We start from the raw sequence: 230,686 nt of genomic DNA, 5'->3' as shown, positions 1-230,686 counted from the left end.
TGAAAACCACAAACCATTCCCAGACACGTTTCTTATGGCTGCAGAACAACTTGGTTTGAGCGCACAAGATTGTGTGGTGTTTGAAGATACCGAGTTAGGCAAGAAAGCTGCGCACGCCGCCGGTATGGATTGTGTGATGGTAGAAGAGAATAAGTTAGTGTTTTATCCGAAAGCGTAATACTTCGGGCCAGAAAATCATACCCAATAAAAAAACGCCGCAACTGATGCGGCGTTTTTCTTTATTTTTGCTGAGGATTATTGGATGTCCAATAGCTCAACGTCAAATATCAGTACGCTTGCTGGTGGGATAGGGCCAGTACCATTTTTACCGTAGCCAAGTGTGCTTGGTACGAATAGGCGAATCTTCTCACCGACAACCATGTACTGCAGGCCTTCTTGCCAGCCTTTGATTACTTGGTTTAGACCGAACGTGATTGGCTCGCCGCGCTCTACAGAGCTATCGAAAACCGTACCGTCGATCAGTGTGCCGTGGTAGTGCACTTTCACTTTGCTGTTTGCAGCTGGGTGAACGTCACCAGTACCTTTTTCAAGTACAAGGTATTGCAGGCCGCTCTCAGTGGTAATCACGCCTTCTTTCTTGCTATTTTCTAGCAGAAATTCTTGACCCTTCGAAAAGTTTTCGTCTGCCACTTTGTGGTTCGTCCAAGTACGGTAGATAAAGAATGCCGCTAGGACAAAAATAATAAGAGGAAACAGAAATTTAGACACAATAGCTCCTTGTCTTATTTTGGTTGTTTTAGCAGATAGTTGATGGTGTCTGCCATTGCTTCAACGGTTTCATGACCACCTGTGATCACTTGGTACTTACCGTTTACGATGAAGGCAGGCACTGAGTTGATTTGACCACGAGTCGTGATCTGCTCTGTTTTAGTGATGTATTCAAACAGTTTTGCTTGTTGAGCATCGTCTAGTTGATAAGGGCTCACTAGATTACGAGACTCGAATGCTTTCTCTACCGCTGCTTGACGCTCATCAGCAGTCGCTTCTGCTCCCATTTGAACCGCCGCGAATAGTTCTTCCATAAACGCTTTGTCAGGCGTACCGTTCACCTGCATTGCTGCTGTGTAGAAAATGATTGCGCTGATTTGTGCACTCTCATTGAAGGTTACGTGCATTTTCTCGACTTTTTGTTCTGTCAAAGATTCGATTTTTGGCACAAATTGTTCCATGGTACGGCAGTGACCACAGTTCAGAGAAAACACCTCAGTAACAGGAGCCAGGTTGTACTCTGCAAGAGAGACTGGCAACACTTCGTATTGTTTGCCTTGTTGTGGCTGACTATTGCCGTTATCACAAGCCGTTAGGGCAAATACTGCGGCAAAAAGTGCTGCACCTTTAGAAATAGTTTTAAACATGGGTAAAGCTCTAAATAGTAGAATTATTGCTAGTTTATCGGTTAACGGTATCGACGAAAACCATTAATACGGCTTGTTACACTAAAGTGAGATAATCGAAGAAAGTTTAGACAAAACAGAGCAATGACGCAGAAAATAAAGGTGCTGATGCTTGAAAAAGACGAATCTCGTCCACTTCAAAGGAGAGCAGTCATTCACCGAAAGCCGCAGAATTAGAAAAATGAAGGTGCATATGGGATCTTTGGCACGATAGGTGCTTGCTAAATGAAGATAAATAGCAATGGGCACTAAAGTTTGGGCAATTTAAGCCGACACAGTGAACAAGAATTCATTCTACGTTGGTAACGGTATGAAGCATTGGTTTTTAGTTGCATGTGGTTTCTTAGCCGGATGCACCAGCATTAATTCAGATATGGTTCCGGGCGGCAACATGTTAGACACCGCTCCTCGAACTAATTCAGAGCTTAGACATCCAGAGTGGGGTTATGCAAAGTCATACTCTTCTGCGCCTCGTTATGTTGCTCAGGTACCGAGCTCAATGGAAAAAAAGTCACAGGGCGTGATGTCATTGGAGATGCTCTTAAATAGACATCAGATCGCCCATGAAACCATCAGTGGCGAACATCTTATGATACGTTTGAAGGAGCAAGTTCATTTTCAAACTGGCTCTGCAAGGTTATCGGCGCAATCTCAAGACTGGATACAGAGCCTTGGGCATTATCTTGCCGGACGCACTGACGTCGATGTGGTGATTGATGGCCATGCGGACAGCACGGGGGCGGCGAGCTTCAATGATTCGTTGTCTGAGAAACGTGCGCGTGAAGTTGAAAAGCAGCTACTTGCGACTAGCTTGCCACGCCAAAGAGTGTTCTCTCGAGGCTTTGGTGAATACGTACCGCAGTGTAGTAACGCAACGGCGAGTGGTAAAGCATGTAATCGTCGAGTGGAGCTGATGCTGATTGTCGATCAGTAACCACCATTTTAAGCCATTGAGATAAAAGAAAAGAGGCACCGTTTGGTGCCTCTTTTACATCCGCCAATGTTCTTAGGGGGAACTAGGCAAATTCTTTTTCAATGTAAGCGACAATGTCTGAAGATTCGTAAAGCCATTGCGTTTCGCCATCTTTTTCAATGCGAAGGCAAGGAACTTTCACGCGACCGCCACCTTGCTCTAGTGCTTCACGGTGTACTGGGTCATTTTTCGCATCACGCAACTCAATGTTTACAGATTGACGCTTCATAGCACGACGAACTTTTACGCAGAAAGGACAAGCTTCAAATTGGTAAAGTGCGTAATTTTGAGCTTTATCATCAACGCTTTTCTGGGCTTCTGCTGAGCGTTTAACGCCGCGAGGTGAGAATACTGCGTTGAGAAGTAGAATGATTTTTCCCAAAATCCAGCGGATAAACTTCATAATGATCCCTTGATGTTCAGTGGATGAATGTCCTTGGTTTTCATGCAACAACCGACGTGAGGAAATCGTTTAACGAGAAGAGTTGTTGCATAAGAGGGCGTAGTCTATCAGGTGTTTGGTTTTGACAAAACCATGTTTTTTATGAGGAAAAAAGACGTTTCACCCAACCAAAGAGTCCATTTGCTTTTGCAGGGTTCGCTTCTTTACCGAGATAAAAGCTTTGCATCAAGTCTGTACGGAATGCATCTAAGTCCATACGTTTGATCACCAGCTCATGCTGCAGGGTATTTTGTGTTTGCTCTGCGTGATCATGAGCAAGGCTGAAATCCATATTCAGGTAGCCTTGAGTGTATAGCCATAAGTGCGTGACCAATACTAAGTCTTCGGCAGACTGGTTAGTGAACTTCTCAGCATTCTCTTCGCCCAACGTATCACTGAATACTTGCTGCATTTTGTGAGTGGATGTGGCGTGCTGCTCATACAGCGCACTGGCTTCGATATGAGACTTAGTCAAAAGCCCGAGTAAATGCAGCGCAGGGGCTGTGTCAGGCTTGTTTTCACATACTCTAATGAACAATGGGGCTTGTTCTTTTACCCAGCGTCGCCTTGCTGCTTTATGCTCGTCAACGAAGGGAATGTTTTTGAACCCCATTTCTTGGATCAGTTCATTAAGAGGCGTCATTACTTTGCAATTCCTTCACCGTAACTTCGACGTGTTGTTCGTTAATATCAACGAAAATAGAGGTGCCGGTAATCATAACAGATAGGCTAGTGCCACGGTCAAGGTGCTGTGAAATCAAATCGATAGCATCGTAATCTAGGCTTGCCACGTCGACAGGAAGCATGCCAAATTTGCTAGCCATCTTGTCCCACCAAACTGACGCTTTGGTGTTGTAGGTGTAGACTTTCACATTCTTAGCCAAGCGGGTCGCTTTCTTGATGCGATCTGGCTCTGGCTCACCAATCTCAATCCAATGTGTGATGGATTGATCGTCCTCAACACGCCACAAGTCTGGCTCTTCTGTTGTAGAGAGACCTTTAGTGAACTCGAGATCATCCTGTGCATTCAAGCAGAACGCGAAAATACGAGCCAGCATACGCTGTGGCTTTTCAGAGGGATGAAGGGCGATAGTCAGGTTTTTTGAATCGTAGTAATCGTTGTTCATATCGGAGATAGCGATACGAAACTTGTATATTGTTGGTTTTAGAGCCATGGGAAGTATCAACAAATGAAGGGCAAAAAAATAGCCAGCTAAAAGCTGGCTATCATATCAAAATCTTAAAAGGATTAAACTAGAGTGATTTTCTCAGCTTGTGGACCTTTTTGACCTTGAGTGATTTCGAATTCTACTTTCTGACCTTCAACAAGCGTACGGAAGCCGTCACCTTGGATTGCAGAGAAGTGAGCGAAAACGTCAGGACCGTTTTCTTGTTGGATGAAACCGAAGCCTTTAGTTTCGTTGAACCACTTAACTGTACCAGTAGCTTTGTTAGACATGTCTATTTCCTAAATATCTAATTTTGTGTAAATCTCGCCTAATCGGCGCTTATAGCGTGGAAAAATAAATTGCTATTGCGTACCACAGGACGGGGGAGTTACGAGTAATCCAACGAAATGTGAAAACAAAGAACTTTCTTTCTAGCCGTGTTCGAGTCTAGGTTAATTACGGGTATAGTCAACATATATCGACCTCTCAAGGGCAAATATTTGTATCTAGTCACTTTTTATACGCTGTATTTTTGATGTTTTTTCAAATAAATGACGTTGTTGTGAAGTTTTTGGGGGCAAAATGAAATTTATTATACAAATTTGACTATTTTCCCTAATTATTGTCCAATCTGGTTCGACCATTAAGGAGGATCTATGGCGAAGAACAAATCTAATCCTCAGCCGAATGAATTGGTTCAAGATACTGAATTTGGCAGAGGCGAAATTAAAGACAATGCATTGAAAGCCGTTGTCACCAGTCAACTGTTTAGAACTCGAGTTGTAAAAGCGAAAAAAGGCAAAGGCAGCTTCAACCGGAAAGCGAAGCATAGAGGCAAAGAGCCCTATTCAAAGTTCTCACTAATGTGGATTTTGAATAGGGCTTTTTTCTTATCTGAAGGTTATGGAGATACGGTGTCTAGCGTTCGATTTTTGGTGAGTAAATAGAATAGGCTGTGATTTGCCCTGCAACGATCGCCGAGAACATAAACAGCGCAGACAAACCAATGCTTGGGATCGGCAAAATCGATTGCTCAAACACGGATTGGCTCGCACTGACCAATACACGGCTACCCGGAACCAATATGATAATGCCTTGAACAATGTAGATAGAGCCCGTCAGTTCCATCTTTTTCGCAATCCAAGTCCCGTATAGGGTAATCAGTACAGTGGTAACCCAAGTGCCCACAACCCAGCCACTTTCTAAACCAAGATAAAATGGCCCCCACATTCCCAACATTGCCACAGGTAAGCCGAGTAGAATGTCGATAGGGCGGGCATTAAAGATCACCCCAAGGCTGATTGAAATGATGAACAATCCACTAATGTGCATCCAAATAGGAACTGCATTGGTGTAGGCGATGGATTGCGCTTGACCCCAAATGGCTTCACCGATATTAAGCCCCATGGTAATGCCGACAAACAGTTTGATCAGCGTGAGCGCACATTGCCCTAATAAACTGGTTCCTGAAACCAAATCGTTGAACGCGAGACACTCCAGCGAGTTAGCGATAGAAAGTCCGGGCACAAACAGAACAATCGTAGCGATACAGAGCGCCCACACTGGAATAGGCAATCCAGTGCTGGATAGGTAAGCGACAATAATGCCAGTGAACAAAGCCGCGATAAACTCAACCGCAATTGCACGTCTCGCTCGGCAAACTTGCTGACATCCCCAGACCATAAAACCGAGAATAAAAGCAAAGCCGATCGCTTCCAAGGTACTGCCAACCAACATTAAGTAAGCGGGTGGAATACCCATGTTTGCCAATGCGATGATCCATGAAGGATATCCCGCAGGTTCAGGGACAGGTTCGCTACTTGGTTGATTGATACGAATGATGGTGTTGGCCAGCAAACTCAAGTTAATGGAAGCTGGTTTCAGGCGTTTGAGTACCACTGCGTTGTTGTCATCAGGAAACTGATAATTGATCGCGGTTGGTGTGGCTTGAATCATCACATCCACGCCATGTTTTTGCGCATAGTGCTGAGTGTATTTCTCTACTTTGTAAGGTGCACAACCACTGCGATGCAAGGTATCGCCAATTTCGACGATTTTGTTAATTCTATATTGAGAAGGCATGGCGAAAGCGAAAATTTTGGGTCACAAAAAAATTGCGCGTAAGTTAACAAAGCGATTCTTATCGAGCGAATAATCATTACTTTTTTGATGTGATTTTGTGGGCTGTGTCAGGTGTTGTTTCGTTTATCGCGGATTTGCATCGAGAACGGTTGGTACTATCGCACTTTCATTCATATAAATTTCATAATAATTCGCGATAAATTAATAAATACTTCTAGCAATAAAGTACCGTTTTTCAGATGAAGTGTATTAATTTGGATTCATATCAATAAGAGTCTCTTCCCATATCTAAAAGCTCTGCTGTATCTTTAGTTCGATTTAAGTCTTAGATAACTCTTTCGGACAGGGTGGCGAGAAGTAGGAATGACTCTCATACGTTATAGTACTTATGTTTGGAAAAACACCACGTTTAGCATTGCTCTATTAATAGTGGGCGTGCTGCATAGTGCTGTGACGTATGGTCAAGAGACCCAGAAGGAGACTCTCGTTATCGCTAATTCAAAAGCGTGGAAGCCTTTCTCTTATCTCACACCAGATGGTGAGCCTAAAGGCATCTTAATTGATTTTTGGCGTGAGTATGCCGTTAGAAATGATGTTCATGTTCAGTTTCTTCTGCTTGATTGGGAAGACTCTTTGCTCGCAGTGAAAGAAGATAGAGCAGACATTCATGCTGGGCTCATATTTTCAGAAGAGCGCAACCAGTACCTGAACTTTGGCACAGTGATCATGCCTATTGATACCCAACTGTACGTGAACAGCGACCTTTTGGGCATCGATGTTGATTCGGTGTTGGCTGGGGAGTCTGCGATGGAGGTGGGGTTAGTTAAAGGGGGATATGAAGAGACTTTCGTTCGTAAGCGTTATCCCAATGCCGCAATAAAACGGTTTGCGAATAGTGATGCATTATTAAAAGCCGTTACCGACAAAAAGATATTCCTGTTTGTGGTCGATACTCAAGTGTCTAATTTCTATATGGCGACGACATCAGATGCAGTGACGTTCTTGCCTGCATTACACCTTTATAGCAAAAGCTTGAGAATCGCGACGGGAGAGGCGAGCTCAGAGTCGATCGAAGCCATCTCCAAGAAATTTGAAACGGTGTTGGAAGCCGACAAAGATCGAATTTTAAGTCGTTGGATCCACGTTAAAACGGTTTATCCCGCCTATTTGGCGCCCCTTGCTGTGTTTGCTCTTATTATCGCGGCTATGTTCCATATCTTTTCACTCAAACGCACGGTGGCTCTGCGCACGCGGCAACTCACTATGGCGAATCAACAGCTTTTTGAGCTCACCCTGACTGACCCTCTCACTAAGCTTTATAATCGACGTCACTTGATTGAGCGTTTAGCGACGTTAAGTAACGTAAGGCGAAACTTGACCGTGATGGTGTTTGATATTGATGACTTCAAATCCATCAATGACCAATTCGGGCATGTGGTTGGCGATCAAGCCATTATCGCCGTTGCGAATACGGCGAGAACCGTGATCGATGAAAGAATGACGTTGGCACGCATTGGTGGTGAAGAGTTCGCTTTGGTGACAGCTTCGCTTTCTGCTGAAGAAGCTGAAGTACTCGCTCGTACAATTTGCACCCAAGTGCATTGCTCACCGGTGACTTTGGATGGACAAACGATTAGCGTGAGTATCAGTTTAGGGTGCGCGTATTATCCAAAATTTGATGAACAACCAAGCCTGCAAGATGCAGATCAACTTATGTACCGTGGCAAGGCAAATGGGAAAAATCGTGCAGTGTTCCAAATCATTAACAGAAACAAAGTTGAGCCATTACTTCTTAAAGCTCAGTGAAACTTTGAGCGAGCTCTCGCTGACCTCTATTCTCTTCTTGCTATACTGATCTGAACTCTCTGTTTTTATTGTTATTTCTGATGCTAATCGTGTCGGGATTCAGTGCCGAGGACAGTTATGCGTACTGCTTTGTTATCTCTCATGTGTTTGTTCACTTCATTTAATGCTGTGGCTGAAAGTGCTTCTGATATCGTGCAAAAATCAGATCAGGCAATGCGCGGCGATTCCAGTTATACCGAATCCACTATGGAGATCATTCGCCCCGATTGGACTCGGTCGATGACCATGAAAAGCTGGACCAAAGGGACGGATTTGTCTTTGGTGTTGGTTACGGCGCCAGCCAAAGATAAAGGCAGCGCTTCTCTAAAACGACAAAGAGAAATGTGGAATTGGGTACCGAGCATTGAACGTGTCATCAAAATTGCGCCATCTATGTTGAGCCAATCGTGGATGGGCTCAGATTTTACCAACGATGACTTGATCAACCAGTCTTCTATCGTGGTCGATTATCAGCATCAACTAAAAAGCGAGGATGTGTTTGATGGCGACAAGGTTTGGGTGATAGACGCCGTCGCAAAGCCAGATGCTCCGGTAGTGTGGAGTAAAGTAACGCTATGGATTTCTAAGTCGACGTATCTACAACGTAAAGTGGAATTCTACGACGAGTTTGAAGAGCGAGTGAACGTGATGACGTCTTACGACGTGAAAGAGCTCGGCGGGAGAAAATTAGCGACCAGAATGGAAATGCAGCCGCTTGATAAGCCAGACAATAAAACCGTACTTATCACCCACCAAGCACAGTTTGATTTCGATATCGATGACAGCTTTTTCTCTCAGCAACAGATGAAATCGCTGCGCGACTGAGTTTGGGTAAATGAACGGCTAAAAGAAGAAACGGATAATTAAAAATCAACGGAAGGAAACGAATCAATGCTTGTGAAACTGGCTTGGCGAAACCTCTGGCGACAAAAGCGCAGGACCTTGCTGACGGCGTCTGCGTTGGCATTGGTGTTGTTTCTTTCGCTTATTACACGAGCGTTTCAAGAAGGGAGTTACACGTCCAATATTAAAAATGCCGCCAAGTTTTATACGGGTCTGATTCAACTGCAAAACCCCGACTTTGGTGATTCTTCTAGCATTGATGATATTTTGCCGCAAACCAACACCTTCGTTTCGGCGGCGAAAAACAATCCCAATATTGATGTGGTATTACCTCGGGTGGAATCTTTTGCTCTAGCCGCAAAAGACGAACGCTCAAAGGGCGTGATGGTGTTAGGCGTGGAACCTGAAGCTGAAGATAAGTACTCCAATATCAGCGACAAATTGATTGAGGGAAGCTACATCCAATCAGGGCAAAAATCAGTGTTGGTTGGTGGTGGTTTAGCCAATTATTTGCAACTCAAGGTTGGCGATGAACTGGTGCTGTACGGTGCCGGTTATCGAGGGCAGACCGCGGCAGGTTTGTATCAAATCTCGGGCATTCTTCATTTTCCTTTGCAGCAACTTGATTCTCAGTTGGTGTACATGCCGCTCGATACTGCGCAAAGCCTGTATTCATTGGATGACCAAGTCACCGCATGGGTTTTAAATACTGAGAGTTTAAGAGACTTACCTGATACCGTTGAACAGCTTAAAGCCGAGTATGGCAAAAATGTCGCCGTGAAAGATTGGAAAGAACTTTCGCCAGAAATGGCACAGCAAATCGCCTTAGATAAAGCGGGCGGCATTTTCTTGATTTACATTCTCTACGGCATTGTTGGTTTTGGCTTGTTTGCGACAATCTTAATGACGACATTGGAACGCCAACGTGAGTTCGCTGTCATGCTGGCAACCGGAATGCTGCGTTCCAAGCTTGTCCTTCTGCTCACGGTAGAGTCTGTGTTTATGTCCGTCATTGGCGTCCTTATTGGGCTTATTGTGAGTGCTCCCGTGTTGGGGTATTTCTACTTTAATCCAATCGAAATTACCGGCGATGCTGCCAAGCTCATGCGCGAAAGTGGTTTTGAACCTATTGTGCCCGTTTCGCTTGACCCACACTTACTGCTCAATCAAATCGCCGTCGTGCTGTTTATTCTCTTGTTGTGTTTACTTTACCCAATGATTCTTATGCTTCGAATGCCTATTGCGGCAGGGTTAAAAGGAGGTGCTCATGCTGGTTAAGTTGGCTTGGCGTAACTTGTGGCGTAACAAGTTGAGAACCTCAATCATGCTCGGTGCGATGGTATTTGGCTTGATGGGCGTGGTTGCCATGATGGGGTTTATGAATGGCTTGGTCGATAGCATGATCAAGAACGCTATCTCATGGCAAACCAGTCACTTTCAGATCCAGCAAAAGTCCTACTTGGTCAATCCTGAGCTAAAAGATGTGATTCCCGATGCGAATAAGATAAGCAAAGTGTTATCGGCTAATCGAGAAGTGAAAGCGATCTCTGAGCGATTTCTAGCAGATGGCATGATAGCGTCGGCGCGCAGCACACGTGGTATTCGCATCAACGGCGTTAATATCGAGCAAGAGCAAAACATCACGCCACTCTCGAAACATATTGTCGACGGAGAATGGCTGAGCGAAGAAGGCAGAAACCCGATTTTGGTATCGAGCAAAATAGCCGAACGATTGAAGCTACGAGTCGGCTCCAAAGTCGTACTTACTTTGTCTGATGTGAATGGGGAAGTCGCAGGCGCGGCATTTCGTGTTCGAGGTATATTCAAAACACCATCGACAGGGTTTGATGACGGTAATGTCTACTCCCGCAAAGCAGATCTTGAAAAGGTCGCTGGGCTGAGTGGCACACACGAAATTGCGATACTCCTTACTTCTAATAACGATGCTGAGCTCAGGCAGTTACTGGCGTTCACTCACTCTATTTTGCCGCCGGAAAGTAAAGACTTGCTTAGTGTGAGACCTTGGCAAGAGATCCAACCTTTGCTCTCGACCATGATGAGCACAATGGATGTTTCCAACCAAGTGATGCTGGTGGTGTTTGTGCTGGCGATGACCCTTGGTATCATCAATATCATGCTGATGTCGGTGTTTGAACGCACGCGAGAGTTCGGTGTGTTAATGGCTGTCGGGATGCAAAAACACAAGATACGCTTGTTGATCGTTTTTGAAACCTTGTTCCTCGGATTAGGCGGTTGTGCGCTTGGGTTGCTCGGGAGTGCAATTATGTTCAAGGTGCTGAGTATTACTGGATTGTCGCTGGCTGGTATGGCTGAAGGGTTAGGGGCTTATGGCGTGGATACCTTGCTTTATCCACGGGTATCAATAACGGAATATCAAATGATCATTGTCGCGATTTTTGTTGCCAGCCTTATCGCAGCCCTGTATCCCGCACGACAAATTTTGAAGCATCAACCTGTGGATGCCATGGCGGAGAAAAGCTAATGACCATCAAACTAGAAAACCTAACTAAGATTTACAACGCCGATGGTGATTTCCCTGTGCACGCAGTGCAGTCGGTAGACTTGGAGATTAAGCAGGGTGAGTTCGTTGCGATCATGGGGCCATCTGGTTCGGGTAAAACGACGTTGCTGAACATGATTGGCGGTATTGATGCCCCAAGCTCTGGCAAAGTGGAAATCGACGGTTGTATGATTTCATCGATGTCAGAAAAAGAACTGATTGCCTATCGTCGCGATAATATAGGCTTCATCTTCCAAGACTACAGTTTGTTACCTGTGTTAACCGCGCTTGAGAATGTGGAATTCGTCATGCAGCTGCAAGGTAAAACAGAGCGAGAATGCCGTGAACGTGCGACGTCCTTGCTTGAACAAGTGGGGTTAGCGGAACAAATGAATAAGGTGCCAGGTAAAATGTCCGGCGGCCAGCAGCAGCGTGTTGCGGTTGCTCGTGCTTTAGCGCCAAAGCCTCGTTTTGTCATGGCGGACGAACCCACTGCCAATCTAGACGCCAAAAGCACCGCGGAGCTGCTCGACATTATGGAGCAACTGAGCGAACAAGAGGGAACGACGTTTATCTTCTCGACCCATGACCCGAGAGTGATAAAACGTGCACACCGAATTATCGTGTTTGAAGACGGTCGTTTGGCGCGTGATTTCAGCAATATTGATAATCGCGCAGAGAGGTCGCATGCATAGAGCTGTTTCCCATTTGTCTGCGATTTGTACCAACGCTCTCCGATTACATACTTACTTGCCAAGAACGAACATAAGTGCAGTGTTTATCAAGGCGTTAAGTATTTCCCTTCTTAGCCTTCAGGCTGGTGGCGCCTTTTCTGCGGTTCCCGGATTAGAGCCACAAAAGTCATGGGATTTGGACGGTTACATCAAATACATGGCAACCTATAGTATTCCTGATGGCGCTGACAATACGTTTGATAACCTAATACACAATCGACTTAACTTTGAATACCGTTTTTCTTCTAGTTGGCGAGTGAATGTTGGGCTTAGAAATCGAGCTCTTTGGGGCGATTCTCCCGACTTTCCTGGCTATGCCGATTTGGTCGCGTTGGATTCTGGTTACATGGATTTAAGCAAAAACTGGCAAGAAGATGATGTGGTCATTAACAGTCAGCTTGATCGCTTGTATCTCACTTGGCAGCAAGATGACTGGGGAGCGCAACTAGGGCGCTTTCGTATCAATTGGTCGATGAATACGATTTGGAATCCAAACGATATCTACAATGCGTATTCGATTTACGATTTTGACTATGAAGAGCGGGCAGGCACGGATGCAGTCATGTTGAGCAGGAAGCTAGGTTTTGCCGATGGGGTAGATTTGGTGTTTTCGCCTGCTCGTGAATCAGGGCAAAACAGTGCCTCACTGCGTTATTTCGCCAATCAATCGGGATGGGATTATCAGTTTATTGCAGGACGAGCTCGGATGGATTACGTACTCGGCGCTGGTTTTGCGACGGATGTGTTTGATGCGGGTTTTCGAGGAGAACTCACGTGGTTTGATCCCATTGATCCAGAATTTGAAGGCGAACCGACCAAAAAGACCGCGGTTGCCAGTTTTGAATCGGATTACAGCTTTGGCGGAGAACGCAGTTGGATGGGGCGCGCAGCGTGGTTATTTATCTCCGAACCGCAAGATGCATCGAGCGCATTGGCGTATTTGAACCTTCCTCTCGATGCAAAAACATTGAGCTTTACACGAAATACATGGTATGCCGATATGAGCTTTGATTTAACGCCTTTAAATCGTGTCACGCTCTCGGCCAGCTACTACGATGACCATTCCTATTTCCTTGGTATGTCGAGTAACTACTCCCTCGCTAATGACTGGCAATTACTTACAGTGATCCAAAGCTTTAACGGCAGCAGTGGCAGCTTGTTTGGCGAAGCGCCTTCGACTTTGTTGTTTGCGAACGTAAAGTACAGCTTTTGATGCTGACTGTTCCCTTATCAGTAAAATAAATCGCCAATAGGTTCCCTAATTTTTACGATAAGCACCCGGATACATTCTTTTTTGTTTAACTTGTGATACATACATTTAACATTCTTATTAATCTCGTTATATTTAAGGCTCATCGTTGTCAGGAGTTTATGGATGAACCTTACGATATCAGGGAAGTTGCAGCTCAGTTTTGTGCTGCTAGCCGTACTTTTTATGGCATCAGCGGTATTCACTTATCGCAACGTCACCACCGTAGAGCAATACGCCTCTTCGCTACTTAAATCCGATTTACCGACCGTAGACACCAGTCGCGGTATCCAACAGTCCGTTCAAGCGTCGCTGTCTTCTATTCGAGCCTACATGTTGCTAGGTGGCGATGAAGAGGCTAGCGCACGTCTAAGTGAGGACGTACGCAATATCATGGCATCTACAGACGAGTCGCTTCCAACGTTGCAGGCTTTGATCTCTGAACAGGATTTTCAAGCGATCCAAAGCCAGTGGGATGCGGTAAAAGTTTCTCTGAACAAGCTGATTGAGCTCAGCCACAGTGATGAGAACTTACCCGCGCACAACCTCTTTATTAACGAAGCAGCCCCCATTGCAGAAGTGGCACTTGATCAGCTTCAAAGCTTAATCAACGAAGAGTCTGGAAACCCATTTGGTGGAGACAGAAAGCGTCTGTTTAAAGTCTACGCCGACAGCTATACCTCGCTCGCCAATGCATTGTCTGCTCTGCGAGATTTCCTGTTGTACGGGCAGCAAGACCATCTAGACAAATACCACGATTTGATTAAGTACCACAATCAGTCTGTCGCGGAAATCGACAGCAAACTCGACAGACTTACCGACAACGACCAATCATTGTGGTCACTGTTTAAAGAAATGCAGCAACTGTACTTTCCTTTAGCAGAGCATGTAATTGCATTACGTCAGTCACCAGAATGGAACGAATCAAACTTGTTGATGGCGAACGAACTGTTGCCTGCAGCAGATGCACTAGACCAAAGCTTAGAGACGATCGTATTGGCTCAACAAAGTCGTGCTGATCAAAGCGGACAGGGCATTAATCAGTCGATCAAGAATGTACTCACCACCATGCTGATTGCAGCGGCATTGGTTTTGTTTGCCGCGATAGCGATTTCAAAATACATGGGCAATACCATTGGTCGCCGAGTGAAAAACTTATCGGAGCGAGCCAAGACGATCGCTTCAGGGGACGTTTCTCAGCCTCCGCTCACTGTTGTTGGGAAAGATGAATTGGCAGACCTTACCGATTCGATTAACCGCATGAACCAATCGTTAGCGAGCATCGTGGCAGGGGTGAGTGAAAAAGCGCACCAAGTGGATACCAGTATGGGGGCTTTGTTGGAATCGGCGCAAGTCACCTCATCGAATGTGGAACAGCAACAGACCAGCATTGTTGAAATGGGAAGCCAATTGGATGAAATCGCTTTAGCCGCGCGTAACACTCTAGATCAAGCCAATCAATCAGTGCAGAAGCTTTCTGATTCAAAAGGCGAGATTGAACAAGGTCGCGATGCTTTAGAGCAAAACAAAGTCACCATGGAAAGCTTGCATGGCAGCATTGAAACCGCGAGCACGCAAGTAACACAGTTAAGCAAAGAGAGCGAAGCCATTGGCCGAGTTACGGAAGTGATTGAAGGCTTGGCAGAGCAAACCAACTTACTGGCATTGAATGCGGCGATAGAAGCGGCGCGTGCAGGTGATCAAGGTAGAGGCTTTGCGGTTGTGGCGGACGAAGTGCGTATGCTGGCGACTCGCACTACTCAATCGACGACAGAAATCAACGGCATCATCAATGCGATTCAACGTTCGACTAATTCAGTGGTTGAGGAAATTGAACACAGCCAATCACTTGCGGAGCAGGGTGCAGAGCACATTGAAAAAGCGGTCACTCGTTTGCTCGCTACTACTGAGCAAATCGGCTCTTTGAATGAGCAAATGGCAGAACTTGCAGCAGCGGCAGAGCAGCAATCGCATGCGACCAATTCGATCACGGGATTGATGTCTGATATTACACAATCAGTGGACGAAGTTTCGAATAACAGCCAACGTGCATCAGAGACGTCATTGCAAGTAAAAGAACAAGTTACTGAGCTGAATCAACAGATGGCAACTTTCAAGACCGCATAAACTTTCTCTAGAAAAGCAAAAGCCCAGTACCTTGCAATAAGATACTGGGCTTTTTGTTGGATGATACGCCGATATTCTTCTACCTGCTCATTGGATTTGGCTATTTAAATCATAGCTAAAACCAAATTCTCTTCACCGAGCCGGAGTCGTAATATGACTCCATCGGCAGCAAATGCTGCAAAAGAATTTTTAAACTTTATACCAATCCCAGTAAGAGAATCGTTTGTTACTACGATTGGTATCATCCTTCTAGGAGCAAGATTATGAACAAACAAGTAAACCTAATTGGTCTAGACAGCGAACAATCAGCACAACTAGCTCAACAACTCAATCAGCTACTAGCGCATTACCAAGTGTTGTACATGAACTCACGTGGTTACCACTGGAACATCAAAGGTCAGCAATTCTTCGAACTGCACGTAAAATTTGAAGAGATCTACACGGATCTACAAACAAAAATCGACGAGCTTGCAGAGCGTATTCTAACCTTGGGTCATACTCCAGCACACGCATTCAGCAACTACTTGGAAGCAAGTGAAATTAAAGAACATCAAAACGCGACTTCTGGTGAGGAGTGTGTACAGGGTCTGGTTCAAGGCTTTAGCGTTCTACTTCTAAAACAGCGTGAGATTCTACAAAACGCGGGTGAAGCAGATGACGAAGGTACAGCGGCATTGATGGGTGACTACATCCGTGAGCAAGAAAAACTTATGTGGATGCTTAACGCTTACCTACAAGGCTAAGCGACGCATCACCCAAGCAATCTTTGGGAACGCATGAAACAATCGGGAATAAGTCATAAGGGGCACGTTGGTGCCCCTTTTTTTGTTTGCGTGTTTTACGTGCGTGTTTATGTTTGCGGTAAGGATTGGAAATGGCTCAACAAATCGCTGAGTTCGCTAAGCGCCAACGAGGCTGAGTCATTGAAGGTTTCTTGATTACCGTGATGAACAAGGCAAGAGGGCATCCGCGCGTTGTACGCAGCCTGTAAGTCATAAAGATAATCGCCAACATAAAGCACTTCATCTGGCATTAAGCGCCACTCCTTCGCCAATACCTGCAAAGATAGTGGGTCTGGCTTGGGCGGGAAACACTCGCGAGTGATGACTCGTTCCACTGAGATTTGGTTGTGTTCTAGTTTGCGCTGCGTGGCGATTTGACAGTTGCGCGTCACGATAGCGGTTTTGATTTCATTTTGATGCAAGTGAGCGAGCAATTCATGACAGCCAAGCATGGGGGCGGACTGCTCAGCATCAGAAATCTCGTAATCAAATATCACGTTATGAGCGTGCTCTCGATGATGAGGGTGCTCAAGTGCTTCGACAAAATCTAATAGATCTTCACTCTGCGGACAACCGAGCTGTCGACGCACTTCACCGAAGTTCATATCAGAACTCACCAAGGTGTTGTCTAAATCGAACACCACGGCTTTAATTTTATCGAGCTGTAAAGGGAATGGATTCATAATGACCTCGTACAACTTAACCGAACTATCGTTTTAAAAAACAGAAGGTTACTGTCAAGTTTAGATTATTCTGATTAGATTGTACGAAAATAAATCAACCATGTATCACAAAACAAGGACGAGCCATGATCATTCCTAAACCATTACAAAAAGGCGACACCATCGGCTTTTTCTCTCCGTCATCTCCAGCCACGGTATTTGCTCCAGAACGTTTTGAGCGCGCTAAAGCGTATGTGGAAGCACATGGTTACCAGGTAAAAGCAGGCTGCTTAACGGGTAAAACTGACCAATATCGCTCGGGTTCGATTCAAGAGCGAGTAGAAGAATTGAATGCGCTGATTCGTGTTCCCGAAGTGCGCTGTATTATGTCGACCATTGGCGGTTATAACAGTAACTCATTGCTACCTTACATTGATTACGAGGCGCTGAAGCAAGATCCCAAGATCATTGTTGGTTATTCGGATGTGACGGCTCTGCTCATGGGCATTTATGCACAAACCGGCATCGTTACTTTCTATGGTCCTGCTTTGGTGGCCTCTCTGGGTGAATTCCCGCCATTGGTGGACGAGACCTTCGCTTCGTTCGAATCGATAGTGAATACATTAGTTGGCTTGGAGCATCAATACACAATGCCACAAGGTTGGACGGATGAATGGATAGAGTGGGGCGAGCAAGACCGCGCAAAGCAAACCTTGCAAAACCATTGGCATTTCAAAGGCGAAGGCAAGATCACTGGGCGTTTGATTGGTGGCAACCTTAATACCATGACAGGCATCTGGGCAAGTGAGTTTATGCCGAGTATCGAACAAGGCGATATCTTGCTGGTGGAAGATTGTTTGCAGGGCATTGAAACGGTCGAACGCTCTTTTGCGTTGCTTAAGCTTTCTGGTGTGTTTGAAAAAGTCAGTGCAGTTGTTCTTGGCAAGCATGAAAAGTTTAACGATAAAGGCACAGGTCGTGCACCTATAGACGTGTTATTAGAATTACTTAACGGTCAACCACTGCCAATTTTGTATGACTTTGACAGCTGTCATACACACCCAATACTCACCGTTCCATTGGGCTCGACCATGACGCTCGATTTTGACAATGAAACGGTGGCAGTGAGTTTAAAGAGCTAGCTTTGTCTGACTAGCTCTTAAGAGAAAACTAGTTCTCCTCAAGACGAAATATTTTCCCGCTGTCGGTAGAAAAATAGATATAACCATCGGGGCTGGTGGTTATATCTCTTACTCGCTCACCAAGATTCTCCATCAATCTTTTTGATTCGGTGAGCCTGCCATTCTCAATAGAAACCACGTTGATGTGCGCCAGTTTCAATGCACCGGCGAGGATTTTTCCATCCAACTCAGGGTACTTATCGCCACGGTACAAAATCATATTGCTGGGTGCGATAGAAGGGATGTAAACCATCTTGGGATCTTCCATTCCTGGTAACGACTTAGCTTCCCCGACGTCCAATGGTCCCCAATATTCTTTGCCATGAGAGACTTTTGCCCAGCCGTAGTTTGCGCCTTTCTTGATTAGATTAATTTCATCGCCGCCGCGTGGTCCATGCTCAATCGACCACAGCTGTTTTGTTGCTTCGTCGTAGAACATACCTTGTGGGTTGCGGTGCCCGTAACTCCATATCTCAGGGCGAGCTTCGGAAGGTTTAAAAGGATTGTCTTGCGGAACCGAACCATCAAGGTTGAGGCGTAGAATACTGCCAGCATGGGTTTGAGTGTCTTGCCCATTATCACGTTCGCCACGGTCACCGATTGAGAAGTAAACTTTGTCGTCAATAAATGAAATTCGACTGCCGTAGTGACGCCCTGTGTCAGTGATGGCATCAGCAACAAAGAGATCTTTCCAGTCCACAAGCTGGTTGTTTTGCAATTGCGCCGTCGCTAACGCCACCGTATTGCCTTTTCTCATGTGTTTGCTGTAGGTAAAGAAGAGTTGCGGGTTTTGCTTATCGGCATTCGGTTCGAGCGCAACATCCAATAAGCCGGCTTGTCCACTGGTGTTCACATTGAGGACGTTAAACAGCTTTTGAGGTTTGCCTGTGGTGATATCCAGCAACGAAACCGTACCGTTCTTTTCATTAACGATAACGCGATGTTTATCTAAGAACTCGATCCCCCAAGGGATCTGAAATCCATTCGCCACTTCGTTAGCGCGGTATTCGGCAGCGTTGGCAGAAAAGGATAAACAAGCGAGTAGGGCAGCAGCAATCGTTCTCATGGTTCCTTCCAATATGAATCGTATTATTGCTTAAAAGCTAACACTAAAAGAGAACGTTTGTCAGAGCATGAGTAGTATCAGAATGTAAAAAATCCCCGATACGAGATCGGGGATTGAATTAAGGCAATAGAGATTTGTTTAATTAGCGAGATTACATCGCTTCTTCAAAGATCTTAGAGATTTCTTCGTGAGTTGCTTGTTTAGGGTTAGTGAAACCACAAGCGTCTTTCAGTGCGTTGTCTGCTAGTGTTGGGATGTCTTCTAGTCTCGCACCAAGCTCTTTAATACCTGCTGGGATACCCACATCTTTCGCTAGAGTAGCGATAGCGTCGATTGCTGCCGCTGCACCTGCTTCGGCAGACATGCCTTCTACGTTTACGCCCATTGCTTTCGCTACATCACGTAGACGTTCAGGACATACTTGCGCGTTGTAGCGCTGTACGTGAGGTAGAAGAATCGCGTTACAAACACCGTGTGGAAGGTCGTAGAAACCACCTAGCTGGTGTGCCATTGCGTGTACGTAACCTAGAGACGCGTTGTTGAAAGCCATCCCCGCCATGAACTGTGCGTATGCCATTTGTTCACGAGCTTCTAGATCTTCACCGTTTTTCACTGCTGTGCGTAGGTAAGCTTGGATAAGTTCAATCGCTTTGATTGCTACCGCATCAGTGATTGGTGTTGCCGCGATAGATACGTAAGCTTCAATCGCGTGAGTTAGGGCATCCATACCTGTTGCCGCAGTTAGCGAAGCAGGTTTAGCTAGCATTAGCTCTGGATCGTTTACTGAGGTAAGCGGTGTTGTGTGCTTATCAACGATAGCCATCTTGATGTGACGCTCTTCGTCAGTGATGATGCAGAAACGCGTCATTTCAGATGCCGTACCCGCAGTCGTGTTGATTGCGATAAGTGGCATCATTGGTTTTGCAGACTGGTCTACGCCTTCGTAATCTGCAATTTTGCCGCCGTTAGAAGCAACAAGCGCGATACCTTTCGCACAGTCGTGTGGTGAACCGCCGCCTAGAGAGATAACGAAGTCACATTCGTTATCAGTAAGAAGTGCTAAGCCGTCATTAACGTTGCTGATCGTAGGGTTTGGTTGAGTGCCATCGAATACAACGGTTTCCACGTCGCGTTCTGCCAGTAGATCTTGAACCTGCTTTACCACACCGATTTGGTTAAGAATCTTATCCGTAACAATCAAACCTTTTTTAAAGCCTTGAGATTGGATGCTGTCTGTTGCGTCTTTCAGACAACCAGCGCCCATTAGGTTTACGGTAGGGATAAAAAATGCACTTGTCATATTGGATTGCTCCGTCGTTATTTTTAATAATCTTTCTTAATCTGTCATTTACTCTTGCATACTCCATTCTTGGTTGAGATTGATCTAGAACAAGATTACCCCCTTAGAGGTACCTTTAAGGATGAAAATGTGATGCTAGTCTTGCTGCACAGTGAGTTAGTGCAACATTAAATCAACAGATGGAAAATGATTCATTTATTACGCAAACGATTGGCAGGAATGATAGGGCTAGTGTGTTTCTAGATTAAGTGAGAAGAAAGTATAAAAAATCCCCATTAATATGTTCTTTATCAACGGGGGTATGGTGTGTTTTAAGCAAACGTTCTCGAATTAGGCGATTTTGACTAACTTATCAACCAGTTTTTCAATGCCTGACGCAGCTTGAGAGATATTCTCCGCTAGCATATAAGCTGGAGTTGAAAGTACGTTGTGTTGCTCGTCGAAGTATATCTCATCTACCTGACAGCTTACGTGCTCTCCACCCATGTGACCAAATGCAGCAGCCGTTGCTTCATCGTTACCAATTGTGCCTTGTACGCCTTGGTCGTAAATCAGAGGGATAATGGTTGGCGCGATGCATAAATAGCCCGCAGGTTTGCCCGCTTGAGCGAATGCACGACACGCTTGGGCTACATGAGTATTAATCGAACATTCCGCTCCTGAGGCGGCGAAGTCGGTTAAGTTTTTCGCTGCACCAAATCCACCCGGAAGCAGTAAGGCATCGTATTCATCAATGTTGAGTTTGGCGACATCATCAATGTTACCGCGAGCGATACGAGCCGATTCGATCAAGACGTTGCGTTTTTCATCCATTTCGTCACCAGTTAGGTGGTTGATGACGTGGAGTTGGTCAATGTTAGGTGCAAAGCAGTGCCAAGTTGCCCCTGTTTTCTCGATGGCGTAGAGAGCCAATACGGCTTCGTGGATCTCAGAACCGTCGTAAACGCCTGAGCCACTTAAAATAACTGCGACTTTTTTCATGATTGGATTCCTTTACTCTGAACGTTCCTTAGGTCGTTCTTCACTATCTAGACCACGCGCTTCCGAATGTGTTTCAACGCTTTCACTCTCGTCGTCTTCATCATAGTAGCGCACAACAAACGGTGTCAGCATGACACTTGAAGGTATAAAATGTTTCATATCGACTCCAACCGCTTAATAGAGTGGTTTTTATACCGATTTTTGAAAAAGAGTACGTTGAAGCGGATCATTTTTGAGTTAAGCTGCAGTTTCCTTTGGCATTCATGAGCACTAGGTCACATAGATAATATGCAATCCTATCAATTTCGTTTCACCCTCTACGGTTGTATCGCCATTCTTTCTTGGAGCTGTTTACTCGGCATCGCAAGATTGGTGACCGAAAGCTTGGGGCCAGTAGGGGGCTCAGCCATGCTGTACTCGCTGAGCGCCATTTTTCTGTTGATTGTGGTTGGCATCCCAAAACTGTCGTATTTCTCACCCAAGTATTTAGTTCTGGGTGGAGCGATGTTTGTCTGCTACGAGATCTTCCTCGCGCTGGCATTGGGTTACTCCAATTCTCGTTCTCAAGCGATTGAAGTCTCGATCGTCAATTATCTTTGGCCAGCATTGACTGTATTGTTTGCTGTGTTGGGAAGTAATAAAAAGCCAAACTGGTTATTGTACCCTGCGGTAACGTTGGCGTTTATTGGTGTGGCTTGGACGGTCAGTGGTGATAGCGGTTTATCACCAACGCAGTTAGTGGCTAATATCAGTAGCAACCCGATTGTTTACTTCATGGCATTCGCAGGCGCAGTCATCTGGGCGGTGTATTGCAATCTGACTCAAAGACAGCAATCAAAGCACAATGCAATCACTTTGTTCTTTATCGCGACAGCCATTTCTTTGTGGATTAAATACGCCTTTACTGATGAGCCACCAATGGCATTCAGTTGGGAAGCGATGGGATACTTAGTGGCTTCTGCGGCTTTAATGGCTGGTGGCTATGGATTGTGGAATATCGCGATTGTTGGCGGCAATATGGTGTTTCTCGCCACCTTGTCTTACTTTACGCCGATTTTCTCTGCTCTGTTTTCTTCTATTATTCTAGGCGTCACTCTAAGCCACAGCTTCTGGCAAGGCGTCGTAATGGTAACGGTTGGTTCGCTGATGTGTTGGTTAGTCACCAAAGAGAAGCGCGAAGCGGCTGGGTAATTCAATATACCAACCCCTCCTAACCTCCCCATGTATTTGGCATCTAAGCTCTCAACCCTCTGAGCCAAAGGGGAGGGACTGGTCCTGTATTCGAGAATAATTCATTGCTCATTGTTAGCATTCGCCGGATCAGTAGAAGAATGGCGAGCTGAAGTTTGCAAAGAATAGCTTTCCCCCTTGAACTCCTTAATCAAATGCAAGGCAGTGTTAGTCGATAAAAGGGGAAGTTGGAGGGGGGCAGTGCATTAATTGAATAAATGAAAAAAGCTCCCGAGGATGGGAGCTTTTTTTTGAGCTCTGATGATTCTTGGTGGCGCTCTAATAAGCGACGTTCAATTGTAACTGAAGCTTGAATCTGTGCTTCGATAGTCGCTTAGTAAGCTGCTTACGAGTGTGCTCTAGCGTATCAAGCTCTAGTGTGTCGTCATCCACATGCACGTCCACATTTACTCGCAGTTCCTGACCAACTTTAGTAACGCCAGCCAGTTTCAATTGGTGCTCAGTCACTTTTTCAATCTCAAGAACATCTTTACCAACGCTCTGACACAGCTCTTTGCTTGGTGTCATCATTAGCAGTTCACGCAGAGCACCAACTAGCATATCGAATGGTACTTTAAGGAAATAAAAGCCCATCAATACCATCATCATTGGGTCTGCATACACTGCGTAGTGGGCGTATGGCGTTAATGATACTAACCATGCTGCGATGAAACCCGCTGTGACTGCCACACTTAATAGCGTATCCATTTGCCATTGCTTTTTCTCGGCTTCGATTAAACCTGATGAGAAACGACGACTTTTCTTCGCCATAAACCACCAAGCGTAACTACAGCCAATCACGTTAACCACACCGAAGATGGTTGCGATTGAAGCGTCTACCTCACGGCCGCCAGACATTAACGCGGTTACCGCTGAGAACAATGAGAAAGCAACAACAATGAGAATAACCGCTGCTTTGATAGCGATAACGATAGGTTCAAGTACAGCTTTGCCGAAAGGGAAAATAGATTTTGATGGCTTGCTGATGTAGTGAGATGCTGCCAGCGACAATAAAGTTAACAGCAGACTGACTAGAGAATAAACACCGTCAAATACAATGACGATCGACCCAACAAGCAAGCCAAGTACCATGCCTCCGACAGCAAACCCTGATGCTAAAAGGGCTGAGAAGGTTAAGATACTGTTTTCGTTTTTGCTTGTCCTGTCACACATAAAAGATGCCTTAAATTATTACACCCTTACATTCTTCTCCTTAGGGCAAATTTAAGCAAATGAAAACTGTGTGACAATTAAACGATAAAATGCTAATTCTGATTTATATTTTTATTTTTCAAAAGCTTACGTTTAAATCTTGCCGTCAATATAATTGACGCTCACTGTAATATGTTTAGAAGTCGAATAAATACTCGCTTAATTTGTCAGCCAGCCAACTCATTGCAGGGTGCTCTGTTTGTCCGTTTGGAACGAACATGCAGTAGTCTTCTTGCGTCAAACCATAGGTGTGTTTGATCACCGCAAGTTTCTGATGTCTCAAATAATGTCGGATCAATGGTTCTGGCAACACCCCCCATGCATCTTCTTCTAAAATGGTATTTAGCATGTAGTCAAAGCTGGAGAAACCAATGTATCGAGTAGAAAAGGGGTGTAGCTCCGGGTTGTCTTTTTCATTCAAGTACACCATCAACGCTTGCATCTGATTACGAAGGTCTTCATCGGTTACGCGGCGCATTTTACTGAGTTGGTGATCGAAGCCGCAGACTGACATCATGCGAATTTTACCAAGTGGGTTATAAACGATGTGCGGATCATCCACTCGTTCATAATCGACACCAAACGCAAAGTCGACCTGTTGGGTGCTGACTAAGTTAGCCAAGTCACCACTGGATGCGAGAATCAGGTTGAATGTAGTGGAAGGGAAGCGGTTATTCAGCGTATGCGAGAGTTCTTGCCACAATTCATCTGGCAGTGAATCATCACGCGCCACCCATACCTCAGCGTTGAAGCCATCAGAAACTTGCGCGCAGGTCTTTTTGATTCGCTGTGCGGTTACTAGCAAGTTTTCGCAGTCTTTAAAAATGGCTTTCCCCGCTTCCGAGAGCGTGAGTTGATTGCCCGTACGAGTAAATAGCTCGACGTCTAAGTCTTTTTCAAGCGCTTTTATCGCCATACTGAGCTTAGTACGGTTGCAGTTGAGTTGCCGAGCGGCCTCCGATACGGAGCCATATTCGGCAATGGTACAAAAGGCTTCAACTTGCGATAAGTTCATGATTAAAAAAGACCTAAACTAAAATGATGAGAATCGATAACGTAGACGAATGAACGTACTGACGCCTAGAAAGATTATCGAAAAAAACGCGGATTCGCCAGATAAGTCTATGGTGTTTTGGCGTTTTTGCGGTAATCTATGGGGGTTACAAGAAGTGAACATGGAGGCCACGATGGCACAAGATTGGGACGGCTTAGCAAAGAACTGGGAATCTAACCCAGCAACAGATCAATTTGCTCAGTCGGTGTTTGCACAGTTACAACAGCTTACTCAGCTTGATGGCATTAAAGTATTGGATTTTGGATGTGGGACAGGGCAGTTAAGCCAACTATTGTCGCCATCCGCAAAAGAGATTGTGGCGCTGGATGCATCTGAGGCCATGATTGAAGAGCTTGATAAGAAAGAGCTAGAGAATGTAGAACCGGTTGTTGACGCATTGACGCGTGGTCTAGTCGCTCAGCACCCAGCATTCCGTGGTCAATTTGACCTAGTCGTTGCTTCTTCAGTGTTGGCGTTCATCGAAGATTACGAAACGTCTCTAGAGATTGCTCATTCGTTACTTAACGCTGGTGGTCACTTCGTGCATTTTGACTGGATCGCAGATTCAGCAAAAGAAGGCTTCACGCTAGCGAAATCAGAAAACGCACTTATCAAAGCAGGCTTTACTGAGGTAGAAACGAAGAAAGTCTTCGAAGTTACATCAGACGGTCACACAATGTCAGTTTTAATGGGCGTAGGTCGCCGTTAATTCCCGATAAAGAACATAAGAAAAGCGAGCTATTTAGCTCGCTTTTTTGTTTCCAAACTTTCGTTATTTTTGGATGATGACGGTATGGGAAATGCCATTAACCGTTGCATCACCAACAATATTTAGCTTGCCATCTTTATCATAAAAGACAAACTTAGGAACCGTTGTATAGCTAGAACCATTAACGGTTGTATTTGGAAGGCTGAACGTCTCCATTTCAGTTAGGTACAAAGAGTTCAAAATAGCGACTCTATTCTGTGCTCCCGCCAGTGCGATTGCGACCTCTTTGCCGTTATGAGATTCATCGAGAGACTGAATTGTCTCAATATAAGGCCAAGTATAGTCATTATCTGGTAGCGTGATCTTACCTGCATAAGTCATGTCAAATGCTGCATCTCCTGACGCATTTAGCCTAACTCCACATTCTGTGTAAATGTATGTGCCTGCATGATTAAACCAGAAGTTACGGCAGAACTCATAGTCACCATGGTATGGTGAATCAATTGGATCACTCGGGCTTGCTGCGTCCGTAATGTCGGTTCTCGAAATATCTCCAGGGCTTACTGTTGTGGATAAACTATATAAAGCACTTCCTGATGGGTCCATTTTAAGCACTGATTGAGCATAGTAATTCCAGCCACCGGTTGACGTTACAGCCCCAGTTCCTAGATCAATGATCTGCAACCCCGCCCATTGGTCGTCTGTGGGCAATGTCCATACGAAGTTACCATTAGTAGAGAGGTCATAAATGTTTTGTGATGTGAATACATTTGACGCGACAGTACTCAGCGGCGAAGTTGCGTTGTAATCAAATGTTGTGATCATCGCATCATGTCCAACGACAAAACGATTTGTCCCATTTATGTTATCTACGTCTACTGAAGATGGGTACTTACCAAGTTCAAATTCGTATGACTTAGAGTCGTTGAGATCATAAAAATAAATCGCATTTTTAGGCGAATTTGAAACAACGGCGATGACATTTAAAGCGTCAGAGTATGTAGAGTCGACCACGTTATGGCGAGATGCGCCATCAAAGGTTACCTCGGTTCCTGCCGCAGGCGTATCAGGCAAACCTTCGTCAGGGCCTGGTGTCAAATAATCTGTGATCGTGTAACTAACCGGGACAGTTAGAGGGCTACCTTCAATAGGGTAGTAACAGCTATTATCAAAACACGCATTTACGGTTATTTCCGTATCAAATGTTCCCGTACCAAGGAAGATAGGATCTTCCATTTGCATGTAAAGGTTTACATTTGTATTCGAAACACTCGGTGAAACGTATGAAATTACCGAGCTGTTTTCGTCGGCATTTATATTTAGATTGTAGAGATTGGAGCCAGAAAGAGCGATGGCATCTGAAACATCTTTGGAGACAAAGCTTTCGCTGTAATCAGCTGCAACATCAATTTTCGGAACAATAAGCTCAACTTTCTGATCAAGAGTAACCTCATTCGTTAACGTCACATCTATTGGAGAGCCAGAATAGTGTTTGTCACAGTTTATGTCATGACATATAGCAAACTGCGCAGTTGTCGATTTTTCGCCGTTTCCGATCTCATAACCTCTTTTGAATGTGACCGATGCATAACCACTTCCGTCTTCATTGAAGTAGAAAAAAACATCAGAAAGTAAGTTGCCGGTATCGGTTAATACGCCGTAGTACAGGTCATCACCTTCCACGTAGTTGACGCGGAAAGGGACTTCGACATAAGCTGAGTAGTACGCGCTTGACTCCGTCTTGAAGCTGGTTTCAGCCATGGAGATGGAGCTTGATGCTTTTGAGCCACCGCTGTCACCGCCTCCTCCACACCCAGTTAGCGCTACAAGCGCCAAGCCTGACATCATGCAATAAATATCTCGCCTGATCATACAATTACATCCATTTTATATAGTTTGTTGAATAGACGAGCGAATGTAATCATATGGTTGCAAAGCCTTGCAATGCATACACTCTGTAAATTGGTTTCGTTTCACACTTCTTGTTGAGTGTATGGCTAAATATTCGGCATAACGCTAACTTTGGAATGAATATCTCTTTATTTCCACCAAAACTTCTGGGTTAGCAATCGCACCTAAGTTCTCAACTTCCTTACCATTTATGACTTGTTTGACCGCAAGTTCTACCAACTTTCCTGAGCGCGTTTTTGGAATGTCGCTGATAGCGAATATTTGGCTTGGTACATGCCTTGGTGAGCAGGACGTTTTAAGGCGCGACTTAATCTCTGATACTAATCCGTCATCTAAAGTGACACCCGAAGTGGTCTGCACAAACAGCCAGATTTGCTCATTACGATCGACTTCTTTACCTACAGCGATAGAATCGACAATGCCTTCAATAGCATTCACTTGTTGATAAATTTCCGCAGTACCGATGCGCACACCGCCAGGGTTCAATAATGCATCGCTGCGACCATAGAAAATGAGGCCACCGTTCGCGCTGCGTTCTACATCATCACCGTGGTGCCAGATATTATCGAACTTGTTCCAATAGGCACTGTGGTAGCGTTCACCTGTATCGTTCCAAAAGCCGACAGGGAAGTTAGGCATGGAGTTGGTGCAGACGAGCTCTCCGCGCTGCTCATTAACACTTTGACCTCGTGAGTCGAACACTTGAACATCAATGCCCAAGCCCGCGTACTGGCACTCACCACGATAAACAGGCGAGATAGGGTTGCCTAATACAAAGCAACCACAGATGTCTGTGCCGCCTGAGATGGAAGCCAAATGGAGGTCTTGCTTGATGTGTTGATAGACGTAATCAAACTGTTCTGGATAAAGCACAGAGCCAGTAGAGCACAGCGTTTTTAAAGCAGGGAGTGAGTAATCTTTGATTGGCGACAGTCCGGTTTTTTCTATCGCTTCTAGATACTTGGCGGCAGTTCCGAAGAGACTTACTTTTGCACGCTGCGCTAAATCCCACAACACATTAGATGTCGGATAAACAGGGCTACCATCGAAAATCACCAAGCAGGCGCCGCTTGCAAGGGCAGACACGTGCCAGTTCCACATCATCCAACCACATGTGGTGTAATAAAAAACACGATCTTTAGGCTGGATATCTGAATGGAGTTGATGCTCCTTTAGGTGATTAAGAATCGTGCCGCCAACAGAGTGCACGATGCACTTAGGCTTGCCCGTCGTGCCGGAGGAATAAAGCACAAACAGCGGGCTATTGAATTCCACACGAGTGAAATGCAATGGAGCAGGGGAATACTGATTAGTGATGTTTTGCCAATCGTGAGTACAAACGTCGAACTCAAACACATTCGGTTTGAGGTAACCGATCTGACACACTTGTCTTAGCCCATCAAGATGATCCGCGATGTGATGGTTCTTCTCCGACATATCGAAGGTCTTGCCACTGAAGGTATAACCATCGCAGGTGAACAGGACTTTCGGCTTCACTTGCCCGAAGCGCTCAATAACGCTTTCTACGCCAAAATCAGGGGAGGTAGACGTCCAAGTTGCACCTAAGCTGGTGGTGGCTAGCATTGCAATAACGGTTTGTGGCATATAGGGTAAATAGCCAGCAACCACATCACCTTGCTTGATGCCGCACTCTACCAACCATTGCTGAACGCTCGAGACCTCATTACACAGCTCTTTCCATGTGTAGGTCTGTTTATCTCCGCGTTCATTTTCGAACCAAATTGCCAGCTCATCGGCTTGTTTCTCTGCCAAGCTGAGTAGATTCTCTGCATAGTTAACTTGTGCTTGAGGGAACCACACGGTGTCGCGGTTTGACATAGACGATTGCCAGCGGTTCTCACCTTGCGTTTTGATTGTATTTCCTTGCGTTCCAATCAAGTCACAAAACTGCCAAACCTCTTTCCAAAAATGCTCGTTGTGCTCCAATGACCATTGGTGCAAATCAGAGTAGTTTTTGAGCTCGAAACCCTGTCGATTAATGTGTTCGATAAACTGCGTGATATTGGCTTGCTCGATTCGATCTTCCGTCGGCTGCCAGACTCTGTTGCTCTCGCGCATAGTTCCCCTCTATAACAAAGTTTTAACGTTTTCAGTCTGAAGTGAAGTTTCAACAAAGTCAAACCAATGAGTGAATGTGGCTTTCCAGTTATATCAAGGTGTTAAGTGTTTATGTAAAGAAAATGTTACACCTGAATTTTGATTGAAAAATCGTCAGGGGATTGGAAGGTGAAAAGAGTGTAGATAGGCTTAATGTAAAGGATTTGTTAACGGAGATGTGCAATGACTCAGTATCATTCAAAACCCGTCGATCAGGATGGAAGGGTAGAATGGAGCCATGAAGAGGATGCCATTTGGCGCGACTTGGTAACCAGACAAATGAGCGTGATTCAAGACCGAGCATGCGAGGCGTATCTGCATGGACTTAAGCTGCTTGATTTACCCCAGGACCGAGTGCCACAACTGCCCGAAATCAATCGTGTTTTGATGGAAACCACGGGCTGGCAAGTGGAGCCAGTGCCAGCATTGATCGACTTTGATCGTTTCTTCAATCTGCTTGGCAACAAACGCTTCCCAGTCGCGACGTTTTTGAGAACGCGAGAAGAGTTTGATTACCTACAAGAGCCGGATTTCTTCCATGAGATTTTTGGTCATTGCGCCATGCTCACCAACCCTGATTTTGCCGCCTTTACCGAGCACTACGGACAGCTTGGACAAGCTGCGACACCAAAGCAGCGAGGCTACCTTGCCCGTCTATATTGGTTTACAGTCGAGTTCGGCTTGGTCCGAGAAGGTAATCAAACCAAAATCTACGGTGGCGGTATCCTTTCATCTCCGGGAGAAACCATCTATTCATTGGAAAGCAACATCGCGATTAGAGGCGAATTCGATCTGCAAACTGTTTTAAGAACGCCTTATCGCATCGATATCATGCAGCCGAAATACTACGTGATTGAAGATTTGTCCCAGCTTTTCCAAATCAGCCAACTGAATTTATTGAAACAAGCCGATCTAGCGATTGAAGCCGGATTGCTTCCACCACTTTTTGAACCAAAGGAACCTGCTCATGTTGAATGAACAAAAATGCGAAGCTTGTAGTATCGATGCCATTGCACTTAGTAAAGAGGAACAACAGTCTCTGCTGCTGCAATTGTCTGATTGGCAGATCATTGAGAGAGATGAGATTCCTCAACTTGAAAAGGTCTACAAGTTTAAGAACTTCAAACAAGCGTGGGCGTTTAGCAACAAGATTGCTGAGCTTGCAGAAGATGAATTCCATCACCCATCTATCTTACTGGAGTGGGGCAAAGTGACCATCACTTGGTGGAGCCACTCTATAAAAGGTCTGCATAAGAACGACTTTATCTGTGCTTCGAAGTGCGATGCATTGGCGATTGAAGAATAGAGCTGAGTGATTAAAGAGAGATTCCGGACATCTCGTTCCTCGATTCCTTAATGACGTTGGTTGTGATGGTACTACTTGGAACTGGAAGAGAACTTTTCCACTTTTTAGGCTAGTATCGTTCTGAACTGCTAAGCTAGTTTCCGTCATTCTCGAGAGCGACGAAGGAGCGAGTCGGGAATCTCACTCTTACTATAAACAAAAACGCCCGGACTGAAGTTCGGGCGCTTTACTTTTAAGTTTGTTCTCTTGAAATGTGGGTATTAAAGCTCAATTCGAAACACAGACGTCGTGCCTGAAACTTCATTGCCTACTGCGATAAAGTGTTGTCCGTTACGACCAAAGTAGTTGATTGACTCCGGCGCCAAATCACCTGCTTTTGGATTGTAAGTATTGTTCGTACATTCGCTATCTTCCACTTCTGTACAAACTGGTTGGCTGTAATCACGACGGTTTACGTAATGCAGGAACTGCGCTTGCTTCGGGTCTGTGATGTCATAAATCATGATGCCACCTTGGCGTTCCAAACCGATGAACGCGTAATGACGACTATTGATTTGTGCCACTTCAATCGCCTCTGGCTCAATGCCTTTGTCGTCGCTGCGGTCATCGCCGCTGTCATTGCTATCGTTAGTGCTGTTGAAGTTCTTACCTTCATTCATCAATGCGATGGTCGCGAAATCGTCACCACTATCGAAAACCAACTCACCGTTTTCATCCCAGATAGAGAATGAACGGGCACCGTACGCTTGAACGTTGTTTTGCGCAGAAAGTGTTTGTTCAGGCTTAATCACTTTTAGACGCGCGAGTTGTTTGTTGTCTTTTAGTGCTTCTGCTAATGGGTGGTCTGCTGCGACTTTCAGCTTCTTACCTCGTACCTCATCAACATGGCTTAAACAGGTGCCTTGCTCAGAAGTATATTCATCTGTACCGAGGTAATCGTCTTCATCCCACTTAAAGCCCGCTTGGTCACATAGCGCTTGCGTTGTTTTGAAGCCATATTCACGACCGTCACCTTCGTTGGCAGAGAGTATGTAAGTTTTGCCATCTACCGAGTAACTGTCGAGGGTATCTGGCATGTACAGACCAACCAGTTGAGGGTAACTCTTAAAATTACCAATGATTTTGTCTTTGTTCGAGGCATCCAGTTTTGATTCAGACCAAGATTTCTCGCCTAGACCGACAATCTTCTCTACCGATTTGCTTTCAGGGTTTACGATTGCCATCGCATTGTTCTCTTGCAGTGCAACGTAGATTTTGCCGTTGTCTGCAAAAGTGAGGTATTCCGGCTCTAGATCCTGCGCCACCGTGGCATTTGGACCTGAGATTCGAACACCAGCAGGCAATTCAGACTTACGTGCACCATCGAACTCATTGAAACCAATCTGCGTGACCTCTGCTTGGTTTACGCCTTGGCTCAAGTCGATCAGCGTGATGCTGCCTTCTGGGTCGACACTGTAGTCACCATTTGGCTCACCTTCGTTTGCTGTTGCGATGTATCTGCCGTCTTTTGAGAAGCCAACCATATCTGGCAGTGCGCCGGTAGGGAAGGTGGTGATAAGCGACAAATCATCCGAGCGATACAAACCAATAATGCCATTTGCTTGTTTATCGCTGTTTTCAATCGCAACAGCGACTAAACCATTAAAGACTGCAACACTGTTTGCTGCACCAATTTCAACGCCCGCTGTTTTGCCCGCGATGTTGAGATCAATGAAGGCGGTTTGTGTTGGTGCGCCTTTGTCATCCATAGAAAGCACATCGACACGCTTTGCTTGAGCGTTGACTACGTAAAGCTTGTCAGTACACGCATCATATTGAACGATTTCTGCTGCTGATGTGTCGAATGGTGCGTCAGCGATAGACGTTCCCATAAAGGTCAATCCTTGGATGGATGCCTCTCCCGCAACAGGTGCTACCGATGCTTTACATTGGGCTGTAAACGAAGAGAGAGAATCGTCAGGTTGAGATGAACATGCGATGGCAAGTGAAGATAATGCCAATACGCCTATTGCCTTAAATGGGGTGGTCATGATATTTCCTTATTAAACGGATACAATGTCACTCAATGCACCTACAGTAGATATCTATTCATTCACCAAAACAGTGAGGAATAGCGCATTGATTGAAGTGTTATTAAACAAGGCTCTGAATATATGTATGATTTATGACCCTTGTATTGGCTTTTTATGAAACAAATGTGTCACTGTTTATCCAATGTTATTTGGGAAAGTAAAGACACTAGGAAGTAGGAATAATGGAACTAAAACAATTTTTGGATGCGCTAGCGGCATCACCAGAGACTGTTGAATTTGAAACGGCAATGGCAGCCATTGAGGCAAACTACGAGTTTACGCCAGCGGCCTTTGTGAATGGTGAAACGCAGAATAATGCAGGTGAGAACAACAGTTCATGCAAGATCTTCGCTTTTGGTCAACTGAATAACCTAAGCAAAGAAGCAACGTTGGCGTGTTTTGGTCGTTTCTACCGAGAAGATGTGTTGGCGCACCCAGCGAATAACGACCATCAAAACATTCGTAACTTTATGGTGACGGGTTGGGATGGCGTGAAGTTTGAATCCCAAGCGTTAGCGCAGAAATAGTTCGCTGAACTTACCTTCATTTCAATGATAGCCAGTCCGTTGTGTCCTGTATTCGATGGGCTAGGCGACTGGCTTTTTCTCCAAACACTTACGACATAAACAGAGCTGTCCTGCCTCTGCCTCTGGTAAATCTCTGGTCTCAATATTAAAGCACCAACACGTTTCTTTCCCAGCAGCAATATCACAGTGCGCGTTCGTGCCACATTCAGGGCAAGAGTGGGTCGAATCATTCCCAACTAATTGCTCAATGATGGCGTCTCGTTGAGCGTCAGACTTATTTTTCCACTGAATGATTTCTTCCACAGTTCGGTGGCAACCAGAACAGATCCCGCCATTGTTTTTACAGGCCGCGCGGCAAGGTGACTTCATTATTTTTCTCGTAATACTTTCCAGTAAGCCGCATACTTTAACATGAAATTGTCCTTCGGGAAGCTGATATGCCGCTGTTTGCTTCGAGTGACCACTAAGCAGGGAATAAGGATTTCTCTTCCATGATTGGTTCTTTAGACAACGCAGAAGATGCAATTAACTGGTGGGTCAATCGCTTGGATGTTACTCTTAGCCAAGATTTATCCCAACAGATTTCTAGTATATGTTAAAAAAAGACAACCTCATTAAACTCGCTAGAATGCAAATGCCGTTTGGCAAATACGCTGGGCGTGTACTTATTGATCTTCCGGAGGAATATCTACTCTGGTTCGATAAAAAAGGTTTTCCGGAAGGGGAATTGGGGGCGTTAATGCAGCTCTGTTTAGCTCTCAAGATTGAGGGCTTAGAATCTGTTGTAAAACCACTTAAGTATGATAAATAGCCCCAATATCTATAATGATTCACGTGTTAGCACCACCAAGTAGATCAAAGGTATGGAATTTAGGTTGATAGTCGCCACAAGGCGATTCAACGTTAGATACAGCGTCAAAAGCTTGATAGCAAAGTAAAAGAAGTCTCTGACGTTCGCAAAGAACGAGACTGCTCAGGACGTATTCAGAGAGAGTCGTTAGAGAGCGGTGATAACAATAATGTTAGACCACTGACGCCAGTATGAACGTCAGAGTTTCGTAGCGAAAACAGTACTCAAGTTTAATTGAACTAAGGGCAGTGAGCATAAAATGTCTATTGCTCGAGCTTGCTCGCTCAAGCTGTTAACGCAACGGCTCCGCATCAAAAATGGGTAGGATACCTCCCTATGTTGCCATAAGCGAACGCTGGCTTTGATTAGCTGTCATTATTGACCTTTATAAAAGATACAAAAAGCCATATCTAATGGTAAGCTTTTATTTCAATGATGTTTTTAATCGTATTTGGAAAAAATGCCCCGAGCTTGAATAATCAAGAAACGGAGCATTGATATTGAATGTGAGTATGGTTAGTTGCTAATGACTTGTCGTGTTGTTACTAAGCAAAAATTTGATAGCTGCTCTGTAAGAAACGCTTGTTTTCCACTAATCTTTTTGCTTTTAAGCACGTAGGTATGCTCGTTCAATTTCCCTTCGAAGTCCCATTTGCTAAAAGCTTCATGTCGAGCGTCAGCACATGAGGTTTGCAAAATGTAGCTTTCGGTGACAGAGGTATCACATCCACCCTCGATATTTTTGACACCATGAAAGGTCACATGACTTTGACGGTCACGATAAGTAGTGACAGCCAGTGCATTGAAAAGATGAATATCATCAGACTTACTAGCATAGGGTAGCATTCTATGAGGGTTTTCTTTTAACGCGGTTGTTGCCAAATCCTGAAGCTCAGAAGAGCAGGGGATAGCTTGACTCTCAAAAAAGCTGTCCATTGATGTTTTTGCTTGTGCGATATTAAATAAGGTTGATAAAGCGAGCAGCGAACCCAGCACACTAGCACACAACTTCATATATATACTCCGAATCAATACTTAGTCATAGGCATAACCGTCACTTGCACGTCAAAACTTCTGCCAGTGTCGTCAACTAAAGTCGTTTTGATGTCTTGTCCAGGCTTTAAAGTTTCTGTTACACCCATGAACATTAGGTGATAATCATTTGGTTTTAGCTCAACAGAACCTTTTGCAGGAATCTCTAGTGCATCAACTTTACGCATTGCCATCTTATTATCACGCATAAACATACGATGGATCTCAGTGTGTTTTGCTATAGATGATTTCGCCTCTACAAGGCGAATAGGCTTATCGGTATCGTTGGATATCGTCATATAACCTGCGCTGACCTTTACCCCTGGTATTGTTGCTTTAGCACGAGCATTTTCAATCGTAAGTACGTTATTAATAGTTTGTACTGCATGATATGTCTTAGTATCAGCCATTGCAGTGTCATGAGCACTGTGGTCGTGGTCATGAGCAGAAGCTTGGAATGTAGCCAGTGCCAATGTGGCTAATAGTACGGTCTTTTTCATAATTTTCCCTGTAGTTTTAGTTATTAGCAAGGGCTTTGCTACGAGCTCTATCAATACCTGCAGCTAGCTCAACAGGTGTTGTTGTGTGGCTCATTGCATCAACCAACTTCCCTTCTGGGTTAATAATGTAGAAAAGAGATGCGTGGTCTACGGTGTAGCTAAGTTCAGAAGACTCCATATCAACTAAATCAAAGTAAACACCATACTGTTGTGTCAAGGCATCTATTTCATTTTTAGTTCCTGTTAGCCCTTTAATGCGTTTATCAAAATACTTTGCAAATTTGTCGAGAGAATCAAGGTCATCACGACCAGGATCGACGCTGATAAAGATACCTTGTACGTTCGCATATTCTTCAGGTGGTAACAGAGAAAAAGCAGCCGACATCACGCCCATTGAAGAGGGACAGACTTCAGCACAGTTTAGGAATCCAAAATATAGAACGACAGTTTGCCCTTTAAATTGGTTTAGACTGACGGTGCCATCAAGGCTATTCAATTGAAACTCCCCGCCAAGATCTTTAAGCGCTTTTTGTTTTTCTCCGATCGGGACTGTGCTGTTGCTGATGTAAAGTGCGAATATACCAGCGATGGCAAGTGCCCCAAGAAGGAGCACAATTTTTACAGGGTTTTTCGTCATTAAATTTGCCCCAGAAGATTAAAAACTATGGTGTTATGAGCTTGAATATTTTCTGATAGTTCTCCCTCTGAAAAGTCGAGAGAAATAAGCAAACAAAACACCATGATGTTAGCGATTGAACACAGCAACATCTGCTTGCCCCATTGCGCATCTGGCACTTTCTGGTAGCCTACTTTGGCAATATATAACCAGTGAAGACTGACTAAACCAACACCTAACGCATACCAGCTTCCCGCATAACCGAGATAGTTAAGTGCTAAGGCTGCAACAGCAAACGCAATAATGTAAGCAATGATGTGTAAACGAGCACGTGCTATTCCTACCTCTACAGGTAGAACTGGAATGGATGCTGCTTTGTAATCATCAAATCGGTAAATGGCAATGGCATAGGAATGCGGAAGCTGCCAGATACAGAAGGTAATGAATAAGATTGCAGCGCCTGCATCAAAGTGGCCTGTTACTGCGCAATAACCGATAACCGGAGGACAGGCCCCTGAAAGTCCACCTATCAATGTGCCGTAAACGGATTTACGCTTGTAATAAAGGCTATATAAACCGACATAGACAACGAATCCGAGTACACCAAATTGCAATGCAACCGTAGTTGTGAATTGGCTTAATATATAAAAGCCGGACAAGCCTAATACTGTAGCCCAAATAAGCGCGTTAGACACAGGTATCACATTTTTAACGAGTTCTCTTTCACAGGTGCGTTTCATCAAGCGATCTATATCTTTATCGATCACATTGTTGAAAACACAGCCAGACGCAACGATTAGGCTAGTACCCATACAAACAGCAAGCAGTAATAGCCAATCGATATTGCCTTGAGAAGCGAGAAGTACACCCCCGATGGCGGCAACTAAGTTGCCGCCGATAATACCGGGTTTGGTAATTTTTAAATAAGGCCTATACATCCTGAAACCCTATTAATAACCCATCAGCATATTGTGATTTAAGTGTTCCATAATCCACAATGAACCGATGAGGATAATTGCAACAATCACCACAACAAAGACGGCGGAAGAGGTATTCCACATCTGCTTTGATGAAGTGTTCATATGTAAAAAGAACACAAGTTGAACAAAGATTTGTGCTACTGCGAAAACCATGATTACACCAATGATCAGCGGCTTTGAACCGATCCCGGCCATCACCATAGCAAAAGGTACGACAGTAAGAATTATGGATAGGATTAAACCATTCACATACTCTTTTACGCTACCGTGAGCCTGTCCGCCTTGACCGTGTTCAGATGAATTAGCCATTATAATACTCCCATCAAATAAACAACGCTGAATACACAGATCCAAATAACATCTAAGAAATGCCAAAATAAGCTCAGACAAGCTAGACGAGTTTTATTGTCTTCAGAAAAGCCATCGCGCTTAAAGTGCACGAATAGAACAATCATCCAAATTAGACCTGCAAATACATGAAGACCGTGCGTTGCCACAAGTGCATAGAAAGATGACCAGTATGCACTACTGTGGAAAGTGGCACCTTCATTACTGAAATGCCAGAACTCATAAAGCTCCATTACTAAGAAAGACAGGCCGAGCGCAAAGGTAACACCCAGCCATTTAAGCATGCCTTTCATGTCTTCTTTGTTCGCTTTTAGCATCGCCATGCCAAAAGTGAAACTACTAAGAAGAAGTAGGGCAGTTTCACCAGCAACAAAGGTTAAGTTGAACAGTTCCGTTGGCTCAATTTGCCCAGCAAAGCTGCTTGAGAAAACAGCAAACACTGCGAAAAGAGTGCCGAATAATAAACAGTCACTTAAGATGTAAATCCAAAAGCCAAAGATTGTATCGCCAGCATAATCATGGTGGTCATGGTCTTCGTGATCATGACCCCCATGTGACTGAACAAGGACGTTTGCTTCATATGTATGTTTAACTTCTGTAGTCATAATTACTGTCAGTCCCTATGCCGTAACAGGTTTTAGGTCAGAATAATCACCTTCATCCTGATCTTCATCTTTATTTTCTTCGCGATTCAATTCTTGTTCGCTATTAACACGTGCTAGATGTGCTCGTTCAATTGCTTCAACTTCAGCAACCTCGACGTAGTAGTCTTTGTTGCGCTCAAAGCTGTATGCAATCCATGACGCCAAAATACCAACACTGCTAGCGATTACCATCCACCAGATGTGCCATACAAAAGCAAACCCGAGTGTTAATGCAAATGCGCTGATGACGACACCTGCCCAAGTATTCTTCGGCATATGAATGCGTTTGTAACGTTCAGGCGCTATGTACGCTAAACCGTTCTCTTTTGCATAGTGGTGCTCATCACGATCGCGAATCTTAGGAAGCGTCGCGAAATTGTAGAACGCTGGTGGGGAAGAAGTTGCCCACTCAAGCGTACGCCCATCCCAAGGGTCACCAGTAAGATCAAGGTTCTTCTTACGGTCACGAATACTTACATAAACCTGGTAGAATTGAGTCGCAATACCAGATGCGATGATGAATACACCAAATGCAGAGATCCAAAGTAGTGGTGCCCACTCAGGGTTATCAGCAACGTTTAAGCGGCGTGTCATACCACTGAAGCCTAGAACGTAGATTGGCATGAAGGTTACGAAGAAACCAACAGTCCAAAGAACACAAGAAAGTTTGCCAAGTTTCTCGTCTAGCTTGAACCCCGTTGCTTTCGGGAACCAGTAAGTGAAACCTGCAAAGTAACCAAATAGCGCACCACCGATAATCACGTTATGGAAGTGAGCGATAACGAATAAGCTGTTGTGAAGTACAAAGTTTGCTGCTGGAACGGCAAGCATAACACCCGTCATACCACCAATTGTGAAGGTAATTAGGAATGCAATTGTCCACCACATGCTTGCTGTAAACTCAACGCGACCCTTGTACATGGTAAATAGCCAGTTGAATATCTTAACTCCGGTCGGAATTGAAATAATCATTGTAGCAATACCGAAGAAAGCGTTGACACTAGCCCCTGCACCCATGGTGAAGAAGTGATGCAGCCATACAACGAATGATAGGATCATGATAACGGCAGTTGCCCATACGAGTGAGGTATAGCCGAATAGACGCTTACGTGAAAATGTCGCTGTGATTTCTGAGAAGATACCAAAAGCAGGTAAAATCAGAATGTACACTTCAGGATGACCCCATGCCCAGATAAGGTTAACGTACATCATTACGTTACCGCCCATATCTGTTGTGAAGAAATGAGTGCCAATGTAACGGTCAAGTGTCAGAAGTGTTAACGTTACGGTGAGAATAGGGAAAGCTAAAACAATCAGTGCGTTCGCACATAGCGATGTCCATGTAAACACAGGCATTTGCATCAGTTTCATACCTGGTGCACGCATACGAATAATGGTCACAACGAAGTTAACACCAGTCAGTAGGGTACCGATACCAGAGATCTGTAGCGCCCAAAGCCAGTAGTCAACACCTACCCAAGGACTGTACTCCATACCCGATAATGGCGGGTAGGCAAGCCAACCTGTCGCAGCAAATTCACCGATAAACAGTGACATGTTGATCAGAATTGCACCAACAACAAACAGCCAGAAGCTCAAAGAGTTTAAGAATGGGAAAGCTACGTCACGCGCACCAATTTGAAGTGGAACAATGATGTTCATGAGGCCAACCACGAATGGCATGGCAACAAAGAAAATCATGATTACACCATGGGCACTAAAGATTTGGTCGTAGTGCTCAGGAGGTAGGTAACCAGTGCCATTGATGGTTGCTGCTGCTTGTTGAGTACGCATCATAAAGGCGTCAGCAAAACCACGGAAAAGCATCACTGCCGCAACAATGATGTACATGATACCGATTTTCTTATGGTCGACGGAAGTAAACCATTGCTCCCATAAATACTTCCACTTACCGTAGTAAGTGATTGCAGCTACAAGTGCCAGTCCACCAAGAATAGCGCCTAGCATAACGGGTAATATGACTGGGTCTGTAAATGGAATTACATCCCAATTTAGTTTGCCGAAGATAGGATCCGGATCGGCGTATACATCGCCTTTATAAGCCATTTTGGACTCCCGCGTGTTTTTCAATAATATCTTTGAATCGAAGAGGATCGACAGAAGCAAAATAAGTCACAGGGTGAGCTGTTTTAATTTGCTCTTTAGAGTTTGCTGTCAGCACGTCGTAGCTGCTGTCGTTTAATACTTTGTCCGATGCTTTTACTTTTTGAACCCATTGGTCAAAGTCGGCATTGTCTACTGCGTGTGCTTGAAACTTCATGTTGGTAAAACCAAAGCCACTATAGTTCGCAGAAATGCCACGGTAGACGCCTTTCTCTTCTGCCATAAGGTGAAGTCTATTTTCCATTCCAGCCATCGCATATACCTGGCTACCAAGTTGTGGAATGAAGAACGAATTCATCGTAGTGTCTGATGTAACTAAGAATCTAACTGGGCGGTTAACAGGTAATGCAATCTCATTAACTGTTGCGATTTGCTGCTCAGGGTAGATAAACAGCCACTTCCAATTCATTGCAACAACTTGGATAGTTAGCGGTTTTTCTTCTGATGCAATCTCTTTACGCGGGTCGAGAGAATATGAGGTTTGATAAGTGATCCAACCCAGCGCAAGAATGATTAAGCAAGGAACTGCCCACACAACCACTTCGATTTTTGTGGAGTGCTCCCAGTTTGGTTTGTATTCAGCATCTTTGTTGCTGTGGCGGTATTTGTAAGGGAAATACACGGACATCAGCAAAACAGGGACTATAATTATTGCCATCAAAAGTACTGATGTAATGATCAGCGAAGACTGGGCTTGACCAATCGAACCTTTTGAATCGAATAGAACCATGTTACTGCTGGTAAACAGAAACGTTAAGAGTGCTATTGATAGTATTGCAAGGATTGTTATCTCAACTTTCCTGCTACGTGTTGTCTTCATTTTTCCTCCCTAATCTTGTACTGCTACTAATTAATCCAGTAACAAAATCAGAAGACTGCTTTAAAAAAGTGTCAAATATTTATAGTTTGTAACTATTTAACGTTATAGAAATTGATTAGATTCCAAGGTGCATTTACGGGATGTTTAACGTTGCAACTCCTAGCGGCGTTGACCAGAGTCATTTTCACCCTGATGTCTAACGTAATGCGCTGTAACTTATAAATTCACGACTGCGCTACTGACGGCGACCAAATAATGCTCTCTTTACTGTCTACCTTATTTGTCCAGCTAAACGCTTGGGACGTGGCGCGCTGATTGGGTGGAGTGAACATCATTGTTTTAAGGTGGTTTGGAGCAAGGCCTCCAGTCTTGGTCTCAATGCCAAGTGAACTTAGTCGTTGATTTGGCATAACACTCCCATCTTTGTTGTATATACCCAGATTAGGACTTTTCCGATGGTACTTCGTCACCCACACTGAGTGGTATTTTGTGTCATACATGCTAAAGGCGACGTGTCATATTGTTTTCACCCACCGTAATGTCTCAAGAAGCGTTCACTCTCGGGTAACCCCAGGTTCTTCGTATCCACAGGATAGAACTATTGATTGTTATGATATTGACCTTACCTAACTTTCCTCCTTTTAATTCCAAACTCGTAGGGGCAATTTGCAGTTAAAATCGTGCAGTGTAAAGCGTCATATGTATTTTGTTACAAAATAAATATGCTCGTTACATATATTACTGTTTTGAGCCTCAAGTTAATTAATTTTGCCCTTTTATTACGCGTTCTTACTAGCTTGCATCCTCATTGGCAACTTTGCAGTGAGCACTAAAAGTGGCTACGGTGTTAGAGTTCTTCCAATACGGCCTTTCAGACTCGTTAGGTGTTAGGCCAACATTATATCGATTGGGTCTGAGTTGCCTGTAGTAGCCTTTGATGTATCGAGTTATCTGCTCTCTTGATGCGTCAAAATACTGATAGCCCGAAATTGGTATCGGCAGTGTTGTTAAGCTCTAAAAACGCATGTAACCTGCTATGGCAACTTCCTACTTTTAAATAGAAGAATGGTCATGAATTTTGATATCAATGCACTGAAACACCACCAACTCGTAGAAGATGGTCTGCTAGAAGGGTGTTATCTCCATCAGCCTGCGCGAGGTAGCCAGCAAAATGACAAAGCTGTTTTGGCAGAACGTCAAGCGTTGGAAAAAATGGGGTACAAGGTAATTCAGGTTCAAGCCAAAGGCGGCACAACAACGTTTGCTGAGGCGATGCAAACGTTTATGAAAAAGACCGGACACCAGCTTCAATAACAAACGGTTAGGGCCGACCAAAGCCCCTTCAATCTTTTGAGCAATACCAGCTACCTTTATACAAAATAGTCAGGCTGTCGGGCTGACTATTTTGCCCCTTGCCTTACCAGTGATTCTTAGCTTTTCAAACTGTAGCAATGTGCTTTGCCTCACTTTTCCTCATACCTACTCCTACCGCGAATTAGGAGGGGGCCATTAATATTTCCTGATTATCTGTGCATAATGGGCGATATCACTCCCAAATTATGGATGGACAATGAAAATAGAACTCACTACTTCTCCAGATAAAAGCGACCTTGAAACGATAAGTAAAGGAATCCAATCCTTTAATCAGAAACACATACCTGATGGTGTGGTATTTGAGCCAGATACAAGATTTGCGGCCTTTGCAAAAGACGATGATGGAAATGTTTTAGGTGGGGTTAGGGCTTGTGCTTTCTGGAACTATTGCATCTTAGAGTTGTTATGGTTGTCTGAGGACACACGAGGTCAGGGAATTGGAAACAAATTAATGGATGCTGCTGAAACCTTCGCAAAAGAAAAGGGCTTCAGTTATATGCGAACTGAAACACTCAGCTTTCAAGCAAAGCCTTTTTATGAGAAGCGTGGCTATAAAGTTTTTGGTGAGCTACCCGACTACCCTAAAGGCCATGTAACATACTGTCTTGTAAAAGAGTTATAACATGCGCCTTCAAGTGAAAAGTTAGTCTTAACAGGCTCGATTATTAGCCTTGCTTATCTTCAAGCCTGTGAGAGCTATACTGGCTCATCTTTGCCCCATTTTAAGCTAGATCTCTTACTTATTAATATCTTGTTAACCAGATTCTGACGTAGTCAAACTTATCCGATTGAATTGACAAATTAGCATCCCGCTCTTGGTCGATATTTGCGTGCTAGTATTCTTTAAGTTTCTTCACCTATTGATTACCAATTGAGGCAATATGCTAAAAAGTGCATTATGTAAGAGCCAAAGGTGACAATTTTTCGGCTTATAAGCGTTATGTGCTTTCAAGGTAAGTGCGAGTCATCTGAACAAATTCTATCCAACAAATTTTGTGACTACCGTTTAGTTTTAGCGGACAAGAAAGCGTAATGACTATAGATGATACATTTTGGCTAGCAGCTAAGAGAAAGGGTTTTGTTCGGTTTGTAATTGAAACAGGCTTACCATTTGGTTTAATCATGTTTATTGCAACTGGGGTTATTTACGATCAATTTAGTGGTGGTTTTCTAAATTTGAATATATTCAAGCATGTGGTTGTTTGGCTAGTCGGTGGCGTCTTCTTTGGTATTTACCAGTGGTATAACTTAAAAAGACGGGCGTCCGTAAAGGTCTGACATAGGAAAAGATGCACTTGGATGGTACGCACATAACAAAATCTTTAAGAGGAATTCGCAGCGCGTGGCATGTTCACTGTGCGTTGGTTTTCTTGATTAAGGTGGTATGCAGTAGCTTCGGTATGGCGTCGCTCACCCCTTAACATGGAGTTATGCGTCAACGCGGGAAGTCACCATTTAGAATTATTAATATCTAAGGAGGGATATTGTGGAGTGGTCAGTTTTAATCGTATTTTTTGTGTTGTTGATATTAATCGGTCACAGAGAGTTATCTGCGATGAAATACAAGCATAAATTATTGGAACGTAAAATAGACTTCTTACTTGAACGTTCTGGTTTGTCCGTAGATAAGCACTTCGGTGTGCCAGTACAGGTGTTAGATGCTGTCAAATCAGGTAACAAGCTAAAAGCGATGCGGCTTTATCGAGAGGAAACAGGGGCTTCTTTAGTTGATGCCCGAAAAGTCATCGAAGAACTCAGGGCAGACACATAACAAATTTCTCAAGAGGGATTCGCAACGCGTGGTATTTTCACCATACGTAGGTTTTTTTGTGGGGTGATGTTCGATATCTTCGGCGTTGCGTTGCTCAAACTTTAATAGGGCGTAAGCTCTCAACGCACGTTAAATGAAAATCTTGGACCACTATTACCATTTTTTGAAAAACTACTTTTCGAGCAAGGTCTTTATTTAGGTTCACTAGGTTATAGACCTCAGGCACTCAGTGGCTAAAAGAATTAATAAACGACTATGGCTTAAAGTTACTTTCTCTAACGTGTTTCTGCCCAGCAGCAATTTACACGGTAAGAAATAAAAAAGCCCCGTGTAACCCAAGGCTGTCAAGCGGGTTAAACGGGGCAAACAGAGCGAGTAGGAAAACTGCTCTGCGATGGTGTCCGGAAACGACAATTAGAAATCGCCTCCGAGATAAATTCTAGGAATTTCCCAGCTTGCTTTGTCAGCGAAATGTCACGACTGCTTATCATGCAGGCAAGCTTATTTTTTGTTTTTGAACAATAGCTTACAAAGCCAGCGGCATTGTAGGAATGAGCTGAAATGCTTGACGGAGAGTACAAAAAAGCTCGCGATATAAGCGAGCTTTTTTGTCAATTAAACGCAGGATTAGTGCTTACGCTGTGGGCCGTGACGAACGATGTCTTTACCGTGTTCGTAAACGTGTTGAGAAACCCAACGACCAAGAACTAGCTGATGCTTGTCATCTAGTACAGCAACAAATGGACGACCATCTGTGTTGGTTGTCGCTAATGCTACGCCAGCGACGCCCTCAAGACCTAGCGCGCCACTTTCAATTAGGTGTAGGAAAGCTTCTAGCTCTTCCAATGTTTCGATAACGTGATTATCAATGTTCATTGTCTTCAATCTCTTTGAATTGCAGATGTTCAATGGTCGCGTACTCTACCTAACTTACCATTAGAAACCAAGTGAGGATTTGCTCGGCACAACATGGCCTCGCAAGTTCAAGATAGGGCCGGACTCTAATTTTACGCCAAATGTGAGTCACAAGTTTGGGAAGACCACCGCCGCGATGCGATAATACTTGGCCTTATGATGCTAAGTTATTGTAAATTCGAGCCTCAACCATTGAGTTTTACTATCAAGAGAAAATAGCCCGATGAAGAAAGTGTTAATGACAGGTTTTGAACCATTTGGTGGTGAATCCATCAACCCTGCTTTAGAAGCAGTAAAAGGACTTGATGGCAAAAAACTCGATGGTGGTGAGGTGATGATTTGCCAAGTACCCGTAACACGTTATGAATCTATCGATACCGTGGTTAATGCGATTGAGCAATACCAGCCAGACATTGTGATTACAGTAGGGCAGGCCGCTGGGCGTGCAGCAATTACGCCGGAACGTGTGGCGATCAATGTGGATGATTTCCGCATTCCTGATAATGGTGGCCATCAACCCATTGACGAGCCGGTAATTCTAGATGGCCCAGACGCCTACTTTACCACGCTGCCCATTAAGGCGATTACGAGCGCTTTGCACAAAGCAAGTATTCCATGCCAAGTCTCGAACACGGCAGGGACATTTGTGTGTAATCACCTATTTTATGGCATTCAGCATTATTTGCGCGATAAATCGGTTCGACATGGTTTTGTGCATATTCCTCTTTTACCCGAGCAATACGTTTCCGGTAGTCAGCCAACCATGTCATTGGATGTGATTGTGGAAGGGTTAGCGTTGTTAGCTCAAGCCGTGATCGATAACGAATCTGACATAGTGGTCACTGCCGGACAGATTTGTTAACCAGCACAACAAGCTCAAGTCTTTACGCCAACACCGAGCGATGAACGAGCTCGGTGTTTTTGTATCTGTTAAGTCGCTCAAATTTTGTGGAGTATGAAAGGAGTAGCGTTGAGGCGTGAAGTGTAGAAGTAATACTGACTCACTTTGATCTCTCGTTCAAATAAGGCGAACTATCATGAAAAGCAATAGAAGTAAGATCATTGCGCTTTCCTCTGCGGTTGTTTTCGCTTTGGCTATTGCCGCTTTAAAATTTGAAAACACCCTCGGACTGCTTCCTATCCTTGTAGCGATTGTCGCGTTCTTTACTTGTGTGATTCACACCAGTATGCACCTTTCTGGTGTCACAAATGCCGATGCGTTAGGTTATTACCAACAAGCTCAACAGACAAAAGCGGAAGCGCTGCATAAAGGCTTAGACCCTCGCGATAAAAAGCGTTGAAGCATGTCACATTCTCCGTATACTTTGGACAAGCATTAAAGCACAAGTTTGTCGGAGAAGAGCATGTCACATCGAGTACCTACTAACATACTGACGGGATTTCTTGGCGTCGGTAAAACCACGACTATCCTGAACTTACTGAAAAACAAACCAGAAAATGAAAACTGGGCGGTGTTGGTGAACGAGTTTGGTGAGATAGGTATCGATGGTGCGATGATGACTGACCAAGGTGCGATGATCAAAGAGGTACCGGGTGGCTGCATGTGCTGCACGGCAGGCGTACCTATGTCTGTTGGTATTACGGCTTTGCTGCGCCAGAACCCAGATCGTCTTCTTATTGAACCAACGGGCTTGGGCCATCCAAAGCAAGTGGTTGCGACACTAACCTCTGAGCAGTACCAGCCGTACGTGGATCTTAAAGCAACAATTGCGTTGGTGGACCCGCGTAACCTAAGTAACGAGAAGTACCTTTCTAATAAAAACTTTGTCGACCAGCTTGATAGCGCAGACGTGGTCATTGGTAGCAAAGTTGACCTGTGCACAAGCCACGATATCGATGTGTTCAACGATTGGGTGACCGATCAAACGCCTTCGAAAGTGTTCAGCAAGCTGATTCACGATGGTGACTTACCAATTGAAGTATTGGACATTGAGCGTGTGCACGGCAGTGCCTCTTCTCATATTGAAGCGCATCATCATGATCACGCTCACCAAGAGCCTCAATTCCAACTGCCACCGGGTGAAGCGTTTATCCGTAAAGAGAATAAAGGACAGGGCTACTTCAGCTGCGGTTGGTTGTTTGGCGCGGAATACTCGTTCAACTTTGATCAACTGTTCTCTATGCTGTCTGAGCTAACGGCTGAACGTGTCAAAGCGGTGATGAACACTGACCAAGGTTGCTACGCGTTTAACGTTGCTAATGGTGTGGTTTCAGTCAATGAAATGAGCCTACAGGGCTTCGAATCACGCCTTGAGGTTATTGATTCTCAATTGATGCCTTGGGATCAGTTGGAAGCGATCCTACTTAAGCTTTGTGGTATCTCAGAATAGACGCCCACTAAGATTGAACAAGGCCTGAGCAAATGCTCAGGCCTTTTTGATTGCTGCGATAATTCATGACGTTGAAAGAATATTTGGCCATAAACTATATTTATGTGACATAGGTCACTATAATGTGCGACTTTTACTGTGCCGTATACGGGAGGACTCGTGAATACTGCCCTCACTCTTTCAAAACTGAGGTTTTTTTGTCTACGTTTTGTATTGATCTTCTTTATGTTGGTAGCCGTTTTTGGAGTAATCATACATTACGACGCGTCTTCATCGAGAGATGCTGAGAAGAGTAACATTCGTGTCGAACAAAAAGCATTGTTAGAAGGAAAGAAACAGTACATCGAGTGGGTAATGAGCTCGATCATGCGAGAAACTGCATTGTTGGCTGATATTGTATCAGCAAAGCGCGTTTATGAGATTACCGATCTTCCTCAGGATGAGCAGCGCAGTGAAAAGCTTTCTCGTTTACGGTCTATTTTAGAAGCAGTGAGCCAGCGAAAAGAAGTCTATGATCAATTGCGGTATATAGATATGAAGGGTAACGAAGTAGTTCGTATCAATTTTGAACAGCACCATTCTCATGTCGTTCCAGAAATAGAACTTCAAAACAAAAGCCATCGTTACTACTTTTCAGAAGCCCTAAAACTTGGTTGCAACAAAATTTATGTTTCACCAATGGATTTGAATGTAGAACACGGGGAGATTGAAGAGCCAGCTAAGCCGATGATCCGTTTAGCGACGCCTGTTTTAGGCCAAGATGGAAAGAAGCGGGGTATTGTGGTTGTGAACTACTTGGCTAACTATCTTATGGAGGGCATGGAGTTGTTCAACCTTGATCAGGGAGCAAACTATATGCTTCTCAATAAAAATGGCTTCTATCTGTTCAATAAAGAGCACCGGGAGACCGAGTTTGCTTTCATGTACAACGACCGGCAAGACGAAACTATTTATTCCGATTACCCGGGCCTAGCAGATCAAATTCGAAATACAACATCGGGTCAGATTGAAACTGATGAGGGCATTTTAACGATTGAGTCGGTCGGCACCGATGGCTATCACAACCCATATTGCTTTCAGGATTATTATGTTAGTGAAAGCAGCTCTACATCTTGGAAGTTAGTTTCTTATGTTGATTTCAATAAAAGAGAAAATATATCTGAATCTAAGTACGAACATGAATGGCTTATGCAAGTGGGTGTGGTGTTGAGCATCGTTTTGGCTTATCTCATTGCACGCTTTCAGCTTCGTGCGTTCTCGGACAACCAACGTATTTACTACTTAGCGCATCATGACAGTCTGACTGGTTTGGTTAACCGCGCTGCTTTTCAAAGCCAAGCATCTGAGACTTTGTCCCAATGTTTGAAAGCGGGTAGAGAGGTGTGCTTGATATATCTTGACCTTGATAGCTTCAAGTTTATCAATGATGAGTACGGCCATGCGGCGGGCGATAAGACCCTTCAACACGTCGCTTCCGTGATGCAGCGAGTGTTTGGCAGTAAAGCGCTTCTTGCTCGATTAGGGGGCGATGAGTTCGCTATTCTGTTGAGTAGTCAAGAGCATATGAAAGATCCAGAACATTTCGCGTCGTCTTTGATTCAATTGATTCAAGACCCGATCGAGGTTCGCCCTGATGTGTTCCATCAAGTCACGACCTCAATTGGTGGTTGCTATGCGAAAGAGACAAACTGCACCTTGGATGAGTTAATGCATCAAGCGGATATGGCGATGTATGAAGCGAAGAAGTCGGGAAAAAACCGATATTACTTCATCTAATGAGGGAAAAGCACGGATAAAATTAAAAGTGTGGAATCGAGTGGTGCGTAATTCCATGAGTTTTTACGCTAACGGATGAGAAAAGTGAGATAAATCACTGGAATTCGGGTATAGTGCACCGCTAAAATTTTTATAGCTATTTAGTGATTTGTTTAAGGAATACGCTCAATGTCATTTTCATCTCAAGGTTTTGCGCCAGAAGTGGTTAAAGCTCTGGCAGAATGCGGTTATGAGAAGTTAACGCCAATTCAACAGAAGGCGATTCCAATGGCCCGTAAAGGTCATGATATTTTTGCAACGGCACAAACGGGTACGGGTAAAACTGCCGCGTTCTCTCTGCCTATGATTCAACAGTTATTGGAATCCGGTCGCAGCGCATCTCGCAAAACGGCAAGTGCACTGATCATGGCGCCTACTCGTGAGCTAGCAGAGCAAATCGCAGACAATATCAAAGCATACACTAAGTACACAGACCTATCGGTTGCGGCGATCTTTGGTGGCCGCAAGATGTCTTCTCAAGTGACAGCGCTAGAAGGTGGTGTGGATATTCTTGTTGCGACGCCTGGCCGTCTAGAAGAGCACATCGAGCAAGGTAACGTATCAGTTGCGAACATCGAGTTCCTTGTGTTTGATGAAGCGGACCGTATTCTTGATATGGGCTTTATCCATGCTGTACGTAAAATCATGATGGATGTGGATACAGACCCACAAATCATGATGTTCTCAGCAACCACATCGAGCCAGTTGAACCTATTGGCAAAAGATATCCTTCGTAAGCCAAAGCGCATCGAAGTAGAACGTGCAAACACAACCGCACAAACTATTGCGCACGTACTTTACCCAGTGGATCAAGAGCGTAAGACAGAGCTTCTTTCTGAGCTAATCGGCCGCAAGAACTGGAAGCAAGTCTTGGTGTTCGTAAACTACAAAGAAACTGCGAACGATGTTGTGAAAGAGCTTAAGCTAGATGGTATTAAAGCCGTTGTGTGTCATGGTGACCGTGCACAAAGCGCTCGTCGTCGTGCGTTAGAAGAATTCAAAACAGGCAAAGCTCGTGTAATGGTTGCAACAGATGTCGCCGCTCGTGGTCTGGATATTGAAGATCTACCACACGTAGTGAACTACGATATGCCATTCCTTGCAGAAGACTACGTTCACCGTATCGGTCGTACAGGTCGTGCTGGTAAACAAGGTCACGCCGTATCGTTTGTTAACCGCGAAGAAGAGCTAACAGTGGTGCAGGTTGAAAACCTAATCCAGCAACGCATTCGTCGTATTGAGCTAGCAGGTTACGAGCCAAAACAGCGTGAATCTTACATTGAGAAACTAAACTCAAAGCCTGCATTCAAGAACCGCCAAGGCCGTCGTAACAACCCGAACCAATCGGCAACAGACCAAGGCTCTGCAGAGCGTCGCTTAGCGATGGTAAAACGCTTGAAAGCGCGTCGCTCTTCTAAATAATTGAACAAAATAAAAAACGCCCCTCACGTGAGGGGCGTTTTTTTATGCGGCTAAGGTTTTAATTCATCCCAATAAAATTTGGTTCTCCGCGGTAAATAATGCGGTCATTACCGCGATGGATACCAAAGGTTACTACTGTTGGTGGGTTGTCTTCGTCTGCGTCACTCTTATCCCAGTTGTACTTAAGCCAAGGTAAGTTATTACCCGCACTGCTTAAGTCCAAATGGAAGCGAACTTGCTCTCGTGCTGAATCGACTTGGCTGGCAACAATGCCATAGGTTCTGCCAGCGATTATCGAACCTTCGCCGGATAACAAAGTGTTGTTAGGGGCCGAGTTAGACCAAATTGGCGTACGAGTATGATGCTCACCATTTGTTTTGGTCGCGCTATCCTCAAAGTGGGTCACAAAGCGGCCGTTTTGCCAGACTTCGACATCCAGAGGAACTTTAATTGTCATGCCTTGGTTGCCACCAACGTCTTTGAAGTTGAGTCTACCAAAGCGGATATCCGGTTGCTGTTCTAAGATATGTCGGTCATCAAAGAAGTGTATTTCGTCGACGACATTTGTGTGAGTTAGGCCGATTTCACTCTGTGTTGAATTGGAGTCTTTGTTGAATGGGCCATCTGGATACTGACCATCCGTCTCATCCTTCTCCCAACACGGGCTATTGTCGCAAGTCGCATTACCACTGGCTTTTTTGATTGTGAACGTGCCGACACTTGCGTCGCCCACCAAGTTCCACTCAACCGAGTGCGCTGCTGGTGGAATGAAGCGATCGACGTAGTCACTCAATTCACCCAAATGGAAATGCTCTCGGAGGCTGGCATTGAAATAGACGTAATTCTCGATGTCTTGTTTTTCCGCATTGAGGGCAACCACGTCATAACGGACCTCCTCAAATGGTTGATTCATGTAAATGAAGTTTTGTTTTGTCGGGTACTTCCATTCCGCTTCCCTCACCTTAAAGTATTTGGCGTAGAAACGACCCACATTTCGAAAGCCAGTGTTAACCGTCATATCAAGATACTGGCCACTTAAACTGGCTTTGATCTTTAGGCTGCCAACTTCTTCCCAGTACAAGCCGGAGAAGGTGTATTGAGAGTTCTCACTCTCGGTATGGCTACGAGTGAGTGATAAGGTACTTTCCAGTAACTTATCAGATTGGTTTGCGGTTTCGGTCGGTGTCTTTTGTTTACTGCTGATGACGATGCTCGCCGCGGGCGCGTCTTCTAACATAAAGTTGTGAGTAACGTCTGCGTTGCAATAACTCTTTGTATTAACTTCGCCGGTAACAGAGCCACCGCTTTGCCAGATGATGGGTTTAACGGTCAGTGAGAAGTGCTCTCCAGCGGCAATAAACCCAGGGCCACTTTTCGAAGTACCTGAAGCCAGTGCGGTTGAACCGTCACAAATGGCTAGGGTCCATGGTCGAGACTTCACATCAAATGTGCCTTCAACGTATACGGAGCCTTCATCTGGACATTCTGCGAAGCCTGAGCACTCGAACCTATCGGACATTTTTACAGAGAACAATCCAGATTCATTCGTGATTAAGCCGTGACTCGAGAGACCGTCTTTAAAATCTGCAGAATAACTGAAGTTGCCCTCGCTGCCGCCTGCGGGTTTGATCAGAGGATGAGTGATTTGAGGTTTGCCATCATAATTGGTTGCAATGACTTGTTCACCGGTAGCTGCACACGCCAACAAGCGAGTGTCCACGGTTTGTGATTTACCAGATATGACGTGGATTTCTTTAAGGCTACTTAGATCCTCTGCGTAGGCTTCGAACATATATGGCGTAAACATAAACTGCACAGTCTGCATTTTGTTTGTGTTATCCACCATGGTAAAGGTGAGGGTATAGTTTGCATCGAGAGCGATAGCATCAATGTTGTTAGGAACGACTTTTACTATCAGCGTACCGTCATCTTTTGAGATAAAGTTATTATCATCAATCTTCTGCTTTCTTTCAACCATCTCAAGGGTGAATAGGTCAGGATCAGAGAGAGAAGCCAACACTTGAGCACTTGTCATTTCACCATTATTGGTTGTGGTTACAGTAAACTGAGGCAATTCATCACCACACATTAGTACCATATCTTCTGTCGGTGTAACGACAAGGTCGAAGTCACCATTCGTTGGGGGAACTAGCTCGCAAAATGGGACTTCTTTTTCTGGGCAGTTATTGGCTGCATAAGTACAATCTGGATCACTCTTTCCGCAAAACTGAGTAATATCGTTATTAACTCGGTGGGATTCGATTGTTCCGCATACTTGACCAATACCGTCTACAAAGCTTGCAGTATGAAAAGCTTTAATTGCTTTATGTTTTGCATAAACGGATGTTTTGTTCAGTGTGATATTTGCGCCTTTGGATTCAATTGCACCAAAAACATCAGTATTTGAAAGTGTTAGATCTTGGAGTGAAAAAAGACCACCAACAATAATGTTCTTATTCGCCCCGATTTCTACCAAACCACCAGATGACCAAACATCTCCGCACACCTGAGCGTTCTCAAGTTTTAGGTTTTGACTTGCGGTGACCTGACCATTGACCACGTTGTACAGGCCTTTTAGTTCAACAGTCATACCTTTTGAGTCTACATCACCATCGATAAGTACGTTTTCAAGTGAAACCGCATAATCGGTTTTTATATCGCCATAGATAAAGGTGTAATCAGTTTCATGATTTGTATTGCTTATGATTACCCCCTGGGAAAGTGATTTGATGTCTATTCGGCTTTCTGGGGAGCCAATAGTATTCCTACCTTTAAGGTTTAAACCTGTAAAGGCACGAAGCTGAACATAAGTATCTTTAGAGTTAATGATTTGCATATCTTGCTCTAAAGATATTTCGCCGTGGCAGTAATATGCCTTGTCATATCCTACCGATTGCTGGATCTCTATCGCAGTGGGACAAAAGCTAACTATATCGCCTGTTTTTATATCGGCGAGGTCATAAACTTTTGCCTCTGCCATTACCGGGAAGAGTAATGCTGTACTTAAAATGCTGAAAAAGCGCATCATCAAGTGTCCTAAATTTAGTGGAACTTAATGGCACCAAGCGAAAGTGAGTAATGGACTCACAGAATATGATTTAGCGAATGTTTTTTATCACGCTTACTTATTGAACTGTGGTTGTTTTTTATTTCGTATGTTGTACCAACTTCATATGTAAGAATTAGACCTTGAATGTGATCTTAGTTCAATACCCTGGGCTGAAGTGCGTCACACTTTTGGTGGAATAATTTGTTAGAACGTAAGTAAAAAGGGTGATTTGGAGTGTTGAAGGCAAAGCCACAACAAGGCTGTGGCTTTATCCGTTTAAAAACAAGTTAAGCCACGTGGTCAATCAAGGGGGCAATTTGGTACAACTCTTCAAGAATCGCTTTAGTTTGCTTCGAATACACAAGGCGATCTCGGTCTCCGACTAATTGAATCGCTTTTACTTTTCCTGATACTAAACACAAGCGAATCATACGCAGCACCATCTGAATATCTAGTGCTGGTGTGCCATCAAGGTGATTCTTAGTAAGCAGTGACGCCAAATCAATCGACATAATGATTTGGTCACAGTGATCAAGATAGTTGCCGACTTGCTGCCTCAAATGATTTCGGAAACGGAATGTAAACTCACGGTCTGTTACCCAGTCACAGCCTTGATCCTCTGCGTATTCCCATGCTTCTTGTTTTGTGTCTTGTTCGCTTGTGCCTGCAAAGAACAAACGGACATTTTGGTATCGCGAGAGGGCAAAATGGAATGCAGAACCGACGCGTGGTTCGAGTGTTGGTTCAAGATTCATCTTGTGACCGATATGGATGATCCCAACTTCGTCATTGTTGCTGACCACAACAGGCAGCATGGATAACATCGCCTCGGTGCAATTTGACAAAACGACGGGTACTGAGTGGCGTGAGAGAGACAAGCTCAATGTTTCTTGAAAGTCGCCGGTTTCAATTTGATGATGAGAAAAGTGGCCAAGGTTTGCAGCAGAGCCTTGGTCATGCTGTTGGTAAAGCCAGTCACTGGCATTCTCAAGACTCTGATCAGCTAATTCAAACGTTCCATGACTCATCGGGGCTAAATGCTCACATACCGTCATAAAAGAAAAAGGGTAGTGATGGATTGATTTATTCGCTCGATGAAGTTTGTAACGTTTGAAAAAGCTCAACATGGTGAATTACCTTTCTGGCGGCAACGCCCTCGCTGCCTGCAACACATGCAAAATGATACGCTGCTTATCCTTCTCGACTCGGTGAGCCGGAGCCATCACCGAGACCGCGCCAATCAATTTACTTCCTTTCATGACTGGGGCACTGATGCCAGATACACCAGGATCGATTTCTGATGTACTAACAGCGTATCCGTTCTTACGGATGGTGCTAAGCTCCTGTTCCCATTCGCTGAGGCGATGATCTTGCCCAAAATGACGCAAGATTTTTTCGCAACGGCTTTGAGGCATGAAAGCCAGCATCACCTTAGATGAGGCGCCACGAAGCAATGGTTGACTTTGACCCTGGACGTAGCTGCATCGAAGCGCCTGCATACTTTCTTTTTGTCTGACACAAAGCGCACGATAGCCAGAAGGCACCATGTAAGCCGCCATCTCACCCGTTTGTTGAACTAATCGAGCAAGAATGGTTTCCACCATATCCAAACCGTGTTGAGCGGTTTCATAGCTGTGCATTAACAGCAGGGCGGCAGGACCAACTACAAAAGTTTTGTCGTGTACGCTTTCTTCGATCAAGTTCCACTCTTTGAGTAGCTTCAAGTGCCGGTAAAGACTACTTAAAGGCACATTCAGTTGTTCACTGAGCGTTTTCGCAGAGACTGGGAATTGACTAACTGCGACTTGCATCAGCAATTGCAGCGCCTTTTCGTTGACTTGGTTAGCGTTGGCTTTGTTTGTCGTCATGAGCGTGTTGTAACGTGATAATGGATAGGCAACAACTATAATTCTTAATAGCTGAGAAAAGGAAAATAATTAGAAATGGATATTCCATAGGGTGAGAAAGTGGCCTATAAATATTTTGTTTGTCTCAGCCCAAAGGTTCGCGTTTGTCTTGGGATAGGAGGGCATTCGCGTTTACGCAATACGAAAAACGCTACAACCAGACGAGCAGTTGTGCTGAAAATAGAGAGTCTGTGGGAAAATTTTGTGTGAATTTCTCTTAACGGATCGCACTTGGGTAAGGAAAATTGATACACTCCTTTTTTGAAATGAGTCGCATATCAATAACTCATTGTTATGTTTGCTGCTTTGTATTTTGTTAACCATACTCAATCGATAGATTGGTATAGTCGTGCCTTTTAGTAATGAGCCTCAATAAGTAGTTGATAGAAAGGCACTACTTACTCTTTCGCTACCTAGTTTTATTCAGAAGAGACAATATTTAAATGATAAAGAAAGAGCTTTTGAAAAAAGCCATTATTTTTCTTCTGCCTATACCGTTGGTTGCGGCAGAAGTACTTTATTCATCTCACCAAAGTGTTCAGCGAAATCTTGTCCATATTCTTGATAACGATACTCCAGTTGTGGAGGAGATTTTTCACCAGATTAAGGCAGAGAATCGCACTGCCCTGTTACGCCCTGAGCATTGCGAGGCTCTACAGTATAACTTAATGTTCGAGCGTCACATCGACGAGATGCTCATTCTCAAGGATGATGAAATAATCTGCTCGTCAAAGCTCGGTGCGATATCCCGTCCTGCGGATGACTATATCCAAGTGTATCGCCCAGAGACACTCTCACTTGGTCGTGTAAATGGTTATCCAGATCAGGTTTTGTTCTTAAGTATTACTAGCGAAGAGCATCCTGAATACAGAGCAGTGACCATCATCGACCGAGACTACTTTGCTGCCACGGTTGGTTACCGAAATGACTTTAGACTTAAACGTACTGCTATTTTTGTTGGTGATGAGTCTGCACCAATGGATTTAACGAAAGATGGTGAGAACGAAACTGCGCTTTATTACTCTTCGAGTTTCGATTATGAGATCTTAATTGAAGCAAGTGACGATTTTATCGAGCAAAAGCGTTTCTCATCCTTCTATTCTTCCATTCCTGCTTTACTGACCTTTTACTTATTCATTTTTCTCGTCCGTCGCTTTATCGATCCACAGCGCAACATGGTCTCTGAGCTTAAAAAAGCAATCAGAAAGCGTGAATTGAAGCTCTACTATCAACCTCAAGTGGATGCTCAAACAGGCAAAGTCTTTGGTTATGAGGCATTGGTTCGATGGCCGCATAAACTGAGAGGTTTTATCTCTCCGGATGAATTTGTACCTGTGGCAGAAGAGAGTGGGTTGGTAGAAAGCCTAACTGACTTTGTGTTGGATAAAGCCTGCGAAGACTTCTCAAAAGTTAAATTGGAAGAGTCGATACATTTGGGCGTCAACGTACCGCCTGGTTATTTATCTGATTCCCATGTGATAAGAAAAATTGAGAACATTCATCGTACTTTAAAACAACACAACGTCGAATTAGGGATTGAAATTACCGAAAGGCAGTTGATAGACAGTAACGCCATTCAACATATCGCTGCTCTGCGAGTCCACGGTATTCAAGTGCTTATCGATGATTTTGGTACAGGGCAAACCGCCTTAGCCGTATTACAGCACATGAAGGTCGATTACTTGAAAATCGATAAGTGCTTTGTCGACACTATTGGGATTGAGAGTGTTAATTCGTCAGTATTACACGCCATAGTCAGGCTGGCTGGCGATTTAAGTGTTGAGTTGGTTGCAGAAGGCGTAGAGACAAAAGAGCAAGCGGACTACTTAAAAGCGCTAGGGGTGAACATTCATCAAGGTTACTTCTATGCCAAGCCACTCCCTTATGCCGAAGTGGTTGGCAATAGAGAGTAGACGTTTATTCGATGTGCCCCTTGTAACATTGAGACGCTTGATCGAACTTAAACTCAAGATAGTTTTGAATGCTGTCTAAGCCATCTTCTTGATAATGGGAAACGTAGAGAAGTTGGCTTAGATTTTCTTTCGCGATTAGCTCTAGTGTATTTTTCACAAGAACTCGCCCTAAGTAATCTAATCCTTGATAAGGCTCGTCCAAAATCAACAGAGTAGGCTGTTTCACTATCGCTCTAGCAATCAGCAATAAACGTTGTTGACCATACTCTAGTTGTTTAAAGGAGGTCTTCTCGTTTTGCGCAATATGGAGAATCGTCAGCCACTCTTTCGCGATGTTGATTTCTTTTTTGCTTGGTTGAGAATACAGTCCAATGGAGTCATAAAAGCCCGACAGAATGACTTCTAATGCACTGCAGTTCACGCGGTACTGGAGATGTAACGTTGAAGACACCATGCCAATGTGCTGCTTAATTTCCCAAATGGTCTCGCCACTGCCACGCTTTTTACCAAAGATGTGGATGTCGTTGCTGTAACATTGGGGATGATCACCAAAGATAAGGCCTAGTAATGTGCTTTTCCCGCAGCCATTTGGGCCTTTAACTTGCCAGTGTTGACCTTTATCGATACGCCAACTCAAATCGGTGAAAATGGTTTTCTCAGTGTATTCCACCTTACCGTTCTTTAACTCAAAGATAGGGTTGTCGAAATGCGTCGAGTGCTGATGCTGACGAATCAGCGCCATCATCTCCTCGCTTTGTTTTTCTGACTGCGCTTTTATCTGTGCAATGATAGGGTGCTGATCCCAGCTCTGTCGGTCCATGGTACTATCGAGCTTGCCACCATTGAACAGCGCAATACGTTCTATCCAGTCGGGCATGTCAGATTCACGGGAAAACGTAATCAGCATTTGTACCGATTGAGAGAGTGTCTGTAGATACGTTGCTAATGACGCACGGTGCGCGACATCTAAACCGGTAAATGGGTTGTCTAACAACACCAGATCGGGTTTTACTGCGAGTGCTCTCGCAAGCATGACTCGTCGTGTTTCACCCGTTGATAGCACTCTGAATCCGCTTTCTGCTAGATGCGATAAGTCGAGGTCTTCAATCAGAGCTTGCGTGAGTGCTTCATCTTTACACGCTTCATAAATCAAGCGAGAAACGGAACTCCTTGGTCAATACGGTCGAGAAAATCGGTGTCGTCTTTTTCTATCTCTAGTTCCAACAGCCGTTGTTGCTCAGAGAGAGATACCTGAGCAATCCGGTAACCATCGATGTTCAGTTCACCAGACTCAGGCTTTATCTCACCACACAACAAGTCACCAAGCATTGAACCTATATCGCCTTCAGAGCTGAATATGCCCCAAGATTCCCCGGTTTCAATCTGCCAATCGTTGATAGAGAGAGTAGAAGTGTTTTCCTTGGCAGTAAGCTGATGAAATTGAATCGGCATTGTGTCTGTCTTCCATGATTTATTTTTATGTTGTTTCTAGTTATAGCAAGTCTGACGCATGCTTAGAAAGGGGGAAGTACAGATATTTTCAACAATAACGAGAAGTACGAGTTTGGTCGGTAAATCTAGAAGAGATTAAAAGAGGACAGTCATTGCTGGAGCGCCGGGGTCGCACACGACTAGGGATTTAGAAATCCCTTAATGTTCCAAGCGCCATAACGACGAAAGCCCGTTGATTCCTCAACGAGCTTTCTAAATGTGCGGGGGGCTGGGCTTGCATTCAAGGAGGGATTTGGGATAATCCCTTTAAAGCACTGAAGTACGAAAAAGCCCGCTAATCTCTTAGCGGGCTTTTTACTAGAATGTGGCGGAATGCTGGGGTCGCACACGACTAGGGATTTAGAAATCCCGTAATTTTCCAAATGCTAAAACGACGAAATCCCGTTGATTTCTCAACGGGATTTCTAAATGTGGCGGAGAGATAGGGATTTGAACCCTAGATACGCTATTAACGTATGCCGGTTTTCAAGACCGGTGCTTTCAACCACTCAGCCATCTCTCCGTTGCGGGACGTATAATAGGGTGAGGCAGAAACGTTGTAAAGCATTGTTTTAATGAAAAAGAACGGATTGCTTATTTTGTGGTCACACCTAAAGATGGAAGCAGTGCGATGGTATACCCAAAAGGGTGATTGTTACAGTGTTCTGTAGAGTATTTACGTTATGTTGTGGTGACTTAATAAAATAGTGTTTTATTTATATCCTCATGAAAAATAAGAACTAAATGACTTTGAGTAAACATGTGTTCGCCCGAAAGTGTTTGCAACATAATGTGAACTAATTCAAAATTCACTGGTAGAGCCAGTTGTGCTGAATTTATCTAAGGGTTTTTATGAAAGTCACAAGTCTATTTAAAGACAAAGTTGGTGCGATTTCTGCTCACCAATCAGAGTTTATGAATTGGATGTCTCCAACGCTACGCGATTACTGGAGTGACTTCTTAGGTCGAGCACAAAGCAGCTTCTTATTTTCTAAAGTACGCGATCACCAGCAACCTGCTGTGAATGAAGAAGTGATCCCTCAACCTGAGCCGATCGTGCTTAAGCCAGAAGCGCAAGTTCTATTTGATGAGCTAAGCGACAAGGTGGGCGAAGTGATTCACGTGGGTGACTGGGTTTATGTATCTCAAGAGCGTATTAACCAATTCGGTTCTGTAACTGAAGATATGCAATGGATTCACACGGATCCTGAGCGTGCTGCTTCTGAGTCTCCATTCAAAACGACGATCGCACACGGTTTCCTAACACTAGCGCTGTTGCCTAAGCTGACAGACTCTGTTGATCCATCAAACCCAATGTTCCCAACGGCGAAGCTAGTGGTGAACCTAGGTCTGAACCAAGTGCGTTTCCCTTACCCAGTGAAAGCGGGTAATAATGTTCGTGCATCAAGTACGCTAACTAAAATTACTCCAATTAAGAAAGGTCTTGAGATCGAGCGTGAAATCAAAGTAGAAATCGAAGGTGTGCGTCGACCTGGTGCTGTGGTTGTTTCAGTGATTCAATTGCACTTCTAATCGAATTCAAAGATTCAAATAAAAAAAGAGAGCCGGATTTGGCTCTCTTTTTTTATGTTTGCGTTTTATTGGTTAAAGCTTTTCACGGGTGTGTAGCCGTAATCGGCAATCGCTTTTTGGCCTTGTTCCGATTTCAGGAACTTCACGAACTCTTTGCCTGCGTTATCCAAACCATCTACTTTGTACAGAACTAAGAAAGGGCGAGCCAGTTTGTACTTGTGGTTGGCGATGTTGCTTGCGGTTGGATCGGTACCTTCAAACTGAATCGCTTTTATTGAGCGATCCACTGAGCCGACGGAGATAAAGCCGATAGCGTGCGGGTTGTGGTTAACAATGGTTTTTACCATGCTGTTGCTGTTTACCACTAGGTTGTTTGGGTTGATGTCCGATACTAAACGGTCGTTGATGACCTTAGTAAGGCCTAGCAAGCTTTCAAAGCTATAGCGAGAGCCAGAAGACGCTTCACGTGTTACCACGGCAATGGGTTGGTCTGCGCCGCCGACTTGTTTCCAATTGTCGATTTTACCTTTGTAGATATCAAACAGTTGTTGCTCCGAAAGGTTGGTGACAGAGTTAGTGCGGTTAACAACAACAGCAAGACCATCGTAAGCGATAGGGAATACGTTGAGGTCTTCGCCTTTCTCTCTTTCTGTTAAGTAGCGCGAGCTCATTCCAATCTCAACCACGCCCTTGTTCACCATAGTGATACCAGCGCTTGAGCCAATGCCCTGTACGGCAATGTAATCGTCAGGATGCGTTTTATTATATTCTTCAGCCAGTACATCCATTACGCGTGCAACAGAGGTAGAACCGGAAATATTGACTTCTTTTGCCACAGCAGAAGGAAGGGACAGAGCCATGGCTAGTAAGGTCGCCACAGAAAGACGTAACATATTGAACTCCAAATACGGTATAAAGCAGCGCTCATCATATTTCGTTCAGGTTACACTTTTGTGAATGCGCATCGATATCCATAGCGAATGATCGATTGCTCTCGCTTTAAACGGATAGTTATCAATAATATGCGAAGGGCGGCTTTTACCGATTTGAAACATAAGAGGTGACGCAGTTAGCTTTTCGTCGTTAAATGGAGTGATATTCTAGCCTTGAGCGAGCGCATTCCTCGATGGTGATTTCTGCCTCTCTCAGGTACTTGGGTATATACTAAGAACAACATATCAGGAGTAGGCTCATGTCCGTGTCTCAAATGGCGACCAGTCGTCTGCACAAATTGGTTCAAACGCTCTGCGCTAGGCGCAATGTAAATTTGCCGGTAGAAGCGATAGGCAAGTGCTTGTACGAGCCCATAGAGAACGGTGTTGAGCTTTATCATGCGCACTTCTTGCTTGATTCACAGCACAGTGAATATACGTCTCCCATTGCTAAAATCCTGTTTGATGCCAAAACTCAGCTTTGGTGTTTCTACGTGCCAACGTATCGTGGAGAAGATCTGGTGTGGGTACCTTATGAAAGGCTACCGATGAGTGAAAGGCTTGAGGTGCTTCTCGCCGAATTAGAGAGCGATCCTCAAGCGTGTTTCTGGGACTAACAGCCGTTTCTATCTGTTAATCCTCTATCCGTTAACCCTGTCACCGTTTCGTGCCATGCCATGCGTTACTTCGCAATTTGGCTACGAAACTCTTTAGGCGTAATGCTGTAAATCGATTTAAACGCGGTACTAAAGTGTGCAGCACTCTTAAAGCCGGATTCAAATGCAATTTGAGTAATCGACTTCTGTGACACACGCAGTTGCGTTGCTGCGTGGTTGATGCGTTTCACCTTCAATATGTGCGAGAACGAGAGGTTTTCTGCTGCCAGTCTGCGTTTCAATGTCGCGATAGACATGCTCATGTGCGTTGCTAGCGCTTCTAATGTGATGTCTTTCTCGATGTTCTTCTCAATGTATTTAATCGCCTTCTGAGACGCGGTGAGGCTGCTTGCGTCATCAATGATAGATAGAATGTCTGGCTGTAATTCGACCATCAGTGATAGTAGTGAAAGCGCAATATGACCTTGAGCGTATTGCGGTGCTTTATTGTCCGCTAACTCAATTAACGTGTCTTTAAGCTTTGCAATCGAGGATTGGTTTTCAGAAGAAAAAGGGTAGAAGCGACGTTCTTCTGTTTCTGACTGTACGCCTGGATGGGCAGATTTAAACTCGCTGAACAAGCCAATATCAAACACTAGCGCTACGGCTTTGAACACGCCGGGCTTGGCTTCGGCACTGCGTAGGTCTGCGGAGTTATAAAGGGTGAAGTCTCCGGCGTTTAATTCAATTCGCTCACCACTTGGCTGGTTAATGATGAGTGAGCCTTCTTCAACAACATATAAGCCGTTGTGGGTGGCGGTGTAGCGTTCACTTTTGCGAGCAGTGAAGTGATTAAAGCGAATGATCTCAATGTTCGGCATATTCGTTCTTATCTTTCTTGCATGACGTATAAAAAAGGCGCTCACTTGAGCGCCTTTAAACTTCAATCGGTATTATTCACTTACAGTTTCTTCTGCTTGTGTTGCTGGTTTATCAGCAAATACCTGGGTTGGCTTTGCAACGATGCTGCGGTTCTCTTGGTTCACGTCCGCTAGAACGATTTCCAATGTATCACCTAACTTGTATACCACTTCTTTATCGATAGAAATGGTACCGTTGTCGCCGTTACACTCAATTCTTTCTTTATTATCAAGAATCAAGCTACCAGGAATAAAGGCCGCTGCGCCATTTTCGAGAAGTCGAACACGTGCACCAGCACGATTAATATCAAAAATCTCACCTGTGAAACACGTTTGTTTGCATGGCTCTTCTGCAAGAGTGCGCGCGTATAGCCAATCTGATACGTTTCGCTCGGCAATTTTGTGATGTTTACGGTGCAGAGCCAGCTCTTCGCCCACTTCATCGTCTGGTTTTTGAACAGGTTCTTTGTTCAAAATGACTGCTTTCAGCATGCGGTGGTTGATCATGTCACCGTATTTACGGATTGGTGAAGTCCAAGTCGCGTAGATATCAAGACCCATTGCGTAATGAGGAAGAGGTTGATTGCCCACTTCGCTGTACGTTTGGAACTTGCGAATGCGGTTATCTAAGTATGAGGTCTCTTGCTCACCTAACCAACGACGAAGCGCTGCGAAGCCTTCTAGTGTTGCGATAGATTCAGCAGTGAACTCTAGTGCGCCTTCTGGGTTTACCAGTTCAACCACTTCTTCAATTTTCTCAGCTTTGAAGCCAGCGTGTGTGTTGAATACGCCTGTTTCAAATTTCTCGCGTAGTGTACGACCCGCACAGATGTTTGCTGTGATCATTGACTCTTCAACTAGGCGGTTTGCGCTACGACGCATGTCAGCGTGGATCGCAACAACGTCGTTGTCTTCGCTTAGTTCGAAGCGGTAGTCAGGACGGTCTGGGAACACAACAGCGTTCTTTTCACGCCACTCAGCACGGGCGCGAGAGAAATCGTATAGGTCACGAAGGATAGTCGCGATCTCTTCTGACGGTTGCCATTTATCCGAGCTGCCGGTTTCTAGCCAATCAGATACGTTGTCGTATGCTAGACGAGCATGTGATTTGATGTTGGCTGCGAAGAAGTTAATGTCATCACCAATCACACCATCTTTGTTTACTGTTACTGTACAGCAGATAGCAGGGCGGATTTCACCTTCGATTAGAGAACACAAGTTGTCCGCTAGATCGCGAGGCAGCATTGGGATGTTACGACCTGGTAGGTAGATAGTGTAGCCACGTTCACGCGCGACTTTATCCATGTCATCTTCAGGTGTGATGTACGCTGTTGGGTCTGCGATTGCGATAGTGAGTTCGAAATCGCCAGATTCTGTTTTCTTCGCGTACAGTGCATCGTCCATATCTTTGGTTGATTCACCATCGATAGTCACGAAAGGAACGTGAGTCATGTCTACGCGTTCTAGATCCGCGTCGTCTTTTAGTTCCCAGTTCTCGATGCCTGCTGGTTCAGAGTTTGGTAGATCGTTTTGCGCTAGCGTTACCCACCAAGGCGCAATCTTGTCGTTTGCATCGGTAATCTTCTCAGAAATTTCTACGAAGAAGGAGTTATCGCCTTTAAGCGGGTGGCGAATAAGATGCGCAACAACCCAATCGCCTTCTACGAACTCGTCAGGTCTTAGGCCTTTCTTTAGTTTGGCTTTAAGGGAGAGCTTTTTCAGCTGTGGGTGATCGGGTGCAACGTTTAGCTTGCCTTTGAACATTTTTACTCGGCCAATAAAGCGAGTTACAGCTTGTTCTAGCAGCTCTTGTGGTTCAGCGACTTCACGTTCGTTTTCAGTGCGGATAATGGCAACGACTTTGTCGCCGTGCATGCACTTTTTCATGTACGCTGGTGGGATGAAGAAGCTGGTTTTGCTGTCCACTTCCAGGAAGCCAAAGCCTTTATCAGTTGCTTTGATTGAGCCTTCTTTTTTAGGCAGGTTTTCTTGGATTTGCTGCTTAAGCTGAGCTAATAGCGGGTTATCTTGAAACATCTTTTCTTAACTTACCAATGGAATTGGGCACACTATAATCATTACGCACTATTATTACTACCTAAAGCACACAAATTCGCTGTGAATTATTGATGAATTGAACGGCGTACTGGTGCTTTTCTCTCCGGAGAATGGGGGGAGAGGTGGAAATTTATGCGAAAAATACCATTAGTGAGAATAAATTGTGATGTAATTCAATTTTTTCTAGCTTTTTTTATGCATTTAAGGAATAATCCGCCTCCCTTAGTCGTCCCTAATGGCTTATCGCGGTTGTGTACTGTACTAGCTCCTGTCTGAACGGATTTAGTAAACGGATGGATCAGTATCGAATTGGAAGAGCATATGGGACTGTTTTTTTGTTTAATTAAGTAGGATCCCAATGCAAGATTCTGTTATTCAATTCAGCGATTTATCTCTGAATGATTCTATCCTTTCTGCTCTAGACGGAATGGGTTTCGTGTCACCAACTCCAATTCAGGCTGCGGCAATCCCACACCTGTTGGAAGGTGCTGACGCGCTGGGTAAAGCACAGACGGGTACAGGTAAAACGGCAGCATTCTCTCTGCCTCTTCTAAACAAGCTAGATCTTGGCCAACGCAAACCACAAGCAATCGTACTTGCTCCGACACGTGAGCTAGCGATTCAGGTTGCGGCTGAAATGAAAAACCTTGGTAAAAACATCAAGGGTCTTAAAGTTCTAGAGATCTACGGTGGTGCATCTATCGTGGATCAAATGCGTGCACTAAAAAGTGGTGCTCACGTTGTTGTTGGTACTCCTGGCCGTGTTCAAGACCTTATCAACCGTGAACGTCTACATCTAGACGAGGTAAATACTTTCGTACTTGATGAAGCGGACGAAATGCTAAACATGGGTTTCGTGGACGACGTGACTGCGATCATGGAGCACGCTCCTGAATCGGCTCAACGCGTTCTGTTCTCTGCAACTATGCCTCCAATGCTGAAAAACATTGTTGAGCGTTTCCTACGTGATCCTGTAACGGTAGACGTTGCTGGTAAAAACCACACTGTTGACAAAGTTCAACAACAGTTCTGGGTAGTGAAGGGTGTAGAGAAAGATGAAGCTATGTCTCGTCTTCTTGAAACTGAAGAAACTGACGCGTCAATCGTATTCGTACGTACTCGTCAAGACACTGAGCGTCTAGCTGATTGGCTATCTGCACGTGGCTTTAAAGCTGCTGCACTGCACGGTGATATTCCTCAGTCTCTACGTGAGCGAACTGTTGATCACATCAAACAAGGTGTTATCGACATCCTAGTTGCAACTGACGTTGTTGCTCGTGGTCTTGATGTTCCACGTATTACTCACGTATTTAACTACGACATCCCATTCGATGTTGAATCTTACATCCACCGTATCGGTCGTACTGGCCGTGCTGGACGTAAAGGTAAAGCGATCCTTCTAGTTCGCACTAACCAAATCCGTATGCTTCGCACTATCGAGCGCGTAACCAAGTCATCTATGGAAGAAATCCAACTTCCTCTACGTGACCAAGTTGCAGAAGCTCGTCTAAACAAGCTAGCGGCTGAACTGGAAGCAGAGAAAGAGCACAAAGCACTAGACAAGTTCGCTGAGCTTGTAGAGAAACTACAAACTTCTCTAGAAATCGATCCAGCGATGCTTGCTGCAATGCTTCTTAAGCGTCAGCAAGGTAAACGTCCTCTATTCTACATTGGCGAAGACCCAATGGTAGAAGCGATTGAACGTGACAAGCAACGTCGTAAAGAGCGCCGTGAAGGTGGTCGTAACTTCAACAACCAAGACTGGGATACTTACCAGCTTCAAGTTGGTCGCGAACAAGGTGTTCAAGTTAAAGATATCGTTGGCGCTCTAGCAAACGAATTAGGTCTAGGCAAAGGCTCTATCGGTGCGATCAAGCTAGCGCAAGGTCACACATTCGTACAGCTACCTAAAGCAATGACTTCAGACGCTGCGAACAAACTAAGCAAGCTACGTATCCGTCAACAAGATGTTGGTGCTGTAGTATGTGACTTCGATGACTTCCGTGAGTCTCGTGGTGGTCGCCGTGACGGTGGTCGTCGCGATGGCGGTCGTCGTGATGGCGGCGGTTACCGTGGTAACCGTGATGGCAACCGCGAAGGTGGTCGTCGTGAAGGCGGTCGTCGCGAAGGTGGCTTCCGTGGTAACCGTGACGGCAACCGCGATGGTAACCGTGAAGGTGGCGAACGTCGTTTCGACCGCAACCGTGGTGGTGATCACCGTGGTGCACACCGTGGTGAACGTGGTCACGGCCGTGGTCGTCGCTCACAAGAAGCATAATTGCTTAATCGCTAGATGAATTTAAAAACCGAGCCAAGTGCTCGGTTTTTTTATGCGCGTCGAATATGAGTTTGTTCTTCTTCGTGGTTGTTTACCCAGTTAATGACTTCATGCAGCGGCAGTGCAGGGCAAAATAGGTAGCCTTGAATGATGTCACAGCCTCTGCTGCGCAAGAAATGCAATGTATCCAAATCTTGTACACCTTCTGCGACTACCGAATAGCCTAAGCCATGGGCGAGGGCGATGGTGTTCTCGACAATGGAGCGGGTGCTTTCTGTCTTGCTTGCGGTGCTCAGGAAAGAACGGTCGATTTTGATCTGATCGACAGGTAAGTCTCGCAATAGGGAAAGGGAAGAATAGCCAGTCCCAAAATCATCCAAACTAATCTTGATACCCAGCCTCTTAATCTGGTTAATAAGTGGGTTGAGTTCCAAGACACGATCAATCGCCATCGTTTCAGTGATCTCAAGGCCAATTAGGTTTTCAAAGCTAGGGTTGTCGCTCAGCATTTTCTCAAGTCTTGAGAAAAGGAGATTTGAGGAGAGATCTTTGGCTGATAGGTTCACGTGTACAGGCAGCCGGATGCCTTGTTCGATTAAGCTCAGTAAGTCCTTCTCTGCTTGGTCTAGTACCCACATTGTAATGTTATGTACCTGATTACTCCGCTCAGCGATTGGAATAAAGTCGTTAGGAGAGATGTTTTTTCCATTACTATCTTGCCATCGGATCACCGCTTCAAACCCCACAGCAAGGCTGGTATGGGCATCGATCAGAGGTTGGTAATATAGTTGAAACTCTTCTTTCTCTAGGGCGCATTGAATTCGAGAGGAAATTTCAAGTTGATATTTGGCTCCGACGTTCATGTCTTCGTTATAAAACGCCATCAACTGTCCATTACGCTTTGCATGGTACATGGCGATGTCTGCGCACTTGATAAGAAGATCGTTTGACTCCGCATCGAAAGGAAAGGTGCTCAAACCAAAAACCACGCGAGAAGAGACCTGAAATTCACCGAGATTGAAGCGTTGGGACATCGCACTATCTAGCCGCTCAACTAAGTTTGAACCTGCACCATACTCAGCACACGATGTGAGAATAACGAATTCGTCGCCACCGACTCTGAAAATCTTGTCGTCTCCGCTCAACTCAGTTTGTAATCTTTGACCGATTTGGATGAGTAGCTGGTCTCCACTGAAATGCCCCATAGCATCGTTAATCTGTTTAAAGTGGACTACATCAAAAAGTATGACAGAGAAGGGGGCGCTTTCTTGGATTCGGTTGTCGATTTGTTCAAAGCAAAACTTTCGGTTGGGTAGGCCAGTAAGAGCGTCATGAACAGCGTTGTGTTTTTCTCGCTCCGCGACTGCATGTAGCTCGTGTATCGAATCATTACTCCATTTGATAACGAGCACGACGAAGATGCTGCCACCTAGCAGCAGTAGAGCAAGCCCCGTTTCTAACAAGGTAGCAACAGGCTTGTTGATGATCTCGTGAAGAAAAGCAGCATAGGCAAATATGAACCCAGTAATAAAAACCAACAGTACAATCCATCCCGGAACGTCGGTTTTCAAGCAAATATTTTTTGTCATCTGCCATCCCCAGCAGAGCAAAAGTAGACCTATGATAACTAGTATAAAGGCAAATGTGGGCACGCTATTATTCCGTATTATTAATATGTTTGTAACTTCTGAATCCCGTTTAAACAACTTAGCTCATACTTTTGGTTTTGTACAAAAATGAGTATTCATACATTTGTTGTAACAAAAGATATTTTTTAGCCTTCAAATAAAATCTAAACTTGTCATAGATCAACAAAAAATGTCCAACTAAATAACTAGCACTAAAAGATAGTTGAAAGATTAAAAAATTATTGAATAATAGAAGGCACAAACAAGAAGTACGCAGCGCGGAAGCGCAATTACAAAACCTCTGCTCCATAACAGGAAACTATTTCATGTCTAATTCGTTTGTACTGGTGATCAACTCAGGTAGCTCATCACTAAAATTTGCAGTAATCGACTCTCAATCAGGCGATGCTGTGCTAAGTGGTCTGGGCGAATGCTTTGGTCTATCAGACGCTCGTATGAGCTGGAAATTTAACGGTGAGAAAAAGGAAATCACAATCGAGGGCGATGATAGCCATCACAAGATCGCTATTGGCAAGCTGGTTGGTTTAACCGAAGAGTTAGGTCTAGCTCAAGACATCGTTGCTGTAGGTCACCGTATCGTTCACGGTGGTGAGAAATTCACTCAAACTGTGCGTATCACTGAAGAAGTTACTGCGGAAATCGAAAAACTTGCGGATCTTGCTCCACTACATAACCCTGCAGGTGCTATCGGTATTCGTGCTGCTGTTGAAGCGTTTCCAAGCCTTCCTCAGTTTGCTGTGTTTGATACTGCGTTCCACCAAACAATGCCTCAACGCGCATTCACAGGTGCAATCGCGAAAGAACTTTACACAGATTTCGGCATCCGTCGTTACGGTTTCCACGGCACTAGCCACTACTTTGTAAGCCGTGAAGCTGCGAAGATGATTAACAAGCCGGTTGAAGAATCGAGCTTCATCTCTGTTCACTTAGGTAACGGTGCTTCTGTTTGTGCAATCAACAATGGCGAATCTGTCGATACATCTATGGGTTTCACGCCACTGTCTGGTCTAATGATGGGCACACGTTGTGGTGACCTAGACCCAGGCATCATTGAGTACCTCCTAAAGAAAGGTTGGTCTCAAGATCAAGTGTTCAACTCATTGAATAAAGCTTCTGGCTTCTTAGGTGTGTCTGGCCTAACAAGCGATGCACGCGGTATTTTGGAAGCGATGGAAGAGGGCCACGAAGGCGCTGCTCTGGCATTCCAAGTGTTTACATACCGTGTGTCTAAATACATTGCGTCTTACCTTGCTGCTCTTGATTCATTCGACGGCATCATCTTCACAGGCGGTATCGGTGAAAACTCTATGCCAATTCGTCGCGAAATCCTAGGCAACCTAAAGCTGCTTGGTTTCGTTGAAGATGTGAAAGGCAACGAAGATGCACGATTTGGTAATTCAGGTGTTGTTGCTACATCTGAGTTACTTGGTGCGAAAGCGCTAGTTATTCCTACCAATGAAGAGTGGGTTATCGCTCAACAGTCGGTGGAACTGCTGTAAAACGGCAGAAATTTTGGGAACTAAGTCAAAGCCCTTTCCGGTTGGAAAGGGCTTTTTTTGTGGACAAAATTCAGCAATAGTTTGTTCAAACAACAATAGTTCGTATAAACAACAATTCGCCTCATCAACGATTTTCTTCGGCAACAACTCACCTCAACAGTAACTAGCGGATGTTGATGTTGTTATCGCGTCTATCGTACATATCAGGCGTTGTATGCAGCCCTCCTGCGTATCCAGCGGCTTCTAGCGTCTCACGTACTTCCTGTACGTCAGCGGCAGTAACTGCTTCTTGTTGGTCTCCGAGGTGTTTACGCACAAAGGTAATTAACTCTGCTAAACGCGCGTCGGAGAGGATGTCCTCAAAGCTCGCCATCGGCATGAAATTACGCTCTGGATCAATGTAGGTAGGTTGCAAGCCTCGCACAGTTACCGCAATGGTGTTGAATGGGTCGCTGTGCATGATGATGCCGTTATTTAGCAATGTTGGCGCTATTGGGTCTCGCCCTTTACCATCGTTGCCGTGACAAGCGCCACAAGTCTGTTTGTAGACGGTGTAGATTGGTTCTTGATAGGCGTCGTCATCGAACCCTTTAGGCTCTAGTGGTACAGCGTCGGCGGCAATAAAGTTGTTCACATCGCCACTGAGCAAGTAGTAGGACATGGATTCAATGTCTTCACGCGTCATTAAACTCAAGCTGTTCTTCACGACATCCGCCATCCCGGCAAACGCGGTGCCTTTGTCTGAATGACCAGTGTGTAAGAAGTCGGTCAACGTCTTTTCATCCCAACCACCAACGTACAGCTCCGTAGACGTAATGTCAGGTGCGTTCCAGCCGTCTATCAGGTTACCTTGGAAGATGCGCTCAGGAATCAATGCTTGCGCAATATTACACGGCGTGTGGCACTCTGAGCAGTGTCCTAAGCCTGCAACCCAGTATTTGCCTTTCTGCCACTTCTCTACGTCATCCACCGTACCTTCAAGCTCTGAAGGTAGGCTGTAGTCGATAGGGTCGGTGTCCATAAAGACAATGTTCCAGCCAAGGAGACCAAGACGAATGTTAGATGGGAACATCATATGGTTTTCATCGTTACGACGCGCCACGGCAGGAATAGATTGCATGTACTCCCACAAATCCATCATGTCTTGTTCCGTGAGGTATTGATAAGACGTGTAGGGCATTGCAGGATACAGGTAACCATGTTTGCCTTTCCCCTTTACAAGCGCATCCCGGAAGTCATCATAATCATACTCACCGATACCTGCACTGGCATGGGGCGTGATATTGGTGGAATAAATAGTGCCGAATGGGGTAACGAATGGCAGACCGCCTGCAAAAGGTTCGCCACCTTCAGCACTGTGACAAGCCACACAGTCCCCAGCATGGGCAAGGTACTCACCGCGTTTCAATGACTCAGCATTAAGCGCTGCGAGTTTCCGCTCTTGCTCTTCACCCGCTTTACGGATGTAAGCACCCAGTGCGAGGATTTCGTGCTCAGAAAGTTGGCTTTCAAACGCAGGCATTAAGTTATTCAAACCATAATTAATGGTGTGTTGAATCTCCTCGATGCTCCCGCCATGTAGCCAGACACTGTCTGATAGGTCAGGCACGCCCGTTTGTTGATTTGCTATAGAGCCGTCACCATGACATGACGAGCAATATTCGACGAACAAATTCTTACCTAACTCAACTTTCACTTCTGGTACGTCACTGTGACGTTGGTTAAGGGATGCAAGGTAATAGGCGACCTTATCGACTTCGTCTTTCCTCATGACCTCTACCCAGCCCGGCATGGCGCCGTTACGACCTTTGGCAATAGAATGAATCAGAGCTTCGTCATCGCCGCCATACATCCATTCTTTATCGATCAGGTTAGGGAAGTGCTTTTGGCCCTGAGCATTGTCTCGGTGACAAGCGGCACAATGGGTTTGAAAAAGGATGTGACCAGAACGAACGATATCGCCGTTTTGTGCCAATGCATCGAGCGACATGTCCGTAACTTGGCTAAATTGTTCATCAAGCGTCGTTGACGGTGCGCTGAGTTTATCGTCACTTTGATCGTAATTCGCCAAACCTTTCCATTCGCCCAAGCCCGGATATAAAACTAGGTATCCTGCTGACAACAGAAAGGCGACCGCGTAACTGGCAAACAGTAACTTGGGTGGCGGTGCGTCTTTTTCATCAATGCCATCGAAGGAGGCGATAGTATGGTCTTGGTCTGCTTTATGGTTGCTACGCCAATATTTGACGATGACTGACACCATCAATATGAAGAAGACAATCGTGGCGGCAATTGCCCACCAGTTCCAGAATGTGCTCATTTTGCCACCTCCTGTGCTGTGTCTTGACCAAGGCTTTGAAGATAACGAATCAGAGCTTCCGCTTTGGTTCTACCGCGTATTTGTAATCGCGCGTCTGATATCTCTTGGTCGGTGTAGGGCACGCCTAACGTACGGAGCGTTTCCATCTTGTTACCAATGGCGTTACCAGACAATGTCTGCTCAAACAACCAAGGATAAGCTGGCATGATGGATGTAGGAACGACTTGGCGTGGGTCGATAAGATGTAATACATGCCATTGGTCCGAATACTTGCGTCCAAGATTGGTTAGGTCTGGGCCAGTTCGTTTGGAACCCCATAAATTAGGGAACTCGTAAATATCATCGGACTCTTGGTTCGCGCGTCCGTTACGTTTGATCTCAGGCTCTAGCGGGCGAACCATCTGCGTGTGGCACACATGGCAACCTTCGCTGATGTAGATATCGCGACCAGCAAGCTCCAACGCGGTTAACGGCTTCGCTAAACTGCCTTTGGCAATGTCGTCAGTACGCAGGATGTTAGGCACTACCCACACTACAAGAGAGAAGGAAGCCACAACAGCGGTGGTGATGATCAAGATGATCACTGAATGCGTAAAGTCTTTGCTCATCTTATGCCTCCTTCGCGACTAGTACAGACGGAGAGCGTACGGTCTTGTACAAGTTGAATGCCATCAGGAACAAGCCGAGTACAAAGAGTGCACCACCAAAGAAGCGCAAGAACAACCATGGTGCTTTAAAGTTCATGGCTTCGATAAAGCTGTAAACCAGTTCACCATTCTCATTCTGAGTGAGCCACATGTAGCCTTCACCAATACCGGCCACCCAAAGTGCGATGGCATAAATGGCAACACCAGCATGGGCAAGCCAGAAGTGCCATTTGATCAGTCGCTTCGACCACAGCTCCGTTTTGTTCCACAGACGTGGGATGAAGTAGTAGAACACCGCAATGCCAGACATGCCTACCCAGCCTAATGCGCCAGAGTGAACGTGACCTATCACCCATTCGGTGTTGTGCGCTAACATATTGAACCAGCGAATGGCAAGCAGAGGCCCTTCGAAAGTGGCTAAGCAGTAGTAAAGGATTGCTGAGAAGAAGAACAAGCAAATATAGTCAGATTTGAGTTTCTCTTTGTTTTGCAGCAGCGTCATCGCGCTGTTGAAAGCGCCAGCCCAAGATGGCAGCCAAAGGATGAGTGACATAATGATGCCGATGTTTTGCACCCAAACCGGTACCGACGAGTAAATCAAGTGGTGCGTACCCGCCCAAGTGTAAAAGCCAACTAAGCCCCAAAAATGAATTACAGACAAACGATAGGAGTAGATAGGGCGATCAGCGGCTTTAGGAATGAAATAATAGTTCATCCCAATCACACCCGCAGTCAGCAAAAATCCTACCGCGTTATGACCCCACCACCATTGAACAATTGCGTCTTGTGCACCAGCAAAGACGGAATAGGATTTCATCAGTGAGACGGGCATTGCGAGATTGTTCACGACGAAGATCATCGCAATCACAATAATGAAGGCGGCAAAGAACCAGTTTGCTACAAAGATATGGTCTACTTTGCGCTTGGCAATCGTGCCAAAGAACAGCACGGCATAAAGCACCCATACCAAGACGATTAAGACGTCAATTGGCCACTCCAACTCCGCGTACTCTTTTGATGTCGTGTAGCCTGCGGGTAAGGTAACAAGCGCCAAGAGCAAAACGAGTTGCCACCCCCAGAACACCATCCACGACAAGCTCTGGTTAAACAGATTACAACGGCCAGTACGCTGGGCAATGTAGAGCGAAGTACCCATTAAAATGTTTACGACAAAGCCGTATATCACTCCAGATGTGTGTAGAGGTCTCAGACGACCGAATTGGAAATATTGCGAATCAAAGTTCAGAATGGGCCAGTACAACTGCGCTGCTAGGATGACACCGATGATCATCCCAGCAATCGCCCAAACCAACGATGCCAACACAAAATACTTCACAATTTGAGTGTTGTATTGAGTAGTTGTTTGTTCCATAAGAACGCTCCTCGTTTAAGGCTGGGGCTCGTTATCTGACGGTGAATGCTCGTTCCCTAACTGCGAGTAGTAGTGTGCGATGTCTTCAATATCTTGGTCAGACAGGGCGTCGGCTTGCTGCTGCATGAGTACCGCCAACCCACTAGTCCGCTCCCGCGCTTTGTAATCTTTCAAAGAAGAGATCAGGTAACTTTTCTTCTGACCGCGTAGGTTTGGATAGGCGTCGATCGTAGAGATGCCGTCAGCACCGTGACATGTCATGCATACTTTCGACTTCTCTCTACCAACCTCAAATTGCTTGTCGGCTTTAGCGTCAGTTGCGAAAGTGGAAGGAGAGAAGCACATCGTGGCGAGGAGAGCCGCCTTTATACCTGTTCCCATGAAATGCGTGTTCTTTAATCTCATCACTGTTTCCCTAGTAAATTGAATGCGTTTTTCACTAACTTAGGCTATTAAAGCCAGTACTTCTCTCTTATTTGTGAGGTGAATGAACCAGCGTATTTTTTATGTTTATAAGTTAAAGAATAAGCAGGTACTGGCAATATCGCTATATACAAGCCGATTTAGTTATGAATTTTATTAGTAATACGTGCCGGCCAAGCGGATTGGACAAAATCAGCGCCAATAAAACTAAAGTGAAAATAGGTGCTTAGCTTTTGGCGTTTGAAAAATGGTGGGTTTTGTATGATTTTTTCGTCTTTGAGGTGTTTTAAAAAGAACAGTAGAAATTGAAAACCGCTCATGGTTTAAGCAAGAGCGGTTGGAGAATAAGAGAGCTTGGAAAACAAACTATCGACCACGATAGATCATCATGTCATATACCCAAGTAACCTCGAGATGCTTGGTTCAGCGAGAATGACTTGGTCTGTAGACGCGGCGGCGATTTAAAGGTCTAGTACGTCTAAATCAAGAATCGACAACAAAGTATACAGGCCAAGACCCTTACTATTTATGAAGAGGACCCTTCGGGAGCGTGTTATTGACTCGATCTCTGCTTCAAACAACGTGGAAAGAGCTCGCTATTCCACTGCGTTGTTCTCCTTGACCTCGAATCAATGACAACGCTCTGAATCTAGCATTTTGAAGTCACTTGGGTATAGATGTGCGTGACAGAACTTGGGGCGGCCTCGAGGTAACTTAAGCGTAGGGTAGTAACAAGATTAAAGAGTGAGTCCAGTGCGATTGGCGCGATGATGAGTAGGGCTATCAGAATGAAAAAGAGTACGGTTGAATGCCTCATAAAGCACCTCCTGACGTCTGTTTCACTTCGTTGCTATTGTAGCATTTTGCTCTCAATTTAGACTGAGGTTATTCCTTACTTTGCTTGAGTTTTTGCCTGAGAGTTCGGCGGGTGTTTTGATGGCATCACGTCATGAAATAATGACAGAGTTTCACAGTAATTTCCTCGATGAGAGCTGAGTCACAATGTATACTGTGAGCGTTTCGCAAACGTTAGTAATCCCCAGTTTTAGCACACATTCAGTTCAGCATTTGCGATAAAAATACAACCATCGACCACGCATTAAAATCAATGATATATAAATCCTGAAGATTCCGTCGTCGGGTATTTTTTGTGAGTAATTATGCTTAACTCAGAACGCAAAGCTGCATTCGTGCTCGTCGCAACTATGATGATCGCGGCTCTAGGGTGGATTTTCTCTAAAGAAACCATTCAAGGTCTACCACCATTCGGATTCATCGGTCTGCGATTTACCATCGCTTCTCTATGCTTACTGCCTTTATGTATTAAGCCGCTTCGTGCCGCTAATAAGAAAGATATCTTTGCGGCTGCGGGGGTTGGCGTGCTTTTAGGTGGCGCATTAATGTGCTGGATCTATGCGATTTCTATCAGTGATACGCTGGGCGAGGGCGCATTCATCATGAGTCTTTCGATGCTGTTTGTGCCAATCGTTGCTTGGGTCATGTTCCGTCAAAGACCGCAACGAATTTTCTGGATCTCTCTGCCTATCGCAATTCTTGGCTTAGGGTGTTTGTCTTTGGCTGGTGGCTGGCAACAATCTACTAGCCAACTTTGGTTTTTGGGTGCAGCTTTGATGCTCGCTTTGCACTTCAACGTCAACAGTAAGTACTCGCAGAAATTGCCGGTATTGTTGCTGACGTGTATCCAGCTGTTTATCACGGGTTTGATAGGTTTACTAATTTCATCTTTAGTGGAAACGGTACCTGAAGAAGTGTCGACTTCTATCTGGATTTGGTTTGCTCTTAGTACGCTTTTGGCAACGAGCTTACGCTATGTGATGCAAACCATGGGACAGAAGTTTGTTCAAGCGGGCAACGCAGCGCTGATTATGATTCTCGAACCCGTGTGGACTGTGATACTTAGTGTGCTTTGGTACGGTGAGCTTTTGACTGCAAATAAGTTGGTTGGTTGTGCACTTATCTTGTTTTCATTGTTGTTCTACCGAACTGGCGGCAAACTCCGTTTTCCAAAACGTGCTTAGTTCAATTCACTTTATAGAGCCAACTAAATAACTATCGTTGGCTCTACCTTTCTAGTCTCTCTTGGTTAATTTATAGGTATGAATGCGAAGTTGTTCACAGAAGTAGAACGTGAATTCCGTGCTCAAACTTGCAACTTATCTATTTTGACATTCACATTGCTTAAAAAATATTCTCTTTTGCAATAGGTATCGTGTATCCGTCATTTCGACTCGTCAGATTCACCTTATATTTCGCCATTATGCATCAAGGTACGATTGCGTTAAGGTCGATTTGCCAAAAATGGCAGGTTGCACTTGGTGCGATTGCTAAATCTATGATGATTAAAAACGAATATTTAGGGAGTTCATGCGATGAGTTATGAATTTGACGACAGTGATCAAAGAACACGTTTCGACAAAAGTAAGCACGTTTCTGTGAGTCCGAGTAGCATGCGGAAATATCATGATTGGCGCAGATTGATCGTTGATCAAAACTACTCGCCGAAAGACGCGGCATCTGCTGTGGGGGATTCCCACTATGAGCAGTTGAAAGGGAAGAAGTTTGAAACTTATCCAATTTATTCGATACGCTTGAATCAAACGGATCGAGTAACCTTTATCTACCCGTCATCAAACAGCATTAAGATCATCAATATTGGTGGCCATTATTGATGCATCTCGCTTGGGCAGAAGTCTGCCTTTCGGGCTTGAATAAGAGTCCAATTAGAACTTCTGCCTGCGCTTGGATTAAGTCGGCATTATCGCCATAGAGAAGCGTACCTTCCGTGGTTGGCTAGCTGACTTAACTCTTACTGTACATCCGTCCGGTTTGCCGAGTTCCTCACAATGCAAACTTGCATCGATTCCTAAACCTTGTGGCAGGCAATGTTCACATCTTCGCTTTCGTTTGTGTTAAAAAAGTAGAGATGCTCATCTTGGACAAAGTAATTTAAATCAGACTCAAAACCGACCAAACTGGCCTTATCCCTGGTAAATAAGGGAGACTCGGGTGGTGTCAGGTTCCAATCGACACTGTCAAATTTTTGCTGGATTCGCTGTCCATTGACTTCATTTTTCGCTGTGAGCACAAGTTCGAAAGGTTCTTTCAATCCCGACTTATGATTGAGCATGCCTGACTGGTAGTAAATCACACTGGTATTGGAAGGAAAGTAGATGGTCGTATATTCTTCGATGCTTAGATATTGACGATACGCTGCTGAAGTAAATCCCGCTTTTGTTTCCGAACAACGCCATCGGGTGCCGCTAAAATCGTAACTTTCAAATTGCCAGCAATAAATGGCAAATGCAGTTGTAATCGCTGCAAACACCACCGCTAAAATGCGCATATCGCCTCCTTGCTAGAGTATGAGTCGGCAATATATTCGCCCAATTGTTCTCTCTGAACATTAAAGTGGCGATACATATGGTTTTTATTCCCATCCGTTTTTTGCAACCAAATAGTCAAAGCGACCATATTTGCCTCATAGATCGAAGGGAAAAGGCGTATGTACACGTCTGCATTACATTGCGCTTGGGGTAATTTATTCAGTAGCAGTTTTAAATTGTCGGCCGAAATAAACCCTGGAGTGGCGTCATGTAAATAGATGTTGGTTTGTCCGACGACAAGGTGTTTATAGTTGTCTTTTTTTATATAGCTTGGCTTCTCGAAAAGTGGTTTTAAGTTTAGAAGGGTGAGCAAAGCTACAACGGTGCCAACAACATAAACCGCAGCTAGAAGGATAGTACTGGTTTTCTGTCGCATTGGATGGGTGAGGCTTACTTCATCGCTCTGATTATCGCAGACAGTTTCTGAGCCCGTTTCTTCAATTTGAGGTACTGGTTGCGTGATGGCCTTAATGGATCCGGCCTGAATAAAATAACCGACTTTACTGATGGTTTTGATTTCAGCGTTTTGGGCTTTTAAAGAAAGCAGGTTACGACGTAGGCCAGAAACCACGTTGGTTAATGCTTGATCGGTCACGACCAACCCTTCCCAGCAGGTCTTGAAAAGTTCCTCTCGGGATACAGGTTCATTTTTTTGCAGGAGCAGTAAAAGAACCTCATAAGGAAGAGGCCTGAGAACGACTTTATTTCCGTTTTGATTACGTAACGTCCTTGTTGCACATTCTAAAGTTAAGTTCGAAAACTGGATCGATTTCATTGCTAAATTGGCTTTTTAGAAGGCAACTTCTATCTCGTTAGGTGAGATTAAAAAGTTATGGGAACCTAAATTTATTTTGAAAGCGGCACAGTCTACCGAGATTAATTTATAAATCAAGTTGGCAGTTTAAATGAAAATAAATCATTAAAAATCAGTGCATTGATATTTTTTATGGCCTTTTAAGCCTTTCTTTAAGTAAGGGTATAAATGTAAATGTGAAAACAATTTGATTTCTGTTTAGTTATTTGAGGGGTGAGATTTTAGAGTGTGTCGACTCAAACAACACGGCAAAGACAATTCAAAATGAAAAAGGTTTTTCTTCTTACTGCACTGGTTTCTAGTTTTGCATCTGCTAACGATATGAGTGGCTTTTATCTTGGTGCGGGCATCGGTCATACCGATTTTGATGACGCAGGCTACATGAATGATGTAAGTCACGCAATCGCTCGACACTCAGGGGCAAGCGTTCCTCTAACTTCAGATTCGGATGGCTCTGCATACAAGTTGATTGCTGGTTATCAAATCAACCGCATTGTTGCTATTGAAGCACAATACACTAAGTATGCGGATACTGATGTTAAGGTGCAAAATGTTTCGGCTTTAAAGCTAAGCCACGATACGTTTACCGTAGCCGCAAATGTAGGTTACACGTTCGACAATGGCTTACGCCCATTTGCAACGCTTGGTTTAGGTTCCATCAGCTACGAAGTAAAAGAAAACGTCACAGGCAACAACTTTAAGGACAGCGAGAGTGGCGGTACGGTTCGTTTAGGTGTTGGCTTGGAGTATGCGCCGGTAATGCTAGGTGGTCTTGCATTCCGTGCAGGTTATGAAGTTGACCATTACACGCTAGAAACTGCATTTAAAGATTACGACCAGTCGGTTGGTTCTTGGTACGTTGGTTCTACTTACAAGTTTTAACGCCTTTTTGTCTAAAACTCATCGTACTTGAAAATGACAAAGCTGCCTTGTTAAGCAAGGCAGCCTTTTGTTTTACAAAGAACTTTTTGTTTTATGATTAACGTTGCTTTAATGCCATCGATACCTTCGAGGTCGGCTGACGGTTTAGCTCTTCACTGATCATCCATCCGGCTTTGGCGAGCAACTCCAAATCTACTCCTGTCTCGATTCCTAAACCTTGGCAAAGGTAGAGCACATCTTCGGTAGCAACATTACCCGATGCGCCATGAGCGTAAGGGCAGCCGCCAAGTCCAGCCACACTACTATCGACGGTATGGACACCCATTGTTAAGGCTTGGTAGATATTTGCTAACGCTTGTCCCCACGTATCGTGAAAATGCACAGCGAGCTTATGGGTTGGGACTTTCACTAGTACGGCTTCTAACATTTTAGCGATGCGCATAGGCGTGCCTGTACCTATGGTGTCTCCAAGTGAAACCTCATAGCAGCCTAATTCCATCAGCAGGTTAGCGACTCTTGCCACTTGTTCTGGTTTGGTTGATCCATCGTAAGGGCAGTCTGCCACGCAAGATAAGTAGCCCCGAACGGGAATGTTATGGGTTACTGCCAATTCCATTACTGGCTCAAAGCGGGTGAGGCTTTCCGCAATCGAGCAATTGATGTTGTGTCGGCAAAAGCCCTCCGATGAGGAGGTGAAGATAGCAACGTGGGTAGCTCCAGCTTCTAGCGCTTTCTCAAAGCCTTGCACATTAGGCGTTAACGCTGAGTAGATGACGTTGTGGCGGCGGGTGATTCTCTTCATCACATCGAGTGAATCGGCCATTTGAGGTACCCATTTAGGCGACACAAAAGAGCCTGCCTCAATATGGGTGAGCCCTGTATCCGAGAGCAGGTCGATTAAGCGGATCTTGGCTTGCGTGGACACTGGCGATTCGTTTTGTAATCCGTCTCTCGCACCCACTTCGACAATATTTACCTTGTTTGGCAAATTCATTTCTTGCCCTTAGCTGGCTTGTTTATCCAACCCGGTTCTCGTTTCTCCAGAAAGGCTTGTAAGCCGTCTTGTCCTTGCGGTGATACGCGAATATCGGCGATCAGTTGGCTCGTGTATTGGATAAGCTGACCATCAATCGGATTTTGGTGGCATTGATGGCATAACGCTTTGGCTTTTCGCATTGCATCTGGGCTATTGAGCAGCAAAGAATCAATCAAACTTTCTACCACGGCTTCGATTTTATCCAGCTTATGAACCTCATGCACAAGGCCAAACTTTTCTGCTTTGGCGGCGTTAATCACTTCGGCACTTAGTATGTAACGACGAGCTTGACGGTTTCCCATAGCACGCATGACATAAGGAGAGATAGTTGCCGGAACCAGCCCTAGCTTGACTTCACTCAAGCAGAACTTCGCATTCTCCGCCGCGACGGCAATATCACAACAACAGATTAAGCCCAATGCGCCACCAAATGCGGAACCCTGCACAACCGCAATGGTAGGCTGAGGGAAAGCGTCCAGTGTATGCACCAGACGAGCGAGGTTCTGTGCGTCTTCAAGGTTTTGCTTTCTGGTGCTGTTTGCCATGGATTTCATCCAATTTAAATCCGCGCCAGAGGAGAAGTGCTTGCCGTTTCCTCGAAGCACTAAGCATCGAACATCGGTGCGTAAAGCGAGGTAATCCAGCCTATGGATCAGCAAGTCAATCATACAGGCATCAAACGCATTGTGCTTCTCTGTACGATTGAGCGTTAGCGTTGCGACGCCGAATTCATCGACGTTCCAAAGTACTTCATCTTGTCGCTTTGTATTGGGGATGATACTCGGTTGATGATCCTGCATGTGACGTCCTTTCTTCTCTAGAATTCTACATTGCTACATTCTGAATATGCCAAAGTTGCTGTCAGGAATTGGAGCATTGAGCGATGCTCTTAACGCTTGAGCTAACACCTGACGCGTTTCTTTCGGGTCGATGATGCCGTCATCCCACAAACGTGCGCTGGCGTAGTAGGGATGCCCCTGAGACTCATACAAGTCTACGATAGAATCTCGGAATGCACTTTCTTCTGGTTCTGGCCAGTCTTCACCTTGGCGCTTTTTCACTTCTCGCCGTACTTGAGTGAGCACGCCCGCGGCTTGTTCTCCGCCCATTACCGAGATTCGTGCGTTCGGCCACATCCACATCATGGTTGGGTCATAAGCGCGACCGCACATGCCGTAGTTGCCTGCGCCGTAAGAGCCGCCAATAATCACGGTGAACTTGGGTACGTCCGCACAGGCGACTGCCATCACCAGTTTTGCGCCGTGTTTGGCAATGCCTTCCGCTTCAAGCTTTTTGCCGACCATAAAACCAGTGATGTTTTGCAAAAAGAGTAGGGGAATTTTGCGTTTGGCACACAGCTCAATAAAGTGCGCGCCTTTCTGTGAGGACTCTGAAAACAAGATGCCGTTGTTTGCCACAATGCCAATCAAATTGCCGTGGATTCGAGCGAAACCACACACTAAAGTCTTGCCATAAAGCGCCTTGAACTCGTCAAAGTCTGAGTCGTCGACCACGCGAGCGATGATCTCTCGAACATCAAAAGACAAGCGAAGGTTCGCATTGACGATGCCGTACATCTCTTCGGCGTCGTAACGCGGTGGCAAGACGGTTTTGTCGCTTTGAACGGGGATTGATTGATTAGTATTTGAGATGGCTTCGCGCGCAAGCTTTAATGCGTGCTGGTCATTTTCTGCATAGTAATCGGCAACGCCAGACTTGCGACAGTGCACATCGGCACCGCCAAGTTCTTCATCGGTGACAATTTCACCCGTAGCGGCTTTTACTAGCGGTGGACCTGCCAAGAAGATGGTGCCTTGTTCTTTGACCATAATGGAAACGTCCGACATGGCTGGTACATAAGCGCCACCAGCGGTACAAAGCCCCATCACCACTGCAACTTGAGGAATACCCTGGGCCGACATTCTGGCTTGATTGAAGAAAATACGTCCGAAGTGCTCTTTGTCAGCAAACACTTCTGCTTGGTGAGGGAGGTTCGCCCCCCCAGAATCCACCAGATAGACGCAAGGCAGTTCGCAACGTTGGGCGATCTCTTGAGCGCGCAGATGTTTTTTCACCGTGAGTGGGTAATAGGTGCCGCCTTTCACTGAAGGGTCGTTGGCGATCACCATGCATCGAATGCCTTCAATGGTGCCAATGCCGGCAACCACACCAGCGCATGGAATTGACTCTTCGTAGACGTTCCAAGCGGCAAATTGTCCGACTTCAAGAAACTCGCTGCCTTCATCCAAAAGGAGCGTGACGCGCTCACGGACGGGCAGCTTTCCTTTCAGGCGTTGGCGGTCGATAGCTTTCTGTCCGCCACCCTGTTTGATGGCTTTGATATTGGCATTGAGGTTGTTCACCAACTCGGTCATGACCGCTTTGTTCGACAAGAACAGCTCGTCGGTTGGCTTGGTTTTACTTTTAATGATTGCCATTGTGACTTCCTTGTCGGTGGTTTAGCGAGACTCTTCGAACAGCTCTCGTCCAATTAACATGCGGCGAATTTCAGAGGTGCCAGCGCCAATCTCATACAGTTTGGCGTCGCGTAGAAAGCGCCCGGTTGCGTATTCGTTGATGTAGCCGTTACCGCCCAACAGCTGAATAGCATCGAGGGACATTTGCGTGGCGAGTTCGGCGCTGTAAAGGATCACGCCAGCGGCATCTTTACGTGTGCATTCACCTCGGTCGCATGCGGCAGCGACGGTATAAACGTAAGCTTTGGCGGCGTTCATGCGTGAATACATGTCAGCAAGCTTTCCTTGTACCAGTTGGAACTCACCAATGGATTTGCCGAACTGTTTGCGGTCATGCACATACGGAACCACTTCGTCCATGCAGGCTTGCATGATGCCAAGCGGGCCGGCGGCTAGTACCACGCGTTCGTAATCTAAGCCACTCATTAACACTTCAACACCACGGTTTAATTCACCCAACACATTTTCTTTGGGCACGACACAATCTTGGAACACTAATTCACAGGTGTTGGAGCCGCGCATACCAAGTTTGTCGAGCTTCTGTGCATGGCTAAAGCCTTCAAACTCTCGCTCAATAATGAAAGCGGTGATACCACGAGAGCTACCATTGGGATCGGTTTTCGCGTAGACCACTAAGGTGTCGGCATCGGGCCCGTTGGTGATCCACATTTTGTTGCCGTTCATCAGATAGTGATCGCCTTTGTCTTCAGCACGAAGCTGCATGCTAACCACATCAGAACCTGAGTTCGGCTCACTCATGGCTAGTGCGCCAACGTGAGAACCGTCGATGAGTTTAGGTAAGTATTTTTCTCGTTGAGCAGGGGAGCCATTGCGAAAGATTTGGTTAACACAAAGGTTGGAATGTGCGCCGTAACTGAGCGCGACAGATGCCGAAGCTCGGCTGACCTCTTCCATCGCAACAACATGAGCAAGGTAGCCCATACCTGCACCACCGAACTCTTCGTCGACGGTCACGCCGAGCAAACCCATTTCACCAAACTTGGACCACAAATGATTGGGGAATTGGTTGTCGCGGTCGATGTCTGCGGCGATGGGGGCGATATGCTCGGTGGCAAACGCGTTGACGTGGTCTCGGAGCATATCGATGGTTTCACCAAGGCCAAAGTTGAGTGGGGTGTAGCTGCTTTTCATAACATTTCCCTGTTGCGAGTACTGCGGTTGTTAGTACGGATAAGGTTCGAGTTACACTGCTTGGGCTTGGAAATTATGGTTGTTATTGTTTTTATTGCTCAATAACTTAGAGCTATTGGCTGTTAGTTTTATTGTTGCTCAGCGCTTGCTTACATCGCTCTTTGGCGGTTTCTAGTTCGTTCATCACGACGCTAATGTCGTCGAGTTGTTGCTGTAAGTGTGCTTGTTTTTCATCAATGATGGTCAACATTTTGAGCAGTTGCCCATCGCTTTGCTGGGTATCGTACAGCTCGAACAATTCTCGAATTTCTGCAAGTGAAAAGCCCAATCGCTTGCCACGTAAAATCAGCTTGAGACGGATCTTGTCTCTACGTTGGTATACGCGAATATTGCCTTTTCGTTCTGGCTCTATCAGCCCGACATCTTCGTAAAAACGAATGCTTCGGGTGGTAATGTCGAACTCCTTGGCGAGGTCACTGATCTTGTATTTATCCACTCGGCTTGTCCCTCTGAGTAAAAGTTTTGGCTTCTTAAAATCCCGTCATGCTTTTATCTGAAAGGCCTGGTATCGGTCTTCGTACAAAACAGGAGTAAAAATTATTTTGTTATTAACGTGTTTCTTTACGTTTACGTAAATGTTAGTGCTATGCTTACGTAAACGTCAAGGAATCACAGTGCGAAAATTCATTGCTTTATGAGAGGCTGGAGTGACAACACACTTCGTGTGAACGCTCCGTGGTAGCAGGTGTGAAGGATGAGTTGTTGAACTGTGAGTTATCGTCAAAAGGGACGAAATCATGGGAAACGACATCTGGATTGTCAGTGCAAAGCGAACGCCAATTGGGCGTTTTCAAGGTCAATTACAAGGATATTCAGCGCCTCAATTAGGGGCATTTGCCATCAAATCGGCAGTGGGTGCGAGCGGGATTAGCCAAGTCGATGAAGTCTATATGGGCTGCGTATTACCAGCAGGGTGCGGGCAAGCTCCAGCCAGACAAGCGGCGCTAGGTGCAGATCTTCCGCTAACCACAGGCTGTACCACCATCAACAAAGTATGTGGATCGGGAATGAAGAGCGTCATGCTGGCTCACGATCTCATCAAAGCGGGTAGTATTCGAAGTGCTATTGCTGGTGGGATGGAAAGCATGACCAACGCACCGTATCTGCTCAAAGAAGCTCGCAACGGCATGCGAATGGGTCATCAATCTACCTACGACCACATTTTCCTCGACGGTCTTCAAGATGCGTATGAAGGGCATTTGATGGGAGTCTATGCGCAGAAAACGGCTGACCGTTCTGAGTTTACCCGTGAGCAAATGGATGAATGGGCGATCCTATCCGCGACAAGAGCATTGGAAGCGCAAGAGCAGCGTCTGTTTGACGATGAAATCTCGCCGATAGAAATCACGACACGTCATAACACTTCAATTCTGGATTACGACGAGCATCCTCGCTCGATTAAGCTCGACAAAATTCCTCAACTCAAACCTGCTTTTGATAAGAACGGCTCGGTGACCGCAGCAAACTCTAGTGCGATTTCTGACGGGGCTGCAGCGTTAGTATTAATGGATTCTCAAGTCGCACAGCATCAAGGCTTAACGCCATTAGCAATCATCAAAGGGCACTCAACCCACGCCAGAAAGCCTGCTGAATTTACCCTCGCCCCTGTTTTTGCAATAGAGCAGTTGTTATCTCAACTCGACTGGTCAGTAGACGAGGTCGATCTTTGGGAGATCAACGAAGCGTTCGCCGTTGTCACACAAATCGCGGTACGCCAACTGGGCATCGATAAAGGCAAAGTAAACATCAAAGGCGGTGCGTGTGCGCTTGGGCATCCAATTGGTGCAAGTGGTGCTCGTATCTTGGTGACTCTCATTCATAGTCTACGCCAACTGCAAACGCTTGGTGTAGATGGTGACAACAACAATAAAAAGGTGATGCGAGGTGTTGCATCACTGTGTATCGGTGGTGGTGAAGCCACTGCTATTGGTATCGAGATACCGCTTTAATTCCAATTATCAAATAACGTAAAGAAGGACTAGATTATGACTCGCACGGTTCCCTTATTCATCGATGGTGAGTTTCGTGAATCTCAAGCAACGGATTGGGTAGAAGTCACAAACCCTGCTACCAATGAAGTGATTGCGCGCTTGCCGTGTGCTACGGATGAAGAGATGCACGCGGCAATTGAAAGTGCAAAAGCCACCTTTACCTGTTGGAAAGATGTCGCCGTTTCTGAGCGCGCTCGCTTGATGCTGCGCTATCAACATCTACTTAAAGAACATCATGATGAATTGGCGACGCTACTTTCTCACGAAACAGGCAAGATCTTTGCGGATGCCAAAGGGGACGTATGGCGTGGTATTGAAGTTGTCGAGCAAGCTGCCAATATTGCCAGCAATATGATGGGAGAAACCGTCGAGAACGTTGCGACCGATATCGACAGTTATTCGCTGATCCAACCGCTTGGGGTGTGCTGTGGTATTACGCCGTTTAACTTCCCCGCCATGATCCCTTTGTGGATGTTCCCAATTGCGATTGCGAGCGGTAATACCTTTGTTCTTAAACCTTCTGAGCAAGTGCCTCTCACGTCAATTCGCTTGGCTGAACTTTTCGAAGAAGCGGGTGCACCAAAAGGTGTGCTACAAATCGTGCACGGTCGTAAAGAGCAGGTCGATTTGCTGCTGAAACATCCCGATATCCAAGCCGTTTCTTTCGTTGGTTCTGTACCCGTAGCGCAATACATTTACACCACAGGCACACAGAACTTCAAACGTGTTCAGGCCTTTGCTGGCGCGAAAAACCATATGGTAGTGATGCCAGATGCGAACAAAAACCAAGTGGTGAACAACTTAGTTGGCTCTTCGGTTGGTGCGGCAGGGCAACGTTGTATGGCGATATCTGTCGCTGTGTTTGTAGGTAGTTCGAAAGAGTGGATTGCCGACCTAAAGCAAGAAATGGCGAAAGTGCATCCCGGCGCTTGGGATGACGAAAATGCCGCTTACGGTCCTTTGATTAGCGCACAAGCAAAACAGCGTGTGCTTGGTTTGATTGAAGAAGGCAAACAACAAGGGGCGGTGTGTGAACTTGATGGTAGCCAATGTGAAGTGGAAGGCTTCCCAGAAGGTAACTGGGTCGGTCCGACTTTATTCAGTGGCGTCGCTACCGAGATGTCGATTTACACCCAAGAAATCTTCGGGCCTGTTTTGGTGTGTATTGAGGTCGACACGTTACAAGAAGCGATAGAGCTCGTGAATCGCAACCCATACGGCAACGGCACTTCCATCTTCACTGCGAATGGTGCGGCGGCGAGAAAGTATCAACATGAGATTCAAGTCGGGCAGGTAGGTGTGAACGTGCCGATTCCCGTGCCTTTGCCATTCTTCTCGTTTACGGGTTGGCGCGGCAGCTTTTACGGTGATTTGCACGCCTACGGCAAACAAGCGGTGCGCTTCTACACAGAGACCAAAACCGTGACGGCTCGTTGGTTTGATGATGATATCCCAACCGGTCCAAACTTGACTATTAATTTGCGCTAACGAAGTAAGGAGATCATATGGATTTTGAACTCAACGAAGATCAACGTATGTTTGCCGACACCGCGCAGCAGTTTGCGGCAGAGCGTTTAGCGCCAATGGCAGCAGAGTGGGATGAGAAACAAATCTTCCCCAAAGACATTCTACGAGAGGCAGGAGAGCTTGGCTTCTTGAGCCTCTACACACCAGAAGAACAAGGCGGTTTGGGCTTAAGCCGTTTGGATGCGTCTGTCATCTTCGAGCAACTCTCGATGGGGTGTACGTCTACCACCGCATTTATGACCATTCACAACATGGTGACTTGGATGGTTGCGAGCTTTGCTAGCGAAGAGGTAAAAGACGCGTTCTGCCCTAAACTTATTACGGGTGACTTTCTCGGTTCTTACTGTTTAACCGAGCCAAACGCAGGTTCGGACGCGGCATCTCTAGCGACTTCTGCAACTAAACAAGGCGATAACTACATACTCAACGGCGGCAAAACCTTTATCTCTGGCGCAGGCGATACCGACGTTTTAGTCGTGATGGCGAGAACCGGCGATGCAGGTGCGAGAGGCGTATCCGCGTTTGTTGTCCCCGCCGATGCAGATGGCATTAGCTACGGACGTAAAGAGCCGAAAATGGGCTGGAACAGTCAGCCAACACGCGCGGTAACGTTCGACAATGTTTCTATTCCTGCGTCACATTTGCTCGGGGAAGAAGGGCAAGGGTTTGTGTTCGCCATGAAAGGTTTGGATGGCGGACGCATCAACATTGCGACCTGCTCTATCGGTACGGCTCAGCAAGCGTTGAATCAAGCGGCGCAGTACATGCAAGAACGTAAACAGTTCGGCAAATCATTAGCTCAATTCCAAGCATTGCAGTTCAAACTGGCAGACATGGCAACCGAGCTTGTCGCTGCTCGCCAACTGGTGCGGTACGCCGCTAGCAAGTTAGACCGAGGTGACCCAGACGCCACGACTTATTGTGCCATGGCAAAACGCTTTGCTACCGATGTCGGCTTTCAAGTCTGTGATCAAGCGCTGCAACTTTACGGTGGCTATGGTTACATCAAAGAATACCCAATGGAACGCTATTTCCGTGATGTTCGAGTGCACCAAATCTTGGAAGGCACCAATGAGATCATGCGTTTGATCATCGCACGTCGATTGCTCGCAGAGGAGTCGGCATTGTTATAGACGCAACGCCAAGCTCTGCTTTTATTCATAAAACTCAGGTCATTTTCATCAAGAAAGGATTCAGAGATATGTCATTACCAGAACAACAAGCGATTCAACACACCATCAGCAATCACGTTGCGGTGGTGACCATGAACAACTCGCCTGCCAATACTTGGACGTCAGAAAGTTTAACGGCATTAAAGGAATTGGTGCTTGCGTTAGACGACAACAAAGACGTTTACGCTCTAGTGCTCACAGGGAATGGTGAGAAGTTTTTCTCGGCTGGTGCAGACCTCAAGTTGTTTGCCGATGGCGATAAAGCGGTTGCGTTAGAGATGGCGCGGATCTTTGGTGAAGCCTTTGAAACGCTGTCTGCATTTCGAGGGGTTTCCATCGCGGCCATCAACGGTTATGCCATGGGAGGCGGATTGGAAGTCGCATTGGCGTGTGATATTCGCGTGGTGGAAGAGCAAGCCGTGCTGGCACTGCCAGAGGCGAAAGTGGGCTTACTGCCTTGTGCTGGTGGTACGCAAAACCTAACCGCATTGGTCGGTGAAGGTTGGGCGAAACGCATCATATTGTGCGGTGAACAAGTCGGTGCAGCACAAGCGCGAGAACTTGGGTTAGTAGAAGAAGTGGTGGAAAAAGGTGTAGCGCTGAATAAAGCCATTGAGCTTGCAGAATCGGTTGCCAATCAATCGCCGTCTTCGGTAACTGCATGTAAAGCGCTTATCCAAAACATGCGTTCAGCGCCACTCAAACATGGTCTGATTAAAGAGCGAGAACTGTTTCTAAACTTATTCGATACCGAAGATCAAACCGAGGGGGTTCGTGCCTTCTTGGAAAAACGTAAACCCAACTGGAAGAATCAATAGGAGGTCGCATGACAGGGAAAGTAACCATTAGCGAAATAGATTGCTTAGACGGCGTGCACCGAATTGGTATCGCGACGTTAGACAACACGGCTTCTTTGAATGCGTTGACTTACGACATGTTGGCGGAGCTCAACGACCAACTTATCGAATGGCAAGATGACCCTGATTTGGTTTGTGTCATCCTCAATGGGGCGGGCGAAAAAGCGTTTTGTGCAGGGGGCGATGTACGAACCATGTACCATGTCATGCACGAGAAAAGCAAAGAAGAAACTGCCGAATTCTGCTCTAACTACTTCTCGCTCGAATACGAGTGTGACTACCTGATTCATACCTACCAAAAGCCAATCATTGGCTGGGGTGAGGGCATTGTGATGGGCGGAGGTATGGGCTTGTTTATGGGCACTAGCCACAGGGTTGTTACCCTTAAATCTCGTCTTGCGATGCCAGAGATCAATATCGGGCTTTATCCAGACGTGGGTGGCACTTGGTTCTTAAGCCAAATCGACCCAGAAGTAGGTTTGTTCTTAGGACTGACTGGCGCAATAGTGAATTCAAGTGACGCTGTCACTGTTGGTTTGGCAGAATGGTTACTGTTGGAAGAGCAATATCCGGCATTGCTTGAAGAATTGAAGCAAGTAGCTTGGGGTTCTGCCGATGCCAAATCGCTAGTCAGCGCGTTACTTCAATTAATGGAAGAGGAAGTTATCGACAGTAAACCAACCACGCAAATCTGCCCGTATCTCGACCAAATTAAAGAAGCCTGCAAAGGTTCAGATTTAAATCAGATTGCCCAACGCATTCAAGCAATAGAAGGCGGCACTCAATGGCTTGAGATCGCGCAAAAGTCATTTGCCTCGGGCAGTCCGATCACCGCGCATATCTGCTTTAGACAAGTCAAAGAGTACCACCGTTTATCGTTGGCGGATTGTTTCCGTCTAGAGCTAACCTTGTCAGTTCGTAGCGCACTACTCGGTGAGTTTGAAGAGGGCGTGCGCTCTCGATTAGTTGATAAAGACGGCAATCCAAAATGGATGTTTAACAGCGTCAGTGAAGTCGATGAAAGCGTCATCGACACCTTGTTTACTTCTCTTTGGTCAGAAGAGGAACATCCACTTGCACAGCTAGGAAAATAAGGAGAAACAACATGAGTACCATCGCATTTATTGGCTTGGGCAACATGGGCAGTCCAATGGCACAAAACCTATTGGCGTCAGGGTTTCATGTGCAAGTGTTCGATGTGGATGTGAACGCCGCGAAGCAACTCGAACCGTTTGGCGCAGTGGTTGCTAGTACCTTAGAAGAAGCCGTGGATGGCGCTGGTACGGTGATCACCATGCTACCTGCAGGTGCACACGTGCGTGCGGTGTATTTGGGGGATTTACATGGTGGTGTTGGTTTGCTCAACATTGTGCAGGACAATGCATTGCTGATTGACTGTTCGACCATTGATCCAGATTCTGCTCGTTTGGTGGCGAACGAAGCACAGAACAAACGATTGTTGTTTGTTGATTCTCCTGTCTCAGGCGGCGTGGCAGGCGCAAAAGCGGCAACGCTGACCTTTATTGTTGGCGGTTCGGACGAAGCATTCTCCAAAGCCAATGCGATCTTGCGATACATGGGTAAAAACGTATTCCACGCAGGGAAAGCAGGCGATGGTCAGATGGCGAAGATCTGTAACAACCTGATGCTGGGCATTTTGATGTCGGGAACTTGCGAAGCGCTCAATCTTGGTATTGATCACGGACTTGATCCGAAAGTCTTATCCAACATCATGCTGCAAAGCTCAGGTCGAAACTGGGCGTTAGAACTTTATAACCCATGTCCCGGAGTGATGGACTCTGCACCGGCGAGTAATCAATACAACCCTGGTTTTATGAGTAAGCTGATGTTGAAAGATCTTGGCTTAGGTTTGGATGCGGCGCTGCAAACTAACTCTTCTGTTCCGATGGGCTCTTTGGCTCGTAATCTTTATGCATTCCACAATGCCAGCGGTCATGCGGAACTCGATTTCTCAAGCTTGTTTGAATTCTATAAGAACCAGAAGGGCTAAAAGAGAGATTCCCTATCACGCTCGTTCCTCGCTGTAGGGAATGACGGTTTTGGCGAGGCTACGACTGCCATTCACCTGATCTGGACGAGCTCGATAGTTTCTAAAAAGATAGTTTCTAAGTAAATAGGTTCTAGGCAAACAGTTTGTTACTAGACAAGCTTTTGAACATGGAAGTCATCCAGTAATGGAGTACAGATATGGACTTAAAAAACAGTGTCATTGCAATCACAGGGGCGGGACAAGGGTTAGGACAGATGATGGCGGTCAGCCTTGCTCAAGCGGGCGCAGATTTAGCCCTACTTGACGTGAACGAAACCGGGCTTCTGAATACTCAAGAGCAATGCCGAATGCTCAGTGCCAAGGCGCTGATTTACCGACTCGATGTTACCAATGAATCTGAAGTGGAAGAAACCTTTGACGAGATTATCCAAGACTTTGGGCAGCTAAACGGCTTAGTTAATAACGCAGGCATTTTGCGAGATGGATTGTTAGTCAAAGCCAAAGAAGGTGAGATCACCAAGATGTCGCTTGAGCAGTTCAACCTAGTGATGAACGTCAACGTCACAGGCACCTTCTTATGTGGTCGAGAAGCGGCAGTCAAAATGATCGAAAGTGGCTCGAAAGGGGCCATCATTAACATCTCGAGCGTCGCAAGAGCGGGCAATATTGGGCAAACCAATTATTCTGCATCGAAGGCTGCCGTTGCGACCATGGCAACAACATGGGCAAGAGAGCTTTCCAGATACGGTATCCGTGCTGCGGCCATTGCCCCCGGTGTTATCAAAACCGCTATGGCGGACCAAATGAAGCCAGAAGCCATAGACCGACTGCAAAAGATGATACCTGTCGGAAGGATGGGGGAGACAAGTGAGATTGCTCATGCCGTAAAATACATTCTCGAAAACGACTATTTCACTGGGCGGGTGCTCGAAGTGGATGGCGGGATAAGAATGTAAACAAAGAGCCGATTATGGCTCTTTTTTGATTCTGATGGTTCAGCTCTCAAGTTATCGACGTTTTTATCATTCAATGTGTCAATGTTTTACTGGTGGCCTTACTAATTTGTCAAATGCCATGTAAATAGTATGTGAATTCATAACTATGATGCTTGTCACGCTTTATTTAATTCGTACTTTCTAATGTAGTGCTCGGCGTATTTTCTAATGCGTGACTAAACATGTCACCTTTTCTTCTTCATTGATCCTTTCAGTACAAGGCTTCAGTCCTGAAGCACGTAAATATTGTGTGTCTTTTTTTGTCTTCATTGCCTAATGCTTTGTTTCGTAAATGGAATGTTAGTTTCCATTTGTGTCTGGTGAGGTTTCTCCTTTCTCTCCCCATAATGCGGTCGAATGTAACAATGTATTTCAAAGTGTAACAATAAACTCACGTTGTGAGTGTGGTTTTAACCATCAAGCAACTTGATGTTCCTACTAAGAAGTCCATTGCTGCACAAGCTCAACACAAAAATATTCTAATGACCAAGACAACCAATTACAGGGCTTGCTCTGTTATTGGCTAACCATCGAGAAAGTTAATGGAAGCTTCAAGATATACACGCATCTTATCGAGGATAAGTTTGGTGGCGACCATCCTTATGCTCGCAGGGTGTAACTCTGCTCTACTTGACCCGAAAGGTAGTATTGGCGTTCAGGAGAAAGAGCTGATCATCACAGCCCTTCTACTGATGCTGATTGTCGTGATCCCTGTGATTCTTATGACAATCTACTTTGCTTACCGCTACCGTGAGTCAAATACAGGCGAGGAGTACGCGCCGGATTGGTCGCATTCGACCAAGATCGAAGTGGTGGTATGGACTATTCCAATCATCATCATCGCGATTCTAGCCGCCATCACTTGGCGCTCTACTCATGATTTAGAGCCATCTAAGCCAATCGAAAGTGATGTTAAACCGATCACCATTGAAGTGGTGTCGCTCGACTGGAAATGGCTATTCATTTACCCAGAAGAGAACATTGCGACAGTTAACTACGTGGCATTCCCTAAAGATGTTCCTGTTCAGTTCAAACTGACGTCGGACAACATCATGAACGCGTTCTTCATCCCACGTTTGGGAACACAGATTTACGCAATGCCTGGCATGGTGACCAAGCTGAACCTGATTGCTAATCACACTGGTGATTACAAAGGTTTTGCTTCTAACTACAGCGGTGAAGGCTTCTCTCAAATGAAGTTCACAGCATCGGCAATGGAAGATCGCACGGCATTCCTAAAGTGGGTGCAACAAGTGAAAGCTAGCCCAGATCGTATTGAAGACTGGGAGCAATTCCGCTCGCTTGCATCACCAACGGTGGCTGAGCCTGTGAAGCTGTTCTCTAGCGTTCCACCATTTTTGTTCACCGACGTCGTGACCCAGCATCCGGGTTCAATGAACTGTTTGCCGGAAAATCTAGGATAATCGCAATGTTTGGAAGATTAACACTTGAATCAATCCCTTATCACGAGCCGATTATCGTCGTCACTCTAGCGGTGATCGCGATCGTTGGTTTGGCTGTCGTTGCGGCGATAACCAAAGCGGGTAAGTGGCAATACTTATGGAATGAATGGTTTACTTCAGTAGACCACAAAAAATTAGGCTTTATGTACATCGCTGTGGCAATGGTGATGTTGATTCGTGGCTTTGCTGATGCGGTCATGATGCGTAGCCAACAGCTGCTTTCTGCGGCAGGTGAGACCGGTTATCTACCACCACATCACTACGATCAAATCTTTACTGCCCACGGCGTAATCATGATTTTCTTCGTGGCGATGCCGTTGGTTATTGGTTTGATGAACATCATCGTACCGCTGCAAATTGGTGCGCGTGACGTGGCATTCCCTTACTTAAACAACCTGAGTTTCTGGTTGTTTGTTGTGGGTGTGATCCTAACCAACATGTCACTTGGCTTAGGTGAGTTTGGTCGTACTGGTTGGTTGGCGTATCCGCCACTGTCTGGTATCGAAGCAAGCCCAGGAGTCGGGGTAGACTATTGGATATGGGCACTGCAAATATCTGGTGTGGGTACCACGCTGACGGGCGTGAACTTCTTCGCAACCATCTTGCGCATGCGTACACCGTCTATGCCAATGATGAAGATGCCAGTGTTCACGTGGGCGTCCCTGTGTGCCAACATCCTAATCATTATTTCATTCCCAATCCTTACGGTAACCATCGCGCTACTGACATTGGATCGCTACATCGGTACACACTTCTTCACCAATGATCTTGGTGGCAACGTAATGATGTACGTGAACTTGATTTGGGCATGGGGTCACCCAGAAGTATACATCTTGATCTTGCCTATCTTTGGTGTGTTCTCTGAAGTAACCGCAACGTTCTCACGAAAGAAACTGTTTGGTTATACCTCTCTAGTATGGGCGACCATCGTTATTACGATTTTGGCGTTCGTCGTTTGGCTGCATCACTTCTTCACCATGGGCTCAGGTGCGAATGTGAATGCGTTCTTCGGCATCGCCACCATGATTATCTCTATCCCTACCGGGGTGAAGATCTTCAACTGGCTATTCACCATGTACAAAGGTCGAATCCGCTTTACCACTCCGATGATGTGGACGGTTGGCTTCCTAATTACCTTCTCTGTAGGTGGTATGACGGGCGTACTAATGGCAGTGCCAGGCGCGGACTTTGTTCTGCACAACTCAGTGTTCCTGATTGCGCACTTCCATAACGTAATCATCGGTGGTGTGGTATTCGGTTGTTTCGCTGCGATCACATACTGGTTCCCGAAAGCAACTGGCTTCACCATGAACGAAACATGGGGCAAACGTGCATTCATTTGCTGGATTGTCGGTTTCCTAATGGCGTTCCTACCACTGTACGCGCTGGGCTTTATGGGTATGACGCGTCGTCTAAGCCAAGATCTGAACCCAGAGTACTTCCCACTGTTGGCAGTTGCCGCAGCGGGTACGGCAGTGATTGCGCTTGGCGTGGCTTGTCAGTTCATTCAAATCTACGTGAGTGTTCGTGACCGTGAGCAAAACCGTGACCTAACGGGTGACCCGTGGGGCGGTCGTACTTTCGAGTGGGCGACTTCTTCACCACCGCCGTTCTACAACTTCGCGCACCTACCAAAAGGCGACGTTCTAGATGGGTTCTGGTACCAAAAACAGAGTGGCGAATTCGATCCAACCAAAGAAGTGGAATACGAGCGTATCCATATGCCGAAGAACACACCAACAGGTATCTACGTATCTGCATGGGCATTGGTGTTTGGCTTCGCGATGATTTGGTACATCTGGTGGCTAGCAGCAGCAAGCTTTGTTGGCATCATCGTGACTTGTATTCAACACAGCTACAACGACGATGTGGATTACTACGTTGAAGTTGAAGAAATCAAAGCGATTGAAGCGGAGCGTCGAGCTCAACTTGAAGAAGCGAAGAAAAACGAAGTGAAAGACAACGAGAAAAAAGACGATCTGGAGGTGACGTATGCAAGCTAATGTAGCCGCTCACGACCACGATCATCACCATGACTCGGCCGGCAACAAGTTGTTTGGTTTCTGGGTTTACCTAATGAGTGACTGTGTATTGTTTGCGACCTTGTTTGCAACCTACGCAGTACTTGAAAGTGGCTCTATCGCGGGCCCAACAGGTAAAGATATCTTTGAACTGCCGTTCGTATTTGTAGAAACCATGTTGCTACTGTTTAGTAGTATCACGTTTGGTTTCGGCATGATTGCGATGAAGCGCAAAGATGTCGCAGGCCTAAAACGTTGGTTAAAAGTAACCTTCTTGCTTGGTCTTGGCTTCATCTGTATGGAAGTGTATGAGTTCCATCACCTAATTGAAGAAGGTTACGGACCGCAAGAAAGTGCGTTCCTGTCTGCGTTCTTTACTTTGGTGGGCACACACGGTTTGCACGTGACCTTTGGTTTGATCTGGCTGGCGGTGGGTTACCACCAGCTATCAACTAAGGGCCTAAACGACAACATGTCGATGCGGTTCCAGTGTCTAAGCTTGTTCTGGCACTTCCTAGACATCGTTTGGATTTGCGTATTCACCATCGTTTACTTACTGGGGGTTATGTAATGGAAAACCATCTAGATACCGGTGCTTCTGATTACGTAAAAGGCTTTATCGCGTCGCTGATCCTGACGGTGATTCCTTTCTACTGTGTGTGGGCGCAAGTGCTGCCAGATACTACGACTTATGCCGTGTTATTTGGTTGTGCGCTTGTTCAGATCTTCGTGCACTTTAAGTACTTCCTGCATATGGAAGTGAAAACACCAGAAGGCCAATGGAACTTCGTTTCACTGATGTTTACCGCCATTGTTGTTTTGATTCTTATCGCAGGTTCGATTTGGATCATCTACAACATGAACGTCAACATGAAGTTGTAGGCTAGGGTATGCTGAAAAGATATTTGTCTATTACCAAACCGGGCATCATTTTCGGCAACCTGATTTCTGTTGCGGCGGGGTTCTTCCTCGCCGCAAAATCAGAACCAGCGAGCTTTCTGTTGTTATTGACAACGTTAGTTGGCGTGGGGCTTGTAATTGCATCAGGATGCGTGGTGAATAACATCTTTGACCGCGATATCGATCAAAAGATGAAGCGCACGCAAAACCGCGAATTGGTGATGGGTAACATCAATACCGACGCGGCTTTTGTTTATGCTTTAGTATTGTTGCTTAACGGAACGGCGCTGCTATTCCAAGTGGTGAATCCGCTTTCGGCCGTGGTTGTACTCTTGGGTTACGTGTTTTATGTCTTCTTTTACACTATGTGGTACAAGCGAAATTCAGTTTACGGCACCTTAGTTGGCAGTATTTCCGGCGCAGTTCCTCCTTTGGTTGGTTACCTAGCCGTGACCAACTACATTAGCTTGGAAGCTACATTGCTGTTCGTCATGTTTTGTCTGTGGCAAATGCCGCACTCTTACGCGATTGCTATGTTCCGCATGCAAGATTACCGTGATGCAGGCATTCCAGTGCTTCCTGTTAAAGAAGGGATTGCTAAAGCGCATCAGCATATGAAAGCGTACGTGGTTGCTTTTGGCGTGGTTGCTATCGGGCTGTTTATGCTAGGTGAAGCAGGTTACGAGTACTTAGCCGTTTCGGCGGCGGTGTGTTTTATGTGGACACGTGTGACGTTCCAAAAAGTGGATTACAACAATTACATCCAGTGGTCTAAATCGGTGTTTAAGATGTCGTTATTGGTTGTCATGGGCATCAGCGGCGTACTTGGTCTGGAGTTGATTCCACTGCCGTTTATCCATTAAAGGAAAGTAAGTCTGAGTTAACGATTGATGCCATCAGCAGTGGTGACAAGAACAAAACCAATTAAAGCGGAATCGGTGATCTATCTCACCAAAACTTAATCCAGATTAAAGTTTTGCCGCGGTTTCGGCGGTAAGGTTTGCGTCGCTCATTGCAATGAACAGAAATTCAGAGAAGGAACAGCCATGCTTTGTGTATCGCTGTTCCTTTTTCATTTCTGCTCGGTAGTGATGTATCTAAAAAGACAGATTTTAAGAGGATTGGACTTGAGCATTTTGTTTTCAGAAGCCCGCATTGGCAACATGACACTAAAGAACCGCTTTGTACGAAGTGCAACGTGGGAAAATATGGCAACGGAAGACGGTCACATGACCGAGAAACTGTACGACATTTATGAAGAACTCGCCAAGGGTGAAGTGGGGCTGATCGTTACTGGCTACGCGAACATCGTAGAAGAAGAAAAGCCGAACGCAGGCATGATGGGGATCTACAATGACTCTTTCATCGATGGATACAAAAAGCTGACTGACCTTGTCCATGAGCATGATGCTAAGATTGTCATGCAGATCGCTTACGGCGGCACAAAAACGACCTTCAACGTTGGCGAGCGTGTGATTTTTGCTCCAAGTGAAGTGCCAGAGCGTGGCACCAAAACGGAAGGCAAAGCGATGACTCAAGATGAGATTGACTACATTGTTAAAGCATTTGCGCTAGCGAGCAAGCGTGCACAAGCTTCTGGCTTTGATGGTGTAGAAATCCACGCGGCGCATACTTATTTGATCAACCAGTTCTTGAGCCCATATTACAACCGTCGCGAAGACCAATACGGCGGTAGCCTTGAGAACCGCATGCGTTTCCTTATGGAGATCTATGCCGAAACACGCAAGCTAGTTGGTGATGATTTCCCGATTCTGGTTAAGCTGACAGCAACAGAATTCTTCGATGGCGGTTTGACGTTCGATGAAACGCGCATTGTGTGTAAGAAGCTAGAAGAAGTGGGCGTGGATGCGATCATTGTATCGGGTAACATTCACGGCAACGCAAGCACCATGGTCGGTGAATCGTTCGATGGTTACACGCTACAAGAAGAAGGTTACTTCCACGAATACGGCCAAGTGATCAGCCAAGATGTGAACGTACCTGTGATTACCGTAGGTGGCTTAAACGACTTCTGTGCGATCGAAGACTTGGCTGAGAATACCAAGATTCAATTCTTCGCGCTTTCTCGTCCGTTATTGGCAGAGCCGCAATTGTTCAAGCGCTGGAAAGACGGTAACCGCGCCGAAGTGGACTGCGAACGTTGTTCTAAGTGTCGCACCAAGCGTGGTAACTTCTGCGTGGTTTACAAGCGCAGAAAGTAGTGCGTTCTGGCTCATGAAATTTTAAAAAGCCCCTGATGCTTATCGTGTCAGGGGCTTTTTTAGTTGTGAGTTATGCCTATGTAGTTTCTACTTCTTCTTGGTAGTTCAAGTAATGAATGCACAAGTCATGAAACGCTTTTGCCTGAGGGGAGATGGTTCTGTCCGTCAGAGTAAAGATGCCAACCTGTCTTTCCAAAGGTGGATCGATCAGCGGAATCCAAACCAGTCGAGTTTCGTTGGTCGGGAACGCTAACTTAGGCAAGGTAGTGACACCAATACCGAGCTCCAGAACGGAGAACAAAGATGTGATGTTCTCAACGGAATATAAAGCCTGTTCACTGAGCGCGCGTGCAGGAGTGGGATCGAGTAGGGTACACGTGCCGTTTCGAATAAAGGGCTGTTCTAATAAGGTCTGCCATTCAATACCCCCGGGGTGTTGGGCAATAGGGTTGTCCTTCAAACACACCACGCCAATTGGATCGGATATCAATGGAGTAAATTCAATACCGCCTTCATCTAAATGTGATGGGTTTCCTAACGCTAAATCGACCTCGCCTGATAAAAGACGGGCTTCGACCCCTGCTGCGTTATCATCAATTAGGCTGACCTCGACGTTAGGGTATTGTTCACAAAATGCGCCCAAAACACTTGGAATGAGCTTAGCAGCAACAGAAGGGACACTGGCAATTCGTACTCGACCTTGCTGTCCAGCAGCGGCTGCTTTTAAGTCGTTGTTCAGTGCGTGATAGATATTAAGAAACTGGATGATCTTGGGTAAGCAGATTTCACCAAAGGGCGTGAGTTTAGATTTATTGCCCGTTTCAAACAGCGTTTGACCGAGGTTTTTTTCCAGTTCTTTGATCGACGTCGACAGTGCAGCTTGAGAGCGGTTTGCTCTATGTGAGGCCGCCCTAAAACCGCCTTCCTCGACCACCATCACAAAATGCTTTAATTGTTGAAGTTTGATACTCATCGTGAAACCCCTGCAACCCCTTTATTTATTGAAATCTTCATAAGGTGATAGATTTTTCTTATCAAATGTAAAAAATTTACCGTTCGATTTATCGCCTGTCAATGTGCAGTATTTAACTATCTTGAAACAAGGTTGTTACAAAGGTTGAAAGGCACGTGAATACTTCTACGAAAAAATACCCAGTCAAAACGGCACTATTTGCTTCTAAAGCACCACTAGAGTGGGCCATCGTCAACAATGGCACGTTATACACGGCGCAAATCCCAATCGATGATACGGGCGCGGTCGTGGAAGGTGGCATCGAAGCGCAAACACGCCAAACCTTTAATAATCTAATTCACACCCTTGAGTGTGCGGGTGAGTCGCTTGATTCAGTTCTACAAGTGCTGATTTATGTGACGGATCGCGAGTATCTAAAAACGGTAAATCAAGTGTATGCGGAATACTTTGAAGCGCCTTATCCAAACCGCGCAGCCATGGTTGTCGCAGGTCTTGCCCGTGAAGAAATGCTGGTCGAGTTTGTGGTTTACGCCTCAGCGAACCAGCCAGAGTAAAGAACAAAAACACACAGCCAAGTTTGGCGTATTAAGTGAGATGAATGAGCTGGTGGAAGACCACTAGACGTCAGGAAGAACAAGGACAGAGCAATGACTTTTATCAATAATGTTCAAGCAGAAAAATCCCTCTACATTGCCGGTGAATGGCAATCTGGCATCAACACGATTGCAAACATCAACCCTTCAGACATCAGTGAAAATTTAGGCGACTTTGCTCAGGCGAGCGAAGCGCAAGTCGAACAAGCGATTCAGGCCGCGAAAATTGCGCAGCCAGAGTGGGAAAAAACACCAATTGAGCGTAAACAAGCAGTATTACAAGCGATTGGTGATGAGTTGATTGCTCGTTGTGACGAGCTTGGTACATTGCTTTCACGCGAAGAAGGCAAACCATTTGCAGAAGGTCGAGGCGAAATCTACCGAGCTGGACAATTCTTCCAATACTTTGCGGCTGAAGTGCTGCGTCAAATTGGCGATAACGCTGCTTCTGTCCGTCCAGGGGTTTCCGTCGAGGTTACTCGTGAAGCTGTAGGTGTTATCGCCATTATTTCTCCTTGGAATTTCCCAACTGCGACTGCTGCTTGGAAAATCGCACCAGCCCTTGCGTTTGGTAACAGTGTGGTTTGGAAGCCAGCGAACTTAACACCAGCAAGTGCCGTTGCACTGACTGAGATTATCCATCGACAAGGCTTACCAGCAGGTACATTTAACCTAGTGCTTGGCAGTGGTTCGCAAGTGGGCAACACCCTAATTAATTCGAAAGACGTAAACGGTGTGAGCTTTACTGGGTCTGTTGATACGGGTCGTAAAGTCGCAGCAGCGACAGCGCCAAACTTCGTTCGCTGTCAGTTAGAAATGGGCAGTAAGAACGCACTTGTGGTTGCCGATGATGCCGATATTCAAATCGCTGTTGAAGCGACGATTGCAGGTTCTTTCTCTGGCGCAGGTCAGAAGTGTACGGCTTCATCTCGTTTAGTGGTGATGGATGGTATTCACGATGCGTACGTTGAAGCACTGATCAAACGAATGAGCGAGCTTAAAGTTGGCCACGCATTAGAAGAAGGCATCTTCATGGGACCAGTGGTGGATGGCAACCAGTTGGAAGCGAACTTCGATTGGATCGAGAAGGCACGTCAAAGTGGTGCAGAGTTGGCATTCGGTGGCGAGCGATTAAACCTGAAACATGAAGGCTTCTACATGTCGCCAACTCTGTTCCTTAACACGCAAAACAGCTGGGAAGTGAACCAAGAAGAAGTGTTCGCGCCGATGGCAAGTGTGATTCGAGTTTCTGATTTGGATGAAGCCATTGCCGTGGCGAACGATACTCGCTTTGGTTTGACGGGCGGCATCATCACACAAAGCCTTCGTAACAGCGCCATCTTCAAACAGCAGGTACAAACAGGTTGTGTGATGGTCAACCTACCAACCGCAGGAACGGATTACCACGTACCGTTTGGCGGTCGTAAAGAGTCGAGCTTTGGTCCACGCGAGCAAGGTCAGTATGCGAAAGAGTTCTACACCGTGGTGAAAACCGCTTATCAACGTCCTTACTAAGTGAAATAGGGCAGCCGTGGATTCCGCTGCCCAACCTTAAAGGCTCATTAACGTTTAAGGAGTGGTTATGTACCAACAACGGATTGTGATTGATGGATTGCAGTACTGCAATTGGGATAGAGAGTACTTTCAGACACTAAAAGCCAGCGGCATCACCGCTATGCATGCAACGATCGTTTATCACGAAAATGCACGAGAAACGTTAACCCGCTTTGCTGAATGGAATCTTCGCTTCGAGCAAAACGCAGATCTCATCATGCCAATTCATTCCATGGCCGATGTCGAGAAAGCGAAGACAGAAGGAAAAGTTGGGGTCTTCTTTGGTGCGCAAAATTGTTCTCCAATTGATGATGAAATTGGCCTGATTGAAGTCATGCGTCGCCAAGGTTTGTTGATCATGCAGCTGACGTACAACAACCAAAGCTTGTTAGCGACAGGATGCTATGAGCAGAACGACTCTGGTGTCACTCGCTTTGGTAAACAGGCCATCGAAGAGATGAACCGTGTTGGGATGATCATCGACATGTCACACAGTGCAGAGCGCTCGACATTGGAAGCGATTGATCTTTCTTCCCGCCCTATTTGCATCAGCCACGCAAACCCAACGTTTGCCCATGACGCTCTGCGTAATAAATCTAACAACGTTATCAAAGCACTGACGGAACGCGGTGGTTTGATTGGCTTTAGTTTGTACCCGTTCCACCTGCCCAATGGTAGCCAATGCACGCTTGATGATTTTTGCCAAATGGTCGCCAAAACGGCCGACTTGTTTGGTGTGGAGCATCTGGGTATTGGCAGCGACCTTTGCTTGAACCAGCCACAGCAAGTCCTTGAATGGATGCGTAATGGCCGTTGGTCGAAAGCGATGGATTATGGTGAAGGTTCGGCAAGTAATTCTGGTTGGCCCGATGCACTGCCTTGGTTTAGTGGTAGCAAGGGTATGGAGAATATTTACAACGGCCTAATGCGTCACGGGTTCAGCGAATCTGAGGCAGGAAAAATACTGGGTGAGAACTGGTTTAACTTTTTGAAAGAAGGGCTGGAGGCCAAGTTATAAGTTGTAACCCGAACAAGGAATAGCCCGCCACCAATACAATAATAAGGCGGGCGTTAAAGTCACTTTTTGTAGCCGTTAAGGCAGCTGCAATAAACCTCTGGAGTCAGAGCATGTCTGATCTAACCAATAGCATGAAAGCTTCTACGATGAGCGTGTCATCAAAGAAGCCACAAGCAAAACACAACGACATTTCAGCAACAGAAAACGCACCGGATAAGCTGGGGCTCAGTAACCCAGCACTTTGGTACAGTGGCGGCTTTATCGCACTTTTCGTGGCCGTTGCGCTTTATGATGGCGAACTGTTATCTACATTGGTAAACACAGGATTTGCATGGGCGGTGAACGTCTTCGGCCCATATTGGCAACTACTGCTTCTTCTCACTTTTCTTATTGGTCTTGGCTTGGCTGCAGGGCGAACAGGCAAGGTGATTTTAGGTGGTACAACCAAGCCTGAAATGGACGGTTTTCGCTGGATGGCGATCATCTTCTGTACCTTACTCGCCGGTGGTGGCGTGTTTTGGGCGGCAGCAGAACCAATCGCACATTATGTCAGCCCACCACCTTTGTATGGTGCACAAGATAATCCACAGCAGGGCGCCGTCAACGCACTATCACAATCCTTCATGCACTGGGGTTTCCTCGCTTGGGCTATTGTTGGTAGCTTAACGTCTATCGTGGTAATGCATCTACATTACGACAAAGGCTTACCACTCAAGCCTCGAATTCTGCTCTACCCAGTATTGGGTGAGCGTGCACTGAAGGGCCAAATCGGCGCCTTGATTGATGCGTGCTGCATCATCGCGGTAGCGGCAGGCACTATTGGTCCAATCGGCTTTTTAGGTCTACAGGTTAGCTACGCGTTAAACGCTTTGTTTGATATTCCTGATGGGTTCACGACACAGCTGATCATTATTCTCTTTGCCATAGTACTTTACACGGTCTCTGCGCTAAGTGGCCTGAACCGTGGCATGCAAATGTTGAGTCGTTATAACGTTATCTTGGCGATTGCCCTAATGGCTTACATCCTGCTATTCGGTCCAACAGACTTTATTTTCAATGGTTACATTCAAGGCGTGGGCACCATGTTGGATAACTTCATCCCTATGGCGACTTACCGCGGTGATGAAGGTTGGTTGAGCTGGTGGACCGTATTCTTCTGGGGTTGGTTCCTAGGCTATGGGCCAATGATGGCCATCTTTATTGCTCGTATTTCACGTGGCCGTAGCATTCGCCAAATCATTACAACCATCAGTATTGTTGCACCATTGACGACCTGTTTCTGGTTCACGATTGTGGGTGGTTCAGGTCTGGCGTTTGAAATCGCGAACCCTGGTAGCGTGAGTTCGGCGTTTGAAGGCTTTAACTTGCCGGGAGCGCTGCTGGCCGTAACGCAACAACTGCCAATGCCGATGTTAGTTTCTATTTTGTTCCTAGTGTTAACGACCATTTTCATTGTGACCACAGGGGACTCGATGACTTACACCATCAGTGTCGTGGTCAGTGGTGAAACAGAGCCAAATGCCATCATTCGTACGTTCTGGGGTGTGGCGATGGGTGTTGTCGCGCTGATTCTGATTTCGCTTGGCTCGGGCGGTATTTCTGCTTTGCAATCCTTCATTGTGATCACGGCAGTGCCAGTCTCGTTAATCTTGTTGCCGTCACTATGGAATGCACCGCAGATCGCCATCAAGATGGCAAAAGAGCAGGGGTTATAAGTCGCTAGAAAGCGATAACCAATGGTTTAGAAACCGTACTTTAGAAACAATGGTTTAAAAACAATATTTTAAAAAACAATAACGTGGAGCTTGTGCGGGTTATAACCCTCCTACACCCGCACAAGTCTATATTCTTACAATAAAAAATAGGTGGTGAGCAAAATGGATGCACATCGTTCTACTTACACTGAAACAACGCTTCGCGACGCTGCTATTGTGATGGCGCCAGATAGGCTAGGGGCTATGCACCAAAACCGAATCAGCTTTGTGAGAAGTTTGATTCGACAGATGGCAAGCCAAGAATGGCAAGTCAGCAAACATGAATGGCAATTGTGCCCACGTGGATTTGGTCACGTTATTTATAAGCTTGAGACGCCGGAGCATGTATATCACTTGGTTGTATTTTGCGATGAGATTGCCGATGAAGAACGTAATGATCGCGTTATCGCCGAGAAATGGGACGTCACCTTTGCACTCGTGAAAGGGGATGTCCATGTTGAGCTCTTAGAACAGCTAAGAGCCAATGTGCCCTTGCAAGAAGCAGGGCGTAACCCTAACAACGTACTTGTTCTTGCTCGTGCGAACAAAAGTGTCCGCGTGTTTGAACATCTCGTTGCTGCATTGGCAAAAGGCGAGCAACCAGATCCTACTGAACTTGCAGAGGTTGGCTACATACTGAGAACGACAGCCGTATACGGAAACGGCAAGTTTGGTATAGCCGATTTTAAGCTGTTAGAGAACAATCCTGATTTCAATCAATCCTTCAGTGCGCAAATGTGTGCGGTGTACATGCTTAGAGAGTTCAGCCTTGATTGGGTGCACTATCTAGCTCAGCAACAAGGTGGAGACAAAGCCATTGCTTTACACAAAGGGCTACAACGTTACCTTGGTGTGGGGAATGCAACAGGATTAGGTATGGCGCCTTATCTTATCAACCACCCTTGCATTGTTGATCAATGGATGACGTCACGTGAGCGTGCTATTGCTCAAGTATTGTCGATGCCTTGTGAGATCCAGCAAGAAGCGCCACTGACAGCGTTGTTGGCAAAAGCGCAGCGTCATTTAGAGCAGGTGATCACCATTAATGAGCATCAAGACCAACTGAACCATAAAGCGATAGAAGACATTCAGGCGCTGCAAATTAACTTGAATGCCTTGATGGCGAAACACGTGAACTGGGCAAGCTTGCTCAAACAAACCACAACAATGAGTTTGGAAGCCCAAGAAATCCTAACTTCATGTTTGATCGAGCTTTACCCGTCTTTGGTTGATGAATTTGAAAACCAAATGAACACCGATGAATCTTTGTCTATTTCAGGTGGAAAAAGCGTTCAAGATGTTTTGCAAATACTAGAGAACAAATACCGTTGGTCGATTGATGCGGACTATTCGTTACTAGAGAACAACTATTGGTTCTGGTATCGCTCCCAAGATAAAGAGGAGCCGAGGTTAGGTGTTCGTGGAGAGGAGATTGGCGAAGAACGTGAGCTGCCGCTGGATATCGGGCGACAAGTAAACCGCCTTTACCATGCTCTACAAACGTGTCAGCCGGACACATCGTTAGCAGAGTTCTTGTTGCAACACCCGCAGTATCGCTCAATCACTCGTCGTGTGTGGACGCTTGGTAATAGGGAGATGGGTGATATCCAAATGAACGTACTTCGTAAGGATGCGCTGCCAATGCACTTGCTGCGCTGTAAGCTAGCGATGTTTGGTGCTACCAAGTTCGACCCGAGGTCTGATCGCTGGGTGCGCGTGACCTTCTTCCAAGGAGCCCCACTTTTGGATGAAATCAACGATCCTGAGTATGCCGATAGTTGGATTTTCCCAACTATGCCTGAGTGTGAAGACATCGCGCGAAGCGACAATCAAAAAATTGATGGGGGTTTTGCATAATGATCGTTTCTCACAATGAGCTGGTGGCTGCGGTAAACAAAGCCTTTTTTGGGATGCGTCGTCACTGTGGTGAAGCGGATGTGATTGCTAACATGGTTGCGGACCTTCAAATGGTTGGTTTACATGGTGTACGCCACTTCAACAACGCCAGTCTGTTCCTTAATCTTGACTCGGACTGCGCAGTCACCATTGCTGGCAACACAGACTCGTCCATTGAAGTGGACTTACACAATGGTAGTGTTGCATGTCATTTACCAGCGGTGCTGGACTTTGCGTTAGAAAAGATGGTGAAGAGTAAGTCTGTCACCGTTACGCTAAAGCAATGCCATAACCGTTGGTTAGCATTTAGTGAGTTAGCTCGATTGTCTGCCAAGGGGATAGCCTGTCGTGCGCAATGGGTGAATGGTACCAGTCCGAAACGCACGTTATATGTGTTAAATCGAGGTCACATTGCACCAGAAGTCTTCTTTTCTGATGTGGTAGAAGGGCACGATACGGATTATCACGACATGATCATAGAACTCTCCACCAACGATTTTAACCTTGATGCGAGTTCGCAAGGCTACGCTATTCATATCGAAGGTGAAGAGCTAAGCCGTGCACAAAAGGCATCATGGGCAGAGGGTATATTTGTGGAGGATGCTGAGTGGGAAACCTTAAAACAGACAGCCACCGTGTTCCTTGTCGAAAATAGTGAGCGTTCTATTCAAGGTGCTGGTGAATTAGCTTGATACCGATCCTTTGACCAAATTACTAAGAGGCTGCCTTTCGGTAGCCTTTTTTATTACCTAAACTTTGAGCCTATTTAAAAATGGAATAAAACTATTAATAACATCAAATATGATTGGTTTTGGTCTATTATAACTTTACTGATTTGTTTTATTTTATACCTCTTAATAAATGAGTTCTTTGACTTTATTTATATTCTGGTTTTTACGTGATCCTCTTCCTGTTTAAAACAACAAATTTAAAATGTTAAATGTCATTTACTTATTCAAATTATTTGATTTTAAATGCTTATTATTTTCGATAATCTCATAAATAACCTTGTATTATTTGGGTTTTATGACAGTTTATATCAAGTCGTGGTATGGATTTTCTAGTTAAGTTTAAAGGGCACTTACGACGAAAACGATTGCGGTAAGTAGTCGGGTTTTAATCGGGATGGCATTCATTCTGATCTTTTATCTAATGCGTGGTTTTAGATATTTTTTATTTGAAAATACAAAGTTTAATATGCTAAATTCCATCGCTTAGATAATAATGGTATTAAAATCCGACTTTCTATTTCCTCAAGGCTTAATAAATTTTTTGTTCATAATGAAATTTAAGAAAACAATATTTTTAAATAAAAATATCTAATGATAAAAATGTATTTCTTGAGTTTTGTAAATGAGATCTCTTTCCATAAAAATTGTCAATTGTAACATTTTTGTAACTTTCATATTTGCCAGTTTCATTCATTTCTAGAATTGAAGTATCACAACTATTTTATCGGGTTTAAATATCGATATTGATATGTTTTTTTCTGATAGGTTTGAATTGAATACATCAAGGAGATAGATAAATGAGAATAAAAAAACGTCTGATAGCAGTCGCTGTTGCAGGTGTAATGACTATGTCAGTACATGCAGGTGAATCAGTCACACTTACCAAGCCAGTTAACTTCACCAACTTCTCTGGCCTTAACTCACAACTGGGTGTTAACAATGCTTCTAGCTTTAAACAGGTGAAAAGTATCCACCTTAAAAAACGTGGCGTTTATAAAGTTAAGATTCAGCAGAACGTTTGGGGTGTTCCTGTTTGGGGGCATTCTCTGAATGCGACGCAAAGCTTTAAGGGTGGTGCATTAAAAACGGTACAAGGAAGCTACCTTCGTGTGAATGACTTGGATCGTAGCTTTGTTAAGCCGAAGTTGAACCGTGCAGATGCATTAAAAGTCGCGTCTAAAAACCTTCAGGATAAAGGCTTCGCAGTTAAGTTCCTGCGAAACGTTGAAGATGAGTTATTCATCTATCAAGACGGCAAGAAGACCCGTTTGGTCTACGTCGTTTCTTATCTGTTAGCGAACAGCATTCAACCATCTCGTCCGTTTACTATGTTAGATGCTCACAGTGGCGAAGTCATCGATCGTTGGGAAGGGATTGCACACGCGCAAATCGGTACAGGCCCTGGTGGTAATGAAAAAACGGGTATGTACGAGTACGGTACAGACTACCACTTCTTGGACGTACAAGAGGATGGCACTAACTGTGTGATGGAGTCGGAGAACGTTGTCACGGTTAACCTAAATGGTGGTACTGAAGGTTCTACTCCATACAGTTACGAATGTCCGCGCAATGAGTTCCAAGAAATCAACGGTGCTTACTCGCCACTGAACGACGCCCACTATTTTGGCAACATCGTATTCGACATGTATAAAAACTGGTTCGATACGGCACCGCTTACCTTTAAGCTGATGATGCGCGTTCACTACGGCAATGGATACGAAAACGCGTTCTGGGATGGTCAGGCAATGACATTCGGTGATGGTGAGAGTTACTTTTACCCACTGGTTAGCCTTGATGTGTCAGCACACGAAGTCAGCCATGGCTTTACCGAGCAAAACTCAGGCCTGGTTTACGCTAATCAGTCTGGTGGCATGAACGAGGCCTTCTCGGATATCGCAGGTGAAGCGGCAGAATACTACATGAAGGGCGAAAATGACTGGATGGTCGGTAAAGACATCTTTAAAGAAGATGGCGCCCTGCGTTACATGGATGAACCTTCGCGTGATGGTTCTTCTATCAACCATGCTCAAGATTACTACGATGGATTGAATGTGCACTACAGCTCGGGCGTCTTCAACAAAGCTTTCTACCACCTTGCGACAACGGATGGCTGGGATACCAAGAAAGCGTTTGAACTGTTCGTACTTGCTAACCAGATCTACTGGTCACAAGACAGTAATTTCTGGGAAGGAGCATGTGGTGTTAAAAGTGCCGCAACTGACCTAGGTTACGACGCATCTGCGGTTGTTAATGCCTTTGGCATTGTGGGTGTAGAGCCTTGTGCGGAGCCACCATTGCCGCCAGAGCCAGAATACCAACGTCTAGAAAATGGCACTGCGGTTACAATTAGTGGTGGTACAGGCTCGAAAACTTACTTTGATATTGAAGTGCCAGAAGGAAAATCACAGCTTACGATTAACCTTGCTGTGCCAAATGGTGACCCAGATATTTATGTTGGCTTGGATTACGCACCTTCTCCAACCGAAAACATTTGCTCTAGCCTGTCGGTTTCTGACGAAGTTTGTGTGATCGAAAACCCAGAGCAGGGACGCTATACCATTAACGTTTTCGGTTACGCTGGGTATGATGATGCTGAGCTATCGGCGACTTACGATGATAGCAGCGCGAACATGCCACCAGTAGCCTCGTTTGACCAATCAGTATCGGGTAAAACGGTTCAACTTCGAAGCACAAGTAGTGATAGTGACGGCAACATTGTCTCTTACCAATGGAGCCTAGGTGATGGTAATTCGCAAACTGGTGAAACGGTATCACACACTTACGCTGCGGCAGGTGACTACTCAGTAACGTTAACAGTAACGGATGATGCAGGTAGTGCAACTTCGACGACACAAACAGTGACGATCGAAGAAGGCCAAACGGATGCGTTCCCGCTGAAACTGAACTTTGGTAACAAGTTCCCGAATGGTAAAGCTCGTGTCAAACTTTCTTGGAAATACAGCACTGACGATTACTTCATCGTGAAGCGTGATGGTAAAAACGTAGGTGCAACGGACTTCCAGTCTTACGTTGACCAGTTTGAGCACAACGGTACGATCGACGTGGAATACCAAGTGTGTACCTCTGGAAATGTGTGTTCTGAAACGAAGCGTTACCGATTCCTAAAACCAAATAAATAATAACGCAATATAAAGGGCTCCCAACGGAGCCCTAATTCGTCATGTACGGCTAGAAAAGGAAAAACAACAAATGAAAAAGAGCTTATTAGCGATGGCATTACTGAGCGGCACTGTTGCTGCGAGTGAACCCACGTTGCAAGAAGAGGTGTGGATCACAACAGATGCGGATGCTCAGCACTTAGCTATTCAACACGGCGCAGTGGTGTATTCTGACTTTTTTGGTGCGCGCCCAGCGATCGTTGCTAAGATTCCTCGAGATAAGTTAGCGACGTTATCCAGTCACATGCATCATGACAAACATCGCTGTGGTGGCTATATGGTGCACCCAGATAAAGCCAGTGCAATGAAAGCGGCAGCGATGCCGACGACAATAAAAACATTTAATAAGCCCACGATAAGTCATCATGAAACGGTCGAAACGCTCATCAATCAGGTAGAGCCAACCAACTTGGTGAAAACGATTGAAGACATGACATCTTTTACTAACCGTTTTTATACGACACCGACGGGTATTGAAGCCTCGAACTGGTTGTTAGAGCGCTGGACAAAAGAAATCGAGGGTGTGAATTATGCATCTGCGGTGCAAATTCCTCATGCCGAGTTCCCTCAAAAATCAGTTGAAGTCACCTTGTTAGGAGCGAAGTACCCAGAAGAAATTATTGTCGTGGGTGGCCATTTGGACTCTACGGCAGGAGCGTGGACTGAAGAGCACACCATCTCTCCGGGTGCGGACGATGATGCATCGGGTATTGCTACCGTAACGGAGGCGCTTCGACTGATGATCGCCAGTGGAGTCCAGCCTGATCGTACGATTAAGTTTTATGGCTATGCGGCGGAAGAGGTCGGCTTAAGAGGATCTCAAGGCGTGGTATCTATGTTGAGTAGCCGAGGAGCCAACGTTCTTTCAGCCTTGCAGCTGGATATGACTAACTACAATGGCTCTGCTCATGACATTACGTTCATTACAGACTATACGGACAGCAACTTAACGGCCTTTCTGGCGGAGTTGATTGACGAGTATGCGCCTGAAATCACCTACGGATTTGACCGTTGTGGCTACGCATGTTCTGACCACGCATCTTGGCACAATGCTGGCTACCCAGCCGCAATGCCTTTCGAGAGTATGTTTGAAGATTACAACCCGAACATTCATACCCAATTTGATACTTTAGAAAACGCGGATCCAACGGCAACTCATGCTAGCAATTTCGCTAAACTCGCAGTGGCTTATTTGGTGGAGTCGAGCATGGATAGCGTATCGGGTGTGACGCCATTAAAAGATGGTGAACCCGTTGACAATTTGCAGGCAGGGTATGGCGAAGAGCAATTCTTTACCTTTGAAACACAAGAAGCAGGGCAGGTGACGATCACCATGTCAGGCCCGAGAAGTGGTGATGCTGACTTGTTCGTTAAGTATAACGATTCTATATCCGTAACGAGTTTCGACTGTCGCCCATTCCAAAATGGTAGTAATGAGCAGTGTGTTCTCAACAAACCAGCGGGTATATTCAACATCATGATTCGCGGTTACCGTAATTTTGACCAAACGAGTGTTGTTGCGAGTTTTGAAAAGACTGCAAAGTGATGGTTAAAAGAGGTCTAGGCTCATTAGTTTAGGCCAATATTAAAACGCCGCATCAAGCCATGATGCGGCATTTTTAAACAAGCGCTCGTTAAAGTGTTGACTTGTAATATTCGACTATCTCTTCTTGAGTGGCCGCCACTAAGTCGGGGTTGTTCTGCTGTGCTTTCATTATTTGAGCAAGAGAAGGGAGGATTTTTCTATCGACGCGGTACGTATCGTTCCAAAGCTTTGCACGCATGACGGCTTTAGCACAATGGAAGTATAAGCTTTCTACTTGAATTTTGATTACGATTTTAGGCGCTTTGTTCCCATCAGGGCACATTGACTTTAACGTTTCATCTGTGTGTAAACTGGCAACGCCTTTTAGTCTCACGACCTCATCAATCCCGTTCACCATAAATAAAAGTCCGACCTTTGGATTTGCAAGAATGTTTTTAAAGCTGTCCAGTCGATTATTACCAGAGCTGTCGGGCATTAGCAGGGTTTTATTGTCCAAAATTTTAATAAACCCTGGTTGTCCACCACGGGGGGATATATCAGTAAAACCTTGTTCATCGTTGGTTGTAAAGAGGACAAAATGACTTTGATTGATTAATGTCTGGGCATATTCATCTAGCTCGAACATCACTTTGTTTTTTGCTCGTTGGCTTGGCTGACCATACAGGGCTTCTAGTGCTTCCAATGACGTTATTTCACTCACTTGAGCGTCTCCATTTTTATTTTATAAATTGTCGCCGCTATAATGCCTTGTCGAAACGGCATAAGCAACCGAGTTGGTATTTGGTGCTGTTGAAGTCCCATTGTTTGTTCAAAGTACAAAGTTGTACTTAAATGAATCTGGGACACTATAGAAATAAGGTGTGAGTGACAAATTTCAATTGATGCTGCAATTCAATAAAGTAAGAACACTCCCTCATAACCGCCAATTTCAATGTGCGAAACGTAGCCACCAATATTGCCGTCTTTGTCTACGGGTCTCATTGGCTTGTCAAGCGTAATGGTGATTTTAGGCGCGGAGAAATAGTTTGCGTTTTTACCAAAGAAGTCGGTGCGATATAGCACACGCCCGTTGGTAAACTCACGTGCTAACACCATTTCTGATGGACCTTGAGCGACGATATCTGTGCTCGAACGATAAGCAAAGTATATATAAGTGGGATAAAGGTAAGTAATATCTCCAGGTAAGCCTACATGCTCAACTTTATTCATTGTGGAATCGCCAATGATTGTATAATCGGACTTTGGCGGTGTGCTGGTGGACAACATAAGCGGCATCGCTTCAGCCCCTTCAGGCACTAGATTGGCGGGCTCTCCCAAATCAACGGCTAGTAAGGAACTTGGTTGATACGCAATATTCTTTGGTACGCCAGCCTTCCAGAAGTTATCACCTGTGGTGTTATTACTTCCGTATAGGTAACCATTATTCCACTGATTAAAATAGCTGCGATCAGGGTGATGATTTAAGTAAAACGCCGCCAGTGCAGAGTATTGGTCTTGCTTCCAGTTATCTTCAGTGTTGCCAAAGTATTGAACACGACCATAACGCGTGGTTGCTTGATAAATCACTTTCTGACCCGCTTTGGCGAGTGCAGAGTTATCCCAAAACTTAGCTAAGCCAGCATAGCCACTAAAGCCAGTAGAAGGGAAAAGGTAATGCTCGCGTAAATATAGAGAACCAGCTTCAACTAAGTGGTTTTGTCCATTTTGGCCGAATAAGTTTGCCGTGCCGATGTTGAGGCCAATTAACGCATCCGCATCCAGCGTCGCCAGTTTGTTTAAAAATGCCGAGAATTGCGCTTTGTAAGTATCTTCAGCAGCTTGGCTACCCGCGACTAAACCAAGTTCATCCACGTTACCACCGGAATAAACGTAGAACTGATTTGCTCCGAGTAACTTATTCGTATCGTCGTTGTACGCACCGTTTAATCCTTGCTTCGCCCATTCAGCTTGGTAATAGTGGTGCATTGCGTTGGCAAAGTCGGGGTTGCCTAGATTGGTTAATGCCCACGAAGAAGATTGGTTCCACATACGACCAAATGGGATTACGCGTGATTCCCAACGAAATCGTGCCGTTGCATTTTTATTCGGACGGTTTCTGTATTCATTCCAAGAAAGATAATTGTCTTGGTTCAGATCCGCAGAATTGTCGAAACCACGAATTTTACGCCAGCGTTGAATATTTTGACCTTCAGGTGTTGCCGTTGGTGCGTCGGTCAACTTAACGGTTTGGAAGCTGTCTTTGAGTTTCACTTCTTCTATGCGAGGGCGATTCTCGCAGTTTTCGTCATGCCACGTAATTCTTGCTACATAGAGTCGTCCACCATCGCGCAAAAAAGTAGAACCAAAATACTGACCGCCGCCATAGGTCTCTCCGCTGCCATCGTGCGTTGTGGCTCGAGCCCAATCCGAAGGAACTGACCAGTTTATCGTTTGGTTTTTGGTCATATTCAGCGTTTTATCTCTCTTAATATCAAACGGCTTCCATTCCGATACCTGACCAGATGAGTCAATGGCAGAAGGGTATTCAATCGTGAAGCGGCCACCTTGAGCAAACTGAGAGAACTTAAAGGTTAAGCGGTCGAACTTCTCTGAGTGATAAACATAGAGGGCACCACCATTATTCGTCTGACCAAACACGTCAGCGTCCCATGGTGGTTGTTGATATAACCAAAAGCCTGCATGGTCAGCACTAGCCGTATAACCGACAATCATTGGTTTTCGATTGAGTAAGGTATTTTCACCATGGCTAGAGTCTACCTCTGCGATGATGGTGTCTTCCGAAAAATGAAGAAAAAAATCTTCATAATCGATGTTATTTATTTCTGCTTGGTTACGTATATCGTTTTCGAGCCAACCCGAGTTAAGTTCCAGCTTTTGGTTGTACATATAACCAATCGCATTCACGCGTTCGTTATCGCTTTTATTTTCATATGCGCCAAAAACGACATCGGCATTATCTAGTTCCCACTCAATCGCTGCCGCTGCAGAAACCGGTGCATCTTGTAGATCAACACCTTGTTCATGCAGCCCCGGTAAAACGATTGCTTTGGTTGACCATGTCACATGTGTAAACAACAGGCTCAAAGAACCCAGCGCAAGCAGCGCAGAGCGATATGGCTTCATTATTGAGTTGTCCCAATCAAAAACTTCGATTAATTAGATAGCGAGTCTAATTAGAAAAAGTATTGGTGATCGATCAGACCAATTCAAGAAAGTACAACAGTTGCTTTATTGTGATTAATTTTTTACGTAGTGAAAATGCTCAGAAACTTAGCTTTACAAGGTGAGTACTGTTTGTGTTCATTTTGAAACTTGCATTATCAAGAATTACTTACGCGAGATTTTTCTCAGAATGGGAGAGAAAAATGCTTATACAACCAGTTCCTGTGTTTCTGAATGAAACTCTCAATCCATCGTGCTGTAGAACATTGCCTCAAGCCTCCAATGGAATTCTAAGCTAGCGAAATTGCGGGCTTTTTTGATCAACAAATACCGTTAAAACCTCACTCATTACACCAGTCATATACTCTGCTTGGGTGGTTGTTTCTTATACAAAAAATTAACAATCTAGATTTTTATACATTTTTATTGCATAAAATTTCTTTCTTGCTAGTATAAGCCCCAGGTGACAATTAATGCAGTATGGCAGCATGAGTATTCAAGTTAAAAGTATCAGTAAGTCTTACGGCGATACCCAAGTTCTACACGATGTCAGTTTTAATTGTGAAAGCGGTGAAACGCTGGTGTTACTCGGTCCAAGTGGTGCAGGGAAGAGCTCTCTACTACGTGTTCTTAACCTTCTTGAAGGAGCGGATAACGGCCAGTTAAACATCGCTGATGACGCATTCGACTTTTCAACTGAAATCAAAGAGAAGCAAGGTTTAGCGCTTCGTCGTAAAGTGGGCATGGTGTTCCAACAGTACAACCTATGGCCACACATGACAGTGATGGAGAACCTGATTGAGGCTCCGGTAAAAGTCTCTGGCATGGATAAAGAAGAAGCGAAGAAGCAGGCAATGCAAATTCTCGCGACGCTGCATTTGGCAGACAAAGCGGATGCATGGCCGATGCAACTTTCTGGCGGTCAGCAACAACGTGTGGCGATTGCCCGAGCCCTGATGATGAAACCAGAAGTCTTGCTTTTTGATGAGCCTACCGCGGCGCTTGACCCTGAAATCACGAACCAAGTGGTCAAGATCATTAATGATTTAAGCGAAACCGGAATTACACAAGTCGTTGTGACCCACGAGGTGGATTTCGCCAAGAAAATCGCTAGCCATGTTCTATACCTAGAACAAGGACACATCGTAGAACACGGCACGCACGACGCATTTGTTAATCCGCAAACCACTCAGTTTGCCGATTACCTAAATCACTAAATTACGTTTTTTAAAGTTCAGTCTATTTAACAGATAAGCTCGGCTGTCATTGCGAGTGTCAGCCCACTAAGTACACACGGAGTATTGCAATGAAAAAGATTTTACTAGCTTCACTAATCGGCCTTTCTTCTGCAACCATGGCAGCGAACGCAGCAGCACAAGAAGAGATCAAATTCGCGATGGAAGCGACTTACGCACCGTTCGAATACATGGATGAAAACAACCAAATTCAAGGTTTTGATGTGGATCTGGCGAACGCACTATGTAAAGAGATGGAAGTAAAATGTACCTTCCACAACCAATCTTTTGACAGCCTGATCCCTGCATTAAAATTCAAGCGTTACGATGCGGCTATCTCTGCAATGGATATTACTGACGCGCGTTTGGAGCAAGTGAACTTTTCTGACCCTTACTACGACAACTCAGCAGCGTTTGTTTCTATCAAAGAAAAAGTGGCTGACCAAAAAGCACTAGAAGGTAAGCGTGTTGGTGTTCAAAACGGTTCAACACACCAAAGCTACCTGATTGAGCAAATGCCAGGCGTAACAGCGGTTCCTTACTCAAGCTACCAAGACGCATTCATCGATATGAAGAATGGCCGTATTGATTCTGTATTCGGTGACACAGCAGTTGTAGTGGAATGGTTCAAGAAAGAAGACAACCTAGCGTACGTTGGTGAGCACGTTACTAACCCTAAATACTTCGGTAACGGTTTCGGTATCGCAGTAAACAAAGTTAACGACGAGCTAGTGAACAAGCTGAACACGGCACTGAAAACAGTGAAAGCGAACGGCGAATACGACGTAATCTACAACAAGTACTTCGGTAAGTAATATGGCACTAACGGGTTACTCTTTATCGCTTGTTCAAGCTAGTTGGATGACTGTCCAGCTAGCATTCACGAGCCTTTTAGTCGGTTTGATTCTGGCAGTGGTATTCGCCAGTGGTGAAATGTCTCGCCGCGTTTTCGTTAAATGGCCAATGACGGCGTTTGTGACGATTGTGCGTGGCTTGCCAGAAATCCTTGTCGTGTTGTTCATCTATTTTGGTTCGACGCAGGTTCTGTTTTTAATCACCGGCGACTTTATTGAAGTTAGCCCGTTCTTGTCTGGCGTGGTGGCGTTGTCATTGATCTTCGCTTCTTATGCTTCTCAAACTCTACGTGGCGCATTGAAAGCCGTTGGAAGAGGGCAAAGAGAAGCAGCAAGTGCACTCGGCATCAGTCCAGCACACGCTTTTGTTCGCATTGTTTTGCCACAAGCAGTAAGACACGCACTACCAGGTTTAACTAACCAATGGTTGGTTTTGCTGAAAGACACCGCACTCGTATCGCTGATTGGCGTAACGGATTTGTTGAAACAAGCGCAGCTAACATCTGCAGCGACGCATGAAGCATTTACATGGTACGCAACTGCTGCGGCGATTTACTTAGGCATTACTTTGATTACGCAACGTGCTGTAAAACTGATTGATAAGAAGTTCTCAATTCAAGGCATGAGCATGGGACAGGAGGCTACCGCATGAACGAACAACACGTTTGGCAAATGTTGGATGGCTTAGGCACTAGCCTCCAGTTAACCGCCGCTTCCTTGGTCGTGGGCTGTCTCTTAGCTCTGATGATGACGCTGACTCTGATCCTACGTACACCGGGTTTGCATTGGGTAAGCCGTGGCATCATCACCTTGTTCACTGGTACGCCTCTGTTGGTACAGATCTTTTTGGTGTACTACGGTCCGGGTCAGTTTGATGTTGTAAGAGAAAGTGTATTTTGGACATGGTTAAGCCAACCTTGGTTCTGTGCGATGTTAGCGCTAGCCCTGAATACCGCGGCATACAGTACTCAGTTGTTCAAAGGGGCGTTTAACGCGATTCCTTCCGGTCAATGGCAAGCGTGTCGTGCATTAGGAATGAACAAAACCGCAACACTAAAAGTGCTGCTGCCATACGCCATTCGTCGTGCTGTTCCGGCTTACTCGAACGAAGTGATTTTGGTCTTCAAAGGTACGTCATTAACGAGCACAATTACGATCATGGATCTGATGGGTTACGCGCAGCGCATTAACGCACAAACTTACGATACGTTGACGGTATTTGGTATTGCAGGCGCATTTTATTTAACGGTAAATGGTGTGCTAACTCTCATTTTCCGTCAGGTAGAGAAGAAAGCATTGGCGTTCGAAGCCGCATAAATCTTCAATCAAACACTCATCATTTAGTTCCACAGTGCCTCTGCAAATGACTCTCTAGCAGGGGTATTTTTTATATTCGTCATGGCAAATCGCTCAAGTTCCACCAAACTTAACTCAAAACTTTTCGATTGGTGACATTATGGAACGACGACACTTTTTAGCGCTGTGGACATTGTTGTTCGCACCCTCTTTAAAAGCGAAAACACCAATGCGGCCAACTCCAGCACAAACAGAAGGGCCATTTTATCCAGTGGTGGACATTCCTCTTCGTCAAAACTTGATTCTGCAATCGGAGGGCTTGCTTGGTGAACCTATTGTGCTGCAAGGCAAAGTCGTAGATATAACAGGAAACCCAGTTTCAGGCATCAAGGTAGAAATCTGGCAATGTGATGGGCAGGGGATTTACGATCACCCTAAGCAGCCAAATAACGATAAGTTTGATGCTCACTTTGCTGGCTTTGGCGCTGCAGAAACTCAATCGGATGGTCGCTACTTATTCCAGACTTTGTATCCCGTGCCTTATGCCTCTCGTCCGCCGCACATTCACGTCAAGTTGTGGCGTGATAACCAAGAGCTGCTGACCACTCAGTTGTACTTAAAAGGCAATACTGGTGATGAATGGTGGGGCGGCAAAGCCCGTGATTCTCTACAGTTTGAAACTATACGAATCGACGGGCGATTAACGGGCGAATTTAACTTTGTGATTGGCTAGCGAATCTATTTAAGCCATTAACTCAACCAATTGCGCTAAGCATTCTTTATCCAGTATTGGATGAGGCTCAACACCCGTTACCAGCACAATATCCACGGAAGGCAGCGATGGCATATCGTTTAAGATCTCGAGATCATCGCTAACGCTAATACTGCCCAGAGCACCGATAGCCATACCTGAACGTACAATTGCTCGTTGTGCAGAGGCCGTATTGCAACACGCTAGTAGTTGATAAGGAATACCACGTTTGGTTAATCCATCGACGGCCGCAGCATGGTATTTGCAGTCGGTTTGGAATAGGGCGAGAGGGAGAGGTTGGGCGCGCTCGATGTCAAAATCAGGATGAGCAATCCACACGCCTTTGTCGCTTGCTAGCCAGTAACCTTCTTCACTGTCCGGTGCTCTTGTCACAATAGCGGCGTCTAGCTTTCCTTCATCGAGTTTTTCTCTCAAGGTGATGCTTGGCTCACTGAAGACTTGAATCGAACACGTGGGTTCAGATTGTTGTAATACACGAATGACTTTAGGCAGGATATTGTCGTTATAGTCTTCTGGGCAACCTAAGCGAAGAGGGCGCTTATTTTCATAGCGCTTCACCTGTTTCAGCGCTTGATTGTGTAAGCTGACTAGTTGCTCTGCATGAGAGCGTAGTGCCAATCCCGCTTCACTCAGTACGAGGTTGCGACCCTCTTTCTCAAACAAGCTGACACTGAGTTCGTCTTCCAACTTACGCATTTGTGCACTAAACGCTGATTGGGTGCGATTGATCTGTTTGGCTGCACGAGTGAAACTTCCCGTTTCTACAAAGGCAAGAAAGCTACGCAACGCATCGATATCCATATCTAAAACTCATCCATCGTTTTTGTTGAAGTGTTCCATCAAAACTATCCGTTAGTCCCCTTAAATACAATCAGATATTGTGAATGGGTACTCAAAACACGAACCGCATGGGGGCGTCATGAAACTGTTTATTGCTAACCAAAACTACTCGAGCTGGTCACTGCGCGCATGGCTGATCTTTTCTCAATTCAAATTGGATGTGGAAGTCACCCAGCTCAAGTTATTCACGGAAGATTTTTACAAAACCTTGGAAGGTATTACACCAACCGCGAAAGTACCTACATTGGTGGATGGTTACGCAACCGTGTGGGATTCATTAGCGATTTTGGAGTACGTTAACGAGCAGTACTTGCAAGGTAGAGCATGGCCAAGCAACTCCATAGAACGAGCTAAAGCACGTGCCATTGCGTCAGAAATGCATTCGGGTTTCTTTGATTTAAGAAACAAGCTCCCAATGAATATCCGCGCTCGCAGAAAAGTCGATTTAACGGATGGTGTGTGTAAGGATATTGCACGCATTGACGCTATTTGGGCAGAGCAAGCCAAGCTGTATCCGAACGGCTGGTTATTTGGAGAATGGTCGATAGCTGATGCTATGTATGCACCTGTGGCACTGCGTTTCCAAACTTATGGCATCAAGTTATCGGAAAGTGCCAAAGCTTACCAACAGAAGGTGCTAGCAAGTGAATCTTTAAAGCAGTGGTTGGAAGAGGCGAGCCAAGAAACGGATATCGTAGAAGGAGATGAAATAGGGGTAGAGGTTTAAAGTCACCCCTCTCCAGTGGTTGCTTAGTTTACGTCTAAGTAACCACTGGAGAGAAAGTGTCAGTAGAAATTAGATTGTTCCCTTTAGATTATTGCGCCTGACTGCACCAATTTATCTTTTGCCCATTACTTAGGTGCGCATAAATGCAACCTGCTTGTACGGCGATATTATTGTTGTCATAAGGAGAAGATGAGAAGTTAGCAATGATTTGGCTGCCATTCTCAAAGGTTGTCTGCTGGACCTTACCCTCAGAATCTAACCAAGAAAAATCCACTAACGCTTGGTTCCACAACTGTTGATGAATAGGAGCGAAGCCATCCTGATAGTGCTTTAGCGCTTGTATTCGTTTGCTTTGACCTGTCAGAGCTTCATCTCGAGTGAGATGTACCATCGCTGGAGTGTTGTACAACATCCCAGTTAGATCGCGTTCCATTTTTACATTGCTGAATTTTAGACTGTCAGTATGCCAATGATGAGAGTTAATCACTTCATCATGAAATACCGTTTGATAAAGGGGAACACGATATTGAGGTGCAAAGAGTAGTGAACGATAGGGCTCTTTTACTTTTGCAGATTTAAAGAAATACTCTGGTTTTTGGTCTGGGTACCAACGACCGAGGTAATACTCAGATTGGCGATGTTTCGTCATGTCGGCGTCAATCCAACCAAAGCCAACCGTTTCTAAGCCGTGAGCAAATGCAATGCCTTTAGTGGTTAACCCGTTGCCGTCCTCAGAGCCCAAAACAAGGTTGCTTTGTTTTGCCAACCAACCTAATCTTTGATTAAACGCGTCTAGCATGTCACTTTCGCCACTGTTGTCGCGGTAATCCTCTCTTGCCATTGCGGTCGCATCGACATCCAAGAAAAGACTATTAAAGTGACCATATTTAACAATATCTAACATCCGACGCTTTACATAGTCCAATTGACAGTTCGGGTTGAGATAATATCCATTCCCTCGAAAGCCAGATTTCTTTTTTCCGCTAGCGAGTTCAATTGCGCACCCTAGGCGCATTTCTTCAGGTAAGTTTGCCGTTAACCAACCGTCGTTACTGCCTTTGTGAATCGCAGTGTTATAAGAATCGTATACGCCAACTAAATAGCCTTGTTGTTTCGCGGTATCTATAAGTTGTGGGTTATAGAAGCTTGGCATCCAATTATCAAAACCAAGCCAAAGATGAGCTAATCCCGCTTTGTGAAAGTTATCGAGCATGTCAGATGAAAGCGCTTGTCCCCAAGTATTTGTGCCATTCAAATAGTTACCAGCATGCATCGCTAAGTAGGTCTTAATAGATTGAGCCGAGCGGTACTGGTCTTGGATAGTATTGTTGTCTAAGGTTGGATAAGAGACAGGGAACTTTGTCGTTAATGAGCCAATAATTGAATCGAGCAGCAGTTGCTTGTGATACTGGCTAAACCATTTTTGCTGTTTTTTTAGTGCGTCTAGCTCTTGTTTTGCGGAGCTTGGCACTGTCAAATTGGATTGTGTCAAATACCAACTCTTCAGACCCCACCAGTCTTTTACATCACTAATGCTAAGCGGACCTTTACCAAACAAATACACGTGGCTTGCTCCAACCAGTTTCTTTACATTGGCATTGCGTTTTGCTTTTGCACTGAGAGGATCTCTGAATCCTTTATGTTGGCGCCATAGACGATATGCTTTTGCTCCGCTCAACTGCGTGTCATCAATCGATACTTGCAACTTAAAGCGTTCATCTTTATTAAGTTGCGTAAATTGATGGCTCGCAGACATGTTAATTCGTCCATTGACTCGTTTGAAGTTGAGTAGGTTATTGATTGGCGTTGTAATGAGATAGTTGATGTACTTGCCGTTTTGTTCGACTGTCCAAAATGGCATTTTGAGATCTTGTGTCGTGTTTGAACCCGAATAGTTATCTTCGAGGAACGCAGCCCATTGCGCGTTAGAGATAGGAATTCGCATTCCCTCGCTAAGGGGTAATAGAAGCGTTTGGCTTCGATTTTCATTGAGATCAAACCAATTCAGAGACATTGGTTTTTGGCGAGAAACGGTCGTGTTTGATCCAGAGTCAAAGGAAAGATCGAGCGTAGAGTCTGATAATCTTGCTGTGACTTCTATTTGGCTAGGAATAAGCTTCCAAGAAACAAGATTCTTTGCCATTTTAAGAATCTCATAACTTTGTTGCTTCTGTTTGTCGACGGTTAATGAGGCTTCGTTTATGGATAATGTATTCCAACGAATTTCCAGTGTTTGCGGTGCAATATAGATTTGGTTGTTTTGATCGTGAAGGTGTATAGGTCGGGCAAAACTTGGTCTGATTGCGATAAGACTAATACTACTAAGAAAAAGAAAAAGAAAAAGAAACAGTAAAACTTTTTTGGGTGACATAATTAAACTCCAATTAACGATAATGTCATTTAATCGAAGTGCGATATTGCGCGTGTCACCTATATGTCTCTATTCATCGATAGGGGATGGCTAATCGCTGGATATACTCAATTTGCACGCCATTTTGAAACTCAACTAATTGAACACTTGCAGTCAAATGTTCTGCTTTGTCCTCGGTGAACGGTTGTTTAGGAATGCCTTCAAGAGAATGGGTAAATGGGATCGTACTGCCTAGCAAATTGTAGTTCTTATCAAACCATTGCCACGTTGCCATGGCTTTTGGGCAAGGTGAGACGTTAGTTGGCAAAGTTGTTTCGACTGTTCTGTGCCCTTCTTTATTTCCCAGAGATAACCATGGTGCACCTTCCGGAATAGCAATCAGTAAATCTATTTTCTGGTTTCCAAGAGATAAAGTGTAAATTCCCGAGACTGGTTTTTGCAGCAGGTCAATGCTCTCGATTTCTTGATACTGTGGGTTGGCAATCAAGTTACCTTTAAGTAATGCAACACCATTTGGCGATGTGAGTGTAACGGATTGATTTTTCGTGTATTGCTCAACAGAAAGGCGGATTTGATAACCTTGAGAGGTGAGCCCAAATCGCTTAATCACACCAAGCGTGAGTTGTGAAGTCAACTTCTTCCCTGAACTCAGCTCCGTTCCACAAGCGGTTTGGGATAGGAGTTCATTCTTGATAGGAACCCAGTATTTGCTACTGATTTCATTCTGACGTAGAGCGAGAAAAAGCTCTTGCCAAGCCAACTGAGGCTGATGAGTCAACGTGGCTTGATAAGCATGTTCCAGCGGAGAGACTGTAAATAGGTTTGCGTGAGCATAAGTCGACAAAACCGTCCCCGCTCCGGCTAAAGCGAATAGGAGCCTTTTGCATACTCGTGTCATTTTTGTTCCTCACGAAGTCGATAACCTACACCGCGATGCGTTTCAATGTTCAAGCTTGGCAGTTTTTGTCTCAAGTGCAATATGTGGTTGTCTACGGTACGAGTGCTGGGAAAGGCTTCATACCCCCAAATTTTGTTCAGCAATTCATCACGGTGAAAAACTCGCCCTTGGTTTTGAACTAACAGCAATAGTAACTGGAATTCTTTCGGTTTTAGCGCAATGTTCTGCTGTTTAACTCGCGCTACTCTTTGCCCTAAATCCAATTCGATATTCTCGTACGTCAACAAACTAGAACCAAGAGGGCGCAATTGAGTGAGTACTCTTGCAAGTAACTCCTCGCTAGAAAATGGTTTAGTAACGTAATCTTTTGCGCCAGCCATTAGTCCTTCAATACGTTGCTCAACCTCTATTTTTGCTGTTAAAACGATAACAGGTACCGCTTTCAGCAATAGCCACTGAGCTAAGTGTTGTAAACTATCTCCGTCATTTAGCTGACGATCTAAAATTATCACATCCGCTTTATACCAGAGTTTGTTGGCTTGTTCGGCATTGGTCGCCCACAAACACTTGAACTGATGAGATGTGAAAAAGGCAACCAAGCCTTGACCGAGTAGTTCATCATCTTCAATCAGCAGAATGGTCTTCATAAGGTAGCTCCAATATACAACGAGTAGGGTTACGAAGAATGATGAGTTTTCCATTCGCCATCTTCATTAAATGTTTCACAATATCTAAACCAATTCCCATGTTGTTTGAATGAGCCGCTTTTGAGGGAAATAAACGTTGCCAATAAGAAGGGAACTGACCTTCATCTTGCACTTCTATCGTCAGTGTTTGAGAAACTTGAACATGCACAGTGATGGCTCCGGCTCCATGCTGTTGAGCGTTTTTGACTAAGTTTTCAAGACAAATGGTTAACCAGTAATAAGGTAAGCTGAGTTGCTTATCTTGGTTGAGTTGATATCTCACATTATTTTTCTCACAGCAGTAGGTTAGCCATTCTTCTAGTGATGCGGTTTGATACAACAACTTATCTGATGTTGAGGTGCTCAAATAGGTCCTACTGTTCTCAGTAAGTTGCGAAAGGCGCTGATAATCTGAAACCAAACGCCAAAACGTATCTTGTAATGTCTCGTCCATATCATCAAATTGATGGCGAAATATATCTACAGTTAGCCCTAAGCTAGTGATAGGGGTTCGAAGTTCATGAGTGAGCAACTGTAAAATAAAACGTTTTTCTCGACGTTGTTTATGCTTTAAAAAGCTCAGTCGAGCAATAAAAGCTAAGCAAATGCCTCCTAAAAGAGTAAGCACGATCTGCCATGAAATTGTCGATGTGTTTCTTTCTGCGATGCATAAATTACTGTAAGTAAAAGCGCAATTCTCACCTTGTAAAGACAGATTGGCTTTTTGAGCTAGCGGCTGCCAAACCGAAGCAGACACCGCTTTTAAGCCACTTTCATTCCCAAGCCATAGGGTATCAGCCTCTAACCATGCTCGATAACCATTTAGCAGGGCATCTCGTCCTTGCGGAGAAAGGGAACCCAGCTTCCGATGTAAGGGGTTAATTGGGTTGGAAATTGTGGTGAATGGTGCAATTGCCATTAATGATTGTGGCTCAATGTTATTATATTTTTTGAGGTATCGATCGGCATAACTACCGCCTGCTGGGTGCATGACATTGTTTGAGCTAAACCAGTCCGGCTTTAATTGTTTTCCTCTACAAAGTGCAAGCTCAAACTCTATCGCTCGGTTAAGTTTGGCGTTATCTGACTTTATGCTTTGGCAATGGGTCGCGGCGGTGTTTAAGAGTCGTAAATCATGCCAAGTAAATGCGTTGAAGTTTGGATAGAGCGCACTACTTTTTAATAAGGCTGGTGGATAACGACTCAATTCGTTCTGTGTAAGGGCATATGGAGTGTTTTGCCATGTATTTTGGTAGAACTCTTGCCAGCGATTTTGCAAGGTTTCTCCATGCGCCAAGCATGACAGTAAACTGCCAAACAATAAAAAAGATACGCGCTCAAACATGACAAACCTTGGTTTCAAATAGACCCTCGAATTCTAGAGCTATTTCACTGAGTTTTGTAACCCTACTGTCAACAATAGTACCGAGACAAAAAAATACGGAGTACAGATAACAGCGGTAATATCCGTACCTTGTAGGCTTATTGAGTCGCTGAGTACTCGTCTAGTTACCCCATTCGCTTTTACCTTTTCTTCGTAAGTTAGCACTTAAATTACTCGTTATATTCCAGTTCAGAAAAGGCTAAACACCTATTTAAGTGTTGAGTTATATGCTTTATTTATCTTAAATATCAGTGATTTAAGTTGGTTTTATTAGGCTTTTATTAAATTGCTTCTATTAGGGTGAAAATGGTAATTGTTCATTATTCTCACGCGGTTAAGTCAATAGTATTTTGTGGTTACCGAAAAATGCATTGGTTTTTATATCAAGAACACTAGCAGTGTGCAGGCGGAACTGGAGTTGTCTTTGATAAGAGGCTCTATTCAAAAATACATTAATGAATGCTGCTTTATTCCTCTCTGTCACGGGAAGATTTGACAGTACGCTCATCGTTTTCTGAAGGTAAGTTAACGTCCTAATGATAGTCCTGCGAATAAACTTTGTGTTCGATGAGTTCAAGAGCTACTTATACAAAAATACAGCATAATGTTACAATTTCTCAAAATTGAGAATGCGATGCGCAAAAAGAAAGCTAGTCTCACATGGTATGTAGAAGTCACGTTATATACTGATATCTATACATTAAATCGCTCCAATAAGTTTGTTGAGTGCTATCACTTCTGAGAAGGCAGGCTGCAAACTAAACATATATCCCATTAACTAGGCCTTTCATGTTTGCAAACAATAAGAAAAATTCAACGAATCTAGTTTTGCTCTCTTTTCTTCCGAGCCTTTTCGCGCTGGCGTTTTTGTATTTTAGCTTCGGTCAGTCACTTGATGAATTATCTCAGTTAAAAGTGTCGAGTGTGGTCCAAGAGGTCGATGAGATTCTGGAGTATGGTGAAGAGGCTAACAACCAATCCTTGATGCTTTTGGAGAATCCCGATAGCTGTGAGGCTCACAGTGTGGCTTTACGCCATTTGGTCGCGACAGCGCCGTATGTACGAAGTGCCAACCTAGCCAAAGATAATGTGATTTACTGTACCTCGATCTGGGGAGACAGCCATTACCAGTACGATCTAGCAGATTACAGCTCCGGGCGTTTACGCTTAATGCATGGCAGTAAAGTCGATGCCAAACATCCTCTTATTGTGGTTCGGTCTGAGTCGGGTGAGAATACCGCATTTAGTGGGATAGATAGCCTGTACTTAAGGCAGTTGTTAGAGCCTCACGACAAGTTGCACTCATATTTGGCTGTAGGTGAACAGTGGCTCGATAGCAAAGACCTTGTGCTTAAAGTTAATCCAGCGGACAGGCTGGTTGCTTGGCATAAAGTGTCATCGGCTAACTTTCCTTACAGTGTGTATTCGGGGTTTGATTACCCTAGTATGATTTCTGCATTTTGGGAGCAAGATAATCAATATATTGTTGCTATCTTAATCATTCAGACGCTCTTTGCGCTTTACCTTCTGTGGCTATCAAGACGTCCAGCAAACTTATACCTAGAGATAGAGAGGGCGATGGAAAACAAAGAGTTTGTCCCTTACGCGCAGCCTATTTTGAACAGTGCAAACAGAGAGATTGAGGGAATTGAAATCCTTTTGCGTTGGCAGCACCCAGTCCAAGGGACGGTAAGACCGGATCTTTTTATCCCTAAAGCTGAACGTTCAGGGTTGATCCTTCCGATCACACATCAATTGATGATACATACTGCGAAAGAAATTCGCCTATGGAAAGACAAACTACCAAAACCTTTTCATGTCGGTGTGAATATATCACCGCAACATTGCTCAAAAGGGACGCTTGTTAGCGCTTGCCAAGAATTCATCGATATTGTTGATTCTAAAGACGTTACCTTAGTCTTAGAACTCACGGAGAGAGAGGCGTTAAATTACTGCGATTTAACCGATGAAATATTCACTCAGATAAAAGACATGGGCTGTAAAATCGCAATCGATGATTTCGGTACAGGGCATTCTTCTTTGGTCAACTTACGTAAAGTCGATTTAGATTATCTTAAGATTGATCAAACGTTTGTACGAGATATTGGCGTTGATACGATAACCGGCCACTTATTACAGAATATGATTACTTTGTCTCATGACTTGTCGCTGGATGTGGTCGCTGAAGGGGTAGAAACGGAATTTCAAGCGGAGTACTTGAAGGAGAGAGGCGTAAGCTATCTACAAGGGTTCTTGTTTGCTAAGTCTATGCCGCTTAGAGAATTTTTGAGTAACGAGTTTGATACTTAGACTGACCGACTCATTAAGCTAGCGCAACAGCTTTACCATTGCGCTAGTCATTCATTGGTTACATGTTCTGATAACTCGGTCCGCCGCCACCCTCTGGTGCTTTCCAGGTGATGTTCTGCGAAGGGTCTTTGATGTCACAGGTTTTGCAATGCACACAGTTTGCGGCGTTGATTTGGAATAACTTCTCGCCCTCTACTTCTACTACTTCATATACACCAGCAGGGCAGTAGCGCTGGCTCGGCTCATCAAACTTCTTCAAATGCAATTGAATCGGAATATGAGGATAGGCGAGTTGCAAATGGCATGGCTGGTTTTCTTCGTGCTGTGTTCCGGACAAAAACACTGATGAGGGCTTGTCGAAACTGATGATGCCATCAGGTTTCACGTATTCAATGGGTTGGCATGCGTCAATCGGTTTTAATTGTTCATGATCGAGCGAAGTATCGGTAATTGTCCATGGTATTGGTTTCTTGACTAGTGGTTGCCAGATATTGTGTTCAAATGTCGAAAGTGCACCGCCGAGTAGGCTGCCGAACTTATGAATGTTCGCACCAAAGTTGCGCGTCTCGCTGAGTTCTTCATACAACCATGAGCTTTCAAATCGGCTTTGGTAATCTGGTTCTGGATTTGTTTGTGTGAATGCTTCGATTATAGCTTCTGCCGCTAGCAAGCCAGATTTCATCGCAGTGTGACTGCCTTTGATTTTGGCGACGTTCAAGGTGCCTGCGTCACAGCCAATCAACAGACCGCCGGGGAATTGTTGTTTCGGTAGAGAGGAAAGTCCCCCCTTGGCAATAGCCCTTGCTCCGTAAGCGATTCGTTGAGCGCCTTTCAAGCGTTTTTCGATTGCAGGGTGGTGCTTAAAGCGTTGAAACTCGTCAAATGGGCTCAAGTAAGGGTTGCTGTAGTTTAAGTCGACAATAAGCCCAACGGCGATTTGATTGTTTTCCATGTGATAAAGAAAACCGCCACCAGTGGTGTTGGATTCACTCAGTGGATACCCTGCAGAATGGATCACACTGCCAGATTGATCTTTGGCGCCAGCAGGTAACTCCCAGATCTCTTTTAGCCCGAGCGCATAATGTTGCGGTTGTTTATCATCGTCTAAACCAAATCGTTGGATGAGTTCTTTACCAAGGTGGCCTCGGCACCCCTCGGCGAATACAGTGTATTTGGCTTTTAACTCGATACCCGCTTCAAAGTTGGGTTTGGCTTCTCCTTTCTTGTCCAAACCCATGTCACTGGTGTTTACTCCGGTTACTGCACCTGATTCGTCGTAGTTTATGGTGGAAGCCGCGAAGCCGGGATAGACCTCGACACCGAGCGATTCCGCTTGCTCTGCTAACCAACGACACAAGTTTGCCAAGCTGATAACGTAGTTGTTTTCATCGTTGAGCATTGGGTTTGGTGTCAGAAAGTGAGGCACGCGGACGTGGTTAAGTTCTGTCGTTAGGTATAAGAAGGCGTCGTTTTTTACGGATGCCGAGAGAGGCGCGCCCATGCTCTGCCAGTCTGGAAAGAGTTCATCCAACGCATGAGTCTCAAATACCGCGCCAGATAAAATGTGGGCGCCAACTTCTGAACCTTTTTCAACCACACAAATAGAAAGCGGCTCATCCTCTCGCTCTTGATTGAGTTGCGCTAATCTGCAGGCGGCACTCAACCCAGCAGGTCCTGCGCCAACAATCACCACATCAAACTCCATGCATTCTCGTTCCATCATCTTGCTTCCTTTGGGTGAAACCTTTCTTTGTGTTTTAGGTGCTTCTTTTAATAAGCAGTGCTCGTATAAAGAACTATAGTCCAGTTGACGTAAACGTAAACTAAACTAAGCTCAAATGGTAACGTCAAAGGGCGTGATAAGATTTTTCAGTGACAATGTCACTAAATGGTTTTTGCAAGCAACACGATGAAAATGCTTAGCTTTAATTAAAATCTTGGTCACGTATGACCTAATTGCTAGGACGCGTATCGCTATTGCGATCTGCTAGGAGGGAATGTGAAAGTACTGGTTGCGATTAAACGTGTAGTTGATCCTTATGTGAAAGTTAGGGTGAAATCGGATGGTTCCGGCGTGGAAACCAACAACGTAAAAATGACGATGAATCCGTTCTGTGAAATTGCGGTGGAAGAGGCAGTACGCCTAAAAGAATCCTGCGTTGCGGAAGAGGTGCTAGTGGTCTCGATTGGAGATGCTAGCTGTCAGGAGCAGTTACGTTCAGCACTGGCGCTGGGTGCAGACCGTGCGATTCATATCGATGTTGAGCTGCCGCCAGAGCCTCTTGCGGTAGCGAAGTTGCTCAAAGCCGTGATGGAGCAAGAACAGGCTCAACTGGTGCTTTTGGGTAAGCAGTCAATCGATACAGATAACAACCAAGTTGCGCAAATGTTGGCTGCATTGACGAATCGTCCTCAAGGGACATTTGCATCGGAAGTGAAAGTCGAAGGGGAAACGGCTTTAGTTACGAGAGAAATCGATGGCGGTTTGGAGACGCTCAAACTGGATTTGCCTGCCATTATCAGCACAGATTTGCGTCTGAATGAGCCGCGTTATGCCTCTCTACCAAACATCATGAAAGCGAAGAAAAAGCCTTTGTCTGTGATGACACCAGACTTCTTTGGTGTGAGTGTTGAATGCTCTCAACAGGTACTTGAAGTCATGACACCGCCTGCACGAAAAGCGGGCGAAATGGTAGGCAGTGTGAGCGAGTTAGTCGACAAGCTCAAAAACGAAGCGAAAGTGATTTAGGAGGCATAATCATGGAAAACAAACCGTTAGCAACCTTGGTCATTGTGGAACACGATAACCAATCACTTTCATTGGACACATTACGCGCATTGAGTGCGGCTTCTGATATTCAACAAGACGGTACACCTTTGCCTGTAACGGCGTTGCTCATCGGCCATCATTGCAGTTCAGTATTGGGCGAGTTGAAGTGTGTACAAGGTATTTCGCAGATCATCGCGATTGATGCTGCCGAATATCAGCATCCGTTGGCAGAAAACCTGTCGACATTAATTGCCGACGTTGGTAAGGATTTTTCTCATATCCTAGCTCCTGCGAGTACTTTTGGTAAAAACCTAATGCCTCGTGTCGCTGCATTGCTGGATGTTGGGCAGCTGTCGGATGTGATTGCGATTGAATCGCCTGATACGGTTGTTCGTCCAATCTATGCCGGTAATGCGTTAGCCAGAGTTCGCTCGGACGATGCTACCAAAGTGATGACGATTCGAAGCTCTGCGTTTGACGCAATTGCTGTGTCTGATTCTCCAGTAGTTGAGAATGTCGCCACGTTAGAAACGGTAATTAAAGCAGAACACTGTGAGTTTGTTTCACAGCAAAAAGCGGAAAGTGAAAGACCAGAGCTACCGGCGGCGAACGTCGTTGTGTCCGGCGGTCGTGGGTTGGGCAGCAAAGAGAACTTTGCGCTGGTGGAACAACTTGCCGACAAGCTTGGTGGCGCCATTGGTGCATCACGCGCTGCGGTAGACGCGGGCTTTGTCTCTAACGATTTGCAAGTTGGGCAGACAGGTAAGATTGTCGCGCCTCAGCTGTACATTGCTGTGGGTATCTCTGGTGCAATTCAGCATTTGGCAGGGATGAAGGACTCCAAGGTGATTGTAGCGATCAACAGTGATCCTGAAGCCCCAATCTTCCAAGTCGCAGACTATGGTTTGATTGGCGACCTGTTTGAGATTATGCCGGAGTTGCTGGAGAAGGTGTAAGTTCGATATTTTTCGGGTGTCATTCTGAATTGCGAGGAACGAGCGTAATTCAGAACCTTTCATCAAGGTGCACTGCGGGTTCATTACTATGAACGCATTTAAGTGCACTTTGCCATTAGATTCCTAGTCGCGCTTAGGCTTGCTGGAATGACGCGCTGGCGTTTCTTATTAATAATCACATTATTAGTACGTTTTTGCTTAGTGAAAACCAAACAGCGTCATTCCCTAGAGCGAAGAATGAGGGAGTAGGGAATCTCTTTTTCAAATTCACGCTCAAAACAAAAGGGCTTCCGATTGGAAGCCCTTTGCTTATTATGACAAAAGCTGCTTAAACACTCGGTTTTCTCAAGTGCTCTGCCAGTACTTTTGTGAACCTTGCTGCTTCACCACCAGTACATGCTCGGTGGTCAAACGTAATCGACAGCGGCATGGCTTTCACTGCTACAGCTTGCCCCTCTCGAATTACGACCTTCTCAATGATTCGACCCGCACCGACAATCGCAACTTGCGGAGGAGTTACAACAGGCGTTGCGTAAATACCTGCAATCGCGCCAAAGTTCGAAAGTGTAATGGTGGCGTGTTGCAACTGTTCACGACCAATTTTGCGTTCGCGTATGCCTTGTACGGTTTGATCTAACCAACGGCGCACCTCTTGCGGCTCATACTCGTCAGCATTTCGTAGAACAGGCACGTACAAACCATATCGGCTGTCGACCGCAATACCGATGTTCACTGTACTGTGGACACAGCGTGTCATGGTTTCTGCATCAAACCATGCATTCATGGCGGGTTCTTCCTGACAAGCATGCACAATGGCTTGGACGAGACGAATACTGATGTCTTCGCCTTGCTTCCAACCATCTAGGACCGCTTCCTCAGTAATGGTCACTGCTGCGACATTATGGTGAGACTCCGCCATTGTCGACACCATGGTTCGACGTGCACCTTTCAGCACTTCTGTTCCGGGGCGCTGTTTGCCAGCTTCGTCATAGATATCTGAATCAAGGATCAAACCGTCAGGACCACTACCTTTCACCAACGCTAAATCGACCCCTAGTTTATTCGCTAACAAACGCGCCGAGGGTAGAGCGCTAATGAGATTATCGGGAGAGGGGTTATGTTCACCGCCAATCCAGAAGTCATCGACATTCACGCTATGTGCGTGCTGAGAGACGTTACCCACCACGGTTGCAGCATCAGCCGTTTGCTTTTGTTCTGTTGCTGCTTGTTCTGCCCCAGTTTCATCGATTTCCAGAAGTAGAGCACCGATGTTAATCACATCACCTTCTTCGCCGTGGCGGCTGACAATGCGACCACCATAAGGAGCTGGGACATCCACTGTCGCTTTTGCGGTTTCTACGGTAAGCACTATTTGATCGAGCTGGACCATATCGCCAACACTAATATGCCATTTCACAATTTCTGACTCAGCGAGACCTTCGCCGAGATCGGGTAAGTTAAACGTCTTCATTTCCAATCCTCCACGAGTTCGCGCGCGGCGAGTACAATGTCTTCTTCCTGAACCATGTAATAATCTTCGTTGCGGTAGTACGGCATAATGGTATCCATGCCTGTGACGCGTTTTGGTGGCGCTTTAAGTAGGCACATGGCATGCTCGGCGGTTCTGGCTAGCAGTTCTGAGCCGACACCACAGGTTTTACTGGCTTCGTGTACCACCAAGAGTCGTCCGGTTTTCTCAAGTGAACGGAAGATGGTCGCGGTATCAATGGGTTTGATGCTGGCTAAATCAATCACCTCAACTTCGATACCCTGATTAGACAGCGTTTGAGCTGCTTGCAGTGATTCAACCACGCATGCGCCCCAAGTCACTAATGTGACGTCGCGACCTTTGCGAAGGGTAAAGCAAGTATCTAGAGGAAGAGCCTCGCCGTTATCAATCACTTCTGATTTCACAGTGCGATAGATACGTTTCGGCTCGAAGAACATCACCGGATCGTTGCTACGTATGGCTGCAAGGAGCAAACCGTAAGCACGTTGCGGTGATGAAGGAATCACAACCTTAAAACCTGCGGTGTGAGCAAACAGAGCTTCAACGCTTTCAGAGTGATGTTCTGGTGCGTGAATACCGCCACCAAAAGGTGCACGAAACACTGCGGGGCAGGTAAGTCGACCACGAGTACGGTTACGCATTCGCGCTGCGTGACACATTAAATGCTCCAGCGCGGGGAAGACAAAGCCTTGGAATTGAAACTCTGCGACAGGTCTTAAGCCTTGCGTTGCCATCCCGACAGTGACACCGCCAATAAGTGCTTCGGCCAATGGCGTGTCGATAACGCGCTTAAGGCCGTATTTTTGCTTGAGTCCGACAGTGGCGCGGAATACACCGCCGTTGTCACCCACATCTTCGCCAAGGACGATGACATTCGGGTCGCGTTCCATTTCATGGTGCAGTGCGAGGTTCACTGCTTCAACTAACGTCAGTTCAGCCATGTTTCCCTCCCTGCATTCGCATTGCTTTGTTGATCAGTTCATCTCTTTGTGCATGAAGCTCTTGGGGTAGGGATTCATAAAGGAAGTCAAAGCCCGTTTCAGGCGCTTGATTCGGCATATTGAGATAACGTTCAACGGCGAGTTCAACTTGTTCTTTGCAGTGGGCTTGCCACTCTTGCTCTTTCTCGTTACTCCAAACGCCTTGATTGGTGAGAAAGGCTTTAAGGCGACGGACGGGCTCATATTGCCAAGCCGTTTGAACTTCATCCTCATTACGATAACGGGTTGCGTCGTCGGCAGTGGTGTGATCGCTCAAGCGGTAACTTACGGCTTCTATTAACGTCGCGCCTTTGCCTTTTCTGGCTCGGTCGAGGGCAGTCATTGTTGCGTCAAATACCGCAACGACGTCATTACCATCTACAGTAATGCCAGGAATACCTGCACCTTTGGCTTTTTCTGATAAAAACTCCGCGGCGCATTGTAAGGTGCGCGGTACGGAGATAGCCCACTGGTTGTTGTTCACTATAAAGACTAATGGAATGTTCCAAGCGCCCGCACAGTTGACGGATTCGAGGAAGTCACCTTTAGATGTCGCGCCGTCACCGCACATCACTAAAGCTGCCTCATGATTACCTTGAATCTTCAGTGCAGATGCAACGCCCACCGCATGAGTACATTGGGTGGCGATAGGAACACAGAAAGGTAAATCTCGGCTAGGGAATGGGCTGCCTTCTGGTGCGAAGTCGCTACCGCGTTCATCGCCTCCCCAGTATTGCAGGTTCTTTTCCATACCGATACCACGACACCACATCGCTGGCATGTCGCGATAGTAAGGAACAAAGACATCACTGGCTTTTAGTGCTCTGCCAACCGCTATCCCAATGGCTTCCGAGCCAAGGTGTGAAGGGTAGGTGCCTAATTTACCGGTGCGTTGCAGGGCAACGGCTTTGTTATCGTAGGTGCGAGTTAATACCATGTCTTGGTAAAAACCGACCAGTACTTCTAGGTCAGCCCAGTTGGGTAGTTGGCTGACGAGGTTCCCATCATGGTCGATAAACCGATGCATGGGTAATGCCTGAACGTTCATCTCAAGCTCCTTTTGAAGCTGCGGGTCTTTTGGACTGCAGCTGCTTATTGTTAAATCAAAGTCTGTATGGGTAATCAGTCTTTGATATCAGCGCAAAAGGCCATACCTAGGATTGCAGTTGTTTTTGTTAGTTATCGACGCACCTCTTTTCCGTCTCTCTAGCAAAACTGTGTTCTGGTAAAACACAAGGCGTCGTTTAATACTGCTGTTTACACCGCCTAATCCAGTGATGAATCTTGGTATAACCAGATATAGTAAGTGTAAACAAATTGTTAAATTGTGCTTTGATTTGAGTTTTCTTCATCAGTAAAATTTCGCTTACACCGTGCTTTTCTAGGATAAAATACTGCTTTTAAGAATTGTACGATTTCAAAGTTGAAGGGATTCACTGAGCTTGACACGAAATTTGTAATAAAATTGTTTTGTGAAATTTCACACATTGCACGATTTATCAGCAGTTTGAGACGATAATGTCGTAACACGTTAATCTCGTTGTCACGCTTTGACGATCGAACGACACTTGTGACTTCCCAATGTCATAGAATGAAGGTAGTGTGACGAAAAATTAAAGCCTGTGATACACATGGAGAAGTTATGTACCACGTTCATGTTTACTTTCCGCTTCAACAACAAGATAAAGCTCAAGCGCTCAATGAGATCATTCGTCAGGAGCGCCAAGATGTTTTGCGAGTATCTCCGTTAGTGTGCAAATTAGTCGGCCCGCACAAGATGCCAATGTTTGAACTGCATATTGAATCGGTCAGTGATGAGTTTCTTGCTTGGCTTGATACCATTAGAGGTGGCTTTTCCGTCCTAATTCATCCAGTCAGCGACAATGAGCTTCGTGATCATACCGAGCGTGCGATTTGGTTGGGGCGTGAACTTGGTGTGTTTGAAGAAAAGCTCGAAGTATAAATCATTCGTATAGGCCACTGCTTTCCCTCCCAGTGGCCTGTCTAGATACAGCAATTCCGTCCATCGTGTGCTAAACCTTAATAACGGTACTGATAAAGTAGTCACTGCCGTTGTGAGTACATTTAAGATGTTTAACAATGCATTAAAACAAGATTAAGCACAAAAACAGGGAAGTGCAGTTTACGACCCCAACGCCAATGGCAGTGGAAAAGGACATTTCTGGAGGGGGAAGGGTATGCTTACAATACTCTTAGTTGCACTTGCGCTGTATATTTTTTGGCTATTGTTTCGCAATGGTCCTGCATTTGCTGAGCGAGTGCCAAACAAAAAGCGTAACTGGGTTGGACCCACGTCGAATCAAAAAGAATGGCAGGGCTATTGTTCCGAAGTCTTTCAGCCGTTCAGTTCTCAAACCACCTTTTATGCCATCGCCTATTTTGCCAACTTTGTGGCTGCAGCAAACGCCATTTCTTGGTCGATCGTGTACGAAGGGGACTATTCCATCATCATAAGCCGCTTTGGCAGCTATTTTATCCTCAATACTCATGATGCCTTTGTCGTATCTGGGTTTGTCGCACTGGCGTGTTTCATCATTAATTGGCAATTGGCGGTACATTGCGCCGGGATCATGAGTCAGTATTTGGTGCGAATCCTGATCATCAATCGTACTCGATTTGTCGCGATCAGTTTGGTGTTCTGCAGTTACTTTGCGTACTTGCTGACAGTCGGCATTTTCTGGTTGTTCCACGACGGATACTCCATTTGGCATGGGCTTACGCTCACTCCGGTATTTCTGCTGTTGGCTTTGTTGCTTGCGGTTGTGTTGCCGTCGGTGAAGAAAGAACCAGCTGAAAAAGAGTAAGCGCCACTTATTTCATTGAGTTGCGGTAGTAATTCCACTGAGGTTGAGGTAGGATCGCCGACCTTTTTTTCGTCAGTGGGAGGACTTATGTATATTGGCTTTGACTACGGCACCGCGAACTGTTCGGTGGCGAAAATGGAACAAGGTGAGCCGCAACTTTTAAACCTTGAAGGGAATAGCCCTTACATTCCTTCCACCCTTGCTGCACCAACGCGTGAGTCGGTGTCTGAACACTTGTTCCGTCATCGCAGTATTAAACCATTCGATCAGGTTGGTGAGCAGGTTTTGCGTCGCTCGATCAACCTTAATCGTGAAGAAAGTATTGAACTTGAGCCAGAAGACATGGCGTTTGGCCAAGCGGCATTGAATCGCTACTTGGAAGATCCTCGCGATATCTACTACGTGAAATCACCAAAGTCTTTCCTCGGTGCTTCTGGTCTGCGTGATGTTCAGCTGAGTTTCTTTGAAGATCTGGTTTGCGCCATGATGGACAACATCAAAGCGCAAGCAGAGAACAGCGCACAACAAATCATTACTGATGCGGTGATTGGTCGTCCGATCAACTTCCACGGTCGTGGCGGTGAGACGGCGAACATTCAAGCGGAAGGCATTCTTTTAAGAGCAGCGAAACGCGCTGGTTTTCAGAATATTGAATTCCAATTTGAGCCCGTAGCCGCAGGTCTAGAATACGAAGCAACGCTAACCGAAGATAAAACCATTCTGGTGGTCGATATTGGTGGTGGTACGACAGACTGTTCTTTGATTCAGATGGGACCATCTTGGCGAGGTAAAGCTGACCGTACATCGAGTCTGTTGGCGCACAGTGGTCAACGTATTGGTGGTAACGATTTGGATATCGCGTTGGCGTTTAAACAACTGATGTTCCCATTCGGTATGGAGAGCAAGATGGAATCGGGCATCATGATGCCAACCACACAGTTCTGGAACCCAATCGCGATTAACAATGTGGAAGCGCAAAACGATTTCTACTCACGTGAGAACTTAGCGGCGTTGAAACTGCTGCACAAGCAAGCGCAAGAGCCTGAGAAGCTGGCTCGTTTGCTAGAGGTTTACCATGAGTCGCTGGGCTACAACATCGTGCGTCGCGCAGAAGAAGCCAAAGTCGCGTTGTCTGACCAAGCGTCTTACCGTGCGGGCATTAACTTGTTGTCTGAGCTGATTGAAGTCGATGTTCAACGTGATGAGATGATCGAAGCGATTGAATCACCGAAGAATAAGATGACGGCTTTGGTTACTGAAGCAGTAGAGCAAGCGGGCGTGAAACCGGATGCGATCTTTATGACAGGCGGTTCGGCACGTTCACCTATTTTGCGTGATGCAGTGCAGACAGTATTGCCAAACATTCCTGTGGTGAGTGGCAACTACTTTGGCTCGGTCACCGCAGGTCTTGCGCGCTGGGCAGAGGTTTGCTTTAAGTAAGACGGAGTTAGCTGTGATTAGATTCCTGATCTCGCCTAGGCTCGTTGGAATGACGAGGGTGGAGTTTGGCTAATGTGCCGAGAACAAAGCTACTCAAACTTTGGAAGAAGATTAAATAGGGTCATTCCCTAGAGCGAGGAACGAACGAGTAGGGAATCTCTAAAGTGCACATCAGTACAATCAAATGTGCACACGGCTAGAATCATAGGTACCAAAAGCAAAAGAGCCCGCTGAAGTAGCGGGCTCTTTTCGTTTCAGCGATTAATGATGGTGCGTATGCTTCTCCATGTGGTCTTTCTTCTCAACCGCCATTTCTACTTCCACTTTACCTGCTTTTTTGAACGTCAAAGTCACAGGGAAACGGTCGCCTTCTTTAAGCGTTTGGGTTGGGTTGAAGATCATTAGGTGGAAGCCGCCTGGCTTGAATTCCACTTTTTGCTGAGGCTCTACCACGACTTCATCAATCTTAATCATCTTCATCATGCCGTCTTCTTTCGTGTGAGTATGAATCTCCACACGGTCAGCAATCGGTGTTGAAGCCGCAATCAGCGCGTCATCAGCGTCACCTAGGTTGCTTAACTGAAAGAAACCGCCAATCACAGGGGCATTTGGTGGCGCTTCACGGCTCCAAGGATGATCGATGTGAATCTTTCCTGCTTCGTATTCGTGAGCAAGGCTTAGTGGGCTTAGCATAAAAGCGATAAGGGCGATGGCTGTGGTTTTGATTGTTTTAAGCATTAGTGTTTTCCTTATGAAATTTGGCTTCTCCGATTCGAAAGTTCGATCGGCTTAATAGTTGTTTTCGTGTGCCACATGCAGAGCATTAGGCGAGGAAAGCACAAGGCGGTGATTGTTTTGGTGCGACGTGTTTATAGACTTGTTTGCCACAAATCGCGAATTGGTAATGTATGAGCGTGTTCTTAGTGCGCCTTAGCCAAGAAAGCGTAGCAAGGTAAAGTCCTAGCGCGACAGAAATAAAGAACTGAGCCGCTTGCAGTAGCGGACACTCAAATTGAAATCCATCATGCAGATTGAGGCCTTGGATAAAGTCAGAGTTGGGTAGAGCGTTCGCTTGAATCAGCTCATTGATATCCACCCACTTAAAGCCGTCTGCGGTACACAGCAATACTTTTTCGTCTTGGACTTGGCTCAGCCAGTTATCACGGTGAATTTGTGTTGGATTGAGGGCGACGTTGGATGTGAGGTACAACTGAAACAGCACAGCAATGATTATTGCGACTGCGCTTACTGCCAACTTTCCTTGTTGTGTTCTGAGTGTATCCATACGACGCGATAGTGAGAATTTTTAACGCGGCGATACTAACAAACGAATAATAAATTGTAACTATCCGTTTATAAAACGGTGATGTGAGTGTGTTTTATTTGTTCTATGGTGGTTTGTTCTGAGACGCGAAATCGCAAATACCCTTATCTGGCTGCGGCTCCAAATCATTGTTGAACTGAATGTTTCAAATTTAGCTGGTGGTTTTACGTGCTAGAATCGTGCTTATTCGATTCAAAGTGACTATCTATTCTTCACTTGTTTTCCATTAACGGAATTATGACAGTAATTTAATAAAGGATACTGTATCCTCCGAACCTTTGTAGTTGCTTGAAGCGCCCGTCATATAAGGGCTGCGGAATCTTAAGAAATTTCTCCAATGAAATACGAACAACAGATCGGATATCGATATCCTAAAGGTCGATTTGCTATGGTGAGCGTGTACGCGTTTACTGGCGCTGCGATTTTAGCATCGACTATTTTTTCTCTTTTACTGTTTTTGTCGATTGACGAAAACCCAATGATGCAGGCGCTATTTGGCGGTTTGGCCATCATCTTTGAAGCGGGTAAGTTTTACGCTTGGTACGAATATGGTGAGCGTCGTGCACACAGAAACTACACCGGGGCCCTAACGGCGTTAGTGTTCTATTTGGTGTTGGCTGCCATTTCTATTGGCGGCAGTATCGGCGGTATTAACAGTGCGACCAACAGTGCCCAAAGTCATATCTCTGTAGAACAAGCGAAAGTGGAAGCGTACAACCGTCAGATTGCGTCAATCGATAAGCAGATTGAACTGAACAACATGGCGGCGCAAAAGTACATCGAGATGGAGCGTATCGCGACAGGCGTAACGCGCATTCAAGAGCAGAACAAGAAACTACGTGAAGAGCAGCAACGCTTGGCAACAGAGCGAGATAGCTTACCGCCAGTGGCGCAAGGTTCCGTGATTGGCTTGATCGACAGCTTAGCGAAAGCATTTGGAACGACATCTTCCCAAGCGCAGTTGGGCTTGGTGGTGTTCTTATCTATCTTGTTGGATTTCTTTGCTGCTTTCTTTGTGGGTTTGATTGGTGAAGAGAACCGCTTCCGTCATTTCTTCCGTCGTAACGATGGTATAACGCTCGCAAATGTTCGAGATATTGAGCCAGAGCCAGCAGGATACCTGCCTCATATCAAAGAGGAAGCTGAGCCGGAAGTGCAACAAGAGCTTGAGCCAGAAGAGCCCAAAGCATTATTAGAGCAGGTGAGTGATGCGTTAAAAGGTCACCAAATCACTTGCACTAAAAAGGCAGTAGCCAAGCAGTTCAGGCTCTCGGCAGAAGAAGTCGATAAAGTGTTTGAAGAACTAGCCGAACTTGGCTTAGTCGGTAAGAAAGCCAACCACCATTACCACTGGATTGGTCAAACCGAAGCGGCGTAAGCATCGTGAACTAAAAACAAAAGAGCGTCCAGATGGACGCTCTTTTTTTATTGACTGTATATCTATTATTCACAGCAACCGGATTTTCACAGCAATCAGAAGTTAATTCGTGATGACTTTCTTGGTTGTGTTTTTGATTGATTTTTTCTCTTACTCTGGCGTGGCTGCGTCTACCGCTTTGCCAGCCAGTCCATCATCGGGTAGGGCTTCTTTACCAGCATCGACGGTGATGTTTTTCAACGCTTCTCTTGGTGTACAATGACCGCCAACACTAACTACGGATGTGGCTTAGTGATCGTTGAACGTATTTGTGAAAACATGAGTTGGCCGTTTGAACTCAATGATGATGGTATAAGGTTTACTGCCAAGGTCGATTTTTATTCCTAAACCTTGTTTACCTGTTTTGAAAGCCAGAGAACATACTCTGGCTTTTTTGCATCTAACTGCAAGTAAAACAAGAAATAAGTGTGATATCGATTAGACTCAAAAGAGCCAACGTGAATTCAGAGGAGTGGTTATGCTCTCATATCAGGTCAATCGAAGTATCGAGATAGAAAAAACACAAAGTGAAATCATCAACTATCTAAAAGATTTTACTCGTTGGCCTGAGTGGTCGCCGTGGATCATTCTCGAGCCAGACTGCGAACTCACTTATAGTGATGAGCAAGGTGTGGTAGGGACAGGGTATCAATGGCACGGAAAACGAATAGGTACTGGTGCCATGGTTCTCGAAAGTACTCAAGAGCATCGATTGGATATGGAACTTCACTACTTTCGGCCGTTAACAACTCATGCGAAAGTTACTTTAATCGTGACGCCGTCACAAGAAGGTTGCACCGTCGAGTGGTTAATGCAATCACGTGTACCTTGGTTCTTATTCTTTTTAAAAAACGTATTTAAGTCCATGACAGAAATGGATTATGACCGTGGCTTACGTATGTTGAAAAGCCAGTTGGAAACAGGGCAAGTGTTATCCCTGCTCACTGATTTGGGTTCCCGAAAACAAAATGAAGTCAGCTACATTGGTTTATCCGGTGCGGGTACGATTTCTGATCTTGGTCCCATGGTGCAATCGCATGTGGCGCGATTGTATGAGATGGCAGAGCAAGAAAACCTGTCTGTCACTGGTGAACTATTTTGCTACTACTTATCAATGGACATGAAGCAAGGATACTTTGAGTTTATTACTTGTTTACCTGTCAAAACTGGCGTTGTCGCGACTGGTGAGTTTGTTGCCGGAACCATTCCCGAGAGTGAAACCTATGTGATTGAACACAAGGGAGAGTATCAATTTTTGGGTAATGCATGGTCGTATGCGATGAATCTCACACGGTACAATGGTATCAAAGTGAAGACCCAACCGTTGGGCATTGTACGCTACCTTGATAACCCGAGTGACACTGACAAAGCAGACTTGTTGACTGAGGTTATTTTATTCAAGAAATGACGTGCGTTGTAAAACTATGAAGCAACGCCATGTTTCATCCTAAGTACATGATAGTATTGGTATACAAATTAGAACGATACATCAAGCTGATGTGCGCCTTAATGGCTACATCGCACTATGTCATGGATGAGATATGAGACTTAAATACTCCCTAATTACCGCGAGCCTCTTTGCTACCCATTCTTACGCAGGTGACGCGCCGAAGAACATCATCTATATGATCGGTGATGGCATGGGGCCAGCCTTCACGACCGCTTATCGCTATTATCACGATGACCCAAATACAGATGAAATAGAGCCGACGGTTTTTGATTCTATTTTGGTTGGTATGGCGAAGACCTATCCTGATGATGCGACTTACGTTACTGACAGTGCTGCAAGTGCTACCGCTTTGAGTACCGGTGTCAAAAGTTACAACGGTGCTATCGCAGTGGATACGGATAAGAAGCCGATCAAAACGATGTTAGAGATGGCGAAAGAGAAGGGCATGACCACTGGTTTAGTGGCTACATCGCAAATTAACCACGCAACACCTGCAAGTTTTGCCGCTCACAATGAATCTCGCCGAAACTATGACGATATCGCCAATGATTACATCGACAATAAAGTGGGTGAGAAATTACCAGTCGATCTACTCTTGGGTGGTGGTGTTCGCTATTTTGATCGTGAAGATCGTAATTTAGTTGAGGAGTTCAAGCTGCAAGGTTACCAATACGTTGCGGACTTTGGTCAGCTTCCTGCACTGCAAACCTTACCGGCCTTAGGCTTGTTCGCGGATGAGGCATTTCCCTTCGCATTGGATGAAAATCCCACTCGCCTAGAAGAGATGACCAACAAAGCGCTTTCTCTATTACAACGTCAAGACAATGGCTTCTTCGTGATGATTGAAGGTAGCCAAATCGACTGGTGTGGGCATGCAAACGACATTGCGTGTGCAATGGCAGAAATGGATGATTTTGCTAAATCCATTGAGTTGGCTAAAGCGTATGTTGATGCTCACCCTGATACTTTATTGGTGATCACCGCTGATCACTCAACTGGCGGCTTAACAATTGGTGCGAATGGGCAGTATCAGTGGGACACGGAGGTGATTAAGGGTGTTCACAAAACCGCATGGCCTTTGGCGATGTCTCTTGCGCAATCCCACAACATGATCGCGACATGGAATGAGTCGGTCGATTGGCCATTATCCAAAGAGCAAGGTCGAAAGCTGGCATACGCTAAATTGAGTGAAGAGCCAGCTAAAGCCCTCTACAAGGAGGTGAAAGCGATCATTAATGAGAAGAGCTACACCGGTTGGACGACAAAAGGCCATACTGCCGTTGACGTCCAAGTGTTTGCTTATGGGCAAGGTGCGGATAAGTTTGTTGGTTCGCAAAATAACACTGACATCGCGAAGAAGTTAATCAGTTTTATCGATATTGATGCTAAATTATTATAAGTGTCTGATTTTTTTGGTTTTGCCTGTTTTTGGGGAAGCATGAAAAGACGAGAAAAGCCGACTAAATCAGACTATAACCGAGATTTGCCGCCACTTTGTCGCCACACCGGACAACTTTAAAGTTATGATTCCCAAGGTTTAGTCGCCAAATTCCTTTTGTCTTAGCCGTAGGTTTGTATCGGGATAGGCAAACAATTTTTGTTTCAGTGGCATTTCTGAAATTCCCATCACGCATTTGAATTCAAATTCAGGTTGTTGTCTTTTGGTGATTTAAACACGGTTTGCAACAAAACGATGTGCGTCAGCTCTTTCAAAGAGTGCTGGTACAAGAAAACTTCTTACCTGTGCTAACAAATGTTATGAGCATCGAGCTCGTCAATGAAAAGGATATTACATGCTTGTTAGGAAATATGGTGCCGGAAAGAAAACGGTGATTTTAGTTCACGGGGGTCCATCACTTTATGGTTATATGGAAACTTTAGGAAAAGAGTTACAAGACGATTTTATAGTGGTTGATTATGCACAGAGAGGTACTTTTAACTCTCCTGTGCATGGACCAATTACAGTAAACACTCACCTTGATGATTTATTAGAAATAGTAAAGGAAAACGCTAAAGATTCTAAGGTCATTATAATAGGTCATTCTTGGGGAGCGAATGTTGCGTTATTAGCAGCGGCTGAAAGTAGCGATGATATTGAGAAATTAATACTAATCGGAACATCGGCTCTCAATGACGAATTAAGTGATAAGCATCAAGATTCTTTAAACTCCCGTTATACTGACGCTGTAAAGAGAAAATTAAGTGAAATCCAAAATCAATTAGAAAAAGAACTGACGATAGACGAAGTTAATGAGGTTATGGAGCTTAGGCTTTCCTTAACTAGCCCTTTTTATCACTTGGATTCTAAAGTAGAAGAGTTACTTCCCGAGTTGAAATGGAATTTCAAAACATTTAGGCAAAGCATAGATTCACTTTGGGATTTGATTGATAGTGGCAATATACCATCCATTTTAAAACGGATTAAAGTACCAGTTATCGCCTATCAGGGAGATAGTGACCCGTTTCCTTACAAAGAAACATTCGAATTTTTAAGTGAGAATATTTTAAATATAAAAACATATAAGATTGAGAACTCGGGTCATTTCCCTTGGTTAGAACCAACGTCAAGATATCAGTTTTTGTCTTTATTAAGAGATGAGCTAAAAAATAGAAAGTCCTAAGAGATAAAAAATTGAATAGCCACCGACTTGATAGACACAAGGAAACTCGACTTTGACTAAGCAAAACTTATCCAATTGAATTATTTAGAGTTCTGACTCTAACGCGTTAGTGTCCAAAACATTCACAGGTTGAATTTTTACCCGTGGCATTTTCTAGCTCGAAAACCATATTGCTCCGGCGCCGCCAGAGTAATACGGAAACTTTCGGTAATTTCTGAAGTTCACATCCTAATCGCAAGGCAATACGGGCATTAGATTGAGCGTGAGTATAATTAGCGTTACTATTGGTTGCATATGATTAGGGGAAATATCCGTCGATAAAGCGTTAGCCGTCAAAATGGAGAAAACATGGAAGTACAATTTTTAGAGAACAATTCTGATTACGAGTCAGTCCTAGAAGTGTTGTTACAACTTCGCCCAAATTACAACTTAGATACTTTGTCTGGTCAGATCGAGAAGCAGCAATCAAATGGTTACCAAGTCGTCTATGTCAAATCGCCAGAAGGTGTACTAGCAGCAGCAGGCTTTAGCGTAGGTGAAAAGCTTGCTTGGGGTAAGCATATTTACATTGAAGACTTGGTAACTAATGCGCAATTTCGTTCGAGTGGAGTAGGTAAATTTATTATCGATTGGTTTAAAGCATATGCTTTAGAAAGCGGTTGCGAACAAATACATTTGGATTCTGGTGTTCAGCGTTTTCCAGCACATAAGTTCTATTTACGCGAAGGTTTCAATATCGCTAGTCACCATTTTTCTATAGTTGGCGTTCAAAACGGCTAGCCGATAAGGATTAACCGTTGCTTAGCCAACGTTAAATCCCAAGTGTTTAACAAGCCCGAGCATTTATAAAGTAAATTGTGCTCTATAAGGGGGGCGGGGCGTTATGCCTACAGTAAAATGGAAGATTTATGGAAAGATTCATATCTAAGGATATAGTCCTAAGGGAGTTAGAAGTTTCAGATGCTTCAGCGCTTCTCAATGCTGTTGAATATAGTAGGGTGAACTTATCAAAATATATGCCTTGGGAAAAGAGCATTGTAGATCTTACTAGTGCTCAATCTTATATCGAAAGTCGAGTAAACAGTGGTGACGAGGGTTCAGAATGGTTCGCAATATATTTTAAAAACCAGTTTGGTGGCGTTTTCGGGATAAAGTCAATTGACTTTGACTCTAAAGCTTGTGAATTGGGCTATTGGCTTTCTGACAACGCAAGAGGCAATAGAGTTATAGGGCAAGTATTGGATGTAGTCATCCCTTATTTATTGAACGATCATGCCGTTCGAGTAGTTGAATTCTATTGTTTAGAAAGCAACTCGGCTAGTATCAAGATCGTGAAGCGTGCGGGTGCAACGTTGAAGCGGAAAATATGCAACACATTAGATGTGCCTAACAAAGAACAATTAATGTGTATCTATGCGTTAGAAGTGCAGGCATAACAAGCGTTAAAGGTTTCAAGATATAGTTTTTAATCGAATATGGTTATGTTAGTGCAATAGGACTAACTGATTTCTGTCCAAAAATGAGTTTCAAATGTTTGTAACTGGAAAACGACAAATGAATCCTTTTATCAGGCCTCATATTAACTATCCTAATTGATGTTAGAGCACATCAAATATCAGATATCGAGTGGTTACATGGGACAATAAAACTATCGCCATCTTGTCGCCATCTCTCAGTTTATTTTGTTGTAAATTATTGTTTTATATCTGTTATTTTTACCCTTCGATAAAGCCCCCAGTTTTATTCAGTAGGCTCTCAACTCAATAGATCTAAACTGTCCGCTTCTCGTAAGCGAAAAGAAAATGCCTCAGCATGTACTGAGGCATTTTTTATAGGCCAACTTCTCTTGTTAGAGAATTATTGTGCACGGTATTTACCGCTGTTTAGTTCAATTTTAGACGCTTTTACGCGACTGTCAGCATTTAGGTAATCGCTGATACCCAGCAGATCTTGACCTTCCGCAGCTTTGAATACGGCTGATTCACCTTGTGCAAAGACGACGTCAAGTTTGAGCTCTTTAGCTACTGCCTTAGCATCGGCTGGGCTTTTCACCGTAACAAAGATAAGGCCCGTTGCTTTAGATACGTTACTAAACGCATTCTTAAACACCTCGTCACCAGCGTGTAGCTCTGCCGCTTCGGCAAGGCTATCAACAGAAAGCTTGCGGTAATCTTGGCCGTTAATTTGTACGGCATCAGATGCGACAAACAGTTCAGGTGTCGGTTGCTGAGCCAATTGTTGCTCTGCTTGTACAGCCGCTGCAATTGTCGATAGAGCCAGAATAGAAAATGTCATAAATTTCATGTGAATGACTCCTTAGTGACCGAAGATACGCATAGACCAGTTTTTGATAACACCTGGTTTTGCGTTGTTAGCCATCGGTACATCATAGATAGCTGAAGAATTGAAATATGCAATGAATGAGAACACTTCATCACCGTTGGTATCGATCGCTCGTAGTGTCCATTCGCCTTTCGCGTTTTCACCGTAGAATTGGTTAGAAAGCAGCAACTGGTTTTCATAACCCGTTACTGTTGGATCAAGAGATTGACCAACGAGACCATTACGCGGTGTTTGCAGAACTGAACGTGTACCTGATGGAGAAATCAGCTCAATTGCCAAATCTGGTAGACGCGAGTGTTCAAGTGTTAGTTTCACTTGTACTGACTCAACAGTAATGTCATCGGTTACAGCAATCGCTGAAGAACCACCCGCCAAGCTCGCGTCTGGAACACTCACTTCCGTCGCATTGCTTGCCCAAGGTGTAATTACTTGGGCAGGTAGAACACTGTTTGTCATACGAGCACGTTTCATTGCTTCATCTAGGTTAACTGCGCCAAAACCGTAGAAGGTATGGAAGTCAAAGCCAGCTGCGTTTGTCTGCCATGGTGAAATCGCTTCGTAGCTTACCAAGTCTCCTTGGCTATTAACGAACTCAAGTTGAACACCTGGGTGGTCTTTGTCGGTTACGCTTGCCGTTTCTGCTAGTAACGCACGGACATCACGAGCGGTTAGCGCATGGTTGGTTGACATAATCGCCGCAATTGCACCAGAAGTGTTTGGCGCCGCTGAAGACGTACCATTCATTGTGCTGGTGTAGTTACAGTTCGGATCTTGCTCAGTACCACCGTGAAGGCCGTTAATACCTAAATCTGCACTGGTGTTTTGACCTTCTTCACAGCCTACTAGGTCTGTCGTTACCATTGCTGGAAAGTCTTGACCGTATTCACCCGCTGGTGCCGCGACCCACACGTTTGAACCTACAGATGAGTAGCTTGCGCGAGTTCCATCAGCACGAAGTGCGCTGGTTACAAGGTTGTAGTAACTCGCATTGTCGTAAGACTGTGCCGCGTTATGCATTGGTAGGCCTTTATTGCCACCGCCTGCGAAGAAGTCGCTAGGAAGCACGAAGAAACGGCCAGTGTTGAAGTAGCGGTAACCATTACCAGCAGATTTTACGAAGACAGCACCACGACCCCAAGCATTGCCTTCGCTAACGTCTTTCATTACATCCATTTCAAGCTTGAACTGCGGATCGTTCTCATCGAATGGAATAGGGTAGATTGGACTAAAACCATAACTTTGGTTGAAAACGCGAACATCGCTGGTTGCAGCGTCCACGCCGTGAGAAATCAACCAACCTTCCAGTGTTTGGTTCGCGAGCCAGTTAAAGCCCATTAGAGAAGAGCGAGAAGCTACGCCACGAACGCCTTCACCGTTGTTACCAACTGCACTGATTAGGCCAGCAACAGCGGTACCGTGGCCATTTGTATCAACTGGGTAATCGGCTGGGAATGAAGAGTCTTCAACGAAGTTTCTACTACCTGTGACTACGTTACCTGCAAGGTCTGGGTGATCGATCTGTACGCCAGAGTCAATAACGGCAACTTTTACACCAACACCAGCAATGCCCATCGCTTGTGTCAGTTTGGTGTTCAAGTCATTGCCCGCAACGGCAGGGTTTGCTGCAAATGCAGTTTGGCCTGTGTTGTTTAGGTGCCATTGCTCAGAGTAGAGCGGATCATAAGCCGAGACGGCAGGTGAAAGGCCTACTGCTAACATTGCAGCGAATAGGCGATTAATGCGTGTTTCCATTTGTGACCTCATGTCTTTGTTTGGAATTTTTGTCCCTGTTCGATACTCCTTTAAACAGGTCTAAACAAAGCTAGCGGCTTAGAATGGAAACGAAAACTGTTTACAGATTATTTACTTTTGTTTTTCGACGCACGACATTTTCTTGACGATAAGAGCTTGAAGTAACGTTGGAATCTAGATATCTGCAGGAAAGATTGCATGTTTAAAAAGCAGAAAAACTAGAGAATTTTTCTGCTTTTTATAGAATGGGATGATTTATATGGCAGGTTGTATGGTTGCCGCAGGTTCTGTAGGGGCTTGTTCTTTACGAGACAGCAGACCGTCAACCACTTTTTCTAAATAAAACTTCTTATACTCCTTATCACACCAACGCTTGTTCAAACCGCGACGGTTAAATTCGGCACCAATTGCCACTCGGGTTTGATTTGATGCGCGGTTGTAATACAGGGTTTCGCATAACTGCATGTTGCTCATCTGCTGAGCGTACACATTAACACTGCTGCTTCTCATTCCTAATTGCGCGGCTTGCTGATTGCTGCACGCGGCCAATACTAAGGGCGACAGTGCAGCGAGAATCCATGTTTTTTTCATTGTGTTTTTCTATGACGTCGAGTGAATTTGGTACTGGTTTCGACCAGATTGTTTGGCATCGTACAGAGCTTGGTCAGCAGCAAAGAACCATTGATTCCACTCCTGTTTGATGATTTGCGCACTTAGCTCGTTAACTGCGCCGAGTGAGATTGTCGCGCCTAGCGATTCAGAGTCAACCTCAAGGTTGCTGTTTTCAACTGCAAGTCTCAAACGATCTAACGTTTTTGCACAGTCATCAGCGTGTCTAATTTCGAACAGCAGCACAAACTCTTCGCCCCCCCAACGGACGAGTAAGTCGCCAGCGCGCGTCGCCTCGTCGAGAACGCGTGCAACGTGCAACAGCATTTTATCGCCTAGGTCATGGCCGTACTGGTCATTGAAGGCTTTGAAATGGTCAATGTCAATAACGGCAAGGGCGAACTTACGGTCAGGGCTTCGACGCGCCATTTGATCCAGCCAACTAGGCAGATAGCGACGATTATGTACCTTCGTTAGCGGGTCAGTGGTATTTTGCTGCGCCAACTCTTCGTTGATCTTGTTCATTTGGCGAATGTAACGGAAAAGCCAAGAACCGATAGCGGCAACAATAAGGAAGTAGAAGATTTCGCGATAACGTTGGGATTCAAGCTCAGAAGCTTGGAGCGCATTCTTCGCTTCGAGAAGGGTCAATTCTTTCTGGGCCAGCTTCGCCTCTAAGTCGAGTTTGATATTGATCATCTCATCGCCATGAACATGGCTATCAAAGCTTTTTTCCAAGTTGCGTAAACGACCCAAATTATCGAATGCTTTTTCAAATTGTTTTAACTCTTGGTTGGCGCGCACGAGTACTAAATACAGGTCCATTTGTTGCTTAGTCTCTGCACTTGCCGTTTCACTTAGGCCTTCCAATGCGGTTTTTGCACTCTCAATCGCTTGCTCATATTTCTCATCCTTAAGGTAGGCTTCGGCAAAAGCTTCGTGGCAGGTGGCTTTTAGGCCTTTTAAGTTTTGCGGGTTCGGAAGTTCTAAACATGTCTGTGCAAGTTGATAAGATTCTTCCATCTTACCTAGTGTGCTAAGAAGTTGGGATAAGTTAGAAACGGAGTTATGCTTAATTCTAGCAGAGCCGGTTGCCATGGAAAGTTGGGCAGCTTGCTCAAAGTAACGTTCTGATTCTTCGTACTTTTCCATGCCATAGTTAATGACGCTTAAGTTCGCATACATGATGGCGAGGAATAAGCTGTTATCATACTTATCATGGCTGCTTAAGTAGCCGTTAATCGCTTGGTCGAGATAGGTTTTTGCCCGCTCCCAATCCGACAGTTCCATGTAAAGTGAAGCGATGTTATTGAGTGTCATCGCAATCTGGATTTCAAACTCAGATCCCTCAAGCAAATCATAGGCGGTTCGATAATGCTTTAAACTGGTTTGTACTTGAACGCGTTGAACCTCTGCATTCCCAAGCCAGCGGTAAGCGCGACCTTGAAGAGAGTTATAGCCAATCTGGCGAGAGATATTGATAACATCGTGCAGAAGAAGCTCGCCTTGCCAAACTTCGTCTGCTTCTATCAGTTCGACGGCTTGGTTTAATTTTGCTTCTGCAATAACCCAAGGCAAATCATGTTGTTTTCCGAATTCAACAAGGTCAGGGAGCTCTGGAATTGGAACGCCTTCGTAACGCTCAAGATAAATACGGGCGAAGTAATAAAGTGCTTGTGAATCCGGAGAGGCGTCCGCGGGTAATGTGAAGTCGTATGATTTGATTGAGCGAGGCTTACCGATAGAGTCGAAATAAAATTCCAACATCGGGTCGTCTTTTATCGAGATATGGTGTCTGAGGTAACTTTCTTTGTTCGCGTGGTCTGCAGAGAAACTGCTGGTTGAACACATCGCGCCAAACACAATCGGAAATAGATACCGTAACGTTTTAAACGGTATAAGCTTTAGACGGTTGATAAAAGCGAACTCTTCAAAGTGAAACACGCAAGAAGTCTATCATTTCTCATCTATGAATAACCACAGATTTAGTTGTTTTATCTGTACATTAAAAGTAACTGTTCAATGAGTGAAAATAGGCCACTGAAATACCGGCGTTTTTAATACAAATTGCTCAAAAATACACGGTTGGACGGATGTCTTTCAGCTTTTCTCGTTAAAGGTAGTTGCCATAAGAATCTTAACAATAGAGTAGGGGAAAGATGAGTAGGTAACTCTGTTCATAAAGAGGATAAAGGATGGGGTAACAGCTCGTAAAAAACCCCTCAATCTCTAAAATTTCATTTAGCTGTCATAAATATTTAATATTGGTATGTCTTGTGAAAAAACATCTTTTTAGACATAGTGTTATTAAGCCATGAAAAAATGGCTGTTCCAACTAAAAAGGAGATTGCCTATGCACAACGAAATGATTCAACCTTCTCGCTTTGGTATTATCGGTCGTACTTGTATCGCTTCAGTAATTATGATCGCAGGTGTTTTCACTCTTATGTAATAAGACGGTAGTTCATCAGTACTGCTAAGAAAATATGGCAAAATTCAGGGAATTACCTTAACAAAAAATAAGGTATTCCCCTGAAATTCCTATCTAAGTCTCTATTCTTAACTCAACAAGCTAAAAACCAACGCACTTACCGCGATAACTCCCGTCATAAGTACAAAGTAGGTCGATGCTTTTCCACGATACTTCTGCAGCCCTTTTACTTTATATACCGCTAGCATTGGCATAATGAACAAGATCATTGCGATGACAGGTCCCGACAGGGCTTCCATCATCCCCAAGATGCTAGGGTTCATGATCGCAGCAATCCAAATAGACACAAACAGTACAACAACACTGATGAGATCTACGCGTTGCTTTGGCATATCAGAATGCTTAGTGATCAAACCATTCAAGCTTTCACGTGCACCAAGGAAGTGACCAAGGAAAGAAGAGGTGATCGCGACAAATGCGACAAGTGGACCTAACGTTGCAATAAAAGGATTGTCCGTAGCGTTTGCTAAGTAAGACAACACAGATACGTTTTGCTCTTTTGCTTCTGCCAGCTGCTGCGGAGATAGCGCAAGCACGCAAGAGAAGACAAACAACAGCACAAAAGCGATCAGCATGATGCTAGTGCGACGTAAAAGAAGCTCAGACTTCGCATCCGCTGCCTTACCATAGTGACGACGTTGAACATTGGCAAAACTTGAGATTGCTGCTGCGTGGCTGAAAGAAAAAATGACGACAGGAATCGCCAGCCACATGGTGCTTGCAAAAGACGACATTTCTGGCGCGTCCATTACTGGCATGCTCCAGTTTGGCATTAAGTAGAATGATAGAAACGCCAGAATCGCCACCAATGGGTAAACCATGATCGCAAAGGCACGCAGCATGACTTTTTCACCCGCCATCATGATAGCAATTAAGCCAAACACTAATACGCCAGATAGTAGGGCACGCGGTAATGACTCCATGCCTGCTTGGTTGACCATAAAGCTGTCGACGGTATTGGTAATGCCAACGCCATAGATTAGTAGGATTGGGAAGATAGAGAGGAAGTACAGCAGCGAAATTGAACGACCCGCTTTCGCGCCAAAGTGTTCTTCTACCACATCGGTAAAATCAGCGTTCTTGATCTTTGAGGACAGGACAAATCGGGCAAGACCACGGTGAGCTAAGTAAGTCATTGGGTATGCAAGAACCGCCATGACAACTAGAGGCCAAAAGCCGCCAATACCAAGGTTAATCGGCAAAAATAGAATACCTGCACCAACAGCAGTACCAAACAAGCTTAATAGCCAGTGTGTATCGTGCTTTGTCCAAGTATTTGTGGTGTTTAATTCACTAAAATTTAACGTATCTCGAGATTCTTTCACTTAAAACTCGCTTTTATAAAAATAATAATCGCGCGGATGGTATATGTTTTAGTGATTGTTATCACATCGAGTGTGTGGTGAATCGTGCTAGTGAAAAGGTGGTGGTGTAAACTATCGAACCATGAAAATTTGAAAAAAGCGATATATAGTTTCAGTTTGATGTGTGTGTGTTGAAATAATATCGCGAAATTTTATGATTTTATGGTTTTAGATGTTGTGCTTAAGCTTTGTTCGATAACATTGTAAGGTGTTCAGAGAGCGAAATCGGTTTAGAAACGCCAAACCCTTGAGCAAACTGAATATTTAATGCTCTTAATGTCTTTCTATGAGCTTTTTGAGCTCGAAAGGAAACGTTTTAATGAAGATTACCCCAGCAGGAAAACAGGATTTGGCGTCCGTACACGCACTTGAACACGTATTGTTTGGTCATCACGCTTACCCTCAGTTTTTCTTTCGACAAGCATTTGATTGCTGGCCGCATGGTTTGTTGATTGCCAAAGAAGAAGAACAAATTACGGGTTATGTACTGATGGCGACAAGCGATGAGCAAAACGAACATTGGATCTTGTCACTTGCGGTTGATAGCCAACATAGAGGCAAAGGGATTGCACGTTCGCTTGTGGAAAATGCAATCGTAAAAGCAAGTTCCGGTTCTGTCATTAAGTTAACTGTCGATCCAAACAATGTGCCTGCTTGCAAGTTGTACACTTTGCTAGGCTTTAAGGTTCTGGAAAAAGAAGAAGATTATTTCGGTGATGGAGAACCGAGACTGGTCATGGCACTAGCCCGTTAATCTTGCACTTCTGTGATACAAGCTCGCCCCTAATCAGTGCATTGCCAAATGTAAAGTGAAAGCTCATTTTGTTAAGTTATTGAAATGTAGTGAAATATAAAATTGGCACTGGGTTTGCAATTTAGATTGTGTTCATCGTTAACTCGATGCGCCGCTTTCCCTTAGCAGGCGGTTAAGCGGATAGGGTATTACTTTTTTGAGCTTTTATAGGCAATGCAGCCTCTCTCGTTTCGGGAGAGGTTTTTTTTCGCTTGAAGCTCAGTATGTTAAGAGGATTCTTGCTATTGGTACAGATATTGATTGGCCATTTTGTGCAGGTAAACGTGAGGTAACAGGCCAAGCTTGGCAACTACTGGCAGTGAAGATCTTTGCCGATAATGGTCATAAAGTGTTGATGTATGGCTATCACGCCTTCTCTTACTGGCATGCCTATTGCGGCCAGTAATAACGTACTATTGTCAATGAATGTAAAACCGATGACGCAAAGTTGTTGAATCTGAATCCATTATCTATTGTTTGAAGAAGGTAAAAGATCCTAGCTCACCAGTGATGTGTTTCACCGCCGCGTTCCGTATCAGGGGTGAAACCACCGTTCAAGAATCAGTCGCGTTCGACTTCGTTTCGCCGCTGAGAGTTTGAAATAAACATATGGTAAGACGTAGAGGACATGGATAATGGTTCTAAAGCATAACCCTCCCAAACAAAAGGCTTCTCATCCTATCCCGCAAGAAGCCTTCGATTGGTACGACGAATACGCCCACGGAAAAATCTCGCGCCGTGAGTTTCTTAATAGGTTAGGTGGTCTTGCGGTGCTTGGCTTTAGCATGACAGTACTGGTCGATGCGTTAACTCCGAATTACGCACTGGCAGAACAAGTTTCATTTAACGATCCTGACATCAAAGCAACCTACGAAACCTTCCCATCCCCAAACGGGCATGGAGAAGGGCGCGGCTATTTGGTGATGCCACAGAAGAAGACCTTAAAATCACCGACGGTGTTAGTGGTTCACGAAAATCGTGGGTTGAACCCTTATATCAAAGACGTGGCTAGGCGACTCGCGAAAGACGGCTTTATTGCTTTTGCTCCAGACGCACTTTATCCACTCGGCGGCTATCCGGGGAACGACGATGAAGGTCGCGCCATGCAGAAAGAGATGGACAGATCTAAGATCGAGCAAGACTTTATTGCGGCGGCTAATTTCATCAAACAGCATGAGGATGGAAATGGTAAGTTGGGGGCGGTCGGGTTCTGCTTCGGTGGATACATCGTCAATATGCTTGCAGCAGTAATGCCGGAAGAGTTGGATGCAGGTGTGCCTTTTTATGGAACACCCGCGGCGCAAAAGATCCAAAAGCAAGTCAAAGGGCCATTGATGATTCACTTTGCAGGGCTCGATAAGCGTGTTAACGACACATGGCCTGCTTATGAACAGCAATTGATTGCAACCGACGCACAGTATCAAGCTCTAATGTATGAGAACGTCAACCATGGTTTCCACAACGACTCAACAGCACGCTACGCACCGGAAGAAGCAGCACTCGCTTGGGAGCGCACATTAGACTTCTTCAAAGAACATCTCGCCTCTAGTTAAAACGCTTCAACTTTAGTTGGCACATTACGTATATATTTTAGTAAGCAAGAAACGAATAAAGCTCCAGAGACACCATAGTTGGCTTTGGAGCTTTTTACTATTTGGAAGGATTCACTTGGAGTTCGGTATAGCCAGTCGAGTCGTCCATCGCTCTGGTAAACTCAAGTTTTGAGTAAGAATGGATGATCAATTCTGCGGTAGTATCAATCACTGTGCCTTCCAGCAAATGCCCACCCCAGACTCGTCCTTCACGATCAGACACTGAGATATGAACGTGCTGATGCTCAGGCGTTAGGGTTCCCATCACAGAGACGATTTCAAATGGCTCTTGTTTGGTTAACGTGCTTTCTGCACCTGCCAAACGAAGGTTGAGGTCAGAAACACAACCAACGCATGAAGCAATCGAGCCAGCGTTAATACCATGCTGCTCGACCAATTTCGCAAGGCTCAGTTTTAAGTCCATGCCTTTGGTAAGACGTACGGCTATCACTTCAATCGACATGTTACTTCCTAATCAAAACCAGTAAGCATGAAAGCGCCGTATCCAAATCGGCATAACGTTTGGCTTTGCCCAGCACGCGCATGCCTTGCATGTTGTTGAGAACAAAACGAGCGAGTTCTTCTGGTTTCAGCGTTTTCGGTACTAAGGTTTCTTTTTGCGCATTGGTCAGCGCATCCGCAATGATGTCGATAAGATGGTCAAATAAGAAATGCCCTTTGCGCAGTACGTCATCGTCTTCACCTGCATGCTCAATCAACGCATTTTGAATAAAACACCCACAGTTGCGTTTGCGTTGCAGCTCAGCAAAAGATTTAAGGAACGATTCTAACTCAGGTAAAGACGCGTCGTCTTTTTCCAGATCATTCAGTGACGGTAGCGAGACCTTTTTCAAGTATGCATCGAGCGCTTCGTAGTAGAGCTGTTGCTTGTCACCATAAGTGTTGTAAAGACTGAAGCGGTTGATGTTCAACTCGTCGGTGAGATCCGAGATTGACGTGTTCGCAAAGCCCTTACGCCAAAACACATCCATAGCCACGAGAAGCTTTTCATCTCGGTCGAAATTGGCTTTTCTTGCCATAAATTACCTGCCTGGGTCTGCTTATCGGGTAATTGAATCATTTTGGAGGGATGGCACAGAGAACCTCTAGCGTTCGAACTGAACCAAAATAGTGAAACTCCAAATCCATACGAACTCACAAACGGCATCAAAAATCTCGCTCAGCAAACAGACCCAAAACTGTTTGAAAATTTTTGATAATGAAGTTCTTGACTGATCGTTTATAAACTGACTACAGTATATCCTAACCAATCGGTTAGAAAAAGATAAAAGGATGTGAAATGAAGCTGTATGAAACCGCAATGACTCCAAGTTGTAAGCGAGTTAGCATTTTTCTAAAGGAAATCGGTGGAGAGGTTGAGCGAGTAGCGCTGAATGTGCGCGAGGGCGATAACCTATCTGAAGCGTTTAAATCGAAAAGTGTGAACGGCAAAGTGCCTCTACTGGAATTGGATGATGGCACGACGATCTGTGAAAGCGTGGCGATTTGTCGCTACCTAGATGAAGCGTTTGAAAATGATCTGGCGCTGTTTGGTGCTAACCAGCTAGAACGTGCTCAGGTGGAAATGTGGCATCGCGTTGTCGAATTCCAAGGTTTGTACACGGCTTTTCAGGCGTTTCGCAATATCACAGCAATTTACCAAGACCGTGAAAACTGTGTTGTTGCGTGGGGTGACGAATCGAAATCTCGCGTGTTGGAGTTCCTACCTACGCTAGATAAGCGCTTGTCAGAAAGTGAGCACATCGCCACGGACAACTTCACCATTGTGGACATTACTGGCTACATTTTTGTTGGTTTTGCTGTAAATGGTTTGAGTATTGAAGTCTTCGAAACTTACCCAAATATTGCGCGTTGGTTTGAACAAGTATCGGTGCGTGAGGCATTCCAAGACTGAGGCTGAGTCCTCATCAACAAAGCAGTGAAGCTTGTACAAATTCGCTGCTTTTTGTCGTTTTAAGCGTAAAGATCTTCAATTTTTTAGGGTTTTCTCTTTTTTCAGCCACTCTCCTATAATTAACTTTGTTAATGAAACAACCTCAATTGGCTCTCACGGCGTTTTAGAACGTTACGTTCTTAGTCTGTAGACGTCCCAATCATTATTGGACTTTACCAAGTAATGAAGGACACCAAGCGACAAGGAGAGGTTATGAGTGTTCGATGTACAACCATCAACGGCGTGTTGTGTACGCTACTCGTAGCGTCTGTGTGCGGGCTCGTGGCCATGTATCAAAGTCACACTCAGCAACATCAACAAATTGAACTGCTGCGTGGGCAACTGGTGGAAAAAGAAAACCAAATCGTAGTCTCGAATGAGGCATTATCTTACACCCGTTATCAACACCAACTTTTAGCGGAAGATTACAGCCGTTTCAGAGATGCCCAATCCATGAATAGCGTGCTGCAATAGAACAAACGGGCAAGGAGACGCATGAAGTCCATATTGTTGGTTGACGACAGCAAAACGGTTCTGCTCTACACGACCAGTGCATTGCAAAAGCAAGGGTACGAGGTCATTGCCGTTGAAGATGGTGAGTCTGCGTTAGAAGTACTGAATCACCGAACTGACATTCAGTTTGTCCTCAGTGATTTGATGATGCCGGGCATTAGTGGCATTGAGCTTTGTCGTGAGCTTAAGTCGTCGGCGTTTTCTCGTTATATCTTCTTTGTTCTCCTTTCTTCATATAACGATCAAGAATCCATCATCAAAGGCATGGATGCAGGTGCCGATGACTTTGTTGATAAGAGGACCTCTGTCGCTGAGCTGCAAGCGCGAATTCGAGCGGGTTTTCGTACTTTAGAGCTGCACAATACGCTCACGACAAAAAACCAAGAGCTCGATTTAGCGTATCAAACCATTCAGCAGGATCTGGATTCTGCTGGAGAGTTAATGGGGCAACTGTTGCCCGTTGAAGAACAGATTCACACGGCACAATTTAGCTTCACTTATGTCCCTTGTACCAAGATCGGTGGGGATATGTTGGGTTATGTTGAGCTTGATGAATCGCATGTTGCGTTTTATGTCTTCGATGTTTCCGGGCACGGTATTTCTTCGGCGTTAATGGCGTTCTCGATTCAACAAGCTTTGTTACAACGTAACAAATTAGAGTCGATAACGTTAGATTGGAGTGACAACGAATACCGCATCAGTAAGCCTGTGGCTGTGATTGAAAGGCTCAATCGACGCTACCAGCAAACGCAGAACGGCAAGCTCTATTTCACTATCGAATACGCCGTGTTGAACACCAAAACCGGTGAACTAAACTATTGCACAGCAGGGCATCCTAAATTTGTTTGGCAACAGACGAAACAAAACCGCTTGGAACTTGTTGGCGACAACAACTTCATTGTCGGGGCATTGGAGCCAATGATATACCAAGGTGGACGCATCCAACTTAAGCCTGATGACGCGCTTTGGTTTTTCTCCGATGGCTTATTGGAAGCTAAGCAAGGCGAGGAGCTTTACGGCATTGACCGACTGTTAGCCAACATCGAAAGGAGTAAAGCGATGCCAGAAAAAGCACAAACTAATGCTGTTTTAAAGCAAGTGCAAAACTGGCAAGGAAAACCAGAACTCGACGATGATGTGAGCTTGTTGAAAGTGCGATGGTTGGGCTCAGCACAATCGCAAGCCGTTTATTCGCCGAGGGTGGTGTTCCAGAAATCCTATCAAGCATCTTTAGAAGTTTCGCGCCAAGCGAGTCTCGAATTGGTTGAGTTCCTTCAACAACATTCGGTTTCTTCTCATGCCATGCAAGCGTTGGAGTTATGTGTGGTAGAACTCATGAACAACGCGTTTATTCATGCCTATCAAGAACAAGCAGGGAAAACGGTTGAGTTAGAATGCGAAGTGCTTCGAGGTGAAAAAACAAAAGTTGAGCTGCGCGTGGCTGATTACGGAAACGGTATTGATGACGACACGTTCAAAGGTCACATCTTTAAGCAAATTGAAGCCCCTAACTTGCTCGATGAAGACAGTTGGTTGCCTTCTGGGCGAGGGCTAATATTGATCGCTCAAATGACAGATGTGTTTTCTGTATCACATCAAGGGGAACGTAATTGTTTTACGGTGGTGGTAACTCTCGACGAAAGGCAAAGTCTATAATTCTTTAAAGGCTTTACTCGTGGAAGTCAAACATGTCGCAAATAGAAATCAAACGGGACCGGCCACGTGTCGGAAAGCAGACTGGATTGATGCGACAAAAAGCAGTATTCACAAAGGGTTGAGTAAAGAAGCCATCGCAGAAGTTGAAGCGGCTTTTCCAAATTTAGTCTTTCATGACACCTTGTTGCGCCGTGCAAAAGATTATGGTGGTTCAACACTCGTAGGCGTCAAAGTGACGCTGGGTATCGTTAAGTGGTAGTCTGACTATTGAATGGTCTAAAAGTAGGGCTCTACTCGCGAGCCCTATTTTTCTCTAAATGGCATTGGTTACTGGTGCTATCGTGTGATCGTTAACCCTAGTTGAGTTGCCATACTTAACTCGTTTCGCTCTACGATTTCTTCAATTACTTTACCTTCTTGGTTAAAGCGAAAGTAGGTAAGGCTTGTCCATGTAACATCTTTACCTGATACATCGAAGTCCATCCAAGTATTTGCATTTTGGGCTTTATGAGTTAGGGCGACTACTACCTGGTCTTCTGCTTCTACAATGCGTTGAAAGCTTGTCTCAAGACTCTGATAACGTTCAGTTACGCAAGATTTCAATTTTGCTTCAAACTCGACTAATCCTTTTAATGTTCTTCCACAGTCAGGGCGGTAAATAATTGCATCTTCAGCGAAAAACTCCCCCACACGCTCTGTTGCCTTACCGTCAACACAAATCTTAAAGTAATTTCTTATAGTCTGGACCTGTTTACTTTCCATTTCTTTATCCTATTGTTGCTTGTTGAGTTGATTGAATTTTTGATCAGAAAATGATGCTTGAACAGGGCAGATAAGGTCGATAGTATGTCAACAAATAGTAAACAATGACTTTTTTGATGAACTTAATTACGCTAATTAAATCGTTTATTTGCACCGTAGAGGAAGGCAGTTTTACTGGCGCATCTAAGAAACTAGGTGTGTCTAAATCTCTAGTGAGTCGCAATGTTAGAGATCTAGAAACTTATCTTGGAACGCGATTAATGAACCGCTCAACCAAGGCACTCTCTCTTACGGACGCTGGTCATCAGTATTATCAAGAGGCACATGTTCTGATTCTGCAACTTGAAGCGCTGAACGACACTATGAAATTTAATAGTAATGACATTTCTGGCACTTTAAATATTCTCGCACCAAATGGTTTGACAGAAATCATACTCATGCCGTTTATTTGCAGTTTCAGTGATAAATACCCGGAGCTAAGATTGAATTTGCTGCTCGATGATGGCCTAGATGATCTCTCCTCTCAAGGGTATGACGTAGCTATTCGTTCTGGTCATTTGGTAAAGCAAGACTCTGATTTGATCGCAACAAAGATTACAGAAAACATGAGTGTGATTTGTGCAACGCCGCAATACTTAGAAAACACCTCCTCACTTTTGCACCCCCGAGATCTGCATTCTCATCGAATTATCGAAGACCCAAACTTAAAAAATTATAAGTTGTGGCGATTTAACAAAATGGGAAAAGAGCTTGATGTGCAAGTATCGCCATCTCTTTGCGTTAACAGTGTACAGGCCGTGAAAACTGCGCTGAAGCAAAACTATGGAGTTGCAATGCTTCCAAGAGCCTTTGTAGAAGATGAGCTTTGTAGGGGCGAGTTTATAGAAGTACTAAAAGACTACCAATTGCCAACGAGAATGGTCTACGCGCTTTATAGAGGACGCTCTAACACACCGAGAAAGGTCAAAGTCTTTATCGAAGAGCTAAGAGCGTACTTTGTACTTTGATGTTTGTTCGCTTCTGAGTATCCACATGTTCTATGTTTATCGTTATTGAAACCAGGAGTGAGATTATCGATTAGCTTGTTTACTTTTTAATTCAACCAAGAAGATGGAAACTAAAACACGATTTGGTAATCATAGAGAAGGGCAAGGTTGACTTGGCCTTTTTTTCTATAAGCTTTCCTGATCAAAAGAGTGGCTTATAGAACCCAATAAAGCTTAGAAACAAAGTTCTCAAATACGTAATGTTTTCATTGTGATTGTATGATGTTATAACATAACAACTATTGTTTTCAGTCAATCCAAGTATTATGAAGTTTGTTCGTTATTCACTCATTACTGTCGCTGCTACCGCATTCTCTCTCGCAGCTTACCTCACCTATCAAGCAGAAACGAAACCTGAAGAAATCACCATTAAGGTGACGCCTTATTCTCAGTTAGAGAGCGCTCCAAAGTCTGGCGCTCAATCAACGGAGGCGACACAAAAAAATGGCCGCTCCGCTGAAGGTCATGACACCATTGCTCGTATTCATTACTTCGTCAAAGTCGGCGATACGCTTAGTACCATTTTTTCTTCATGGGGTGTGCCGTACGAAACGACGCAGAAGCTTCTTGAAGCTGACTTAATCTCACTTAAGCTCGATACCATTAAACCAGGCGACCACCTCGAGTTTGTGGTGGATAGAGACACTAAAACCTTACAGCAAGTGATTTTCCATGAGAGCCTCGTTGAACGCGCGATCTACACGCAAAACAGCGATGGTACTTTTGCGTATGACTTTGTGGAAGAGCCGGGTGAATGGCGTGAGGAAATGCACTCAGGGACGATCAACGGTAGCTTCTCATCGTCTGCTCATCGACAAGGCTTAACTACGACCCAGATTGCCAACATCACACGTGTATTGCGCGATAAAGTGAATTTTGCTCGCGAACTTCGTGCTGGTGATAGTTTTCATGTGTTGGTTCGTCGCCAATATGTTGATGATCATTTAACTGGCAATACAGAAGTACAAGGCATTGCAATCAAGATGCGCGGCAAAGATGTGGAGGCGTTTTTGGCGGAAGATGGACGTTTTTATGACCGAGATGGAAACAGCCTTGAGCAAGCATTCAATCGTTACCCAGTCGACAAACAGTTCCGTCGTATTACCTCACCTTTCAACCCTTATCGGAAACACCCAGTGACAGGACGTATCTCACCACATAATGGCACGGATTTCGCGACGCCTGTTGGCTCTCCAGTCTACTCTACTGGCGATGGTAAAGTGATTGCGATTCGTAACCATCCTTATGCGGGGAAATACTTGGTAATAGAGCATAACAGTGTCTACAAAACGCGTTATCTGCATTTGAGCCGTTTCTTAGTTAAGAAAGGAGACCATGTTAAGCGTGGGCAGAAAATTGCGCTTTCCGGAGCGACAGGCCGTCTAACAGGCCCACACCTGCACTTCGAAGTACTGGTACGAAATCGCGCGGTCGATTCAATGAAAGCAGACTTGCCACTGGCAAGCTCGATCCCAAGTAAAGACAAGCCTGCATTCTTGGCAAGAATTTCTCAGTTTGATGACATGGTTGCCACAGAGCAAAACGCTAGCAATGTGAACGCGAAAGAGGAAAAACGAACTTCTTGAGCCTAATCTCAGATAAAAAGTGCAATACGCAGTGAAAGGTAGGCTTCGGCTTGCCTTTTTTGATTCTAATACTTGGAGAAATAGTGGGTAAAATAAACACAAAACAAGCGTAAATACATTATCGTCAAGGTCGACCTATATTAGAAAAAGTGAAAGGTTAGATTGATAGTTAGATTATTAATTGAGCTATTAAGTTGAAAATAGAATTAATACTCTAGATGTTGTAGGATAATTATTATTTCTGTAGCTCATGAAAAATGTGTGACATTAATTCCAAATGAAAACAAATGTTGACTTCAGTTTTTTATTAATTTTGCATCTTTGCTTCATATTTCAAAGTAGTATTGAAATGAAACAAACATTCATGTGACTTATTTGTTGTGCGAAATTTACTACATGGCAATCATGTGGTTTATTTTTTTAAATATGATTTTTATTAAGCTTTATCATTTAAATTGTTGTTATATTTGGTTTTTATGATTTTTTTGACCAGCTTGTTATAGTCTCTTTTTATGTCGTTGAAACCTTTCCTTTCCAGCTAAATTCAATAGCTTTCGTTTCGCTAAATTAAAGGTGGCTAATTAAGTTTATTCTATAAATAGTATTTAATTAGTTCTGATATAATCATATGTTTTATAAAAATGTGGTTTTATTCCCATAAATAGATAAATTTTGATATTTATCCCAGAAGTGAAAATGAATTTTTGCCTTGGTTATTTTTATTTATAAATTAAGTGTACTTGCAAGGGATCGTTGAATTGCCAATTGCAGGTTTTTGTACAGTACCTAAATAATTAATATAAGACTAAGGACTTAAATATGTATCTAAGAAAGGGCAGTGCTAATCAGACCAGTTCCATTGGTTATCGTACGTTAGGGCTAACAATGCTTTGTTCTGGCTTATTGTTGAATCCAATTTCACAAGCCATGGCCGCAGAGTTCAGCACCGATGCGGTAGCTCAGTCAGAAAGTGAATACTGGAGCACCTATAAGCTAGATATCACAAACACAGGCTCAGATAGCGCAGACATGCGTGAAGCTGTGATCGAATTTTTATTGCCGGTAGCGATTAACGAAATCAATTGGGCGTCAAACCATCTTTCTTACCCATCATGGGAAATCTCTCATACGACGCAAGCGGATGGTGTATTGAACTCGGTGACATTGACGTTCCCAGAAGGCTCTTGGGTTGATAGTGAGCTGGCCTCAGGTGAATCTGCGGCATTGACGATCTCTTTCGGTGGCGAATTGAATGACCTGAACGCGTTTGAGAATTCTGTTGTGGTGAAAGTGGATGGCGACGTTGTTCCGCCACCAGAGTTTTCACTGGATATCTTAGCGCCTGCTCAAAACTCCGTGGTTTACACAGGTACGAATGTTGACATCATCACGGGTGTCGAAGGTGACGGTGCAAGCAAACTAGAATTCTGGGCAAACAGTACCAAATTGGGCGAGCAAGACGTTGTAGAAGGCACAACAGAATACCAGCAAGCTTGGCTTCCAGCAGAAATTGGTGCCGCGTCGATCACTGTAATGGCGTTCAATGACAATGGTGACAAACTCACAGAGAAAGCGATTCAAGTGACGGTAGAGTCAGAATCGACGGCGCCAAACCCACCTGTAATTGAGTTTATCTCGCCAGACGCAGGCTCTTCTCACCAAAAAGGTGACAGCATCACAATTTCAGCGCATGTGACGGATGCAGATGATGACTTAGCGACCGTTAAGTTCTTCGCTAACGATGCAGAAGTGTGTTCTCTTGATGCGAAAGCGACGCAAGATTTCTCTTGTGACTGGACAACGCAAACGGCAGGCTCTACTGCGCTTCGTGCGGAAGCAAAAGATGACGAACAACATGTCTCTAGTAAGAACTTAACCATTACGGTGACAGATACAAGCACAAGCTGTGGTGACATACCTCAGTACGAAGATGGTGTGGCCTATAAAGTCGGTGATGAAGTCACTAACATTGGCAATATCTACTCATGTACGGTAGCGGGTTGGTGTGGTAACCCAGTATGGACACCAGGAACAGGTCATTCAAGTTATCCAGATGCGTGGAAAGATGCATGGAATGAAGTTGGTGAGTGTGATCCGAACCCAGTGCCAGTGGTGGACGTTCAATCGCCGCAAGATGGACAGAAAATCGCACCTAACCAATCATTCGACGTGGTTGTCGATGCTACGGATGACACTGAAGTTGCCCGCGTTGATGTTCAATTGAATGGTCAAGTGGTTGCGACATCAAACACGCCTTCTCAAGGAGATACTTACACCATCACGGTGCCTGCCCAAGTCGAAGGCCAATACACATTGACGGTTGTTGCTTACGATGATCAAGGTGCGAGTGCAGAGGCGGCGCCAATTTCTTTAGCGATTACCGATAAAGACTTGGTTGTTTCTCTAGCATCTCCTGTCGATGGTTCAAGCTACTTCGAAGGTCGTGCGATTTCGATCAAAGCAGACGCGAAGAGCTACGAAGGTGATATTTCCTCGGTTAGCTTCATCGCGAATGGCAGCGAGCTGTTTAAAGACACTGAAGCACCTTATGAATATGAATGGCTAGGTGCTCAGAAGGGCACATACGCTATCACAGCAAAAGCGGTGAATACGGCCAACCAAGAGCAAACCTCTGCAACGTCTAACATTACGGTGAAAGAGAGCACAGGTGGTGGCGGTTTAGTCGACAACCCTGACCGCTCTATCAGTTACCTAACGTCTTGGGGTTTGAATGACTACGAAGAGTTATTCAACTCAGAAGGTGATGGTTACCTATTGTCATTTGGTAAGTGGGACGCAAGCGGTAACATCACGATCTCTGATGGCATGCTAACGCCACCGAATTACAATCCGGACTGGATGCCAACACAGTACCTAGCATGGTCAACGCTCAAGCATGACAATGAAAATGTTACTATGATGGTCGCGTTTGGTGGTCAAACTTACGAAAGCATTTGGTCGGCTATCAGTACGCCTGAAAGCCGTGAATCGGTTGCGACAGGTTTGGTTGATTTGGTGCATACACCATTCCCTGTGTACAAAAAGAACCTAAAACCTGAAGAGATGGAAGGCGAGTGTCTTGCAACAAATTCAGACGGTAGCTGTGACTACAGCAAGTACCAACTAGCGGGTTACGTGCACATTGATGGTTTAGATTTCGACTTCGAGAAAGCGGCACGAATCACGGACAAAGAGAATCAGGACCTGACGGCTTTGATCAAACTAATCCGTGAGAAAGTGGGCAATACGAAGGTTCTGTCTCTGACGACTTACCACGTAGGCGCGGATCCAGTTGAATGTATGGACGCGAGCGTATTTGAAAACTGTTCTTACATTGAAGAGTCTGGCCGCTCATCTCACCACGGTGAAGTGATTGATTTGTTGAAAGCGACCAAGAATGACTTTGATTTCTTCAACGTGATGACATACGACGCGGGTCGAAACTTCCTATACGAAGTGGCGATGGCAAACTATGCTGAATACATTGGAGACAAGTCGAAGATTGTTTTAGGTAATACGATCAACAGTCAGTGGGCACCAGGTGGTAACTTTGTCGAAACACGCCAGAACAACCTAGACCGTGCTAAATGGCAGAAAGATAACGGTTATGGTGGCTTCTTTATGTGGACGTTGGGTTCAAACAACCAAGGTTTGAGCATGGCAGAGCAAGTGGACTACTTTAACGACATGATCGGCGTAAGCAAGTAGTACTCACCTCATCTTGTAATCTACTTGAACGACGGAAGGCTCTTATGCCTTCCGTTATTTCTTCAATCTTCATCATGGGAACGCTCTTGCTCGCCGTATTCCCATGCCAATCTTAAATAAAAGTCAGTGGTGACAATATGTCGAAATTAGATTCTGGTCAGAACCAGAAAGCGATTCCGCACGTCCAAAATACATCCACTCAACAATACGACGCGTTCAGCAAATGGCTACACTGGATTATGGCAGTGATTATTATCTATGCAACGATTGCAGGCTACGGCATGTTATTCGTTATGGATATGCCGCAACTGTTCCACGTTTTATCGACGCTTAATATGTCGTTTGCAACGATCGCTTCGGTACTATTGATTGTTAGGTGGGGGTGGTCATTTTTTCGTAAGACACCAGAGCTACCAGACACGATTCCAAACACTCAGAAAAGCATGGCCAAACTTGCACATGGCACTATCTATCTAGTGATGTTCGTTGTGTTTGTCAGCGGTTTTTTAATGCTTAAGCACGAGTACCCATTCTTTTGGCTGTTTACTATTCCAAACCCAATTTCAAATGCTGAAGTGAATGCGTTCTTTTTTATGGTTCATCGTTTTGGTTGCGCGACTCTGGCAAGCTTGGTTTTGCTACACGCGCTGGCCGCTCTGAAACATCATTTCGTGAATAAGAATGATGTATTAAAAAGCATGGCGTTTAACTTGTCCAAGCTAAGTCGGTCATAAACCTTAAAGAAAGGTTTGTTTGATAGCGCATAAAAAAGGCTTGGTGAGCCTATCCAAGCCTTTTTTCCAGTTAGCCAGCCGCTTTTGGGCTACTAAACTACTTTTTAAAGGTTAGGTTCAGAGTAAGTGGAACTCTATCCGAAATCTTAATTCCACCAACCGTTGCCGCCAAGTTGGTCAAGTTTTCCGTTGGGATACCAAAATCACTAGCACCGATGATGACAGGTGCACTTGAACTTACCATTACCGTATTACCTGCATTGAGAACCACAACAGGGAATTCTACGGATTTCGTCTTACCAAACAACGTCACTTCAGCCGGTACTATTACCTTGTGTGAACCTTCACCTAGAGCGGACCAATCCACTTTACCTACCACCTTCACAGGTGCATGTTTAGCAGATTCAAAGAAGATTTCATTTAGACGAGTGTTACGAATAGGGATACCTGTTTCAACGCTATTAAGATCGATAACAACATCAAATTTGCCATTGTTGTCTAACGTGCCTGATAGAGTATCAATGATCGCTGGCTCGACAACAAACTGGTTCTTGATTGTAGCAAAGCTTACTGAAGAAAAGTTTGAATCCAATGTGTAGTTGTCTGCCGCAAATGCCGCACCAGAAAATAGTGCGACTACAATGCTTAGAGTAGAGAAAGCCTTTTTCATTATTGTTAACCTTATTTATGTTGAGCGATGGTTCGACATGATAGTAGTTCGGATTTATAAAAGTTAATAAGGAATTAAATCGATTGATTTCAATGATTTTTTCGATGTGATTGACCGCGCAATTATCCTAAGTTGATATCAATACAACTGATGTTGCGTCTACTCTGAATGTCAAAAATACGCTAATTAGTAAGGGCTTATTAAGTACGTGCGAATGTATGACCATTATTTCTATTGAACAACTCGCGACTTGCTTAGCTTATCGTTACACTCTTCGCAATGTTTAATAATTGGTTAGGTTAGTTGGCTTATGTATACCGTTGGCATTGTGTTGTTTGATGATTTCACTGACGTGGACTTTTTCTTGATGTATGACCTGTTGGGAAGAACCCAAGACAGTTGGACCGTCAAAGTGTTAGGAACCAAGCCAGAACATATTTCTCACCTAGGTATGGCGGTAAAAACGGATGGTCATATCTCTGAAGTTGTAGCACAAGACGTGGTACTAATATCAAGCGGTAAGAAAGGGATCCCAGCAGCACTCCAAGATAGAGAGTTTATGTCGGCAATGAAGCTTACCCCTGAAAAGCAACTGATTGGCTCGATTTGCGCCGGCTCTTTTATCTTGCATGAATTGGGTTTACTTGATGGTAAACAGTTCACAACAAACCCAGATGCGAAACCAGCATTGGAAAGTATGGGAGGGGACGTTCAAGATATTCCTCTCGTTGTAGAAGGCAATATTGCAACAGCAGGTGGTTGCTTATCACTCATGTACCTCATCGGTTGGTTAGCAGAGCGTCTGTTTGATTCAGATAAGCGACGCGAAATTCAAAACCAGTTGATACCCGCAGGCCAGTTAGAGCTTTTTGAGTCGTTGATATCTAAAACCATCGCGGGTGCGGAGCAGATAGATCGCTCTTAGTTTTCGGCCTGATGTCTGGCGGTATTTTGGGCATGTTTATTGGTGCTGCACTTTTAGCGACAGTTTATCAGGTATTTATGCAGTGGGTAGACGCCGAAACTCAAGATGTGGCAGCAGAATTAGATAATACGACCCGCCTAAAAAAGAGTTAGAACAACCTAAAGACTGAGCTCTATCAAAGGCTAGCTAAAAGACGGTTTCTCTTGCCATCTTTTTTATTGCCGTCTAAGTCTTTTTATTGGCAATACTGGTTATATGATTACCCATCGAACAAGTTTGCGCGAGTAAGGGTGAGTATCGGCATTGCGCATTTTATTCTGCTGATGATGTAAGGATCGCCTTAGCAGAGGCAGACGAAGCGCTATACAAAGCTAAGCATACCGGTAGAAACCGCGTTTACGTCAAGGGTTGATAGTGGCTTTGTATATCAACTATAATTGTGGGCCTTTTAACTAAAACGTTCATAGGCAAAGTAAAAGTGAGAAAACAGTACACTTGTGACGATTTGATATTCGACATCGAAAAGATGAGCGTTAGCACAGGCCGCCTTGAACGCTCATTGAATTACAACGAATGTCTTTTACTCAAAGCCTTTATGGACAGTGCAAATGAGGTTATTGATAAAGAAGCCCTTAAACAAGCAGGGTGGCCGGATACTATCGTAACGGATTCCTCACTTCAAAAATCGGTACAAAAGCTAAGGCTTGCCATTGCCATCTCTGAACATGTTGAGCTTCGCACAATTTCCGGCGTTGGGTATATGCTCTATTGCCGATCCTGTAATGAGGCCTCTCCCACTGTACGAAGTCTATTTAATTCGCTTAACGTAATTAAAACCTTACTAGTGACTATCTCGTTAGTATTGGTGGTACTGTCATTCTTCAACTTTTCTAGAGTGACCAATACGCACTTCTTTTCCTATATCCATGATGATTATGAGATTATTGAGTTACACGGTCACCAAGTCCTCAAACATATAGATATAGAGATCCCTCCTGAGATTCTTTCTTTCATTCAACGCTCTAAATGTGATTGCTTCTATTTTATTGCAAAAACTAAAAGCTTTTATACTCTATCTATTTATGAAAACGAACATCAACGTAGTGAAAATCACTCGTTTGAAATCAACACAATACCTATGCTGATAGAGGAACTTGAATGATACGCAGCTTGAGACCTTGGGTAATTTTTTGCTTTTTTTCAATCGTTTTTTTCGGCGCTTCAGTGTTTGTGAGTAACAAGAATTTTCTTTTAAGTGGAAGATATACCACCACCGTGCAAAATTACACAATAAAAGATGGAGTGTGGAAAGAGCGTATTGAAGTTGATTTGGATGACAAGACGTTAGAATCGACAATATCTCTTGAAGGAGATGGCTTAGAGGGCGTTGCACTCTTTGCCCTATCTGGAAAAATTACTAAAGCTTTTAACGGTAATTTTGAGTTTATCTACACAACTCAAGCAATTCAAACTACAAAAGTATTGGATGGATACCAAGCCGGATACTATAGTTCTATGTTTTTATCTGGTAAGTCGAAGAGCCAGCTTATCTATCACGATGAAAACATCGATGTGATAACACGAGGTCGACATTACTTGATGCTGAGCCGAGATTGGTAGGTGAATTCGTAAAAGTAAAAATTCTCCCGGTTTCCCGGGAGAAGAACTCAACTAAGGTCGTTTTAGAAGTGGTATTTCACGTTCGCTGTAAGGAATGTTTCGTTCCCAATCTTGTATGACGATGTAATTCTGCCGCCGTCAGCTAAACTTTCGCTTTCAGCAAAGTGGGTAAGGTAGCTCACTTCAGTGCCAATGCTCCAATCATTAAATCGGTAGTTTAGACCAGTTTGTGCGCCCAGAACGACACCATTTAGCTCGTTAGCATCTTCAAAGCCGCTGTGTGTTTCGTAACCAAACTTACCACCAACTGTCCAAGCAAGTTTCTGAGTAATAGGCACAAGGTAGTCGTATTGTGTGTAAAATGTGTTAACGTCAGCATTTTCACCGTAACCATTCTTCACGCCTAATTCGCGATAGTCGTAACCGATACTAAATTGATGTGCTTGATTGAGAGTTACACCACCTTTAAGGCCAAATACCGTTGAAGTTTTTAGATCGACGTGTTCTTGTGTGTCTACGCCTGGACCATTAATTTTTGATCTAACTTGACCTGTTAAGTTTGTGCCGACATCAATGCCAACAAATGGTTCGTAATTCATTGCTGCATTTACATTGAAAGCTGCCGCTGCTGAAAGTGCTGCTAGGGCAAAAAGTTTGTATGTTTTATGTTGCATCACGTATTTCCTGGTTTAATAGCTACAGATTGATGACCAACGCTCACCAGTTGTCATCTTTGTACTTTTCAAGTTTTCATGAAAGTTACTGCTACGATATATACTGTTCAAAAAAAGAGAAAAGAATTGCACTGAAAGCTACGGAAAAAAGGTCAAACTTTGCCTTTATAAAAATTTATCTTTTTTCTCATTATATTAAGACTGTGATATTTATAGTAATTTTTCGTATTTTGAAAATTGCGTATAATTGAGTTTCGGCTAAACCAGAAACATAGCTAGTCATTGTGATTTAGTGTCGCACTCACAAATATGGCTTTATCGCCTTGTAAATCAGGTACGTATCCGGTGTAGTTTGTACGACTACTTGGCATGACGAGGGCGTTAATCACGCACTCATAAAGGTTAATGTGTCAGCGCTAGACTGGGCAATGACGCCAGAGCAAATAGTGGATTTGATAGCTCACACATGACCAGTAATTAACTGCGTGTGGGATTGAGTGATTATGGACGAGTGCATCATCGATCAGGAGGATTGACATGCTATGGATTGTAACCAAGTACCTGACAACCGCTGCTATTGTTGTACTAATATCTGAAGTCGCAAAGCGAAGCGATAGATTAGGCGCATTGGTTGCCGCATTGCCTACCGTGACAATATTGGCTTTGGTTTGGATGTATATCGAAGGGCAGGGAACGGAAAAACTGTCTAATCATGCGTTTTATACTTTTTGGTTTGTTGTGCCAACACTGCCAATGTTTCTTCTTTTCCCTTACCTACTCAGTAAGTATTCTTTTTGGATCACTTTACTTATCAGTTGCATCGTGTCTGTCGTTTGTTTTGCTATAACCAATTTGATAGCTAAACAGTTTGGTATTAACTTGCTATAACGCCCCGCTAAACATCTTTATTATTTCCTCAAGTTGAGCTTTGGGACACGTCTTTATGTTGGCTTACACGAGGGGTGGCAAACATAAATACCTTGATCAAAAGAAATAATGCATTCGTCACGAAAATTGATTTAATACCCATTAAATTAACTAGATAGGTTGTTTTATAAATACATAAGGCGTTAATGTCGCCGAACAATAATGTATTTCAATATCAATCAGTTGGAACCTATCGAACATGAAAAACAATCTTCTTAAAAAACTACAAGTGCTAACCTTTATAGCAATGGCTTCTTTGATGGTGGGATGTTCATCTATGGATGCACATGCTAGAGGTGGTTACGGTAAACCATTCTCCGGTACGGCGTTGTCAGTTGCGCGCCAGCCATGCTTCTTGGATGGCTCTGCAGTGTCATATGCTTTGTATCCTATTTCATTTGTGGATATACCTCTGTCTTTGGTTACTGATGTTGTGTTCTTGCCAGCAGATTTAGTCATGTTATTTACTCCGACGACGAGCTACGGAAGTGTTTTGTCCCAGGGGTGTCCGAGCGGAAGTATGATCTAATAGTGTTGTGACTTTTAATTCTCATTTATCTTGAGTCTTCAACAAAGCGTGAAATTCCCTCTTGACCTCAGGTTAACTTGAGGTCTTACCTTCGAGTACTTTTAGAACACGAACCAAAAATCTTTAAGTAAGAACTAGGAAAAGGAATTTCCATGAATCTAAATCAAGTACTGTTAACCGTAAAAGACATCAAACTATCCATCCAGATTTATCAAAAGCTGGGGTTCAAATTTTAATGCGACCCATGACGTGGAGCGAATCGCTACAGATATAAATAGGTGCAATTTCAAAGGAAGAAAATGATGGAATCAGTCATCCAGCAGGCCATTGAGCTATGCAAAGCGTTCAACTACCAAGAATCTAGAGCGTTGCTCACAACGCTATTAGGTGACGAGAATGACGTGGCGAAAGCTCACCTGCATAGTGCATGGTCTTAAGATAATGAAGGTAAAGAATAAGAAGCCATTAAGCACTATACGGCGTCTCTTGAAGGGGTACTTTCTGCTGATGAAAGGTTCGATGCTTTATTTGGTCTCGCGAGTACTTACCGTAGTCTTGGAGAGTACCAAGAAGCACTAAGTTACTTCGAGCAAACCATCAACGAATACCCTAATGCGGTATAAGTTCAGCCGTTTTACGCGATGTGTTTCTACAACCTCGGTCGTCATAAAGAAGCGACGTCGTTCTTGCTAGAGTTACTGGTTTCAACCACGAACAGTGAAGCCATTAAAGCGTATCAGAGTGCGATCTCCCTGTATGCAAAAGACTTAGATAGAACGTGGTAGTTTGAACCTTCCTACCAACAGGCGATCTAAAAGATCGCCTGCTTTTTGTCTTTGATATAGAAAAAGACGCTGATTGCGACAAATAAAAACGTAAAGTAATAGAAGAACGAAGACAGGGACGCGATAAAATCAATGTGTTGTTCTATCTGTTCCTCGGTGTAGTTTTGCGATAGCAACTTGTAGTAGTAGGCATAGAGCATACCGATCAACCCGTAGCCTAGGTTGAACATCAAACCTTTGAAGCTCAATACCGTTGCTCGGTTATGTGACTCGGTCTTTTTGTTCAGGTGGTAGCTGATGAAGATGTTCATCGTCATGATAATAAAGATCAGAATCAGCGCAGGAATTACCCCATAAATTGACCAGCCCATACTAATCCAATAGTAAGTTGCCATTGTGGCAATCCCCATGACTAAGATGAACGTCTTCGGCCCCATGCTTTCCGCCAATCGGCGGCTTTGACCAGCCAAGATGATCTGCAATAAGCTAATGCCAGCCCCGATAAAACCGAAGTAAATAATTGGAATGTCAATAGCGCGATAGTACTGACTGTTCATGGTTAAAAACATACGCGAAGTGTGTTCGAACAAACTGTAATAAAGCAAGATAAACAGTACGTAAGGCGTAGACAGTACCCATTTCGCTGTGTTGAGCGTCAGTTTCATACTTGCTATGGTCGAAGCTAATTTATTCTCGTTGCTAGGAATAACCCTTTTTGCTTCTCTCATGCCCATCGCCGCGTAGATGGCGATCAACGCAACAAGCAATGTCGCGTAAACAGGGATGCGCATGATGTCTTGGGTCGTTTCTGGCTCTGCCAGTCCAAGGAAATGATACACCGATGCCATAAAGTTAACGTCGTACATGGCTGCCCCCAATAGTGTGACAACAATACCAACGCTTGACGAAAGACGAAGTTGAATCTGCAACACACGTGGCCACAGCTCCTCTTTGCCTTGTTCTTTTAACGTATCGTACGCCAATGCTTCATCGGCGCCGCTTGCCAACGCCATCGCTAAGCCGCTCAATACTCGGTTAATCAAAAACACAATGAAAACAAAAGTGGGGTTCCCAGTTGGGACAAAGGCGATCATTGCGATTTCGATGAACATGACGAGCGATGATAAAACCACCAGCCTTTTACGACCTAGCGTATCAGCGAAAGCGCCAGACGGTACTTCAGCTAAAACAATGGTCGCCGCCCACACGACATTGAGCATGGCAAACTGAGAAAGTGTTAACCCGTAGTCCAAATAGAGCAGGGTAAATACGGGATAATAGAAGCGCGCAAAATAGCTGGTTCGGAACATAAGGAAACAGCGGACATTACGAATTTTTAGAATTTCTTTTGACGTCATGAAATATTCAGTAGCTTGAATAATAGAGTGTTATGTATAAACCTTTTTAAGATTGATGTGAAAGGTTTATGCTCAAACTGCGCGAGATAATGATGAATAGTCGCTATTCACGTATCAACGGCTTAGGGCATCTCCCAAAGGGCGAAAGTACGCTTGCAGTGCGTCATTAATGACATGTCTATGCGCTATATCGGGATAGAGGGGCAAGGTGTCTGGCTTGGTTGTGCCCGAAACTAGATAAGCGTTCTCTATGCCAGAGCATGACTCTACGACGGCCTCAAAGGCTCTTGCCATCATCTCAGTAGGCTGTGAGAAGTAGCTCGATCCCATTGCTTGGTCTGCCCGCACACTTCGAGACACGTAGTCGTGTTTGTCTTGACCATCTGCGTTAAGCAAGGTCGCATCGAAAATCTTGAGTAAGCGCTCGTTCAATAGGTGGGGGAAATGATCGGCATTTTGAAGCCAACAATCGCTGGCGAAAATCGTCTTACGCTGAGGGCCGGAACGGTCGCCAATATCAAACGCCTTTTCAGCAATGTAATGGTCAAATGCGTGCCAAAACTCATGGGCCAGTGCTCCGGCTCCTGCGTTTTTCGCTAATGCCAACTCGCGCTGATTCGGGGCGTAATGCGCTTGAACGCCTTTTCGTCCCCCAGTTCCGAAAGCAAGATTCAGGTTGCCACGAAGACCAATAGCATTAGGAGGCAGTGCCAATATAAACGCCAAGTCTGCTAAAGAATCGAAGATCAAGTTCGCGGCGAGATCTTTTTCTTCCTTGTTCACCCACTTACCAATACGAATACCGCCGATGCCAAACGTCTCTTTAATGTCGATGAACGACACTTGGTCGCCGTGACGATAATCAGGGCCTTTACGCGTTTTGTATTTAAAGCTGGTTAGCTGCAAGAGATGCCTCGACAATGGTACAGGTTCAGTGGTGTGGACGTTTATACTCCAAATATTGGATACGGGATTATACCTGAATAGAAGACTCATAGAGAAACTGACATAAGTTGAAACGTCAAACCCTACCTCTGAGTAGTATTTAAGACAAACTCGCGAACAAACCTAATCCATCTACACTAAAACTAACGCGTTATTTTTCAATTGCTTTCGGCGTGATGGATTAAGACCAGTCCTTTTATTTAAATACGGAGATTTTATGGGGCAAAGAGTTCTTGTTTTTAAGCACAGCAGAGTGAACAAACCTTGGATCCATTAACTCAAGGATTAGTTGGGGCATCCTTGGCCCTATCAGCGAGTAAAAAGCAGCATTTAGTGGTTGCTGGAGCACTTGGCTTACTTGCAGGCATGGCGCCAGACTTGGACATATTGATCCGATCAACCAATGATCCATTGCTGTTTTTGGAATTTCACCGACAGTTCACACATTCACTTTTCTTTATCCCTATTGGAAGCTTTATCTGTACCCTGATATTACATCCACTCATTGCTAAAAAAGGTGGATTATCCTTAAAACAAAGCTGGTGGTATTGCGGATTAGGTTACGCTACACATGGCTTATTGGACGCATGTACCAGCTACGGAACCCAGCTCTTATGGCCGTTCACAGATACCCGTTATTCTTGGAGTACGGTTTCCGTGATTGACCCTCTTTTTACCTTACCAATCTTGTTCACTTTGATACTTGGCCTGATGAAGCGTAACCCTTGGTATCCGCGTATTGCTGTAGTTTGGGTGCTTGTTTATCTTACATTTGGCATGTATCAAAGAGACCGAGCAGAAGAGGCAGGTTGGGCGTTAGCTGAAGCAAGGCGGCATACACCCCAACGATTAGAAGCCAAACCCACGTTCGCAAATACCTTGGTTTGGAAAGTCATCTACGAAACCGAACACCATTACCACGTTGATGCCATAAGAGCAGGGAGGTCAATAAAAACGTATACCGGAGAGTCCATTGCCAAGTTGAATGTGGCTGCAGATTTTCCATGGTTGGATCCTGCATCGCAGCAAGCCAAAGACATTGAACGATTTCGTTGGTTTTCTGATGGATTCATCGCCAGAGACCCAAACAAGGGATTGCGAGTCATTGACGTGCGTTACTCTATCGTACCAAATGAGATCAACGCTTTGTGGGGGATTGAATTATCAGAGACAGCCGATAAAGGTACGCATGTAGAATACACGACACATCGCGACAGCTCTCAGCAATCAAGGCAAGCTTTTATCGAGATGTTGAAAGGCGATTAACCGAACGACACCACAAGTCACGACGTGTATTGAAAGTCTTTAATCAGAGTCGGTTTGTGTGAAAAAAAGAGCCGGCTAAACAGAGATTTATATTCCCATCCCCGCGACAGTAACCGCTTAGCCAGATGTCGGTTTTCAATGATAGCAACTTCAACGCCTTGATACTCGTACGGGTGATCTCTAACGTAACTAAGAAACGATGTAAAAACACCTTGTCCTCTGATCTTGGAAGCGAAGTTAACTGAAACAATCGAAAAGCGTTGGCTGCCTACTGAGCAATGAACGAAGCAGTTCCCTAATGGGTGAGAAATGGTCTCTGAGAACTCAGGGAAAGGGCGAGATTCTAGGTCCTGTGACAGTTTGTCGTATTGGTTGCACAAATGTTCAAGTAGTTGTTTCGCATCGCTATTCATGTCGTTCTCACTCACGTGTTATTGGGGGGACGGCATTGGTTTCGTTACTATTTTAAGCACAGCAATGAGCACAAAACGCGGTGAAGTTTCCGCAGAGCTATTTCCTCTTTTTGAAGTTTGAAGGGTTTCAAACGAAGATTTTGGGGCTCTATATGGAATAGGGCTGGGAAGTTTTGCTACTCTAAAGGCGGGATAGTATTAAGAAGGACGTTTAAAGATGGCGCTCAAGAACAACAATGGTTCTGTGCCGATCCTTTACTCATTGCACAATTGCCCCACGCGATTCGAGCTCGATTTGCATTGTTCAAAGCCCAGCAACGCATCTTAATGCGTTCCATTTAGCTCGATGACAAACCATTGGAGATGTTAGAAGCTCCACCGAAGGGAAGTGTGCCTGTATTCGTGATTTCTTACCCGAACTTAAAAGCGTGGTTGAACGGTTATATTCAGAGCTCTCAGTTCTCCAAAGTGATGAAAAGCTATGACTTGTGGCTCGAAGAACGGCGAGATGAGTTTTTTTGGTAGTTAAGTTGCGGCACTTAAGAGTTATGTAGCCAAAATCGCTCAGCGCACCCTCACATTTGCAATATTAGCTTACTCGTCCACGCATTGACGGCTAACCTCAAGACGCGCATTCTTTTACGTTCACTCAGGGCAGGTTTGCCCTTGTTGGCAAGTAGATTGATCGTTGTTTGCTGTGCTTGTATTGGAATGGGTAGATCGTATGAACAAAGTTATTATGTTGGTGATGGGGCTGCTTTTTACCAGTCGTTTATTTGCAAGTATTGTCCCTCATGCTAGCCAGCTAGAACACGATGCACCTATTCTGCTTCGTTCAGCATTAATTGTTGGCATTGCGGGATTCCTTGTTTGGAAAGTTTTCCAGTATTTTCAGAAGAGCAAATCTTCCGATTAACCTCTGTTATCTGCGTTTGTTTTTTCATCAAAGATAATAAACGCTGGTAATTGAAGCCACAGTCTTTAGAATGCGCACCCTAAAAGTGATAACTAATGTAGAGTGATTTTATGCTTCGTGATTACACATTCGATTGTCTAGTGACTATGCCACGCCATGAACTGGAAGAGTTTAGTGCGCGCATGATCGGCAAAATGGTACCAGAAGACGTGATGAACGAGCTGTTTACCTTTGATCAGGAAGAAGTAGACAGTGAAGACCGCATGTTGTCGGCGCGCCTAGATGCGATGTTACGTATGACAGCAATCGCGCTAAGTGAAATTCAACAAGCGTTTGATGAATCGGATAACGCGAAGCAAAACAGCGAGCGAATGACGCGTCTAGTCCTTTGGCACTTCTACGCAATTTCATTCCGTCTTGAAGAAGCAATCACACTGGAAACCCATTGTGAACAAGTAGAAAAGCTACTAGAAAACACACCAACAGATGTCTTCGCTTGGGTGAAAACTCTGACAGAGCTTCTGCACACATACGCAGAGATCAACGCGAAAGAAAACCCACAAGATTAATCTGGGTTGCCAAATTCAACATAACAAAGACGAGCGGTTTAGCTCGCCTTTGTTTTATGTGATTGTCTGTATGAGAGCCCGATTATCAGGTCAAGAGTGTACTGATAACCGCGTCATATTTTAAGCTCCATACGTTTTTGGATAAACTAGAGCGAGTTTATTCCCAACATCGTTCCAAGTAGATCATTAAGAATCTAAAAGTACCCTACAGTAAAAAGGAGAGCGTTGACATGCTCTCCTTATTTTATTTATGAGTGATTAGTTGACGTCTGATAAACCTGACGTTGTTTTCATGCGTACATAATTCGCCAGCCAAAGGGTAGCCAAAACGATAACGACAAGCGTCATGATTTGGACGACTGACTGCGATGTTCCCTTGTAAGCATTACTGCCAATATCGATAGCGGCAGATACTATAAACAGTCTTATCGCTGTCACTAGAGATGCCGCAATGCCCGTGAGTTCTGGAAATACCTGCATTGACTTTGCAAAAAACAAACCTATCGATAATCCAGCACCAATCGAAAACAAACACATGGTTGCCGTTAAGAATACTGGTGAATCCAGTAAATTCGACGGTGATATGAAAAATATCAGGGTATTAGCGAATATCAGTCCAAGGCCAGTTGCTTTAAGCTTTTCAACACCGAACTTATCTATCAAGCGTGAGTTGTTCAAACTTACCAAGACAAATGTGCCGAGTGTCGCCATTTGGTAAAACGGGAACTGCTTTGGGCTAACCCCCAACTTATCGATATACAGCAAGGACATATTTGACACATAAATCATGTAGGCACCAAGGATCAAACTGGTGACTAATGTGTTGTACCAAAACTCAGTGGAAGATAAGACCGTCTTATAATCACTGAGAATACGCTTTGGTGCTAGTTTCTTTCTTTTGTTCACAGCGAGAGATTCTGGCAAGAACAGGAAACATTTGAGTGCGGAAATAAGCACGAGAACTGCGATAAAAACGAAGTTTGCTTTATAGCCCATATGTAAGCTGATCCATCCACCAATGAGTGGAGCAAAAGCCATGAGACTAACCACCAATGTGTTTAAGTCTGAAATGAGTTTTGCTGCTGATTCTTCCTCGAATAAATCGAAGATCATTGCCGTACCCACTATCACACATGCTGAGCTTCCGAAGCCTTGCAATAGTCGAAATGCCAGCAGCTGTTCAATACTTGTCGAAAAGATACAGCCAATGCTTGCGGTAAGAAAAATGCTAAAACCAAACATTAACACCTTTCTGCGGCCAAAATGATCGGATAGAGGACCGTATAATAAAGAGCCGAGACAGATACCAATAAAGTTGTAGCTCAAAATGCGCTGAACCATAACAGCATTGGTGTTGAAATCGCTGAGTATATCTGGAAATGTTGGTAAATAGATATCCGTCTCCATTGCGGCACCAAGGAAGATAAACACCATTAAAAATCGAAACCACTTTCCCTCATGAGATATGAAAAACATAGTTAATCCACTGTGATTATTCTAATAATAAGAAATACATGCTCCGCAAAACGGGCATTGAGTATGAGTTAGGTTTTGTTGGTGGGATGTTGCGTAATGGAGAGGAGTGTTACGCAAGGTCGGCTTTTCCCGGCGCTTGGTTGTGATCAAGCTGAGTATGAATGTAACATAATATTTCAATGCTGCAAGCGTGACTTCAATGTTTTTCAGCTATTTTTCTCGAACAAAAAAGATGTCTCTTAATGTGCTTATTGTTATTTAAGTATCTGATATTAATGGTTTATATTTTGTATGTATAGATTGAATTTATTAAAGTTGATCGGCAATATAGCCCCGATAAATAACACATGTTGTATGATGCCTCATGGAGAAAAATGGATCTGAGCTCAATTTTACTGTTTGCCGTCACTTGCCTTGGTATCAATATGATTCCTAGGCCTGATGTGATCTATATCGTTTCTAATACCATGAAAGAGTAAATATAAAATGCAATACTTTCAATACTATGGCATCGATTGGGTCGCTATGGTGCTCACTTTTCTCGCGATTTGGCAGATCGGTAATAAAAACAAAATTGGATTCATATTGATGATGTGCGGCAATACAAGTTGGGTGGCCGTTGGCTATTTGACGGGCAGTGTCGCTATGATCATCGCTAACGTTATTTTCTTCTCGATGAATTTAAGAGCGATCATAAAATGGTCCAAGCCAGAGCCTAACGCTAAAACGGTAGCGCAATAATAAACGAATTAAAATGCTAAGCTCGACAAGCTAATAAAGTGGACGTAGCGGTTTGAAATGGACGATACATGAATAAACAAGTAAGAGTTGGAGTGGCGACCATCATCCGTCGTGATGGGGCTATATTACTCGGTGAGAGAATTGGATCTCATGGTGCGAATACTTGGGCTACACCCGGCGGGCACCTTGAACTCGGTGAAAGTATAGAAGATTGTGCGAAGCGAGAAGTGCTTGAAGAAACCGGCCTAATCGTTGATTCAATTGAAAAGTTCACCTTTACGAATGATATTTTTGAGAAAGAAGGTAAGCACTACGTCACCTTGTTTGTCGTTGCATCGAGTGTCAGTGGCGAACCACAAGTCACTGAGCCGGATAAATGTAAGCAATGGAAATGGTGTCGGCTAGATGATTTACCAGAGCCACTGTTTCTACCGTTGATTAACTTACTTAAAGAAGATAATACGCTAGAAAACTTTGTATAAAGCAACTGTTTAGTTTTGCGTTAAATTGGTATCGAATGGTGTTTTTTGGTTCATTAAGGGGAATGTATGGCCCAAATCTATTTCGTATGTGGCTTTATTGGTTCTGGTAAAACAACGTATTCTAAAGCCCTTGCAGAAAAGCATGGTGCTTTTCGTTTCTCTATCGATGAATGGATGATTCCTTTGTATGGCGAACACATGGAGCGTGAAGTCTTCGATAAACGATTGGCGACACTGCAATGCCTCTTCAAAGAATCAGCGCAACAACTGTTTTCTCTCGGAGTCCCTGTTATTTTTGATTTCGGTTTCTGGCGTAAGTCAGATAGAGAAAGCTTTATCAAATGGGCATCAGACGTTGGTGTTGAGAGTGAAGTACATTATCTCGACGTACCTTTTGATACATGTAAGCAAAGAGCCTCTCTGCGTAACGCAGACCTAAACAGTAAGTCTTATCATATGACACCAGAAATGCTGGACCTATTTTGGTCTTGGTTTGAGACTCCAACGGATAGCGAAAATGTGGTTTGGGTTAAACAAATAGGGTAAGCATTTTGAGTAAAGAGATCATGGTTGCACCGTCTCCCGTCCCTCCAGTGCAATTTCCACATATACTAGGGGGTAGTATTTTATACTTGGGGGGAGTATAGTTTTCAAATCGCAACTCATGGGGGGAGAGTGACAACATGAAAGATGTTAAGGGTGTTTTTCGTAACCTAGAAAAAATGCTGGAAAAAGCTAACTGGTTTGAAGACGGTTGGGAAATTTATAACCGCGGAGAATACCTCCAGTTATACAAACAAAACTGGTTCAACGAAAACCAAGGTGGCGTTCATTTCGAGACTTTTATCGAGGGGCCGCAGATCAAACAAAAAGCATTTCCAGTTTGCATGCACGCAGAAGAAGATTGTCCATCACAGGCAGAATTTATTCGTCAATTTAAACAGCTAGAGGGCAATCGCATTTCGAGCTGGAAGGGGTATAAAACGCTAGATAACAGCTATGGTATCTGTCAACGAACTATGCCACTGAATTTCAAAAATCTAGAACAACGTTTGTTCGAAGAATTCAACCGACTGCGCGCTCTCGAAGCAAGTATCGATAAAGTGTTAGATAGGCTCTAAATGAAAAAACAAAAAAGTCCTTGTGTGGATTTGTGCGATTTTTCACACCGTAAAGGGTGGTGCGCTGGATGCGGAAGAACGCGAGAAGAGTGTAAGGCGTGGAAGTCGATGAAGCCTTATGCCATCAACTCGCTCAAGAAGGATTTACAAAAGCGTCTATCTCAAATGAAAGCCGAATAAGACCAGGCAACTACTTGACGTAGGAGTCGATTACCTTCATCACAACGTTCATATCAGCCTCGCGCTGATCTTTATCCTCTTCTAGAACGAGGTGCTCATGTAAGTGGCCTTTAATGACCTCTTTCATTAAGCCATTTACAGCACCTCGGATTGCGGCAATCTGTTGTAATACGTCCTGACATTCTTGCTCTTCATCCAGCATTTTTTTTAGACCATTTACTTGGCCTTGTATCTTACTGACTCGAGCCGTGAGCTTTTTCTTATCTTTGGCTGTGTGTGACATGGCAAAAGTTCTCAATGTAATTCGCGGAAGATAGGTATGAGACGTAATGTAGCACCGAACTTATACTGGGGGGTAGTGTTTTAAGTTGTTTTCTAAAACCAACTACAGCGACGTAAATACCTTGAATTCCCCCAAGTCTTTGGGTGTTTCATTCATTGCGACACTGGCTCAAACGTACTCAACAAAAATTGTGTTTTTAGGCACTTATAAAATACCTAAAGGCTATGTATAGTGGCGGCAAGCGGAGAGCTACAAGCTGCTTTCATGTCAGCATTCCCCGCGTTATTACAATAAAAAGGTAAATGATGATTGAAGTAGTAAACGTCACTTTTGAAGGTGAAAATGAACAACATATTCGTTCCATTCGTGAACGTGTTTTTATCAACGAGCAGGCTATCTCCCCGGAAATTGAATTCGATGGACTCGATAATGTGGCAATGCATTCATTGATTCTGTGTAATGGTAAACCCGTAGGCACCGGACGAATTTTAACTGACGGCCACATTGGACGTATCGCCATCCTTAGCGATTTCCGAGGTCAGGGCTTAGGTACAAAAATTGTGTTGTCTCTGGTTCAGGAAGCAGAGAATAAGGGTTACCCGCGTGTTTATCTTGGTGCGCAAAAGCATGCGATTGATTTCTATGCCAAGCTGGGTTTTAAGCCTTTTGGTGATGAGTTTCTATCGGCTGGAATTGTGCACTTATCGATGGAAAAGACGTTGCGTTAAGACGCCATCGGTCGGTTGATCGCGCAGCTTTTATCTAAGCTTACAAATCGCGACTAGGTAGAGCTGTGGACAGAGAAACACAGAGCCCGCTAAGGATAGCGGGCTTTGTGTTATGGTTACTCTAAGTGCTTAAACTGTAACGCCACTAAACGCTGGTACAACTCACAGCTTTGCATCAACGATTGGTGGTTACCGATATCAATCAACTCTCCACCATCTAACACGGCTATCTTATCCGCATGTTGGATAGTCGACAGTCGGTGGGCAATGATTAGCGTCGTTCTGTCTTTCATCAGAGCCTCAAGTGCCCGCTGAACATGATGTTCACTTTCACTGTCTAGTGCGCTGGTGGCTTCATCAAGCAATAGGATTTTAGGGTCTTTCAAAATGGCACGAGCAATGGCGATGCGCTGTTTTTGTCCGCCAGACAATCTCACGCCACGCTCGCCCAAAAAGCTGTGGTAACCATCTGGTAGTTTTTCGATAAACTCATGAGCATGTGCTTTCTTCGCTGCTTCAATGACCTGCTCGTCAGTAGCATCCGGATTACCGTAGCGGATATTATGGAAAACATCGTGACTAAACAAAGCCGGTTGTTGCGGCACCAATGCCATTTGACCACGAAGATCGTTTGGATCGAACTGACGAATGTCTTCACCACCGAATAAGACTCGCCCTTGTTGCGGGTCATAAAAGCGCTGCAGTAATTCGAACAGAGTCGTTTTACCGGCACCTGATGGGCCAACCAGAGCCAACACTTTACCTCGTTCAGCCGTTAGGTTTAATCCTTTCACTGCGGGTTGGTCTGGGCGGGAAGGGTAGTTGAAGCTCACTGAATCAAACGTTACTTCCGCAGGCATAGAATCAGTGATCGATATGTGGTTAGTTGGTGCCGTGATGTCACTTTCCACTTGCAGAATCTCAATCAACCTCTCTGTAGCACCTGCAGCCCTTTGCAGCTCGCCCATGACTTCTGAAATCGTCGCTGTAGAGGAGGCAACCATAATGGCATAGAACACAAATGCTGCTAGATCGCCGCCCGACATCTTACCGTGAATAACGTCACTGCCGCCGACCCAAAGCATCCCGGCAATAGCACTGAATACGATCACGATAACGCCGGAAATTAGAATCGCGCGTTGTTTGACTCGTTGTCTGCCAACTTCATAAGCTTTTTCCACTTCTACTGCAAATGCCGCGCGCTCATGTTGCTCTGAGCTAAAGCTCTGCACGGTTTTGATATGCTCAATCGCTTCACCTGCGTAGCTGCCTACATCTGCCATCGTGTCTTGGCTTTTCCGAGATAGGGCGCGTACTCGTCTCCCGAAAACCAAAATAGGAACCAAAACAAACGGCACGGAGGCCAGCACAATCAAAGTGAGTTTAAAGTTAGTCGCAAACAGCATGATGATGGCACCAACACACATGATTGCGCTGCGCATGGCCATCGAAAATGAGGACCCGATAATGCTTTGCAACAGCGTTGTGTCTGTGGTGAGCCGAGACATAATGTCGCCGCTGCTATTAGTCTCAAAGTAACTAGGGTGCAGTGTCATTACATGGTTAAACACCGCAAGACGAATATCCGCACTCACGCGCTCGCCGACCGAGGAAACCAGATAGAAACGGAAAAACGTGCCCGCAGCAATACACAGTGTCACGCCGATGATGAACTGTATCGCGTTAGTGAGTTCTTGTTGTGATTGTTGGGCGAAGCCTTGATCTATCAACATACGAACGCCGTAACCCACGGACAGCGTTAGACTTGCTGTTGCGAAGAGGGCAACCAAAGCTGCGGCAACTCGCCATTTATGAGGCGAAATGAAGGTGTTGAGTTTTAGAAGAATGCTGAGATTTTTATTATTTTTTCTGCTCATGAGTGGCTCACAAAGCGTTATAGGTAACAGGCATAGTAAGCGACTTTTAAGAGAGAGACCAGAGGTCTATAGCAATAGGCAGGCTCACGATGGCGAGAAACCCCATGGCCTGCGTGCTCGCTGGGCTTTGTTATTTCAACTGTTTAGCAAGGCATTAGTTCTGTGGCGTGTTCAGTGTTTTGATTTGCTCAAATACTTCTTCTGCTTCTGCGGTTAATAACGAGTAAGTTTTAATATCACCGCGACGCTGTGCCTGCATGGCTTGCTCACATAGCATTGAGTGACGCTTTTTGAGCTTTTTAACCGAATTGTTTTTGAAAAAAGAAAACATCCATAAATCCTCTAGTTAAGACCTTTCTTTGTTACGCATTGGCGTGGATTTTGGTTCATGCTCTTAACCTTTTAATAGCTATATTACTGATAGTTAGAAGGCGCTCATTGATCAGATTTTCGTCTCAGTTATGAGCCGCTTTGGCTGAAAGTTATTAGTCTTTTGCCATACAAAAACTTATCCATATCTATTGGGGTGGTTATGTTTAAAAATGTTAATGCTTACCTATTAATCATGAGGCATATATGGAAAGTTATGAGGCAATTTTTTTTGTGTAAAATAAAAATAACTTAATCGCCTTATAAATAAGGGGGCGAGAGCGATTGTTGTGATGTGGTAAGGGTATTTCAAATTGTTTCTACTGTTACATGTTGTAACATTGGCGCCTTGTCTGTATGGTTCACCCTCTCAAAAATTAGAGATTCACGCTCAAATTAAAGGAAGAACTATAATGATTTCTAATGATGCAGTCATCATGGGCATGTTAGCGGTGATACTTGGCGGTATCTTCATTACGGAAAGCAGCCAAAACAGCGCACTAAAAAAATTCTATTCGATCATTCCTGGTCTTTTACTTTGCTATTTTGTTCCGTCACTACTAAATAGTTTCGGTATTATTGATGCGTCAAATTCTAAGCTGTACTTCGTAGCAAGCCGTTACTTGTTGCCAAGTGCACTGGTGCTTTTGATCATTTCTGCTGACCTTCGCAAAATCATTGGCCTTGGCCCAAAAGCCGTTGTCATGTTCTTAACGGGCACGGCGGGTATCATCATCGGTGGTCCACTGGCGATTCTTATTATCGACCAAATATCTCCGGATCTTGTGTCTGGTGATGTATGGCGCGGTCTAACCACAGTCGCAGGTTCTTGGATTGGCGGCGGTGCTAACCAGGCGGCGATGAAAGAAGTATTCGAAGTGGACGACCAGCTATTCTCTGCGATGATCACTGTGGACGTTATCTGTGCCAACGTTTGGATGGCAATCTTGCTAATCATGGTTGGTCGTCAAAATAAAGTCGACGCATGGCTAAAAGCCGACACATCATCTATTGAAGAACTGAAAGAAACCGTTTCTAAGTATCAAAAAGAAAACGATCGTCCAACAACAACAACAGATTTGGTTAAAATTGCCGCGATTGCGTTTGGTTTAACGGGTCTTGCCCATTACTTCAGCGATATGATTGCGCCGTGGATTTCAACCAATGCCCCAGAACTGTCGAAATACAGCCTAACGTCAGGTTTCTTCTGGTTGATCGTATTGGTAACGACGTTTGCGCTGATTGCTTCTAGTTTTAAATCAACACGCAGCCTCGAGCATGGCGGTGCATCTAAAATTGGTTCAACCTTTATCTACATCCTTGTTGCGACCATTGGTATGCAAATGGACGTGACAGCAATCTTCGATAACCCAGGTTACTTCTTTATCGGCATCGTATGGCTAACCATCCATGCTGTACTGATGATTGCTGTTGCGAAACTCATTCGTGCGCCGTTGTTCTTTATGGCTGTAGGTAGCCAAGCGAACGTTGGCGGTGCGGCATCTGCTCCGGTTGTTGCGGCGGCATTCCACCCAGCACTTGCGCCTGTGGGTATTCTAATGGCCGTGCTAGGTTATGCACTTGGCACATACGGTGCTTACATTAGCGGCCTATTAATGCAGTTGGCGGCAGGGCAATAATCCTGTAGCGCTTTTCGCAGCGCATTGAGAACAAAGGTATTTTGGGAACGAAAGGTACATTAGTTACAAAAGTACATTAGGAGCCAAAGTGCATTGGAAAAAAGTCCGATATGGCAACGACCATGTCGGACTTTTTTATTTTTAAAAGCATAGGTACATAACCGTACTCAAGCATGAGATTTCGCTCATCTCTGGTGTATTTATTCAAGTTTTGTTGGATCTGTTTCTATGATTTATTTCTGAATTTTATAGGGAGGGCTCTGATAAATAACGTCATTTTTCAATCTAAAATGCATTTATAAAACTAATCAACAATTTAGATAAAATTATATAAAGTTTGTTGAGTTGGTTTTAATTATTCGTAGAATCTCGGCCAATTAAAAATTGGAGCTCAACATGAATAAAACCTTATTACTTGTACCGACATTATTATTTAGCGCTTATTCTAACGCCGACAGCTCTTTGTCTCTTGGTATTGGTGCGCTTTATTCTCCTTCTCCATATATTGGAATGGATACGCAGTTTACACCTTTACCTTCGATTGTTTATCGAGATAAGCACGTGAGCGTTGAGGGTACAACAGCAAGTTACAGCTTTAATGGTCGAGGCGCACCGATTGAATACTTTGCGAAAGTGGGCTTCGATCCTAGGATTATGCGACCTTCGGATTCGAGTGATGCAGACATGCAGAAGCTAGACAAGCGTAAGACATCCTTCATGGGGGGAGCAGGGGTGAGATTCAACTTTCCCGGAACCACCGCGTTTCTAGAAAGCACGATCGCAACCGATATCAGTGGAGTTCATAATGGTCATTACGGAGAGATCAAAGCGGCCTATCCGATAAGAATGGGTGCGTTTGGTATCACGCCTTCAATCGGTTATCAAATAAACAGCGCGGATCTAAATAATCATCTTTACGGCGTATCTCGCGAAGAGGCGAGTCGTACTCGATTTGATGAATATTCCATGGACTATGAGGGTGATTACTTCATTGGCTTGAATGGCTATATGTTCTTAACCAAAAAAATCAGTATTTCAGGTAGCGTTCGTTACGTGAGCCTTGAAGATGATTTGAAAAAAAGCCCAATTCTTTCAGAAACAGACAGCATGACCGCATATTTGTCGCTCAATTACACCTTTTTCTAAATAACCTTTTCTGTCAAATAGAAGCCTAAGCCGGCACACTGTGTCGGCTGTTTAATATATTTGGGATGCGTTTATTTTTCTTATCTTTATTATTCGATATTTTTAAATGACAAGGTTGGTATTGTATCAACCCTTGCTATTCATTTGCTTGCTTTCTAAGGTGTTCGATAAATACGAGTACCTTCTTCGCTAAATGTTTTCGCGACGCGTAGAAGGCATATAGCACCAAATCTTCTGGCCCGTATTCCAGCTCGATCACTTCTAGCTCACCAGAATCGATTTCTTGATGGCAAAAGCCAGCGGGCAGTATTGCGAACCCAAGTCCAGCCAGCGCCCCCGTTTTAGCGAACTGTCCGCTGTTGACCTTAAATGACGATGCCACTCTTTGAGTTATCAAGGAGCCATCTGCTGTTTTGAAAACCCACGGTGTACCTTTCAAGGCGGTAAAGCTGCTGATGCAAGGGACGTGTTTTAAATCGGTAATCTGAAACGGCTTTTGGCAGTTTTGTAGCAGTTTAGGTGATGCCACAACAACACTTGGCCAGCGCTTAATTTCTTTGGCAATCCAATTGCTGTCTTCTAACTTCCCTCGATGAAAACTTAAGATAACGTCAAACCCGTCCAGCAAGTCCTCTTTCGGGCTCAGGTTCGTCTCGCAATTTAATGTAATCGAAGGATGTTGAGTACAAAACGAGACAACAGCTTTAGCCAGTTCTGGTGAATCAGGCATCAGAATATTGAGTTGTCCCATGACTTCGTGCGAGTGCTGAGTGACCTCTTCAAGCGCGTCATTGAGTTTGTCGAACAATGGTTGGGTGCGAAGGTAGAGTTGCTCTCCGGCTTCGGTAGCGCAAATACGTCTTGTGGTTCTATCAAATAATCGCACATCAAGTTGCTCTTCGAGTAGAGCAATGTGACGGCTGATATTAGATGTCGGTAAACACAAGAACTCCGCGGCTCGTTTAAAGCTGTTGTTCTCGTAAACACAGTGGAAACTCTTAAGCCATTGCGGGTCTATCTTATCAAGCATCTCAGTTAATCCCATTTTGTTGGATTATAAAGCCAGTAAAACCCACTTTATTACCTAAATCAGGTTTATACAATGCTCACCAACGTCGTTTCTGTATAAAGGTTTCTTATGAGTTGGTTAGAAAAGTTATTAGATAAAAACAACATCATTAACACGCGTAAAACATCGATCCCTGAAGGCGTTTGGACTAAGTGCCCGTCTTGTGAACAAGTGTTGTATCGAATAGCGCTAAAAGAAAACTTGGAAGTGTGCCCTAAATGCAACCATCACATGCGGATGACTGCGCGCCATCGATTGGACAGCTTCTTGGATAAAGAGAAGCAAAGCGAGATTGCCTGCGAGTATGAGCCGAAAGACGTGCTCAATTTTAAAGACAAGAAACGCTATAAAGAGCGTATCGCCCTTGCTCAAAAAAGCACTGGAGAGAAAGATGCACTGGTTGCGATGAAAGGCGAGCTATTAGGGTTACCCATCGTTGCTTGCGCATTTGAGTTTTCTTTTATGGCTGGCTCAATGGGCTCGGTAGTAGGTGCAAAGTTTGTTGAGGCCGTCGATATTGCCATCGAAGAAAATCGCGGCTTAGTCTGCTTTTCTGCCTGTGGCGGTGCAAGGATGCAAGAGTCTTTGATGGCATTGATGCAAATGGCCAAAACCAGTGCGGCGTTGGATCACTTATCCCGTGCGGGCTTGCCCTATATTTCGGTGTTGACCGATCAAACGTTTGGTGGCGTATCGGCAAGCATCGCAATGCTGGGGGATATCAATATCGGTGAACCAGAGGCAAGAATTGGGTTTGCAGGGCGTCGCGTAATCGAGCAAACCGTGCGAGAAAAACTGCCGGATGGTTTCCAACAAAGTGAGTTCCTTCTGGAGCATGGCGCATTAGATATGATTGTCGAGAGACGTGATATGCGAAGAAAGATAGGTGGGTTAATCGCAAAGCTGACCAACAAAAGTATTCAACCTGAAGCAGAGTAAGTTGCTGTTGCGTATTTCATTAGCGAAAGGCCAAGACGGAGGCTTTTCGCTAAGCTAACTACGGGGTTCTTTTCTTATTTACTTAGCCAACGCTTTTCCCTGTTTGATTGCTGCAATCAGGGCTTTGCGTGCTTGAGCTTCTGTTATCGGCGTCTCACGCTTGCTAATGTCCATCAGCAAAAATGATGTCTTGTTGTCTTTATTGTCTTGTACTCCTTTTTCTATGACCGCTAAGTTGGTATACGTCGATTCAAGTACACACGCTCCAATCGCCACGCTGCCCGCTGGGAGTTGACGTTCAGACACCTGTTTTGCCGCAGCAGCAGTGCCTTCAGGTACAGCAAGCTCTTTGGCTTTGGTTTGCTTTGTTTTCCATAAATTGATTTGTTTTAACGCAGCGGGGTGAGAAGCAATTAATGTGATTGGATGCTTAGTTTTCACATCTTCGGTGTTCATTAACACACACATTTCGATTGGTGTTGTGATAAAACCTTTCAAATCGACAGGTTTGTATTGCTGAAAGGCCTCCACTGTCGCCTGTACTAGACGCCCATCAATGGTTGAGTTTTCTACGGCGCTAAAGGCCAGTCCGCCGCGTTCGTTTGCCATTTTAAAGGTATTTGTCGGTGTGCCTGCAAAATCTACAGGCGCTTTGAGTTCTGGATGCTGGGTAAATAACTGAGTGATAGCGGCGTCATTAAAACTGCCTTTAGATGCTTGCACGTAGACCGGCTGTTCTGCGTGTACCAAAGGGCTGTTGCCCAACGTCGCTGCTAACGCAGTGCCCAGTATTCCTTTACTAATGGTTTTTATCTGCATTTGTTCTCCTTGACAGTAAGATTTATCAACGATTAAGACATCAATGTAACACAATAATGCGAGTGATTTTCGGTCGGGTTGGGTTTGGCATTCTCTCTATAACTAATTGATTAAGCATTGATATTATCAATTGATGTCGGCATCATTCTCTACCTGAACTTCGAAGTTTTGCGTTGTTGCAGTACCAAAATATAACGATTTATAACGGGCTAGGAATTGATGAAACCTATAAAGAATCACTATTTAGATATACCTGAAGAAAGAAAGTTGCGCATTTTTCGTAAAGAAGACGAACGCTTCTACAGCTTTTGGGAAAAAATGCTTGATGAAGAACAATCCTTTTACCAGCAACCTCTCAAAAGAATGAGTGGCGATGCTTGGCAGTCACTTCATGCATTTTTTATGGCCTCCGAATTCGGACAACATCAGGCTTCGCTAGCTTATATAAAAAGGGCGCTCGAGTTACTGAATAACGTGTACTTACTGGCCAATCATTCAGACCAAGTGGTTGAATTCTCCGTTGGGCACCGACACTTTTCGGAAGTAGGTAACCGTGCTGTTGCCGGAGGAACAATGGATGCATGGTTGGATGAAATCTGTTTAGCGATGGCCGCGAGAGATTGGCGCTGCGTAGAGCTGATGACCATCATGGATGAGTCGTTAGTGTCTATAAAGACGCCGTTTAATGTTGCTCTAGTCGAGTTCGTTAGCGGTGTATTTAGCAATTCATCAGCGTTACCTGAGTTATTGCAAACGGTAATGGAGAAATCCTCACCGCAATATTTAGAGTCAACCAGAGTGCCATATGTACACTCTTTGTTTATTCCATTTTTGAATGTGTTTGTTGCCATTATCGATGGCGATGAGGCACATTATCAAGAAGCACTGAGGGATGCGTTAGAGGCACATTACCAGTTCTACATGAATGAAGATGTTCGTTATTCGCCAAAAGGAAATGTTTCTCTGAAACTGACTGGTCTTGCTGCATTGGCATACGATAAGTATGGCTGGACGATTCCAGAAGCCGCATATTTGCCGAAATGGCTCGTGTACGGCGAGCATGATCTTTGTTCAGCATAAAACATTCTTAAGCAAATTTGTGCCCACTCGGGGGAAGCACGGAGGTGCACCATTTTTTAATGGTATATTGGTGATTATGTATTCCATGTTAATGATGAAGAATTAAGTTTGTTTTTCAACCGGTGACTTGGCAATAACGCATAAAGTTACCAATATGCGAGCTTACTAACATGCCATGCGTGACACTTAATGTATTCTTAATTGAAGCGAAGAAGAGGATTTATCAATGTCAAAAAGCTCCAAGCTTCACAATGAAGACAAACTGGTTAAGAAGGCACTAGAGATTGGTGGGAAGATGGCGAAACTACAAGGTTTTGACCTTCCTCAGTCACCACAGCCTGTAAGAGTAAAAGCGATTTATCTATTCTTGGTCGATGCCAAACAGATCACGCCACTACCTGAAAGCAAGCTAGACGGTGCAAGCATCAAACACCGACTGGCAGTATGGATACACAGTGCGTTGCCAGATAACGACCCTCTAAAGTAAAAATCTCAAGAAGTCACATCGGTAAATAACAACAAGGCGAGCTAAATGGTTCGCCTTGTTTGATCTTGGTAAACGTACTGCTCTTCTCACGTTTTGGTATTATTGACTTACAAAACAGAATCAAAATCGCTAAAGATAACGCCTGAGAAGCGCTACAATGCAAGTGTTGCAAGAGCGCAACCAAGAACACTCATTCACAGAAACCTTAAAGTAACCATACATGTCTAAAGATTTCGAATTCACCACAGAATACATACTCGACAAGCCTTTTTTTGCAGAGTGCTATGACCAAACTAGCCAGCCAACTAAGTTCCCACAGGCGTATTTGAAAGGATTACTCTTTCTCATTTTTGGTGTGGTTTTATTAGAGTTCGAACTGCTACCCAACGGTTATGTCGGTTGGTTCTTTATCGTGTTGAGTGTGATTGAAGCATGCAGCGTTTACTTCAAGAGGACTTGGTGGCTTTGGCGTCAAACCATCAGCTCAAGCCGTGGCAGCAAAGTGGTATTTGAAGTGAATGCGGATGGCGTGCGCTACAAAAGCGGTAAAGTTGACCGCAGACTCGCTTGGAAAGAAATCGACCAGCTTGAACAAACCGATTTGGGCTTCATTCTTCATCTTGGTAAACAACGCCAATACATCAGCAAATCTTGCTTAAACGAAGAAGTCATTTCGTTTATGGCAGCGCAGCACGCCGCATCTAAAGCGAACTAATCAACTAGCTTTAAATTGAAAAGGCGAACCATGTGGTTCGCCTTTTTTGATTTTCATTCTTTGTCTGTGGGACAGTGCTTATAAGAAAAATCAGAGTTAGAAATCAAGCTCGTAACTTAAGCTGAATGTGCGGCCACGACCAGAGAAGTAGTAAGAGCTGCTATTACGAATTTGGCTGAAGTAGTTGATGTATTGCTCATCCATTACGTTTTCAATACCAAAAGCGATACGGCCTTTATCACGCATGTCGTAATGCGTACTGAAATCAACCAGTCCGTAGCCATCAAAGTTTTGCTCTGCGCCAACATTGTTTGCACTTTTCTTGCTGTCGAATAGGTAGTTGTATTGAATTCGGCTCGCTAGCACATCAGAGAAATTATGGTTAACGGCAAGCAGTAGGCGATCTGGTGTCAGGTTTTTTAGATCCATGTCAGAGTCAACACTGCCATTGCCTGTAGTATCGACTTCACCTTCAACGTGCGCGTACATGGCACTCAGCTTTGTTGAATCAAGCACTTGGTAAGTTGAGGTTAGTTCATAACCCATAACTTCGGTGCGTTGGCGTTTTACATCGTAGGTACCATTGTTGTTGAGCTCTAAGTTAGCACCGTATTTTGCAACCGACATGTAAGTGCTTGCACTGAGAAACAGTTTGTCACCGCGATAGGTAAGACCTAGCTCATAGTTGTCTGTCACAACAGGTTCGACAGCCAGCATGGTATTAAAATCAATTGGGGTACCAACTTGTTGGGGAGGGGTATCTTCCTCATTAATCCAGACCCCTCTTAGAACTCGACCCATATCAGGCAGGCCAAACCCTTGATTAAAGCTCGCAAATGTACTGAATTCATCCGCAAAAGTATAAATGGCGCCTACGTTGAATACTGCTTTTGAAGAATCCTGTGTGCCACCAATGATCTCAGAGTTGTGTCCATCGATACCGTAACCATAGATAGTTTGACCATCGCTTACTTTTACACGGATGCTTTCATAGCGAATGCCAGTCGATAGGCGTAGCGCATCTGTCACTAGGAAGTCACCTTGAACGAACGGCGCTAGGCTGTAATATTCCATAAGAGGCGTCACATTCAAGCCTGACTGGTCGAGCGTTTGTTTCGTTTGATCATGTAGGCCATCTAAGCCAAATACCCAAGTATCATCGAGATCCAGCAAGTCATAGGTTTCGTAACCGACTTTGAAGCCAGTCTTTTGAGAAGAGATAACGCCTTGGTCGTTAACTTTGGTTTCGGTTGGGTTCCACGTTGCTTCACCAAACACTGCATCGTAGTTTTGGTAGAACATCTGAGTGGTAAGCACACCATTGCTCAGATTGTAGTTTGTGTACTGTAGGTTAAATAATTGAGCTTCATTGCTCACTGGTTTACCTGATGGGGCTCCGGGCTCAACTGTGCCAGGAATACCGTTGGCAAAATCACCGTCGACCCCTTTGTAGTTGCCATTGGCTTCGATTGTGTAGGTGTTGGCCGTCAATTCGATACGCTGATTACCGTCATTAAAGTTGTAGCCACCTTTAAAGAAAATATCCGTTGCTGTGCTGTCTTGCGTTTCACCCTGAATGTCGTTCATACCAATAGGGTTACCATTACCATCGTAGTAAAGGCCTTGTTGATCCCAAGAGCCACCAAAGAACAGGTCAAATTCGTCATCGTACTTACTGACGTTGTAGAAAACTTTTCCGCCAGTGCTGTCGTTATCGAAGCTTGAAGTCACACGAGTACCAACCGTTTGTTTCCAATCATCACCCGGTTTTGCACCTTTCGTGATGTAGTTGATGATACCGCCTGTTGCTCCCATACCTTGAACCGCACTTGCACCATTCACGACCTCGATTCGTTCAACCATTGATGGATCAATCGTGTAGCCGTAACGGTTGCCGTTTCGAAGAGGGTTCACTTGAGGTACACCATCAATCATGATGAGCGCTTGGCGACCACGCAGGTTTTCGCCTTGGTTAGACATCTTTTGGCGACTTGGTGTAATACCCGGAACCAAGGTAGCAAGAATGCTGGTCAGGTCGTCAGAGATGATAGATTGTTCTTCAATATCCTCAGCATCGATGACGGTGACCGCACCTGCAATTTTATCTGGCGTTTGGGTATAACGGGTCGCTGTTACCACCATGGTTTCCATCTCTTGTACGCCTTCGTTTTGCGTATCTGTCTCAGCGTGTGCACTCGCGATTGAAAGTGCTAATACTGAAAGAGTGAAAGGAAGTTTACTCATTTTAATATCCTGTCTTGAGTATTTAAATTTAGGCTATGTCGATTGTTTTTATAGGTTTATACACATAGGTTTGTTTGAAACGGGGTCATTCATGATCATTGCATCAAGATCGAAAACATCTTTGAGCAACGATTGAGTGAATATCTCTTCAGGTGCACCTTGATGGGTAACTTGCCCCTTCTTCAGTACCACCAAGTGATCGCAGTAACGGCAGGCTTGGTTCAAATCATGAAGTACGACAATTACGGTTTTTCCTGCCGCATTTAGCTTTTGAATCAACTTCATTAGCTCTACTTGGTGAGATAAATCGAGGTAAGTGGTCGGTTCATCAAGCATGACAATCGGTGTGTCTTGTGCCAAAACCATCGCTATCCAAACACGTTGGCGCTGACCGCCGGATAGAGCATCTACCTTCTTATCGACCAATTCCTCTATCTGTGTTGCGGCAATGGCTTTGTCTACTTTTTCGTGGTCGTCTTGAGTCAAATGCCCCCAGTAAGATAAATAGGGTGAGCGGCCGTATTCAACGAGTCTTCTCACCGTAATATCTTCTGGCGTTGTCAACACTTGGGGCAGCAATGAAATGTATCGAGACAGCTCTTTGTCGGCGTAATCTTTAATCGACTTATCGTAGACAGTGAGTGAGCCATCAAATTGTTTGTTGATGCGACACAAGGTTTTAAGCAACGTCGACTTACCACTTCCGTTGGGGCCAATTAATGCTGTGATCTTTCCTTCTGGAATGTCGAGATCGAGGTTATGAATAATGTTTTCTTTGCCATAAGAAACAGACAGCTGATGTGTTTTAAGCATTATTTCCAACCTTTATAGCGTTGAAGTAAGAAGATGAAGTAAGGTGCACCAATGAGCGAAGTCAGTACTCCAGCCGGAAGTTCAAGTGGGGGAGCAATACCACGAGCGGCAGCGTCTGCGACAACCACAAGTAAAGCCCCAATCACACCAGACATAGGGAGCAAGTACTTGTGATTGTGTCCAAACAATAAGCGAGCTAAATGAGGAGATAGCAAGCCCACGAAGCTGATCGTCCCACATACTGCAACGCTAATACTGGCAAGGAGAACGGAAAGAACCAATGCGATAAAGCGTGTGCGCTCTGGTTGAGCACCTATTGTGGTGGCGGCTTCTTCCCCAAGCCCCATTAAGTCGAGTTTCCAAGCCAGTCGCAACGCAAGAGGCAGTAAGATGGCCAGTGATATCCAAATCAATGGCACTTGTGACCAGTTACGCCCCCATAAGCTTCCGGTTAACCAGACCATTGCCGTATTAATTTCTACCGGGTTAACAATCAGCAGAAAATCGATACCGCTAGAAATGAAGGTGCTGATTGCGATGCCAATCAATGCGAGCCTTGCTGGGGTGGGGTTGTATTTATAGCTGATACCAATAATACCAAGCGCGGCGGTAACCCCTCCGGCAATGGCAACAGAGGCAAGTAACGGCAATGATGCGTCTGGCACATAAACAAGCAGCAAGGTTGCAGCAAAACCAGTACCCGCGCTGATACCCATTAAATCTGGTGAGGCGAGAGGGTTTCTCAAGACTCCTTGGATCAATGCTCCAGAAAGCCCGAGTCCAGCACCAACGCCAATCGCTAAGATAAAACGTGGCAGTCGGTATTGATTAATAATGAAATCGAAGTCGCCACCGTGAAATAATGTGGTTACCACGTCACTTAAGGAAAGGGAGACACTACCGACGAATAAGCTGCCTATCGCACAAGAAACTAATAAAACGGTTAACGTAATTGCTTTTGTTTTGTTCATGACACTTTGCTCCTAACGGCCAGTGCAATGAAGAATGGCGAACCAATCAATGCAGTAATAACCCCGACTGGCGTTTCTGCTGGGAACGCGACCATGCGTGAAATAACGTCAGACCACACCAAAAGGCTTGCGCCAAGAATCGCGGTGACAGGCAGCAAAGTAAAGTGATTGGTGCCGACAAGCTTGCGGGCGATATGAGGAACAAGTAGGCCAACAAAAGCGATAGGTCCCGCGATAGCAACACTCGATGTGGTTAGCAACAGCACGGAAATACAAGCAATAACACGTGTGCGGGTGAGGTTTACACCAAGTCCGGTCGCAATATCGTCGCCAAGAGTCAGCAAGTTAAGACTACGAGCGAGTGATATGGTCAAAACGATTCCAACCAAGCTCACAGGCCAAAATTGTGCCCAGTCTTCCCAAGTGATGTTAGCGATCGACCCAGCCAGCCAGTTCAAAACGCTATAGGCCATATCATCGGCTAGGATTAATGCACTTCTTGTAATACCAACTAACAGGGCGTTAACGGCAATGCCGGCCAATACCAACTTAATTGGATGTGACTTACCAGCAAAGAAACCACCTAAAGAAAGTACGAGCAGTCCGCTTACCGCGCCACCAAGCAATGCATTAACGGAAAGTGGTAATTCAGGCAAGAAAACCAAATTCATGGAAGAGATAGCGATAAAACAAGATGCCCCGGCGTTTATCCCCAAAATGCTTGGAGACGCCAGTGGATTGGCTGTTAACCCTTGCATAAGAAGCCCAGCAATCGCGAGATTGATACCAATCAGGATAGAGGCCAGTACACGGGGGGCTCTCAACGATGAGAGAATCTGATGTTTTATATTTGCTTCATCAAAGCTAAACCAGAACCCCAATAAGTCGTGGATCTTAAGCTCAAAGGAGGAGTAGCTGATCATAGATGCAACCGTCCCCAAACTGAGTGCTAAAAAAACAACGAAACAGCCAAATAGCGCTTTTCTACTTTGCATAACATTAATAAAAGACATCTATTTGTTTAGTAATTCAGAAAGATCTTGTGCGATTTGCTCGGCAGCATGCATACCTCGGTTAAGAGACCAAGCTTGTGGCGAAACATTCACAACCTGTTGGCGCTTGCGTGCGTTAAGGAGATTGAAAAGAGGGCTCTGTTTCCATGTGTCTGCGATGGTGTTCTCACTGTATGGTCCGATCAGAAGCCAGTCCGGGTTGGTTTTTAGCAGCTGCTCTAAGCTCACTTCAACGTAAGCACGCTCTGTCTCATTTGGAATTGGGCTCTGGATACCTAGGCAAGTTAACACGCTTCCCGCGTACGATTTTGGGCCATGTAGCCACATGCCTTTTTCTGTTGCAACCGCGAACTGCATAGTGTCGGAGCTCGCAAACTTCGTCTTGAATTTAGCCATCACCGTTTTGTGTTGCTCAATGCGCGACTTCATCTCTTGTTCCTTGTTTAGAACAATACCGATTTTCATTGCGGCATCTAGGTTCTGTTCATAGTTCTCACCACGGCTTTTCAGAAGCAGCGTTGGGGCAATCTTAGACAGAGCGTCATAGGCAGACGAATGTCGTTGAACATCGGCAATGATAAGGTCAGGCTTCAATTGAGAGATAACTTCTAAGCTTGGCTGGGGGCGCATACCAACAGAAGTCCAAGGTGCCACTCGGTCTCGAATCGATTTAAGAATTCGGTTTACATCTTTATCATCCGCAACGCCAACAGGAGAAACTCCGACAGAGGCTAGGGCATCGACAAAAGAATACTCCAAAGCAACGACGCGTTGAGGTGTCCCTGTGATCGTGAACGTTCCTCTTTCATCTGTGACCGAACGTTCATTATTTGCGAAAGTTCCAAATGAGGTGAGAGTACACATCACCAATGCGATTGCTCTATGGATAAGGCCCATTTAACTATTCCGTTATGAAGTTTTGATTAGTAAGGAAGTGTGTCCGTACAGGAAGAAGTTGCGAATGTTAGTGCAACTGAGAAGTAATATCAATGGTAAATGATGTTATTGTTATTAAGGCTGGTGGGGTTTTATTGGGAGGTATTTTTTTGGCAAATGTATGGCCGATCGTTATGTGTATGGTGAATGCTAAATGTTAATTCTGACGATGAATCATTCGCCACATATTAACTCGCCTGATGTGAATTTGGCTTTTTGAAGGATAATCGAAACCGACTTGCTGGAAGTTAATGTAATTTGCTACGAGTGAGAGTGATATCCTAATTTATGACGTTTTCTCCCAATTCAAAAAAAATCGCATGTTCCGAAGAAGCATGCGATTTTTTAAGTGGTGCTTAGTTGCCCGTAGAGCTAGAGAGCTTTACAGCTTCAAGCTAGTGTCATTGACAGAGATAACACGTTTTACTGGCTCTGAGCCATCATAAAACCAAATCTCGACCAGTAGGTCTTTTTGGTTGTCAGATACATTAAAGTCGAAATCCACCTTCCCACTGGTTAATGGAACAGAAACCACTTTACTTGCGTAATGAGCTCGGTAGTTACCAGCGTTGTCTTCGCTAAATTGCTTGTACAAACTCAGCTGTGCTCGTTGTGTCGAAAAGCCGCTAATATCCACACTCAGTGTGCCTGGTTTCACTGGGTTGTAGTCAAAGCCCTCTGGGACAACTAAGTCCTGCGCTGTTGTAGGCTCATCTGGTTCAACAATGGTAACAGGGGGCGGAGTAGAGCTGTCATCATCGCTGCTTCCACCGCCGGAGCCATCACCGCCCCCACAGGCGGTGAGCGCGAGTAGGATAAACCCCATAAGAATTGCAATTATATATTTCATCGTATCCTCTCCCTATGGCAGATCGTAAGTTTTGTCAGTGGCAGGTGATTGATGCCAGTTTTGGTTTGTTGTGCCGCCGGATTCTGCCCAATCTTGGAACTCAGGGTAGGCTTCGACAATATCAACGCGCTCCAGTGGCCATTTCCAATCTTCAACGATGAGCAGTGCCCAAGGCAGGTAGGTCGCGGTTTTAAAGTAGTTGTTGGAGCCATTCAAGCTAGCATCGACACCGATACCGTATAAACTCGTATCGAATTGTTCCGTAGGAGCTTGGCCTGGCAGGTGAATTTCCAATGTTCGTCCAGGTTGGAATGGAAGCCCTTCACCATGATAAGTATTTGGTGTGGCGAAGATGAACGGGTCATACGGCATGTTGGCAATGGCGGAGCGATCGGAGCCTTCGGTAAAGTAGATATCGAGAGAAAAGTTCAGCAGCGAAGCGCCAGTGTCACAACCCGACTCGGTTCTGAAGTAAGTACAACCGCCGCTTGGACTAGCGTGTACACTCATATCTTCACCGATAATGAATATGGCTTCATCGGAGATAGATTCAAGGCCACTCGAAGCTTGTTCAACACCGTCGAATTTGAGCGTTGTTAAGGCCGTTTCAATGCTGCTTCGTGCGACGCCAGGTAGTCGGATCGCGAAACCGTTTTGATAACTAGCACCGTAAGCCACTAACTTACCAGAAATACTGATGATTTCGACGTGTCCTGCGAGGGTGGTCTCTGTTATCTGAAGGTCGACGACCACGTCATTCATATCGTAATCAGCCGTATATGGCCAGTTGTCTTCAAAAGCGACCGAAGCATAAGAGTCAACAGTTGGGAAATGCTCGACCGAGTACCCGTTACCTGTAATGGTAATAGGGTGGTCTTCCACTTCACCGGACGTTGAACCACCCGTGTAGCTTAGGCCTGTCTGTTGACTGAATCGGAAACGGCTCCAGCTTGACCCTGCAGTTGCTGCGTCAGACACAATAAATGGCAGCGTGTTACTACCAGCGGAGAGAAGTTCATCAGTAAAGACTTGTTCACCCGCATCAGCAAAGTCGCCATCTCGGTTCCAGTCAAACCATGCAGACAAATAGCCAGAAGTGGAGGCGGTGACTTCAATCACCGAGCTTAAACCCGGGTCTAGTGCCGCCACGAAGCCAACCCCTTCTTCATCGGCAGTGTCGACAGCATTGTCATCCGCTTGCCCGCCAACATCGCCATCAGGGGCAACGCTGCCCAAGTAGGTAGAACCGTCTATTTCGTGGCGAGGACCATTTGACGCCAATGTCGTGCTGTAGGTGTTTGGAGCATCGCCAAAGTCAATTGTAGAGTTTGTTGGTACAGCAGATGCGCTCGCACATCGTGCGCCGTCATTCTGGCCAGAAGCGGGTCCATTTGCAAAGAACACTCCGTTTACATTGGTGATGTTCGATGGATCGGTTAGATCGATTCTATAAATGTTACCTGTACTATTACTAGCGGCGTACAGATATCCCTCGCCGTCAAAATACAGAGCGCCATATCCGTCTCCACCGATACCAGTGTTACCTCTATCGATTCTACTGCCGTTTGAGCGGCTGTACTCGTATAAAATCCCCGTATTATTATCGACACCATATATCTTTCCGTTCAAAGGGTGAATGGCGATATCAGAGTGATTTGCTTTGTTAGTCGAATAGGATTTGACGGTTTGAATACTCAGGCTGGCTGAAGAGTTTGATGCCAAAGGGGCGAGGTTAATCTTGAATATACCTTTCGACCTGTTGTAGAAATAAAGGTAGTCATCGTATACGTCACCTGCAATAAAACCGTAACTGGGTAAGTTTGACACGGAGACAACTTCGGCCTGGAAATCACTCCCCATTCTCAATACTCTCTGGTTCTCGGAATCATAGCCGTAAAGATAACCATCGTTCTCACTAAAACCCGCAGCATTAAAGCCGGACTGACCTAAGCCGATGGAGGCCACTTCTAAATTGTAGGTGCCGGTTACTAAGTCGACAGAGTATACCGATGCTGGCTTCCCTTGGATTAAGTAGGCATCACTGGGGCATTCACTAAACGGCCCTGCGAAGCTATGTGTACTTATCGCAATCCCCGTTGCCAGGAGAAATAAACGTTTCATAAGAAGTCCCTTTTGAATTAGGTAAAGATGCATATGAAACTTTTATGCCATTTATTATGCTTTGTTTGTTAAGTGTTTTTTTCTAAGCATTCCTGACGTTTTCATTATGAGAGTCAAAAAGGTTGGAAAATGTTTAAGATTTTGAAAAGTGGAGTCATGAAGTTAAAATCAAACTCTGTATTTTGAAGAGATTGTCATTAGAGTGCTTGGTTCAAAACTTTCTTAGTGGTCAGTAGATCATTAAAACTATTTCACAGTCACCTTCCAGCTTTCAAAAAAATCGCATGTTCCTAAGAAGCATGCGATTTTTTAAGTGGTGCTTAGTTACCCGCAGAGTTAGAGAGCCTTACAGCTTCAAGCTAGAATCATTGACAGAGATAACACGTTTTACCGGCTCTGAGCCATCATAAAACCAAATCTCGACCAGCAAGTCTTTCTGGTTGTCAGATACATTAAAGTCGAAATCCACTTTCCCACTGGCTAATGGAACAGAAACCACTTTACTTGCGTAATGAGCTCGGTAGTTACCAGCGTTGTCTTCGCTAAATTGCTTGTACAAACTCAACTGTGCTCGTTGTGTCGAAAAGCCGCTAATATCTACACTCAGTGTGCCTGATTTTACTGGGTTGTAGTCAAAGCCCTCTGGGACAACTAAGTCCTGTGCTGTTGTAGGCTCATCTGGTTCAACAATGGTAACAGGAGGTGGAGTAGAGCTGTCATCATCGCTGCTTCCACTGCCAGAGCTATCACCGCCCCCACAGGCGGCGAGCGCGAGTAGGATAAACCCCATAAGAATTGCAATTATATATTTCATCGTATCCTCTCCCTATGGCAGATCGTAAGTTTTGTCAGTGGCAGGCGATTGATGCCAGTTTTGGTTTGTTGTGCCGCCGGATTCTGCCCAATCTTGGAACTCAGGGTAGGCTTCGACAATATCAACGCGCTCCAGTGGCCATTTCCAATCTTCAACGATGAGCAGTGCCCAAGGCAGGTAGGTCGCGGTTTTAAAGTAGTTGTTGGAGCCATTCAAGCTAGCATCGACACCGATACCGTATAAACTCGTATCGAATTGTTCCGTAGGAGCTTGGCCTGGCAGGTGAATTTCCAATGTTCGTCCAGGTTGGAATGGAAGCCCTTCACCATGATAAGTATTTGGTGTGGCGAAGATGAACGGGTCATACGGCATGTTGGCAATGGCGGAGCGATCGGAGCCTTCGGTAAAGTAGATATCGAGAGAAAAGTTCAGCAGCGAAGCGCCAGTGTCACAACCCGACTCGGTTCTGAAGTAAGTACAACCGCCGCTTGGACTAGCGTGTACACTCATATCTTCACCGATAATGAATATGGCTTCATCGGAGATAGATTCAAGGCCACTCGAAGCTTGTTCAACACCGTCGAATTTGAGCGTTGTTAAGGCCGTTTCAATGCTGCTTCGTGCGACGCCAGGTAGTCGGATCGCGAAACCGTTTTGATAACTAGCACCGTAAGCCACTAACTTACCAGAAATACTGATGATTTCGACGTGTCCTGCGAGGGTGGTCTCTGTTATCTGAAGGTCGACGACCACGTCATTCATATCGTAATCAGCCGTATATGGCCAGTTGTCTTCAAAAGCGACCGAAGCATAAGAGTCAACAGTTGGGAAATGCTCGACCGAGTACCCGTTACCTGTAATGGTAATAGGGTGGTCTTCCACTTCACCGGACGTTGAACCACCCGTGTAGCTTAGGCCTGTCTGTTGACTGAATCGGAAACGGCTCCAGCTTGACCCTGCAGTTGCTGCGTCAGACACAATAAATGGCAGCGTGTTACTACCAGCGGAGAGAAGTTCATCAGTAAAGACTTGTTCACCCGCATCAGCAAAGTCGCCATCTCGGTTCCAGTCAAACCATGCAGACAAATAGCCAGAAGTGGAGGCGGTGACTTCAATCACCGAGCTTAAACCCGGGTCTAGTGCCGCCACGAAGCCAACCCCTTCTTCATCGGCAGTGTCGACAGCATTGTCATCTGCTTGCCCGCCAACATCGCCATCAGGGGCAACGCTGCCCAAGTAGGTTGTACCATCAACTTCATGACGTGGACCGTTTGAAGCCAATGTTGTACCGTAGGTGTCTGGTGCATCACCAAAATCGATAGGGTCATTTGGATCAATGATTGGCGCATTAGCGCAGCGGGCACCATCGTTTTGGTTGGATACTGGCCCATTAGCAACAAACTCTACAGCGGATACAGTGCCCGCCGCAAGGCTTGCGGAAGACAAGTCGATTCTAAAAATTTTACCGTCGGAGTTGCGCGACAAATACAGATTAGCATCAACATCAAAGTAAGCGGCGCCGAACGACCCTGTCACACCAGTGTTGCCGACCAGAGTCGTTACGCCGGTTGTACGATTGATACTGTAAAGTTTCCCTGTATTTGTATCTACCGCATATATATTGCCGTTATCCGGGTGAAAAGCGAAATCAGCAAAAGAAAGTGTTGCCGTAGAGTTTACTTGTACTAGTGAAAGTGTCGCGGTTGGGTCACTGTCGAGAGGTGCGAGATCAATTTTGTATATACCTTTGTTTCTTCTATACACGTAGTACACATGATCATAGACGTCACCCACGAAAAAGTGGTTCCCTGTTCCGAGCAGACCAGACACATTTAACACCTCCGCCTGGAAATCTTGCCCCAGACGGACAACACGGTTCTCGGTCGTGTCGTAGCCGTAAAGATAGCGGTCGGTGAAATCAAACCCGACAGCATTAATGTTCCCTGGAATGCCAGTGTCTGTTTCCAGCAAAGTTGTAGAGCCAGTGACTAGATTAACCCCGTAAATCTGAGTCGGGGCAGATTGGAACAAAAATGCTTGGCTCGGGCAGGTGTCGAATGGCGTTGCGTATGCATTTACTCCTAAACAAATCGACCCCATTAATAATGATATTCTTCTCATAGTCGTTTCCCTTAACAAGTTGCATATGATGTTATGAATAAATCGTGCCATTAATAACGCATTGAAAAATGTCATTTATTCAGGGAAGGGGGTGTTTTTACAAATGTGAATGTCAATTTGACTAGCAGTTTAAAATAGGGAGTAATCGAAAGGTAAATTGAAATTTTTAATCGCAATAACAGATTGGGTGAAATCAGACGTATTGCGATTAATAGATTGATTTATTGTTAGTAAACTTCGAAGTCTCGAAATATTGTTTAGTGATTGGTTGGTTCTGGGTTACCTACGAAGCTTGAGTAATAGCCAGGGCTAAGTCTTATATCAGGGTCACTTGTTGCAATTCCCATCCAATGCCTAGAATAGCCAGGTACTTCTGCGTGAACATTCCAGTTATACCAACTGTCTCCATTGACATCATTGTGAAACCCATATGATTGACAATCGGAAACATACTTATAGTAATCTGATGAGTCACTAAGAATGAGCGCACCCTTGTGGATATAATGCGGATCTTCCCAATTGTTGTATACTATTGTTTGGAAGAATTTAAATTCACCGCGAACAGTGACTACATTATCGTTGCTAGGGTTGTATTCATCAGTATGGAGCCAGCCCCATTGGGTTCCATCGCTATTACCACAATAAATTTTCGCTTCGACTTCTCGAGTAGCTGCATTGTTAGATATAGTCAGAGTTGTTACTAATAATAGTATTTTAATTTTCATGATTATTTTTAAATTTTAAACCGACGTTGAAAATGAAATGGAATGTTATAACTAAAAAATCACACTTTCAATATCTTATTAATTATTTTTAAAATGTTTATAAAGTGTACTTTCTTGTGACTTTTATGTAACTTGTAAATAAGGGGAGGGGTGAGGTTTAATTTAATATTGTTAATAATGTAAATTAAAGATAATTATCAGAGTAGTCTGGTTTTTATAGCATTTTAAATTCAGGGGCTATGATTTTAAATTGTATCTACATGAAAATAATTACTATATAAAAATAAATGCTCGAAATTTGGTAAAGAAAATCTAAGAGCCCCTGAAAAGTTTTTTAACTGGGCGACTTTAAGAAATGTTTCGAGATGTGTGAGATTCATATTAGCTCTATTTTATAAACGGTGATGTGAATTTTTACGGTTTTTACCACCATGATTAGTGTTTATGCTAACAGGCGTTAACTCATCGACACAACTTATATGGAGAATACAGGATGAAAATAGCAATCGTAGGCGCAAGCGGCACAATCGGCAAAGCAGTAGTTAAACGATTAGAAAAAGAACACGAGGTAATAAAAATGGGTCGCTCTTCTGGTGACGTACTTATTGATATGAGTAGTCGTGAATCAATTCGAACTGCTTTTGATACGGTCGGAACTGTTGATGCGATTATTTGTACGGCTGGCCAAGTTTCATTCAAACCATTTGGAGATTATCGTGATCAAGATTGGGAAGTTAGCCTTCAGAGTAAACTCATGGGACAGATTCGCTTGGCAGAAGAAGGCCTCAATTATCTGAATGATGGCGGAAGTGTAACTTTGACTTCGGGTATAACGTCTGATGCTCCAATTCGTTTTGGTACAAGCGCAACGACAGTTGGTGGTGCTATCGAGTTCTTTGCTAAATCTGCAGGTTTAGAAGCCCCGCGTGGTATAAGAATTAACGTAGTAAGCCCGACAATATTGGAAGAATCTGTTCCTGTATATGGAGATTTCTTTCCTGGTTTCTCAACAGCTTCTGGTAAAGAAATAGCAAAATCTTACCAACGTTCAGTTATCGGATTAGAAAACGGTTACACCTTCAAGTGTTTCGCTGGGAACAGTTAGTCAAATGTAGCGACTTTTTGAATTTTCCCTCCCGTTTGGCTGTCTCTTCATCACGACTAGTGATATACAGACACCGCGAATCCAAGTTTAGCAATAAACTTGGATTTTTGTTTTTCATGTCATTTATCGTACGAGTATTGAGCTTGAATCGTAGCTCTCACTGTTAAGTCTTGATGATAGTTCACATTGGATGGTTTTTATAAGAGTTGATTGGTACAGCCTAAGACCATTGTCACGAATATTAGAGTTTTTAATTGGATTACAGTCTTTGGTTGTATATGGTGCTCACGCTCATATAAAATCTTTTTGTATTGATTGAGTTGTAAATAATAATAGCATTGAGTCTGCTATGACTCGTGTATTCAAAATGATGCCCAGACCTTGGAAGTTAAAATGAAAAAAATATTTTGCTTTTTGATATTAATGACATTGTTCAACAATGCGTACGCTAACCAAGCTTTAGGAAGTATAGATTATGATGAAAGAGGATTGCCGATTGTAAATGTAATTATAGATAGTAATCCTTACAAACTAATGCTAGATACAGGTAGTAGTATGGGGTTACATATAAATGAAGAGTCACTCTTTGCCTTAATTTCAAATATTAAGTATCAAGCAAAAAAAGAAAAGCCGTATAAAAGCTCAGATATTAATGGAGAAATAAAATTAACTGAGACATGGACACTCCAAAACCTGACTGTTTCGGAAGCTACGTTTAACAATGTAGGGGTGGTAATACTCGAACCTTGGGGTTGGAGTGTTGGAGACAAGTTACCAGAAAGCGAAGTAATGGGGCTGGGCTTATTTGACAGGCACATTGTGCACATGGATTTCAAAAATAATGTCTTGGACCTGTTGTCTCAATTACCAGGAAATATACACGAGTGGGAAGCGTACTCCCTGAAAGACACTTATTCAGGTCTAATGATAGATGCTCTAACAGGCAATAATGACTTGTCTTTTATTTTAGATTCAGGGGCTTCATATAGCTTTATTTTTTCAGAAAGTATTCCAAAAAAAGCGAGTGTATATGGTTGCAATAAAATCGAGCCTAAAGCGTTATCAACAGACTGTGAGACTACTGCGGTCACGCTGACTGATTCATATGGAAATCGAAAAGAAGAGTTTGCTTATATTGTTGACACCCCAAAGCCTGAGGAGTTCGATGGTCTACTTGGAATGAATTTTTTGCGTGGCCGTGAAACAATTTTAGACCTCAATACAAGTACTCTTTACCTAAGTAAATTATAATTTAGTTCTTAGTAGGGGGTTTAAATCCAAGCTTATAAGTAAGCTTGGGTTTTTTATTTGGTTTATAGATTTTAAAACTTATTTTTTTAATGTTCTAAAAATAAAAGCATATTGTTAAGGGTTTTCAGCTATGGGAGCAAATAGAATAAATTGGATTTGATAACATTTTGAGACAGATACCTACATGCTAGTATCTGGTTTTTCAGTGAGTGTCAGTACAAGACTTTCAGTGGTCAACTTTATACCGTTGGTACTTTCTTTCATCACTGTTAGATGCTCTGAAGTAATTAGAATTATCTGGTTGTTGTTGGTAGTGAGGGGGAAGGTTACTTCTACATTTCCTTCATAAACCAGCGTATTTGGGGAGTCACTCTTCAAGTGAGTAGAGTCACTGACTATGTTGAGTGATGTGCCGCTACGAATCTTCATTACAACGTCACCACTGTAGATTTGATAGCCCCCATGTTGCTTTCCTTGTTTCGAAGATATCGTGTAGGGGTTTATTGTTCCGGCAAATGATATAACACTAAAAAATAATAAAGAGAGAGTTAATGTATTTTTGGTTTTCATTTCTAATCCTTATCATAAACTATAGACTCAAATGGTAAGCTTTTTCTAAGAAAAATGGCAGTCCTTTACAACTTCTAGCGATCTAGTAACGTCATTATTATCGTATGCTTAAGTGACTTAATATCAAACCTTATATTTAGCTACACAAGTCATATTGTTAAATCGGAAACGTTACCTAGTAGGTCATCAATGTCTAAATGAATTTTGGTGGTCCAATTACCTTTTCTCGATCTGTTTGTCCTTTAGTCGATACTTTTTGTTCTTATTTTGATACTTGTAAATTCTTATTTAAATTTAAATTAACCATGTAAATGGTGCGGGTTTTGGGGTTGTCAAGCATGAGAAAAATAACAAGAAAAACAATTATAATCTTTTTTATTATTTTTATAATTACTTTTGGGCTGGTCAAAGCGACTGATTTTGCATTACATAAATCATCTGAAACTGATTTTTGTATTTCATGTCATTCAATGAGAATTCCATATGATGATTATATAAAAAGTCCACACTATGTGAACCAACATGGTGTTTCTGCGCAATGTAAAGATTGCCACATTAATGAGAAAAGTAATATTGATTATCTAACTGCGAAGTTAGGTGGAATGAAAGATATCTGGTTTGAGGTAACTGGTAAAATAGACTCAAAACAAAAATATGAAGAACATAGAATGGAAATGGCTCAAACTGTTTGGAAACAAATGGAAGCTAATAATTCCGCCACGTGTCGTAGTTGTCACGATTACGAAAAAATGAATTTCGACCTGATGCCTGAAAAAGCTAAACAGCAAATGCAAATTGCCGCAAGTAAGAATCAAAGCTGTATAGACTGTCACAAAGGTATCGCCCACAACTTACCAAAAGTAAAATCAGACACATTTGATATCAATGAGTTAAAAAGTGGCTCGATAGCTTACACAACGGAAATTTCTCCACTTTATAACGATCAAGATTTTATTGAAATTAAAGCTAAAATTCTACCTTATACTAAGTTTACCGTTTTAGACAAAGCGAATGGTGCCACAAAGATTAAACTTAGCGGATGGCAAGAAGCGCACAAGAATTTGCTCTACGCGATTGGAGGGAAGCGAATTACTGATGCTGTAATAAGAGGTTTAGATAGTATAGAAGAAACTGGTGAAAATTTTTATGAAAATACCACTAAGAAGTCTTGGAAGGAGCTAACTATAATCGCTTGGGTTAAGAGTACACCTGTTACTAAAAATATTGATCAGCAATGGGAAAAAAATAAGTTCGAGTACGAATCTAAGTGTGCGCAGTGTCACCAGAAGGTACAAGAGCATCACTTTAGTAGTAATGAATGGCCAGCTCAATTTAAAGGTATGGCACGTCAAGCTAAATTAAATAAAAATGAAACTCAAGGGATTTTAAAATACCTCCAATATCATTCATCAGATATAACAAAAAAAGCGGGAAACTAAAATGGTATTAACAAGGCGTGATTTTATTAAAAAGAGTTGCTCAGTGAGTACGAAATTGGCTCTTACTATGCAATTGAGTCCACTCGCATTTGCATCACAAGCAGATCCTAACTTACGAAAGGTTTTAACTGGCTCTAAGTTTGGTACATTTGAAGCTGAATTGAGTGGTAATTCCATCAAAAAGATTTCTGTGGATAATATCCACTCAAAAATGGTTTACCACGCTTATAAAACAATTAATAATCCGTCACGAATTAAAACACCTATGGTTCGTAAAGGTTATTTATCTGGTGACAATAGCGACCGCGGTAGTAATGAGTTTGTTCCTGTTAGTTGGGAAAAAGCCATTGATATTCTTTACAAGGAGTTAGATAACGCACAATCACAGCATGGGCCTTCTTCAATTTTTCCTCTTTCACATTGGGGAATGTTTGGACAGTTTGGTAATTGCGGTACAGCAATGCAGCGTGCTCTAAATCTTCATGGCAAAACTATGAGTTCAACAGGGTTTTACTCTTTCGCTGCTGCTGAATCTATTTTGCCTGAGATTGTTGGTGATATTGAAGTAACCTCTGAACAGACAACGTTAAACTATGTGGCAGAACATACAGAGTTGCTCATCTTATGGGGTTGTGATCCTATCAAAAACTTAAAGATAGGACTTAGTGTTCCAGATTTTTCACCTTATAAATACTGGCAACAAATAAAACAAAAAATAGAGCAAGGTAAAATCGAGGTGATCTCTATTGATCCCCTTGCAACAGATACCCAAAATTACCTAAATGCTAAAAATATCGGCATTAAGCCGCATACAGATACCGCTTTAATGCTGGGACTTTGTTACGAGCTATTAGAGCAAGAAACGTATGATAAGCGCTTCATCGAAGATTACACAGATGGACACGAAGAATTTTTTGCCTACCTTTTAGGTGAAAAAGATGGCGTGAAAAAAACAGCTAAGTGGGCTTCGGAAATTTGTGGACTTTCAGTTACTACTATTAAGTCACTTGCTAAAAAGTTCACCAGTAAACGTACTCTGCTTTCTAGTGGCTGGTCTGCACAACGTGCAGAACATGGCGAACACTACTGTTGGTCTTTAGTCGCATTAGCTTCAATGATTGGTGAGATTGGTCTGCCCGGTGGCGGCTTCTCGTTTGGATATAATGCAAATGATGCAGGTGCAGCAACCTCAAACGGTTCAAGACTTGGCGTAATGGGTGCAACGGTGAAGGGGTCAACACCAAAGTATGATAAACCTTATACAAGTACACCATACTTTCCGACATCACGTATGGTGGATGTAATCAACAACCCAGGAAAAGTCGTACCGTTTAAAGGTAAAGATATTACTTACCCTGACTTAAAGGTTTTTGTTGTTGCTGGTGCAAACCCATTATCGACACATCAAGACGTAAACCAACTGAAAGAAGCATTAAATAAACTTGATTTTATTGCAACGATTGATTGTCAATGGACTGCAACCTGCCGTTTCTCGGATTTAGTGTTACCAACAACGACAGTTTGGGAGCGCGATGAATTAATACCATACGGAAATGCAACTAACCGCGGTGTTATCGGTATGAAGAAACTGGTAGAACCGATGTATGAGTCAAAAGACGACTATGAAATATGGCGTTTATTTGCAGCTAAATTCGACCGCGAAAAACAGTTTACTGAAGGGAAGACCCAAATTCAGTGGTTAAAAGAGTTTTACGATAAGGCATACACTGATAATCAAAACCGAGGTATCAACATGCCTGTGTTTGAGAAGTTCTGGACGCAAGATAGCGCTATTTTTGAATATCCCGGTCAAAACGATTTTGTTCGTTATGCCGACTTTAAAGAAGATCCAGACCTTGATGGATTAGCTACTGATTCTGGTTTAATACAGCTATTTTCACAAAAAATCGCCAATGCAAACCTTAAAGACTGCCCACCTTATCCATGTTGGATGGAGACGTCAGATTGGAAAGAGCGTTCATCAGGTGAGTTTTTCCACCTAATATCGCTACATCCAACAAACAGACTTCATTCACAGCTTTGTGGTGTGAAAGAGTTGCGAGATCTTATTAACGCCAATCAGCATGAACCTCTATGGGTTAATCCTGCTGATGCAAAAGAATTTAATCTTGTCACGGGTGATATTGTCGAAACATATAACGCGAAAGGTAAGGTTTTATTGGGTGCTATTGTTTCAGATAAGGTGAGTCCAGGTGTATTGGCAACCCAGGAGGGGGGGTGGTACAGTCCTGATGGTGATGCCTGTCTGTATGGGAATATAAACATCTTAACAACGGATCGTGGTGCTTCATCTTGGTCTCAAGGTCCATCAGCACAGACCTGTCTAGTCAAAATCAAAAAATATCAAGGTTCATCCCCTAAGATTGATTGCTTTGATGGCCCTAAAATAGTGAAACCATAAGCCGCAAAAAGGCTGAGCCCTGTCATATGGGACAGCCTTTTATTTGGTTACGTCGCAAATCTAATTAGAGGTGTGACAGGCCTTACCTACAGATATATTTATAATTCGATTTTATAGAATCGTTTAAAGGCCGTCTGACCTTCAACTGCTTTTTGCACTCGTTTAACATTATGCGCATTTCTAGTCTACTTAATTATCAATGGCCTTATTGCGTCGTGGTTTCCCTCAGCAGTTTAAAGGAATAGTGACAGAGGTAGACAGTACTGCCTAAAAGACAATCGAGACATCACAACTGCTGATAATTTATAGTCAAAGTATAAGTAGGAAGGGAAGTTTCTGAGGTACTGCTGTGTTGAGAGCGTTTCCCATTCAATGATAGTTGAAGCGACCCAGAACGAGCCGATCATGACTATACAAGATGATACTGAGTTCTTGGGGATCCAAGCCCGGTTAACGTTGAAAATCAGAAAGACGCCTAATGAAATATTCAGTCTGATTGGAGTAGGTCACTCATGATTGTTTGCCTGACAATATTAAACATAACAGCTATTGAGTTAATATCTTCTCCATTCTTTATCCGCAAGCAAGCTTTTTAAGCGATGGATGAAAACCAAACCTATTTCATTCCGCCCTGCACAAGCAAGCCCAGCACGGATCCTTTCAATAAGAAGTACTTCATCAAATGCAGCCACATCAGAAATACACATGCGTTGTCATCTTTCAAGCCGAGTTGTCAGATCTATGCCTTCTGACGCTTGGTAATGAGTACGAACAACCGTCTCTTCCAAATGCTCAATGGCTTTTCCTATGTCCACAGTGTCTCGTCTAAATCGAACCAATTTGGTTGCGACAAGAACATCCTCGAGCTCAGGTCCCTCGAGGACTTTTACAAGCATCACTGTATCTAAACAAAAGTTCTACAGGTCAGTGGTTTAAATCATTAACTGGTTTCTTTGAACTGTATACCTCATGTCCAATCATGGACAGAAGAGGCAGCGAGCTTTAAACAGAAGGTACATCTTTGGGTTGTTGAACTAACCCATAACTGGTTAAACCATTGTCGTAGGTTGCTTGTTCTTTGAGAAAAGAAAAAACTACGAAGCCATGTTGCTTTTAGCTTGTGGCCAATTTTGGAATATATCTCTTTTGGGACAAGTTCCAAGTTTAATTTTTGATATTGTTGTTAATAAATTAACTCAACCTAATTTAGTTCAATTTAATTTATATTCATTCAGTGATTCAAATATCATTTGTTGTTATTTTAAGAAGGGTTATTTAACTGAAAAAGTATTTTTTAGGATGAAATCTGTGAACTACTGTGAATTTTTTATTTTTTTGCATTGTACATTTAGAAATATAAGTGATATTTCTGTAATTATGCAGTGGCGGAAGTTATAAATACCAAAACTACTTAGGGTTGCAGGTTGGCGGTAAGCGAGCGAATACCTATAAGTATGGATAAACTACGTGATCGTAGTGAAGGGTCGTGGCAAACAGCGCTGCAGCTTAAAGTAGAAATAGGGTATGTATTTCAGCTAAAAGGATACACGAGCAGCACTTTTAGCATAGCTACATGCATACTTAAGGGTGATTATTTGCCCGCGAGATATATTTAGGTTGTGAATATTATAATTAATTGAAATTATAGAAATATTACTTAACTCATAATATAGAAGATGATTTATTAGCAACTACTATTTGAGTGTTTAGTATATTTCTCATTATTTCAGTGGTTTGAGTATAAGTCACTTCGCTCGGAAATATTTCTTGTTATAACTAAAATTACAGAGTTAGTGAGGTTTATATGCCAAAATTTAACCGTAGCGCAATCGCGATAATGACAATATTAAGCGCGATCTCCAGCCCAACCCTGTTGGCAAATATCAATGAGCCAAGTGGTGAAGCGGCTAATATTATTAGTCAAGCCGCTGATAGCCACGCAATGAAATATTATAATGCTGCTGATTGGCAAGCTGAAGACAATGCATTACCTAGCTTAGCTGAGCTGCGTGATTTGGTGATTAACCAGCAAAAAAGTGTTTTATTTGATTTCAGTCAGAACAGTGATGCTGATGGTCAAGCAGAGATGCAAGCCCAATTCAGAAAGACTTATGGTGTCGGTTTTGCTAATCAATTTATTTTCATCACTGAACATAAAGGTGAGCTGCTGTTTACACCTTTTGAACATTCAGAAGAGGTTGACCCTAAATTACTCGAAGCGCCGCTTACAACTCGTTCTGGTCTTAAAAGTACGGCACCGACAAATAGCGAAACAAGCACCTTGCCGCATGTGGCGTTCTACATTAGTGTCAACCGTCCAATCAGCGATGAAGAGTGTACCTTTGACAACTCTTGGCTGTGGAAAGATGAAAAAGGCAGTCGACCGTTCTGTAAAGATGCCAATATCTCATTGATTTATAGGGTTAACCTAGAACGTTCGTTGCAATACGGAATTGTTGGTAGTGCAACACCGAATGCAAAAATTGTGCGTATCAGCCTTGACGATGACAGCTCTGGTGCAGGCATCCATCTAAATGATCAACTCAGTTACCGCCGGTTTGGAGCCAGTTATACAACTTTAGATGCCTATTTCCGTGAGTGGTCAACCGATGCGATTGCCCAAGATTATCGTTTCGTGTTTAAGACATCGAACAATAAAGCAGAAATTCTTGAAACCTTTCCTATCGATAACCTTAACGTGAAATATGAGAAGAGAAAGCAGTCAGGTTTTGAACTTGGGGTGACTGGTGGGGCTGAAGTCAGTGAAGATGGTCCGAAAGCTAAACTGGAGGCGAGAGCGAGTATTACTCAGAGTCGCTGGTTAACCTACAACACACAAGATTATCGTGTTGAGCGTAATGCGAAGAATGCGCAAACTGTAAGCTTTACATGGAATCGTCAAGAATACGCGACAGCAGAATCGCTGCTCAATCGTTCGACTGATGCTCTTTGGGTTGATACTTACCCGGTAGACGTGAACCGTATTAGTCCACTGAGTTATGCGAGTTTTGTGCCGAAGATGGATGTGATTTACAAAGCCTCAGATACAGAAACAGGCAGTACGGATTTTATCATCGACTCGTCGGTCAATATCCGCCCAATCTATAACGGTGCTTATAAACACTACTATGTGGTCGGTGCTCATCAGTCCTATCATGGCTTTGAAAATAGCCCACGTCGGAGAATCACGAAGTCGGCAAGCTTTACAGTCGATTGGGATCACCCAGTATTCACTGGTGGTCGTCCGGTTAACTTACAACTTGCCAGCTTTAACAACCGCTGTGTTCAAGTCGATGCCCAAAGTCGCTTGACGGCCAATACGTGCGATGATCAGCAATCAGCGCAATCTTTCATCTATGATCAGCTTGGTCGTTATGTGAGTGCGAGTAACACCGAGCTCTGTCTTGATGGTGCGGCACTAGATGTGTTACAAACCTGTAACCAAAACCTGACTCAGCGTTGGGAATGGCGTAAAAATACAGATGAATTAACCAATGTCTACAGCGGTGAATCCCTTGGACATGACAAACAGACGGGTGAGCTCGGTTTGTATGCAAGCAGCAACGATGCGGTAAGCTTACGTACCATCACCGCGTATACTAATGTGTTTAATGTACAAAAAAGTTCGCCAATTCTGGGTTACACACAAGGAAAAATGAATCAGCAGAGTGTGGGACAAAACTATCGTTTGTACGTTCGAGAGGGGTCTGCGATTGATGCATTGGGAACGGCGTCCGATTTATTGGTTGGTGGCAACGGTGGTAGCTTGACTTCGGTGGATCTATCCGGCGTGAAATCTATCACGGCAACCTCTGGCGATTTCCAATATGGCGGTCAGCAGTTGGTGGCGCTGACATTCACCTACCAAGATGGGCGTCAGCAAATGGTAGGTTCGAAAGCGCATGTCACCAACGCTCATGAAGATCGTTTCGATTTGCCGGATGCCGCTAAGATCACTCAACTAAACATTTGGGCTGACGATTGGTTAGTGAAAGGGGTTCAATTTGATTTGAACTAAAAATAGACGTTAAAGATGAAAGTATGCCCTGAAAATTCAGGGCATTTACTGGATTTAGAACCTACCCCAAAACGGGCTTATTTCGAACAATGAGGCTATAAGTTAAATGCAGAATGGCCTCGGCGTTTTTCAAAATACTTCTTACAAGTTGCTTTTTAGTTACGCATCCTCTTTATATGCATTTACATGAATTATGCCAACTGGTTACCCGAGTGAAGCACAAGCACCTGCTCAAAGAATTGTTCTTGAGTGAGCGTTAGCGGGATGAGTCAATGCGCTTTTTCACCAATCTCTCTAATAAAGTATAAAAAAAATAAACTACTGATATTCTGCTCACTTAGTGCTTTATTCTGCTTGAGGTTAAGGGGGGATGAGAAAGGGAGTTATCCCTCGGTACTGGCTACCTTTGCGTGATGTTCTTTCGCTTCTTTGAAAATCTCTAATCGGCTTTTGTAGAGCACTTTAGTTGTAATAAACAGACCAATGCCGTAGCAAGAATGACAATAAATAGAAAATAAAATTGCTTGGATAGTATTAGGGCTATTCACATGGAAAAAGCCTTCACCAAAGGCATAGCTGACTACAACTAAAGGGAAAAATAACAATGACCATGCGTAGACGAGTGACTTTTTAAGGCTCGGTTTTAGAAACAATCCTTTCTCGACAAAGCTAATATAAAAAACAGTATAAGCTAAGCTCACGCTAAAGTGCATAATCCAACCTATGAGAACATCATGTGGGACTGCAGGCACTTGTTGTATAGATTCAACCAAAGGATGCCCTTGAGTAATATAAACCAAATAACGGCCTAGGCTCTCAAAGTTGTTCAGTGGATGATCACTGAACAATAGATACAAGTTACTTCCAAGATCTAAGCAAAGGCCACTAAAAACACTAATAAACAGAAGGTGAAGAAGGTAGGATGAACGCTGGTGATGGGGGTAATAGAACATAGAGCATCTCCGGTTTAATTCTGTTTTCGCTGCGAGCATGAAAAAGCTTGTCATGGTCAGGTGTGGTTCATTAACACCGTGACATCGCCTTCATAAGTTCAATATGTTTGTTAATGTTTATAAGTTTAAGGCAATGAAATGTCGGGATATATAAAGTATGCTTTATACAAAACATTACTGATGGTTATGTATAGGCTCAAGAGTGAAAACAAATTTAGATTTGAATTTGCTGGTGGTTTTTTTAGAGGTGTATCGGCTTCGTTCCATCACATTAGCGTCGGAATCACTAGGTTTAACGCAACCTGGAGTAAGTGCTGCGTTAAAGCGGCTGCAATCCCAGCTGGGTGCGCCTCTTTTTGTTAGAGAAGGGCGCGGAATTAGCCCAACACATGCTGCAATAAAGCTAGCGAATGAAATCGAACCTGCGCTAACGGCGGTAGAGAGTGCGCTGGGCAATGTCGCGGATTTTGATGTCCAAAATCATCACACGTTTACAGTTTATGTAAATGAGATAATTATGCATATGGTCAGAAACAAAATTGAGCTCGACCCAACGATGGGTAACTGCAAAATTAATTTCCATATGACGCCCAATACAGAAGGTGAGTTGTTATCTCAGTTAAGCTTACACAAAGCAGATTTGGCCATTGATATTGGTTTGCGCAGTAATCCGTCTTTTACCTATCAATCCTATATCGATGATGAAGTTGTTGTCGTGTGTCGTAAAGATCATCCCCACATTCAACAGACAATCACTCAAGCGCAGTTTTATGCAGAAAAAATTATTTTTATGCAAAAGAGGCGAATCGACTTACTCGAAATGAATTATTTCTCTGATGAACGTTTTCTGCCAAAAGACGTAGACTGTGAAACCGCATCCGTTCTTTCAATATTAGCGTTAGTGTCAGAGAGTGACGCTGTTGCTCCTGTAAGTCTACTGATGGCCAATAAATACGCCTCGTTGTTTAACTTACAAATTCTGCCATTGCCGTTTTCCTCCAAGCCTTTTCAACACGTTATGATGTGGCATAAGCGCGATGACCATAACTCAGCTAATCAATGGTTGAGAAATAAACTTTGTGATGTCTTGCGACGTTGACGTTATATCAAAAGTTTGGCCTGACGTAAGATACAAAAAAACAATGCCACACCAAAAAAGCGAACCGATCGGTTCGCCTTTGTATATTTAGATTCTACTGGTCATGTTATATCAAGTTGGACCCAACTGCTTGTCTGGTGTGTGACCATGTGTAGGACATACATGATGAATATCTTAACTTATGTTATTGAACGTTATCTCTAATCCGATATAACTTGTATAAAAATTTGTTGGAGGAGACGTAAAGTGATAAGAGAAATAAAAGAAGACGACTTTGAACTATTCTGGCCATGCTTCAAACAGATAATCGAAGAACAAGAAACGTATGCATTCGATCCTACAATGACATATCAGGAGGCCTTCGAACTATGGTGTAAGGCCCCATTAAAGACATTTGTTTATGTAGAAGGTGACCAAGTTCTAGGCAGTTACTACATAAGACGAAATGCACAAGGACCTAGTAGTCATATCTGCAACTGTGGTTTCATGGTGCAAGGTCAGTCTCGTGGTAAAGGAATTGCAAAAAAGTTGTGTGAGCACTCGGTCGAAACTGCCATTAATTTGGGTTTTAGGGCTATGCAATTTAATTCTGTAGTGTCCTCGAATGAAGTGGCGGTTAACTTATGGAAGAAACTGGGTTTTACCATAATAGGCACGATTCCCTTAGCCTATCTTCACCGAAAGCTTGGTTATGTTGATAGTTTTATAATGCACAAAACACTAGTCAGTGAAGTCGAAGATTCTATCGTGAATGTATACTCGTAAAACCCTGCGCTTCAAAATCTTATGCTTCTCAGTATCATTGGATGGTTAGCCTTGTAAGTAAGAGGTGTACAAAACCTTCACGGGCTGAATTTGTACCTGTGGCACTTTCTAGCTTGAAAGTGTCCAAAAGCTTCTCAGGTTGAATTTTTACCCGTGGCACTTTCTAGCTCGAAAATGCTCGATTCCTTCTCAGTGCTAAAGTCTAACCACAATCTGCAATTGTAAGTTTGCCTTATCTGTAGTTATCCAAGAGAGTGTGTACGTAAGCTTTTTAAAAATTATGAGTCATCTTGCAATCTAATGTTCAATACACCTCACTAACCTATTGATTATCAATTGAACTGCGTTCACAAAGATTGCATGATAGGAGTATGAAAAACGGCTGAAAGCCGTATAGAAAGCGTTATGTGCTAAGCGCTGAACTTGGATTAATACATATAAAAATCAAGGAGTAGTTGATGAAAATTCTCATTGTTGGTGGCAGTAAAGGTCTTGGTAAGTATCTAGCTTCGAACATTCATAATGCTGAAATATATATGATCGCCAGGACAGAGCAAAATGATGAACGAATTTCTAGCTTCAGTATTGATGTTAACCCAGAGAAAAAGCCAGACTACTCGTGCCTTAAGAGTGTTAAGTTCGACATAGTTGTGTACCTAGTTTCTATGTGGGGGGAATCATCGAATCTTACAACTGTAGAGTTAGCTGATTTTATGAACGTTGGCCCACTAGGCTATCTCAACTTAGTTAATGAGCTTCATTCACAAGAGTCACTAAGCGAGAAGTGCAGTATTGTCTCAATTGGTTCAACGGCAGAGCTATCTGATAGTACACAGTATCCAGCATTTACATTGAGCAAAAAGCTACTAAAAGATGTTTCAGGTCAGCTCCAAAATATACATCATTGTTATCGTTTTACTCATTTCACGATAGGTGGTATTGGTCAAGGCGAAGAGGAGCGCATAGAATATTTTAGCGTTTTGGAAATCATAAATACGTTAGTTAAAATGGATTCAAACACCTATATTTCAAGTATGCTCATAAAATCAAAGCTTGGCATGTAAAGTACGCACATAACAAAGCATTTAAGAGTGATTCCCAACGCTTGGCATTTTTCATTCCATCGTTGGGTTTTGTGTTTACGGTGGTATGGTTAGGTTTAGTGGTAGCGTTGCTCACACCTTAATGCGGCGTTAGCTGGTAGGAGGTTATATGGAAATTAATACCGACTTTGAGAAGATGAACTTTCATGATGTATCTATCAAAGATGTCTCCAGAACTGACTCCAAGATTATCATCGTTCTCAGTGGTATTTTCATCAGCAAAGAGCACCCGAGTTCAAATGGAAGCGATCTAATTGTTCAAAACGGGGTGATGACTCTATACAACGTATCCAATGAAAAAAGTCTCACCTGGTTAAATAGTGTTGCACCTGTCAGCCACGAAACGCCAGAGTGCCCAATTGATGAAATCATGAATGCGAAGTTTGATGGAAGCACATTCCACTTTGATGGCTTTAAGGAAACGATGCCTTGGCATGAGTGGTTTATTCAGGCAACAAGTTTCAATTTGGTCGCCTCCGATGTTGTGGAGACAACCAGCTAACAAATTGTTCAAGAGTGATTCGGCACGCGTGGCATTTTTACTATGCGTTAATTTTAGTAGTTAAGGTGGTATGCGGGAGCTTCGGTATTGCGTGCCTCACACCTTAACAAGGCGTTATGTTCTAAATTAGATATAAAGGATAAACAATGAGAAAATACTTGTTAATGAGTCTATTGATTTTATTACCATACGGAGCGATGGCTAGTGGTGCAAATTAAACAATAGAACAAATTTATTACTGCGGTGAAGATTTTGCCCTAAAAATGAGCGGTGGTGATTGGTATTTAGTTCAAAGAAAAACTGTAGGCGATAAAAAATTTGACCATTTTTTGTCCATGGCAATGTTCATGATGGCTTCAGAGAAAAAAACAGCTAACATATTCCCTCGTGAGCCACTAGATAATTGGTGTGGGAATAGTGGGTTTAAGCCCATAGATAAACTGAGTATTCAGAAATAATGGTGGTAACAATTCGCTCGAACATAACAAAGCGTTTAAGACGGATTCACAACGCTTGGCACTTTAAGTTCAAGTCAGCTTAAGTGTTTAAGGTACAATGGGTTAGGTTTGGTGGTTGGCGTTGTTCACCACTTAACGCGGCGTTAGAGGTATAAAGTGGAATATTCAATTGAAGAAGCATCCAAAGAAATTGGAAAGCGTGTATTAGTATCCATAAGGATTGTATCTCCAAATCGCGATGATGAATATGGTGGTTTCTGGGGAATAATTGTTTCAGCTCACGAGAATGGGTTATTAGTCAAAGTCGAAGGTGGTAGTGAGGATGAATTTGAAATGATCCCACCAGATTTCGAATTTCTGCAACCTGCCAAGTATGATTTTTACCAGTTTGAAGACAATCAAATAATTGAAAATGTTGATTATGAAGTATATTGGTCTGCAGCTGATGACCCGGAATACCTCTAACAAACTGCTTAAGACGGACTGCCAACGCTCGGCGAATTTACTTCAAAGTTTGCTCTGTGTTTAAGGTGGCTTGTTTAGGTTTTGTGTTATGTTATCAGCCACTTAGCAGGGCGTTATGTGTTTGGAGGGAAAATGGTTAGGGAAGCGACAAAAGACGATTGCGTAAAATTAGCGGCATTGTCCATTAAAGTTTGGCTAGACACATATGCTCGAGAAGGTATCAAAACTGAATACGCTGAGTATGTCTTGTCTACTTTCACTGCAACCTACTTCTTAGAAATATTGGATACGATTAAATATCGTGTGTTTGTAAGTGAAGAACAGGAAGTTATTCAAGGCTATGTAATGGTTAATCTTGAATCGCATTATCAAACGTCCAGTAATGGCTTTGAAGTCGAAAAACTATATGTCGATAACACTTTCAAAGGGAAAGGGTTAGGTCGAAAGCTCTTGAATGAAGTCGAAAACCAGTTGGGTAATAAATACTGGCTTTACACTTGGGTTGAAAATGAATCCAATGGATTTTATGAGCATCTTGGGTTAAGTCGAATAGGACTTCTAACCTTTGAGTTTGCAGGTGCTTCAATAGAAAATAACGTGTATCAGTCAGCCCACACATAACAAAGCATTTAAGACGGATTCCCAACGCTCGGCATTTTCAGTTTGCTTCAGTTTCAGTGTTTACGGCACAATGCTTTAGGTTTGGTGGTCTGCGTTGCTCACCACTTAATGCGGCGTTATATGCACAGAGAGAATTACAGATGATTCGTAATTATTTAGAAACGGAAAAACAAATTCAGAACTCTGCCCATGATGGGATTGGCTCTGTCGAGTTATATGAAATTTGGAGTAAGTCAGACTTCGCTAGCAGCTGCGATTTTATCGACAGACAAATTATCCCACCAAATTCTACGGTTGGTTACCATAAACATGGCAACAACGAAGAGATGTATATCATTCTCGAAGGCTCTGGAACAATGACTATTGATAACCAAGAGGTTAAGATTAAAAAAGGCGATATGATAAAAAATAAGCCTTATGGTGAGCATGGTTTAATAAATGATTCAGATTCAGACATTGAGCTGTTAATTATTCAGTTTAGCCTGGATTAGTGTGCATATAACAATCTGTTTAAGAGTGATTCGCAACGCTTGGCATTTTTGCTATGCATTGCGTTTAGTGTTTAAGGTGGTATGCAGGAGCATCGGTATTGCGTTGCTCACACCTTAACAGGGCGTTATGCTTCAAAGGGATTTATGAAAGAGCTTTTATTATTGGTCTTAACTTACGTTATTTTTTATGGCATGACCTTTTTAGATAGGGACTTATCCGAGCTCTCGCATAAGGTAGGTGTTGTGAATATAAAATCAGTCAATTGCTACTCAATTGGGCGAACTACATACTGCCAAACGATTTTTAGCTTGGGTTCAGAACCAGGTTTGTTCACTATCGACGCTGACATATCATCAAATTTCGATAAGGAGGGTTTTTACTTCAACCGTAAGGTAGAAGTTCTATCCATGCCTCAGTTGGTCGCCGAAGGGTCAGGCCCATCTTATGTTAGTCACATTACTAGAAATGGCTACTCAATCTATGGTTCTACAAAATGGTTGAGTAAAGATGATTTTTACTTCGTCAATGCCACCATGTTACTGCTGTTTGCACTATGGGTTCTCGTTCGGCTGAAACACTTTGACAAGAAGCATAACAAGTTGCTTAAGAGCGATTCGTAACGCGTGGCATTTTTACTATGCGTTGATTTTAGTGATTAAGGTGGGTGTGCGGAAGCTTTTGTATTGCGTTACTCACACCTTAGCAAGGCGTTAGCTTTCAAGGAGGAAAATTGAGCGCAAGTGACTATATCAAAGAGGTTCGTTCTAAGGTTGGAACGATGCCACTTCTTATCCCCGGCGTTGCGGGTGTCATTTTAAATGAAAATAAAGAGTTACTACTTCAGCAAAAATCAGATGGCACATGGAGCCTTCCTGCCGGAATGATTGAACCTCAAGAGTCGCCAGTGCAAGCATTGATCAGGGAAGTTCGCGAGGAAACAGGTTTGGCTGTAAAAGTAGATTGCCTACTTGGTGTATTCGGCGGTGAGGGTTTTGGTTTTACATACCCAAATGGTGATCAAGTTGAATACACAGTCATCATGTTCAAATGTGTAGTAGAAAGTTGTTCTCAATCCGCACTCGATGATGAAACGGTATGCCTTAAATGGTTTTCAAAAGGTAATATGCCAAGGCTTGAGTTGCCGTACCCGTTGGATTGTTTATTTGCAGAAAATGATTCAGCGTACTTCGTTGGCTAGAAACTTAGTATCAAGTTTGAAGTGCGACACTTTTTACAGATGCGCATGAATATACTCCGTTGGTGTCCTATACCCAAGTCTTTTGCGTGGGCGCGTATTTAATTTGTGTGCAATTTCATTGCAGAGCTTCTGTGTTACGTGTGACATAGAAGTTCGTTTTGGTAAGTATTGTCGTATTAAGCCATTAGTGTTCTCATTAGTGCCTCGTTCCCATGAGTGGTATGGGTTTGCAAAATAAAACATACAGTTATGATGTTTCTCTAGTTGTGCATAACCATGAAATTCAGTGCCATTATCTGCAGTTATCGTCTTAAAAGGTAAGTCAGAGCGGGTCATGATTTTGCTCATTCTTACGTTGAGCGACTCGCTTGTTCTATCGTCCATTTGCCCAATAAAAGTGTAGCCAGTCATTCTGTCGACTAAAGTCACGATACAGTGCTTGGTTCCGCGGCCAACGACGGTATCAATCTCCCAGTGACCAGGCTCTTTTCGATGCTCAGCTTTTGCAGGTCTTTCGGTAATATGGCGCTTTGCTGCAAGTCGACCTCGGCTGTCTTTTGAGTTATACCTTTTACGCCTTTTCTTATTGGATTGGCGTAGGTGCTTCCATAGTGTTCCACCGAGAGTTTTGTCGTTCCAAACGTACTCATAAATGAGCTCGTGGCTCATTATTGGATAGCCTCTTACCCTTAGGTATCCAACGATTTGGTCAGGACTCCAATCCAGTCGTAGCAGGGCTTCAGGCAACCTAAAGTCGATTTCGCTGTAGCGCTTATTTCTGCGTGACCGGCGCAGCCGGTTGCGAGCCATTTGTTGGGCTCTCCATGCCTGATAGGAGTACCTTTTAAAGTGTCTGTTGTATCGGGAGTTGCGTTCAATTTCTCGATAGATAGTGGCTTTGTGACGCCCCAGTTGTTTAGCTATTTTAGCGGTACTAATTCCTTGCTTTCTGAGCGCAGAAATCATATACCTTTCGTTCTCAGTGAGGTGCGTGTATTTCATGCTTTTTACTTCTTGGCGGGAGCAGACTTCATGATTATCGCATCTCACTGTTTTTATGTTCAGAGGTGTCGCACTTCGTACTTGAATCCAAGAAAGCTAACAATTGTTCAAGAGTGATTCGGCACGCGTGGCACTTTGACTATGCGTTAGTTTTAGTGGTTAAGGTGGTATGCGGAAGCTCAGGTATTGCGTGCCTTACACCTTAACAAGGCGTTATGTGATTGGAGTAAATTTGAATATTCAGGAATTTAAACAGTTCATAAAAGAACACATACATGCTTTAGAGCCTAGCGGAAAAGAGAATCCACTAAAGGTTCAAAAGCGTTTTCAATTGACGCCGAGAGAGTACTTGAGCTTTGCAGAAAATGAGTTGAATAATTCTTCTGATGTGAGTCGCATTAACTGTGTATCTCACCTGAAGCGTGCGCTGGATTGTCAGTTAGATACTTACTTTCATACCTTTAACTTGTATGAGCTTTTTAATAAGCGTGCAATTAAAGTCAAAACTAAACTGGAGTTTATAGGCGCACTTGGTTTTTTAAACTCCCGTTCGCTAGTAAGGCTGAACAACATAAGAAATGGTATGGAGCACGACTATGTCGTCCCTGATATCGCTGATATTGAGGTTTATTTCGATTTAATTACAGCTTTAGTCCAATTGCTTGAGCATGGGGCGTTTGAAGCTGCGGGTTGTGACTTCGGTATTTACTCCGATACGAGTTGTAGTGACTTCAATGAACTCATAATAAAGTACGACCAACACAATACTAGCATCCACGTACAGATCAAGGCGGGTGAGGAAGAGAACAATATAACGTTTACGACCTCAGCAGAAACCAACATTGAAGACTTCGCTTATATGTTCAAAGTACTAAGAATGTTGAATCTACTTTGGGATTGTCAGTGGGGGCATGAGTTTGTACTTCGTGAGTTAGAAATCACATAACAAACTGTTTAAGAGTGATTCGCAACGCGTGGCATTTTTACTATGCGTTGTTTTAAGTGATTAAGGTGGCATGCGGCAGCATCGGTATTGCGTTGCTCACACCTTAACAGGGCGTTATAGCGCTCGATAAAATTGAATATGGATGGTCATGGAAAATATCGAAAAAGAGCTATATCAAGCAGCAATAGAACTAGTAAATATGCGATATCCTTCTGGTTGGGGTGGTGCTGCGGCTGTTAGAACAGAGTCAGGAAAAATATTGACAAGTATTGCTCCTGATATTAAAAACGATGCTCTTTCA

212 protein-coding genes, 1 tRNA gene and 10 pseudogenes (2 of these 223 only partly in view) are annotated in these 230,686 nt (G+C 44.3%); 129 read left to right on the top strand and 94 right to left on the bottom strand.

The window, feature by feature from the left end; genetic code table 11:
* On the top strand, positions 1 to 178 hold the end of the coding sequence (locus A8140_RS20095; protein ID WP_005534531.1) for a beta-phosphoglucomutase family hydrolase. Its footprint begins 425 nt before the window's first position; only the last 178 of its 603 coding nucleotides appear in the window; its start codon lies beyond the left edge, outside the window; it ends in the stop codon at positions 176 to 178.
* Between the two features lie 77 nt (positions 179 to 255).
* Here A8140_RS20095 and A8140_RS20090 read toward each other — a convergent pair whose 3' ends face one another.
* On the bottom strand, positions 256 to 729 hold the full coding sequence (locus A8140_RS20090) for an FKBP-type peptidyl-prolyl cis-trans isomerase (RefSeq protein WP_005433323.1): 474 nt from the start codon (positions 727 to 729) through the stop codon (positions 256 to 258).
* Between the two features lie 14 nt (positions 730 to 743).
* Positions 744 to 1,376 (bottom strand): thiol:disulfide interchange protein DsbA/DsbL, encoded by a 633-nt coding sequence (locus A8140_RS20085; protein ID WP_005534528.1) that lies wholly within the window; start codon positions 1,374 to 1,376, stop codon positions 744 to 746.
* A gap of 349 nt (positions 1,377 to 1,725) precedes the next feature.
* Between A8140_RS20085 and A8140_RS20080 the strand changes: the two genes are divergently transcribed.
* Entirely contained in the window at positions 1,726 to 2,349 is a 624-nt protein-coding gene (locus A8140_RS20080) for an OmpA family protein (RefSeq protein WP_033000462.1), read from the top strand.
* Between the two features lie 82 nt (positions 2,350 to 2,431).
* On the opposite strand, the gene A8140_RS20075 is transcribed toward A8140_RS20080, so the two are convergent.
* The 4 genes from A8140_RS20075 to A8140_RS20060 form a co-directional block, all read right to left on the bottom strand.
* Positions 2,432 to 2,791, bottom strand: coding sequence for a glutaredoxin family protein (locus A8140_RS20075; RefSeq protein ID WP_005534522.1), 360 nt, complete (start codon positions 2,789 to 2,791; stop codon positions 2,432 to 2,434).
* A 139-nt stretch (positions 2,792 to 2,930) separates the two neighbouring features.
* A complete protein-coding gene (locus A8140_RS20070) occupies positions 2,931 to 3,473 on the bottom strand; it encodes a hypothetical protein (protein WP_005534520.1) in 543 nt (180 codons plus the stop codon).
* Positions 3,460 to 4,005, bottom strand: coding sequence for a YaeQ family protein (locus tag A8140_RS20065; protein WP_005534518.1), 546 nt, complete (start codon positions 4,003 to 4,005; stop codon positions 3,460 to 3,462). The genes A8140_RS20070 and A8140_RS20065 overlap by 14 nt, the downstream gene beginning before the upstream one ends.
* Before the next feature lie 74 nt (positions 4,006 to 4,079).
* Positions 4,080 to 4,289, bottom strand: coding sequence for a cold-shock protein (locus A8140_RS20060; RefSeq protein ID WP_005433440.1), 210 nt, complete (start codon positions 4,287 to 4,289; stop codon positions 4,080 to 4,082).
* A 366-nt stretch (positions 4,290 to 4,655) separates the two neighbouring features.
* Here A8140_RS20060 and A8140_RS20055 point away from each other — a divergent pair, with 366 nt between their 5' ends.
* Entirely contained in the window at positions 4,656 to 4,946 is a 291-nt protein-coding gene (locus tag A8140_RS20055; RefSeq protein ID WP_005534515.1) for an alternative ribosome-rescue factor A, read from the top strand.
* On the opposite strand, the gene A8140_RS20050 is transcribed toward A8140_RS20055, so the two are convergent.
* On the bottom strand, positions 4,918 to 6,081 hold the full coding sequence (locus A8140_RS20050; RefSeq protein ID WP_005534512.1) for a threonine/serine exporter family protein: 1,164 nt from the start codon (positions 6,079 to 6,081) through the stop codon (positions 4,918 to 4,920). The two genes, A8140_RS20055 and A8140_RS20050, sit on opposite strands and share 29 nt — an antisense overlap.
* A 363-nt stretch (positions 6,082 to 6,444) precedes the next feature.
* Between A8140_RS20050 and A8140_RS20045 the strand changes: the two genes are divergently transcribed.
* From A8140_RS20045 to A8140_RS20010, 8 genes are all read left to right on the top strand, one after another.
* Positions 6,445 to 7,887 (top strand): transporter substrate-binding domain-containing diguanylate cyclase, encoded by a 1,443-nt coding sequence (locus tag A8140_RS20045; protein ID WP_005534510.1) that lies wholly within the window; start codon positions 6,445 to 6,447, stop codon positions 7,885 to 7,887.
* 117 nt (positions 7,888 to 8,004) lie between these two features.
* On the top strand, positions 8,005 to 8,751 hold the full coding sequence (locus A8140_RS20040) for an outer membrane lipoprotein-sorting protein (protein ID WP_005534507.1): 747 nt from the start codon (positions 8,005 to 8,007) through the stop codon (positions 8,749 to 8,751).
* A 66-nt stretch (positions 8,752 to 8,817) separates the two neighbouring features.
* Complete coding sequence (locus A8140_RS20035; RefSeq protein WP_005534505.1) at positions 8,818 to 10,047, top strand: ABC transporter permease; 1,230 nt, start codon at positions 8,818 to 8,820, stop codon at positions 10,045 to 10,047.
* Entirely contained in the window at positions 10,037 to 11,272 is a 1,236-nt protein-coding gene (locus A8140_RS20030) for an ABC transporter permease (RefSeq protein ID WP_005534503.1), read from the top strand. The genes A8140_RS20035 and A8140_RS20030 overlap by 11 nt, the downstream gene beginning before the upstream one ends.
* Positions 11,272 to 11,985 carry an ABC transporter ATP-binding protein gene (locus A8140_RS20025; RefSeq protein ID WP_005433467.1) on the top strand — a complete coding sequence of 238 codons (714 nt, stop codon included), beginning with the start codon at positions 11,272 to 11,274 and terminating at the stop codon, positions 11,983 to 11,985. Before A8140_RS20030 ends, A8140_RS20025 begins: the two co-directional genes overlap by 1 nt.
* Positions 11,978 to 13,237 carry a hypothetical protein gene (locus A8140_RS20020; protein ID WP_033000460.1) on the top strand — a complete coding sequence of 420 codons (1,260 nt, stop codon included), beginning with the start codon at positions 11,978 to 11,980 and terminating at the stop codon, positions 13,235 to 13,237. The genes A8140_RS20025 and A8140_RS20020 overlap by 8 nt, the downstream gene beginning before the upstream one ends.
* 162 nt (positions 13,238 to 13,399) lie before the next feature.
* A complete protein-coding gene (locus A8140_RS20015) occupies positions 13,400 to 15,400 on the top strand; it encodes a HAMP domain-containing methyl-accepting chemotaxis protein (protein WP_038863533.1) in 2,001 nt (666 codons plus the stop codon).
* A gap of 263 nt (positions 15,401 to 15,663) precedes the next feature.
* The gene (locus A8140_RS20010) at positions 15,664 to 16,143 is read left to right on the top strand and encodes a Dps family protein (protein ID WP_005532403.1); all 480 of its coding nucleotides are present in this window, start codon (positions 15,664 to 15,666) and stop codon (positions 16,141 to 16,143) included.
* Positions 16,144 to 16,250: 107 nt separating this feature from the next.
* Here the strand turns inward: A8140_RS20010 and A8140_RS20005 are convergent, their stop codons facing one another.
* Entirely contained in the window at positions 16,251 to 16,865 is a 615-nt protein-coding gene (locus A8140_RS20005; RefSeq protein WP_005532404.1) for an HAD family hydrolase, read from the bottom strand.
* Between the two features lie 125 nt (positions 16,866 to 16,990).
* On the opposite strand from A8140_RS20005, the gene A8140_RS20000 reads away from it, so the two are divergent.
* Positions 16,991 to 17,986 carry a S66 family peptidase gene (locus A8140_RS20000; protein ID WP_005532405.1) on the top strand — a complete coding sequence of 332 codons (996 nt, stop codon included), beginning with the start codon at positions 16,991 to 16,993 and terminating at the stop codon, positions 17,984 to 17,986.
* A 28-nt stretch (positions 17,987 to 18,014) separates the two neighbouring features.
* Here A8140_RS20000 and A8140_RS19995 read toward each other — a convergent pair whose 3' ends face one another.
* From A8140_RS19995 to A8140_RS25475, 4 genes are all read right to left on the bottom strand, one after another.
* Entirely contained in the window at positions 18,015 to 19,091 is a 1,077-nt protein-coding gene (locus A8140_RS19995; RefSeq protein WP_005532406.1) for a PQQ-dependent sugar dehydrogenase, read from the bottom strand.
* Positions 19,092 to 19,242: 151 nt separating this feature from the next.
* Complete coding sequence (gene yiaY, locus A8140_RS19990; protein ID WP_005532407.1) at positions 19,243 to 20,391, bottom strand: L-threonine dehydrogenase; 1,149 nt, start codon at positions 20,389 to 20,391, stop codon at positions 19,243 to 19,245.
* Between the two features lie 330 nt (positions 20,392 to 20,721).
* On the bottom strand, positions 20,722 to 21,372 hold the full coding sequence (gene elbB / locus A8140_RS19985; RefSeq protein WP_005532408.1) for an isoprenoid biosynthesis glyoxalase ElbB: 651 nt from the start codon (positions 21,370 to 21,372) through the stop codon (positions 20,722 to 20,724).
* A gap of 12 nt (positions 21,373 to 21,384) precedes the next feature.
* Positions 21,385 to 21,531, bottom strand: coding sequence for a hypothetical protein (locus A8140_RS25475; RefSeq protein WP_005532409.1), 147 nt, complete (start codon positions 21,529 to 21,531; stop codon positions 21,385 to 21,387).
* Between the two features lie 129 nt (positions 21,532 to 21,660).
* On the opposite strand from A8140_RS25475, the gene yddG reads away from it, so the two are divergent.
* The gene (gene yddG, locus A8140_RS19980) at positions 21,661 to 22,563 is read left to right on the top strand and encodes an aromatic amino acid DMT transporter YddG (RefSeq protein WP_033000202.1); all 903 of its coding nucleotides are present in this window, start codon (positions 21,661 to 21,663) and stop codon (positions 22,561 to 22,563) included.
* A 318-nt stretch (positions 22,564 to 22,881) separates the two neighbouring features.
* Here yddG and A8140_RS19975 read toward each other — a convergent pair whose 3' ends face one another.
* Positions 22,882 to 23,775, bottom strand: a complete 894-nt coding sequence (locus A8140_RS19975; protein WP_005532411.1) for a cation diffusion facilitator family transporter — start codon at positions 23,773 to 23,775, stop codon at positions 22,882 to 22,884.
* A gap of 175 nt (positions 23,776 to 23,950) precedes the next feature.
* A complete protein-coding gene (locus tag A8140_RS19970; RefSeq protein ID WP_005532412.1) occupies positions 23,951 to 24,829 on the bottom strand; it encodes a LysR family transcriptional regulator in 879 nt (292 codons plus the stop codon).
* Positions 24,830 to 24,878: 49 nt separating this feature from the next.
* Between A8140_RS19970 and A8140_RS19965 the strand changes: the two genes are divergently transcribed.
* On the top strand, positions 24,879 to 25,577 hold the full coding sequence (locus tag A8140_RS19965) for a class I SAM-dependent DNA methyltransferase (RefSeq protein WP_005532414.1): 699 nt from the start codon (positions 24,879 to 24,881) through the stop codon (positions 25,575 to 25,577).
* Between the two features lie 63 nt (positions 25,578 to 25,640).
* Here the strand turns inward: A8140_RS19965 and A8140_RS19960 are convergent, their stop codons facing one another.
* Entirely contained in the window at positions 25,641 to 27,449 is a 1,809-nt protein-coding gene (locus A8140_RS19960; RefSeq protein WP_033000203.1) for a hypothetical protein, read from the bottom strand.
* 144 nt (positions 27,450 to 27,593) lie between these two features.
* Positions 27,594 to 29,567, bottom strand: coding sequence for an acetoacetate--CoA ligase (locus A8140_RS19955; RefSeq protein ID WP_005532416.1), 1,974 nt, complete (start codon positions 29,565 to 29,567; stop codon positions 27,594 to 27,596).
* A 222-nt stretch (positions 29,568 to 29,789) separates the two neighbouring features.
* On the opposite strand from A8140_RS19955, the gene phhA reads away from it, so the two are divergent.
* Both phhA and A8140_RS19940 read left to right on the top strand, forming a co-directional pair.
* The gene (gene phhA, locus A8140_RS19945) at positions 29,790 to 30,584 is read left to right on the top strand and encodes a phenylalanine 4-monooxygenase (protein WP_005532417.1); all 795 of its coding nucleotides are present in this window, start codon (positions 29,790 to 29,792) and stop codon (positions 30,582 to 30,584) included.
* Complete coding sequence (locus A8140_RS19940; RefSeq protein ID WP_005433587.1) at positions 30,574 to 30,912, top strand: 4a-hydroxytetrahydrobiopterin dehydratase; 339 nt, start codon at positions 30,574 to 30,576, stop codon at positions 30,910 to 30,912. The genes phhA and A8140_RS19940 overlap by 11 nt, the downstream gene beginning before the upstream one ends.
* 260 nt (positions 30,913 to 31,172) lie before the next feature.
* On the opposite strand, the gene A8140_RS19935 is transcribed toward A8140_RS19940, so the two are convergent.
* Entirely contained in the window at positions 31,173 to 32,942 is a 1,770-nt protein-coding gene (locus tag A8140_RS19935) for a choice-of-anchor I family protein (RefSeq protein WP_005532418.1), read from the bottom strand.
* Between the two features lie 224 nt (positions 32,943 to 33,166).
* On the opposite strand from A8140_RS19935, the gene A8140_RS19930 reads away from it, so the two are divergent.
* The gene (locus tag A8140_RS19930; RefSeq protein WP_005532419.1) at positions 33,167 to 33,511 is read left to right on the top strand and encodes a HopJ type III effector protein; all 345 of its coding nucleotides are present in this window, start codon (positions 33,167 to 33,169) and stop codon (positions 33,509 to 33,511) included.
* A 60-nt stretch (positions 33,512 to 33,571) separates the two neighbouring features.
* Here A8140_RS19930 and A8140_RS19925 read toward each other — a convergent pair whose 3' ends face one another.
* A complete protein-coding gene (locus tag A8140_RS19925; RefSeq protein ID WP_005532420.1) occupies positions 33,572 to 33,880 on the bottom strand; it encodes a cysteine-rich CWC family protein in 309 nt (102 codons plus the stop codon).
* Positions 33,881 to 33,951: 71 nt separating this feature from the next.
* Here A8140_RS19925 and A8140_RS25735 point away from each other — a divergent pair.
* The 3 genes and pseudogenes from A8140_RS25735 to A8140_RS25730 form a co-directional block, all read left to right on the top strand.
* Positions 33,952 to 34,110, top strand: a pseudogene (locus A8140_RS25735) (DUF3313 domain-containing protein); the annotation flags it as partial.
* Positions 34,104 to 34,322 (top strand): DUF3820 family protein, encoded by a 219-nt coding sequence (locus tag A8140_RS19920; RefSeq protein ID WP_005532422.1) that lies wholly within the window; start codon positions 34,104 to 34,106, stop codon positions 34,320 to 34,322. The pseudogene A8140_RS25735 and the gene A8140_RS19920, both read left to right, overlap by 7 nt.
* A gap of 63 nt (positions 34,323 to 34,385) precedes the next feature.
* Positions 34,386 to 34,723: pseudogene (locus A8140_RS25730) on the top strand (IS3 family transposase); the annotation flags it as partial.
* Between the two features lie 154 nt (positions 34,724 to 34,877).
* Here A8140_RS25730 and A8140_RS19915 read toward each other — a convergent pair.
* From A8140_RS19915 to cyoA (A8140_RS19880), 8 genes are read right to left on the bottom strand one after another with little or no spacing between them, the layout of a single operon-like run.
* Positions 34,878 to 35,375 (bottom strand): hypothetical protein, encoded by a 498-nt coding sequence (locus A8140_RS19915; RefSeq protein WP_005532423.1) that lies wholly within the window; start codon positions 35,373 to 35,375, stop codon positions 34,878 to 34,880.
* 14 nt (positions 35,376 to 35,389) lie between these two features.
* Complete coding sequence (locus tag A8140_RS19910; protein ID WP_005532424.1) at positions 35,390 to 35,893, bottom strand: copper chaperone PCu(A)C; 504 nt, start codon at positions 35,891 to 35,893, stop codon at positions 35,390 to 35,392.
* A gap of 16 nt (positions 35,894 to 35,909) precedes the next feature.
* Positions 35,910 to 36,530 carry an SCO family protein gene (locus tag A8140_RS19905; RefSeq protein WP_005532425.1) on the bottom strand — a complete coding sequence of 207 codons (621 nt, stop codon included), beginning with the start codon at positions 36,528 to 36,530 and terminating at the stop codon, positions 35,910 to 35,912.
* Complete coding sequence (gene cyoE / locus A8140_RS19900; protein ID WP_005532426.1) at positions 36,530 to 37,447, bottom strand: heme o synthase; 918 nt, start codon at positions 37,445 to 37,447, stop codon at positions 36,530 to 36,532. Before cyoE (A8140_RS19900) ends, A8140_RS19905 begins: the two co-directional genes overlap by 1 nt.
* Positions 37,448 to 37,459: 12 nt before the next feature.
* Positions 37,460 to 37,798 carry a cytochrome o ubiquinol oxidase subunit IV gene (gene cyoD, locus A8140_RS19895; protein WP_005532427.1) on the bottom strand — a complete coding sequence of 113 codons (339 nt, stop codon included), beginning with the start codon at positions 37,796 to 37,798 and terminating at the stop codon, positions 37,460 to 37,462.
* Positions 37,798 to 38,442 (bottom strand): cytochrome o ubiquinol oxidase subunit III, encoded by a 645-nt coding sequence (gene cyoC / locus A8140_RS19890; RefSeq protein ID WP_005532428.1) that lies wholly within the window; start codon positions 38,440 to 38,442, stop codon positions 37,798 to 37,800. Before cyoC (A8140_RS19890) ends, cyoD (A8140_RS19895) begins: the two co-directional genes overlap by 1 nt.
* Positions 38,443 to 38,457: 15 nt before the next feature.
* Positions 38,458 to 40,509 carry a cytochrome o ubiquinol oxidase subunit I gene (gene cyoB, locus A8140_RS19885; RefSeq protein WP_227740724.1) on the bottom strand — a complete coding sequence of 684 codons (2,052 nt, stop codon included), beginning with the start codon at positions 40,507 to 40,509 and terminating at the stop codon, positions 38,458 to 38,460.
* A gap of 28 nt (positions 40,510 to 40,537) precedes the next feature.
* Entirely contained in the window at positions 40,538 to 41,425 is an 888-nt protein-coding gene (cyoA, locus tag A8140_RS19880; RefSeq protein ID WP_005532431.1) for a ubiquinol oxidase subunit II, read from the bottom strand.
* Positions 41,426 to 42,496: 1,071 nt separating this feature from the next.
* On the opposite strand from cyoA (A8140_RS19880), the gene A8140_RS19875 reads away from it, so the two are divergent.
* From A8140_RS19875 to A8140_RS19855, 4 genes are all read left to right on the top strand, one after another.
* A complete protein-coding gene (locus tag A8140_RS19875; RefSeq protein WP_005532432.1) occupies positions 42,497 to 42,739 on the top strand; it encodes a hypothetical protein in 243 nt (80 codons plus the stop codon).
* Positions 42,740 to 42,995: 256 nt separating this feature from the next.
* Entirely contained in the window at positions 42,996 to 43,421 is a 426-nt protein-coding gene (locus A8140_RS19870; RefSeq protein WP_005532433.1) for a GNAT family N-acetyltransferase, read from the top strand.
* A 410-nt stretch (positions 43,422 to 43,831) separates the two neighbouring features.
* Entirely contained in the window at positions 43,832 to 44,077 is a 246-nt protein-coding gene (locus A8140_RS19865; RefSeq protein ID WP_005532434.1) for a hypothetical protein, read from the top strand.
* Between the two features lie 208 nt (positions 44,078 to 44,285).
* Complete coding sequence (locus tag A8140_RS19855; RefSeq protein WP_005532435.1) at positions 44,286 to 44,570, top strand: hypothetical protein; 285 nt, start codon at positions 44,286 to 44,288, stop codon at positions 44,568 to 44,570.
* A 627-nt stretch (positions 44,571 to 45,197) separates the two neighbouring features.
* On the opposite strand, the gene A8140_RS19850 is transcribed toward A8140_RS19855, so the two are convergent.
* The gene (locus A8140_RS19850) at positions 45,198 to 45,446 is read right to left on the bottom strand and encodes a hypothetical protein (RefSeq protein WP_005433595.1); all 249 of its coding nucleotides are present in this window, start codon (positions 45,444 to 45,446) and stop codon (positions 45,198 to 45,200) included.
* Positions 45,447 to 45,708: 262 nt separating this feature from the next.
* Between A8140_RS19850 and pcp the strand changes: the two genes are divergently transcribed.
* The 5 genes from pcp (at position 45,709) to A8140_RS19825 (ending at position 51,073) form a co-directional block, all read left to right on the top strand.
* On the top strand, positions 45,709 to 46,347 hold the full coding sequence (gene pcp, locus A8140_RS19845; RefSeq protein WP_005532436.1) for a pyroglutamyl-peptidase I: 639 nt from the start codon (positions 45,709 to 45,711) through the stop codon (positions 46,345 to 46,347).
* A gap of 175 nt (positions 46,348 to 46,522) precedes the next feature.
* Positions 46,523 to 46,786 (top strand): hypothetical protein, encoded by a 264-nt coding sequence (locus A8140_RS19840; RefSeq protein WP_005532438.1) that lies wholly within the window; start codon positions 46,523 to 46,525, stop codon positions 46,784 to 46,786.
* Between the two features lie 63 nt (positions 46,787 to 46,849).
* Entirely contained in the window at positions 46,850 to 47,836 is a 987-nt protein-coding gene (locus A8140_RS19835; protein ID WP_005433589.1) for a CobW family GTP-binding protein, read from the top strand.
* 159 nt (positions 47,837 to 47,995) lie between these two features.
* Positions 47,996 to 49,612 carry a sensor domain-containing diguanylate cyclase gene (locus tag A8140_RS19830; RefSeq protein WP_033000205.1) on the top strand — a complete coding sequence of 539 codons (1,617 nt, stop codon included), beginning with the start codon at positions 47,996 to 47,998 and terminating at the stop codon, positions 49,610 to 49,612.
* 168 nt (positions 49,613 to 49,780) lie between these two features.
* A complete protein-coding gene (locus A8140_RS19825) occupies positions 49,781 to 51,073 on the top strand; it encodes a DEAD/DEAH box helicase (protein ID WP_005532440.1) in 1,293 nt (430 codons plus the stop codon).
* Between the two features lie 58 nt (positions 51,074 to 51,131).
* Here A8140_RS19825 and A8140_RS19820 read toward each other — a convergent pair whose 3' ends face one another.
* The 3 genes from A8140_RS19820 to A8140_RS19810 form a co-directional block, all read right to left on the bottom strand.
* A complete protein-coding gene (locus tag A8140_RS19820; RefSeq protein WP_005532441.1) occupies positions 51,132 to 54,098 on the bottom strand; it encodes a DUF6701 domain-containing protein in 2,967 nt (988 codons plus the stop codon).
* A 311-nt stretch (positions 54,099 to 54,409) separates the two neighbouring features.
* Complete coding sequence (locus A8140_RS19815; RefSeq protein ID WP_005532442.1) at positions 54,410 to 55,249, bottom strand: hypothetical protein; 840 nt, start codon at positions 55,247 to 55,249, stop codon at positions 54,410 to 54,412.
* Between the two features lie 6 nt (positions 55,250 to 55,255).
* Complete coding sequence (locus tag A8140_RS19810; RefSeq protein WP_005442559.1) at positions 55,256 to 55,990, bottom strand: IclR family transcriptional regulator; 735 nt, start codon at positions 55,988 to 55,990, stop codon at positions 55,256 to 55,258.
* Positions 55,991 to 56,472: 482 nt separating this feature from the next.
* On the opposite strand from A8140_RS19810, the gene A8140_RS19805 reads away from it, so the two are divergent.
* A complete protein-coding gene (locus A8140_RS19805; RefSeq protein ID WP_005532444.1) occupies positions 56,473 to 57,942 on the top strand; it encodes an EAL domain-containing protein in 1,470 nt (489 codons plus the stop codon).
* A 4-nt stretch (positions 57,943 to 57,946) separates the two neighbouring features.
* Here A8140_RS19805 and modF read toward each other — a convergent pair.
* Both modF and A8140_RS19795 read right to left on the bottom strand, forming a co-directional pair.
* A pseudogene (modF, locus tag A8140_RS19800) lies at positions 57,947 to 59,394 on the bottom strand (molybdate ABC transporter ATP-binding protein ModF).
* A gap of 471 nt (positions 59,395 to 59,865) precedes the next feature.
* Positions 59,866 to 59,956, bottom strand: a tRNA-Ser gene (locus A8140_RS19795).
* Between the two features lie 329 nt (positions 59,957 to 60,285).
* Between A8140_RS19795 and A8140_RS19790 the strand changes: the two genes are divergently transcribed.
* Complete coding sequence (locus A8140_RS19790) at positions 60,286 to 60,966, top strand: MaoC family dehydratase (protein ID WP_010643691.1); 681 nt, start codon at positions 60,286 to 60,288, stop codon at positions 60,964 to 60,966.
* Between the two features lie 65 nt (positions 60,967 to 61,031).
* On the opposite strand, the gene A8140_RS19785 is transcribed toward A8140_RS19790, so the two are convergent.
* Positions 61,032 to 61,859 (bottom strand): phosphate ABC transporter substrate-binding protein, encoded by an 828-nt coding sequence (locus A8140_RS19785; protein ID WP_005532317.1) that lies wholly within the window; start codon positions 61,857 to 61,859, stop codon positions 61,032 to 61,034.
* Positions 61,860 to 62,158: 299 nt separating this feature from the next.
* Here A8140_RS19785 and A8140_RS19780 point away from each other — a divergent pair, with 299 nt between their 5' ends.
* On the top strand, positions 62,159 to 62,515 hold the full coding sequence (locus A8140_RS19780; RefSeq protein ID WP_005532316.1) for a DUF3024 domain-containing protein: 357 nt from the start codon (positions 62,159 to 62,161) through the stop codon (positions 62,513 to 62,515).
* A 65-nt stretch (positions 62,516 to 62,580) separates the two neighbouring features.
* Here the strand turns inward: A8140_RS19780 and A8140_RS19775 are convergent, their stop codons facing one another.
* Both A8140_RS19775 and rnb read right to left on the bottom strand, forming a co-directional pair.
* Positions 62,581 to 63,375: an AraC family transcriptional regulator gene (locus tag A8140_RS19775; RefSeq protein ID WP_005532315.1), complete on the bottom strand. Its 795-nt coding sequence runs from the start codon at positions 63,373 to 63,375 to the stop codon at positions 62,581 to 62,583.
* Between the two features lie 72 nt (positions 63,376 to 63,447).
* Positions 63,448 to 65,451, bottom strand: a complete 2,004-nt coding sequence (rnb, locus tag A8140_RS19770; protein ID WP_005532313.1) for an exoribonuclease II — start codon at positions 65,449 to 65,451, stop codon at positions 63,448 to 63,450.
* A gap of 379 nt (positions 65,452 to 65,830) precedes the next feature.
* On the opposite strand from rnb, the gene A8140_RS19765 reads away from it, so the two are divergent.
* Complete coding sequence (locus A8140_RS19765; protein WP_005532311.1) at positions 65,831 to 67,750, top strand: DEAD/DEAH box helicase; 1,920 nt, start codon at positions 65,831 to 65,833, stop codon at positions 67,748 to 67,750.
* A 50-nt stretch (positions 67,751 to 67,800) separates the two neighbouring features.
* On the opposite strand, the gene A8140_RS19760 is transcribed toward A8140_RS19765, so the two are convergent.
* A complete protein-coding gene (locus A8140_RS19760; RefSeq protein ID WP_005532310.1) occupies positions 67,801 to 69,339 on the bottom strand; it encodes a putative bifunctional diguanylate cyclase/phosphodiesterase in 1,539 nt (512 codons plus the stop codon).
* A gap of 365 nt (positions 69,340 to 69,704) precedes the next feature.
* Here A8140_RS19760 and A8140_RS19755 point away from each other — a divergent pair, with 365 nt between their 5' ends.
* Entirely contained in the window at positions 69,705 to 70,898 is a 1,194-nt protein-coding gene (locus A8140_RS19755) for an acetate/propionate family kinase (RefSeq protein ID WP_005532309.1), read from the top strand.
* A 163-nt stretch (positions 70,899 to 71,061) separates the two neighbouring features.
* On the opposite strand, the gene A8140_RS19750 is transcribed toward A8140_RS19755, so the two are convergent.
* Genes A8140_RS19750 through A8140_RS19735 form a run of 4 tightly spaced genes read right to left on the bottom strand, consistent with a single transcriptional unit; the run spans position 71,062 to position 75,642 of the window.
* Positions 71,062 to 73,218 (bottom strand): c-type cytochrome, encoded by a 2,157-nt coding sequence (locus A8140_RS19750; RefSeq protein WP_005532308.1) that lies wholly within the window; start codon positions 73,216 to 73,218, stop codon positions 71,062 to 71,064.
* The gene (locus A8140_RS19745; protein ID WP_005532307.1) at positions 73,215 to 73,826 is read right to left on the bottom strand and encodes a cbb3-type cytochrome c oxidase subunit II; all 612 of its coding nucleotides are present in this window, start codon (positions 73,824 to 73,826) and stop codon (positions 73,215 to 73,217) included. Before A8140_RS19745 ends, A8140_RS19750 begins: the two co-directional genes overlap by 4 nt.
* Position 73,827: 1 nt before the next feature.
* Complete coding sequence (ccoN, locus tag A8140_RS19740) at positions 73,828 to 75,237, bottom strand: cytochrome-c oxidase, cbb3-type subunit I (protein WP_005532306.1); 1,410 nt, start codon at positions 75,235 to 75,237, stop codon at positions 73,828 to 73,830.
* Positions 75,238 to 75,252: 15 nt separating this feature from the next.
* Positions 75,253 to 75,642: a c-type cytochrome gene (locus tag A8140_RS19735; protein ID WP_005532304.1), complete on the bottom strand. Its 390-nt coding sequence runs from the start codon at positions 75,640 to 75,642 to the stop codon at positions 75,253 to 75,255.
* Positions 75,643 to 76,820: 1,178 nt separating this feature from the next.
* On the opposite strand from A8140_RS19735, the gene A8140_RS19725 reads away from it, so the two are divergent.
* Complete coding sequence (locus A8140_RS19725; protein WP_005532303.1) at positions 76,821 to 77,699, top strand: DMT family transporter; 879 nt, start codon at positions 76,821 to 76,823, stop codon at positions 77,697 to 77,699.
* Between the two features lie 351 nt (positions 77,700 to 78,050).
* The gene (locus A8140_RS19720; RefSeq protein WP_005532302.1) at positions 78,051 to 78,350 is read left to right on the top strand and encodes a hypothetical protein; all 300 of its coding nucleotides are present in this window, start codon (positions 78,051 to 78,053) and stop codon (positions 78,348 to 78,350) included.
* A 194-nt stretch (positions 78,351 to 78,544) separates the two neighbouring features.
* On the opposite strand, the gene A8140_RS19715 is transcribed toward A8140_RS19720, so the two are convergent.
* Entirely contained in the window at positions 78,545 to 79,024 is a 480-nt protein-coding gene (locus A8140_RS19715; protein ID WP_005532301.1) for a hypothetical protein, read from the bottom strand.
* Complete coding sequence (locus tag A8140_RS19710) at positions 79,012 to 79,839, bottom strand: winged helix-turn-helix domain-containing protein (protein WP_005532300.1); 828 nt, start codon at positions 79,837 to 79,839, stop codon at positions 79,012 to 79,014. The genes A8140_RS19715 and A8140_RS19710 overlap by 13 nt, the downstream gene beginning before the upstream one ends.
* Before the next feature lie 303 nt (positions 79,840 to 80,142).
* Between A8140_RS19710 and A8140_RS19705 the strand changes: the two genes are divergently transcribed.
* Positions 80,143 to 80,760 carry a porin family protein gene (locus A8140_RS19705; protein ID WP_005532299.1) on the top strand — a complete coding sequence of 206 codons (618 nt, stop codon included), beginning with the start codon at positions 80,143 to 80,145 and terminating at the stop codon, positions 80,758 to 80,760.
* 97 nt (positions 80,761 to 80,857) lie between these two features.
* On the opposite strand, the gene A8140_RS19700 is transcribed toward A8140_RS19705, so the two are convergent.
* The 5 genes from A8140_RS19700 to A8140_RS19680 all read right to left on the bottom strand — a co-directional run bounded on the left by A8140_RS19700 (position 80,858) and on the right by A8140_RS19680 (position 85,921).
* A complete protein-coding gene (locus A8140_RS19700) occupies positions 80,858 to 81,754 on the bottom strand; it encodes a hydroxymethylglutaryl-CoA lyase (RefSeq protein ID WP_005532297.1) in 897 nt (298 codons plus the stop codon).
* A complete protein-coding gene (locus A8140_RS19695; RefSeq protein ID WP_005532296.1) occupies positions 81,751 to 82,596 on the bottom strand; it encodes an enoyl-CoA hydratase-related protein in 846 nt (281 codons plus the stop codon). Before A8140_RS19695 ends, A8140_RS19700 begins: the two co-directional genes overlap by 4 nt.
* A 33-nt stretch (positions 82,597 to 82,629) precedes the next feature.
* Positions 82,630 to 84,234: a carboxyl transferase domain-containing protein gene (locus A8140_RS19690; protein ID WP_038862756.1), complete on the bottom strand. Its 1,605-nt coding sequence runs from the start codon at positions 84,232 to 84,234 to the stop codon at positions 82,630 to 82,632.
* Between the two features lie 21 nt (positions 84,235 to 84,255).
* Positions 84,256 to 85,425 (bottom strand): isovaleryl-CoA dehydrogenase, encoded by a 1,170-nt coding sequence (locus A8140_RS19685; RefSeq protein ID WP_005532295.1) that lies wholly within the window; start codon positions 85,423 to 85,425, stop codon positions 84,256 to 84,258.
* 112 nt (positions 85,426 to 85,537) lie between these two features.
* Entirely contained in the window at positions 85,538 to 85,921 is a 384-nt protein-coding gene (locus A8140_RS19680; RefSeq protein ID WP_005431432.1) for a MerR family transcriptional regulator, read from the bottom strand.
* A 301-nt stretch (positions 85,922 to 86,222) separates the two neighbouring features.
* Between A8140_RS19680 and A8140_RS19675 the strand changes: the two genes are divergently transcribed.
* The 13 genes from A8140_RS19675 (at position 86,223) to A8140_RS19615 (ending at position 100,644) form a co-directional block, all read left to right on the top strand.
* Positions 86,223 to 87,434: a thiolase family protein gene (locus tag A8140_RS19675; RefSeq protein WP_005532294.1), complete on the top strand. Its 1,212-nt coding sequence runs from the start codon at positions 86,223 to 86,225 to the stop codon at positions 87,432 to 87,434.
* A 36-nt stretch (positions 87,435 to 87,470) separates the two neighbouring features.
* Positions 87,471 to 88,964 carry a CoA-acylating methylmalonate-semialdehyde dehydrogenase gene (locus A8140_RS19670; protein WP_005532293.1) on the top strand — a complete coding sequence of 498 codons (1,494 nt, stop codon included), beginning with the start codon at positions 87,471 to 87,473 and terminating at the stop codon, positions 88,962 to 88,964.
* A 17-nt stretch (positions 88,965 to 88,981) separates the two neighbouring features.
* The gene (locus tag A8140_RS19665; protein WP_005532291.1) at positions 88,982 to 90,136 is read left to right on the top strand and encodes an acyl-CoA dehydrogenase family protein; all 1,155 of its coding nucleotides are present in this window, start codon (positions 88,982 to 88,984) and stop codon (positions 90,134 to 90,136) included.
* 68 nt (positions 90,137 to 90,204) lie between these two features.
* On the top strand, positions 90,205 to 90,993 hold the full coding sequence (locus tag A8140_RS19660) for an enoyl-CoA hydratase (RefSeq protein ID WP_005532290.1): 789 nt from the start codon (positions 90,205 to 90,207) through the stop codon (positions 90,991 to 90,993).
* Between the two features lie 8 nt (positions 90,994 to 91,001).
* A complete protein-coding gene (locus A8140_RS19655) occupies positions 91,002 to 92,126 on the top strand; it encodes an enoyl-CoA hydratase/isomerase family protein (protein WP_005532289.1) in 1,125 nt (374 codons plus the stop codon).
* Positions 92,127 to 92,137: 11 nt separating this feature from the next.
* Entirely contained in the window at positions 92,138 to 93,043 is a 906-nt protein-coding gene (mmsB, locus tag A8140_RS19650; protein ID WP_005431546.1) for a 3-hydroxyisobutyrate dehydrogenase, read from the top strand.
* Between the two features lie 197 nt (positions 93,044 to 93,240).
* The gene (locus tag A8140_RS19645; RefSeq protein ID WP_005532288.1) at positions 93,241 to 93,999 is read left to right on the top strand and encodes an SDR family oxidoreductase; all 759 of its coding nucleotides are present in this window, start codon (positions 93,241 to 93,243) and stop codon (positions 93,997 to 93,999) included.
* A 581-nt stretch (positions 94,000 to 94,580) separates the two neighbouring features.
* The gene (gene cyoA, locus A8140_RS19640; RefSeq protein WP_080619528.1) at positions 94,581 to 95,462 is read left to right on the top strand and encodes a ubiquinol oxidase subunit II; all 882 of its coding nucleotides are present in this window, start codon (positions 94,581 to 94,583) and stop codon (positions 95,460 to 95,462) included.
* 5 nt (positions 95,463 to 95,467) lie between these two features.
* Positions 95,468 to 97,504, top strand: a complete 2,037-nt coding sequence (gene cyoB, locus A8140_RS19635) for a cytochrome o ubiquinol oxidase subunit I (RefSeq protein ID WP_005532284.1) — start codon at positions 95,468 to 95,470, stop codon at positions 97,502 to 97,504.
* The gene (gene cyoC, locus A8140_RS19630; RefSeq protein WP_005431496.1) at positions 97,494 to 98,093 is read left to right on the top strand and encodes a cytochrome o ubiquinol oxidase subunit III; all 600 of its coding nucleotides are present in this window, start codon (positions 97,494 to 97,496) and stop codon (positions 98,091 to 98,093) included. The genes cyoB (A8140_RS19635) and cyoC (A8140_RS19630) overlap by 11 nt, the downstream gene beginning before the upstream one ends.
* On the top strand, positions 98,093 to 98,404 hold the full coding sequence (gene cyoD, locus A8140_RS19625; protein ID WP_005532283.1) for a cytochrome o ubiquinol oxidase subunit IV: 312 nt from the start codon (positions 98,093 to 98,095) through the stop codon (positions 98,402 to 98,404). The genes cyoC (A8140_RS19630) and cyoD (A8140_RS19625) overlap by 1 nt, the downstream gene beginning before the upstream one ends.
* A gap of 8 nt (positions 98,405 to 98,412) precedes the next feature.
* Positions 98,413 to 99,285 carry a heme o synthase gene (gene cyoE / locus A8140_RS19620; RefSeq protein ID WP_005532282.1) on the top strand — a complete coding sequence of 291 codons (873 nt, stop codon included), beginning with the start codon at positions 98,413 to 98,415 and terminating at the stop codon, positions 99,283 to 99,285.
* A 264-nt stretch (positions 99,286 to 99,549) separates the two neighbouring features.
* The gene (locus A8140_RS19615; RefSeq protein WP_005532281.1) at positions 99,550 to 100,644 is read left to right on the top strand and encodes an NADH:flavin oxidoreductase; all 1,095 of its coding nucleotides are present in this window, start codon (positions 99,550 to 99,552) and stop codon (positions 100,642 to 100,644) included.
* A 76-nt stretch (positions 100,645 to 100,720) separates the two neighbouring features.
* Here the strand turns inward: A8140_RS19615 and A8140_RS19610 are convergent, their stop codons facing one another.
* Complete coding sequence (locus A8140_RS19610; RefSeq protein ID WP_005532280.1) at positions 100,721 to 101,617, bottom strand: LysR family transcriptional regulator; 897 nt, start codon at positions 101,615 to 101,617, stop codon at positions 100,721 to 100,723.
* Between the two features lie 155 nt (positions 101,618 to 101,772).
* On the opposite strand from A8140_RS19610, the gene A8140_RS19605 reads away from it, so the two are divergent.
* From A8140_RS19605 to A8140_RS19570, 8 genes are all read left to right on the top strand, one after another.
* Positions 101,773 to 102,171, top strand: coding sequence for a RidA family protein (locus A8140_RS19605; protein WP_005431596.1), 399 nt, complete (start codon positions 101,773 to 101,775; stop codon positions 102,169 to 102,171).
* Between the two features lie 93 nt (positions 102,172 to 102,264).
* Positions 102,265 to 103,725 (top strand): aldehyde dehydrogenase family protein, encoded by a 1,461-nt coding sequence (locus tag A8140_RS19600; protein WP_005532279.1) that lies wholly within the window; start codon positions 102,265 to 102,267, stop codon positions 103,723 to 103,725.
* 67 nt (positions 103,726 to 103,792) lie between these two features.
* Positions 103,793 to 104,782 (top strand): membrane dipeptidase, encoded by a 990-nt coding sequence (locus tag A8140_RS19595; RefSeq protein ID WP_005532277.1) that lies wholly within the window; start codon positions 103,793 to 103,795, stop codon positions 104,780 to 104,782.
* 146 nt (positions 104,783 to 104,928) lie between these two features.
* Positions 104,929 to 106,497, top strand: coding sequence for a BCCT family transporter (locus A8140_RS19590; protein ID WP_414826150.1), 1,569 nt, complete (start codon positions 104,929 to 104,931; stop codon positions 106,495 to 106,497).
* A 162-nt stretch (positions 106,498 to 106,659) separates the two neighbouring features.
* Entirely contained in the window at positions 106,660 to 108,393 is a 1,734-nt protein-coding gene (locus tag A8140_RS19585; protein WP_005532275.1) for a hypothetical protein, read from the top strand.
* Positions 108,393 to 109,124, top strand: a complete 732-nt coding sequence (locus A8140_RS19580) for a DUF3726 domain-containing protein (RefSeq protein WP_005532274.1) — start codon at positions 108,393 to 108,395, stop codon at positions 109,122 to 109,124. The genes A8140_RS19585 and A8140_RS19580 overlap by 1 nt, the downstream gene beginning before the upstream one ends.
* Positions 109,125 to 109,960: 836 nt before the next feature.
* Positions 109,961 to 112,303: a M4 family metallopeptidase gene (locus A8140_RS19575; RefSeq protein WP_038863062.1), complete on the top strand. Its 2,343-nt coding sequence runs from the start codon at positions 109,961 to 109,963 to the stop codon at positions 112,301 to 112,303.
* A gap of 70 nt (positions 112,304 to 112,373) precedes the next feature.
* The gene (locus A8140_RS19570; protein ID WP_005531493.1) at positions 112,374 to 113,888 is read left to right on the top strand and encodes a M28 family metallopeptidase; all 1,515 of its coding nucleotides are present in this window, start codon (positions 112,374 to 112,376) and stop codon (positions 113,886 to 113,888) included.
* Positions 113,889 to 113,976: 88 nt separating this feature from the next.
* On the opposite strand, the gene A8140_RS19565 is transcribed toward A8140_RS19570, so the two are convergent.
* Both A8140_RS19565 and A8140_RS19560 read right to left on the bottom strand, forming a co-directional pair.
* A complete protein-coding gene (locus A8140_RS19565; protein ID WP_005531494.1) occupies positions 113,977 to 114,588 on the bottom strand; it encodes a pyridoxamine 5'-phosphate oxidase family protein in 612 nt (203 codons plus the stop codon).
* Positions 114,589 to 114,779: 191 nt separating this feature from the next.
* Positions 114,780 to 117,011 carry a hypothetical protein gene (locus tag A8140_RS19560; protein WP_005531496.1) on the bottom strand — a complete coding sequence of 744 codons (2,232 nt, stop codon included), beginning with the start codon at positions 117,009 to 117,011 and terminating at the stop codon, positions 114,780 to 114,782.
* Between the two features lie 527 nt (positions 117,012 to 117,538).
* Here A8140_RS19560 and artP point away from each other — a divergent pair.
* The 5 genes from artP (at position 117,539) to A8140_RS19535 (ending at position 121,168) form a co-directional block, all read left to right on the top strand.
* Positions 117,539 to 118,267 (top strand): arginine ABC transporter ATP-binding protein ArtP, encoded by a 729-nt coding sequence (gene artP / locus A8140_RS19555; protein ID WP_005531499.1) that lies wholly within the window; start codon positions 117,539 to 117,541, stop codon positions 118,265 to 118,267.
* A gap of 89 nt (positions 118,268 to 118,356) precedes the next feature.
* Positions 118,357 to 119,100 (top strand): arginine ABC transporter substrate-binding protein, encoded by a 744-nt coding sequence (locus tag A8140_RS19550; protein WP_005531501.1) that lies wholly within the window; start codon positions 118,357 to 118,359, stop codon positions 119,098 to 119,100.
* A gap of 1 nt (position 119,101) precedes the next feature.
* Positions 119,102 to 119,791 carry an arginine ABC transporter permease ArtQ gene (gene artQ / locus A8140_RS19545; RefSeq protein WP_005531503.1) on the top strand — a complete coding sequence of 230 codons (690 nt, stop codon included), beginning with the start codon at positions 119,102 to 119,104 and terminating at the stop codon, positions 119,789 to 119,791.
* Complete coding sequence (gene artM / locus A8140_RS19540; protein ID WP_005531505.1) at positions 119,788 to 120,456, top strand: arginine ABC transporter permease ArtM; 669 nt, start codon at positions 119,788 to 119,790, stop codon at positions 120,454 to 120,456. Before artQ ends, artM begins: the two co-directional genes overlap by 4 nt.
* 139 nt (positions 120,457 to 120,595) lie before the next feature.
* Positions 120,596 to 121,168 carry a dioxygenase family protein gene (locus A8140_RS19535; RefSeq protein ID WP_005531507.1) on the top strand — a complete coding sequence of 191 codons (573 nt, stop codon included), beginning with the start codon at positions 120,596 to 120,598 and terminating at the stop codon, positions 121,166 to 121,168.
* Positions 121,169 to 121,177: 9 nt separating this feature from the next.
* On the opposite strand, the gene A8140_RS19530 is transcribed toward A8140_RS19535, so the two are convergent.
* Positions 121,178 to 122,008 carry a LysR family transcriptional regulator gene (locus tag A8140_RS19530; protein ID WP_005531509.1) on the bottom strand — a complete coding sequence of 277 codons (831 nt, stop codon included), beginning with the start codon at positions 122,006 to 122,008 and terminating at the stop codon, positions 121,178 to 121,180.
* A gap of 118 nt (positions 122,009 to 122,126) precedes the next feature.
* Between A8140_RS19530 and A8140_RS19525 the strand changes: the two genes are divergently transcribed.
* A complete protein-coding gene (locus tag A8140_RS19525) occupies positions 122,127 to 122,774 on the top strand; it encodes a glutathione S-transferase family protein (protein ID WP_005531512.1) in 648 nt (215 codons plus the stop codon).
* 88 nt (positions 122,775 to 122,862) lie between these two features.
* Here the strand turns inward: A8140_RS19525 and A8140_RS19520 are convergent, their stop codons facing one another.
* From A8140_RS19520 to A8140_RS19505, 4 genes are all read right to left on the bottom strand, one after another.
* Complete coding sequence (locus A8140_RS19520; RefSeq protein WP_005531515.1) at positions 122,863 to 125,145, bottom strand: glycoside hydrolase; 2,283 nt, start codon at positions 125,143 to 125,145, stop codon at positions 122,863 to 122,865.
* Positions 125,146 to 125,218: 73 nt separating this feature from the next.
* The gene (locus A8140_RS19515; RefSeq protein WP_005531517.1) at positions 125,219 to 126,043 is read right to left on the bottom strand and encodes a DUF2861 family protein; all 825 of its coding nucleotides are present in this window, start codon (positions 126,041 to 126,043) and stop codon (positions 125,219 to 125,221) included.
* The gene (locus A8140_RS19510; RefSeq protein ID WP_005531518.1) at positions 126,040 to 126,690 is read right to left on the bottom strand and encodes a response regulator transcription factor; all 651 of its coding nucleotides are present in this window, start codon (positions 126,688 to 126,690) and stop codon (positions 126,040 to 126,042) included. Before A8140_RS19510 ends, A8140_RS19515 begins: the two co-directional genes overlap by 4 nt.
* A complete protein-coding gene (locus tag A8140_RS19505; protein WP_005531520.1) occupies positions 126,668 to 128,074 on the bottom strand; it encodes an ATP-binding protein in 1,407 nt (468 codons plus the stop codon). The genes A8140_RS19510 and A8140_RS19505 overlap by 23 nt, the downstream gene beginning before the upstream one ends.
* An 828-nt stretch (positions 128,075 to 128,902) precedes the next feature.
* Between A8140_RS19505 and A8140_RS19500 the strand changes: the two genes are divergently transcribed.
* On the top strand, positions 128,903 to 130,423 hold the full coding sequence (locus A8140_RS19500) for an EAL domain-containing protein (RefSeq protein ID WP_005531522.1): 1,521 nt from the start codon (positions 128,903 to 128,905) through the stop codon (positions 130,421 to 130,423).
* A 58-nt stretch (positions 130,424 to 130,481) separates the two neighbouring features.
* Here A8140_RS19500 and A8140_RS19495 read toward each other — a convergent pair whose 3' ends face one another.
* The gene (locus tag A8140_RS19495) at positions 130,482 to 132,143 is read right to left on the bottom strand and encodes an electron transfer flavoprotein-ubiquinone oxidoreductase (RefSeq protein ID WP_005531524.1); all 1,662 of its coding nucleotides are present in this window, start codon (positions 132,141 to 132,143) and stop codon (positions 130,482 to 130,484) included.
* A 279-nt stretch (positions 132,144 to 132,422) separates the two neighbouring features.
* On the opposite strand from A8140_RS19495, the gene A8140_RS19490 reads away from it, so the two are divergent.
* A complete protein-coding gene (locus A8140_RS19490) occupies positions 132,423 to 133,172 on the top strand; it encodes an electron transfer flavoprotein subunit beta/FixA family protein (protein ID WP_005531526.1) in 750 nt (249 codons plus the stop codon).
* Between the two features lie 11 nt (positions 133,173 to 133,183).
* Positions 133,184 to 134,149, top strand: coding sequence for an electron transfer flavoprotein subunit alpha/FixB family protein (locus A8140_RS19485; protein WP_005531528.1), 966 nt, complete (start codon positions 133,184 to 133,186; stop codon positions 134,147 to 134,149).
* A gap of 328 nt (positions 134,150 to 134,477) precedes the next feature.
* Here the strand turns inward: A8140_RS19485 and A8140_RS19480 are convergent, their stop codons facing one another.
* Genes A8140_RS19480 through pdhA form a run of 3 tightly spaced genes read right to left on the bottom strand, consistent with a single transcriptional unit; the run spans position 134,478 to position 137,687 of the window.
* A complete protein-coding gene (locus A8140_RS19480) occupies positions 134,478 to 135,620 on the bottom strand; it encodes a dihydrolipoamide acetyltransferase family protein (protein WP_005531529.1) in 1,143 nt (380 codons plus the stop codon).
* Positions 135,617 to 136,600: an alpha-ketoacid dehydrogenase subunit beta gene (locus tag A8140_RS19475; RefSeq protein WP_005531531.1), complete on the bottom strand. Its 984-nt coding sequence runs from the start codon at positions 136,598 to 136,600 to the stop codon at positions 135,617 to 135,619. Before A8140_RS19475 ends, A8140_RS19480 begins: the two co-directional genes overlap by 4 nt.
* Positions 136,593 to 137,687 carry a pyruvate dehydrogenase (acetyl-transferring) E1 component subunit alpha gene (pdhA, locus tag A8140_RS19470; RefSeq protein ID WP_005431459.1) on the bottom strand — a complete coding sequence of 365 codons (1,095 nt, stop codon included), beginning with the start codon at positions 137,685 to 137,687 and terminating at the stop codon, positions 136,593 to 136,595. Before pdhA ends, A8140_RS19475 begins: the two co-directional genes overlap by 8 nt.
* 594 nt (positions 137,688 to 138,281) lie before the next feature.
* Here pdhA and A8140_RS19465 point away from each other — a divergent pair.
* The 3 genes from A8140_RS19465 (at position 138,282) to yegD (ending at position 140,904) form a co-directional block, all read left to right on the top strand.
* The gene (locus A8140_RS19465; RefSeq protein WP_005431478.1) at positions 138,282 to 138,602 is read left to right on the top strand and encodes a DOPA 4,5-dioxygenase family protein; all 321 of its coding nucleotides are present in this window, start codon (positions 138,282 to 138,284) and stop codon (positions 138,600 to 138,602) included.
* 235 nt (positions 138,603 to 138,837) lie between these two features.
* On the top strand, positions 138,838 to 139,464 hold the full coding sequence (locus A8140_RS19460; protein ID WP_005531534.1) for a hypothetical protein: 627 nt from the start codon (positions 138,838 to 138,840) through the stop codon (positions 139,462 to 139,464).
* A gap of 87 nt (positions 139,465 to 139,551) precedes the next feature.
* Entirely contained in the window at positions 139,552 to 140,904 is a 1,353-nt protein-coding gene (yegD, locus tag A8140_RS19455; RefSeq protein ID WP_005531536.1) for a molecular chaperone, read from the top strand.
* A gap of 261 nt (positions 140,905 to 141,165) precedes the next feature.
* Here yegD and A8140_RS19450 read toward each other — a convergent pair whose 3' ends face one another.
* Both A8140_RS19450 and A8140_RS19445 read right to left on the bottom strand, forming a co-directional pair.
* Positions 141,166 to 141,642, bottom strand: a complete 477-nt coding sequence (locus A8140_RS19450) for a copper chaperone PCu(A)C (RefSeq protein WP_005531538.1) — start codon at positions 141,640 to 141,642, stop codon at positions 141,166 to 141,168.
* An 85-nt stretch (positions 141,643 to 141,727) separates the two neighbouring features.
* Positions 141,728 to 142,189 carry a hypothetical protein gene (locus A8140_RS19445; RefSeq protein ID WP_033000132.1) on the bottom strand — a complete coding sequence of 154 codons (462 nt, stop codon included), beginning with the start codon at positions 142,187 to 142,189 and terminating at the stop codon, positions 141,728 to 141,730.
* Between the two features lie 376 nt (positions 142,190 to 142,565).
* Between A8140_RS19445 and A8140_RS19440 the strand changes: the two genes are divergently transcribed.
* From A8140_RS19440 to A8140_RS19410, 7 genes and pseudogenes are all read left to right on the top strand, one after another.
* A complete protein-coding gene (locus tag A8140_RS19440; RefSeq protein WP_005531542.1) occupies positions 142,566 to 143,606 on the top strand; it encodes an adenine nucleotide alpha hydrolase family protein in 1,041 nt (346 codons plus the stop codon).
* 261 nt (positions 143,607 to 143,867) lie between these two features.
* Positions 143,868 to 143,993, top strand: a pseudogene (locus tag A8140_RS25855) (sensor histidine kinase); the annotation flags it as partial.
* A 130-nt stretch (positions 143,994 to 144,123) separates the two neighbouring features.
* A complete protein-coding gene (locus A8140_RS19430; RefSeq protein ID WP_005531544.1) occupies positions 144,124 to 145,053 on the top strand; it encodes an SRPBCC family protein in 930 nt (309 codons plus the stop codon).
* Between the two features lie 133 nt (positions 145,054 to 145,186).
* The gene (locus A8140_RS19425) at positions 145,187 to 146,494 is read left to right on the top strand and encodes an alkaline phosphatase (RefSeq protein ID WP_005531546.1); all 1,308 of its coding nucleotides are present in this window, start codon (positions 145,187 to 145,189) and stop codon (positions 146,492 to 146,494) included.
* A 394-nt stretch (positions 146,495 to 146,888) separates the two neighbouring features.
* Positions 146,889 to 147,716 (top strand): alpha/beta fold hydrolase, encoded by an 828-nt coding sequence (locus A8140_RS19420; protein WP_005531548.1) that lies wholly within the window; start codon positions 146,889 to 146,891, stop codon positions 147,714 to 147,716.
* A 348-nt stretch (positions 147,717 to 148,064) separates the two neighbouring features.
* Positions 148,065 to 148,496 (top strand): GNAT family N-acetyltransferase, encoded by a 432-nt coding sequence (locus A8140_RS19415; protein WP_005531550.1) that lies wholly within the window; start codon positions 148,065 to 148,067, stop codon positions 148,494 to 148,496.
* A gap of 128 nt (positions 148,497 to 148,624) precedes the next feature.
* Positions 148,625 to 149,152 carry a GNAT family N-acetyltransferase gene (locus A8140_RS19410; protein ID WP_005531552.1) on the top strand — a complete coding sequence of 176 codons (528 nt, stop codon included), beginning with the start codon at positions 148,625 to 148,627 and terminating at the stop codon, positions 149,150 to 149,152.
* A gap of 421 nt (positions 149,153 to 149,573) precedes the next feature.
* On the opposite strand, the gene A8140_RS19405 is transcribed toward A8140_RS19410, so the two are convergent.
* The 5 genes from A8140_RS19405 to A8140_RS19380 all read right to left on the bottom strand — a co-directional run bounded on the left by A8140_RS19405 (position 149,574) and on the right by A8140_RS19380 (position 156,236).
* Positions 149,574 to 150,020, bottom strand: a complete 447-nt coding sequence (locus A8140_RS19405; protein WP_005531554.1) for a hypothetical protein — start codon at positions 150,018 to 150,020, stop codon at positions 149,574 to 149,576.
* Between the two features lie 12 nt (positions 150,021 to 150,032).
* Entirely contained in the window at positions 150,033 to 151,811 is a 1,779-nt protein-coding gene (locus A8140_RS19400; protein ID WP_005531556.1) for a S8 family peptidase, read from the bottom strand.
* Positions 151,812 to 152,066: 255 nt separating this feature from the next.
* Positions 152,067 to 152,402, bottom strand: coding sequence for a hypothetical protein (locus A8140_RS19395; RefSeq protein ID WP_005531559.1), 336 nt, complete (start codon positions 152,400 to 152,402; stop codon positions 152,067 to 152,069).
* A gap of 9 nt (positions 152,403 to 152,411) precedes the next feature.
* A complete protein-coding gene (locus tag A8140_RS19390) occupies positions 152,412 to 154,187 on the bottom strand; it encodes a tetratricopeptide repeat-containing diguanylate cyclase (protein WP_033000135.1) in 1,776 nt (591 codons plus the stop codon).
* Between the two features lie 792 nt (positions 154,188 to 154,979).
* The gene (locus A8140_RS19380; protein ID WP_005531563.1) at positions 154,980 to 156,236 is read right to left on the bottom strand and encodes an aromatic amino acid transport family protein; all 1,257 of its coding nucleotides are present in this window, start codon (positions 156,234 to 156,236) and stop codon (positions 154,980 to 154,982) included.
* Positions 156,237 to 156,594: 358 nt separating this feature from the next.
* On the opposite strand from A8140_RS19380, the gene A8140_RS19375 reads away from it, so the two are divergent.
* The 3 genes and pseudogenes from A8140_RS19375 (at position 156,595) to A8140_RS19365 (ending at position 158,621) form a co-directional block, all read left to right on the top strand.
* The gene (locus A8140_RS19375) at positions 156,595 to 157,029 is read left to right on the top strand and encodes a GNAT family N-acetyltransferase (RefSeq protein ID WP_005531565.1); all 435 of its coding nucleotides are present in this window, start codon (positions 156,595 to 156,597) and stop codon (positions 157,027 to 157,029) included.
* A gap of 271 nt (positions 157,030 to 157,300) precedes the next feature.
* Positions 157,301 to 157,438: pseudogene (locus A8140_RS25245) on the top strand (glycosyl transferase family protein); the annotation flags it as partial.
* A 265-nt stretch (positions 157,439 to 157,703) separates the two neighbouring features.
* Positions 157,704 to 158,621 carry a dienelactone hydrolase family protein gene (locus A8140_RS19365; protein ID WP_005531570.1) on the top strand — a complete coding sequence of 306 codons (918 nt, stop codon included), beginning with the start codon at positions 157,704 to 157,706 and terminating at the stop codon, positions 158,619 to 158,621.
* A 97-nt stretch (positions 158,622 to 158,718) separates the two neighbouring features.
* Here A8140_RS19365 and A8140_RS19360 read toward each other — a convergent pair whose 3' ends face one another.
* Both A8140_RS19360 and A8140_RS19355 read right to left on the bottom strand, forming a co-directional pair.
* Complete coding sequence (locus tag A8140_RS19360; RefSeq protein ID WP_005531573.1) at positions 158,719 to 159,123, bottom strand: PPC domain-containing DNA-binding protein; 405 nt, start codon at positions 159,121 to 159,123, stop codon at positions 158,719 to 158,721.
* Between the two features lies 1 nt (position 159,124).
* Positions 159,125 to 159,700 (bottom strand): TetR/AcrR family transcriptional regulator, encoded by a 576-nt coding sequence (locus A8140_RS19355; RefSeq protein WP_005531575.1) that lies wholly within the window; start codon positions 159,698 to 159,700, stop codon positions 159,125 to 159,127.
* A gap of 260 nt (positions 159,701 to 159,960) precedes the next feature.
* Between A8140_RS19355 and A8140_RS19350 the strand changes: the two genes are divergently transcribed.
* The 4 genes from A8140_RS19350 to A8140_RS19335 all read left to right on the top strand — a co-directional run bounded on the left by A8140_RS19350 (position 159,961) and on the right by A8140_RS19335 (position 163,042).
* Positions 159,961 to 160,575, top strand: a complete 615-nt coding sequence (locus A8140_RS19350) for a glutathione S-transferase (protein WP_005531577.1) — start codon at positions 159,961 to 159,963, stop codon at positions 160,573 to 160,575.
* Positions 160,576 to 160,827: 252 nt separating this feature from the next.
* Entirely contained in the window at positions 160,828 to 161,088 is a 261-nt protein-coding gene (locus tag A8140_RS19345; protein WP_005531579.1) for a hypothetical protein, read from the top strand.
* A gap of 21 nt (positions 161,089 to 161,109) precedes the next feature.
* On the top strand, positions 161,110 to 162,783 hold the full coding sequence (locus A8140_RS19340) for a SpoIIE family protein phosphatase (RefSeq protein WP_005531581.1): 1,674 nt from the start codon (positions 161,110 to 161,112) through the stop codon (positions 162,781 to 162,783).
* Positions 162,784 to 162,802: 19 nt separating this feature from the next.
* The gene (locus A8140_RS19335) at positions 162,803 to 163,042 is read left to right on the top strand and encodes a hypothetical protein (RefSeq protein WP_005531584.1); all 240 of its coding nucleotides are present in this window, start codon (positions 162,803 to 162,805) and stop codon (positions 163,040 to 163,042) included.
* Positions 163,043 to 163,119: 77 nt separating this feature from the next.
* On the opposite strand, the gene A8140_RS19330 is transcribed toward A8140_RS19335, so the two are convergent.
* Positions 163,120 to 163,545, bottom strand: coding sequence for an ester cyclase (locus tag A8140_RS19330; RefSeq protein WP_005531586.1), 426 nt, complete (start codon positions 163,543 to 163,545; stop codon positions 163,120 to 163,122).
* A 116-nt stretch (positions 163,546 to 163,661) separates the two neighbouring features.
* Here A8140_RS19330 and A8140_RS19325 point away from each other — a divergent pair, with 116 nt between their 5' ends.
* From A8140_RS19325 to A8140_RS19310, 4 genes are all read left to right on the top strand, one after another.
* Entirely contained in the window at positions 163,662 to 164,552 is an 891-nt protein-coding gene (locus tag A8140_RS19325) for a LysR family transcriptional regulator (protein WP_021018255.1), read from the top strand.
* 305 nt (positions 164,553 to 164,857) lie between these two features.
* The gene (locus A8140_RS19320; RefSeq protein ID WP_005531590.1) at positions 164,858 to 166,177 is read left to right on the top strand and encodes a peptidoglycan DD-metalloendopeptidase family protein; all 1,320 of its coding nucleotides are present in this window, start codon (positions 164,858 to 164,860) and stop codon (positions 166,175 to 166,177) included.
* 819 nt (positions 166,178 to 166,996) lie between these two features.
* Positions 166,997 to 169,885 carry an Ig-like domain-containing protein gene (locus A8140_RS19315; protein ID WP_005533161.1) on the top strand — a complete coding sequence of 963 codons (2,889 nt, stop codon included), beginning with the start codon at positions 166,997 to 166,999 and terminating at the stop codon, positions 169,883 to 169,885.
* Positions 169,886 to 170,022: 137 nt separating this feature from the next.
* Positions 170,023 to 170,619, top strand: a complete 597-nt coding sequence (locus A8140_RS19310) for a cytochrome b (protein WP_005533163.1) — start codon at positions 170,023 to 170,025, stop codon at positions 170,617 to 170,619.
* Between the two features lie 97 nt (positions 170,620 to 170,716).
* Here the strand turns inward: A8140_RS19310 and A8140_RS19305 are convergent, their stop codons facing one another.
* The gene (locus A8140_RS19305; protein WP_005533164.1) at positions 170,717 to 171,289 is read right to left on the bottom strand and encodes a YceI family protein; all 573 of its coding nucleotides are present in this window, start codon (positions 171,287 to 171,289) and stop codon (positions 170,717 to 170,719) included.
* Between the two features lie 310 nt (positions 171,290 to 171,599).
* Here A8140_RS19305 and A8140_RS19300 point away from each other — a divergent pair, with 310 nt between their 5' ends.
* The 4 genes and pseudogenes from A8140_RS19300 to A8140_RS19290 all read left to right on the top strand — a co-directional run bounded on the left by A8140_RS19300 (position 171,600) and on the right by A8140_RS19290 (position 173,834).
* Positions 171,600 to 172,214, top strand: coding sequence for a DJ-1/PfpI family protein (locus A8140_RS19300; RefSeq protein WP_005533166.1), 615 nt, complete (start codon positions 171,600 to 171,602; stop codon positions 172,212 to 172,214).
* Positions 172,214 to 172,383, top strand: a pseudogene (locus A8140_RS25920) (AI-2E family transporter); the annotation flags it as partial. The gene A8140_RS19300 and the pseudogene A8140_RS25920, both read left to right, overlap by 1 nt.
* Before the next feature lie 309 nt (positions 172,384 to 172,692).
* A complete protein-coding gene (locus A8140_RS19295) occupies positions 172,693 to 173,376 on the top strand; it encodes a winged helix-turn-helix domain-containing protein (RefSeq protein ID WP_005533169.1) in 684 nt (227 codons plus the stop codon).
* Positions 173,373 to 173,834: a hypothetical protein gene (locus tag A8140_RS19290; protein WP_005533172.1), complete on the top strand. Its 462-nt coding sequence runs from the start codon at positions 173,373 to 173,375 to the stop codon at positions 173,832 to 173,834. Before A8140_RS19295 ends, A8140_RS19290 begins: the two co-directional genes overlap by 4 nt.
* Positions 173,835 to 173,896: 62 nt before the next feature.
* On the opposite strand, the gene A8140_RS19285 is transcribed toward A8140_RS19290, so the two are convergent.
* Positions 173,897 to 174,508, bottom strand: coding sequence for an outer membrane beta-barrel protein (locus A8140_RS19285; protein WP_005533174.1), 612 nt, complete (start codon positions 174,506 to 174,508; stop codon positions 173,897 to 173,899).
* Positions 174,509 to 175,045: 537 nt separating this feature from the next.
* Between A8140_RS19285 and A8140_RS19280 the strand changes: the two genes are divergently transcribed.
* The 3 genes and pseudogenes from A8140_RS19280 to A8140_RS19265 all read left to right on the top strand — a co-directional run bounded on the left by A8140_RS19280 (position 175,046) and on the right by A8140_RS19265 (position 176,749).
* Positions 175,046 to 175,396 carry a DUF3147 family protein gene (locus tag A8140_RS19280; RefSeq protein ID WP_005533176.1) on the top strand — a complete coding sequence of 117 codons (351 nt, stop codon included), beginning with the start codon at positions 175,046 to 175,048 and terminating at the stop codon, positions 175,394 to 175,396.
* A gap of 238 nt (positions 175,397 to 175,634) precedes the next feature.
* A complete protein-coding gene (locus tag A8140_RS19275) occupies positions 175,635 to 175,964 on the top strand; it encodes a YceK/YidQ family lipoprotein (RefSeq protein WP_080619538.1) in 330 nt (109 codons plus the stop codon).
* Between the two features lie 302 nt (positions 175,965 to 176,266).
* Positions 176,267 to 176,749 (top strand): annotated as a pseudogene (locus A8140_RS19265) (tetratricopeptide repeat protein).
* A 26-nt stretch (positions 176,750 to 176,775) separates the two neighbouring features.
* On the opposite strand, the gene A8140_RS19260 reads toward A8140_RS19265, so the two are convergent.
* A complete protein-coding gene (locus A8140_RS19260; RefSeq protein ID WP_005533179.1) occupies positions 176,776 to 178,107 on the bottom strand; it encodes an MFS transporter in 1,332 nt (443 codons plus the stop codon).
* 114 nt (positions 178,108 to 178,221) lie between these two features.
* Positions 178,222 to 179,013 (bottom strand): CLCA_X family protein, encoded by a 792-nt coding sequence (locus A8140_RS19255; protein ID WP_005533182.1) that lies wholly within the window; start codon positions 179,011 to 179,013, stop codon positions 178,222 to 178,224.
* A 303-nt stretch (positions 179,014 to 179,316) separates the two neighbouring features.
* Here A8140_RS19255 and A8140_RS19250 point away from each other — a divergent pair, with 303 nt between their 5' ends.
* A complete protein-coding gene (locus tag A8140_RS19250; protein WP_033000274.1) occupies positions 179,317 to 180,318 on the top strand; it encodes a metal-dependent hydrolase in 1,002 nt (333 codons plus the stop codon).
* 17 nt (positions 180,319 to 180,335) lie between these two features.
* On the opposite strand, the gene A8140_RS25715 is transcribed toward A8140_RS19250, so the two are convergent.
* Positions 180,336 to 180,731, bottom strand: a complete 396-nt coding sequence (locus A8140_RS25715; RefSeq protein ID WP_080619539.1) for a hypothetical protein — start codon at positions 180,729 to 180,731, stop codon at positions 180,336 to 180,338.
* Positions 180,732 to 181,455: 724 nt separating this feature from the next.
* On the opposite strand from A8140_RS25715, the gene A8140_RS19235 reads away from it, so the two are divergent.
* Complete coding sequence (locus tag A8140_RS19235; protein WP_033000277.1) at positions 181,456 to 181,647, top strand: hypothetical protein; 192 nt, start codon at positions 181,456 to 181,458, stop codon at positions 181,645 to 181,647.
* Positions 181,648 to 181,757: 110 nt separating this feature from the next.
* A complete protein-coding gene (locus A8140_RS19230) occupies positions 181,758 to 182,216 on the top strand; it encodes a hypothetical protein (RefSeq protein WP_005431386.1) in 459 nt (152 codons plus the stop codon).
* A 258-nt stretch (positions 182,217 to 182,474) separates the two neighbouring features.
* Here A8140_RS19230 and A8140_RS19225 read toward each other — a convergent pair whose 3' ends face one another.
* Positions 182,475 to 183,692 (bottom strand): multidrug effflux MFS transporter, encoded by a 1,218-nt coding sequence (locus tag A8140_RS19225; RefSeq protein ID WP_033000279.1) that lies wholly within the window; start codon positions 183,690 to 183,692, stop codon positions 182,475 to 182,477.
* A 374-nt stretch (positions 183,693 to 184,066) separates the two neighbouring features.
* Here A8140_RS19225 and A8140_RS19220 point away from each other — a divergent pair.
* The 6 genes and pseudogenes from A8140_RS19220 to A8140_RS19195 form a co-directional block, all read left to right on the top strand.
* Positions 184,067 to 184,165, top strand: a pseudogene (locus A8140_RS19220) (threonine efflux protein); the annotation flags it as partial.
* Between the two features lie 13 nt (positions 184,166 to 184,178).
* Positions 184,179 to 184,433: a hypothetical protein gene (locus A8140_RS19215; protein ID WP_005533194.1), complete on the top strand. Its 255-nt coding sequence runs from the start codon at positions 184,179 to 184,181 to the stop codon at positions 184,431 to 184,433.
* Positions 184,434 to 184,501: 68 nt separating this feature from the next.
* Entirely contained in the window at positions 184,502 to 184,915 is a 414-nt protein-coding gene (locus A8140_RS19210) for a nucleotide triphosphate diphosphatase NUDT15 (RefSeq protein WP_005533196.1), read from the top strand.
* A gap of 66 nt (positions 184,916 to 184,981) precedes the next feature.
* A complete protein-coding gene (locus tag A8140_RS19205) occupies positions 184,982 to 185,461 on the top strand; it encodes a P-loop nucleotide/nucleoside kinase family protein (protein WP_005533198.1) in 480 nt (159 codons plus the stop codon).
* A 137-nt stretch (positions 185,462 to 185,598) separates the two neighbouring features.
* Positions 185,599 to 186,036 carry a hypothetical protein gene (locus A8140_RS19200; protein WP_005533200.1) on the top strand — a complete coding sequence of 146 codons (438 nt, stop codon included), beginning with the start codon at positions 185,599 to 185,601 and terminating at the stop codon, positions 186,034 to 186,036.
* Positions 186,037 to 186,216, top strand: a complete 180-nt coding sequence (locus A8140_RS19195) for a DUF1289 domain-containing protein (RefSeq protein ID WP_005533202.1) — start codon at positions 186,037 to 186,039, stop codon at positions 186,214 to 186,216.
* Between the two features lie 10 nt (positions 186,217 to 186,226).
* Here the strand turns inward: A8140_RS19195 and rcnR are convergent, their stop codons facing one another.
* Complete coding sequence (rcnR, locus tag A8140_RS19190; protein ID WP_005533203.1) at positions 186,227 to 186,499, bottom strand: Ni(II)/Co(II)-binding transcriptional repressor RcnR; 273 nt, start codon at positions 186,497 to 186,499, stop codon at positions 186,227 to 186,229.
* 305 nt (positions 186,500 to 186,804) lie between these two features.
* Here rcnR and A8140_RS19185 point away from each other — a divergent pair, with 305 nt between their 5' ends.
* On the top strand, positions 186,805 to 187,227 hold the full coding sequence (locus A8140_RS19185) for a GNAT family N-acetyltransferase (protein WP_033000282.1): 423 nt from the start codon (positions 186,805 to 186,807) through the stop codon (positions 187,225 to 187,227).
* Positions 187,228 to 187,343: 116 nt separating this feature from the next.
* Here the strand turns inward: A8140_RS19185 and A8140_RS19180 are convergent, their stop codons facing one another.
* Entirely contained in the window at positions 187,344 to 189,104 is a 1,761-nt protein-coding gene (locus A8140_RS19180; RefSeq protein ID WP_005533207.1) for an ABC transporter ATP-binding protein/permease, read from the bottom strand.
* A 154-nt stretch (positions 189,105 to 189,258) separates the two neighbouring features.
* Positions 189,259 to 189,435 (bottom strand): DUF6435 family protein, encoded by a 177-nt coding sequence (locus tag A8140_RS25240; protein ID WP_005533209.1) that lies wholly within the window; start codon positions 189,433 to 189,435, stop codon positions 189,259 to 189,261.
* Positions 189,436 to 189,886: 451 nt separating this feature from the next.
* Here A8140_RS25240 and A8140_RS19175 point away from each other — a divergent pair, with 451 nt between their 5' ends.
* Both A8140_RS19175 and A8140_RS19170 read left to right on the top strand, forming a co-directional pair.
* Positions 189,887 to 191,113, top strand: coding sequence for a DUF819 family protein (locus A8140_RS19175; RefSeq protein ID WP_005533211.1), 1,227 nt, complete (start codon positions 189,887 to 189,889; stop codon positions 191,111 to 191,113).
* A 396-nt stretch (positions 191,114 to 191,509) separates the two neighbouring features.
* Positions 191,510 to 192,259 carry a MipA/OmpV family protein gene (locus tag A8140_RS19170; RefSeq protein WP_005533214.1) on the top strand — a complete coding sequence of 250 codons (750 nt, stop codon included), beginning with the start codon at positions 191,510 to 191,512 and terminating at the stop codon, positions 192,257 to 192,259.
* Positions 192,260 to 192,395: 136 nt separating this feature from the next.
* Here the strand turns inward: A8140_RS19170 and A8140_RS19165 are convergent, their stop codons facing one another.
* Positions 192,396 to 193,289 carry a LysR family transcriptional regulator gene (locus A8140_RS19165; RefSeq protein WP_005533216.1) on the bottom strand — a complete coding sequence of 298 codons (894 nt, stop codon included), beginning with the start codon at positions 193,287 to 193,289 and terminating at the stop codon, positions 192,396 to 192,398.
* 108 nt (positions 193,290 to 193,397) lie between these two features.
* Between A8140_RS19165 and accD the strand changes: the two genes are divergently transcribed.
* Entirely contained in the window at positions 193,398 to 194,267 is an 870-nt protein-coding gene (gene accD, locus A8140_RS19160) for an acetyl-CoA carboxylase, carboxyltransferase subunit beta (RefSeq protein ID WP_005533218.1), read from the top strand.
* A 78-nt stretch (positions 194,268 to 194,345) separates the two neighbouring features.
* Here the strand turns inward: accD and A8140_RS19155 are convergent, their stop codons facing one another.
* Positions 194,346 to 195,086 carry a prephenate dehydratase domain-containing protein gene (locus A8140_RS19155; RefSeq protein WP_005533219.1) on the bottom strand — a complete coding sequence of 247 codons (741 nt, stop codon included), beginning with the start codon at positions 195,084 to 195,086 and terminating at the stop codon, positions 194,346 to 194,348.
* A 219-nt stretch (positions 195,087 to 195,305) separates the two neighbouring features.
* On the opposite strand from A8140_RS19155, the gene A8140_RS19150 reads away from it, so the two are divergent.
* The 3 genes from A8140_RS19150 to A8140_RS19140 all read left to right on the top strand — a co-directional run bounded on the left by A8140_RS19150 (position 195,306) and on the right by A8140_RS19140 (position 197,368).
* Positions 195,306 to 196,166, top strand: a complete 861-nt coding sequence (locus tag A8140_RS19150) for an immunity 49 family protein (protein WP_005533221.1) — start codon at positions 195,306 to 195,308, stop codon at positions 196,164 to 196,166.
* A gap of 226 nt (positions 196,167 to 196,392) precedes the next feature.
* Positions 196,393 to 196,653, top strand: a complete 261-nt coding sequence (locus A8140_RS19145; RefSeq protein WP_005533223.1) for a DUF5062 family protein — start codon at positions 196,393 to 196,395, stop codon at positions 196,651 to 196,653.
* A gap of 220 nt (positions 196,654 to 196,873) precedes the next feature.
* A complete protein-coding gene (locus A8140_RS19140; RefSeq protein WP_005533225.1) occupies positions 196,874 to 197,368 on the top strand; it encodes a YcxB family protein in 495 nt (164 codons plus the stop codon).
* Positions 197,369 to 197,464: 96 nt separating this feature from the next.
* Here A8140_RS19140 and A8140_RS19135 read toward each other — a convergent pair whose 3' ends face one another.
* The 10 genes from A8140_RS19135 to A8140_RS19090 all read right to left on the bottom strand — a co-directional run bounded on the left by A8140_RS19135 (position 197,465) and on the right by A8140_RS19090 (position 209,976).
* Positions 197,465 to 199,612: a TonB-dependent receptor gene (locus A8140_RS19135; protein ID WP_005533227.1), complete on the bottom strand. Its 2,148-nt coding sequence runs from the start codon at positions 199,610 to 199,612 to the stop codon at positions 197,465 to 197,467.
* 48 nt (positions 199,613 to 199,660) lie between these two features.
* Positions 199,661 to 200,425, bottom strand: coding sequence for a Fe(3+) dicitrate ABC transporter ATP-binding protein FecE (gene fecE / locus A8140_RS19130; protein ID WP_005533230.1), 765 nt, complete (start codon positions 200,423 to 200,425; stop codon positions 199,661 to 199,663).
* The gene (locus tag A8140_RS19125) at positions 200,425 to 201,396 is read right to left on the bottom strand and encodes a FecCD family ABC transporter permease (protein ID WP_005533231.1); all 972 of its coding nucleotides are present in this window, start codon (positions 201,394 to 201,396) and stop codon (positions 200,425 to 200,427) included. Before A8140_RS19125 ends, fecE begins: the two co-directional genes overlap by 1 nt.
* On the bottom strand, positions 201,393 to 202,409 hold the full coding sequence (locus A8140_RS19120) for a FecCD family ABC transporter permease (RefSeq protein WP_005533233.1): 1,017 nt from the start codon (positions 202,407 to 202,409) through the stop codon (positions 201,393 to 201,395). The genes A8140_RS19125 and A8140_RS19120 overlap by 4 nt, the downstream gene beginning before the upstream one ends.
* Positions 202,410 to 203,306, bottom strand: a complete 897-nt coding sequence (locus A8140_RS19115; RefSeq protein WP_005533234.1) for a Fe(3+) dicitrate ABC transporter substrate-binding protein FecB — start codon at positions 203,304 to 203,306, stop codon at positions 202,410 to 202,412. It lies immediately after the preceding gene.
* Positions 203,307 to 203,727: 421 nt separating this feature from the next.
* The gene (locus tag A8140_RS19110) at positions 203,728 to 204,195 is read right to left on the bottom strand and encodes a hypothetical protein (protein ID WP_005533236.1); all 468 of its coding nucleotides are present in this window, start codon (positions 204,193 to 204,195) and stop codon (positions 203,728 to 203,730) included.
* A 12-nt stretch (positions 204,196 to 204,207) separates the two neighbouring features.
* The gene (locus tag A8140_RS19105; RefSeq protein ID WP_087490665.1) at positions 204,208 to 206,316 is read right to left on the bottom strand and encodes an LruC domain-containing protein; all 2,109 of its coding nucleotides are present in this window, start codon (positions 206,314 to 206,316) and stop codon (positions 204,208 to 204,210) included.
* 346 nt (positions 206,317 to 206,662) lie between these two features.
* Entirely contained in the window at positions 206,663 to 207,130 is a 468-nt protein-coding gene (locus A8140_RS19100; protein WP_005537253.1) for a hypothetical protein, read from the bottom strand.
* 12 nt (positions 207,131 to 207,142) lie between these two features.
* Positions 207,143 to 209,251 (bottom strand): LruC domain-containing protein, encoded by a 2,109-nt coding sequence (locus A8140_RS19095; RefSeq protein WP_087490664.1) that lies wholly within the window; start codon positions 209,249 to 209,251, stop codon positions 207,143 to 207,145.
* A 257-nt stretch (positions 209,252 to 209,508) separates the two neighbouring features.
* Complete coding sequence (locus A8140_RS19090) at positions 209,509 to 209,976, bottom strand: hypothetical protein (RefSeq protein WP_005535704.1); 468 nt, start codon at positions 209,974 to 209,976, stop codon at positions 209,509 to 209,511.
* 493 nt (positions 209,977 to 210,469) lie between these two features.
* On the opposite strand from A8140_RS19090, the gene A8140_RS19085 reads away from it, so the two are divergent.
* Together A8140_RS19085 and A8140_RS19080 are read left to right on the top strand one after the other, a co-directional pair.
* Positions 210,470 to 211,081 carry a short chain dehydrogenase gene (locus A8140_RS19085; protein WP_005535703.1) on the top strand — a complete coding sequence of 204 codons (612 nt, stop codon included), beginning with the start codon at positions 210,470 to 210,472 and terminating at the stop codon, positions 211,079 to 211,081.
* 393 nt (positions 211,082 to 211,474) lie between these two features.
* The gene (locus A8140_RS19080; protein WP_038863511.1) at positions 211,475 to 212,332 is read left to right on the top strand and encodes an aspartyl protease family protein; all 858 of its coding nucleotides are present in this window, start codon (positions 211,475 to 211,477) and stop codon (positions 212,330 to 212,332) included.
* Between the two features lie 180 nt (positions 212,333 to 212,512).
* Here the strand turns inward: A8140_RS19080 and A8140_RS19075 are convergent, their stop codons facing one another.
* Entirely contained in the window at positions 212,513 to 212,902 is a 390-nt protein-coding gene (locus A8140_RS19075) for a hypothetical protein (RefSeq protein WP_005535701.1), read from the bottom strand.
* 338 nt (positions 212,903 to 213,240) lie between these two features.
* Here A8140_RS19075 and A8140_RS19070 point away from each other — a divergent pair, with 338 nt between their 5' ends.
* The 3 genes and pseudogenes from A8140_RS19070 to A8140_RS26025 all read left to right on the top strand — a co-directional run.
* Complete coding sequence (locus tag A8140_RS19070; protein WP_005535700.1) at positions 213,241 to 214,341, top strand: NapC/NirT family cytochrome c; 1,101 nt, start codon at positions 213,241 to 213,243, stop codon at positions 214,339 to 214,341.
* Positions 214,342 to 214,384: 43 nt separating this feature from the next.
* A complete protein-coding gene (locus A8140_RS19065; protein ID WP_005535699.1) occupies positions 214,385 to 216,763 on the top strand; it encodes a molybdopterin-dependent oxidoreductase in 2,379 nt (792 codons plus the stop codon).
* Between the two features lie 193 nt (positions 216,764 to 216,956).
* Positions 216,957 to 217,174 (top strand): annotated as a pseudogene (locus tag A8140_RS26025) (IS3 family transposase); the annotation flags it as partial.
* Positions 217,175 to 217,317: 143 nt separating this feature from the next.
* On the opposite strand, the gene A8140_RS25235 reads toward A8140_RS26025, so the two are convergent.
* Entirely contained in the window at positions 217,318 to 217,470 is a 153-nt protein-coding gene (locus tag A8140_RS25235) for a hypothetical protein (protein WP_157722016.1), read from the bottom strand.
* Between the two features lie 179 nt (positions 217,471 to 217,649).
* Between A8140_RS25235 and A8140_RS25705 the strand changes: the two are divergent.
* Both A8140_RS25705 and A8140_RS19055 read left to right on the top strand, forming a co-directional pair.
* A pseudogene (locus A8140_RS25705) lies at positions 217,650 to 217,915 on the top strand (IS5/IS1182 family transposase); the annotation flags it as partial.
* A gap of 652 nt (positions 217,916 to 218,567) precedes the next feature.
* Positions 218,568 to 220,781, top strand: a complete 2,214-nt coding sequence (locus A8140_RS19055) for a leukocidin family pore-forming toxin (protein WP_005535697.1) — start codon at positions 218,568 to 218,570, stop codon at positions 220,779 to 220,781.
* A 383-nt stretch (positions 220,782 to 221,164) separates the two neighbouring features.
* Here the strand turns inward: A8140_RS19055 and A8140_RS19050 are convergent, their stop codons facing one another.
* Complete coding sequence (locus tag A8140_RS19050) at positions 221,165 to 221,734, bottom strand: DUF2938 family protein (protein ID WP_033000594.1); 570 nt, start codon at positions 221,732 to 221,734, stop codon at positions 221,165 to 221,167.
* Between the two features lie 202 nt (positions 221,735 to 221,936).
* On the opposite strand from A8140_RS19050, the gene A8140_RS19045 reads away from it, so the two are divergent.
* The 9 genes from A8140_RS19045 (at position 221,937) to A8140_RS18990 (ending at position 228,437) form a co-directional block, all read left to right on the top strand.
* Positions 221,937 to 222,833, top strand: a complete 897-nt coding sequence (locus A8140_RS19045; protein ID WP_033000591.1) for a LysR family transcriptional regulator — start codon at positions 221,937 to 221,939, stop codon at positions 222,831 to 222,833.
* A 246-nt stretch (positions 222,834 to 223,079) separates the two neighbouring features.
* Positions 223,080 to 223,598: a GNAT family N-acetyltransferase gene (locus A8140_RS19040; protein ID WP_005535692.1), complete on the top strand. Its 519-nt coding sequence runs from the start codon at positions 223,080 to 223,082 to the stop codon at positions 223,596 to 223,598.
* A 458-nt stretch (positions 223,599 to 224,056) separates the two neighbouring features.
* On the top strand, positions 224,057 to 224,662 hold the full coding sequence (locus tag A8140_RS19035; RefSeq protein WP_005537466.1) for a Rossmann-fold NAD(P)-binding domain-containing protein: 606 nt from the start codon (positions 224,057 to 224,059) through the stop codon (positions 224,660 to 224,662).
* Positions 224,663 to 224,810: 148 nt separating this feature from the next.
* Positions 224,811 to 225,203, top strand: a complete 393-nt coding sequence (locus A8140_RS19030) for a hypothetical protein (protein WP_033000829.1) — start codon at positions 224,811 to 224,813, stop codon at positions 225,201 to 225,203.
* A gap of 263 nt (positions 225,204 to 225,466) precedes the next feature.
* The gene (locus A8140_RS25465) at positions 225,467 to 225,661 is read left to right on the top strand and encodes a hypothetical protein (protein WP_005537211.1); all 195 of its coding nucleotides are present in this window, start codon (positions 225,467 to 225,469) and stop codon (positions 225,659 to 225,661) included.
* Between the two features lie 156 nt (positions 225,662 to 225,817).
* Entirely contained in the window at positions 225,818 to 226,126 is a 309-nt protein-coding gene (locus A8140_RS19015) for a hypothetical protein (RefSeq protein ID WP_005537209.1), read from the top strand.
* Positions 226,127 to 226,258: 132 nt separating this feature from the next.
* Positions 226,259 to 226,747, top strand: coding sequence for a GNAT family N-acetyltransferase (locus tag A8140_RS19010; RefSeq protein WP_005537207.1), 489 nt, complete (start codon positions 226,259 to 226,261; stop codon positions 226,745 to 226,747).
* A gap of 140 nt (positions 226,748 to 226,887) precedes the next feature.
* Positions 226,888 to 227,238 (top strand): cupin domain-containing protein, encoded by a 351-nt coding sequence (locus tag A8140_RS19005; RefSeq protein ID WP_004742476.1) that lies wholly within the window; start codon positions 226,888 to 226,890, stop codon positions 227,236 to 227,238.
* 731 nt (positions 227,239 to 227,969) lie between these two features.
* The gene (locus A8140_RS18990) at positions 227,970 to 228,437 is read left to right on the top strand and encodes an NUDIX domain-containing protein (protein WP_005530740.1); all 468 of its coding nucleotides are present in this window, start codon (positions 227,970 to 227,972) and stop codon (positions 228,435 to 228,437) included.
* Between the two features lie 33 nt (positions 228,438 to 228,470).
* Here the strand turns inward: A8140_RS18990 and A8140_RS18985 are convergent, their stop codons facing one another.
* Positions 228,471 to 229,439 (bottom strand): IS30 family transposase, encoded by a 969-nt coding sequence (locus tag A8140_RS18985; RefSeq protein WP_005530743.1) that lies wholly within the window; start codon positions 229,437 to 229,439, stop codon positions 228,471 to 228,473.
* A gap of 190 nt (positions 229,440 to 229,629) precedes the next feature.
* Here A8140_RS18985 and A8140_RS18975 point away from each other — a divergent pair, with 190 nt between their 5' ends.
* Complete coding sequence (locus tag A8140_RS18975) at positions 229,630 to 230,385, top strand: hypothetical protein (protein ID WP_152429142.1); 756 nt, start codon at positions 229,630 to 229,632, stop codon at positions 230,383 to 230,385.
* Between the two features lie 148 nt (positions 230,386 to 230,533).
* On the top strand, positions 230,534 to 230,686 hold the start of the coding sequence (locus tag A8140_RS18970) for a cytidine deaminase (RefSeq protein WP_010648722.1). 258 nt of this gene lie beyond the right edge of the window; the window shows 153 of its 411 coding nt (coding positions 1-153); the start codon lies at positions 230,534 to 230,536; its stop codon lies off the right edge, out of view.

It is taken from the genome of Vibrio campbellii CAIM 519 = NBRC 15631 = ATCC 25920 (genome assembly GCF_002163755.1).
GTDB classification, from domain to species: domain Bacteria; phylum Pseudomonadota; class Gammaproteobacteria; order Enterobacterales; family Vibrionaceae; genus Vibrio; species Vibrio campbellii.
This window is presented reverse-complemented; position numbering and strand designations above follow the sequence as displayed.

Bases quoted from the DNA above. Each gene is read 5' to 3' on its own strand.
- A8140_RS19300 (WP_005533166.1), top strand. From the start codon at position 171,600: ATGTATACCGTTGGCATTGTGTTGTTTGATGATTTCACTGACGTGGAC.
- A8140_RS20045 (WP_005534510.1), top strand. From the start codon at position 6,445: ATGACTCTCATACGTTATAGTACTTATGTTTGGAAAAACACCACGTTT.
- ccoN (WP_005532306.1), bottom strand. From the start codon at position 75,237: ATGGAACAAACAACTACTCAATACAACACTCAAATTGTGAAGTATTTT.
- A8140_RS19960 (WP_033000203.1), bottom strand. From the start codon at position 27,449: ATGATCAGGCGAGATATTTATTGCATGATGTCAGGCTTGGCGCTTGTA.
- A8140_RS19935 (WP_005532418.1), bottom strand. From the start codon at position 32,942: ATGACCACCCCATTTAAGGCAATAGGCGTATTGGCATTATCTTCACTT.
- A8140_RS19465 (WP_005431478.1), top strand. From the start codon at position 138,282: ATGTACCACGTTCATGTTTACTTTCCGCTTCAACAACAAGATAAAGCT.
- yiaY (WP_005532407.1), bottom strand. From the start codon at position 20,391: ATGACAAGTGCATTTTTTATCCCTACCGTAAACCTAATGGGCGCTGGT.
- mmsB (WP_005431546.1), top strand. From the start codon at position 92,138: ATGAGTACCATCGCATTTATTGGCTTGGGCAACATGGGCAGTCCAATG.
- A8140_RS19750 (WP_005532308.1), bottom strand. From the start codon at position 73,218: ATGAGCACATTCTGGAACTGGTGGGCAATTGCCGCCACGATTGTCTTC.
- A8140_RS19955 (WP_005532416.1), bottom strand. From the start codon at position 29,567: ATGCGCGAGAGCAACAGAGTCTGGCAGCCGACGGAAGATCGAATCGAG.
- A8140_RS19515 (WP_005531517.1), bottom strand. From the start codon at position 126,043: ATGACACGAGTATGCAAAAGGCTCCTATTCGCTTTAGCCGGAGCGGGG.
- A8140_RS19745 (WP_005532307.1), bottom strand. From the start codon at position 73,826: ATGAGCAAAGACTTTACGCATTCAGTGATCATCTTGATCATCACCACC.
- A8140_RS19825 (WP_005532440.1), top strand. From the start codon at position 49,781: ATGTCATTTTCATCTCAAGGTTTTGCGCCAGAAGTGGTTAAAGCTCTG.
- A8140_RS19260 (WP_005533179.1), bottom strand. From the start codon at position 178,107: ATGACGTCAAAAGAAATTCTAAAAATTCGTAATGTCCGCTGTTTCCTT.
- A8140_RS25475 (WP_005532409.1), bottom strand. From the start codon at position 21,531: ATGAAACATTTTATACCTTCAAGTGTCATGCTGACACCGTTTGTTGTG.
- A8140_RS19930 (WP_005532419.1), top strand. From the start codon at position 33,167: ATGGAACTAAAACAATTTTTGGATGCGCTAGCGGCATCACCAGAGACT.
- A8140_RS19320 (WP_005531590.1), top strand. From the start codon at position 164,858: ATGAAGTTTGTTCGTTATTCACTCATTACTGTCGCTGCTACCGCATTC.
- A8140_RS19405 (WP_005531554.1), bottom strand. From the start codon at position 150,020: ATGAAATTTATGACATTTTCTATTCTGGCTCTATCGACAATTGCAGCG.
- A8140_RS19760 (WP_005532310.1), bottom strand. From the start codon at position 69,339: ATGACAAAAAATATTTGCTTGAAAACCGACGTTCCGGGATGGATTGTA.
- A8140_RS19350 (WP_005531577.1), top strand. From the start codon at position 159,961: ATGAAGCTGTATGAAACCGCAATGACTCCAAGTTGTAAGCGAGTTAGC.
- A8140_RS19095 (WP_087490664.1), bottom strand. From the start codon at position 209,251: ATGAGAAGAATATCATTATTAATGGGGTCGATTTGTTTAGGAGTAAAT.
- A8140_RS19355 (WP_005531575.1), bottom strand. From the start codon at position 159,700: ATGGCAAGAAAAGCCAATTTCGACCGAGATGAAAAGCTTCTCGTGGCT.
- A8140_RS19725 (WP_005532303.1), top strand. From the start codon at position 76,821: ATGCTTAACTCAGAACGCAAAGCTGCATTCGTGCTCGTCGCAACTATG.
- A8140_RS19655 (WP_005532289.1), top strand. From the start codon at position 91,002: ATGACAGGGAAAGTAACCATTAGCGAAATAGATTGCTTAGACGGCGTG.
- A8140_RS19920 (WP_005532422.1), top strand. From the start codon at position 34,104: ATGTTAAAAAAAGACAACCTCATTAAACTCGCTAGAATGCAAATGCCG.
- A8140_RS19700 (WP_005532297.1), bottom strand. From the start codon at position 81,754: ATGAATTTGCCAAACAAGGTAAATATTGTCGAAGTGGGTGCGAGAGAC.
- A8140_RS19915 (WP_005532423.1), bottom strand. From the start codon at position 35,375: ATGAAGTTGTGTGCTAGTGTGCTGGGTTCGCTGCTCGCTTTATCAACC.
- A8140_RS25240 (WP_005533209.1), bottom strand. From the start codon at position 189,435: ATGTTTTCTTTTTTCAAAAACAATTCGGTTAAAAAGCTCAAAAAGCGT.
- A8140_RS19460 (WP_005531534.1), top strand. From the start codon at position 138,838: ATGCTTACAATACTCTTAGTTGCACTTGCGCTGTATATTTTTTGGCTA.
- A8140_RS19360 (WP_005531573.1), bottom strand. From the start codon at position 159,123: ATGTCGATTGAAGTGATAGCCGTACGTCTTACCAAAGGCATGGACTTA.
- A8140_RS19365 (WP_005531570.1), top strand. From the start codon at position 157,704: ATGGTTCTAAAGCATAACCCTCCCAAACAAAAGGCTTCTCATCCTATC.
- A8140_RS19185 (WP_033000282.1), top strand. From the start codon at position 186,805: ATGATTGAAGTAGTAAACGTCACTTTTGAAGGTGAAAATGAACAACAT.
- A8140_RS19140 (WP_005533225.1), top strand. From the start codon at position 196,874: ATGTCTAAAGATTTCGAATTCACCACAGAATACATACTCGACAAGCCT.
- cyoD (WP_005532283.1), top strand. From the start codon at position 98,093: ATGGAAAACCATCTAGATACCGGTGCTTCTGATTACGTAAAAGGCTTT.
- A8140_RS19850 (WP_005433595.1), bottom strand. From the start codon at position 45,446: ATGAACATTGATAATCACGTTATCGAAACATTGGAAGAGCTAGAAGCT.
- A8140_RS19485 (WP_005531528.1), top strand. From the start codon at position 133,184: ATGGAAAACAAACCGTTAGCAACCTTGGTCATTGTGGAACACGATAAC.
- A8140_RS19610 (WP_005532280.1), bottom strand. From the start codon at position 101,617: ATGAGTATCAAACTTCAACAATTAAAGCATTTTGTGATGGTGGTCGAG.
- A8140_RS20010 (WP_005532403.1), top strand. From the start codon at position 15,664: ATGAACAAACAAGTAAACCTAATTGGTCTAGACAGCGAACAATCAGCA.
- A8140_RS19200 (WP_005533200.1), top strand. From the start codon at position 185,599: ATGAAAGATGTTAAGGGTGTTTTTCGTAACCTAGAAAAAATGCTGGAA.
- A8140_RS19835 (WP_005433589.1), top strand. From the start codon at position 46,850: ATGTCACATCGAGTACCTACTAACATACTGACGGGATTTCTTGGCGTC.
- A8140_RS19720 (WP_005532302.1), top strand. From the start codon at position 78,051: ATGAGTTATGAATTTGACGACAGTGATCAAAGAACACGTTTCGACAAA.
- A8140_RS19910 (WP_005532424.1), bottom strand. From the start codon at position 35,893: ATGAAAAAGACCGTACTATTAGCCACATTGGCACTGGCTACATTCCAA.
- A8140_RS19755 (WP_005532309.1), top strand. From the start codon at position 69,705: ATGTCTAATTCGTTTGTACTGGTGATCAACTCAGGTAGCTCATCACTA.
- A8140_RS19155 (WP_005533219.1), bottom strand. From the start codon at position 195,086: ATGCAGATAAAAACCATTAGTAAAGGAATACTGGGCACTGCGTTAGCA.
- A8140_RS19590 (WP_414826150.1), top strand. From the start codon at position 104,929: ATGAGCGTGTCATCAAAGAAGCCACAAGCAAAACACAACGACATTTCA.
- A8140_RS19205 (WP_005533198.1), top strand. From the start codon at position 184,982: ATGGCCCAAATCTATTTCGTATGTGGCTTTATTGGTTCTGGTAAAACA.
- A8140_RS19395 (WP_005531559.1), bottom strand. From the start codon at position 152,402: ATGAAAAAAACATGGATTCTCGCTGCACTGTCGCCCTTAGTATTGGCC.
- A8140_RS19705 (WP_005532299.1), top strand. From the start codon at position 80,143: ATGAAAAAGGTTTTTCTTCTTACTGCACTGGTTTCTAGTTTTGCATCT.
- A8140_RS25465 (WP_005537211.1), top strand. From the start codon at position 225,467: ATGAGCGGTGGTGATTGGTATTTAGTTCAAAGAAAAACTGTAGGCGAT.
- A8140_RS20005 (WP_005532404.1), bottom strand. From the start codon at position 16,865: ATGAATCCATTCCCTTTACAGCTCGATAAAATTAAAGCCGTGGTGTTC.
- A8140_RS19735 (WP_005532304.1), bottom strand. From the start codon at position 75,642: ATGAGATTAAAGAACACGCATTTCATGGGAACAGGTATAAAGGCGGCT.
- A8140_RS19165 (WP_005533216.1), bottom strand. From the start codon at position 193,289: ATGCTTGATAAGATAGACCCGCAATGGCTTAAGAGTTTCCACTGTGTT.
- A8140_RS19445 (WP_033000132.1), bottom strand. From the start codon at position 142,189: ATGGATACACTCAGAACACAACAAGGAAAGTTGGCAGTAAGCGCAGTC.
- A8140_RS19805 (WP_005532444.1), top strand. From the start codon at position 56,473: ATGATAAAGAAAGAGCTTTTGAAAAAAGCCATTATTTTTCTTCTGCCT.
- A8140_RS19285 (WP_005533174.1), bottom strand. From the start codon at position 174,508: ATGCAACATAAAACATACAAACTTTTTGCCCTAGCAGCACTTTCAGCA.
- A8140_RS20020 (WP_033000460.1), top strand. From the start codon at position 11,978: ATGCATAGAGCTGTTTCCCATTTGTCTGCGATTTGTACCAACGCTCTC.
- phhA (WP_005532417.1), top strand. From the start codon at position 29,790: ATGACTCAGTATCATTCAAAACCCGTCGATCAGGATGGAAGGGTAGAA.
- A8140_RS20025 (WP_005433467.1), top strand. From the start codon at position 11,272: ATGACCATCAAACTAGAAAACCTAACTAAGATTTACAACGCCGATGGT.
- A8140_RS20000 (WP_005532405.1), top strand. From the start codon at position 16,991: ATGATCATTCCTAAACCATTACAAAAAGGCGACACCATCGGCTTTTTC.
- artM (WP_005531505.1), top strand. From the start codon at position 119,788: ATGAACGAACAACACGTTTGGCAAATGTTGGATGGCTTAGGCACTAGC.
- A8140_RS19520 (WP_005531515.1), bottom strand. From the start codon at position 125,145: ATGTCACCCAAAAAAGTTTTACTGTTTCTTTTTCTTTTTCTTTTTCTT.
- A8140_RS20015 (WP_038863533.1), top strand. From the start codon at position 13,400: ATGAACCTTACGATATCAGGGAAGTTGCAGCTCAGTTTTGTGCTGCTA.
- pcp (WP_005532436.1), top strand. From the start codon at position 45,709: ATGAAGAAAGTGTTAATGACAGGTTTTGAACCATTTGGTGGTGAATCC.
- A8140_RS19080 (WP_038863511.1), top strand. From the start codon at position 211,475: ATGAAAAAAATATTTTGCTTTTTGATATTAATGACATTGTTCAACAAT.
- artP (WP_005531499.1), top strand. From the start codon at position 117,539: ATGAGTATTCAAGTTAAAAGTATCAGTAAGTCTTACGGCGATACCCAA.
- A8140_RS19710 (WP_005532300.1), bottom strand. From the start codon at position 79,839: ATGAAATCGATCCAGTTTTCGAACTTAACTTTAGAATGTGCAACAAGG.
- A8140_RS19675 (WP_005532294.1), top strand. From the start codon at position 86,223: ATGGGAAACGACATCTGGATTGTCAGTGCAAAGCGAACGCCAATTGGG.
- A8140_RS19775 (WP_005532315.1), bottom strand. From the start codon at position 63,375: ATGCCGAACATTGAGATCATTCGCTTTAATCACTTCACTGCTCGCAAA.
- A8140_RS19500 (WP_005531522.1), top strand. From the start codon at position 128,903: ATGTTTGCAAACAATAAGAAAAATTCAACGAATCTAGTTTTGCTCTCT.
- A8140_RS19075 (WP_005535701.1), bottom strand. From the start codon at position 212,902: ATGAAAACCAAAAATACATTAACTCTCTCTTTATTATTTTTTAGTGTT.
- A8140_RS19715 (WP_005532301.1), bottom strand. From the start codon at position 79,024: ATGCGCATTTTAGCGGTGGTGTTTGCAGCGATTACAACTGCATTTGCC.
- A8140_RS19505 (WP_005531520.1), bottom strand. From the start codon at position 128,074: ATGTTTGAGCGCGTATCTTTTTTATTGTTTGGCAGTTTACTGTCATGC.
- A8140_RS19170 (WP_005533214.1), top strand. From the start codon at position 191,510: ATGAATAAAACCTTATTACTTGTACCGACATTATTATTTAGCGCTTAT.
- A8140_RS19585 (WP_005532275.1), top strand. From the start codon at position 106,660: ATGGATGCACATCGTTCTACTTACACTGAAACAACGCTTCGCGACGCT.
- A8140_RS19030 (WP_033000829.1), top strand. From the start codon at position 224,811: ATGGAAATTAATACCGACTTTGAGAAGATGAACTTTCATGATGTATCT.
- A8140_RS19660 (WP_005532290.1), top strand. From the start codon at position 90,205: ATGTCATTACCAGAACAACAAGCGATTCAACACACCATCAGCAATCAC.
- accD (WP_005533218.1), top strand. From the start codon at position 193,398: ATGAGTTGGTTAGAAAAGTTATTAGATAAAAACAACATCATTAACACG.
- elbB (WP_005532408.1), bottom strand. From the start codon at position 21,372: ATGAAAAAAGTCGCAGTTATTTTAAGTGGCTCAGGCGTTTACGACGGT.
- A8140_RS20085 (WP_005534528.1), bottom strand. From the start codon at position 1,376: ATGTTTAAAACTATTTCTAAAGGTGCAGCACTTTTTGCCGCAGTATTT.
- A8140_RS20050 (WP_005534512.1), bottom strand. From the start codon at position 6,081: ATGCCTTCTCAATATAGAATTAACAAAATCGTCGAAATTGGCGATACC.
- A8140_RS19230 (WP_005431386.1), top strand. From the start codon at position 181,758: ATGCTTCGTGATTACACATTCGATTGTCTAGTGACTATGCCACGCCAT.
- A8140_RS19790 (WP_010643691.1), top strand. From the start codon at position 60,286: ATGAAAGTCACAAGTCTATTTAAAGACAAAGTTGGTGCGATTTCTGCT.
- A8140_RS19305 (WP_005533164.1), bottom strand. From the start codon at position 171,289: ATGAAAAAGGCTTTCTCTACTCTAAGCATTGTAGTCGCACTATTTTCT.
- A8140_RS19345 (WP_005531579.1), top strand. From the start codon at position 160,828: ATGAGTGTTCGATGTACAACCATCAACGGCGTGTTGTGTACGCTACTC.
- A8140_RS19235 (WP_033000277.1), top strand. From the start codon at position 181,456: ATGAACAAAGTTATTATGTTGGTGATGGGGCTGCTTTTTACCAGTCGT.
- A8140_RS19450 (WP_005531538.1), bottom strand. From the start codon at position 141,642: ATGCTTAAAACAATCAAAACCACAGCCATCGCCCTTATCGCTTTTATG.
- A8140_RS19340 (WP_005531581.1), top strand. From the start codon at position 161,110: ATGAAGTCCATATTGTTGGTTGACGACAGCAAAACGGTTCTGCTCTAC.
- fecE (WP_005533230.1), bottom strand. From the start codon at position 200,425: ATGCTTAAAACACATCAGCTGTCTGTTTCTTATGGCAAAGAAAACATT.
- A8140_RS20055 (WP_005534515.1), top strand. From the start codon at position 4,656: ATGGCGAAGAACAAATCTAATCCTCAGCCGAATGAATTGGTTCAAGAT.
- A8140_RS19115 (WP_005533234.1), bottom strand. From the start codon at position 203,306: ATGGGCCTTATCCATAGAGCAATCGCATTGGTGATGTGTACTCTCACC.
- cyoE (WP_005532426.1), bottom strand. From the start codon at position 37,447: ATGTATAGGCCTTATTTAAAAATTACCAAACCCGGTATTATCGGCGGC.
- pdhA (WP_005431459.1), bottom strand. From the start codon at position 137,687: ATGAACGTTCAGGCATTACCCATGCATCGGTTTATCGACCATGATGGG.
- A8140_RS19175 (WP_005533211.1), top strand. From the start codon at position 189,887: ATGATTTCTAATGATGCAGTCATCATGGGCATGTTAGCGGTGATACTT.
- A8140_RS19600 (WP_005532279.1), top strand. From the start codon at position 102,265: ATGACTTTTATCAATAATGTTCAAGCAGAAAAATCCCTCTACATTGCC.
- A8140_RS19780 (WP_005532316.1), top strand. From the start codon at position 62,159: ATGTCCGTGTCTCAAATGGCGACCAGTCGTCTGCACAAATTGGTTCAA.
- yddG (WP_033000202.1), top strand. From the start codon at position 21,661: ATGCAATCCTATCAATTTCGTTTCACCCTCTACGGTTGTATCGCCATT.
- A8140_RS19215 (WP_005533194.1), top strand. From the start codon at position 184,179: ATGCAATACTTTCAATACTATGGCATCGATTGGGTCGCTATGGTGCTC.
- A8140_RS19090 (WP_005535704.1), bottom strand. From the start codon at position 209,976: ATGAAAATTAAAATACTATTATTAGTAACAACTCTGACTATATCTAAC.
- A8140_RS19840 (WP_005532438.1), top strand. From the start codon at position 46,523: ATGAAAAGCAATAGAAGTAAGATCATTGCGCTTTCCTCTGCGGTTGTT.
- A8140_RS20065 (WP_005534518.1), bottom strand. From the start codon at position 4,005: ATGGCTCTAAAACCAACAATATACAAGTTTCGTATCGCTATCTCCGAT.
- A8140_RS19225 (WP_033000279.1), bottom strand. From the start codon at position 183,692: ATGTTTTTCATATCTCATGAGGGAAAGTGGTTTCGATTTTTAATGGTG.
- A8140_RS20075 (WP_005534522.1), bottom strand. From the start codon at position 2,791: ATGAAGTTTATCCGCTGGATTTTGGGAAAAATCATTCTACTTCTCAAC.
- A8140_RS19530 (WP_005531509.1), bottom strand. From the start codon at position 122,008: ATGGATATCGATGCGTTGCGTAGCTTTCTTGCCTTTGTAGAAACGGGA.
- A8140_RS19430 (WP_005531544.1), top strand. From the start codon at position 144,124: ATGCTCTCATATCAGGTCAATCGAAGTATCGAGATAGAAAAAACACAA.
- A8140_RS19050 (WP_033000594.1), bottom strand. From the start codon at position 221,734: ATGTTCTATTACCCCCATCACCAGCGTTCATCCTACCTTCTTCACCTT.
- A8140_RS19100 (WP_005537253.1), bottom strand. From the start codon at position 207,130: ATGAAATATATAATTGCAATTCTTATGGGGTTTATCCTACTCGCGCTC.
- A8140_RS19055 (WP_005535697.1), top strand. From the start codon at position 218,568: ATGCCAAAATTTAACCGTAGCGCAATCGCGATAATGACAATATTAAGC.
- A8140_RS19010 (WP_005537207.1), top strand. From the start codon at position 226,259: ATGGTTAGGGAAGCGACAAAAGACGATTGCGTAAAATTAGCGGCATTG.
- cyoB (WP_005532284.1), top strand. From the start codon at position 95,468: ATGTTTGGAAGATTAACACTTGAATCAATCCCTTATCACGAGCCGATT.
- A8140_RS19195 (WP_005533202.1), top strand. From the start codon at position 186,037: ATGAAAAAACAAAAAAGTCCTTGTGTGGATTTGTGCGATTTTTCACAC.
- artQ (WP_005531503.1), top strand. From the start codon at position 119,102: ATGGCACTAACGGGTTACTCTTTATCGCTTGTTCAAGCTAGTTGGATG.
- A8140_RS25235 (WP_157722016.1), bottom strand. From the start codon at position 217,470: ATGTGTATTTCTGATGTGGCTGCATTTGATGAAGTACTTCTTATTGAA.
- A8140_RS19415 (WP_005531550.1), top strand. From the start codon at position 148,065: ATGGAAGTACAATTTTTAGAGAACAATTCTGATTACGAGTCAGTCCTA.
- A8140_RS19965 (WP_005532414.1), top strand. From the start codon at position 24,879: ATGAACGTACTGACGCCTAGAAAGATTATCGAAAAAAACGCGGATTCG.
- A8140_RS19690 (WP_038862756.1), bottom strand. From the start codon at position 84,234: ATGGCAATCATTAAAAGTAAAACCAAGCCAACCGACGAGCTGTTCTTG.
- A8140_RS19315 (WP_005533161.1), top strand. From the start codon at position 166,997: ATGTATCTAAGAAAGGGCAGTGCTAATCAGACCAGTTCCATTGGTTAT.
- A8140_RS19595 (WP_005532277.1), top strand. From the start codon at position 103,793: ATGTACCAACAACGGATTGTGATTGATGGATTGCAGTACTGCAATTGG.
- A8140_RS19940 (WP_005433587.1), top strand. From the start codon at position 30,574: ATGTTGAATGAACAAAAATGCGAAGCTTGTAGTATCGATGCCATTGCA.
- A8140_RS19480 (WP_005531529.1), bottom strand. From the start codon at position 135,620: ATGAAGACGTTTAACTTACCCGATCTCGGCGAAGGTCTCGCTGAGTCA.
- A8140_RS19325 (WP_021018255.1), top strand. From the start codon at position 163,662: ATGAACTTAATTACGCTAATTAAATCGTTTATTTGCACCGTAGAGGAA.
- A8140_RS19420 (WP_005531548.1), top strand. From the start codon at position 146,889: ATGCTTGTTAGGAAATATGGTGCCGGAAAGAAAACGGTGATTTTAGTT.
- A8140_RS19070 (WP_005535700.1), top strand. From the start codon at position 213,241: ATGAGAAAAATAACAAGAAAAACAATTATAATCTTTTTTATTATTTTT.
- A8140_RS19820 (WP_005532441.1), bottom strand. From the start codon at position 54,098: ATGCGCTTTTTCAGCATTTTAAGTACAGCATTACTCTTCCCGGTAATG.
- A8140_RS19120 (WP_005533233.1), bottom strand. From the start codon at position 202,409: ATGTCTTTTATTAATGTTATGCAAAGTAGAAAAGCGCTATTTGGCTGT.
- cyoC (WP_005532428.1), bottom strand. From the start codon at position 38,442: ATGACTACAGAAGTTAAACATACATATGAAGCAAACGTCCTTGTTCAG.
- A8140_RS19375 (WP_005531565.1), top strand. From the start codon at position 156,595: ATGAAGATTACCCCAGCAGGAAAACAGGATTTGGCGTCCGTACACGCA.
- A8140_RS19330 (WP_005531586.1), bottom strand. From the start codon at position 163,545: ATGGAAAGTAAACAGGTCCAGACTATAAGAAATTACTTTAAGATTTGT.
- A8140_RS20080 (WP_033000462.1), top strand. From the start codon at position 1,726: ATGAAGCATTGGTTTTTAGTTGCATGTGGTTTCTTAGCCGGATGCACC.
- A8140_RS19135 (WP_005533227.1), bottom strand. From the start codon at position 199,612: ATGAGTAAACTTCCTTTCACTCTTTCAGTATTAGCACTTTCAATCGCG.
- A8140_RS19410 (WP_005531552.1), top strand. From the start codon at position 148,625: ATGGAAAGATTCATATCTAAGGATATAGTCCTAAGGGAGTTAGAAGTT.
- A8140_RS19110 (WP_005533236.1), bottom strand. From the start codon at position 204,195: ATGAAATATATAATTGCAATTCTTATGGGGTTTATCCTACTCGCGCTC.
- A8140_RS19765 (WP_005532311.1), top strand. From the start codon at position 65,831: ATGCAAGATTCTGTTATTCAATTCAGCGATTTATCTCTGAATGATTCT.
- A8140_RS19970 (WP_005532412.1), bottom strand. From the start codon at position 24,829: ATGAACTTATCGCAAGTTGAAGCCTTTTGTACCATTGCCGAATATGGC.
- A8140_RS19150 (WP_005533221.1), top strand. From the start codon at position 195,306: ATGAAACCTATAAAGAATCACTATTTAGATATACCTGAAGAAAGAAAG.
- A8140_RS19400 (WP_005531556.1), bottom strand. From the start codon at position 151,811: ATGGAAACACGCATTAATCGCCTATTCGCTGCAATGTTAGCAGTAGGC.
- A8140_RS19290 (WP_005533172.1), top strand. From the start codon at position 173,373: ATGATACGCAGCTTGAGACCTTGGGTAATTTTTTGCTTTTTTTCAATC.
- A8140_RS19085 (WP_005535703.1), top strand. From the start codon at position 210,470: ATGAAAATAGCAATCGTAGGCGCAAGCGGCACAATCGGCAAAGCAGTA.
- A8140_RS19005 (WP_004742476.1), top strand. From the start codon at position 226,888: ATGATTCGTAATTATTTAGAAACGGAAAAACAAATTCAGAACTCTGCC.
- A8140_RS20030 (WP_005534503.1), top strand. From the start codon at position 10,037: ATGCTGGTTAAGTTGGCTTGGCGTAACTTGTGGCGTAACAAGTTGAGA.
- A8140_RS19975 (WP_005532411.1), bottom strand. From the start codon at position 23,775: ATGTGTGACAGGACAAGCAAAAACGAAAACAGTATCTTAACCTTCTCA.
- A8140_RS25715 (WP_080619539.1), bottom strand. From the start codon at position 180,731: ATGAATAGCGATGCGAAACAACTACTTGAACATTTGTGCAACCAATAC.
- A8140_RS19670 (WP_005532293.1), top strand. From the start codon at position 87,471: ATGACTCGCACGGTTCCCTTATTCATCGATGGTGAGTTTCGTGAATCT.
- A8140_RS19145 (WP_005533223.1), top strand. From the start codon at position 196,393: ATGTCAAAAAGCTCCAAGCTTCACAATGAAGACAAACTGGTTAAGAAG.
- cyoA (WP_005532431.1), bottom strand. From the start codon at position 41,425: ATGAAGACAACACGTAGCAGGAAAGTTGAGATAACAATCCTTGCAATA.
- A8140_RS19525 (WP_005531512.1), top strand. From the start codon at position 122,127: ATGAAACTGTTTATTGCTAACCAAAACTACTCGAGCTGGTCACTGCGC.
- cyoD (WP_005532427.1), bottom strand. From the start codon at position 37,798: ATGGCTAATTCATCTGAACACGGTCAAGGCGGACAGGCTCACGGTAGC.
- A8140_RS19105 (WP_087490665.1), bottom strand. From the start codon at position 206,316: ATGAAACGTTTATTTCTCCTGGCAACGGGGATTGCGATAAGTACACAT.
- A8140_RS18985 (WP_005530743.1), bottom strand. From the start codon at position 229,439: ATGAAATACACGCACCTCACTGAGAACGAAAGGTATATGATTTCTGCG.
- A8140_RS19125 (WP_005533231.1), bottom strand. From the start codon at position 201,396: ATGAACAAAACAAAAGCAATTACGTTAACCGTTTTATTAGTTTCTTGT.
- A8140_RS20070 (WP_005534520.1), bottom strand. From the start codon at position 3,473: ATGACGCCTCTTAATGAACTGATCCAAGAAATGGGGTTCAAAAACATT.
- rcnR (WP_005533203.1), bottom strand. From the start codon at position 186,499: ATGTCACACACAGCCAAAGATAAGAAAAAGCTCACGGCTCGAGTCAGT.
- A8140_RS19995 (WP_005532406.1), bottom strand. From the start codon at position 19,091: ATGAGAACGATTGCTGCTGCCCTACTCGCTTGTTTATCCTTTTCTGCC.
- A8140_RS19510 (WP_005531518.1), bottom strand. From the start codon at position 126,690: ATGAAGACCATTCTGCTGATTGAAGATGATGAACTACTCGGTCAAGGC.
- A8140_RS19475 (WP_005531531.1), bottom strand. From the start codon at position 136,600: ATGGCTGAACTGACGTTAGTTGAAGCAGTGAACCTCGCACTGCACCAT.
- A8140_RS19280 (WP_005533176.1), top strand. From the start codon at position 175,046: ATGCTATGGATTGTAACCAAGTACCTGACAACCGCTGCTATTGTTGTA.
- cyoE (WP_005532282.1), top strand. From the start codon at position 98,413: ATGCTGAAAAGATATTTGTCTATTACCAAACCGGGCATCATTTTCGGC.
- A8140_RS19440 (WP_005531542.1), top strand. From the start codon at position 142,566: ATGAAATACGAACAACAGATCGGATATCGATATCCTAAAGGTCGATTT.
- A8140_RS19425 (WP_005531546.1), top strand. From the start codon at position 145,187: ATGAGACTTAAATACTCCCTAATTACCGCGAGCCTCTTTGCTACCCAT.
- A8140_RS19695 (WP_005532296.1), bottom strand. From the start codon at position 82,596: ATGCAGGATCATCAACCGAGTATCATCCCCAATACAAAGCGACAAGAT.
- A8140_RS19310 (WP_005533163.1), top strand. From the start codon at position 170,023: ATGTCGAAATTAGATTCTGGTCAGAACCAGAAAGCGATTCCGCACGTC.
- cyoC (WP_005431496.1), top strand. From the start codon at position 97,494: ATGCAAGCTAATGTAGCCGCTCACGACCACGATCATCACCATGACTCG.
- A8140_RS19870 (WP_005532433.1), top strand. From the start codon at position 42,996: ATGAAAATAGAACTCACTACTTCTCCAGATAAAAGCGACCTTGAAACG.
- A8140_RS19210 (WP_005533196.1), top strand. From the start codon at position 184,502: ATGAATAAACAAGTAAGAGTTGGAGTGGCGACCATCATCCGTCGTGAT.
- cyoA (WP_080619528.1), top strand. From the start codon at position 94,581: ATGGAAGCTTCAAGATATACACGCATCTTATCGAGGATAAGTTTGGTG.
- A8140_RS19035 (WP_005537466.1), top strand. From the start codon at position 224,057: ATGAAAATTCTCATTGTTGGTGGCAGTAAAGGTCTTGGTAAGTATCTA.
- A8140_RS19665 (WP_005532291.1), top strand. From the start codon at position 88,982: ATGGATTTTGAACTCAACGAAGATCAACGTATGTTTGCCGACACCGCG.
- A8140_RS19390 (WP_033000135.1), bottom strand. From the start codon at position 154,187: ATGTTGGAATTTTATTTCGACTCTATCGGTAAGCCTCGCTCAATCAAA.
- A8140_RS20035 (WP_005534505.1), top strand. From the start codon at position 8,818: ATGCTTGTGAAACTGGCTTGGCGAAACCTCTGGCGACAAAAGCGCAGG.
- A8140_RS19865 (WP_005532434.1), top strand. From the start codon at position 43,832: ATGACTATAGATGATACATTTTGGCTAGCAGCTAAGAGAAAGGGTTTT.
- A8140_RS19495 (WP_005531524.1), bottom strand. From the start codon at position 132,143: ATGGAACGAGAATGCATGGAGTTTGATGTGGTGATTGTTGGCGCAGGA.
- A8140_RS19575 (WP_038863062.1), top strand. From the start codon at position 109,961: ATGAGAATAAAAAAACGTCTGATAGCAGTCGCTGTTGCAGGTGTAATG.
- A8140_RS19685 (WP_005532295.1), bottom strand. From the start codon at position 85,425: ATGAAAAGCAGCTACACCCCACTCAACTTTGGCCTTGGTGAAACCATC.
- A8140_RS19645 (WP_005532288.1), top strand. From the start codon at position 93,241: ATGGACTTAAAAAACAGTGTCATTGCAATCACAGGGGCGGGACAAGGG.
- A8140_RS19810 (WP_005442559.1), bottom strand. From the start codon at position 55,990: ATGACGACAAACAAAGCCAACGCTAACCAAGTCAACGAAAAGGCGCTG.
- A8140_RS19180 (WP_005533207.1), bottom strand. From the start codon at position 189,104: ATGAGCAGAAAAAATAATAAAAATCTCAGCATTCTTCTAAAACTCAAC.
- A8140_RS19905 (WP_005532425.1), bottom strand. From the start codon at position 36,530: ATGACGAAAAACCCTGTAAAAATTGTGCTCCTTCTTGGGGCACTTGCC.
- A8140_RS19925 (WP_005532420.1), bottom strand. From the start codon at position 33,880: ATGAAGTCACCTTGCCGCGCGGCCTGTAAAAACAATGGCGGGATCTGT.
- A8140_RS20040 (WP_005534507.1), top strand. From the start codon at position 8,005: ATGCGTACTGCTTTGTTATCTCTCATGTGTTTGTTCACTTCATTTAAT.
- A8140_RS19785 (WP_005532317.1), bottom strand. From the start codon at position 61,859: ATGTTACGTCTTTCTGTGGCGACCTTACTAGCCATGGCTCTGTCCCTT.
- A8140_RS20060 (WP_005433440.1), bottom strand. From the start codon at position 4,289: ATGTCTAACAAAGCTACTGGTACAGTTAAGTGGTTCAACGAAACTAAA.
- A8140_RS19560 (WP_005531496.1), bottom strand. From the start codon at position 117,011: ATGAAGCCATATCGCTCTGCGCTGCTTGCGCTGGGTTCTTTGAGCCTG.
- yegD (WP_005531536.1), top strand. From the start codon at position 139,552: ATGTATATTGGCTTTGACTACGGCACCGCGAACTGTTCGGTGGCGAAA.
- A8140_RS19815 (WP_005532442.1), bottom strand. From the start codon at position 55,249: ATGTTGAGCTTTTTCAAACGTTACAAACTTCATCGAGCGAATAAATCA.
- A8140_RS19550 (WP_005531501.1), top strand. From the start codon at position 118,357: ATGAAAAAGATTTTACTAGCTTCACTAATCGGCCTTTCTTCTGCAACC.
- A8140_RS19875 (WP_005532432.1), top strand. From the start codon at position 42,497: ATGAATTTTGATATCAATGCACTGAAACACCACCAACTCGTAGAAGAT.
- A8140_RS19570 (WP_005531493.1), top strand. From the start codon at position 112,374: ATGAAAAAGAGCTTATTAGCGATGGCATTACTGAGCGGCACTGTTGCT.
- A8140_RS19275 (WP_080619538.1), top strand. From the start codon at position 175,635: ATGAAAAACAATCTTCTTAAAAAACTACAAGTGCTAACCTTTATAGCA.
- A8140_RS19535 (WP_005531507.1), top strand. From the start codon at position 120,596: ATGGAACGACGACACTTTTTAGCGCTGTGGACATTGTTGTTCGCACCC.
- A8140_RS19580 (WP_005532274.1), top strand. From the start codon at position 108,393: ATGATCGTTTCTCACAATGAGCTGGTGGCTGCGGTAAACAAAGCCTTT.
- rnb (WP_005532313.1), bottom strand. From the start codon at position 65,451: ATGTTTCAAGATAACCCGCTATTAGCTCAGCTTAAGCAGCAAATCCAA.